Raw genomic sequence first — 229,737 nt, 5'->3', positions numbered from 1 at the left:
GGCCACCGTCACGCCGAGGCCGAGCGACATCTGCTGGACGACGCTGCCGAGGCTCGTCGCGCGACCTGCGTCGCGCGGCGAGATGTCCGCGTAGATCATCGAATTCAGGCTCGTGAACTGCAGCGCGGGGAAGATGCCGCCGACCAGCACGATCAGCCAGATCGTCCAGGTCGCCATGCCGGGATGGAACACGCCGTACGCGGCGATCGCGAGGCCCGCGAATGCCGCGTTGTAGATCAGCACCGTGCGAAAACCGAAGCGGCGCAGCGTATGCGTGGCGGTCGAACGGCTGACCGCGCCGCCGAGCGCGGACGCGCACGTGATGAGCCCCGAGTGGAACGCGCTCATGCCGAGCCCTTCCTGCAGCGCGAGCGGCAGCAGGAACGGCACTGCGCCGAGCCCGATGCGGAACAGCGACCCGCCGACGACGCTCGCGTGGTACGTCGGGATCTTCAGAAAACTGAGGTCGAGCACTGGGCGTTCCTTGCGGCGCGCGTACGGCACGTACAGCGCGAGCATCGCGGCGCCGGCCGCGCACATGATGATGGCGTTCGAGCGCGACGTGAGCGAACCGTCGATCAGCGTGAGGCCCATCAGCAGCAACGCGGCGCCGCTGGCCGACAGCAGGAAGCCGAACCAGTCGAGCGGGCCCGGATCGGGCTCGTGCGTGTTCGCGATGTGCTTGCTGGCGAGGTAGATCCCGTAGATGCCGATCGGCACGTTGATGAAGAAGATCATCCGCCAGTGCAGGTAGGTCGTGATGAAGCCGCCGACGAGCGGCCCGACCGTGGGCCCGAACAGCGCGGGAATCGCGAGGTAGTTCATCGCGCGCAGGAGATCGGCGCGCGGCACCGCGCGGAAGATGATGATGCGGCCGACCGGGACCATCATCGCGCCGCCGACGCCCTGGATGAAGCGCGCGAACGTGAGCACGCCGAGCGAGTTGGATGCCGCGCACATCAGCGAGCCGACGACGAAGATGCCGATCGCGGTGCGGAACACGGCGCGCGCGCTGAAGCGGTCGGCGAGCCAGCCGCAGATCGGAATGAACACGCCGAGACCGACCACGTAGGCCGTGATCGCAATGTTCAACGTGACGGGGTTGTGCCCAAAGTCCCTCGCCATCGCGGGCAGGGCGGTGACGATGATGTTCGCGTCGACGCTTTCCATGAACAACGCACAGGCAACGATGAGCGGTGCTAGAAAGACGGGCGACATGGGCAGGGCGCGCGGTAAAGACGCCATTATGCCCACAATGTGACCGCTGCGTCACGTACGACAACAGTTGTTCCGCATGTTGCAACAGTCGTCTTTTCCGGCGGATGGCGCGGAAAGGACGACCGCGCACGTGTGAGCGATGTGCTGCCTGGGCGATGAACGACGCGGCATCGTCGTCGCGATGCGCACGCGTTTTCGATGCGAGGCCGGAGGTTGACGCGGTGATCTGCGAACCGCTTGCCGCACGGCAAGTCGACCGCGCGTTCGCGTTGGAATGCGCGACGAGCGGGGACGACGTTGGGCCCGGTCATGTCGATTCCTTTTGACGGCGTGTCCGTGCGTTTCTAGAATATGAGCACTTGCTCACATTCGAAAGCCGCCTTCCCGCCATGTCCGAATCGTCGTCGCGCATTCCGCTTTCGCCGCGCAAGGCGCCGCGCCAGCGCCGCTCGGTGGCCACCGTCGATGCGATCGTCGAGGCTGCCGCCCGCATTCTGGAGCGCGACGGCTTCGACGGTTACACGACGAACGCGGTGGCCGCGCTGGCCGGCGTGAGTATCGGCTCGCTCTACCAATACTTCCCGAACCGCGATGCATTGACGGCCGCGCTCGTCGAGCGCGAGAGCGCGCGTCTGCTCGACGACGTCGACCGGGCCGCCGCGCTGTCGTGCTGTGACGACGTGCTGCGCACGCTGGTGCGCGGGGCCGTCGCGCATCAGATGCGCCGGCCGGTGCTCGCGCGGCTGATCGATTTCGAGGAGGCGCGCTTGCCGCTCGGCGCGCGCACCGCGCGCGTCGCGGACCGCATCCACGCGACCTTGCTGCATGCGCTCGGGCTGCGCGATGCGCCGCGCGTCGCCGCGCCCGGCGTCGTGGCACACGATCTGCTCGCGATCGTGAAAGGCATCGTCGATGCGGCGGGCGCGCGCGGCGAGACCGATGCGGATGCGCTCGAAGCGCGTGCGTGGCGGGCGGTACGCGGCTATCTCCGCGAGTCGCGCGAATCGAAACTTGCTTGACATGCATGTTTCGTGCGACAGTCAGGCCCATTCGCACCACAACATGACGCGTATCGATCGAAGGCCATCGAGACGAACGCGCGCGCGAACGAGACCTCGTGCCGATCCACTCACCATTCGAAAGGAGGGGACACGCCATGACGTCACGTCGTGCCGCACCGCTTGCATCTCGCTTCCCGTCGCGTCAGTCACCGCCCGCGCCGCGTCCGCGCTGGGCGGCCGCACTGGCCATTGCCTATCTCGCCGTCGCCGGTTGCGCCGCGCAGGCCGACAATGCGCACCAGGCCGCCGCGCAAGCGGCGAGCCCGTCCGCGTTGCCGGCCACCCCCGCAGCCGCATCCGCTCCCGCGTCCGGCACGCTGCTGCCGCCGCCGAGCCAGCTCTACGGCGACCTGTTCGTCGCGGTGCAGACCGCGCAGCTCTATCCCGACCAGAAGACCTTCGTCGACGCCACGCCCGATACCGATCCCGCGACGATCGTGCAGTTGTATCAGCAACAGAAATCGCAGCCGGGCTTCTCGCTGAAGGCGTTCGTCGACCAGCATTTCACGCCGCCCGCGACAGGCGGCGTGACGCCGCCGCCGAACCAGACGCTGCGCCAGCACATCGACTGGCTGTGGCCGCAGCTCACGCGCACGAGCACCGCGGCGCCCCCGTACAGTTCGCTGATTCCGCTGCCGAAGCCGTACGTCGTGCCGGGCGGCCGCTTCCGCGAAGGCTACTACTGGGACACCTATTTCACGATGCTCGGGCTGCAGGTGTCGGGGCGCGAGGATCTCGTCGACGACATGCTCGACAACTTCGCATACCTGATCGATACGATCGGGCACATCCCGAACGGCAATCGCACGTACTACGCGAGCCGCTCGCAGCCGCCGTTCTTCGCGTACATGGTCACGCTCGCCGCGCAGGTCGAAGGCGACAAGGTCTATCAGAAATACCTGCCGGCGCTGCGCAAGGAGCACGCGTACTGGATGCAGGGCGAAACCACGACACCGCGCGGGCAGGCGACGCGCAACGTGGTCGCGATGCCCGACGGCGCCGTGCTGAACCGCTACTGGGATGCGAGCGACACGCCGCGCGACGAGTCGTATCTCGAGGACGTGACGACCGCGAAATCGGTGCCGTCCCGGCCGGCGAACGAGGTGTACCGCGACCTGCGCGCGGGCGCCGAAAGCGGCTGGGACTACAGCTCGCGCTGGTTCGGCGACGGCAAGACGCTCGCGACGATCCGCACGACGTCGATCGTGCCGGTCGACCTGAACAGCCTGATGTTCCATCTCGAGACGACGATCGTGAAGGGCTGCGTGGTCACGCGCGACATCGCGTGCGTGGCCGATTTCTCGGCGCGCGCGGGGCGGCGTGCGGCCGCGATCAATCACTACCTGTGGAATCGTCGCGGCTATTACGGCGACTATGACTGGCAGTTGCGCAAGCCGCGCGACGGCGTGACGGCGGCCGCGCTGTATCCGCTGTTCGCGGGCGTCGCGTGGCCGGAGCGCGCGAAGGCGACCGCGCGCGAAGTGCGCAAGACGCTGCTGCAGCCGGGCGGGCTCGCGACGACGACCGAGAACACGGGCCAGCAGTGGGATGCGCCGAACGGCTGGGCGCCGCTGCAGTGGATCGCGATCGACGGGCTGCGCCGTTACGGCGAACCGGCGCTCGCGAAGGACATCGGCACGCGTTTCCTGTCCGACGTGAAGCAGGTGTACGCGGCCGAAGGCAAGCTCGTCGAGAAGTACGTGGTCGAGGGCACCGGAACGGGTGGCGGCGGGGGCGGCGAATATCCGTTGCAGGACGGCTTCGGCTGGACCAACGGCGTCACGCTGAAACTGCTGGGGCTGTACGGCGAGTAACGCACGGCGGCGCGGGCCTAACGCACGGCGGCGCGGGCCGCATGCTCGCACGGCAAGCCACCACATGAGCCGGGCCGTCGCGCAAGCGGCCGTCCGGCCCGTGCCTCGATGCGGCGGGCATCAGAACGTGATCGTCGTGCGCACGCCGACCACCGTCTCGTCGCCGATGCGCGCGCCGGCCGCATTCGGGTTCGGGATGCCGCCGCCCGGACGGAAGAAGTGCTGCAGGTCGGCCTGCACTTGCCACCACGGCGCGACCTGATACTGGTACGTCGCCTCGATGACCGTCTCCGCGCGGCGCACCGGATAGCCGGGCGTCGTGTACGCGCCGGTGTCGCCGTCGAGGCCGCGCGCATGCGAGCCGATCTTCGCGTAGCCGATCGCGATGCCGGCGACGTCGTTGTCGCGTCCGACGAACGGCGCCTTCAGCGTCACGCCCGCATTGGCCGCGAAATCGACGATATTGCGATCGCCCGGCGAGCCCATCACGCGCGCGAACACGCCGACCGAGCGCGGGCTGTCGGCCGACGGCCGCCACACCATCTGGTCCGCGACCGCATAGAAGCCGTAGTTGCCGCGATGCGTGGCGGGCGTACCGTTGCTCGCCGGATCGGCGAGCGACAACCCGTCGGTGCCGTAGCGCGGATCGTTCGCGTGCTGCGACTGATACCAGGCGCCGAGTTTGTACGTGCCGGGCAGGCCGGCCGGCGGCGGCGCCTTCGGATCGGCGGCCGGCGCGTTCAGCGCGTACTGCACTTCGCCGATCACGAATGCGCCGCTGCGCAGGTTGAAGTTGGCGCCGTGCGCGTTCAGCACCTGCGCGTCGCCGTCGCTGCGGCCGGCCGGGTTGCCGTCGAACACGCCGACCATCGCGGTCCACGCGTCGGCCGGCTTCACGCGCAGACGCACGCCAAGCGCCGACAGCGGATACGCGGGGCCGCCGGACGGCAGGTCGGTGGACGGCAGCACGGGCCAGCCGAACGTCGCGTTCATGAACGTCGCCGCGTTCTCGCTCACCATGAATTCCTGGTCGACGCTCTGCTGGCCGACTTTCACGTCGACCTTGCCGTCGAGCAGCGACTGCTGATACCAGAGCTCCCACAGGCGCGTGGTCGAATTGGTTTCGATGCCGGTCGCGGTCTGCAACGTCTGCAGGTAGCGCTGCGAGAGGTTGGTGCCGTGGATCTGCAGCCCCGACACGTTGAACGTACCGCCCGGCAGGCCGATCGCCTTGCCGGTGTCGACGTTGAAGCCGAATTGCGTGAGCCCCTGGTACGCGCCGCCGCGCCCCGTGCCGCCGGACGTGTTGTACAGGTACTCGCTGGTTTCCTGCAGGTTCAGCGTGACGCCGTGCTGGTCGAGCACGTCGCGCAGGCCGCCGATGTTGCCGAGCAGGTTCGAGCGCTCCCACAAGCCGGTGGGAGCGGGCGCGGCAGCATCGGCGGCCTGTTGTTGCGCGGGGGCGGCCGCATCGCGCGCGCCGGCCGCCGGTTCGGTTGCGGCGGGAGACGTCGCTTGCGCGAATGCGGGTGCGGCGGCGAACGACAGCAGCAGCGCGGCGAGCGCATCGACGCGACGCTTGCGCGGGACGGGTGCGAGAGTGTTCTTCATTTGGTTCCGTTGGCAGTTTGATTCGTTAGGCTGAAGAAACGGGAACGGGATGCGGGACGCATGGCGAGACGGCCCGCACGGACGCAGAGGGATTACGGCAGCCAGCCGCCGACGCGCCATACCTGCGCGAAGCCGACGCGTGGCGCGACCGAGCAAAGCAGCGCGGCGAGCGCGACCGCGGCCGCCGTCGCGGCGATCAGCACGCAATCGAGCAGGCGGGGCGCCGCCGGCACATGGGCGAGCGCGAAGCCGCGGCAGTTGCTCAACACATGGGTGAGCGGCGAAAGGCCGGAAACGAACGAGCGGTCGCACGCGACGTGCACGACGCGCTTGAGCCTGACCGCGAACGATTGAAAGAACATGACGCTGCCTCCGTTTCCGTCCGGCGAACGCCGGACGACGTGATCGAGCGCGGGTGCGTGACGCGACCCTGCGATCGGAGGATGGAACATAACGGAGCGTGCGACTGACGAACCGGCGATGGCCGGCCCGGGAGGAGGCGCGCTAACCCGACGAATGCGAGCTAGCGGCGAAAGACATGTGTCTGGCTGCTATCTCGCGATGGCTTGGCCGGCCTGGACCGGCATCGAACTGCAACTAGAGCATGTGTCCACGGAGGGACTCCCTTGATGAATTGGGGCGGATTGTAGTCGCGACTTTTGCTGCGGCGCAAGCAGAAAACGCACGAAAGATGCGCTGTGTCGCGTGCGCGTCGCCGCGGGGCGGGGCTGGCACTTGGCCGCCGGGCGATCGTCAAAAGGATGCGCAGTAGGGTGCCGCGGCCGTTGCTCGCACGCATCGGCGCCCGGCCGCGTGATGACGGCGCTGAAAGGTTTCGGAACGTTATTTCAAGGGCAAATCTTTCAGTCGCGTCAGGCGGGGAATTTATTTCGAAAAATGGGGTTTCAAGGGGTTGACTTCACTTTCGGGCGGTCCATAGAATCCGCCATCTTCACTCTTGGGGCCGCCGCCTTGGACGCCTGCAGTAGTCGATCTTCGAACGACATTTCCGCCTGAGCGACCGACGTCCGCGCCTCATCGACGCCGCCGTTTGTCTCCCGGGCAAACGGTGCGCGCAGCAGTATTCCGCAGCCACTCCCTACGTGCACCCTGATTCGCGCCGGTTAGCGTGATGCGTTCTCGCATGCGTTGCCCGGTTTCACCGCCGCCAGGCAGGCGGCCGCGTTCGCGCATCCGTTCTCCGGGCGCGCGAACGCCGGCCCGCCCGCCGGACGGCGGTCAACCGTGTTCTCCGGAACACCGCACAGGAGCCGCCGTGAACGACAGTGACAGTTGTCCCTTATGCCCGTTGCATACGCAGACCCTTTTGAACCCGGGTCGCGGGGACACGCCGGCCGCCTAGCCTGACACGTCGTTCAGGCACCGGACTGGCCCCGCGCCCACGACGCGGCCGGCACGATGCCGTCGCCGCACGGAGCCAGACCATGAACTTCGGCCTTCTGCTGTCGAACCTTCCGCACGTCACGGAATCGCGCCACCACTACGACGCGATGCTGACGCTCGACGCCCGTCCGCGGGTGTTCTCCCGCCTGCTGAACCAGCTGAAAGCGTTGATCCACTGAAAAGAAGCGCCGAGCGCGCCTCGGCATGCGCACGCGCGCCCGCCTTCGAGCGGCCGTCCCGCGCGCATGCCAAGGTCACACGCTCATCGAATCGCATAACCCTTAGCCGTACGGAATACATCATGTCCACGCCCTCCAACGTCTCCCCACCGATCGCGGTCGAGCGCAGCGCCGTGCTCGACGAAGCCCATCTGGGCGACATCCGCGGTGCGCTCGGCACGATCTCGCACCACGACACCGGTGCGCGCGGCACGTGGTGGGCGCGCCTGCGCACGCTGCTCGCGATCATCGGCCCGGGCCTGATCGTGATGGTCGGCGACAACGACGCCGGCGCATTCGGCACCTATACGCAGGCCGGCCAGAACTACGGCACGACGCTGCTGTGGACACTGCTGCTGCTCGTGCCCGTGCTGTACGTGAACCAGGAAATGGTGCTGCGCCTCGGCGCCGTTACGGGCGTCGGTCATGCACGGCTGATCTTCGAACGCTTCGGCAAGTTCTGGGGTGCGTTCAGCGTGATCGACCTGTTTCTGCTCAACGCGCTGACCATCGTCACCGAGTTCATCGGCATCACGTTCGTGCTGGATTTCTTCGGATTGCCGAAGGTGGCCGGCGTGTGCGTGGCCGCGGCCTTGACGATGGCGGCCGTCAGTACCGGCGACTTCCGGCGCTTCGAGCGGTTCGCGATCGGGCTGTGCGTGCTGAGCCTGCTGCTCGTGCCGGTGCTCGTGTCGATCCACCCGCCGGTCGCGCAGATGACGCGCGATTTCTTCGTGCCGAACTGGCCCGCGCACGCGAAGCTGTCGGACGTGATGCTGCTCGTGATCGGTATCGTCGGCACGACGGTCGCGCCGTGGCAATTGTTTTTCCAGCAGAGCTACGTGATCGACAAGCGCATCACGCCGCGCTTCATGAAATATGAAAAGGCCGACTTGTGGATCGGCATCGCGTTCGTGCTGGTCGGCGCGGTCGCGATGATCGGCTTCAGCTCGGCGTTGTTCGGCGGCCATCCGGAAGCCGGCAACTTCACCGACGCGGGCGGCGTCATCGCCGGCCTGGAGCGGTATGCGGGCCGCACGAGCGCGACGCTGTTCGCGGTCGCATTGCTCGACGCGTGCATCATCGGCGCGGCGGCCGTGTCGCTGTCGACCGCCTACGCGATCGGCGACGTGTTCAAGATCCGCCACTCGCTGCACCGCGGCGTGACCGACGCGAAGGGCTTTTATCTCGTGTATTTCGGCATCGTCGCGGCCGCGGCCACGCTCGTGCTGATCCCGGGCAGCCCGCTCGGCCTGCTGACCGAAGCCGTGCAGACGCTCGCCGGCGTGCTGCTGCCGAGCGCGACGGTGTTTCTGCTGGTGCTGTGCAACGACCGCCAGGTGCTCGGCCCCTGGGTCAATTCGACGAAGCTCAACGTGTTCACGGGCGCGGTGATCTGGGTGCTGGTGCTGCTGTCGATCATCCTGACCGCGTCGGTGATGTATCCGGACATCAGCGGCGAAGCGATCGTCGACGTGCTGGTGGGCGGCACCGTGCTCGCGATCGCCGGCTATCTCGCGACGGTACTGATTCGCCGCAACAAGCGCGTCGTCGAGCCGGCCGTCGATCGCTCGCTGCGTGACACGTGGCGCATGCCGCCGCTCGACACGCTGGCGCCGCAGAACATGACGCTCGCGACGCGGATCTGGATGGCCGTGCTGCGCGGCTATCTGGTGATCGCGGTCGGCCTCGTGATCGTGAAGGTCGTGCAGATGACGCTGCTGAAGTAACGGCGATCGTCTGCCAAGAAGCGGCGCCAGACCCGGCGCCGCCCGTCCATGCCGGCCCGCGAGGCCGGCATGTGCGTTTACGCGGGCGATGACGCGCAACGGCGTTGCGCCGTCGCCGCGTGTCAGATCAGCTCGAGCTTCGACGTCAGATACGTGAGCTGGATCCGGTTCGCGACGCCGAAGCGCTTGCGCAGCTTGCGCAGGTGATAGTCGACGTTGTGCGCGCTGGTGTCGAGGCGCCGGCCGATCTCCTTGTCGGACGCGCCTTCGGCGATGCCGAGCAGCAACTCCTGCTCGAACGGCGTGAGCCCGTTGACCGCACGCTCGCGCGACGTCGAGATCAGTTGCGGCGACGCGAACTTGTGGACCGACAGCCCGATCGACAGCGCCTGCTCGATCGTCGCCGGCGTGATCCATTCGCGCGTGCGGCGCGGCGCGGTGAAGCTCATGAACGCGTGCAGCCGCGTGCCGGGCACGGCCATCGAATACATGATGCCGCTGCACATCCCGTCGTCCTGCATCGTCTGCAGGAAGCCGTCGAGCGCGGCCGGGCTCACGGACGGCGCGTCGTCGCGCTCGCGGTGCGCGCGGCGCAATTGCTGCAGATCCCACACGATCGGCATGTTGCACACGCGCGCGCCGAGCGTGCGCGGATCGACGTCGTGATGGCTGTGCCGCACGTAGTCGCCGCGATAGGTGGCCGGCGTGAACGCTTCGTGCAGGTAGAGACTTTCGACGCGCTCGCGCGTGAATTCGAGGGCGAAATACGCGAACGTCGAGAAGCCGGTCAGGTGCAGCAGGCTCGTGACGATACGGTTGCGCTCGGCCGTGCTCTGCGCGAGCGCGAGCGTATCGGCGACGCCGAGCTTCGGCGCGTGCGGCTGCGCGTCGTCGCCGCGCTTCACGTCGTCGCACCAGACGACCTGCACGGCGCGCTCGCGCAGCGCGTCCGCGCCGGCGTTCGACACGCGCGACGAGCGCGGCAAGCTGGTTGGGGCGACCGCTTCTTCATGCAATGCAATATCGGACATGAGCCATCCCTCGGAATCGACGCGCATCGCCTGGCGGCGGCCGTATCGTGTACGGCATTCGCGGCGGTGCGACCGAGCATCGTTGTGATTGCGCCGTCGTCATCCCTGACGAAACGCGGGGGCATTGTACAAAAATGCCGGTGTGTGGGTAATATGCCGTAATACTAATCGCGGCGAAAGTTTCATGTTCGCGTGCATATAACGACGACCAGAAAATCATAAAGAAAAGACCAGATCGTGACGGGGCGCAGTTTCACATATTGGGAAAGGGCGGGCTCCTCATGACATATGCTGACGGCGCACCACGCGTCGAGTGGTTCTCACAAGCCGATATCGCGGCCGCTGCCGCTTATTCGAACGAATATCACACCATCGAGCGTGACGTTTTTACCGGTATTCAAATAGCGCCCGGTAAAACCGACCTTGCGTCATTCGATTTCGCGCAATGCCATGCGCGATTGCGGCAAATCGGATTCAGTACGCTCGGTTACGGCGCGTACGAAATGATCGGGCGCCGCATTCTGCGCGCGCATCTGCTGCGCGATCTCGCGCCGGCGACGTTCATGCAGCCGTTCATCGAAGGGATGCTGTACGAAAGCGACCCGCGCTTCGCGCAGGTGCGGCAGAGCGGCTTCCCGGTCGCGTGGCGGCTCGACGAGATCGAGGCGGCCGCGCAGGGCAGCGGCGATCGCAAGGTGCTGGCGCTCGCCGGCCACTTGCGTGCGCATGCAATGAATAGCGGCGTGATCTTCAGTCTGTCGGCGCCGCGCCTCGACCTGCGCGTCGCGGTGAACCTGACGTCGGAAACGCACGGTACCGAATGGATCGACGATCGCGTGATCGGCGGCGCGCTGTCGGTCAGTCTTGCCGTGCACCGCGTCGCGCTGCCGTTCCTCGAGGCGCGTGTCGCGCGCATGCGCGGCTTCGCGCTCGGCGACGAGCAGCAGCAGGTGCTCGACCGGCTCGTGCACGGGTTGTCCGACCAGGAGATCGCGAGCGCGCTGCGTACGTCGCTGCACAAGGTCGGACACCATATCCGCTCGCTGGAAAAGCAGTTCAACGTACAGAATCGCGCGCAGCTCGCGTACCTCGCCGCGCGGCGGCTGCCGTCCTGATCTGACGTCTTCGGGCACGCGCGCCGGCGGCCCCGGCGCGCGATGGAAGCGGTTCCGGCGACGCGTGCCCGAACCGGCCGCCGGGTTTCGTAGTCCGATTCGATCGTCTGACGAAAACGCGCTTTCACGCTACGAGGCGCGCTTCTTTTTCTTGCGGTTCCCGTCGCTACACTCGTCCCATTCAACGGTCCGCGCAGCACGGGGAAGGCTTGCCCGTGCCAGCCGGCGATAACGACAGGACGACGGCACGATGGCTGAACCGAAGGCGCTCCCCCGCGACTGGCAGCGGTTGTTTTCCGCCGGCCGCGGCGTGTCCGGACGGCGCCTCGGGGGCGCATCGCCGCGCGCCGACCTGTTTCTCGCGACCTTCATCGTCGCGGTCGTCGCGCTGTTCATCCTGCCGCTGCCGCAGACCGCGCTCGACGGGATGATCTCGCTGAATCTCGCGGCGAGCGTCGTGCTGCTGACGGTGTCGACCTACGTGCCGTCGGCGGTCAGCTTCTCGTCGTTCCCCGCGTTGCTGTTGTTTACGACGCTGTTCCGGCTCGCGCTGAACATCGCGTCGTGCAAGCTGATCCTGCTGCATGCGAACGCCGGCCACGTGATCGACGCGTTCGGGCGGCTGGTGGTCGGCAACAACGTGGTGGTGGGCGGTGTGGTGTTCCTCGTGATCGCGGTCGTGCAGTTCATCGTGATCGCGAAAGGGTCGGAGCGGGTGGCCGAAGTCGGCGCGCGCTTCTCGCTCGACGCGATGCCGGGCAAGCAGATGAGCATCGACGCGGACCTGCGCGCGGGCATCATCAGCGCCGACGAAGCGCGCGAGCGCCGCGAGAAGCTCGAGCAGGAATCGCAGATGCACGGCGCGATGGACGGCGCGATGAAGTTCGTGAAGGGCGACGCGATCGCGGGCCTCGTGATCGCGTTCATCAACATCGTGGCCGGCATCGCGGTCGGCACGCTGATGCACGGGATGGACATCGGCGAGGCGCTGCAACGTTACGCGATCCTGACGGTCGGCGACGGGATGGCGTCGCAGATTCCGTCGCTGCTGGTGTCGATCGCGGCCGGCATCGTGACGACGCGCGTGGCGACGCGCGATGCGCGGCAGCGCCAGCTCGGCGAACAGCTCGGCGAGCAACTGGGTGCGCACCCGCGCGCGCTGCTGATCGCGGCGTTCGTGCTGACCGGTTTTCTCGTCGTGCCCGGTTTTCCGAAATGGTCGTTCGCGCTGATCGCGCTCGGCCTCGGTGCGTTCGCGTTCTCGCAACTCAAGCGCAAGACGTCGGCGCCGAGCTTCAACCTGATTCATGTCGCGGGGCGCGTCGGCGCGGCCGACGACGGCCAGCCCGCGAAGGTGTCGCACGCGGCGGGCGTCACGTCGCTGATCGCGGTGTCGCTGTCCGACGAGCTACGCACGGGCCTGAACCTCGCGCAATTGCAGGCGGCGCTGTCGAGCGCGAAGGCGCGCGTCGACGCGGACATCGGCACGGTGTTTCCGCGCATCACGCTGAACGACGACGAGGGCGCGCCGGCCGGCACGTACCGGATCTACCTGCAGGACGTGCTCGCCGCGCACGGCGCGCTGAAGCCGGGCTGGCTGCTGTGGGACGGCGTCGCGCCGCTGCCCGAGCGCGCGGAGCGCCAGCCGGCCGAGGCGTTCGGTCCGTTCGCGACCGCGCTGTGGATCAAGCCGGACGGCACGGCGCCGGACGGTAAGTGGCTGTCGAGCGAAAGCGCGCTGGCCGCGCACGTCGAGCAGATCGTGCGCCAGCATGCGGACGAGCTGCTCGGCATCCAGGAGACGCAGGCGCTCGTGCATCTGGTGCGCCGCGATCACCCCGAGCTCGTCGGCGAACTGACGCGGCTCGTGCCGCTGCAGCGCGTGACCGAAGTGCTGCGTCGGCTGCTCGCCGAACAGGTGCCGATCCGCAACTTGCGCGTGATCTTCGAGAGTCTGATCACGTGGGCGCCGAACGAGCCCGACGACGTGATCGCGCTGGTCGAACTCGTGCGCGTCGATCTGCGCCGGATGATCACCGACCGTCACGCGGGCACGGCGCGCCAGCTGCGGGTCGTGCTGTTCGAGCAGAACCTGCAGGAGCGGATCGAAAGCGCGGTGATGCGCACGAAGCAGGGCAATTTCCTCGCGCTGTCGAGCGCGGTCAAGCAGGACATCGGCGAACAGGTGCGCGCGATCGTGCAGGCCGCGCAGGCGGCCGGCCCCGGCGGCCACGGTGGCCACGGCAATGCGCCGGGCGCCGCTCGGCTCGCGGTGATGGTCGCGCTCGGCGCGCGCCGCTACGTGAAGACGATTCTGCAGCCGGTGCTGCCCGAGCTCGCGGTGTTGTCGTACCAGGAAGTCGAGGAGGACGTGCAGTTGCATACGGTCGGCTGGGTGAAGAACCCGCCGGACGACGGCACGGTCGGCGCGGGCGCCGACGTGCGCGCGCCGGGAGCCATGCAATGACGAGCTCGACGATCCTCGACCTGACGCGCCAGGCGCTGATGCTCGTGCTGCTGTTGTCGCTGCCGATCGTGCTGATCGCGACCGTCACCGGCCTCGTCGTCGCGATCCTGCAGGCCGTCACGCAGGTGCAGGACGCCAACATCGGCATCGCGGTGCGGCTGATCGCCGTGATGGTCGCGCTCGTGCTGCTGTCGGGCTGGCTCGGCGGCGAAGTGCTGCGCTTCGCACAGCAGGCGCTGGAACGCATGTTCGTTTCTTCCACAGGAGTCCTTTGATGCGTCGACGCGTCGCCTCGATCCGGTTTCAACCGCGCAGCCTGCAACGGGCCGCGCTTGCCGTGTGTGCGACCGCGCTGCTCACGGCGTCGCTGTGCATGGCGCCCGCGCAGCATGCGCGCGCCGCGGACCTGCGCTGGCGCAACAAGCCGTTCACGATCGTCGCGAACGGCAAGAAGATCGGCGACTTCATCCGCGAGCTCGCGTCGTCCCAGGGCGTGACGGCGGTGGTCGACCCGAAGGTCGACGGCGTGATCAGCGGCCGCTTTTCCGGCACGCCGCAGCAGACGCTCGACACGATCTGCTCGACCTACGGGCTCACGTGGTACTACGACGGCTCGTTCCTGTACGTCGATCCGGCCGACCAGTCGCAAACGCAGATGATCCCGATCCCGCCGAACGCGTCCGGCGAAATCGGCCGCGCGCTGCAGGCGATGCAGATTCCGGACAAGCGCTACACGCTGGTGATCAACGATCGCGCGAACAGCGTGTACGTGGCCGGCCCGCGCCGCTACGTCGAGCTCGTGCGGCAGGCGATCGGCTCGGTCGGCGATCCGTCGGCGAACGGCGCGCATGCGGACATCCGCGCGTTCCGTCTGAAATACGGCTGGGCGTCGGATTTCACGATCAATCGCTCGGGCAAGGAAGTGACGGTGCCGGGCGTCGCGACGATCCTGCGCCGGCTGTTCGGCAAGACCGGCGACACGGTCGCGGCGCCGTCGAGCACGCCGCTCGGGCAGGCCGCGCGCCAGGTGAAGCTCGGCTCGGGGCTGACGATTGCGGTGCCGCGCCTCGACTTCCCCGACATCTCCGGCGGCCCGCGGCAGGGCGGCTATGGCGGTGCGGACGGCAGCATGGGCGGCGGGTTCTCGCCGTTCTCGAACAACGGCGGCGGCGACACGCTGCCGCAGATCGTCGCCGATCCCGCGATCAACGCGGTGATCGTGCGCGACCTGCCGGAGAACATGTACCGCTACCAGTCGCTGATCGGCCAGCTCGACGAGCGGCCGCGCATCGTCGAGATCAACGTGACGATCATCGACATCAACGAGGATTCGCTCGACAGCCTCGGGATCGACTGGCGCCTGCACACGACGCACGGCGACGTACAGATCGGCAACGGCCAGAACGCGCTGAACGGCAACACGCAGTACAACGGCGCCGGCAACCCGCCGCTGACGTTCGGCATCGGCACGTCGGAAACCGGGCAGACGGGCGCCTTCATGCCGACCGGCATCGCGCTGACCGCGTCGATCGGCGGGTCGCTGCGCAACTACCTGCTCACGCGCGTGAACGCGCTCGCGCAGAAAGGCCAGGCGCAACTGCGATCGAAGCCGAAGGTGCTCGCGCTCGACAACACCGAGGCGATCCTCGAGAACCTCACGCAGTTCTACGTGCAGGTGCCGGGCTATCAGGATTCGTCGCTGTACAGCGTGACGACCGGCACCAGCATCAAGGTGACGCCGATGATCGTCGACGAGGCGATCCGCAACGCGGCCGCCGTGTCCGGCAACTCGCAGAGCGTGATGATGTCGATCGACATCCAGGACGGCAACATCGTGCCGGGGCAGGCCGTGTCGAACGTGCCGGTGATCCAGCAGCGCAACATCGTCACCAAGACGATGATCGACGAAGGCAAGAGCCTGCTGATTGCCGGTTTCAACGACGACGAGGTGCGGCTGAACAAGAGCGGCGTGCCCTGGCTGTCCGACATTCCGCTGATCGGCAACCTGTTCAAGTACACCGACAAGTCGGGCAACCACATGGAGCGGTTCTACCTGCTGACGCCGCGCGTCGTGACGAATGCGTCGATGTATGCGCCGGACGGCTCGCCCGTGAACCCGGGCGTCGACGGTCCGGCGAACCCTGAAGGGCTGTCGATGTATCGGCCGCCGGACAACGACGTCGCGGTGCCGCTGACACCGAAGCCGCTGCCCGGCACGAAGTTCGGTCCGCCCGCGTTGCCGCCGCCGCCTGCGGGCGCGGCGTCGCAGCCGGCGGCGACGACCGCAGGAGTGGTCACGCATGTCGACGAGCATCATTGATCCGCACGGCGACGGCGCGTTGCCCGGCGGCGCGGGAAGCGCGGGGGCCGGTTCGGCCGCGCTCGCGTCGCCGTGGAACCTGTGCTTCCTGAGCGGGCCGATGTACGGCCGCACGATGTCGCTCGCACGCGGCGCGAACTGGGTCGGCACGGCGGCCGATTGCGAAGTGATCTTGCCCGATCGCGAGATCGGCGCGAAACAGGTGTGCCTGCAGGTCGGCGCGCTCGCGGTGACCGTGCAGAACCACGGCGGCGACACCGGTGCGCCGGTGCTGTTCAACGACGAGCCGCTCGGCAGCGGCCGCCGCTCGCTGACGCCGAACGACGTCGTGACCGTCGGCTCGATCCGGCTCGGCATCGCACGGCATGCGCAGGCGAGCGTCGCGTTGCCCGACGAAACCGATACGCCGGACACCGCGCGCGAGGCCGCATGGCTCGGCTGGCTCACCGGCGGGCTGCGGCGGCTGGGCAGCCGGCGGCTCGTGATCGCGCTGGTCGCGCTGTGGGTCGGCGTGCTGCTCGGCGCACTCGGCTACGGCTTCGTCGCATGGTCGGGGCGCCTGCCGTGGCAGCACGAATCGGTGCTCGCGCGCACGCACCGGCTGCAGCAACTGCTGCACGCGTATCCGGAGCTGGCGGTCGCGCCGCGCGACGACGGCGTGATCGTGTCGGGTTACGTGAGCGACCCGGCCGCGCGCGAGCGCGTCGCGCAGATCGTCGCGGGCGTCGACAACGCGGCGCTCGGCAACATCTACGTGGTCAGCGATCTGGTCGCGACCGCGCAGACCTATTTCAGCGATACGGCGCTGACGGTCACGTATCTCGGGCGCGGCCGGATCGAGCTGACGGGCACGGCCGCGCGCGCGCAGATCGAGCCGCGCATCCGCAACTACATGAAGGATGCCCGGCCGGCGCTCGAGGTGGTCGATCACGTGCGCGACGCCGATGCGGCCGCGCCGCGCACGGCGACGACGCTCGGCGGCACGGCGGGCATTCCGGAGATCACGACCGTGTTCGCGGGCGGCGGCGACCAGCGCTACATCGAGACGGTCGACGGCAGCCGCTATTTCGAAGGCGCGCGGCTGAAGGAGGGGGCGACCGTCGTGTCGATCGGCCCGGACGAAGTGGTGTTCGAGCGCAACGGCCAGCGCATCACGATGCCGCTCGGCGGCCCGTCGGCGCATGCGCCCGAGCAGGCGCCGGCGCCGCCCGTGGCGCCGCTCGCGAGCGGGGCGGCGGCAGGCGTCGCGCAGCCGGTGCCGGGACCGACGCTGTTGCCCGATGCGCCGGCGACGCCAGCCGTCGCGGCGGCCGGCGCATCGAAAGGCGCGACGCACTAGCGTCGCGACAGGATCAGCGCAGCGCGTTTCGCGATGCGCGCATTACGCGACACGCCGCGCATGCGGCGCGTCACGTCGCCGGCGGGGCATGGGGCCGCCGCCGGAAGATGGTGTGTGGTTCACGTAAAGGAGCGAAGCATGGGTACCTCGGCAACAGGTGGTGTGACGAACACGGGCGACGTGCAGAAGCAGGCCGACGACCTGACCAAGACGCAGCTCGAACTGACCAAGATCAACTTCCAGGTTCAGCAATCGACTGCGACGTTCGAAACCAGCAACGCAGTGACCGCGCAGGAAGGGACGGCGAACGCCCAGGTTGCGCAACACCTGAGTTCCGCCGGCCGCGCGTGACGCCGGTCGCCGGCCGCGCCGCGCGACGTCGCATGCCGGGGCCGCCCGTGACGGGCGCCCGGTGTGGCGTCGATGCGTGCCGGCCGGCCCGTTCCCGGCTCTGCCGGTCAAGGAGGACACGATCATGTCGGTAACAGGCGTAGGCGCGGCGCCGCCGGGCGCGGCGGCGCTCGCGAGTGCCGCGCAGCAAACGGGCACGGCGTCCGATCCGGCGCAGGTGCGCCAGTTCGATGCGCTGATGCAGCCGGGCGCGTCGGCGGTCGCCCCGCCGTCTTCGTCGGGCGTCGCGATGGCGCGCGCGCCGGCGGATGCGGCGCCGGCCGTGCAGATGACGCCCGCGCAGGCGAACCAGTCGTCGCTCGTCGAGCGGTTGCGCACGTACGGCAACGATCTCGATTCGCGGTACGCGAACATCGACAAGCATCGCAACGAGATGCTGACGTCGATGGCGGACAGCCGCAGCGACCCGCTGATGACGATGGTGAAGGCGATGGATTTCCAGTGGACCGCAACCACCACGATTTCGGAATACCAGTTGAGCCTGTCGGTTGCGCAGGCGGCGAACGGCTTCACGCATACGGTGCTGAAGACGCAGGAGTGAAAGCGCGTGCGGGCCGGAGGATACGGCCTCATGCGCCCTGACGCGGAAAAACGATGACGACGATCGATTCGACGCCGCGCATGCATGCGTGGCGCAGCCGGGCGGCGCGCGCGCTGCTCGCGGGGCTGCTCGTGCTGTTGGCCGGGTGCCAGAAGGAGCTGTACTCGGGCCTGTCGGAGCGCGACGCGAACCAGATGATCGCGGTGCTCGGCGACGCGGGCATCAGCGCGTCGAAGGACAACGACGCGCGCGACACGTCGGACCGCAACGCGTGGCTCGTGAGCGTCGCGGACGGCGACATGCAGTCTGCGCTCACGGTGCTGCACGCGAACGGGCTGCCGAAGCCGAGCTATGCGAGCCTGGGCGAGCTGTTCCAGAAGCAGGGCCTCGTGTCGACGCCGGCCGAGGAGCGCGTGCGCTACCTGTACGGCGTGTCGCAGGACCTGTCGCGCACGCTGCAGGACATCGAGGGCGTGGTCGTCGCGCGCGTGCAGGTCGTGATTCCGGAGAACGATCCGCTCGCGGACAAGATCAAGCCGTCGTCGGCCGCGGTGTACATCCGCTATCGGCCGGGCGTCGACTTGCGCGCGATGGCGCCGATGGTCAAGGATCTCGTCGCGCACAGCATCGAAGGGCTGCAGTACGACAACGTGTCGCTGTTCCTGCAGCCGGCCGCCGCGCGCGCGACGCGCGTGGACGGAATCGGCAGCGCGGTGTCGGACATCCTGCGGCTGCGCTCGCCGCTCGGCTGGCTCGTGTTCGCGCTGATCCTGCTGACCTGCGCGGTGATCGCGCTGTCGGCCGCGCGGCGCGGGATGTTCGGCGCGCGGCTCGCGGGGCTGCTCGGCGCACCGCGCGGCGCGAACGGCGGCGGCGCGGCCCCGCAGCAGGCAGGCGGCGGGCTGCGCACGCCGGACGGCGCGCGCGACGGCGCATGAGCGATTCGCACGCGCGGCCGCCGGGCGACGCGTCTGACGCGACGCGGCTGCCATGGCTGCACCCGCTTGCGCCGCCGCCGGCCGCGCGCGCTGCCGCGTTCCATGCGCTCGTCTGCGATTTCAACCTGCGGCCCGACCGCTATCTGCACGTGACCCGCGTGCCGGCCGACTGGCCCGCGCGCTACCGTTCGCCGGACGCGTTCGGCGCGGCCGGCCGCAAGCTGCTCGCGCGGCATTTGCTCGACGCGAACGGCGTGGCCGACCGGCACGACTTCGACGTCGCGAACCCGTGCGCGCGGCTCGCGCTGCTGCCGGGCGCGGCGCTCGAGCAACTGGCCGCGTATGCGGGGCTGCTGCTGCACCGCGCGTGGCTGCGCGACGCGCTGGCCGGGCGCCGCATCCGCGCGGAAGTCGCGGCGCGGCTCGGCGGCGATGCGCTCGAGCTGGCGCTCGAACGCGCGCCGGAATTCGGCGCGCTCGCGGAAACGCTCGAACCGTGGCGCGCCGATCCCGCCGCGCTGCCGGTCGTGATCCGCGCGCGCGGCGGCCGGCTGCTCGCGGATTTCATCGGCGTGGCCGGCGATGCGGTCGCGCGGCGCGTGCGCCTGAAATTCAACCGTGCGATCGACGACGAGGCGCCGTACTGGCTGAACCGCGCGCAGCGCGATCAGTTCGGCGAACTGATGTTCCTGTTTCTGATTCCCGAGAGGCTTGCGTCATGGGACTGGCTTTTCTGATCACGAGCGACAACCTGCAGCTGCTGTCCGAGCGCAAGGTGCTCAAGGAGCGCGAATACGCGGCGCTGCTCGACGCGTCCGCGGTGATCGCGACCGCGCATGAAGAGGCGGCACGCATCGTCGCCGACGCGCAGCGCGAATTCGACAAGCGCCAGGCGGCCGGCTACGACGAAGGCATGCGCCGCGCGCAGCGCGAGCAGGCCGCGCAGGCGTACACGCAGGCGCTCGCCGCCACGCGCACGATGGAGACGATGAAGGACGCGATGGCCGATATCGTCGTGAAAGCCGTGCGCGCGATCGTCGGCGAGATGAGCACGCAGAAGCTGTACGAGGCCGCGCTCACGCGGATCGCGCCGCTCGTGCGCGACGAGGCGTTCCTGATCGTGCGTATCGCGCCCGGCCGCACCGACGAGATGCGCGATGCGCTCGACGGCGCATTCGCCGGGCAGTCGAACCGGCAGAAGATCCGCATCGTCGAGGACGCTCGACTCGAACGCCACGCGTGCACGGTCGAGACGCCGTCCGGGCGCATCGACGCGAGCCTCGACCTGCAGATCGACGCGTTGCGCCAGGCGATTCGCCGCGACGCGCTGAAGGGGGCCGCGCGATGAACGCGCCGCTCGACGATCCGCCGTCGTTCGGCGACGACGACGGCGCGCCGTTCGATCGCGGCCGCCTCGTCGGCGAACTCGACGCGGGGCTCGCGTTTTTTTCGCCGGTGTCGGTGCAGGGCCGCGTCAACCATGCGGTCGGGCAGATATTGAACGCGACGGGCATCCGCGCGCGGCTCGGCGAGATCTGCGAGCTGCGCACGCCGAACCAGCCGACGCTGCTTGCGGAGGTGGTCGGCTTCTCGCGGCAGACGACGCTGCTCACGCCGCTCGGCGACGTGGCCGGGCTGTCGCCGGAGACGACCGTCGTGCCGTCTGGGCGCGAGCATGTGTTCCCGGTGGGCGAAGGGCTGTTCGGCCGCGTGCTCGACGGGCTCGGCCGGCCGCTCGACGATCGCGGGCCGGTGACGGGCGCCGCGTGGGTATCGACGCAGCAGGACCCGCCGAATCCGCTTGCGCGCAAGCTGATCGACACGCCGTTTCCGACCGGCGTGCGCGTGATCGACGGCCTGATGACGCTCGGCGTCGGGCAGCGCGTCGGCATCTTCGCGCCGTCGGGCGTCGGCAAGAGCACACTGCTCGGGATGATCGCGCGCGGCGCGCAGGCCGACGTGAACGTGATCGCGCTGGTCGGCGAACGCGGTCGCGAGGTGCGCGAATTCATCGAGCACAGCCTGTCGCCGGAGGTGCGCGCGCGTTCGATCGTCGTCGTGTCGACGTCGGACCGCCCCGCGATGGAGCGCGTGAAATCCGCGCTGGTCGCGACCGCGATCGCCGAGCACTTTCGCGATGCGGGCAAGCGCGTGCTGCTGCTGGTCGATTCGCTGACGCGCTTCGCCCGCGCGCAGCGCGAGGTCGGCCTCGCGAGCGGCGAGCCGCCAACGCGGCGCAGCTTTCCGCCGTCGACGTTCGCGGTGCTGCCGCGCCTGCTCGAACGCGCGGGGCAGGGCGCGCGCGGATCGATCACCGCGCTGTACACGGTGCTCGTCGAAGGCGATGAGGAATCCGACCCGATCGCCGAGGAAGTGCGCTCGATTCTCGACGGCCATATCGTGCTGTCGCGCAAGATCGCGCTCGCGAACCGCTATCCGGCGATCGACGTGCTCGCGAGCCTGTCGCGCGTGATGCCGCTCGTCGCGAGCCGCGCGCACCAGCATGCGGCCGCGCGCGTGCGCGAGCTGATCGCGAAGTACCAGGAAATCGAGCTGCTCGTGCAGATCGGCGAGTATCGCGAAGGCAGCGACCGGCTCGGCGATCTCGCGCTGCGTGCGCGCGACGCGATCGGCGCGTTCTGCGCGCAGGCGTCGGACGAGGACGTGCGCTTCGACGCGCTGCTCGCGAAACTGACGAAGCTGGCGAACGATCATGTCTGAAGCCGACGACCGTCTCGTGCTCGCGACGCTCGCCCGCCTGAAGCGCGTGCGCGAGATGCGAAGCCAGATCGCGCGCGTCGCGGCCGCGCGCCAGCAGGGCATCGCCGCGCAGAGCCGGCGCGCGCTGGCGGCCGCGCAGGCGCAGCTCGCGCAGCAGGTCGCCGCGAAGGCCGCGATCCAGACACGGCTCGCCGACGACGTGCGCGAAGCGCGCGCATTGCAGGACGCGGCGGCCGATACGCGCACGTTCGACCGGCATATCGGCACCGCGAACGCGTCGGTGAGCGAGGCCGCGCACGTGCATCGCGGCCACGAGGCGACGCTCGCCGACCTGCAGCGCGCCGCGCGCAAGGCGAAGGCCGCCGAGGACAAGCTGGACAAGGCCGGCGAGAAGGCGCTGCACGCGCGCGCCGCGCGGGTCGAGCGCGACGCCGACGAGGTCGCGGACGGCTACGCGGTGCGGCGCTTCGCGACGGGCGGCACCTGGGTGGCCGGCGCGGGCGACGCGGCCGGTCATGCGTCCACGCCGCCGGAGGCCGCCGCCGCGTTCGATGCGGCAATGACCGAAGCGGAAACCGGTGCCGACATCACGGCTAAAACCGGCCCGTCCGCCTCGCCCGACGACTCCGCCCCGCCCGCCGTCGCGGAGCGCCGATGCTAGACCAGGCCGCGGGTTTCAACGACGTCGCCGGCATGCTGCGGCCGCTGCTCTACGTGATGCCGCGCCTGCTGCCGATCATGTTCGTCGTGCCGGTGTTCAACGAGCAGATCATCACGGGCCTCGTGCGCAACGGGATCGCGGTCGTGATCGCCGCGTTCGTCGCGCCGACGATCGACGCCGCGCAGGTCGCCGCGCTGCCGTTCCTGATGTGGTGCCTGCTCGTCGCGAAGGAGGCGGTGGTCGGCATGCTGCTCGCGGGCGCGTTCAGCGCGGTGCTGTTCGCGATCCAGGGCGTCGGCTACCTGATCGACTTCCAGACCGGCAGCGGCAGCGCCGCGTTCTTCGATCCGATGGGCGGGCACGAGGGCGGCCCGACGTCCGGATTCCTGAATTTCGTCGCGATCGCGCTGTTCGTCACGGCGGGCGGCTTGCAGGTGCTCGTGCAACTGTTCGCGCAGTCGTACGCATGGTGGCCGATCGGCTCGCTCGGCCCCGATTTCTCGTCGATGCTGCAAACCTTCATCGTGCGGCAGACCGATACGATCTTCGAATGGATGGTGAAGCTCGCCGCGCCGGTCACGATCGTGCTGGTGCTCGTCGAACTCGGCATCGGCCTGGTCGGGCGCGCGGTGCCGCAGCTCAACATCTTCGTGTTCTCGCAGCCGCTGAAGAGCGCGCTCGCGCTGCTGATGATGGTCCTGTTCCTGCCGGTGGTGTACGCGTCGCTGCATTCGCTGCTGAGCCCCGACAGCGGGCTGATGGCGCTGCTGCGCGCGCTGTTCGCCGCGCACGGCGGCGGCTGAGCGCGCGGGAGCCGACATGGCCGAAAAGGACCAGAAACCGACCGCGAAGCGCCTGCGCGAGGCGCGCGAGAAGGGCGACGTACCGAAGAGCGCGGAAACGGTGTCGTCGGCGTTCTTCGTCGGCGTGTGCGTGGCGCTCGCGGTGGGCATCGGTTCGATGTTCGCGCGATTGCAGGCGCTGTTCCGGCTCGTGTTCGACGCGGTCGGCGCCGCCGATCCGTCCGCGCGGCTCGCGGTGCTGATCGACGGCGCCGCGCGCGACTGGGCCACGCAGTCCGCGCAGATCGTCGCGGCCGGGCTGCTGGCGGGGCTGCTTGCGGGCTTCGTGCAGGTGGGCGGCGTGATGGCGTGGAGCCGCCTCGTGCCGCAGTTGTCGCGGCTCAACCCGGCCGAGGGGATGAAGAACCTGTGGTCGCTGCGCAACCTGGTCAACCTCGCGAAGATGCTGCTGAAGACGGCGCTGCTCGTCGCGACGCTCGGCTGGCTGATCGTCGAGTCGCTCGATCCGTCCGTGCAGTCGGGCTTCACGCGGCCGGTCTCGATCCTCGCGCTGATCGTGAAGCTGCTGATGCTGCTGTTCGGCTGGGCCGCGCTGATCTACATCGTGATGGCGCTGATCGACATCGTGCACCAGCGGCACGAATTCAACCAGAAAATGAAAATGTCGATCGACGAAGTGCGGCGCGAGCACAAGGAGGACGAAGGCGATCCGCACATCGAGGCGAAGCGCCGCCAGCTCGCGCGCGAAGTGCAGTTCGCATCGCTGCCGGACCGGGTCGGCTATGCGTCGGTGGTCGTCTATTCGCCGCGCGTCGCGGTCGCGCTCTACTACGGCGGGATGGGCTCGCTGCCGTGGGTGCTCGCGCGCGGCGAGGGCGACGCGGCCGAGCGGATCGTGCGGCTGGCCCGCGACGCGCTGCGCCCGACGCTCGCGAACGTCGGGCTCGCGCAGGCGCTGTACGAGACGACGCCCGAGAACGGCACGATCCAGCCGCAGCACTTCCGCGAGGTCGCGCAGTTGCTGAAATGGGCGACCGGCGCCGCGTGACGCGGCGTTCCGGAGGGCGTCATGCCGGTATGCCCCCCTTTTTTTGCCTGCCTTGCCTGCCGGCCATCCGGCGGGATTCGATATGGCCCCGTGATCTGGCCATCCGCACGCGGCGCTTGACGTCCATTTTTTTCCGGACGGTGCCCGCATTCACTGGTGAATTATTGCTGATTTATTTCTTCGTAATATGGCTCGACCGTCATGCCCGACGGCGGGCCGCGAGGTGCGCGGTGCGTGACGGAACAGGTCAACAGGGGCAGACAAATCAATGTGCGGAATCGACGGCTTTCTGAATAGCGTCGCCTTCGATGAGGAGACAGCGCGCGGCACGCTCGCGCGAATGACGGCGAGCCTCGCGCATCGCGGGCCGGACGGGCAGGGCATCTGGGTCGACCCGGAAGCCGGCATCGCGCTCGGCCACCGGCGGCTCGCGATCGTCGACCTGTCGGTGCACGGCCGGCAGCCGATGGCTTCCGCGTGCGGCCGCTACGTCCTCGTCTTCAATGGCGAAATCTACAACCATCGCGAACTGCGCGCGGAGCTCGAGCGCACGGGGCGCGCACCGGCGTGGCGCGGCCACTCCGACAGCGAGGTGCTGATCGCGGCGATCGTCGCGTGGGGCGTCGAGGCCACGTTGCGGCGCGCGACCGGCATGTTCGCGTTCGCGCTGTGGAATCGCGCGTCGCGGGTGCTGACGCTCGCGCGCGACCGGATCGGCGAGAAGCCGCTCTACTACGGCCGGATCGGCGACGCGCTCGTGTTCGCGTCCGAGCTGAAGGCGTTGCGCGGCTATCCGGGCTTCGACGGCACGATCGACCGCGACGCGCTGTGCCTGTATCTGCGCCAGTCGAGCGTGCCCGCGCCTTACACGATCTATCGCGGCATCCGCAAGCTGCCGCCCGGCACGTACATCCAGTTCGAACATGCGCGCGACACGCCGCGCGTGCGTGCGTACTGGACGCTCGAACAGGCGATCGAGGCGGGCCGCGCGCAGCCGTTCGAGGGCAGCGCCGGCGAAGCCGTCGATCAGCTCGACACGATCCTGCGCCAGGCCGTCGCGCGGCAGATGGAAGCCGACGTGCCGCTCGGCGCGTTCCTGTCGGGCGGCATCGATTCGTCGGCGATCGTCGCACTGATGCAGGCGCAATCGGCGTCGCCGGTCGACACGTTTACGATCGGCTTTCACGAGGCCGGCTACGACGAGGCCGGTTACGCGAAGGCCGTCGCGCGCCATCTCGGCACGCGCCATACCGAGCTTTACGTGACGGCCGACCACGCGCTCGGCGTCGTGCCGAAGCTGCCGTCGATCTACGACGAGCCGTTTTCCGATGCGTCGCAGATCCCGACTTTTCTGGTGTCCGAACTGACGCGCCGGCACGTGAAGGTGAGCCTGTCCGGCGACGGCGGCGACGAGCTGTTCGGCGGCTATACGCGCTACTTCCTGACGCCGCGCCTGTGGCGCAAGCTGCATCGCGTGCCGGCGGCGGTGCGCGCGCGGATCGCCGCCGCGCTGCATGCGTTGCGGCCCGATCACGCGGACCAGCTCGCGGCCGTCGCGCAGGGCGCATGGGGCGGCGGCGTGGAAGCGCGCGAATCGTCGTCGCGCATCGGCGATCGCCTGCACAAGCTCGGCCATGTGATGACCGCCGAGAGCCGCATCGGGCTGTACCGGCTGCTGATGTCGTCCGTGCATCATCCGGAGCGCATCGCGCTGGCGGGGCAGGAGCCGCCGACGCCGCTCGACACGGTATCCGCGTGGCCCGCGCACCTGAGCTTCGCCGAGCAGGCGATGGCGATCGACACGCTCACGTACCTGCCGACCGACATCCTCGCGAAGGTCGATCGCGCGGCGATGGCCGTGAGCCTCGAGACGCGCATGCCGTTCCTCGATCATCACGTCGTCGAATTCGCGTGGCGCGTGCCGGCGTCGGTGCGCTTGCCGGAAGGGCAGTCGAAGGCGCTGCTGCGCCGGCTGCTCGACCGGTACGTGCCGTCCGCGCTGATCGACCGGCCGAAGCAGGGCTTCTGCGCGCCCGTCGACCACTGGCTGCGCGGCGCGCTGCGCGACTGGGCCGACGCGCTGCTGCGGCCGTCGCGCCTGCGCGACGAAGGCTTCTTCGATGCGGCGGCGGTCGAGCGGCTGTGGCGCCAGCACCAGACGGGCCGGATGAACTGGCAGCACCAGCTGTGGACGGTGCTGATGTTCCAGGCGTGGCTGGAACATCAGCGGGCGACGTGATGCGGCGTGCCGCGCGCGGCGCCACGCGCACCGCGCGCGAGGATCAGCCGACGATCAGCGGCGTGCCGACCGACAGGCGGTTCGGATCGCGTGACACCGACGGATTGAGCTGCAGGATCTCGTTGAACGCGCGCGTATCCTGCTCGCCGCGCGTCATCGCCTGCTGATCGGCGCGCGACACGTGCGCGGCGTCGAGCAGCGACTGGCGATGCTGGTCGGCGATGACCCACAGCGAATCGCCCGCGACGACGATGTAGGGCTGCGGCGACGCCGACGGTTGCGCGGTCGACGGCGTGGCGCTGGCGGACGGCGAAGCCGGCGCGGCAGGCGACGCACTGGGCGATGCGCTCGCCGAAGCGCTTGGCGCGGCGCTTGCCGAAGGACTGGCCGAACGGCTGGCCGACGCGCTCGGCGACGCACCGGGCGCGAGATTCGATTGCGACGAATTCGACTGATTCGACGAACCGGACCCCGAGCCGAAGAACGTCGTCAACAGACCTTCGATCAGCTTGTACGCGAACGCGCCGACCGGAATCAGCACGACGGCCGTCGGGATCTTCTTGATCAGCGGCGTCGCGTTCGGGAAATGCGTGTTCAGACGCCCGCCGAGCAGCAGCGCGGTGGACACGCCGGTCGCGATCGCGAGATCGTAATGGCCGCCGCTCCACTGCACGCCGGTGCCGAGACCGCCGTACGCGACGGCCATGAAGTCGCTCGCCGAATCGGTGAAGCGCACGATGCGGCTGCGCTTGTCGGCATTCACGCGGTGCGCGCCGATCGTGTAGACGAGGCCCGCATACGTGGCGCCGAACGCACCGCTCGCGATGGCGGCCGAGCCGTAGGCGAGATCGAACGCCCCGTGCGCGTGCACCATGCCGCTGATGCCGACCGCGAGCGTCGCGGTCGACGTGATCGCGGCGCCCGCGCGGCCCGCGATCCCGAACAGGTGACGCGGGTTACCGGTATGGAGCTGCTGCAGCGACGTGCCGCCGACGGTGCCCTGCATCTGCGCGAGCACGTCCGCGGCGAGCGCCTTGATGTGGGTGGTCGCGTCGTCGAAACTCATCAGCCCGACGCGGTTCAGTTCGACATACTGCGCGGCCAGCGTCCGCGCTTCGTTCGAGATCTGCTCGAGCTGCGCGCGCCGGTTCTGGCCGTAATCGTGCGCGCCCGAGCGCAGCTGCCGCGACAGCGTCACTTCGAGCCGCGTGAGCACCGCCTGCGCGGCTTTCGGATCGCCGGCCTGCAGGCTGCGCACCGCGCCCTGGTGCATGACCTGGAACACGCGACCGAGACGCGAGCCCAGCAGGAACGACGACGTCGCGCTGCTCAGCATGTCCTGCCGCAGCACGTGCGTCGCGCCGAGCGTATCGGCGATCACGAGCGCGCCCGCACCGGTGACGAGCGAGCTGAAGCCGATCGACTTCCACAGCTCCGCCTTGCGGAACGACGGCCGATGCACGCGCAGCGCGTTGATCTGCGCGAGCGCCTGCAGTTCCTCGATCATCTTCGCCTGTTTCGGGTTCGCCGCGATCTGCCGGCCGACGCTGATCGGCTTCGACGGATCGTTCTTCAGCGCTTCGCGCTCGACCACCGATTGCCAGTACGCGCGACTGTCGGGCAGCGGCCCGGCGGGATCGGCGGTCGACACGACGGTGCCGCGCGCCGGCGCGCGGCCGCCCGCTTCCGCGAGCCAGCGTTCGCCGAAGCGGCGGGCGAGTTTTTCGGTGCGCGTGGCGGGCGGATGATCGGCCGACGCCCACTGCGTCATCGCATGCTCGATCGTCGCCTTGCGCGCCTGGTTGACGAGCGCGGTCGTGTTGCGTTCGTACAGTTCGCCGCGCAGCGTCGCGAGCGCGTCGTCGGACAGCCCTTTCGACTTGCCGATGCGCGCGATCTCCGCGAACAGCACCTGCTGCTGGTTCGCGAACGCCTCGGGGCTCACCGGTTCGAACACGCGCGTGAGCGCATCGGCGCCGTGCAACCGTGCGAACTTGCCGTGACGGTCGGTCTGGTAATAGTCGACGATCCGTTCCGCCAGCGCCCGCGTCAGGTCCTGGTTCGCGATGAAGTCGGCGCCGTGCGTGCCGTACGACAGCCCGACGTGCAGCCAGTCGATCGCCTTGCGGTCGAGCAGCGCATCGAGCAGCTCGACGTGGCCGGCGCCAGGCACCGGTTCGAGCACGGCGTCCCATCCGTGAAAGCTCAGCATCACGTTCGGCGCGGGCTCGCCGGCGTGATCGTGCGACCACGTCTCGAACGACGTCATCAGCCGTGTGTACTCGGCATAGCTGTCGTTGGTGCCGGCGATCGTGCGGCGGTCGTCCGCGGAGACGAGCGGGCGGCCCGACGCCGCTTCGAGACGAAGCTGGAAGCCGTGGCGCGATGCCGCGGTGAGCCATTTGTGCAGATGCGCGATGTCGTCGAGCTCGAGCGTGCGCGTGGTGCCGTCCGGCGCCTCGCGCGTGATCGTCGCGTCGGCCTCGTTGTAGCGCGCGCCGATCGGGGAGCCGAACTGGCGCGCGCGCCGGATGAACGCCGGATCGTGCTTGCCGCCGCGCGCGGCCGCGAGCGTATGCGGATCGACCGGAATCGACACCACCGGCATCGCGCCGCCATATTGCTCGACGTAGCGCACCGCGAGCGCGGGATCGTCGCGCAGGTTGAACGCACGCGCCATCGGCGCGACGCGGTCCTGGATCTCGGCCGGCGCGCGCACGAACGCCTGGATCGCGCGCTTGTCGATCATGCGTGCCGCGCTGTGGCGCGTGGCGTAAGCCTGCATCCACTTCACGAAGCGGTTGTGATCGCCGCCGGGATCGGCGACCGGCCCGCGCGACGGCATGCTCGACACCTCGCGCGCGAGACCGATGGGGATGCCGAGCGCCTTCAGCATCGGTGCGTCGGCCAGGATCGTCTGCGGTTCGTCGGTCAGCGCGAGGCCGCCGGCATCGGGCTGGTTCTTGCGTGCGGTGACCGCCTTCACGCGGCCGATCGTCGGGAACCAGTCGGCCACCTTCGCGGCGCCGTAACGCATCACCCATTCCGCGACCGTGCTCGAACCCAGGCTCGGCTGGTAGGGCCGCAGCGTCAGCGGCTTGGCCGCCGGCGTTTTCGGCGGCTTCGGCGCATTCGACGCGTTTGCCGCGTTCGCGGCGCGGCGGTTGCGCCGGCCGCCCTTGCCGCGCAGCGCATTGCGGACCCGGCTGGCGGAGCCGGTTGCGCCGCTGGCGCCGCCGCCCGCCGGCTGCGCGGCTTGCTGGGCCGCGGCGAGGTCGGCCTGAGCGGCTTTCACGCGATCGATCTGGCCGGCGATCTGCGTGCGGATCCACCGCGTGGCGAGGTCGAACTTCTGCGGCAGCGCATCGAAATACGACTTCTCGTCGAGCAGCTGCGTGAGTCGTTGCGCGAGCGCGGCTTTCTGCGTGGCGGTCGCGCGCGGATCGAACGCCTCGGGCGCGAGCGTCGACAGCAGGAAGTGCTGGTTCGCGCCGAACGGGCCGCGCCCGAGCGGCATCTCGTCGAGCGGGCGGCCCGCGTCCGGGTGGTCGCGCAATTGCTCGGCGTTGTCGTACCAGAGCGCGTTGCCGTCGTGGATCGCGATGATGCCGCGGCGCGTATGCAGCGATTCGGCAACCGGATGATCGGTCTCGTACACGTACACGTAGTGATTGCCGCCCAGCGCCTTCAGTTCCAGCGCACGCATCAGGTGCAGCGTGTTCGCGCCGCTGAAGTCGATCGCGAGCTGCTTGCTGTCCGGGACGAGCTTCGGCGGCAGGAACGGACTGTCGGCGCCTTCGATCTCGGCGATCTTGCGGCGCACGCCGGGGTCGGCTTTCGCGAGGCCGCGCTGCACGCGCGTGCCGAGTTTCTGCATCGGCGGCTTCTCGTCGCCGAGCGCCTTGCGCATTTCCGCCGGCGCGAAGCCGCCGTAGCGCTCGACCGTGTCGTGCGCGACGTCCGTCACGACGAATCGCACGCCGCGCCGGCCGCCGGACAGGTTGCGCGCGCGCCGGCGGAATGCGGCGCCGAGATCGCGCGGCGCGATCGTCGCGTCGCCGAGCGAGGTCGACTCGTGATAGGTCCAGTCGTGCGCGGCGTTGCGCGTCGCGTAGCCGAGCACCTTGCCGGTTTCCTTGTCGATCGCGTAAAGCGTCGCGCCGTCGCCGGCCGCTTTCGCCGCCTGCTTCGGCCGGCGAAAGCGCGGCGCGTCGGCAAGCGACTTCAGCGTCGTGACGACGTCCGCGTCGGGCGTCGCGGCCGCCTGTTCGGCTTCCCACGTGCGGCCGTCGCTGCGCGCGGTGATCCGCGCGGCGCCGCCGTACTCGCGCAATTCCGCGAGCGGCACGGGCGACACGTAGAAATCGACGTCCGCCCGTTCCGCGCTGCCGTTGTCCTTCAGCGCGCGATAGACCGCGTCGGGGATCGACACGGCCGGATCGGCGGACGCCTTGTCGACGAACGTACCGTGCTCGTCGGTGCGCATGCTCGCGACGAATTTCGGCTGCGCATGGCGCGCGTCGATCGACGCGTCCGGCCGCGCTTCATGCTCGGCGATCAGCACGTGCGCATTCGTGCCGAACGCATCCTTCATCTGCTGGAGCGACGCGAGTTGCGAACCGTCGATGCGGATCAGGTCGCGCTTGCCGTGCGAGGCGAGGTGATCGAGCGCATGCTGGCGGCGCGCGGCGTCCGCCGCCGCTGCGGGCACCGGCGCGTTCGACCCCGGCTGCGGCGCGGGCGCCGGCATCTCGCGCGGCACGCCGAGCGCGTGCATCGCGTCGGCCTGGCTCGCATAGTACGCGCGATAGGTCGCGTGGCCCGGCACGGACGGCGCGACGTCGCCGAAGGCGGCCGCGAGCCGGCGCAGCCCGGCTTCGTCGCCGGGCATCACGTGGTCGGCTTCGCGTGCGATCGCATCGGGCAGGCGGGCGTCCCTGGCGATGTCGATGCCGCCATCGTCGAGGATTTCGCGGCGCACCGCGAACGCATTCGCCTGCGCGCGCGCTTCGGCCATCAGCGCGCTGTCGGTCAGCGCGTCCGGCGACGAGCGGTCGAGCGCGAGGCGGCGCGTGATCGTCTCGACCGCATGCTGCGCTTCGTGTGCGAGCGTGTAGACGAGCGTGCCGGCGCCGTAGAACTGCCCGTCGAGCACGATCCGCTGCTTCGCGGTATCGATCCGGCTGCCGCGCCCGGGCCGGCCCACCACGATTTTCCAGCCGGCCTCGCCGGCCAGCGCGACCTGCTGGCGCAACAGGCTCGAGCGGTCGACGAGCGCATGGGCGGCCTTGGGCAGCGGCGCGCCGCCGAACCGCATCCGGATGCGCGTGATGACGGACGGCTTCTGCACGAACGCGTCGGGCGGCAAGTGCTCGGTGATGCCGGGATGCGCGAGCTCGATCGCGCCGCGCGCGATGCCGTCCTCGAGCATCACGCGCAGCGTGCCGATCTCGCGGACGATGCCTTCCACGTTCAGCTTCGGCGCATCGGTCATGACCGTCGACGGATCGCTCAGGTAGAAGTCGCCGTGCGCATCGAACACGCCTTCGAAGTCGTAGTACAGACGGTGCTGCGCGGTGATGTCGCGCGCGCGGTCGAGCTGCGCGAACGCGTCGCGGGTGACGCGCGACGGCAGCATGCCGGCCATCACGTCGTGGCTGCTCAGCGACGCGAACGGCGCGTACATCACGGCCACGCGATCGAATGCCGCGAACGGGCCGCCGACCGTCAGCGTGCGCAGCCCGTGTGCGCGCAGCGCCGCGAGCCCTTCCTGTTCGAGGCGGATCGATTCGATGTGGCCGAGAATCGCGCGATTGTCCGTGCCCTCGTAGAGACCGATCGCATTGCGCCGGCCCAGTTCGAACACGGTCTTCTCGATGCCGGCGCCGGTGGCCGCGCCGGTGAAGCGCTCGACCGGCACGCGTGCGGCCGGATCGCCGCTCGCGTGGACGCCGTTGCCGTCGACGTCGAGCGCGCCGAGGTCCGGGCGCTGGTGCGGCGCCGGATCGTAGCGCAGCCACGCGTTGGTATGGCTGAGCCGCGCCTCGGCGCCGAGTCCGACCGCGATCGTCGGCGGCGCGTAGACGGGGCGCTGCCAGACGTTCGCGAGCCAGGCGGCGGCGTCGCGGCCGTTGCGTGCCGACAGAATCACCGACGAGCCGGGCAGGCCGAGCACCGAGCGGTGCGCGAGCGTGACCTCGACCGGCGTGTACGGCCGGCCGTCCGGATCGACGAGGCGGCCTTGCGCGTCGGTGACGCCATGCACGATCACGATGCGGCCGTCGCGGTCGTAGGACAGCGGACCCGAGCGATCGAGCGTCAGCGCGTCGACGCCGGCGACCGGCTTGCCGTCGAACGGCGAGGCCTTCACCGCACGTGCGCGCGACCATGCCGTTTCTTCGGCGAGCGTGGCGGCCGTCTCGCGCGGCGCCGGCATCGTCACGCCGGCGCGCTGCGCGGCCTGCGCCTGGCGCCGGTACAGCTCGCCGTAGGTGACGCCGCCGTCGAGCGACGTCGGGCTGTGCTCGAACGCGTCGGCGAGGCGCGCGAGCGAGGCGGCGTCGCCGGCCCGCGCGCGGCCGTATTCGTTGGCGATCGCGTCGGGCAGCGCGACGTGGCGGCCGATGTCGATGCCGAGGTTCGCGCGGATCTCGTCGCGCACCGCGAATGCGTTGACCTGCGCGCGCGCCTCGGCGAGCAGCGCGCTGCGCACGTAGCGCTGCGTCGAGCCATAGTCGAGCCCGAGCGTGCCGGTCGCGGCCTCGAGCGCATGGCGGGCTTCGTGCGCGAGCACGTAGACCATCGATCCGGTCGACTGCAGGCCCCCGTCGATCGTGACGCGCCGCCGTCGCGTGTCGATCTTGCTGCCGCCGCCCGGCTTGCCGCGCACGACTTTCCAGCCTGCGTCGGCGCCGAGCCGAAGCTGCTGCGACAGCAGGCTCGATGCGTCGATCAGCCGGTACGCTTCCTTCGGCAGCGGCGCGCCGCCGAAGCGCATCCGCACGCGCGTGATGACCGACGGCTTTTGCACGAACGCATCGGGCGGCGGCGTTTCGGCGAGTCGCGGATGCGCGAGTTCGACGTGGCCGCGCTCGAGGCCTTGCGTCAGCGCGCGTTCGATCACCGCGAGCCGCTGCAGCGTGGTGAAATGCTCGCCCGCGCCCATGCCGATCGCACCGGGGTCGCTCAGCAGGAAATCGCCGCCGCGTGTGAAGAGGCCTTGCAGGTCGAAGCCGATGCCGGTGCGTTCGACGACTTCGCGAATCTGCCGGATGTGCTCGAGCGCCGCGCGCGACACCACGCGCGGCAGCGCGCCCGTCTCGAAGCCGAAGCTGTGGAACACGCCAAGCGGCCGGTACAGCACGGCGACGCGATTCAGCGCGGAGAACGGACCGTCCATCGTCACGGTCTTCAGCCCGTACGACGCGAGATCGTCGAGTGCGATGCTCTCGTCGATCGCCGCCTCGATCTGGCGCGCTTCGGACGTATGCGGGCCGTTGTCGTAAACCGCGAGCGCGGCATCGTGACCGAGCGCGAACACGGTTTTTTCGGCACCGGCGCCGAGCAGCTCGCCGACGTGACGCTCGACGTCGATCCGCGCCGCCGGATTGCTTTCGAGGTGCACGCCTTCGGCGTCGGCCGCCAGTTGCCCGAGATCGTGCGGCGCCGCGGGCGCGGGATCGTAGCGGCGGAATGCGCCGGTGTCGAGCAGCGCCGCGTGTTCGCCGACCGCGTGCGGGGGCGGCGCATACACCGGCCGCTGCCACAGATTCGCGAGCCCGGCGGCGGCCGCCTCGCCGCCGTGCTTCGCGGACAGCACGATCGAATAGCCATCCTTGACCAGGAACGACGGCGCCTGGTCGAGCGCGTATTCGTGCACGCCGGCCGGCCGCCCGCCGGCGAGCAGCGTGCCGTCCGGCAACGTGTCGGCGTGCAGCATCAACACGCCTTCGTCCTCCAGCATCGTGAAGTGGCGGCTGCGCGCCGCCTGCAGGTCGGCCGCCGCGGGCACGGGCCCGTCGCCGAACGGCGACGCATATTCGGCATGCGCGCGGCTCCATGCCACGCGTTCGTCGAAGCTGCGCACCCCGTGCGGCACGTCGCCCGTCTCGTGCGTCTGCGGCGCGGGCATCCGGCGCGGGATGCCGCCGCGGCGCTTCTGGCGCGACCATACGTCGTCGTAGAAATCGCGGTAGGTCTCGCCGTCGCGGCCCGACACGGGCGCATCGGCGAATGCGTCGACGAGGCGTCCGACCGTGCCCGCATAGTCGCGCGACGGCGCGCGCCATGCGGCGCCTTCGCGCTCGATCGCATCCGGCAGGCGCACGTGCGCGGCGATGTCGCCGCCGCCCGCGAGCTCGATTTCGTAGCGTGCCTCGAACGCGTTGATCTGCGCGCGCGCCTCGGCTTCGAGCGCCTTGCGCGTGAAGCGGCTGCGGTTGCCGTAGTCGAGGTTCAGCACGCCGGCCATCGCCTCGACCGCATGGCGCGCTTCGTGCGCGAGCGTATAGGTGATGCTGCCCGGATGCTGGAGCGCGCCGTCGATCGTCACGCGGCGCTTGCGCGGATCGATGCGGCTGCCGCCGCCGCGCTTGCCGAGCGTCACGCGCCAGCCGGCGTCCTGCAGCATGCGCAGTTGCGTGGCGAGCGTGCCCGACTGCATCGCGAGCGCCTGCGCGGCTTCGGGCAGTGCCGCGCCGCCGAAGCGCATCTGCATCCGCGTGACCCAGCCCGGCTTCGCGGCGCCGGCGTCGGGCGGGGCGGTCTCGGTCGTTTCAGGGTGCGCGGCGGCGAGGCCGATGTCGTCGTTCGCCGCGGTGCGACGTTCGCCGCCCGTCGGCGCGCGGTCGGCCTGGCCGTCGGCGTCGTCGAGCGCGCGTGCGCCGCGGTTGGCCGCGGCGGTTTCGCGTTCCGCCATCCGCTCGGGCGTGCCGGCGTGTTCCGGCTTGACGAGCACGAGCACGCGGTTCGGCGCGCTGAACACGCCATCGAGCGCGTTGACCGGCTCGGGCGGCGCAGCCGTCCGCGGCATCGCCGGTTCGTTCGGGCCGCGCTTGCCGGCCAGCACGATCACCGTGTCGTCGGCAGCCGCGCGGGGCGCAGCCGGCGGCGCTTCGTCGGGCGCGATGCCGGCCGGCAGGCCGGCTTCATGGGCCGCGACCGTCTCCGGCGCGGGATCGAAGCGCAGCACGCGCGCGCCCGCGCGCAACTGGCCGTCCGCCCCGAATGCATCGGGCGCGGCTGCATAGACGGGCTTCTGCCAGCGGTTCGCGAGCTCGGGTGCGAGCGCCGCGTCGTGTTCGCCGGCGACGACGATTACCGGTTCCGCGAGATCCTGCGGGCGCGGCGACGATGGCCGCGCACCCGGCGCGTCGGGCGTCGCGCCGCTGCGCACCACGTAGACCGTGCGATCGCCGATTTCCATCGGCTCGGCGTTCGGCCCGCGCGGCACGGCGATGCCGGCCGGATCGGACGTCGCCGCGCGCGCGACGGGCGCGTCGTCCGTCAGATCGACGACCTTCGCGTTGACGCGCGGCGGCGTGCCGTCCGGCTTCGCGCGCGTGCCCGGGCCGGCCGGCTCGTCGGCCGCGACGGGCCGCCAGCGCATCGATTGCGTGTCGGCGCTGCGCCGGTTGGTGCTCGCGGTCGTGCTGCTTTCGGCATCGGTTTCGTCGCGCTGCTGCTGTACGCGGGCGTGTTCCTCGCTGGTGCGGCGCGTGCTGCGCGCGTCGGCGGATACGCTCGCGGCTTCGCCTTCGGCCGCCGTCTGCGCGAGGCGGCGCGGCGCCTGCGCGCCGGCGACCGTCTGCCGGTATGCGTCGCTCGCCTGGTCGAGCACGTGTTGCAGCACGTCGAGCGGCGTCTTCGCGACGATCTTCGGCGTCACGCTCATCTCGCCGTCGGGGCCGAACGACATGCGTTCGCCGGTGCCGGCCACGTCGTCGACGCGCGTGCCATTGGTCCAGGCCTTCGGCGACACCGAGACGACGGACAGCGTGCCGTCCTCGCCGAGCACCACCGATTTGCCCGGCGGCAGGCGCTTCGCGGATGCGCGGTCGAGCACGCGAATCGGCGTGTTGTCGTAGGTGAGCACCTTGTCGCCCACGCGCAGCGTGCCGTCCGGCGACACCTTGACGGCTTCGCCGTCGAGCGTCACGCGCGTGCGACCGGCCGCGAGCGACGACGCGTCGCCGCTGTTGAGAATCCGGCCGATCGTCTGGCTGTCGACGCTGACGGTCTTGCCGTCGGCCCCGCGGATCGGCACCGGCTGGCCGATGCGTGTGCGCACCGACGTCACCGCGCGTTCCTTGAGGCCGCCGGCGGCCATCAACGCGACGTTGGTGATCCCGGACTTGAGCTGCTCGCCGGCCGCTTTCTTGTCGCCGGTGACGAAATACTCGTAGCCCGCTTCGCCGAACGCCTCGACCGCGCCGCCCACGCCCGTCACGACCGCGGTGGTCCGCGCGCCGGTGGCGAGCACCGACGCGACCTTCGGCGTGCGCGTGAGCGCCGTGACCGCGCGCGTGAACAGCTTGCTGCCGGCCAGCTTCGCGGCGCCCGCCGCGCCCATCGGCACGAGGTTGATGAAGTCGGCCCGCGCGCCCGGGTCGGTAAACGGATTGAGACTGCGCCCGTGGTCGGCGCGATTGGCGAGATCGAGTCCGGCGCTCGTCATCGTCGCGCCGATCGCCGTATACATCATCCCCGCACCGAGGATGTTCAGCGGCACGCCGACGATCGCGCCGATGCCGGTGCCGTCGAGCAGCGTGCCGAGACCTTCGAGCGCCATCCCGCCGACCATCATGCCGATGTTCAGGCCCGTGCTCGTCAGCGTGTTCAGAAAACTGTCGAAGCCGCTTTCGTGATGCGCGGCCTTCGACACGAGCTGCAGCGTGCCGTCCGCGTTGTGGCCGGTCGCGATGTCGACGGTGCCGTCCGTCGACAGCTCGTTGTTGTCGATGTAATCGTTGATGTCGTCGTAGTTGCTCGCCGTCTCGTCGACGTACTGCGTGCCGTCCTTGCCGCTGACCTTGAACAGCGCGCTGGTGGTCATGCCGGCATCCTTGGCCGCGTAGACCATCGGCAACACGCTGACCTGCGTCGTCGCGCCGCCGCCGATCGACAGCAGCTTGTCGCGCACGCTGTTGATCGTCTTCAGCTTGTCCTTGTCGGTGTAGCGCGCGACGTCGTCCTTCGTCGGCGATACGGGATCCGAACCGTCGCTCGACGCCGCGTCGTTCTGGACGTCCGGCTGCATGCCGAGCGCGACGCCGATCAGATTGCGCTGCGCGTTGTCGGTCAACTTGCCGAACGCGATCGTGCCGCCGTTGTTCGTGCTCGCGCTGGCTGCGTCGAGCAGCGAATTCGACAACTCGCCGCGATGCGCTTCGTAGAAATCGTGCAGCGCCTTCTTGTAGTCGTTCTCGGCGTCCGAACCGGGCGCCGCATAGCGCAGCCGTTCGTCGAGGCCGGCGTCGAACCCTTCCATCAGCACCTGCTGGTGCGACGTTTCGCTCAGCAGTTGCAGACGCTGTACCGCGTTGTCGGCCTGCGTGACGGCCGCCTTCGCCTTGTCGAGCTCGTCCTGATACAGGTTCGGACGCGGCGCCGACGGCGCCGGGATCATGTCGTCGCCCGAGACGGTGCGAAAGCGCATGGGCGGCGGATTCGCGGCTGCCCAGTCGTCGTACTTTTTCTGCACTGACTCGAGCGTGCTCTTCGCCTGCGTCTGCTTGATGTGCGCCTGCGACAGCGCGAGCTGGGTCGCGCGCTCGTTGACCGAATCCGACATCCGGCTGTCGGCCGCGCGGATCGCGCCCGCGACGGTCTGCATGCGCTTCACGTCGAGCATCGTCGGGCCGGCCTGTGCGGCGGTCGGGCCCGACGACTGCGGCAGCAGGAACGGGCGGTCGAGCAGCGGCGACGCGGGCAGCGACGATGCGCCATTGGACCCGGGCAACGTCGGCGAGGCCTGCGGCGACGCGCTGGGCAGCGTCGGCGTGCCGGTGGGGGCGGCCGACGTCGCCGTCGACAACGACGATGCCGGCACACCCGGCAGGCCGTTCGCGGTCGACAGCGACGGCGTCAGCAGCGGCGTTTGAAGCGTGGGTTTCGTGAAGATCGATTGCGCGTTCACCCGCGCCTTGAGCTGCGACGCCTGATCGTCGTACTGCTGCGCGAGCGTCGCGCCGTACGCGACGACGAAGCCGTCGTGCGCGATGCTCGCCTGCTGCTTCGCCTGATCGAGCTTCGCATACGCATCGCCGAGGTCCAGGTCGACCTGCGGATCCTTGATCATCGCGTGCGGATTGTCCTTGTGCCACGCGCTGGATGCGTCCTGCTTCTTCGTATAGTCGGCCTGCAGCGTGTCGACCTGCCGCTGCGCGGACAGCATCTGCAGATAGCCGCCGCTCGTGTTCGCGGCCGTCTGCGCGCGGGCGAGCGCGGTCTTCGCGTCCGACACCTCGTTCGCGACGACCACCGTCGGTCCTTCCTTGCCGCTGGCCGAATCGTAGCGCTGCTGCGCGTTCGTGAGCGCCAGGCTGTCGTTGGCCGCGCCGTACGCGGCGTTCGCATAATTCGCATCCTTCGCGGCGGACGTGACGGCCTGCTGCGCGGCATCCTGCGAAGCGGGCGCATCGGGCATCGTGACCTGCAGCTCCAGCGGCTGCAACGCGTCGTTCAGCCGCCCGACGCCCGCATCGAGCGCGGCCTTGTAGTCCGGATCGGCGAGGTACGACTGGAACTGCGTATACGCGAGATTGGAATTCGCGACGTCCGCGAAGTATTTCGACGCACCCACGGCCGCCTTCGCGCTCGCGGTCTGCCAATTGTCGTAGAGCCGGATCTGCAGCGGGTTCTTGCAGTCGCCCGGTTGCGGCACCCAGTTCGGATCGTTCGCATGATCGGGGAAGGCGTCGAGCAGCGTCTTGAACTGCTGGTCGGCCGCGTGCTGCGCGTCGCCTGGGTCGGTCACCTTGCCGGAATCGTCGATCTTCATCCCGGCCGGCATGTCGGCGTTCGCCTGTTCGCCGTACAGGATCATGTAGCCGGCGTCGGTCGTCACGTTCAGCTCGCGCTGCGCGGTGTCGGCCGTCGTGCGCGCCTTCGCGTAGTCGGCCTGCGCGGTCTTGCGGTCGTCGGCCGTCGACTCGGGATCGCGGTTGACCAGATGCAGCACGTTCTGCGCGCCTTGCAGCGTCTGCGACGCGTTGTCGTATTTCGTCTGCGCGTCCTGGATCGCTTTCTGTACCGCGCGCGTCTTGTCGTTCTCGACCGTGATGTCGGGCGGCGGCGCCGTATATTGCGCGGCCATGCTCTGGATCAGCGACGTCGCGGACTGGATCTCGGCGTTGGTCGGCTTCGACGGATCGGTGGCCAGCGATGCGGTGACGGGAATCGGCGGCGCGGCGGTCGGGTTCGCGGGCCCGGCGGCCGGATCGTCCTTCTTCGGCGGAGGTGGAGGCGGGGGCGGCGGTGCAACGACCGGATTCAGCGTTTCCGACAGGAAGCGCTGCCAGTTGACACCCAGTCCCAATCCGTCGATCAACAGCATGCTCGTCTCCGTTGAGCCGCGCGATGCGCGGCACGCGCGGCGTCCTGCACGCCGCGACGTGATCGTTCGAGTGTACGGACGCACCCGGCGGCGGGAACGCCGCTGTTTCGTAGCGGCAGGAAGCGCTCGGCGCCCCGGCGTCGCGCGGGCTACGAGATGCGCGCGGCGTGCGGCAGCCATGCCGCGCGGCGTCGTTCGGACCCCTGAAAGCGGCGCGGACGCGCGCGCCCGGCGCCGCGCGCGATCATGCGATTACTGATCGAGACACCGCACGCACAGCCGCTTCGCCTGGCTCGCCGGCAAGCCGCGGCACATCATCACGACCGGGCGCGCATGGCACGACGGGGCGTCGGCGGAGGCGGCCGGCAACGGCAGCCGGCGCGCGCGGTCGGGCGGCGTGGTCGCGGCCGCCTCCATGCGTCGCTGCCGCGCCGGCGGCGGCACGTCGCGCACGACCGGGATCGGCTCGATGCCGCCTTCGTGCGCGTTGCGCTGCGCGCTCGCGACGACGCGGCTCACGTAGCCGCTCGAGAAGCCCGTCGTGAAGTTGCCGCTGTAATAGCACGACAGCGCCGCGCGCAACGCGGCCTGCGTCGCGCCGCCGGTGCCCGACGAGCGCGCGAAGCATTCGGTCAGGATCGCGCCGCCGGCCCGCAGATTGCGGCACGGCTCGAACATCGTCGCTTCGTCGAGCCCGTATTTCGCGAAATTGCGTTCGTTCACCTGCGCGAGACCGACGCTGTAGCTGAAGCCGCGCGACGACAGTGCGCGCGCGGTCGCGCGCGCCTCGTCGAGCGAGGCGGGCTGGCGCGCCAGATGCCCGCCGACCACGCCGATCGCATACGGATTGAAGCCCGACTCGGTGCGCACGAGGGCGGCGAGCGTAGCGGGGTCGACGTTCGGCGCGCACGCGCGAGCGAGTTGCGCGAAACCGGCGGCGCTGCCGGTTGCCTGCGCGACGCCGGGCTGGCCGCACGCGAGCACGAGCGCGACGAGCGCGGCAACGCACGCGGCGGCGGTTCGCAGGGCGCGTGCGCGCATCATCCGGCTCCGGCGACCCGATACGACAGCACGAGCCCGTGCACGAGCAGCGACCAGCCGTCGAGCGCGACGAACAGGAGCAGCTTGAACGGCACGGAGATCGTGGTCGGCGAGATCATCTGCATCCCTAATGCCAGCAGGATGTTCGCGACCAGCAGGTCGACGACGATGAACACGATGTAGATCACGAAGCCGATCTGGAACGCCTTCGTCAGCTCGGCGAGCGTGAAGCTCGGCACCAGCACGAGCAGGTCGTCGTCCTTGATGCCGTCCGCGCGGTTCTTCGGCCACACCGACGTCGCGGTGCGCACGAAGAATTCGCGATCGCGCTGCCGCGTATGCGAGACGAGGAAATCCTTGATCGGCGGCAGCGCGGCATCGGCGAGCGCGCCGATGTCCGACGTCGACAACTGTCCCGACGCATCGAAGTGGCGCGCCTGCAGCGCGTCGCGGATCGACATCCCGACGGGCGCCATGATGAACAGCGACAGGATCAGCGCGATGCCGTTCAGCACCAGGTTCGGCGGCACCTGCTGGATCCCGAGCGCGGAGCGCAGCAGGCCGAGCACGACCACCAGCTTCGTGTAGCTCGTCACCATCAGCGCCGCGAACGGCGCGATGCCGAGCGCGGCGATCACCGCGATCAGCGCGACCGGATTCGGCAGGTTGCCCATCGTTCAGCGCTCGCGCGGCGCGGGTTGCGTCAGCGTGACGACGCGTACGCCGAGCTTCTGGCCGACCGCGATCAGATGGCCGGTGCCGATCAGCATCCCGTTCGCGACGAGATGGATCACGCTCTGGTTGATGCCCTGCTGCAGCTCGATCACGGCGCCCGGTTGCAGCGCGCTCAGTTCGCCGAGCGGCATCGACGTGGGCGGCAGCTCGAAGCGCAGGTCGACCGCGAGGCCGTCGAGCGAGCGCGGTGCGTCGGCGGGCGGCGCGTCGTGCGTCGTCGTCGGCGCGGAGTCGGTGCGGGTCGGTTCCAAAGGCATCTCCCTGATTCGTTCGACGGTCAGCCGGTTGCCCGACGGCCGTCCGGTGATCTCCCACGCCGGCGCGGCCGGCAGCCGCGCGACGCACAGCAGGTTCTGCTCGTGCGCCTGCCAGCGCTCGATCGCGATGATGTCGCCGCCGACGACGTCGGCCAGTTCGGCCGTCGTCAGCTCGGTGCGGCCGATCTCGAACACGAGCGGCACGGGCAGGCTCGCGTAGGCCGCGCGCGCGTCGGCGAGCGCGGCCGGCGCGGCCGCGAAGAATACGGCCAGCGCATCCGGCGCGTCGAACAGCAGTGCGCCGTGGCAGCGCCACGCGGCGTCGGCGCGCCGCAGCTCGAACCGCAACGCGGACGGCAACGCGTGCCAGGCCGGCGCGTTGTCCGCCGGCGGCAGCAGTTCCACGCGCTGCCGCGTCGCCGTCTGCAGCACGGCCGCGAGCGGCGCGGCGAGATCGGCGAGCAGCGCCGCGCGGATCACGGCCGGAACCGCCGGATCGGCCGCATCGCCGAGCCATTCGGTTTCCGCGATCGGGTCGATCCACAGCGTGCCGGCGGCCGGGCCGACGACGAAACGGTACGCATGTGCATCGGCGGCAGGCTCGGCGTCGACGCGCCAGCACACCTCGTACGCATGCTCGCCGAGCGTGACCGGGACGGCGCCCGTCGCGCAATACGCATGCGACAGCCCACGCGCGGCGGCGGCGGACAGGCGCGGCAGGTAGGGCGACGCGTCGAGCGCGACCGCGGCCGGCGCGGCGGCGGGCGGCGGCGAAGCGGCGGGCATGGCCCGGTTCGCGGCGTCGCCGGCGTCGGCATTCGTCAGGAACAGCGCAGGCACGGCGGGATCGGGGCGGATTCGGCGTCGGTTCGACGGGTTGTTCTGATGCCGGCGGCGCCGAGGGGCGCGCGGCTGCTGCGTCGATTGTAGGGACGGCGATGGCCGCGTGCCGCGCCGGAATCCGTAGTCGCGACCAGCGCGCGCAGACGGCGGGAGCGCGGCGCTACGAAGCGTGACGAAGTGCGGCAGGGTGCAGCGGCGTGCGGCGGCGGGCGATGAAGCGGGCGGCGCGACGGCTGGCGGTCAAAGGCGACCGCCGCCCGGAGGCGGCGGTCGGGGCGCGATTGGCTGACGGGGCCGGACGGCGGGCAGGCCGCATCCGGCTGGCAGGTCGCGAGGGGCTGCGGATCCGCGCAGCGCGGTGGGGAGGCGTTGCCGGCGCGCGGCGAACGGGCGGCGCGCGGGCGAAGCGTTACGCGTAGTCGGCGGACATCGCCGGCTGCGGCGCCGCGCGCATGATCGGCGCCGCGTCGTGGCGCTCGACGTGCGTCATCGCCGCACCGAACAGCACGAGACGATAGCCGACCGCGTAGATCGGGATGATGCGCAGGTTCTTGTCGTGTTCGAGCTGCAGCTTCGAACGGATCCGCGAGATATGAGTGTCGAGCGTGCGCGACGACACGCCGAGCTCGCGGCCCCATACGGCTTCCTGGATTGCCTGCCGCGGCACGATCTTGTTCATGTTGTCGAGCAGGAATTCGACGACGTCGAATTCGCGCGGGGTCACGTCGACGACCTTGTTGTCGATTTCGATCGTGCGGCGGACGAAGTTGATTTTTATGTTGTCGATGTACAGGTATTTGCAATCCATGGTGGCCCTCGCATGTCCGTAAAGGAGTGTTTGCGGGGTCCTGTGCTGCAACTTCCGGGCCAGGGAGATGGTTGTCCGGCGGTGCGAGCCCGCGGCAAGGGCGCGGACGGCGGGGAAGCGTTGAATTTAAAAGAATTTTTAACGGGGAGCGCCGGGCGACCGATGAAAGCGGCCGGGCAATAGTGAAGGATTGTTACGTAGCATCGGGTGGCGACGTTACGGGCGTTACGTCTGACGTAACGTGTGGGGAGGACATCGTAACAAGCGGCACAACCGGGGTTAGCGGCATGCGATGGGAACCCTACATTGAACCCTACATTTAACTCTACGTGGTTCAATGAAAAATCAATATAAATCAGCAACATAAGTTATTATAATGGCCGACATTGAACCCTACATGGAACCATACAGGGAAGCATGACGACCGTCGCTACCTTCGAACCGTTGTTTCCCGAGGATCGCGTACTCGATCCGCTGCTCGAGCAGGCCGCCGAACTCGTCGATTCTTCGCAGCGGTTGCTTGCCATACGCGATACCCCGTTGGCCACCGCACTCGTGCCGCAATTGCGCGCGATGAACTCGTACTACACGAACAAGATCGAAGGCCAGCACACGACGCCTGCCAAGATCGAGGCGGCGCTGCATCGGGATTATTCGACCGATCTCGTCGAACGCAAGAAGCAGCGCTTTGCGGTCGCGCATATCGCGGCAGAAGCCGCGCTCGAGGAAGAGTGGCGTGCGCTACCGGTCGCTGCGTTGTTCGAGCCGGCGCGGATCTCGGCCATTCACGATCGCTTCTTTTCCTGCCTGCCTGACGACGAGCGAATGACCGCCGACGGCAATGTCGTCGTCCCGGGCGAATTTCGGCGCGGGGACGTGACGGTCGGGCGCCATCTGGCGCCGGAACCGGAAATGATCGCGCCGCTGCTTCAGGTCTGGGCGACACGTTACGCGCGCATTCGGGCCAAGGAATATCAACTGATCGGCATTGCCTGTTCGCATCATCGCCTCGCCTGGGTGCACCCGTTCATGGACGGCAACGGGCGCGTGGCGCGCCTGCATTCGCATCTCGGGTTGCGCGCTGCCGATCTGACCCACGGTCTCTGGTCGCCGCTTCGAGGGCTGGCGCGAGAGCATGAGCAGTATTACGCGAGGCTGAGCGAGGCCGACCAGACGCGTCGCAACGATCTGGACGGCCGTGGCAATCTATCCCAGGAAGGATTGGTCAAGTTCGCCCGGTTTTTTCTCGACTGCTGTCAGGACCAGGTCGGTTTTATGGTGCATATGACCCAGTTCGATGGAGTGACGGGACGGCTGCTGGATTTGCTGAGGTTCCTGGAGGCCAACCCATGGACGATTCGCTCGGAAAAATCCGTGATCAAACCGGAAGCGGCGGCGCTGGCGATGGAGTTCGTGGCGCTGCGCCGGACCGTCACGCGTGCGGAATTCGCGCAGATGCTGGGTGTCAGCGACGTACTGGCGCGCAGGATCGTTCGATCGCTGCTGGACTACGGGCTGCTGACCTCGCCTTCGCATCGCGGCGAGCTTTCTTTTGGATTGCCGTTGAATAGCCTGCGGTTTCTGTTTCCGAGGCTTTGGCCCGAAGTTGAGCAGGAGTGAGCGAGCGTGGCGGGCCGCGTCCTGTCATGCGGCTTCGGCCCGGATGAGCATGGTGTTGACGATGCGTTGAAAAACACCGGCCGCGGCGCATACCTTGCGCCGCAGCCGGCGTCCCGGCCCATCAAGCCTTCGCGCTCTCCGCCGAATCGAACGGCAGCACGTAATGCCGCTTGCCCGTCGCCGCGAAGATCGCGTTCGCCACGGCCGGCCCGACCGGCGCGACGCCCGGCTCGCCGACCCCGGTCGGCGCCTCGGCCGACGGCACGATATGCACCTCGACCTTCGGCATCTCGGCCATCCGCAGCACGTGATAGCCGTCGAAGTTGCGTTGCTCGACCTGGCCGTCCTTCAGCGTGATCGCGCTGTGCATTGCCGCGCCGAGCCCGAAACCGATGCCGCCTTCCATCTGCGCGGCGACGATGTCGGGATTGATCGCGATCCCGCAGTCGACCGCGCACACCACGCGCTCGACCTTCACCTTGCCGTCCGCATCGACCGACACCTCGGCCACCTGCGCGACATAGCTCTTGAACGCCTCGGCCACCGCGATCCCGCGCCCGCGGCCCTTCGGCAGCGGCTTGGCCGGATCCCAGCCGGCCTTCTGCGCGGCCAGCTCCAGCACCGCGCGCATCCGCGGCTCCTTCGCGAGCAGGTCGCGGCGGAACGCGTACGGATCCTTGCCGGCCGCATGCGCGGCTTCGTCGATGAACGCCTCGACCGCGTACGCCGTGTGCGAGCTGCCGACCACGCGCCACCACAGCACCGGCAGGCCGACCTGGGTCGTGGTGAGTTCGACCGACACGTTCGGCACCGCGTACGGCAGATTCGCCGCGCCCTCGACCGACGTCGCGTCGATTCCGTTCTTGACCATGAATGCCTCGAACGGCGTGCCGGCGAGGATCGACTGGCCGACGATCCGGTGACGCCAGCCCACCAGCCGACCGTCCGCGGTCAGGCCCGCGTCGAGCTTGTGGAAGTACATCGGCCGGTAGAAGCCGCCCTGGATGTCGTCCTCGCGGGTCCATTGCAGCTTGACCGGCTTGCCGTCCGCGCCGAGCGCCTTCGCGATCGACACGGCCTCGACCACGTAATCCGACCACGCGTTCGCACGCCGGCCGAAGCTGCCGCCCGCATACAGCGTGTGGATCTTCACCTGTTCGGGCTTCAGTCCCGCGACCTTGGCCGCGTTGCCCTGGTCGACCGTCTGGAACTGGTCGCCGGCCCAGATCTCGCAGCTGTTCGCCGTCAGCTTGACGACCGCGTCGAGCGGCTCCATCGGCGCATGCGCGAGATACGGGAATTCGTACGTCGCGCTGATCTTGCGCGCCGCGCCGGCGATCGCCGCATCGGCATCGCCGTCCTTGCGCGCGGACGCGCCCGGCTTCTCGGCGAGTTGCCGGTATTCGCGCATCAGCTCGTCCGAGCCGCGCTTTTCCGCCTTCGTTTCGTCCCAGTCGATCTTCAGCGCGTCGCGGCCCTGTTTCGCGGCCCAGAAGCCCGTCGCGACGACCGCGATACCGCCCGGCACCTGCACGACCGAGACGACGCCCGGCACGGCCTTCGCGGCCGTCGCGTCGAACGATTTCACCGTCGCGCCGAAGCGCGGCGGCCGCTGCAGCAGCGCGACGCGCATGCCGGGGAACGTCGTGTCGAGCGTGAAATGCGCGGTGCCGTTCGATTTCGACGATGCGTCGACGCGCGGAATCCGATGCCCGATCAGCTTGAAATCGGCCGGCTGCTTCAGCGTGACCTTGTCCGGCACCGGCAGCTTCGACGCATCGGCGACGAGCGTGCCGTATGCGGCCGTCTTGCCGCTCTTTGCGTGCGTGACGACGCCGTTGGCGGTGGTCAGTTCGGCGGCCGGCACCTTCCAGCGGGCCGCGGCGGCCGACACGAGCATCGCGCGCGCCTTGCCGCCCGCTTCGCGCAGTTGCTGCCACGAGTTCGACATGGCCGAGCTGCCGCCCGTGCCCTGCATCGTGCCGAACGCGAGGTTCGCATAGCGCTTCGCATCGGCCGGCGCGCTTTCGACGCGCACGCTCGACCAGTCGGCGTCGAGCTCCTCGGCGACGATCGTCGCGATGCCCGTATACGCGCCCTGGCCCATTTCGACGTGCTTCGCGATCACCGTGACGGCGCCGTCGGGCGTGATGCGCAGGAAGGCGTTCGGCGCGAATTCGCCGGCCGGCGCGGTCGCGGCGAGCGCGCGGCGGCCGAGGCCGGCCCAGTCGAAGCCGATGGTCAGGCTGACGGCGGCAGCGGCGCCCGCGGCTTTCAGGAACGTGCGGCGCGACGGGCGCACCGCATCGGTGTGGTCGAGTTCGATCGTCATGGTCAGGCTCCCAGTGTCGCGGCCGCATCGTGGATCGCGGCCCGGATGCGGGCGTAGGTCGCACAGCGGCAGAGGTTGCCGTTCATCGCGGCGTCGATGTCCGCATCGGTCGGCTTCGGGTTCTGTTCGAGCAACGCGGTGGCCGACATGATCTGGCCGGACTGGCAATAGCCGCATTGCGGCACCTGCAGCTTCACCCACGCGGCCTGCACGGCCTGCGCGGGCTTGCTTTGCACGCCTTCGATCGTCGTGACGTGCTTGCCCGCGATGCCGGCGAGCGGCAGCACGCACGAGCGTACGGCCTGGCCTTCGAGATGGATCGTGCACGCGCCGCACTGCGCCATGCCGCAGCCGAATTTCGTGCCGGTCAGTCCCGCGTGTTCGCGAATCGCCCAGAGGACGGGCATCGACGGATCGGCGTCGAGCGTGACGTTCTTGCCGTTCAGGACAAACGAGGTAGGCATGTTGTATGTCTCCGTGGGGAAAACCCGCCTTACGGGCAGGTTAGCCGGGAGTGTGCGCGAGCAGCCCGAATTTGCGTCTACCCAATCCTGCAAATTTATTGAACAATCCTGCAAATCCCCGGCACGCCGCAGGCCGTTTCGCTATGCTCGCGCGACACGGGAAATCATTCGAGGATGCGTCATGGACATGACCGATATCGTCGCGTCGCGCGAATCCGGGCGACGTGAGCTGGCGTCGCTGATCGGCCGTTTCGCGCCGGCGGACGGCTCGCATTCGACGGCCGTGCCGGGCCTGATGCTGCATCGGCACACGCGGCCGGTCGATCTCGGCTGCGGCGTATCGCGCGCCGCGCTGGTGATCGCCGCGCAGGGCGCGAAGCGCGTGATCGTGGCCGGCCAGGCTTACGAATACGACACCCACAATTGCCTGATTACGTCGATCGACTTGCCGATCCTCTCGCGCGTGACGCGTGCGTCGGTGGACGAACCGTATCTGTGCCTGTCGCTGACGCTCGATCCGCAGCGCATCGTCGAGCTGGCGGCCGAGATGCGGCTGCCCGAGCCCGATGCGGGCCCGGAAGGCGAGGGGATTGCGCTCGCGGAGCTGACGCCGCCGCTGCTGGACGCGGCGCTGCGGCTGCTGCGGCTGCTCGATACGCCGGCCGACATCGCGGTCGTCGCGCCGCTGATCGAAAAGGAGGTGCTGTATCGGCTGATGACGAGCGGGCAGGGCACGCGGCTGCGGCACATGGCGATCGCAGGCAGCCAGACGCACCGGATCGCACGCGCGATCGAATGGATCCGCGATCATTTCGCGGAGCCGATGCGCGTCGAATCGCTCGCGCAGGCGGTCAACATGAGCGTGTCGTCGCTGCACCATCATTTCAAGCACGTGACGACGCTCAGCCCGCTGCAGTACCAGAAGCAACTGCGGCTGCACGAGGCGCGGCGGCTGCTGTTGCTGCGGCAGGGCGGCGACGTCGGGTCGGTGGCGGCCGTCGTCGGCTACGAAAGCGCGTCGCAGTTCAGCCGCGAATACAGCCGGCTGTTCGGCGCGCCGCCGATGCGCGACGTCGTGCATCTGCGCAAGAAGGAACTGCTCGGCTGACGGGCGGCGCGCTCCGGTCTTGCGCAGTGCCGACGGTCGCGCCACGGTTCGCGACTGTAATCGTCGCCTGTCCGATGCGGGCCTTCGTCGAAATTGAACGTTTGTGTCTCACGCGCGAACCTTGGGGACAGGGAAGCACCCACGGAGATTGCTGGATCGTTACGGTTCGATGCGACGAAACGCGCGATGAATCAGGCTTTCACGAGATTGAAGACGTGAAAGCCGTCTTGAATCGAAATGTTTCAGTGATGAGAATCAAACGGATAGCCGAGTGAAGATGTCTGTTCGATGAATCGATCGTCGTCGCTTCGTGCGCGAAGGTGAATCGAACGGTGAAAAAATGAAGGCGCCCGTTTGTGTGGGAATTGGACGTTTTCATTCGTTCGGTTATTGCGACTGCAACACGCCCGATGGCACGATTTTTCGCCGCGTGATCGTGCGGGTATTTTCACGGATGAATCAAATTCCTTTTGCATTTCTCGGTGAACCCGTGTTCCGGCCGTATCGGCGGCCGTTCGGCGTGAAGCATCGAGCGACCGGCCCTGGTTCGTCGGGGTAATGGACGGCTGCTGGCATGCCGCAACACGCGGTTTGTCAGTGGAAACGCACGAACCCCGAGCGGTGAGTCGAGATTCGCCTCTCAAGATTGAAACACCCGGTCACACGGGTGTCCGCCCATGCCCAGCGAGCCGGATTCTTCCATCAAATCACGATATTGCGTCACGATCTTCAATGATCGCTGTAGGGGGCGCCTCATTATCACGATACATTCATGAAACAAAAAAACGCCGTTTCTGGAGAAATGATCAGGCCTGGCGGCCGCACACCGCATGCAATGCTCGGTGGAATATCGCATGGCATGGGGTTTGCGATATAGGACGCACCGGCGAGCGGTCGACACGATGCAACAACGATGTGGGGGCGGCCAGTTCGTCACATGCCTGTCGGGGAAACGGCGATGAACACTATAAGCAGTGGCATGATCCGCGCATTTCTTGCGCACCAAAGGGGTAGTGGGAACGATCAGGGTAGCGCTTGCGACGCCGTGCCAGCGTCGTCGATCGCGCGTTGCCTGTTTGCCGCCCTCCGCGCGCGCCGCGTGGTGGCGCGCTCGTCGCTTCGCGCGGCCACCCGCCGACAGCGGCGCTCCACTTCATTCAGCATTCCCGGATGCGGCCTGCTGTTCGTGCCGGACAGCGTGGCGCCGATTCCTCTTCAACCGTGCAGCGCCGTTTCGATCGCGCCGGGCCAGCCCCGGCGCCGGCCGGACTAGTTCGAACGCGCGTCGGCCGGTTATCCGGAAGGCCTTTCTTCGTCAGCTCAGGGAGCAGACATGTCGTCTGGCTGCAATGCCGGCCCGTTATCGCCCGGATGAAGGGTGCGTGTCGAGCGGGCACTGCATTTTGCGGTAGTCAATATAATCGCTGATTTTCAATTCCGGAAACGGGCGCCAGTGCCGGCATTCGTTTTCGACGTGGAATTGAAAATCGCGAGCCGGAAAGATGTGCGCGTCATTTCGGTTAATTGAATCAAGGGTGTTTTTTGTTCATCTCAATGATCGTAAAAATAATAGAAAACACCTATCAATAAATTTTGGACAACTTAAAAACATAAAACTAGAATTCGGCTGTAAAAATAAAAAGCCGATTTCCGATAAAGCACTGATTTATCAATTTTATAGTAATCCTTACTTTTAAGGATTGCGTGCGGCTGGAAGGTCGATGGCGTGCGATCTTCCGTGCTCATTCTCTCCACGCCGTTAGGAGTCCACCATGAAGAAGCTTCTGATTGCAGCAGCAGTTCTGGCGGTTTCGGGTGCAGCGTTTGCCGGCAGCGGCACGGTGTCGAGCAGCACTTCGTCGAGCGGTGGCCAGACGATGGCCGGGGTTGCCGGGTTCGGCCACTTCTCCGCGACCGATTCGGGCTCGGCGCTCGGCGCAGCCGGCGCAGTGGCCGGTGGCGGCAGCAGCGGTTCGATCTCGTACACGAACCACACGCAAACGTCGACGGTCGGCGGCTTCGGCTTCGGCGGCGCACAAGCGGGCGGCAGCAGCGGCGCGAATGCCGGCTCGACCGGCTGGACGTATCACCACTAAGCCGCGACGCGTAGCGTTCGTCATTGGCTGGCGGGTCGGATGCCGGGTCTTGCCCCGCGAGGGCAGGCCCGGCTCCGCCACCGTCGAACTTCCTCACAGCAAGGAATTGCTATGAAAGCCAAAGTCATATTAGCGACAGCGCTCACCGTCATTTCGTCCGCTGCTTTGGCGGCCGGATCGTCCACGACCAACCAGACGCAATCCGTCGCGGCGGGTGTTTCCGGTTCGGTGCTGGTCGGCTCCGGCAGCTATACCAGCAATTCGACTTCGACGGCCGGCGCGAATGCGGGCAGTACCGTGACACCCGCCGGCTCCGCCGGCACGGCGTCCGCGTATCACAACTCGACTTCGACGGCCAGCGGTTGGGGCACGAACGGGGGCGCGTTCGCGGCAGGCGGCGGTATCGGTGCCGCGGGCTCGTTCGCTGGAAACGGCAGCACGAACGAGAACGCGAATGCGCTTTCGGGAGGGGTGACCGCCACGATCGTACTCGGCGCGAACCACTACACGGCCACGGGCGCGAACGACCACGGCAATGCCAACGCGGGTGCCGTGGGATGGACGGGCGGTGGCGGGTCGGGCGCGATCACGGGCTCGAATCACTACAACTCGTCGACCGTGTGGAGTACCGGTCCGGCCGGTTCGCCGTCCGCATCGGGCGGAAGCCAGGGCGACTCGAGCGCGACCGGGAGCAGTCATTAGTCAGGTGTGGGGGGGGCCAGTTTCCCAGCGACGCTGGTCTCTTTTCCGCATCGTTGTCACGTAAGGAGTTGGCATGAAGCAGAACCTGATTGCCGCCGCTCTGATGTTCGCGTCTCTGACGGCGTATGGCGCTGACCGTGCTGCCGATGGTGGGCAATCGACTATGCAGACGTCAAACAAACCTGACCAGACAACCAAACCGTCAGAACAACACACGCTTTCGTCGGGCAGTGCCATCGGCGGACCGGACACCCAGCAGTGGCAGGGCATGTCGGCCGGCTCGTGGTCCCAGCTGGGCAGCGGCTGGAAGCAGTTCGGGGAAGCAACGAAAACTGAAGGCATTCAGGGGAATTAGTACGGTTGCCTGGGTCGGAGGTCAAACCTCGTCCGGAGAGTGAAATGAACAGCAACAGGATCAAGGTGGCATGTGCGGCGATGTTCGCGATGACCACGATCGGTGCCCAGGCGCAAACCGCCGATTCGACGTCGAGTGCGCAATCGTCGACATCGTCGACGGCGATCAGCCAGGGCGGTGGGTCGAGCATGAACACGAACACCACGAGTTCGCGCGGCGGTAATGCCAGCAGCAGCAGCGGCGTGCGCGGTAGCGGCAATTCGAGCGTGAACGTCAACGTGACGATGCCGTCCGGCACGGCCGGCGGCAACGTGACGCCGCAGAGCGTGAACTCGCTCCAGTCGTCCGGGGCGCCCGGCACCAACCCGTACAACACCCAGATCTCGGAAAACGTCAATTACTCGGGCACGCAGACGATCAAGACGAACCCGTCGATTCAGGCGCCGGGCCTCACGACCACGCTGTCCGATACCTGCATGGGCTCGGTGAGCGTCGGCGTGTCGTTCCCGGGGTTCGGCGCGACCGGCGGCACGACGCTGGTCGACCAGGCCTGCGTGCGGCGTCTCGATGCGCGTGAATTCCGTGCGATGGGCCTGACCGACGTGGCGCTCGCGCTGCTGTGCCAAAGCGACGCGAACCGGCGCGCGGTGGAAGCGACCGGGCACCTGTGCCCGGGTACGACCGCGCCGCTCGCGCGTTCGAACGTGGCGCCCAGCGTCGAAGCGACCGTCGCGGACGACATCAAGTATCGCGATCCGATCGTGCGCGACCGGATGGGCCTGCCGCCGCTCGGCTCGGCCGCACCCGCGCCCGCACCGACGCGCCCGATCGAGACGGCTTCGATGCGCGCTGCGCCCGTTTCGGTGCCGGTCCCGGTCCCGGTGCTCGCGCCTGTCGCCGCCGCGCCGGCCGTCGCGACGCCAGCCGTTGCCGCCGCTGCTCCAGCCGTCGCAGTGCCGACGGTTGCCGCCGCAGTTCCGGCCGCCGCGGCACCGGCTGCTGCTGCCGCGCCTGCTGTCGCCGCCGCACCTGCGGCCTCGGTGGTACCGGCGGCCGCAATGGCAGCCGTGCCGGCTGCAGCCGTCGTCGCCGCACCGGCTGTGGCCGACAAGGCAGCGCCGGCACCTGCCGCACCGGTTGCCGATACGAAGGCAGCGGAGCCCGCGCAGCCGGTCGCCGGCAAGGCCGCCGAGCCCGCCCCGGCGGTTGCCGACAAGACGCCCGAGCCTGCCCCGGCCGTCGCGGACAAGGCCCCCGAGCCTGCTCAGCCCGTCGCCGACAAGGCGCCGGAGCCGCTGCCGGCCGCGACCGACACGGCCCAGACCGCCGGCGAGCCGGTTGCCGAACCGATGCCGGCGGCAGCCGTCGTCGCGGCGCCTGCCGCCGATGCGAAGGCGGCCGAGCCGGCGCCGCAGGCAACCGCCGAAGCGCCTGCACCGGAGGCCCCGCAGCCTGCCGTCGCCGCTGCGCCTGCCGACATGCGGGCAGCGGACGCGAAAGCGCCGGACGCAGTGGAATCGGTTGGCACCGCGGCTGCACAAGCCGCCGGCATGCCTGCGCTGACCGATCCGGCGCAAGCGTTGCCGCCGGCCACGGTCGACCAGCAGGCCGCACCGGCGGCACCGATCGCGCCGGCGCCGGCCATCATCTCGACGAGCACCTCGTCATGAGCATGCGGGTCGGTTTGCCGTGCGACCGGCACGCTGGTCGCCCGGCAGGCGCTCGGCCCGATGCCCGACCCGCTTTTCCGGTTTGACGGGTGTTGCTCCCATCCCCGAGGTCAACACCTCTTTTTGCGTGACGAGTGCAAGGAGGCCTCAATCATGAGGATCTTTTTGATCGCTTTGTTGCTGGCCAGCGCGCAAGCCGCTGCGCAGTCGGTTTTCCAGAATCCCGCGGTCTTCGTCATCCTGAGCGAGCAGACCCTCGCGAACGCCGCGAGCGTCCAGCAGGCGCTGTCGACGCTCGGCCGTCCCGACAACACGGCATGCGCGCCGATGATGATGATCGGCGATCCACAGATGATCTACATGATGCCGGAAGCGGGTCACGCGCCGTCGTGGCAATCGCCGGTGTACGGCCGGGGTGCGCCGTTCGACGCGCAGAACGGGCCGAAGTCGACCGGCAAGACGGTCGGCGCGATGCAGCACGCCGAGGACATGCGGACGCAGCCGTGGAGCGACGGCAGCACGATCACGCAGCAGATCGCGGGCGAGTCGAGCGTCACGGCGGCGGACCGGGTGAACGAATGGCGGCACACCGGGCTCGACAGGATCGAGACGGCCCGCGCGTCGGACGTGACGGTGAACGGCAGGACCTACCGCGCGTATCGCGACGATCTCAACGGCTCGACGAAGCCTGTCGTCGAGCCGCAGATCTACACGCAGCGCGTCGTGTTCTGCCGATAACGCAGTATCGATTCGAGGACGGAGCGGCGCCGCGCCGCGGGACCACGGGCCCCGCCGCGCGCGATCGGGCAACGGCCGCTCCGATACATACCCTTATGCGGCGAGGCGATCGTGAACCATTGCTGTCAGCTGAGCATGTCGGGCGCCCGGGATGTCGAACGGCAGGTGAGCGCGCTGCCGTTCATCGCGGTCCGGCATCCCCCCGTCGCGCCGTCGCGGCCGCTCGTCTACCTGTCGCGGCAACACGATGCCGCGCTCGTCGATGTGCTCGCGTCGCGCGGCTGGGACGTATGGCACGCCAAAACCGTGGCGGACGCGCTGAATCTCGTCAAGGCGAACCGTCCGCACGCGGGCATCGTCGATTTCGCCGGTTTCGCGGCGCCGGACGTCGCGTCGTTCGAGGCGCTGCTGCGCGACCCGCGCGTCGGCTGGGTCGCGCTCGCCGACGGCGAGCGGCTGCGCAACATCACGATCGCGGGCCTGATCCGCCATTGCTGCTTCGACTACGTGCGCGATGCGACCGCCTACACGACGATCGGCTATCTCGTCGGCCATGCATACGGGATGCTGACGCTCGCGGACGGCGACCCGGCCGCGGAAGCGCCGCCGCCCGGCGGCGCGATGATCGGCGCGTGCGACGCGATGCGCCGGCTGTTCGCGACGATCCGCAAGGTCGCGAACACCGAGGCGACCGTGTTCATCGCCGGCGAATCCGGCACTGGCAAGGAACTGACGGCGGCGGCGATCCACCGGCAGTCGTCGCGTGCCGACGCACCGTTCGTCGCCGTGAACTGCGCGGCCATCCCGACGACGCTGCTGCAGGCCGAACTGTTCGGCCACGAGCGCGGCGCGTTCACCGGCGCGCACCAGCGCACGATCGGCCGCATCGAGGCCGCGCACGGCGGCACGCTGTTTCTCGACGAAATCGGCGACATGCCGTTCGAGAGCCAGGCGAGCCTGCTGCGGTTCCTGCAGGAGGGCAAGATCGAGCGGCTCGGCGGGCACGCGTCGATTCCGGTGGACGTGCGGATCGTGTCGGCGACCCACGTCGATCTCGAGGCCGCGATGCAGGCCGGGCGATTCCGCGCCGACCTGTACTACCGCCTGTGCGTGCTGCGTATCGACGAGCCGCCGCTGCGCATGCGCGGCCGCGACATCATGCTGCTCGCCGATCACGTGCTGCGGCGCTACCGCGGCGACGGCTCGTACCGGATTCGCGGCTTCACGCCGTGCGCGATCGCGGCGATCCACAACTATCCGTGGCCCGGCAACGTGCGCGAGCTGATCAACCGGATCCGCTTCGCGGTCGTGATGACGAACGGCCCGCTGATCTCGGCCGCCGATCTCGAGCTGCGCCCGTACACGTCGTTGCGGCCACCGACGCTCGCGCAGGCGCGCCGGCAGGCCGAGCGGCACGCGATCGAGGAAACGCTGCTGCGTCACCGCCACCAGCATGCGGATGCCGCGGCGGAGCTCGGCGTCTCGCGCGCGACGCTGTACCGGCTGATGAACACGCACGGGCTGCATGGCTGACGCGCCGCGGCGCGCGACCGCTCAAGACCGCACGGCGGCAGCCGTTAAAACAGCAAATGGCCGCGGCCGGCGCGCGCATCGATCGGCGCGCAACCGGCACGCGGCGCATCACGTTTATCCGAGGTCATCGTGGCAGAGTGCAATCACTGCGGCAGGACGTTCCTGGTCGGCGGGCGGTCGATCGACGGCCGCCGCTATTGCAGTCCGGCATGCGCACGGGCGCATCCGGTCGTCGTCGAGGCCGAACGGGTGCCCGACGCGAAGGTGCGGCAGTACGTCGACGACTGGCGCTACGGGCCTTGCCCGATCTGCCTGCGCGAAGGGCGGCCGGTCGACGTCCACGCGTCGCATCGCGTCGTGTCGCTCGTGTTCGTCACGCGCTGGGCGACGCGGCGCCACGTGTGCTGCCGCCGTTGCGGCCGCAGAAAGCAGGCGGTCGCGCTGCTCGCGTCGGCCACGCTCGGCTGGTGGGGGCTGCCGTGGGGCATCGTGCTGACGCCGATCCAGCTCGCGCGCAACGTGCTGGGCCTGGCCGCGCGCGATCCCGAGGCCGCGACGCCGCAGTTCGAGGCGCTCGTGCGGCGCAAGCTGGCCGCGCGCCGGCTCGCGCGCGCGGAGCGGGGCGCCCGGGCCTGATCGCCCGCCTCGGCGCGCCGTGCGCGCTTAGGGCCTGAACAGGCCCTGAGCCGGCCCTATGCCGGCCGGTCGAAGCCCGATGCGACCCAGCGTTCGGCGCTGGCCTTGTTGAGCTTGAACCCGGCCGACACCTTCGCGTCGGCCAGCAGCTCGCCATACGGATCGAACGCCTTGAGCTGCGCATACGGCTCGAACTCGTCCGGCACGATGTCGAGCGTCACCGAGACATCCTGCCCGGCTTCGTCCTGCACCGTCACTTCCTTGTGCAGCAGCGCGCGCCGCTGCTGTTCGTGCCGCATCAGCACTTCGGTCGCGGTTTTCACGAGCGTGCGGAACGCGTTCGCGTCCATCGGCTTCGGGTTCTTCTTGTCGCGGCCCATGGTCCACGGCCCGACGAGCGCGGGCTCGGACTCGCCGTCCTTGACCATCTCGACGGCCCAGCCGTCGTCGTCTTCGTTCTTGATGATGCGGGCCGTCCAGCCGTTGTCGCGCCAGAGGCCGTCTTCGTGGATGGAGGTGTCGTCGGATTGCAGGTCGGAATCGGTCATGAGCAAAGCGGGAGGTCGGGCAAGCCGGCGAAGGGGCGGTGGCGCGCGGCCGGCATCGGCGCGTCGCTCGCCGCCGGCGGCCCGGGGTGGCATGCAAACGCGCAATTTTACCTGCTGACCGGTCGTGCGGCGCGCAATACCGGCCATCGGGCCGATGCCGCGACGGTCGATCGCCGGCCGCCGGGCGTCGAGCCGGTGCAAATATCAAACGCGTATTACGTCTTCGGCGGCCAATTCGTACGCCGTCCGATATCGCGCGCAGGCAGACATTCATAGAATCGACATTCAGGCTAAAAATAGCCTGAATGTCCTTTCAACGCCCAACCGGTCGCGCGCGTGTCGTGTGGCGCGGCCGGTGAACCACCAGGAATTGCGCATGAGGAAATTTAATGTTCGCATCGTCGTCGCGTACGACTGGCCGTTGACGCTGGCCGGTATCGAGCAGATCGCAGGCGGCGCCTGCGCGATCGAGCTCGCCGCGGTTTACCGGAGCGCGGCCGAACTGGTCGCGTCGCTCGGCGGCGTCGACTGTGACGTCGTGCTGGTCGACTATGCGATTCGCGGCGACGAGCAGATGGACGGCCTCGCGCTGTTCGACTGGCTGCGCCGCACGCGGCCGAACGTCGGGATCGTCGCGCTGGTCGCGAACGAGAACCCGCTGATCTTCCGGTCGATCGTCGCGATCGGCGGCGTGAGCGTCGTCAGCAAGCTCGACGAGGTCGGCCATATCGTCACGGCGATCCATTCGAGCTACAGCGGCGCGACCTACCTGTCCCCGTCCGTGCGCCGCGCGGTCGAAGCGCTCGGCACGCGCGGCGATACGCCCGTGAAGCTGTCGGCGCGCGAGATCGAGGTGATTCGCCTGTATCTGTCGGGCGTGCCGATCAAGACGATCGCGCAGCGCCTGAGCAAGGGCAAGCAGACGGTCAGCGCGCAGAAGATCAGCGCGATGAAGAAGCTCGGCGCGAGCAACGACGTCGAGCTGATCCAGCGCGCGGCGGGGCTGGGGCTCGGGAGCGGCGAGGCCGCGCGGCGGGCGGGCAGCGCGGCGTGAGTGCGGGGCGGGCTTGCCGTCAGGCCGGCAGCGCGAACCGCGTCACCGCGTCGCGCAGCGCCTCGGCCTGGTCGCGCAACGAATGCGCGGCGGCCGCGGCCTGTTCGACGAGTGCCGCGTTCTGCTGCGTGACCTGATCCATCTCGCCCACCGCGCGGTTGACCTGCTCGATCCCGGCGCTCTGCTCGCGCGATGCGTGGCTGATTTCGTCGAGGATCTCGTTCACGCGCCGCACCGACTGCACGATCTCGGTCATCGTCTCGCCCGCGTGCGTGACGAGCGTCGCGCCGTGCTGGACCGTCTCGTTCGACGACACGATCAGCGACTTGATCTCCTTGGCCGCCGTCGCCGAGCGTTGCGCGAGCGACCGCACTTCGGCCGCGACCACCGCGAAGCCGCGGCCCTGTTCGCCGGCCCGCGCCGCTTCGACGGCCGCGTTCAGCGCGAGGATGTTGGTCTGGAACGCGATCCCGTCGATCACGCCGATGATGTCGCCGATCTTGTGCGAGCGATCGGTGATCTCGTTCATCGTGCGCACGACGTCGTCGACCACTTCGCTGCCGCGCGTCGCGACCTGCGCGGCCTGGCCGGCGAGCGACGCGGCCTGCGCCGCGCTGTCCGCGTTCTGTTTTACGTTCGCGGTCATCTCGTCCATGCTCGACGCGGTCTGCACGAGCGCGGCCGCCTGTTCCTCGGTGCGCTGCGACAGGTCGGTGTTGCCGGATGCGATCTCGCTCGCGCCGACGTTGATGTTCTCGGTGCCCATCCGCACGCGCGACACCATGTCGATCAGCCCGCCCTGCATCGTATGCAGCGCATGCAGCAGGCTGCCGCGATCGTCGTGCTTCACGGTCACGCGCGCGGTCAGGTCGCCCTGCGCGATGCGCTGCGCGGCGTCGAGCGCCGCTTCGAGCTCGCCGCCGAGGCTCGCGCGCACGCTTTTCAGCACCAGCACCATCACGGCCGTCGCGATCGCGCCGAGCACGGCCGTCATCGCGAACCAGCGGCCGACGCTCGCGAGCACCGCCGAGCGCACGTCGTCCATGTACATGCCGGTCACCAGATACCAGTCCCACGGCGCGAAGCGCTGCACGGCGCTGGTCTTGTCCTGCGGCTTGTCCGCGCCCGGCTTCGGCCACAGATATTCGACGAAACCCTTGCCGCCTGCCGCGTTGCCGGCCTTCACGATCTCGACGAACAGGTGCTGGCCGTTCGGATCGGTGAAGTTCGACACGTCCTTGCCGTTGAGCTCGGCCTTGATCGGATGCATCACGATCACCGGCTTCGAATCGTTGACCGACACATAGCCGTCGGCGCCGTGGCGCATCGCGGCGATCGCCTCGAGCGCCTTCTGCTTCGCATCGGCTTCCGGCAGCGCGTTCTGCTGCGACAGCTTGTAGTAGTGATCGGTCACGCTCGCGGCCTGCGCAACCAGCGACGCAAGCTGGTCGCGGCGGTCCGCGATCATCGACGCGCGGGTCTGCCATGCGCCGAGCCCGGCGATCACGAGCAGGCCGAGCCACAGGATGACGATCATCGAGGCGAGTTTCTGATTCAGGGAGAGATTGCGCATGGTATGAGGTCGGTCAGTCGTGGAAGCTCGCCGGGACGGCGTGACGGGATACATGTTTTGACGGCGTGAAACGCGCGGCGCCGTAGGCGGGAAATCCCTTAGAAGATGCTGCGAAATCAATCGGACGCTGTCTTGCGTTTGTTCCAGCAAATCAAGCAGCACGCGAGCGAGAGGAATGCCTCGTGCACGTGTGCGTACCGTTCGTAGCGAATCTTGAGGCGGCTGCGAAAAAGTTAACAGACCTAAGCCGTGATTTCGCAACAGCTTCTATGCGGCGCGTTATAAGGCGTCGCGCCGGACCGGAAAACGAACCCCTCCGCGCCTTCACAGGCCGGGGGGAGGTGCGATCCAGTGACCAGGATTCGTATGGAGAATTCGAGTTGTGGCCGTAACTATCGACATTGGCTCAGGAAAGCGCGCTACGCTGTCCAGTGACAGCGGGGCAATTCGGCCTGCGGAACAGCGCGCGGCTGTCTCAGAATTAATGCTCCATTGGCCGAAGTATTCCGCATTGATGGCGGAGGCTGCCAGCTACCTTCGGGAACTCGGGCTTGCCGGGTCGTTGTCCGGCGATCCCGTCGCCGCGCTTAGGTCAGCGATAGAGGACGGCCGGGTTACCGTCTCGATCGATAGGCCCGTGGCAAGTGGGGGTGCTGGGGGCGGTGGCGGACCATCAACACCGCCTTTCCCAAAGGGCAGTAGGTTTGCCAGTGTGCCGAGGATGGCTGCGCTTCCAGCGGACAAGCCGATACCGTCTTGGGCCGTACCAAGCGATGTGTCAGCCGGTGAACTCATGAGTTACCTTCAAAGTGTCGTTGCCGGTACTGGCGGCGCACTAGCAGGCGGTACGCCTCAACTTGCGAACTCGTTTGGATCGGGTTCGCCGCTAGGTGATGCGAACGTGTTTGACTACGCTGATAGCCCTTTGAGCGGTGACATTCAAGAGCTGGCGGCAAGCACGACTAACCCGAACTTTGCGGCGAAAATGCTTGGTTACCAGCGTAAAATCTTCGGCAACATGATCCACCAAATGAAAGACGCGAATGATTTGGGAGGGGCCGATAACGTTCTCTGGCACGACAACGGAGACGTTGAATTCAAAGGTGTCGTGATCGACAACATGCACAACTACGGGGACTGAGCGGATCATGAAAAAACAGCAACTTGCACATGCATCATTCTCTATTTCAGGCGATCGCGTCGTCCCCAAATTTTGGACAGACTATTTCCGCGTCGTACCCGATACGGAGGTAACGAAAGGGGAGCGGGTAAACGATCCGACAGGACAGGGGCGCGTCATAACGCGTCGCACGAGTGTTTGGGCGGTTCGCAGTGACGGCGCTGTCCACAGTGATCAACTGGAACCCCATCTTCGCTATCTCATCAAGCATCTGTCTTTGCCGCGCCCGGACCTGCGCGGGCTTATCGACGGTGCGGGCGCTCGGGTCCGTCTCCGCTGCTATTGGGACAACGAGAGCGGTAAGCGCGTGCCGGACGTGCCGGACGATATCCGGGCTCTTGTGGAATCGCTCGGAGGCGAGGTCGAGGTCGATGAATACCGATAGCGCGGATCAACGCACCACTGAGAAGTACATGGCATTGCATTGGAGGGTTGTTCAGTCAAGCGACGTACTATCAAACTGAGCGTGCTTGTTGTCGTATGTGCAGCGATTTTTTTGAAAAATATCGATGGATAACAAAGATCATATAAAGGACACTTTCGATCTTGAAAGAGGTAGGGCGATCGACGCATTTGCGAACATTGAGAGCCAGCTTTGCTGGGTTATGGCTGATGCGGGAAAAATTGACCATCAGATTGCATCTGTCATTTTTTACTCAAATATTTCAATGAGTCCACGGATTGAAATCGTGACCGCCATTCTAGAGGCGTCCTGCGGAGATCAATTCAAGAAATTTTGGGATTCGGTGCGCAAGATCGTTGCTTCGCTAAATAAGCAAAGAAATAAAATCGTGCACTGGCACGATTACCCTGTATTCGAAGGGGCAGATATAAAGTATGTGGCTGAAGTTTTGATTCATCCTGTTATAGGTGATAAAAATGCAAAACTCCCCCAACTGGCGATTGATGATCTTCGTCAATTTATTAAAAAGGCGAAATACACCTCTAAGGTTCTTGGGGTGTTTAGAAGGTGTTTTGATGAAAGGTTGGGTGACGCGATAGTTCGTCGTGACATTGAAAAATTTTCAGATGCGGAAATTACATTTCCACCACCTAAAAATGATTTATTTTTCAGCTAAATGATTTCTCGTTTTCTTTCGAAGTGCAGCGTACCGTACGCTGCCCCTGAGATCTCTTCGGTCGGCTGGGGACACCCACGAAAATCCACGAAAAACCAACAAAAGCCCCGGCACCTTCATTAGGTCCGGGTTTTTTTCATTTACTCAACAAGGATGACGCCGCGCAGTGCTGCCTTTTCTGCAACCGTCGATTAACCAGTACAGACGCGGCTCGACGCTCAAAGCGAATGCGAGGACGACGAAAATTGTGCAGCCATGCGTGAGTACGCTCGACCACCCAGCGGAGCTTGCTAGTCCGCTGCCGCATTCCATACGGCGCAGGGCGATCACCGGTTCGATACCACGCGCACGAAGCCGCTGACGATGCGGCTCGGAGTCATAGCCTCGATCTGCGTAGATGACTTCGGGCTTGCGAAGCAGTCGGCCGCGTACGCCGCGAAGTGGCGGGACCGCGTCGATGAGCGGCAGCAGCTAGGTAACGTCGTTGCGATTCGCGCGAATCAGGATGGCACCGATGGGGACGCCATTGGCGTCGACGAGGATGTGATGCTTCGAACCTGGTCGCGAGCGATCGATGGGGGTCGGGCCAGTTTTTCGCCCGCCCCAACGGCTCGCACCGACGATGAATCGACCGCTGCCCGTGAGAAATCGAGTTCGCCGGCTTCGCGTAACTTCGCAAGCAGCAGTTCGTGCAACGCGCTCCACACGCCGGCCCTTTGCCAGTCGCGCAAACGCTTCCAGCAGGTCGGCCCTGAGCCAAATCCCAGCTTGGTCCAGAGGTCGCACCAGCGTATCCCGGTCTTGAATACGTTCAGGATGCCGTCCAGTGCCGCCCGGTTGGAAACCGGGAGCCGTCCTGGGTGTTTCTTGCGGCGTGGCTTTGGCGGTGGCAGCACGCTAAGAAGCGGTCATTTCCCGATGCCCGTTACGCGGGCGCGGGCATCTATGCATATGCATAACAGCGGCCGCTATACTGTCGGGCGATGATCGGCGTCGCGCCCGCACGGGCGGCAGCACGATGACGATGAAACCGAAAGGAGGCAACGATGCGGATTCTGGTGGTAGGGGCCGGCGCGGTCGGCGGATACTTCGGCGGCCGGCTGGCTGCGGCGGGGCGCGACGTGACGTTCCTGGTGCGCGACGGCCGCGCGGCCGCGCTTGCGCGCGACGGGTTGCTGATCCGCAGCCCGCGCGGCGACCTGACGCTCGCGAACGTGCAGACCATCCGCGCGGGCGACGCGGGCGCCGGCGTCGCGCCGTTCGATCTCGTGCTGCTGAGCTGCAAGGCGTACGGCCTCGACGATGCGATTGCATCGTTCGCGCCGTTCGTCGGCCCGCAGACGCTGATCCTGCCGATGCTCAACGGAATGCGCCACCTCGACGTGCTGCGCGAGCGCTTCGGCGCCGCGCAGGTGCTCGGCGGGTTGTGCGTGATCGCGGCGACGCTCGATCGCGAGCAGCGCATCGTGCACCTGAACGACACGCACGGCGTGTCGTTCGGCGAGCTGGCCGGCGGCGAATCGCCGCGCGTGCGCGCGGTGGCCGACGTGCTCGGCGGCGCGGGCTTCGACGCCACGCTCAGCGACGATATCACCGCGCGGATGTGGGACAAGTGGGTGTTTCTCGCGACGCTCGCCGCGAGCACGTCGCTGTTTCGCGGGTCGATCGGCGACATTCTCGCCGCGCCGGACGGCCGCTGCCTGCTCGAAACGATGCTCGCCGAATGCAGCGCGATCGCCGAATACAACGGCCACCGGCCCGACCCGGCGGCCAGCGAGCGGATGCAGCGGATGGTGCTGACGCCGTCACCGCTGACCGCGTCGATGCTGCGCGACGTCGAGAACCATGCGCGCGTCGAAGCCGATCACGTGATCGGCGACCTGCTCGCGCGACGCGACCCGCAGGCGGCCGATACGCTGTCGCTGCTGCGGATCGCGTACAACCACCTGAAGGCGTACGAGGTGCGCACGGCGCGCGAGCACGCGGCGGCGTAAGCCGGCGAGGGCGGCCGCCGCGCCGTTCCGCGCTGCAACAAATTTGCCGTCCGACGCCATTCCCGCGCGCGGGCGGCAAAAAAGTATCGAAAATCAGGCGTAAAGTTGGTGGAGCCGCGCGCTCGATCGACCTACATTGCTTCCCATGCGACCGGTCGCATCGCCGCGCGAGACACGCGGCGCTGCACGCCCAGCCGAACAGGCCGGTCAGCAATATATGGGAATGGAGACGCCAACATGATGCACCCCGATCTCGAAGTGGTCGAAGTGCGACGCGACGAGTCGTTCAAGGTCTGGTCGCACGGCTATCCGTATCGCACGATCCGCTGGCATTTCCATCCCGAATTCGAGCTGCACCTGATCGTCGCGACGCACGGCAAGTATTTCGTCGGCGATCACATCGGCTCGTTCGGCCCGGGCCATCTCGTGCTGCTCGGCCCGAACCTGCCGCACAACTGGGTCAGCGACATGGCCGAAGGCGAAACCGTCGAGCGCCGCAATCTCGTGATCCAGTTCGATCCGTCGTTCGTGCGTCGCTGCATGGACGCATTCCCCGAATGCCGCGACGCGCAGGCGCTGCTCGACGACGCGCGGCGCGGAGTCGGCTTCGACACCGCGACGAGCGCCGTGATCGCGCCGTTGTTCGACGAACTGCTGACCGCGCGCGGCATGCGCCGCATCGCGCTGTTCATGACGATCCTCGAACGGCTGTGCGGCGCGGCGGAGCGCACGCTGCTCGCGAGCCCCGCATACGACCAGGCCGACGTCACGCCGACACGGCTCAGCCACGCGCTGTCGTATATCGGCAAGAACCTCGCGTCCGAGCTGCGCGAATCCGATCTCGCGCAACTGACCGGGCAGAGCGTCAGCGCGTTCTCGCGCGCGTTCCATCGCCATACGGGCATGCCGTTCGTCCAGTACGTGAATCGTCTGCGGATCGAATCCGCGTGCCAGATGCTGCTCGCCGACGACGCAAGCATCACCGACATCTGTTTCCAGGCCGGCTTCAACAACGTGTCGAACTTCAACCGCCAGTTCCGCGCGGTGAAGGGAATGGCGCCGTCCGAATTCCGCGCGCTGCAGCGCCTGAACGTGCGCAGCCGCGAGCTGGCGCTGCACGCGGCGCCGACCGGTAACCCGCTGCCGCCGCGCGTGCTGACGCCCGGTGCGCCCGAACTCATGCCGCAGCCCGGATGATCGCCGGGCCGCCGCCCGCCCGAGTTTTACCCGCCGTTTCACCGTTTCACCCAGCCGATCGCGTCGCTCACGTCGCGAGGGGCGCATTCACCCACGAAAAAGCCGCACACAATTCTGGAGACACCGTCATGACGCACGCATCGCCCGCTTCATCCCCCCGTCGCGCCGCCCGCCTGGCGGCCGTTGCCGCGCTCGCCGTCGCGGCGCTGTTGCCCGCCGCCGCGCACGCCGCGCCGCTGCGGATCGGCATGACGTTCCAGGAACTGAACAACCCGTACTTCGTGACGATGCAAAAGGCGCTGAACGACGCGGCCGCGTCGATCGGCGCGCAGGTCGTCGTCACCGACGCGCATCACGACGTCAGCAAGCAGGTGAGCGACGTCGAGGACATGCTGCAGAAGAAGATCGACATCCTGCTCGTGAACCCGACCGATTCGACCGGCATCCAGTCGGCGATCACGCAGGCGAAGAAGGCCGGCGCGGTGGTCGTGGCCGTCGACGCGAACGCGAACGGCCCGGTCGATTCGTTCGTCGGCTCGAAGAATTACGACGCGGGCGTGATGTCGTGCGAATACCTCGCGAAGGCGATCGGCGGCAGCGGCGAGGTCGCGATCCTCGACGGCATTCCGGTCGTGCCGATTCTCGAACGCGTGCGCGGCTGCAAGGCCGGACTCGCGAAATTCCCGAACGTGAAGCTCGTCGATACGCAGAACGGCAAGCAGGAGCGCGCGACCGCGCTGTCGGTCACCGAGAACATGATCTCCGCGCATCCGAACCTGAAGGGCCTCTTCAGCGTGAACGACGGCGGCTCGATGGGCGCGCTCGCCGCGATCGAGGGGTCCGGCAAGGACATCAAGCTGACGAGCGTCGACGGCGCGCCCGAGGCGATCGCCGCGATCCAGAAGCCGAACTCGAAGTTCATCGAGACGACCGCGCAGTTCCCGGCCGACCAGGTGCGCATCGCGCTCGGCATCGCGATCGCGCGCAAGTGGGGCGCGACGGTGCCGAAGGCGATTCCCGTCGACGTGAAGGTCGTCGATCGCGGCAACGCGAAGGGTTTCAGCTGGTGAACGACGTGCGACGCGACGCGAAGGGCGGCGGCGCGGCCGACGCCCTTCGCACGGAGAAGCCGATGGACACGATACTCAGGCTCAGCCACATCACGAAAAGCTTTCCCGGCGTGAAGGCGCTGTCCGACATTCATCTGGAGATCGCGCGCGGCGAGATCCATGCGCTGCTCGGCGAGAACGGCGCGGGCAAGTCGACGCTGATGAAGATCCTGTGCGGCATCCACCCGCCGGATGCCGGCACGATCGAGATCGACGGCGCCGCGCGCCATTTCGCGGACTATCACGACGCGGTCGCGGCCGGCGTCGGCATCGTGTTCCAGGAGTTCAGCCTGATTCCGCACCTCGATGCCGTCGACAACCTGTTCCTCGGCCGCGAGCTGCGCAACCGCTGGGGCGCGCGCGACCGCAAGCGGATGCGCGCCGCGGCGGCGAGCATCTTCGCGCGGCTCGGCGTGGCGATCGATCTCGATGCGCCGATCCGCACGCTGTCGGTCGCGCAGCAGCAGTTCGTCGAGATTGGCAAGGCGCTGTCGCTCGACGCGCGCATTCTGATCCTCGACGAACCGACCGCGACGCTCACGCCGGCCGAGGCCGAGCACCTGTTCGCGATCATGCGCGAGCTGAAGCGGCAGGGCGTCGCGATGATCTTCATCTCGCATCACCTCGACGAGATCTTCGCGGTGTGCGACCGGATCACGGTGCTGCGCGACGGCCAGTACGTCGCGACGACCGAGGTCGCGCACACCGACGTCGAGCAACTGGTGCGCATGATGGTCGGCCGCCGGATCGAGAGCAGCTTTCCGCCGAAGCCGGTCTTGCCGGCCGACGCGCCGGCCGTGCTCGAAGTCGATGCGCTGCAGATCGAGCGCGACGGCCCGGTGAACCGCTTTGCGTTGCGTGAAGGCGAGATCCTGGGTTTCGCGGGCCTGGTCGGCTCGGGCCGCACGGAAACCGCGCTCGCGGTGATCGGCGCGACGCGTGCGCATCGCAAGGCACTGCGCGTGCGCGGCGCGGCGGCGAAGCTCGCCGATCCGGCCGACGCACTGCGTGCGGGCATCGGCATCCTGCCGGAAAGCCGCAAGACGGAAGGGCTCGTCACGTCGTTCTCGATTCGCGACAACATCTCGCTGAACAACCTCGGCAAGTACCGGTCGATGCGCTGGCTGATCGACCGGCGCGGCGAGGCGCGCACCACGCACGACGTGATGCGGCGCGTCGGCGTGAAGGCGCCGTCGATCCACACCGAGGTCGCGACGCTGTCCGGCGGCAACCAGCAGAAGGTCGTGATCGCGCGCTGGCTGAACCATCACACGTCGGTGCTGATCTTCGACGAGCCGACGCGCGGCATCGACGTCGGCGCGAAAGCCGAAATCTACGGGCTGATGCGCGAACTCACCGCGCGCGGCTACGCCATCATCATGATCTCGTCCGAATTGCCGGAAATCGTCGGCATGTGCGATCGCGTCGCCGTGTTCCGGCAGGGCCGCATCGAAGCGACGCTCGCCGGCGACGAGATCGATCCCGACACGGTCATGACCTATGCCACGACCGGCACGCGAGGAGCGACCCATGAACCTGCCTGATTCTTCTTCCACGCGTTCGACGACGCTCGCGGCCACCGCCGGAAACGGCGATGCGCCGCCGCCCCGCGCGATGTGGGCGCAGCTACGCCGCTCGACGCTGTTCTATCCGCTCGTCGGCCTGATCGTCGTATGCATCGCGATGATGATCGCGAGCCCGAGCTTCCTGTCGGCCGCGAACCTCGAGAACGTGCTGCGCCAGGTGTCGATCAACGCGATCATCGCGGTCGGCATGACCTGCGTGATCCTGACGGGGGGGATCGACCTGTCGGTCGGCTCGGTGATGGCGCTGTCGGGCACGCTCGCGGCCGGGCTGATGGTCGCGGGCGTCAACGCGGTCGCCGCGCTCGCGATCGGCATCGCGGTCGGGCTCGGCTTCGGCTTCCTGAACGGCGTGTTCGTCGCGTTCGCGGGGATGCCGCCGATCATCGTCACGCTTGCGACGATGGGCATCGCGCGCGGCCTCGCGCTGATCTATACGGGCGGCTATCCGATCGACGGGCTGCCCGACTGGGTCGCGTTCTTCGGCAGCGGCAAGGTGCTCGGCATCCAGGCGCCGGTGCTGATCATGCTGGTGGTCTATGCGATCGCATGGCTGCTGCTCGACCGGATGCCGTTCGGCCGCTACGTGTACGCGATCGGCGGCAACGAGCAGGCGACGCGGCTCACCGGCGTGCGGGTCGCACGCGTGAAGCTGATCGTCTACACGCTGGCCGGGCTCACGTCGGCGCTCGCCGCGATCGTGCTGACCGGGCGCTTGATGAGCGGGCAGCCGAACGCGGGCGTGGGCTTCGAGCTCGACGCGATCGCGGCCGTCGTGATGGGCGGCACGTCGATCTCCGGCGGGCGCGGCGCGATCCTCGGCACGCTGGTCGGCGCGCTGCTGCTCGGCGTGCTCAACAACGGGCTGAACATGATCGGCGTGAACCCGTACGTGCAGAACGTGATCAAGGGCGGAATCATTCTGCTCGCGATCTACATCAGCCGCGAGCGATCGCGGTAACTATTGATTAATCCGGTATCCGAATCACTCATAAAAGAGACAACCCATGACGACACCCGAAGCCCAGCCGCGCATGACCGCGGTCGTCTGCCACGGCCCCGAGGACTATCGCGTCGAACAGGTCGCGATGCCGCGCGCCGGTACGAACGAGCTCGTGATCCGCATCGCCGCGTGCGGGATCTGCGCGAGCGACTGCAAGTGCTACACCGGCGCCAAGATGTTCTGGGGCGGACCGAGCCCGTGGGTGAAGGCGCCGGTGATTCCCGGCCATGAATTCTTCGGCTATGTCGAGGCGCTCGGCGACGGCGCGGCCGAGCATTTCGGCGTCGCGTTGGGCGACCGCGTGATCGCCGAGCAGATCGTGCCGTGCGGCAAGTGCCGCTATTGCAAGTCGGGCCAGTACTGGATGTGCGAGGTGCACAACATCTTCGGCTTCCAGCGCGAGGTCGCCGACGGCGGGATGGCCGAGTACATGCGCATTCCGCCGACCGCGATCGTCCACAAGATTCCGCTTGGCGTATCGCTCGAGGACGCGGCGATCATCGAGCCGCTGTCGTGCGCGATTCATACGGTGAACCGCGGGGACGTCCAGCTCGACGACGTCGTCGTGATCGCCGGCGCGGGCCCACTCGGGCTGATGATGACGCAGGTCGCGCACCTGAAGACGCCGAAGAAGCTCGTCGTGATCGACCTGATCGACGAACGGCTCGAACTCGCGCGCCAGTACGGCGCCGACGTGACGATCAACCCGCAGCGCGACGACGCGCGCGAGATCGTCCGCGCGCTGACCGACGGCTACGGCTGCGACGTGTACATCGAGACGACCGGCGCGCCGGTCGGCGTGAACCAGGGGCTCGACCTGATCCGCAAGCTCGGCCGCTTCGTCGAATTCAGCGTGTTCGGCGAGGATGCGACCGTCGACTGGTCGATCATCGGGGACCGCAAGGAACTCGACGTACGCGGCGCGCACCTCGGGCCCTACTGCTATCCGGTCGCGATCGACCTGCTCGCGCGCGGGCTCGTCACATCGAAGGGCATCGTCACGCACGGTTTCGCGCTCGAGGACTGGGACGACGCGATCCGCGTCGCGAAATCGCCCGAATCGATCAAGGTGCTGCTGAAGCCGGCCCGCTGACGGCCGGCGTGCGCCTCACCGGAGACATCATGGAATACGTGATAGGCGTCGACATCGGCACGCAGAGCACCAAGGCGCTGTTGGTCGACCGGCACGGCACGATCGTCGCGCGGCGCTCGGCCGGCTACCAGCCCGATACGCCGCGCCCGCTGTGGGCCGAGCAGTGGCCGCAGGTGTGGTTCGACGCGGTGCGCGACTGCATCGCCGGCTGCGTGAGCGATGCGCGCGTGCAGGGCGTGCCGGCCGATGCGATCCGGGCGGTGTGCGTGAGCAGCCTGTACGGCGGCTCGGGCATCCCGGTCGACATCGACATGCGGCCGCTGCATCCGTGCCTGATCTGGATGGACCGGCGCGCGACCGCGGAAGTCGACTGGGTCAACGCACACGTGAACGTCGAGCGGCTGCGCGTGATCACCGGCAACGGCGTCGACAGTTACTACGGCTTCACCAAGATGCTGTGGCTGCGCGACCGGCGGCCGGACGTTTGGGCGAACGTGCGCTATTTCCTGCCGCCGAACGCGTACGTGATCTATCTGCTGACCGGCGAAGTCGCGGTCGATCACAGTTCGGCCGGCAATATCGGCGGCGTGTACGACGTCGCGCGCCGCGAGTGGTCCGACGATGCGCTCGACATGCTCGGCATTCCGGCGACGATGATGCCGGAACGGCTGGTCGATTCGACGGACGTCGTCGGCGGGTTGCTGTCGCAATGGACCGCGCCACTCGGGCTGCCGGCCGGCACGCCCGTCGTCGCGGGCGGCGTCGATGCGGCGGTCGCGACCTTCGCGGCCGGCGCGACGCGTACCGGGCAGCACGTCGCGATGATCGGCACCAGCATGTGCTGGGGCTACGTGAACCGGCACGTCGATGCGCGGCACGGCCTCGTCAGCATGCCGCACGTGTTCGACGGGCAGCGCGACCTGTACGTGTTCGGCGGCGCGATCACGGCCGGCGCGTCGGTCGCGTGGTTTCGCGACCAGTTCTGTCACGCGGAAATCGATGCGGCGCGGCTGCTGCCGCACGGCGATCCGCACGCGCTGCTCGAGGAGGCGGCCGAGCGCGTGCCGGCCGGCGCGGACGGCGTGCTGTTCCTGCCGTATCTGATGGGCGAGCGCAGCCCGGTGTGGGATGCGAAGGCGAGCGGCGCGTTCGTCGGGCTGAGCCTCGCGCACACGCGTGCGCATCTTTATCGTGCGGTGCTCGAAGGCGTCGCGTTCGCGTTGCGTCACAACATCGAGGCCGGCCGTCGTGGCGCGGTGGCGCTGGACGATCGACTGATCGTCGTCGGCGGGGCCGCGCATTCGGCGCTGTGGATGCAGATCATCGCGGACGTGACGGGTTTTCCGGTGTGGACGATCGAGCAGGACGTCGAAGCCGCGATGGGCGCCGCGTTGCTGGCGGGTGTGGGTGTGGGGCTGGTGTCGCGCGATGACGCGCAGGGCGGCTGGGTCACGCTCGTCGAGCGCGCGCGGCCCGATGCCGAGCGCGCGAAAACGTATGACGCGCGTTTTGCGCTCTACACGGCGCTGTATCCGGCGCTCAAGCCGATCATGCACAAGCTGGGCACGTCATCATGAACACACGATTCGATTTCAGCGGGTCAACGGTGCTCGTCACGGGCGCATCGAGCGGCATCGGCCGCGCGTGCGCGATCGCGCTGGCGCACGCAGGCGCGCGCGTCATCGCTGCAGCGCGAGACATGGCCGCGCTCGACGCGCTCGCCGGCGAGATTGCGTGCGATACGTTGCGCATGGATGTCGGCGGCGACCAACACGCGATCGATGCCGCGCTCGATGAGTACGATGCATTCGACGGCCTCGTCAATTGCGCGGGAATCGCGTCGCTCGAACCGGCGCTCGATGTCGACGCCGCGCATTTCGATCGCGTGATGGCCGTCAATGCGCGCGGCGCGGCGCTCGTCGCGCGGGCGGTGGCGCGCAAGATGATCGAGCGCGACGGACGCGGCGCGGCGAACGCACGGGGCAGCATCGTCAACGTGTCGAGTCAGGCGGCGCTCGTCGGCCTGCCCGCGCATCTGAGCTATTGCGCGTCGAAGGCGGCGATGGACGCGATCACGCGCGTGCTGTGCATCGAACTCGGGCCGTACGGCATTCGTGTGAACAGCGTGAACCCGACCGTCACGCTCACGCCGATGGCGCAGTTCGCGTGGAGCGCACCGGAAAAGCGCGCGCCGATGCTGGCCGCGATTCCGCTCGGCCGGTTCGCGCAGCCGGACGAAGTCGTCGAGCCGATCCTGTTTTTGCTGAGCGACGCGGCGTCGATGATCAGCGGCGTGTCGTTGCCGATCGACGGCGGGTATACCGCACGCTAGACCGCGTCACGGCAGTCGCGGGTCGAGTGCGCGGCGCGGCCGGCGCGCGGCTAGACCGGATCCTTGCTCGGCGGTCCGTCCGGCTGCTGCGGGTTGTCGTGATGGCCGGGCGGCGACGAGAACGGATCGTCTTCCGGATCGCGGTTCGGGTCGGCCGGTGGTTCGGGCGTCGGGGTCGTGTGGTCGCTCATGGAGAACTCGTGCAGTGCGTGACGGCGGTGGCGCGGCGGACGTGCCTCGTCTTCGTTATAGCCAATCGGTCGCGCGTTTGCAGCGGGATTCTTGCGATGGCTTGTCGATCGTCGGAGAAATCCGCCTATTGGCAGGGTTCGTGCGGGAACGTGCGGGCCCGCGCAATCAATGTCAGCGCAAATCCGCCGGTGTATCGACGTCGCGCAGGATGCCGGGATCGTCGACGTCGAGCAGGGCCACCGGCGCGCTGGCGAACAGTGCGCGAGCGCCCGCGTCGCCGTCGAGAGTGGCGAGCGCCTCGAAGTGGTGCGCGGCGAAACCGACCGGATGGCCGCGCACGCCGCGATGCGCGGGTGCGACGATCGACGCGCCGTCGGCGTCGAGCGCGCGTGTGACCGTTTCGTAAGTGGAAGCCGCGATCCACGGCATGTCGCCGAGCGCGACGAGCCAGCCGCTCGCATCGGGCGCGGTGCGAACGCCGGCCGCGAGGCTCGCGCCCATGCCGCGCAACGCGTCGGGGGCATAGACGACCTGACAGCCGGCTTCGTTCAGCAGGATCGCGAGCTTTTCGGCGCCGGGGCGCACCACGGCGATCACGTCGGCGGTGGCCGCCGCGAGACGGCGGGCGGCGGCGACCGCCACCGGTGTGCCGTCGGGAAGCCGGGCGAGCAGCTTGCTGTGCAGGCCGCTCGGGTCGAAGCGTTGACCAAGGCCGCCGGCGAGCAGGACGCCGGTCGCGAGTGACGCATAGGACATCGGCGCGCGGGGAGTGAGACAGGTGTTGCGATTGTGCGGGAGCACACGGGGATCGGCAAGTGAGGATGTTACCGAGTCACCTGTGTCGGATCGGGAAAACCGTCATCGCGATGCTTCGTCGAGCATGCTTTCGTCGACAGGACCGTAAATTGCGTGAGATTCGTTCTGCATGACGGCCCAATAGCGATCGCCGAACGACCAGTGCCACCATTCGGACGGGTAATTCGTGAAGCCGGCGCGGGTCAGTGCGTCGATCAGGATCTTGCGGTTCGCTGCGGCCGGGCGGCTGATGAACGGGTTGTGCGTGTAGCACGAGCAAGTGGCGCGACGACGGTTGCGGGCCACGAGCCGATATTGAATGAAGCGGTCGTGGTCGTTTTGGTCAGACGAATCGCCGATATGCCAGAGTCTGGCGGAAGAGGCGCCGCCGTTCGACCCACGGGTGCGCGACGCTTACCAGAGCGTCTTGACGTGCGCGTACGCGCGGATTTTTTCGTCGCGGGTGACGAGCGGCGCGCCGAGCCGCCGCGCGGTCGCGACGATCATGCGATCGGCCGGATCCTTGTGGAACGTGCCGGGCAGGTCGGTGGATTTCGCGGCGATGTCGGCATCGACCGGCACGAACCGCATGCCGTCGATTTGCGCGACGGTGGCGAGCCATGCGTCGACATCCATTGTCAGGGCGAGGCGGTCGTTGCGCACCAGCATCGCGATTTCCCACGCGGAGATGGCCGATGCGACGAGCGTGCCTTCGCCCCGTGCGCGATCGATCGCGCTTCGCGCTTTCTTGCTGAGCGCAGGGTCGCCCGCCACCCACCACACCAATGCATGCGTATCCAGCACGATCACCGCGACGCCTCCCAATCATCTTCCGCAATCGGATCGAGAGGATTGTCGTAGCGCATGACCGAACCGCGCAATATGTCCAACGGCTGAGCTTCGCGCGAGCGATACGGGCGGATCTCGAGCGTCGGTTTGCCGTGGTCGGTGACGATCAGGCTTTCGCCCGACGCCTCGACGAGCCGGAAGTATTCGAGTGCGCGAGCCTTGAATTCGGATTTCGATACGGGAGCGTGCGGCATCATGATTTGAGCATGGTCATATGACGATGGTCATTTTAGACCCGCGTTTCGACGCCGCGCAAGCGCTGTGGAGCGTGCCCGGCTCACGCTATGCATCCGCCCACTTCCTCAACAGGTTGTGATAAATCCCGGTCAGCGAAATGACCACCGGGTCCTTCGCCCCTTTTTTCGCGGAAAGCGCCTGAATTTGCGTATCGAGCTGAAACAGCAGCGTGCGATCGCCATCGTCGCGCACCATGCTCTGAATCCAGAAGAACGATGCCACGCGCTCGCCCCGCGTCACCGGCGTCACGTGATGCAGGCTCGACGCCGGATACAGCACGAGGTCGCCTGCCGGCAGCTTCGCGCGATGCACGCCGTAGGTATCCTCGACGCATAGTTCGCCGCCGTCGTATGCGTGGGGTTCCTCGAGGAACAGCGTCGCCGACAGATCGCTGCGCACACGAAAATCCGTGCCGCGCAGCAGCCGGATCGCGTTGTCGATGTGCGTGCCGAACGTCTCGCCGCCTTCATAGCGATTGAACAGCGGCGGAAACACCTTGAGCGGCAGCGCCGCCGAAAAGAACAGCGGATGGCGGGCGAGTGCGTCCTGGATCGCATCGCCGACGGTGCGCGCGACCGGTGAACCTTCCGGCAATTGCCGATTGCGTTTCGCGAGCGCCGACTGCGCGCCGGAGGTTGCGTTGCCATCGACCCATTCGGCGGCATCGAGCAGGTCGCGGCATTGCGCGACTTGCGCTCGGGTCAGTACGCCGGGGATATGAAGCATCATGATGCGGATTCCATGGCGTGCGGCGCCAGCTGCATGGCCGCCGAACGAAAAGCGTCGAGCGGCGACGACACGAGATACGCACGCATCTTCGCGATGAACGCGGGTGTCGCGGTGGCCGGCACGCGCGCGAGCCAGGCGAGCGCTTCGTCGACGCGCCCGCGTTCGGCGAGCAGCCGCGCATAGTTGAACTGGCCACGAAAATCGCCGGCGTCGGCCGCACGGCGATAGTGGTCGAACGCGGCGTCGATATCGACCGATACGACCCAGCCGTCCTCGTAGAAGCCGCCGATCAGGTTGATCGATTTCGCGTGACCGAGCGCGGCCGCGCGGCGGAACCAGTCGAGCGCGTCGGCGCGGTTCTCGTCGACGCCGTTGCCGAGGGCAAGTGCGGTCGCGTAGTTGTACATGCCCCAATCGAGGCCTGCCTGCGCGGCGAGCCGATACCAGTACACGGCGACCGGCGCGCACGCGGCCGTGCCCCAGCCGAACTCGTAGCAGCGCCCGAGCATGTTCATCGCCATCGGGTGGCTGGCCCGCGCCGCGTGCCGGAACCAGTTGAACGCGGCCGCCGGATCGCGCGCGACGCCGTGCCCGTCGAGCAGGTGTTGTCCGTACACGGCCTGCGCGTCGACGATACCGTGGTCGGCCGCCGCCGCGACCCACGCGGCGGCGCGCTCGGGCGGCCCGGCCAGGATGTCGGCGAACTCGCGCGGCGAGACCGACGCGAGCGCCTTCAGCGATACGGCCTCCATTGATCAGTAGCGCGCGTTCAGCGTGACGAACGCCGAGCGGCCCGGCGCGATCGACGCATAGTGCGCCGGATACGCCTGATCGAAGTACGTGCGGTTGAACAGGTTGTTCACGTTCAGTTGCAGGTCGAGCTTCTTGTTGATCCGGTACTGCGCCATCGCGTCGAAGCGCCAGGACGACGGCACGGCGCGCAGGTTCGCGGGATCGCCGAACACTTCCGACATGTAGAACGCGCCGCCGCCGACCGTGAACTTCGGCGTGACGTCGTAGTTCGACCACATCGTGAGGCTGTGCTTCGGCGTGTTCGGGAAGCGGTTGCCGTTGTTCGCGGCGTCCTTGCCGTTGTCGCGCAACGCGCTCTTCATGTACGTGTAGCCGCCGAACACCTGCCATTGCTTCGTGATCTGGCCGGCGAGGCCGAGCTCGAGGCCCTGCACGCGCTTGTTGCCGACCATCGCGTACTGGTTGTTCGGCAGCGTCACGCGCGCGTTCGTCGTATCGATCTGGAACAGCGCGGCCGTCAGCGACAGCTGGTCGTTCAGCACGTTCCATTTCGTGCCGAGTTCGATGCTGCGGTTCTTCTCGGGCGCCATCTGGTCGGCGTTCGGGCCGACGCCGCCGCGGCCCGGCGTCAGCGACTGCGTTTCGCTGCCTTCGCCGAGCAGCATGCCGGCCGGCGTCGACGACGTCGCATACGACGCGTAGATGCTGCCGTTCCGTGCGGGCTTGAACACGAGGCCGGCTTGCCAGTTGAACAGCGTGTCGTCGCGCGTGTAGGTCTTGCTGCCGTTCGCCTTGGTGTCGGTGAAGCGGGTCGAGTAGTCGTCGACGCGCACGCCGGCGTTCACCTGCCAGCGCGGCGTGAGCTCGATCGTGTCGAAGCCGTAGATCGACTTCGTCGTGGTGCGCGCATGCGCATAGTCGTTGTTGCGCGTGATCGAACCGGCCCACGGATCGTTCGGGTTCGGCGACCACAGGCTCGTGCAGTTGTAGCCCGACGGCGCACCGATGCCTTTCTGGCAGATCGTGCCCTTGTCGGTTGCCACCGTGTACGAATCGCGCTTGCCCCATTCGCGGGACAGCTCGATGCCGGTCGTGAAGCTGTGCTTGAACGGGCCCGTGCGGAATTCGCCGAACAGCTCGGTCAGGTTCGCGAGGCTGTTGATCGAGCTGTCGCGGTTGTTGTTGCGGCGCCAGACCTTGCCGTTCACCACGTTGCCCTGGCTGTCGTCCGGCTGCGTCCAGATGTAGTCCTGCGTCGATTCCGTGTAGCGCGTGGTGTTGCGCACCGTCAGGTTCGGCGTGATGTCGTGCTCGATCTTGATCGTGCTGATGTCCGACGTGGTCTTGCGGAAGTCGCGGTCGATCAGGCCGTAGAAGTTGTGGCGATCGACGGGCGCCGGATAGATCGTGCCGACGTTCGCGGGCTTGTTCGACGTCGTGTAGAAGTACGGGATCCCGCCGTCGGGCATGTCGTCGGTTGACAGGTGGTAGTAGCTCGCGGTCACGCGCGTCGGCGTGCCGAGGCCGAACGCGATCGACGGCGCGACGCCCCAGCGCTCGTTGTTGACGGCGTCGCGGCCGGCGACGTCGTTGTTGTGACTCATCAGGTTCAGGCGGAACGCGGCGTGATCGGCGAACTGCCAGTTGCCGTCGGCGGTGAAGCGGCGATAGCGGTCGGTGCCCAGGCCCGCGCTCGCGGCGGCCGTCGTGCCGAGATGCGGGGCCTTCGTGATCAGGTTGATGCTGCCGCCGGCACCGCCGCGGCCGCCGTACGCGCCGTCGGAGCCTTTTGTGATCTCGACGCGCTCGGTGTTGAAGATCTCGCGCGTGGTGGCGCCCGTGTCGCGCATGCCGTCGACGAACATGCTGCCCTGCGTGTCGTAGCCGCGGATGAACGGACGATCGCCGAGCGGGTTGCCGCCTTCGCCGGCGCCGAACGTGATGCCGGGCACCGTGCGCAGCGCTTCGGTCAGCGTCGCCGCGCCGCTGCTCTGGATCAGTTCCTGCGGGATCACGGTGACGGATTTCGGCGTGTCGACGAGCGGCGCGGTGAATTTCGCGGAAGCGGAAAAGTCGGCCTTGAAGCTGTGCTCGGTCTTGCCCTGGATCTCGATTGGTGCAAGGTGGCCCTCGGTGCTGACGGGCGCCGCGGGCGGCGTGCCGTCGGCGAACGCGGGGCTCGCGGCGAGCACGCTGCACAGGGTGGTGAATTTACCGAGCTTCAGCTCGTCGGGACGGGACTTCATGGTGCGCTTCGACCTCGCGGTGTGGCCCCGGGGCGGTGCGTTGCGGAAACGTGCATGCCGCCGGGAATTATTACGATTTGTTTTCAGGCGGCATTCTATGTAATTTCTTGTTGAATGAGAAGCGTTCTTGTTCGCGTTTGTGCGGGGATTGTTGACGAATGTTGCAGAGGGCTTGTGGGGGATTGCGGGGCGGGAGGATGGCCGAACGGCCGAATGGGAGAGGCGCGGCAGGCGGCTTACAGTGGCCGAATCTTCCTTCGACTCAAATGACTGCAAGGTGTTAGTATGACTGCATTGCAAGCAAATGTAGTGAGGCGCATCATGCCCATGATCACCGTTCGAAATTTGCCCGACGAAGTGCATCGCGCGCTTCGAATCCGGGCTGCGCAACATGGCCGCAGTACCGAGGCCGAGGTGCGAGACATCCTCGAGCAAGCCGTTCGGCCGGGAGGGCGGCTGAGACTGGGAACGTTGCTCGCTGAAATCGGGCGAGAGGCTGGCGGCATCGATTTCGAAGTTCAGCGTGATAAGACGCCAACCGATCCCATGAGCTTCGAATGATCCTGGTCGATACCAACGTCATTTCCGAGCCGCTGCGGCGCGAGCCGAGCGCAGCCGTGATCGAATGGCTCGACGCGCAGAACGTCGACACGTTGTTTGTAGCCGCAATCAGTCTGGCGGAGATTCGGTTCGGCGTGGCCGTGTTGCCGGTGGGGCGCAGGCGGGACTGGCTCGAGCAAAGCATCGAGCAGCGCGTCGTGCCGTTGTTTCGCGGCCGGATCCTGCCGTTCGACGATGCGGCCAGCAAGGCGTATGCGAGCCTTCGCGCCAAGGCGCGTGGTACGGGCAACGCGATGGCGTCTGCCGATGGCTTCATCGCGGCAACCGCCGCCGCGAACGGTTTGATCGTGGCCACGCGCGACGTCGCGCCGTTCGAGGCAGCGGGCTTGCGTGTGATCGATCCCTGGGCCAGCTGACGCCGGCTCGGCCGCCGTCACGTTACCGGCGTCGAAAATGACAGCGCGCCGTGCAAGCCGGCGCGTTGGGTGCGTGCCGGCTGCGCGCGGCCCTTGAACCGGGGCAATCTCGGTTCAGCCGCGCGACACCGGCTGCAGGTCAGTCGATTCCGTGAAACACCGCATCCTCCGGGCCGAGGTACGCCGGCGGACGCCACGTCGCATCGCGCATCGAGTGCTGGACGAGATTCTCGACACCCAGCAGCACCGCGAAGATCGCCATTCGCACCGGAATGCCGTTGTCGGTCTGCCGGAAGATCGCGAGACGCGGGTCGCGGTTCAGGTCGACCGACAGGTCGTTCGCGCCCGGCCGGCTATCGCGCGGCAGCGGGTGCATGATCAGCGTGTCGGGCTTGCATACCGAATCGACGAGCGCCTGGTTGATCTGGAAATCCGGCGTATAGCCTTCGAACGACTCGTCGGTGAAGCGCTCTTTCTGAATCCGCGTCGCGTAGACGACATCCGCGCCGCGCAGCCCGGCCGCGAGGTCGTTCGTCTGCTCGACCACATGGCCGTTCGTCGAAATCTGGTCGACGATGTACGCCGGCATCTCGAGCGTCGGCGGCGATACGAGCGTGAACTTCAGCCCGCGGTACAGCGCGAGCAGCTTGACGAGCGAGTGCACGGTGCGGCCGTATTTCAGGTCGCCGACCAGCGCGATGTGCGCGCCGTCGACGATCTTGCCGAGCCGCGAGAATTCGCGCTGGATCGTATACAGGTCGAGCAGCGCCTGGCTCGGGTGCTCGCCGGGGCCGTCGCCGCCGTTGATCACCGGCAGGTTCGTCGCGCGTGCGAATTCGGCCACCGAGCCTTTTTCCGGATGGCGGATCACGAGCGCGTCGACGTAGCCGGCCATCACGCGGCTCGTGTCGTAGATCGATTCGCCCTTGGCCATCGACGAGAACGTGAAGCCCGTCGTGTCGCACACCGAGCCGCCGAGCCGGCAGAAGGCCGCGCCGAACGACACGCGCGTGCGCGTGCTGGCCTCGAAGAACAGGTTGCCGAGCACCGCGCCTTCGAGCACGCGCGAAATCTTGTGGCGTCGCGCGATCGGCTGCATGACGTCGGCCACGCGGAACAGCGCCTCGACCGAATCCCGCGAGAACTGCTCGACCGAGATCAATTGCGGCTTGCCTTCGAACAGGAACTGCTTCGCGAGCCCTTGTTTATCTACGCTTTGCGTATAGTTCTCGCCGTCCGGCGCTGGGCGTTCGACGATTTCCGACACGAAGCGCTCGACGATCTCGGGCATCCCGCGCGATTCCTGCGAATCGTCCGGAAGCAGCCAGGTATCCAGCGCGCGCCGGCTGACGCCGATGCGATTCGCGAATGCCTCGCGGGTCATGTTGAGGCGGCGCATCGCGTCGCGGAGGAAGGCTTGCTGGGGAACGGTCATCGGCGGCTCCTGGGCGAAAAATATACGCGGTGCGTATATTAGTTCCTCGCGCAATGAAGTCAAGAAAAATCTGTGCGCACGCGCGGCCGGGCCGTACTGGCGCGCGGCGCGGCTCTCCGTATAATCAGGTCAGGCCCCGTGTCCGGCAGCGTGCCGGGCGCCACGCCACACACGATTCACACGATTCGCCCGGTCGGGCTTGTTGATTCCAAGGAGAATGAGAATGACGCGTACGATTGCTGCAATGTTGCTGGTGCTGACCGCCGCGCTCGCCGGTTGCAATACGGTCGCCGGCGTGGGCCAGGATATTTCGAAGGGCGGCCAGGCGATCAGCGATTCGGCTGAAAAGGCCAAGTAAGCCGACCGGTTCAGGCATGCAGAAGGCGCCGGGCCTTCCCGCGATGGCGGGGCGGCCCGGCGCCTTTTTCGTGCGCGGGTCGATGCTGGCGGCGTCAGGCGTGTTCCACGAACGCGTAACGGCCTTCGACCTTGCGCGGCGTGAACCAGCCGTAGTCGGGGAACAACCGGTTGCGGACGAACCACACGTAACCGACCAGCACGACCGTGATCGCGAGGCTCGGCAGCGCGGTCGCCGGATCGCGCCCGAGGTCGGCGACGGTCTTCGGCATCTGCAGCAGCGACAGCAGGATGAACGCGTGATACGCGCCGACACGTTGGGTCGCAAAGCCCCAGATGAACAGCAGCGACAGCGGCACGGTCAACGCGAGGAATACGGTGACGAGGACGGTGCCGGCGCCGGATGCGAAGAAGTAGTACGCAAGCATCAGGCTGATGACCAGTTGGGCGATGCCGAGCGCGATCAGGATCCGGACGTGCACCTTGTTCTTGCGGCAGCGTTCGGGGTCCGGGCGCGACGCGATCAGATGCGCGAGCACGCGATCCTTGAGCCCCTGTCCGGACAGTTCGGCCAGCGCGTCGGCTTTCCTCGTTCCCGCGGACAGCAGCACCGCGATGCTTGTTTTGGCTTCCTTCCTGTTCATTGCTTGGCGGATTGTTGTTCGAGGGTGGTCAAAGGGGCCGGCCACGCGAATATTGCATCTCGCGCAGCCGTGCGCAACGGTTTTGCGGTGCGCGGACACATTCCTACAGTCGCCGGCTGCATCGTGGCGAAGGCGGGGAGCGGCAGGCGATGCGACGGCAGGGCGCCGCCGCCGTTTCCGCCGGGACGCGATGAGCGCGAGTCAGTCGATGGCGGTCCGCGCAGCGATCGTCGTGCGTGATTCGGCGGGCGGCTCGCGCCGTCGCGTCGCGCCGACCAGCATGCCGGCGACGACGAGCGCGATGCCGGCGACACGCGTGCCGGTCAGCGCTTCGCCGAACAGCGCGACCGCGAACAGCACGGCCGAAACCGGCGCGACCGCGGTGAACAGGGCGGCCTCGGTGCCGCTCGTGCGCGCCGAACCCGCATACCAGCACAGGTAGCCGAGCACGGTCGGGATCAGCGCGTAGTACGCGATCGCCGACACGGCGCCGACGGTCCAGCCGCTCGCCACCGCGCGCCATTCGAACGCGGCCGGCACGAGTGCGAGCACGAAGCCGAGGCCCGACATCGCGGTGGAAAGCGCAAGCGGCGGCAACGGCGCGGCAAGCCGCCGGTTGAGCAGGATGAAAACCGCTTCGCATGCGACGGCCGCCAGTACCAGCGCATCGCCGGCAAGCGTCTGCAGCGACGGCATCGCATGGCCTGGCGCGAACGTGACGAACAGCACACCGGCGGTGGCGAGCGCGGCGGCCAGCCAGTCGCGCGGCGTCTGCCGCTCGCGCAGCACGACGGCCGCGATCAACGTCGACATGGCCGGCAGCGTGCCGAGCATCACGCCCGCATCGAGCGGCGACGACAGCTTCGTCCCGCTGATCAGCAGCACCGTATAGCCGACGCCGCCCGCCGCCGCCTGGATGACGAGCAGCACGGCGTCGCGTGCGCAAATGCGGGGCCAGCGCATGCGCTGCGCGCGCATCAGCGCGAACAGCAGCGGGGTCGCGATCAGGAAGCGCAGCGCGGTGGCCGCGAATGGCGGCAGGCCGCCGGCCGCGAGACGGCTCGCGATGACGGTGCTGCCGACGCCCGCCATCGCGGCGGCGAGATAGAGATAACCAATCAGTCGTGTCTTCATGCGCCGCATCGTCGCGTACCGGGCACGGGGCGTCTTGAACGAAATTGCAGCAGAGGGGGCGTTGAATACGGTGCGCCGTCGACATGTCCGGACGCAATGGGGCGCGGCTGCCGTCGAGGTGGCAACCGCATTTCGAATGAAGTGCGCCCGGCGGCCTCGCGGGGCGCGGGCGACAGCGCGACTTAACCCGCCTGCGTGAACCGCCCCGGCGTGATCCCGAACTGGCGCGCGAACGCGCGCGTCAGGTGGCTCTGATCGGCGAAGCCGGCTTCAGCCGCGGCATCGGCGATCGGCAAACCGCTGGCCAGCAACGCGCGCGCGAGCCGCGTGCGCGACTGAACCAGATACGCATGCGGCGTGATGCCGAGCTCGCGCGCGAAGCCGCGCAGCAACTGGAAGCGGCTGACGCCGCTCAGGTCGGCCAGCTCGGCGAGCGACACGGGTGCGGCCGGCGCCGCGTCGAGCCGCTCGCGGGCGACGCGGACCGCGGGTGCGACGCCGGCCGCCGGCAGCGTGCGGTTTGCGTGCCGGGCAAGCAAACCGGCGACGAGCATCACGAGCGCTTCGTCGCGGGCCAGCGGCTGGGTTTCGCCTGCGACGATGCGTGCATGCAGCCGGCCGACGGCGGCCGCGAGGCGCGCGTCGCGCACGGCCGGATGCGCGAGCTCGACGCCGCCGACGCCTTCTTCCGCCGCGACGCCCGCGACCAGCGCGGGCGCGAGGTACAGCATCCGCCAGCGCCGGCCGGTGCCGGCCTCGAGCGGCGAACCGTCGTGCATCTCGCCCGGGTTGACCATGATCGTGTCGCCGGCCAGCGCGTCGACCTGCCCGCGGCCGCTCCACGACCGGTGCGCACCGCTGACGATCACGCCGACCCCGAATTCGTCGTGCGCGTGGCGCGGAAATGCGCGATCGGATTCGAGGCTGATCGTCTCGATGCCTTCGCCGGTGCGTCGGTAGTGGGTGACACGGTGCATGTGCGCTCCTCGCGCCGGTGGCGGCGCGGATCACGGGCACTTTAGCGCGTTCCGGCGCCGCGCGCCCTTCATCCGTTTGGCGGATACCGCGCGGCGCGCGCAGCCCGCACCATGTGCACATGAGCAGCGTACACGGCCCGCCGGGCCTGAAGCTGCGCGGGAGAGGGCAGGTGGAACGACAGGATCCGGTATTCATTCAGGTGGGCGCGCTCGCGGACGGCTTCGCGCCGGACGCGAACGTCCTCGCCCCCGTCGACGCACTCGTCGGGCGGACGCTGACGCTCGACGACGCATCGGGCGCGTGGCGTATCTATACGTTCGAGCCGGGCGCGCTGCAGTGGCGCGATGCGGCGACCGGTACGAACGGCCGCGCGGCGTGCCGCGTGACGCGGCTGCGCGACGGGCTGTACTTCGTCGACTACATCGATGCGACCGCTCGGGCGACGTCGGTGAGCCTCGTGATCGATCTCGACACCGGTGTGTGGACGGCGGTCGTCGGTACGCTGCCGACGGAAGCGGACACGCGCATCGATGCATTCACGCGCGTCGCGCACGGGCTGCCGCTGACGGCCGTCGATGCGCAATTCCGACACGGTACGCTGGGCGGCCACGCCCGGCCGGGGTCGCTGCATGCGCCCACGCGCGAGTTGATCGGCAAGCGGACGATGTACCGCTACAGCCCGACCGAATGCTACGAGCACATCTACCTGAACGAGAATTTCTACGCGTGGCAGTGCCTGCAGGGCGTCGAAGGCGGGCTGGCCGATGTCGACCGCTGTCATTACTTCAGGATTGCAGACGAGCTTTACTTGTTCGTGTGGCGTGAGAAGGTGGTGCCGACGCTCGGCGTCGTGCTGATCGACTTCGCGCAGCGCAAGACCGACGGCAAGATCTTCGGCTATCAGGGCAGCGATTTCGGCACGTTGTCGAATTTCCAGATCGGCGCATACGCGCAGGTGCTGAACGAAACCATGCATCCGCTCGGCGACGAGGCGCGGCGATGACTGCCGTGCTCGGCAGCGGCCGCTTGCGTGCGGATTTCAGCGGTCGCGTCGTGCTCGTCACGGGCGCCGCGCAAGGGATCGGCGCGGCGATCGCGCGCCGTTTCGCGGAATCCGATGCGTTCGTCGCGGTCGCCGACCTGAACGGCGATGCGGCCGCCGCGCAGGCCGACGCGCTGGCCGGCGCGGGCGGCGACGCACGCGCGTACCGGGTCGATGCCGCGAGCCGGGCCGAACTGGATGCGCTCGTCGCCGCAGTCGAGCGCGACGGCGGCCGGCTCGATGTCGTCATCCACAATGCCGCGTATTTTCCGTTGACGCCATTCGCGCAGATCGACGAGCCGACGCTCGAGCGGACGCTGTCGGTCAACCTGTCGGCGCTGTTCTGGCTTGCGCAGGCCGCGTTGCCGGCATTCGAGCGCGCGGGGGCCGGGCGGCTGCTCGTCACGTCGTCGGTGACGGGGCCGCGCGTCGCGTATCCGGGGCTCGCGCATTACGCGGCGTCGAAGGCCGGCGTGAACGGCTTCATTCGGGCGGCGGCGCTGGAGCTCGCGCGCCGCAACGTGACGGTCAACGGCGTCGAACCGGGGATGATCCGCACGCCGGCGGCCGGCAATCTCGGCGACGCGTCGGTCGCGGCGCAGATCGCGCGCGACATTCCGCTGGCACGGATGGGCGAGCCGGAGGATATCGCGAACGCGATGCTGTTTCTCGCGTCGGCCGACGCGGCGTACATCACCGGGCAGACGATCGTCGTCGACGGTGGCGCGACGTTGCCGGAGAGCGGGGCGGTGCTGGGAGACGGGTAGCGGTGAGCTAGCGAGGCCGGCCGTGGCGGCGGCCGCGGGCCGTGCGGGCATAGGCGGGCATAGGAGGGCATAGGAGGGCATAGGAGGGCATTTGCGGGCATAGGCCGGCCCACGCCACGGGGCCGTGCCGCACGCCAGCGCCGCGACTACAACCAGCCGTTGCGGATGAATTCGACGATCGAATAGCGACGATGCTCGAGATCGTGCTGCCGCACGGCCTCGACGATCCGCGATACGCCATCCGCATAAGGCGTATCGCCGGATACGCGCGATTCGAACTGGAGGCTGCATGCGCCATCGTCGATGCGTATCCGGTGAACCGCATGGCGGCCGAGCTGATCGTCCGGGATGCCGAATTCGCTGCGCTGCGCCGCCGGGTCGCGCACGGAGCGAATGGTTTCCGGCCGCACGCCGAGCGACCGGGCGATGCCGACGGCCGTGCCGGGGACGGACGTCTTGCCGGCCTGATGCGACTCGGTCACGCTGATCTCGCAGTCGCGGAACAGGTGGCCGCTGGTTTCCAGCATGCTCATGAACTTGAGCATCAGGATGTTCGTGTTCGGACACAGCACGACCGGAAAGCCGTACGTCCCGGTTTCGAGGTCGGAGCCGGTCGACAACTCGACGAGCGGCGACGCGGTGGCCTGGCAGAACGCGATCGCCGCGGCGAGTTCGCGGCCGGAACCGGCATGGACGACGATCGAGCGGGCGTCGCTACGCCGCGCGTCGGTTCGCGTGGCGTCCGACCACGGCATCACGCGACAGCTGGCCGGGTCGAGCTTGTGCGAGCCGAGCAACTCGTTGGCGAGCTTGCCGGTTCCGATGACGAGTACTTGCATGGGATGGACGGGTTGAGGTTCGGGATGCGAGACGGTGATGGGCGCGGGTCTTCGGGCAGGCCAGCCCGGCCGCCTTGCCGCGCGCCATGGGTGCCGGGCATCGCGCATTATGCCCGGCCGTCCGACCGCGTGCTCGTCGACTCGCGCAGGCATCGCACCGTCTCGCGACGGATAGGTCGCGATCTGTTTCGCGATGCCGCCGCCGAATGGCCGCCAGCTTCCCGTCGACCTTTCGCCGAGTTCCCTCCCTCCCGGCCAGCCGCGGTCCACCGACGGACGAACCGCGCGACCGCACCCTCATCCCGTGCGCACGAACGCGTGAACGGCGCTACGCTGTCGGCATTTCATCCCATTACCCTCGATCCAGGAGAACACATCGATGGAACACGACCTGAAAGGCAAGGCAGTCGCGATTACCGGCGGCTTCGGTCATCTGGGCTTCGCGACGGCCGCGTGGCTCGGCGAGCGCGGCGCACGCGTCGCGCTGATCGGCCGCGGCGCGGCCCCGGCGGCGCAGGCGCTGCCCGGCGTGCCGGCCGATGCGCTGCGCATCGGCGGCATCGATCTCGTCGATCCGCAGGCCGCCGTGCAGGCGCTCGACGCGGTCAACCGCGAATTCGGCCGGGTCGACGCGCTGCTGAACATCGCGGGCGCATTCGTGTGGCAGACGATCGCCGACGGCGATGCCGCCACGTGGGACCGCATGTATGAACTGAACGTGAAGACAGCGCTGAACGCGTCGAAGGCCGCACTGCCGTACCTGGTCGCGAGCCCGGCCGGCCGCATCGTCAACATCGGCGCGGGCGCGGCGTTCAAGGCCGGCGCGGGAATGGGCGCGTATGCGGCCGCGAAGGCGGGCGTCGCGCGGCTCACCGAGGCGTTGGCGGCGGAACTGCTCGATCGCGGCGTGACCGTGAACGCGCTGCTGCCGAGCATCATCGACACGCCGCCGAACCGCAAGGACATGCCCGACGCCGACTTCTCGCGCTGGGTCCGGCCCGAACAACTCGCGGCGACGATCGGATTCCTGCTGTCGGCCGACGCGCAGGCGATCACCGGTGCGTCGATTCCGGTGAGCGGCCGCGTCGCGTAGTGCGCCGCGGGCAGGGCTCGCCGGGGCCGGCCGTGCGTACAATGTCGCACCGGATTGCGCGACCCGGACCCGAGACCGAACCCGACACCATGACTCAGCCCACCATCCTGATCGTCGAAGACGAACAGGCGATCGCGGACACGATCGTCTATGCCCTCGGCACCGACGGCATGCAGACCGTCCACTGCACGCTCGGGCAGGCGGCGCTCGACCGCCTGCGCGACACGCGTGTGGATCTCGTGGTGCTCGACGTCGGCTTGCCGGACCTCAGCGGCTTCGAGGTATGCCGGCGGCTGCGCACGTTCACCGATATTCCGGTGATTTTCCTGACCGCGCGGCACGACGAGATCGACCGGATCGTCGGGCTCGAGATCGGCGCCGACGATTACGTCGTCAAGCCGTTTTCGCCGCGCGAGCTGGCCGCACGGGTGCGCGTGATCCTGCGCCGCTTCCGCCGGGCGGCCACACCGGAGCCGGCGCCCGCACCCGCGCTGGCCGACGCGCCTGCACCGGTCGCCGCCGGCTTCACGCTCGATGCCGACGGCGCGCGCGTGGCGTGGCTCGGCCACGCGCTGGACCTCACGCGCTACGAATTCGGACTGCTCGCGTTGCTGGTCCGGCATCCGGGCCGCATCTATTCGCGCGAACAATTGATGGATCTCGTGTGGCACGAGGCGCTCGATTCGGCCGACCGCACGGTCGACACGCACATCAAGACGCTGCGCGCCAAGCTGCGCGCGATCGATCCCGAGCGCGACCCGATCCGCACGCATCGCGGAATGGGTTATTCGCTGCAACCGTAACGACCGGCACCGCCCATGCATATCGGCCTGCGCATCTTCTTCGGCTTTTTCCTGATCGTCGGCCTGGCCGCGCTGATCACGCTGCGCGTATTCGTGCAGGAGGTGAAGCCCGGCGTGCGCGAAGCGATGGAGGACACGCTCGTCGATACCGCGCAGGTGCTGGCGACGCTGGCGGCCGACGACATGGCGAACGGCCATATCGCCGACGGCACATTCGCACGGCAGCTCGGGAAACTGCACGAGCGCCCGGTTAGCGCCAACGTGTGGGGCATCCAGAAGAACGCGATCGGCTACCGCCTCTACATCACCGACGCGCACGGCATCGTCCGCTACGACTCGTCCGGCAGCGCGGTCGGGCAGGACTATTCGCGCTGGAACGACGTGTACCGGACGCTGCGCGGCGAATACGGCGCGCGCAGCACGCGCAGCGATCCGAACGACGACAGCAGCACCGTGATGCACGTGGCGGCGCCGATCCGGCGCGGCAACGAGATCATCGGCGTGCTGACGATCGCGAAGCCGAACCAGACGGTCGCGCCGTTCATCGCGCGCAGCCAGCGCAAGATCATGCTGTACGGCGCGTTGCTGATGGGCGGCGCGATCCTGATCGGCGCCGCGTGCACGTGGTGGCTGGTGCTCGGGCTGCGGCGCCTGCAGCGCTATGCGCGCGCGATCGCGGCCGGCGAGCGCGCGTCGATGCCGCTGCAGGGCGCGAACGAGCTGGCCGAACTCGGGCGCGCGGTCGAAAGCATGCATCAGCGGCTGGAAGACCGGCAGTACGTCGAAACCTACATCCACACGCTCACGCACGAGATGAAGAGCCCGCTGGCCGCGATCAGCGGCGCGGCCGAGCTGTTGCAGGAAGACATGCCGGTCGCGAACCGCCGCCGCTTCACCGAGAACATCCGCCGCCAGGCCGGCCGCCTCGAACAGATGATCCGCAAGCTGCTCGCGCTGGCCGAGGTCGAGCAGAAGCAGCGGCTGTCGGTGCACGAGCCGGTCGCGCTGCGGCCGGTGCTCGACCAACTCGTCGACGATATCGAACCGCGCGCGCGGCAGCGCGGCGTGAGCCTGCGGATCGACGCGAACGATGCGGCTGATGGGGCCGATGCGCCGGTCGTCGACGGCGATCCGTTCCTGCTGCGGCAGGCGCTCGGCAACCTGCTCGACAACGCGCTGGATTTCGCGCCGCAGGGCAGCACGATCCGGATCGCGCTCGAGCGGCAGCCGGCGGGCAGGGCGCACGTCGCGGTCGTGCGCGTCGCCGACGACGGCCCCGGCGTGCCCGACTATGCGCTGTCGCGCGTGTTCGAACGCTTCTATTCGCTGCCGCGTCCCGATGGGCAGGATCGCAGCACGGGCCTCGGGCTGTGTTTCGTCCGCGAGGTCGCGATGCTGCACCACGGCCAGGTCGCGCTCGCGAACCGTGCCGAAGGCGGCGCGTGCGCGACGCTCACGCTGCCGTCGGCGGGCTGACCGCGCGCTTCACGTTCGCCACACATTCGCTTCACGCCGGCTTCAATCGCCCTTCACCGGGGCCGCGCATGCTGACCGTACCTTCCACTCCGGTACCTGCCAGCAATGAATCGAGTCCTGTTGTTCAAGTCCATGATCACCGCGTTTCTCGCGCTGGCGATCCTGATCCCGCTGCAGATGGTCCAGAGCATCGTGCGGGAACGCGCCGACTATCGGCAGAACGCGCTGCAGAGCATCTGGGCGAGCTACGCGGGGCCGCAGACGGTGACGGGACCGGTGCTCGTCGTCCGTTACACGGAAGTCACGCGCGTGAGCGACGACGTGCGCGCCGGCGGCAAGGCGAAAACCAGCCTGAAAAGCGAGACGAAACGGCTGCTCGTGTTTCCGAAGACGCTGAACGTCGACGGCACGCTGTCGGTCAGCGTGCGCTATCGCGGCATCCACAAGGCGCTCGTGTACGGGCTCGACAGCCGGATGACGGGCACGCTGCCGCTGCCGGACCTGAAGAAGCTGCCGCAGGCCGACGGGCACGTGAGCTTCAAGATCGACGGTGCGTATGTCGCACTCGGCATCGGCGACCTTCGCGGGTTGAAGGCGCAGCCCGACCTGCGCATCGGCGGCAAGCGGATCGACGTGGAGCAGGGCACGCGGCTCGAGAGCCTGCGCCAGGGCGTGCATGCGAACCTCGATCTCGCGGCGCTGGCGGACGCAAACGCAGGCGCGACGGTCGTGCCGTTCAGCATCGGCCTGCCGCTCGCGGGCGCCGAATCGGTCGCGTTCGCGCCGGTGGGCGACCAGAACGACTTCTCGCTGAAATCGACGTGGCCGCATCCGAGCTTCGGCGGCGAATTCCTGCCGGCCGACCGCACGATCGACGCGCGCGGCTTCGTCAGCAACTGGCACGTGACGTCGTTCAACACGAAGGCGCGCGAGCAAGTGGCGTCCGGCACCGGCGACGGCGAGATCGAGATGGCGTCGGTATCGGTGATCGAGCCCGTGAACGTCTATCTGCAGGCCGAGCGCGCGACGAAATACGGCGCGTTGTTCGTGATGCTCACGTTCGCGAGCTTCTTCATGTACGAGCTCGTGAAGCGGCTGCGCATTCATCCGATCCAGTACACGCTGGTCGGCCTGTCGCTCGCGCTGTTCTTCCTGCTGCTGCTGAGCCTGTCCGAGCATATTGCGTTCGGCTATGCGTATCTCGCGGCGAGCGGCGCATGCATCGGGCTGCTGGGCTTCTACCTGTCGTTCGTGCTGCACAGCGTGAAGCGCGGCGCGACGTTCACGGCGCTGCTCGCGATGCTGTACGCGGCGCTCTACGGGCTGCTGCTGTCGGAAGACAATGCGCTGATGCTCGGTTCGCTGCTGCTGTTCGCGATCCTCGCCGGCATCATGACGCTCACGCGCCGCGTCGACTGGTATTCGCTCGGCGCCGCGTGGCAGCCGCTGGCCGACAAGCCGGCGGCGGTGAAGCCGGGCGCGCCGGTGAAGTAGGCGAGCAAGCGGGCGGGCTCGGCGATCGCGCAGTGACGGAGGCGTTCATCGTCGGCCGGCCCGGCCTGCCGAAAGCGGCGGCGGCCCGGATCGCCCTATACTGACCACTCCACATTACCGGACCACGCCGTGCCGAACCCAGTTTCAGGAGATCCGTCCATCGACGATCCCCGTCCGACCCCGCCCATCCAACCCGAACTGGAAGACTGCTGCAACAGCGGCTGCTCGCCGTGCGTCTTCGACCTGTACGACGAAGCGCTCGCGCGCTATCGCGTCGAACTGGCCGAATGGGAGGCGCGGCAGGCACAGCGCGAGCATCGCAAATAAACCGGACGCCGGCGAGCGGCCATGCGTTGCATGCACCGCATCTGTCGCCGACGTCGGACTGACGAGGCCAATTCCGTCGCGCGTCAGGCGTCACGCATCCGCATGCAGCCGCCGATGCATCGGCCCGAGCGCCATCGACAATGCAATGCAGCCCACCAACACGATCGTCAGCGTGAACATCGACGCCCTGAACCCCTGCACGTAGTCGAGCGCGGCCGGATGCACGCCGAGCCGCGCGAAGAACACGCCGCCGATCGTCGCGGCGCCGACCGCCGCGCCGATCTGGAGCATCGCGCTGACCATCCCCGACGCGACGCCCGCGCGGGCCGCGTCGACTTCCGCGAGCACGATCCGCACGACCGACGGCAGCACGAGCCCTTGCCCGATGCCGATCGCCGCGATGCCCGCATAGAAGCCGGGCCCCGGCGCGCCGTCGCGGGCCAGCGCGGCGGCGCTCGCGACGCCGGCCGCGAGCATCGCGAAGCCGAGCGTGAGCACGCGATACCCGCCGAAGCGGGCGACGAGGCGCGTCGTCAGCAGCGGGCTCGCGAGGAAGCCGAGCCCGAGCGGCAGGATCGCGAAGCCGGACGCGAGCGGCGACCAGTTCAGGCAGCCCTGCAGATAGATCCCGTAGCTCAGGAAGAACGCGCTCAGCATGTAGAACAGGAACGCGAGCAGGAGCCCCAGCGCGACGACCGGGTTGCGGAACAGCCGCACGTCGAGCAGCGGATCGTGGCCGCGCGCGAGCCGGCGCGCTTCGACCGCCAGCAGCGCGCCGAGCATCGGCAGCGCGCCGATGCCGCACGCGATCATCCACAGCGGCCAGCCGGCTTCCCGACCGTGCGTGAGCGGGTACACGATCATCAGCAGGAACAGCGACATCAGCACCGTGCCCGGCACGTCGATGCGCTGGCCGCGCGGCGCGCGGTTTTCCGGGATGAAGCGCCAGCTGCCGATCAGCGCCAGGATGCCGATCGGCAGATTGACGAGAAAGATCGCGCGCCAGCCGAGCCCGAACGGATGCAGGCTGATCAGCGCGCCGCCGCCGAGCTGGCCGATCACGGCCGCGAGGCCGAACGCGAACCCGTAGAAGCCCATCACGCGCACCTGTTCCTGCGGGCTGAATACGCTGCGGATCGTCGCGAGCACCTGCGGCGCGAGGATCGCGGCGAACAGGCCCTGCAGCACGCGGCCGCCGACCAGTACCGTGCCGTTGCCGGCGAGCCCGCACAGCGCCGACGCGAGCACGAAGCCGGCCATGCCGATCATGAACATGCGCTTGCGACCGTACAGGTCGCCGAGGCGTCCGCCGGTGATCTGCACGACCGCGTTCGCGCACGCATAGGCTGACACGACGAGCTGCAACTCGGCCTGGCGCGCGCCAATGCCGTCGCGAATGGCCGGCAGCGCGAGGTTCACGATGAAGTAGTCGAGCGGCGGCAGAATGGCGCCGACCAGCAGGACCACGAGCGCCCAGCCGTGATGGCTGCGCGGCGTCGTCGCGGCAGCCGCGCCGGCCGGCGCGCAGGGGGCGAGGGTGTGGTTCGTCATGATGAAAGCAGATCCAAAGAATGAGGGCCCGATAGGCGATCGACGCAAGCAGGCCGTTGACTCCTTATTCTGGCCATCGCCCATGATTCGGAAAAGCGGGAAAGAGTGGTAGAATCCATCGGGTTATTCGATGGATGGGGGGTGGCGATGCGCGGTTTCGACCTGGACCAATTGCGCACTTTCGCGGCGGTCGCGGACGCCGGCAGCCTGACGGCCGCCGCGCCGCTGCTGCACCTGTCGCAATCGACGGTCAGCGAGCAGGTGCGCAAGCTCGAATCGCGCGCCGGCGTGCCGTTGTTCGTGCGCAGCAAGCGCGGCGTCGAGCCGACGCCGGCCGGCTCGCGGCTGCTGCAGCACGCGCGGCGCATCGTCGCGCTGAACGAGGCCGCGTTCGACGAGCTGCGCGGGCAGGCGATCAAGGGTGAGTTGCGCGTCGCGATCACCGACTACTACCGCACGAATGAAGTGGCGGGCATGCTGGCGCGGCTGCGCGAGTGCTACCCGCAGTTGAGCCTGCACGTGAGCGCGATGAAGAGCGCGGAGATCGAAGCGGCGCACGCACGCGGGCAGATCGATCTCGGCGTGGTGATGAACATGTCGAGCGGGCCGTTCCGGCCGGTGTCGGCCGACACGCGCTGGGTGCTGCGGCGCGAACCGCTGTCGTGGGTCGCGTCGCCGGCGCTCGCCGAGCAATTGCCCGAGCCGCTGCCGCTGGTGCTGCTGCCGGACGACTGCATGATGCATCAGGTCGCGGTGCGCTCGCTCGACGAGCAGCACACGCCGTACGTGCTCGTGCACAGCGCGTCGGGTGTCGCGGGGTTGCAGTCGATGCTCGCGGCGGGGCTTGGGGTCGGCTGCCTGTGCGCGTCGGCGATCGGCGACGGCCTGATGCGGCTCGGCACCAAATACCGGCTGCCGCCGCTGCCGGACGCGGTGTTTTCGCTGACGCCGCCGCTGCCGGGCGAGCGCGAGACCGTCACCCAGGCGCGCGAGGTGCTGTCGCGTCAACTGCTGATGTAAAACCATGCCGCGCGACACGCGGCGGCGCGTCATCGAGAGACGCGCCAGGGGGGCACAGGCATGAACGACGAACTGAAGCGCGAGATGGCCGCGAAGCTGCAGGATGCGCTGGAGCGCGTGGTCGACGAGCGTTCGCTGATCCACTTCCTGCGCGTGCTCGGCCATGACTGGCATACGGAGCGGCAGCTCGAGGCCGACTCGCCGCTGTCGCCGTACGCGCACGCGGTGCTCGGCTGGGAAAACCGTTCGATCGGCGAATACCTGGAAGCGATGATCGACTGGGCCGAGGCGTCGGAAGAGGGGCTGCGCTTCTATGACGTGCCCGACAATCCTTGGCGGCGCATCGCCGATATCCTGTTCGCCGGGAAAATCTACGAATAGCGCGCGGCCGCGCTATTCGTGCCCACGGCTTTCTACTCGGTGACCTCACCGTCCGCATACGCACGCAGCCCGTTCGCCAGTGCATCGAACACGGCGCGGCAGCGCGGGCTCGTCCGCAGGTCTTCGTGCATCACGACCCAGGTTTCCAGCCGCATCGCGGGCCCGTCGGGCAGCACGCGCACGAGCCGCGCGTCGCGTTTCGCGAGCGCCGTCTGGCAGAAGCCGATCCCGTAGCCGGCGCGGATCATCGCGAGCTGCGCGAGATTGCTGTCGGTGCGCAGCGCGAACGCTTCGCGCTTCCAGAGCGGCATGCCACGCGCCGCCGAGCGGATGAACGGCGTGACCGTATCGAAGCCGATCAGCGCGTGATGCGCGAGCGCGTCGATCGTCGCCGGCGCGCCGTGGTGCGCGAGGTAATCGTCGCGCGCATACAGCCCGACCTCGATGTCGCCGACGCGCCGCGCGACGAGTGCGTCCTGCGTGGGCGGCGCCATTCGGACCGCGATGTCGGCCTCGCGTTTCAGCACGTCCTGGATGCGGTCCGTCGGCACCAGTTCGATCACGAGCCCCGGATGGTCGCGCCGGAGCTGCGCGAGCATCGGCGGCAGCACCTCGACGGCGATCACGTCGCTGGCCGAGATCCGCACGATGCCGCGCACGCCGGCGCCGTGGCTGGCCGCCGCGCGCTCGAACGCCGCCGCCGCGCTGCGCAGTGCCTCCGCATGGCCGCGCAGCGCGAGCGCGGCCTCGGTCGGCAGCAGGCCCGACGGCGAACGCGTGAACAGCGTCTGGCCGAACGCGGCTTCGAGCGCCGCGACATGGCGGCCGGCCGTCGGCTGCGTAATGCCGAGCGCGCGCGCCGCGCCGGACAGCGAGCCTTCCGTCAGCACCGCGAGGAAGGTGCGGTAGCGTTCCCAGTTCAGATCGGTGGTCATGCATAAATGTATAGCTGATCCGACAGGTTCGGCAATTCCTTGATAGCGACCGGCGCGCCAGAATGCGTGTCGTGATGGCGCCATTCAAGGAGAGCGGCAATGTTGTCAAATGCAGGCGGGACGCAACGGCAGGCACTCGTGCTGGGCGCGAGCGGCGGGATCGGCGGGGAAGTCGCGCGGCAGTTGCGCGATGCGGGCTGGCAGGTGCGCGCGCTCAAGCGCGGGCTCGATGCCGAGGTCGTGGAGCGCGACGGCATCGCATGGGTGCGCGGCGACGCGCTGGATCGCGCTGCGGTGGTGCGCGCCGCGCGCGGCTGCAGCGTGATCGTGCATGCGGTGAACCCGCCCGGATACCGGAACTGGGCGACGCAGGTGCTGCCGATGATCGACAACACGATCGCGGCGGCTCGGACCGTGCAGGCCACCGTCGTGCTGCCGGGCACGGTCTACAACTTCGGCGTCGATGCGTTTCCGGTGCTGCGGGAAGATGCGCCGCAGCATCCGGCGACGCGCAAGGGCGCGATCCGCGTCGAACTGGAGCGCCGGCTGCAGGACGCCAGCGTGCACGGCGTGCGTTCGATCGTCGTGCGTGCCGGTGATTTCTTCGGACCGCAGCTAGGCAACAGCTGGTTCTCGCAGGGGCTGATCAAGCCGGGGCGGCCCGTTTCGGCCATCAGCGTGCCGAGCCGCGGCGTCGGCCATCAATGGTCGTATGTGCCGGACGTGGCCCGCACGATGCTCGAGCTGATCGAGCGCCGCCAGACGCTGGAGCCGTTCGCGCGTTTTCATCTGGGCGGGCATTGGGATGAAGACGGCATGCAGATGGCGCAGGCCGTGCAACGCATCGCGCAACGGCACGGCATGCGGCCGGCGCTGCGCGATTTCCCGTGGTGGCTCGTGTGGGTGGCCGCGCCGTTCGTCACGACGATGCGCGAATTGCTCGAGATGCGTTACCTGTGGCGCGAACCGATCCGGATGGACAACGCGCGTGTGACCGCGGTGCTCGGCCGCGAGCCGGTGACGCCGCTCGAGACGGCGGTGGAGGCGACGCTGGCGGGGCTCGGGTGTCTCGGGTGAGCAACGGTCGTCGCGGATGTCGCGCGGCTCTGCTATGATCCGCGCTTCCTTCCTCGACGCTGCTGCAGGAAGGTACCCACGACCGCCGGAATGCCGGAGGTCGCGTCGTACCTTTTTCATTTCCAGCAGCGATGTCTACTTTCCCTCGTCTGAAAAAAGCCTTGCAGCGGCAAGGCATCCATGTCGACCATCAGGCCGGCATCTACCATTTGCGCAATGAACAGTCGCAGGCTTCCGTGCTGCTGCCCGATTCGCTCCCGCTCGAGGAGAAGGCCGTGCAGCAACTGCTCGCGTTCGCCGCGGTCAGGTCGCCTGATGGCCACCACGGCGTCTGCAAGGCATGCGCGACGCCCGATTTCCATCCGGGCGGCGTCGCGCCGGTCGGCTCGATCGTCGCGACCGACGACGCGTTCGTGATTCCGGCCGCGATCGGCACCGACATCAACTGCGGGATGCGCCTCGTCACGACGGGTCTCAAGCGCTCGGCCCTCGCACCATTCGAAGCGGCGCTCGTCGAGCGGCTGACCCGTGCGATTCTCGCGGATCGCCGGGACGTGCCGGTCGGTGGCGACGCATTTCGCGCGCTGTTCGACGCGGGCCCGGCGGCATTCATCGACCGCGTGGCGCGGCAGGGGCTGTGGCAGCAGGTCGACCGCGACCGGCTGGCCGCTGAACTGTCGTCGTGCATCGGTCTCGCCGGGTTCGACGGCAGCGCGAAGTATGCGCCGGACGCGCACGTCGGCTCGCGCGACATGTTTCGCGACCCGAGCCTGGGCACGCCGGGCTCGGGCAACCATTTCGTCGAACTCCAGATCGTCGACGCGGTGTTCGACCGGCATGTGGCGTACCGCGCCGGGATCGCGAAGGACGATGTCGTCGTGATGATTCACAGCGGCTCGCGCGATGTCGGCTTCTACGTCGGGCGGCGCTGGATGGATCGCGCGCGTGCCGCATGGCCGGCCGGCGTCAGGCATCCGGAGAGCGGCCTGTACGGTCTGTCCGGCGAACTGGCGCGCGAATACCTCGTCGCGATGGGCACGGCCGCGCGCTATGCATGGCTGAACCGCGTCGTCCTCGCGGAAATGGTGCGCAAGGAGCTGGCGGAACTGACCGGCGCGACCGGTTCGGCGCTCGTGGTCGATGTGCCGCACAATGTCGTGCTGCGCGAGAACGGCATGAACATCCACCGCAAGGGCGCGACACCCGCGCGCGATGGCGATCTCGCGCTGATTCCCGGCTCGATGGGCGACGCGTCGTTTCTGGCCACCGGGCTCGGCCATCCCGACTGGCTGTGGTCATGCAGCCACGGCGCGGGCCGGAGCGTGCGCCGTCAGGCGTTGCGAAGGATGCGTGCCGAGCAGGCGCCCGGTACATGGCGATGCGTGACGTTGCGCGACGAACGCCGGATCGAGGAGGCGCCGGACGCCTACAAGCCGATCGGGCCGGTGATCGACGCGCAGGAGCAGGCCGGGCTGATCCGCAGTGCGGTCCGGCTGAAACCGTGGATCACGTTCAAGGCGTGACGGGCGGCGGCGCGTGCGCGTTGCGTCGCCGCCATTTTCTGCGCCAGGCGCAGCCATGCACCTCGACCGCTTTCCGGTGCATCGGGCCATGCCCGACACCGGAGTGCGTCAGACAGAATCGAAGCACCCGCGGGACAACAATTTTCCACATACCCGCATGCATCCGATGAGCATCATGTCGTCAACGTCGATCAACGGGAAACGGGGGCGAGATGTTGCATGTTGGCTGGAAAGCGTCGGTTGCGGGAGCAATCATGTTCACATTGAGCGGGTGTACCAACCTGGCCGGTGTGCTGTACTGCGGCAACTCGCAGTTCAACTTCCCGGACTATCACTGCTTTGAGTCGTACAGGTAGGAACAGGCGTCACGACCGACAGCCGTGGTGCCCGCGTCCCGTGCGGTTTTCCGCTCGCCGTCAAGCCACGACCGGCAATGCCTCGACCGCATAACGATGCGCGAGACTGCGTCCGAGCACCGGATCGTGCAGCTCCATCTCGAACGCATCGCCGTCACCCATCGTCGCGATCGTGCCGTGCACGGCGACCGTGCCGCCAAACATCGCGCAGCGCGCGGGCATCGCGCGGCGATCGCCGAACCGCTGCCACAGCGCGTCGGGGGCGAGCAGGCCGCTGACCGCGCCGTGCTGGTACGCCGTCCGCTCGCCGTCGCGCGTAATCAGCCACGAACGCATCTCGAGCGCATCCCAGTGATCGGCGACCTCCGCATGGCGCCACGCGTCGCGGCCGAGCGGCTTCGCGCACACCTGCTTCGACACGGCGACGCCGTACGCCTCGACTTCGCGATCCGTGTGATCGGAGCCGACCGTGACCAGCGTGCCGGCCGGGCTGTCGACCAGCACGCATTCGATCTCGCCGCCCGAGCGCGCGCCGAGCACGCCGATCGACGGCGCCTGCGTGAGCAGCGCCGACGACACGCGATAGAAGCACGGCGTGGTCGATGGCGGCGCGACGCCGAGCGCCGCGAGCTCGTCGATGTGCGCGCGGATCGCGGCCGGGTCGCGGCCGGCCCAGCCGGCGATCACGACGCGCTCGACGTCGACGTCGACGGCGGCCGGCGCGCGTTGCAGGGAAATCACGTTGAACGACAGGGTGGGCATGCGAATATCCGTTTGAAGTGCGAAGGAACGATTCGGCTCGCGGCGACGCTCAATCTTCGAGCGGCCGGTGCGCGGTCTCGCGCGCGGCGACGAGCGCGATCGACGTGACGACGAGCGCGGCGGTGACGTACAGCGACACGGCGGTCGTCGTCCCCGTCTGCCGGAACAGCGCGGCGATCACGAGCGGCGCGAAGCCGCCGCCGACGATGCCGGCGAGCGTGTACGCGAGCGACGAACCCGCATAGCGCACGCGCGTCGGGAACTGTTCGGTCACGAATGCGCCCTGCGGGCCGTACATCACCGCATGGATCACGAGGCCGATCGCGACGGCCGCGACGATCGCCGCCGGGCGCGCCGAATCGAGCAGCGTGAAAAACACGAACGCCCACACGATCCCGGCCATTGCGCCGACGAGATACACGGGCCGGCGGCCGAAACGATCCGACAGCGCGCCGAAGAACGGCACCGCGAGCGCGTTGCACGCGGTGCCGATCATCACGGCCGTCAGCGCGACGGGGCGCGACAGGTGCAGCACGGTCGTCACGTAGGTCAGCGTGAACACGACGATCAGCGCATACAGCACATCCGAACCGATTCGCGAGCCGCCCGCGATCAGCAGGCGCTTCCAGTGGTACTTCAGCACGTCGGCGACGGGCACTTCGGCGGTCGCGTGCGATTCGGCGAGCTGCTCGAACTGCGGCGTTTCGTCGACGCCGCGACGCACCCAGAAGCCGAACGCGACGAGCAGCGCGCTGGCCGCGAACGGCACGCGCCAGCCCCACGACAGGAAATTGTCGGACGTGGTCGACAGCGTGACGAGCGCGATGCAGCCGGTGCCGAGCAGCGTGCCGAACGACGGGCCGATCTGCGTCCACGACGCGGACAGCCCGCGTCGTTTCTGGTCGCCGTGCTCGACCGACAGCAGCACCGCGCCGGCCCATTCGCCGCCGAGCGCGACGCCCTGCACGAAACGCAGCGCGACGAGCAGGATCGGGCTCAGGATGCCGGCCTGCGCATAGGTCGGCAGCGCGCCCATCAGCGCGGTCGTCACGCCCATCAGCACGAGCGTGAGCATCAGCACCGCGCGGCGGCCGATGCGGTCGCCAAGGTTGCCGAACACGAAGCCGCCGAGCGGGCGCGACACGTAGCCGACCGCATAGGTCGAGAATGCGAGGATCGTGCCGGCCAGCGGATCGACCGACGGGAAGAACAGGTGGTTGAAAACGAGCGCGGCGAGCGTGTTGTAGATCGTGAAGTCGTACCACTCGAGCGACGTGCCGATCATGCTCGCGGTCGCGAGTCGGCTGTTGCGGACACGGCGGGGCGCGTGGGCGGCGGGCTGGGCGAGAGTGCTCATGGTATCGGGCAGGTCGTGACGGGTGACGGGGTGAAGCGCGGGGCCGGCGTGGGTGTCGGCGTCGAGCGTTCAGGCTGGCAGCGCGGCAGCGGCGGCCGGTTCGGTTTCGCGTCGCCGGGCGGGCAGCGGTGCGGCGGCGCGCCACAGCAGGTCGAAGGTGCGCACGTCGTCGTGTGCGGCGAGCGTGGCGGCCACGCGGCGCGTGGCGGCTGCGTCGCTGCCTTCGATCAGCACCAGCGCATCGGCTGCCGGACGGGCGGCTGCCGCGGCGCCGATCGGCGCGGACAGGTCCGGTGACGTGCGGAAGAGCCGCGCGGCGTGGATGCCCGGTTCTTGCAGCGCAGCGTCGAAACGCTCGCGCAGTTGCGGCACGTCGATGCGATCCGGCGGCAGCAGGAACAGCGCGAGATGCGCGCCTTCGCCGTCGCCGGCCTCGATCGTCAGCTCGCCGACGCGCCGCTGCGTGCCCGTCATGCGTTCGAAGTTCGCGAGCGACCACGCGGTCTGCTGCGTGAATGCGCGCCGGTACGCATCGCCGTGGAACACGTCGAGCGCGTCCGTCACATACAGCGCGAGGTATCGGCGCGGACCGCCGTCGGTCGCGCGAAACCGCCGCGCATGCGTGAAGCCGGGAATCGCGACACGCTCCTGCATGTGCTCGCGGTCGTACCACGCGTTGAAATCGGCTTCGTGCGCGGGGTCGATATCCGTCCAGACGCAGAGTTGGCCGTGCGGAAGGGAAAGGCGGGTCATCGCGGGGTTCCTCGTGACGGGGATGTCAGGAACCCCAGTGTCCCGAAGAGGGCCCGCGCCCGTCCAACAAGAAAACAAATTCGCGGTGAACAGGTTTTCTTATGAGCGGCGCGGAGGGCGTTTTGCAGCGGGCGCGGCAGACGAGGCGGCTTTCGTCGTGCGCTTCGGCTTCGTTTTCGCACGCGTAGTCGTCTTTGTCGCGGTTGCGCTGCGCGCGGGCGTTGCGTCGACGCGATCGGCGGCGGCCGGCTTCGCGAGGTTCGCGGCAGCCGCCGTCGCACGCGCGACTTCGCTCGCGAGTTCCGCGATGCGCGCGGCGACCGGCAGCCCCTGGCTGCGGTACGTCGCGACGAGCGGCAGCGCCGGGAATTCCGGTTCGACGTCGAGCAGTTCGAGCGTGCCTTCGTGCAGTTCGCGCCCGATGATCGCAGGCGGCAGCGCAGCCACGCCGAGCCCGTCGGCGACGAGGCGGATCATCGCGGCGACCGACGTGATGCAGTTGATGCTGGCCGGCCGTTCGACCGCCGCGAACAGCCGCTCGATCGTCGCGTGCGGCGCCGAGTGGCGCGAGAAGCTGATGATCGGAAACCCGGCCAGGCGCGCGACGTCGAGCGGCTGGCCGCCGAGCCCGAGGCGCGGGCTCGCGGCCCAGCGCACCGGGAATTCGCCCAGCGGCAGGTTCGTGAAGTCCGGGCCCGGCACCGGATCGGTCTGCAGGATCAGGTCGACGCCGTCGGTGCTGAGCAGCCGGATCAGGTGCAGCGTCGTGTCGCTCGTGATCTCGACGTCGAGGCGCGGATAGCGCTCGCGCAGTTGCGCCATCAGCGCGGGGAACCAGCTGTGCACGATCGATTCGATCACGCCGATCCGGATCAGGCCGGCGTCGCTCGCCGCATCGATGTCGCGCCGCATTTCGCCGTCGAGCCGCACGATCCGCTCCGCGTAGGCCAGCATGCGCCGGCCCGCGGGCGTGAGCGTGGCCGAGCGCGTGTTGCGGTCGAACAGGCGCACGTCGAATGCTTCCTCGAGCGAGGCGATGCGGCTCGACACGGCGGCCTGCGTCGTGTGCAGTTTCTCGGCCGTGAGCCGGAAGTTTTCGAGCTTCGCGAGCCAGACGAAGGTTTCCAGAAACCGGATGTTCATCGAATCCCGAACGGTGAGGCGGTGCCGCGCCAGGCGGCGGATCGGGACGATGTTAATGGATTCGGAAGCGGGCAGGCACGCGTGACGCCTTCGGGTGGCGTCAAAGCCGGTCGAACGCGAGCGTCGGCACGTCGACGACCATCGCGCCGCCGTCCGCGACGAGCGTCGCGCCGGTCACGAACGACGCGTCCGGCGACGCTAGGAACGCGCAGACGGCCGCGATCTCGTCGGGATCGGCCGCGCGCCGCAGCGGCACGTCGGCGCTCACGCGGGCGTACGCATCGTCGAGCGAATCGCCGTGCGCGGCCATCAGCGGTTCCATTTCCGCATCGGCCATCGGCGTGCGGACCCAGCCCGGGCAGACGGCGTTCGCGCGCACGCCGTGCGGGCCGTAGTCGCGTGCGAGCGATCGCGCCAGCCCGAGCAGCGCGTGCTTGCCGACCGTGTAGCCGCATACGCCGGGCCCGGCCGCGAGCGCGGCGATCGACGCGACCAGCACGATATTGCCGCGCTGCGCGATCAGGTCGGGCAGGCATGCGCGTGCGCTGACGAATGCGGTATCGAGGTTCGCGTGCATCGCGTCGCGCCACTGCGCGTCGTCGGTTTCGCCCGCGCGGCCGATGCCATGGCCGCCCGCGCATGCGACGAGCGCGTCGACGCGGCCGAAGCGTTCGGCGATGCGCGGCAGGAAGCCGGCCCAGTCGGCGGGGCTGGCGGCGTCGCCGGCCAGCGCGAGCCCGCCCGTTTCGGCAGCCAGTGCGTCGAGCGGTGCCGGACGGCGACCGATCAGCACGACGCGGTCGCCACGGCGGGCAAAGCGGCGCGCGCACGCGGCGCCGATGCCGGTGCCTGCGCCGGTAATCGCGATCGTGCGGGGTGGCGGGTGCGTCATGTGGGTCTCCGGGAAGATGCGTTCCAGCCACTTTAGGCGGCGCCGGCGCGCGCCGGTATCCGCCGAAAGGATGAACGCGGGCCGTCCGGACGGCCGAGCCCAGCCGGCCGAGGCCCATTTTGCAAAGGCTGACGATGTCCGCCGCCGAATCGCTCTATCCTCCACATTTTTGCGATAAGCCGCGAAAGCCCGGCAAAATAGCGTGAGCGGGCGCGTGCAACGACGCGCGGCGCGTCGGCGGTCGATTCCGTCGTACGAATGGCGCGGCCAGCAAGGGCGCGGCCGGCAATGGCGCGGCAGGCCGGATCGGTGCGGCCGGGCGCCCGAAGCGCAGGTATCGCGTCCGCCGACGGCTCGTGTCGCCACGGCGTATCGCCCGGTTGCGCGCTGGCGCGGCCGGACCATCGACAAGAACAGGGAGGGGCCGGCAATGAGGCTGGACGACGAAAGAGAAAGCGCCAACGTCGAGGATCGACGCGGCGGCGGGTTCGGCGGTGGGCGCGCGACGATCGGCATCGGCACGATCGTGGTCGCGCTGGCCGCATCGTATTTCTTCGGGATCGACCCGCGCGTCGTGCTCGAAGGCGCGTCGGCGCTGCAGGGCAGGCAGCAGCAGGCGCAGCCCGCGCCGACCCAGCATCAGGGCGCGCCGGCGAACGATCCCGGCGCGGTGTTTACGCGCAAGGTGCTCGGCAATATCGAACGCACGTGGACGGGCGTGTTCAACACGCAACTGCACGCACAGTACCAACCGCCGAAGCTCGTGATGTTCACGAACTCGACGCCGACCGCGTGCGGCACCGGCCAGACCGCGATGGGGCCGTTCTACTGCCCGGGTGACCGCAACGTGTATATCGATCTCGGCTTCTACGACGAACTGCGCAAGCGTTTCGGCGCGGGCGGCGATTTCGCGCAGGCCTACGTGATCGCGCACGAAGTCGGCCACCACGTGCAGAACCTGCTCGGCATCGCCGACAAGGTCGACGCCGCGCGCCGGCGGTCGAGCCAGTCGCGTGCGAATGCGCTGTCGGTACGGATGGAACTCCAGGCCGACTGCTTTGCCGGCGTGTGGGCGAACAACGCGCAGCGCGCGAACCAGCGGCTGATGGAGCCCGGCGATTTCGAGCAGGGGCTGAAGGCGGCGGCCGCGATCGGCGACGACCGGCTGCAGCAGCAAGGGCAAGGCTACGTCGTGCCCGAAAGCTTCACGCACGGCACGAGCGAGCAGCGCGTGTACTGGCTGCGGCGCGGGATGGAGTCGGGTGAGGTGAGCGCCTGCGACACGTTCGCCGCGAACGCGCGCTGAACCAAGGCGCGCGCCCCTTCGCGCGCCCGTATCGTCCCGGTTGAACCGGCCGCCCTGGCCGGCCCGGGACGAATTGCCGATTTGTGCTCACCGGCGCTTTTCGGCGTCGGTACGCTGGCCCGGACGTCGAGATTCGATGCATTCGCGCGCCAGCCGATTCCCATGCCTACCTTGTCCGCCCCCACCGACCACGCTCCCGCCGATTGGCGACGCGCGCTGCGCGCATGCGTGGACGCGTTCGACGCGTTCGCGAGCCCGTCGGCGATCGTGTTCTACCGGCTCGACCAGAGCGGCGAGCCGGCCGATTTCGAGCTGTTCGGGATGCCGGAATCGATGCACCGCACCTATATTGCCCGCTACCGGATGCTCGATCCGCTGCATCCGTCGCGCTGCGCGGCGGGCGAATGCGCGGTCGTCACGCTCGCGTCCCAACTGCCCGACGAACGACGCGCTGCGTCCGCGTACTGGACCCGTTTTCTGCGGCGGCACGACGTGGCCGACGTCGTCGAGATCTGGCTGCGGGACGCGGGCCGGACGGTCGGCGCGTTCTCGCTGCTGCGCTTCGGCATCGGCGATGCGAACGGCAACGGCACCGCACGACGGTTCGCGCCCGGCGAGATCGACGCGCTCGCGCGGCTGCAGCCGGTCGCTGAAGCCGCGCTGAGCCCGCTGCTGCGTGCACGGCGCGGGATTCATCAGATCGCCTGCGAGGAGCGGCTTACCTACCGAGAGGAACAAATCGCGCGGCTCGTGCGCGACGGCCGCTCGAACAAGGAGATCGCGCGCGATCTCGCGCTCGGGCCGCCGACGATCAAGACGCACCTGATGCGGATGTACCGCAAGCTCGGCGTGTCGAATCGCACGGAGCTGGTCGGGGCGTTGTTCCTGTAATCGGGATCGCGCGGCACGCTGCGCGATCGTCTTGCCGATCACGCGCTGCCAATTTGCGCTCACCGGGCGTGAATCCTCGTCGATACAGTGGTCCGACACCTGCGTGCCTCACCGGCCCGCGGTCCAGCCACGACAATCAACGAGACGCCCATGAGCAACACGAACTTCGTCGCCGTCAGCGACACCGTGCGCACCTTCGTTGCGCGCGACTTCGGCCTCTTCATCGACGGTGCCATGCAGCCCGCGCACGCGGCTGCCCGGCTCGACGTGTACGACCCCGCCACGGGCGAGCGGCTCGCGACCGTCGCCGATGCAGATGAACACGACGTCGACCGCGCGGTCGCCAGCGCGAAACACGCGTTCGACGCGCGCGTGTGGAGCGGGCTGCGGCCGGCCGACCGCGAACGCATCCTGCTGAAACTCGCGGACCTGATCGAAGCCGACGCCGAAACGCTCGCGCAACTCGAAACACTGAACCAGGGCAAGTCGATTCACGTGTCGCGCGCGGTCGAAGTCGGCGCGAGCGTCGAATACGTGCGCTACATGGCCGGCTGGGCGACCAAGATCACCGGCCAGACGCTCGACGTGTCGATCCCGTTCCCGCCCGGCGCGCGCTATACGGCCTATACGCGCAAGGAGCCCGTCGGCGTGGTCGCCGCGATCGTGCCGTGGAATTTCCCGCTGATGATCGCGGTGTGGAAGCTGATTCCCGCGCTCGCGGCCGGCTGCACGATCGTGCTGAAGCCGTCGCCGGAAACGCCGCTCACCGCGCTGCGGCTCGCCGAACTGGCCCGCGAAGCCGGCGTGCCGCCCGGCGTGTTCAACGTGGTCACGGGCGGGCGCGTCTGCGGTTCGGCGCTCGCGAGCCACCCGTCGATCGCGAAGATCTCGTTCACGGGGTCGACCGCGACCGGCAAGCTGGTTGGCGCGGCGGCCGTGCAGAACATGACGCGCTTCTCGCTCGAACTCGGCGGCAAGAACCCGATCGTGATGCTCGACGACGTCGACGTCGCGCAGGCGCTCGATGGCGTCGCCGCCGGCGCGTTCTTCAACCAGGGGCAGGTGTGCGCGGCCGCGTCCCGCATCTATGTGCATCGCAGCAAGTTCGCGCAACTCGCGGACGGGCTCGCCGGCGTCGCGCAGTCGATGAAGCTCGGTGCGGGCCTCGATACGACCGCGCAGATCAATCCGCTGGTATCCGCGCACCATCGCGACAAGGTCGTCCAGCATATCGAGGGCGCGCGCCGGGCGGGCCTCACGTTCCTCGCGGGCGGCACGCCGGCCGACGATTTGCCCGGCTACTACGTGAAGCCGGCCGTGATCGCCGATCCGCACCCGGACAGCGCGATCGTCCACGACGAGGTGTTCGGCCCGGTGATCGTCGTCGTGCCGTTCGACGACGCGGCCGATGCGATACGCCTCGCGAATGCGTCGCCGTACGGCCTCGCCGCGAGCATCTGGAGCAACGACCTGACACGCGTGATGAACCTCGTGCCGCGGATCGAGGCCGGCACCGTGTGGGTGAACTGCCATATCCCGCTCGATCCGTCGATGCCGTTCGGCGGCTACAAGCAATCGGGCATCGGCCGCGAATTCGGCCAGTACGCGATCGAAGGCTTCACCGAAACCAAATCCGTCTGCATCGCGCATTGACGCGCGGGCCCATCCAAAAACCGCAAAAACCGATCCGACAGTGGAGATTGCAATGAGCTACAACGAAGCGAAATTCTGGCATCCGATGCTGCACCCGAACGAAATGAAACAGCGCAAGCCGATCCGCATCGTGCGCGGCGACGGCTGCTACGTGTTCGACGAACAGGGGCGCAAGCTCGTCGACGGCGTCGCGGGCCTGTGGAACGTGAACGTCGGCCACAACCGCCAGGAAGTGAAGGACGCGATCGTGCGTCAGCTCGACGAGCTCGAATACTTCCAGCTGTTCGACGGCATTTCGCATCCGCGTGCGGAGGAGCTGTCGAAGAAGCTGATCGACATGCTCGAACCGGAAGGGATGCGCCGCGTGCTGTACAGCTCGGGCGGGTCGGACTCGATCGAGACCGCGCTGAAGATCGCGCGCCAGTACTGGAAGGTGCGCGGCCAGGCCGATCGCACGAAGTTCATCTCGCTGAAGCAGGGGTATCACGGCACGCATTTCGGCGGCGCGTCGGTGAACGGCAATACGGTGTTCCGCCGCAACTACGAGCCGAACCTGCCCGGCTGCTTCCACGTCGAGACGCCGTGGCTGTACCGCAACCCGTTCACGCAGGACCCGGAGGAACTCGGCCGGATCTGCGCGGAAATGCTCGAACGCGAGATCCAGTTCCAGAGCCCGGACACCGTCGCCGCGTTCATCGCGGAACCGATTCAGGGCGCAGGCGGCGTGATCGTGCCGCCGGCCAATTACTGGCCGCTGGTGCGCGAGGTGTGCGACCGCTACGGCGTGCTGCTGATCGCCGACGAAGTCGTGACGGGCTTCGGCCGCAGCGGCAGTCTGTTCGGCAGTCGCGGCTGGGGCGTGCGCCCGGACATCATGTGTCTCGCGAAGGGGATTTCGTCGGGCTACGTGCCGCTCGGCGCGACGGTCGTGAACGCGCGGATCGAGGACGCGTTTGCCGCGAATGCCGATTTCGGCGGCGCGATCATGCACGGCTACACGTACGCCGGCCACCCGGTCGCATGCGCGGCCGCGATCGCGAGCCTCGACATCGTCGTGAAGGAAGACCTGCCGGCGAATGCGGCGAAGCAGGGCGCGTATCTGCTCGAAGCGCTGCAGTCGTTCGCGGAACGCTTCGCGGCGGTCGGCGAGGTGCGCGGCAAGGGGCTGATGCTCGCGCTCGATCTCGTCGCGAACAAGGACACGCGCGAGCCGATCGATCCGCTGTCGGGCTATGCGAATGCGGTCGCGGAAGTCGCGCGCGAGAACGGCGTGCTGGTGCGCCCGGTCGGCACGAAGATCATCCTGTCGCCGCCGCTCGTGATCCAGCGCGAACAGCTCGACCGGATCGTCGACGCGCTCGCGGCCGGCTTCGAGGCCGTGCCGTTCGCGTGACGGCGTGAGCGCATGGCGGCCAGCCCGCGGCGGCGGGTAAACGCCAGCGCGGGTTTGCCGATTTGCGCTATGACCGGATTATTTTGCCTGCGTATTTTTTCGACATCGGATCACGCCGTGATCGACGAGGGGCCCCGGGAATCGACGCGCTGAAGCACCGCCCGGGGCCGACCGCACAGCATCTGGCCCCGGCCGCCGACGAAGCGCCGGTTCGGGCCAACCCACGAAGGAGACAACGATGTCGGGATGGTCGGGAATGACCGGCGCCGCGGGCGATACGTCCGCCGGCTCGCCGGCTGAAGCAGGCGGCGGCGCCGCATTGAAGGCCGGGGCGGTCGGTTTTCCGACCGCGCTGGCGAGCGCGGTCGGGCTCATCATGGCGAGCCCGGTGATCCTCACCGCGACGTCGGGCTTCGGGATGGGCGGCTGGGCGTTCGCGGTCGCGATGATCATCGCGTTCGTGATGATGCAGGCGCAGGCCACCACGTTCTCCGAAGCCGCCGCGATGCTGCCGACGGCCGGCTCGGTTTACGATTACCTGTCGTGCGGGCTCGGCCGCTTCTGGGCGATCACCGGCACGATTTCCGCGTATTTCCTCGTGCACGTGTTCGCCGGCACCGCGGAGACGATCCTGAGCGGGATCATGGCGCTCGTGAACTTCGAATCGCTGAACGCCGCGTTCGAGAAGCACAACAGTTCGTGGCTCGTCGGCGTCGGCCTCGTGGTCACGTTCGCGATCACCAACATCATCGGCATCAAGGTGTTCAGCAAGCTCGAGATCGTGCTGACGGCCGGCATGTGGCTGTCGCTGATGATCTTCGGGATCCTCGGGCTCGCGGCCGCGCCGGCCGTGCATCTCGACGGCTGGTTCGGCGGGTCGGAAGTCGGCACGTCGATCCCGGCCGTGCTGTCGCTGGTCGGGATGGCGATGTTCATGTTCGTCGGCTGCGAGTTCGTCACGCCGCTCGCGCCGGAAATGAAGGCGCCGGGCCGCACGATCCCGCGCGCGATGGCGCTCGGCCTCGTCGGCGTCGCGATCTGCATGTTCCTGTACGGCGCGGCGATCCGCCGCCAGGTCCCGAACGTGCCGGTGAGCCCCGACGGCCTCACGCATTTGCTCGACACGCCGGGCGCGATTCCCGCGTTCGCGCTGCAGGTGCTCGGGCCGTTCGGGCGGATCTGGTTCGGCATCGCGTTCCTGTGCGCGGGCGCCGCGACGATCAACACGCTGATGGCCGGGCTGCCGCGCATCCTGTACGGGATGGCGATCGACGGCGCGCTGCCGCGCTGCTTCGCGTACCTGCATCCGCGTTTCAAGACGCCGGTGGTCGGTATCGTCGCGTCGGCGATCGTGCCGATCTTCCATGCGTGGCTGATCAACGGCAATCTCGACAGCATCCTGCATCTCGTGCTCGCCGCGACCTGCGCATGGGGCACCGCGTACCTGCTCGTCACCGCGTCGGTCGTGATGCTGCGCATCCGCCGGCCGGACTTGCCGCGGCCGTACCGTTCGCCGCTGTTCCCGCTGCCGCAGATCGTGTCGAGCGTCGGGATCGTGCTCGCGATCTGGTACATCACGCCGCCCGGCATGAACGCGCGCGACATCTACGTGCCGTTCGGCGCGATGCTGGGGCTCACCGCGCTGTACGCGCTGTTCTGGACGCTCGTCGTGCAGCGCCGGCATCCGTTCAGGCCGGTGCCGGTCGAGGACGTGCTGCGCAACGAGCACGTCGCATCGTGAAGGCCGCGCTCGCCCGGTGGCGCGCGGTGCCCGATGCGCCGCCGCCTGGCCATCGGCCCGGCGTGATCGCCGCGCGCGTGCTCGCCGATCTGCGGGCCGTGCGCGATGCCGGTGGTGCCGGGGGTGGAGTCGGCGGCGTCACGGCGCGGCTGCCGAACGGCGTGCGCGTCAGCATCGACGAGCGCGTCGAGCGCCAGTTCCTGATGCATACGGTCAGCGTGAAGGTGACGGCGGCCGCCCGAGGCCCGGCCGCGCACGGCAGCGCGCGCGTGCGGCAGACCGGCTGGCTGCGCTGCACGGGCATCGATGCCGGGCCCATGTCCGGATGCGACCCCGTATTCATCGACACGCTGGCCGCGCTGCTTGCCGAGCCGTCGCTGGCCGACGCGCTGCGGCCGCTGCACTTCACCGACTGCGCGATCGACGCGCGCGACGGCCGCTGGACGCTCGCGATCGTGCCGTTCGGCGGCAGCGAGGTCGTGAACCGGATGCCGTCGTTTCGCCGCTATGTCAGGCTGATCGACGCGCAGGCCGCCGCGCTGTCGGGGGCCTGTCTTGCATTCGAAACCGCACTACGCAGGAATTTGCGAGGGTAAGCTGTGGCGATGCGTGCCGTGCGAACCCGGCGGCCGCATCCAGCACCCCAGGGTTTTACCGGAGACGCCGATGCTGTTCCAGTCCCGCTCACACGAAGACGTGCACGATCACGGGCTCGCGATCGCGGGCTGGCATCAGGTCTACCGTCAGATGACGCCGGGCCGCTTCAAGGGCACCGTCACGCAGGTGCTGTACGACGATTTCCACTTCTTCCGCGAGACGACCAACCGCCGCGTTGCGCAAACCGGGCTTGCGCCGGTCGGGCGCACGTCGCTCGCGGTGCCGCTGTCCGTGCCGCTCGCGGGTACGTTCCAGGGCCAGCCCGTCGACGGCTATGCGCTGCTCGCGCTGCGCGCCGGCGAGGATTTCGAGTTCCACACGCCGGAAGGGATGGGGCTCGTCGGGATCAGCGCGGCGTCCGACATGATCGACGAGCTGTGCGAAGCCGAATTCGGCGCGGCCGCCGCGCGCAGGCTGCGGCACGTGACGCGGCTGTCCGACGCGCAGGGCGTCGCGCTCGGCGTGCGGCTGTCGGCGCTGATCGACGATGCGCAGCGCAACCCGGGCTGCCTCGAATATGCGGCGACCCGCAAGATGTTTCGCGACGCGATGCTCGGCATGTTCCTCGACGCGCTCGAACAGGGCATCGGCGTCGAGCGTCGCGACATCACGCATGCGACCTACAGCGATATCGTGAGCCGCTGCGAGAAGCATCTGAGCGAGCGGCCCGAAGAACCCGTCACCGTGCTCGAACTGTGCCGTGCGCTGCGCTGCAGCCGCCGCACGCTGCAAACGAGCTTCCAGCGCGTGGCCGACGTCACGCCGGTCGGCTACCTGCGCACGATCCGGCTGAACGCGGTGCGTCGCCTGCTGCGCACGACGCCGGTGCAGCAGCTCGGCGTCGGCGAAGCCGCCGCGAGCTGGGGTTTCACGCATCTCGGCTATTTCGCGCGCGAGTATCGCGACCTGTTCGGCGAGTTGCCTTCCCAGACGACGCGTCCCGCATGACGTACGCGCATTGTGACGGCACCCCCCCGGGCGCCGTCGCGAGCCGCACCCTCCACCATTTGCTGATTTGGGATAGAGGTCCGGAATTTTCGCTGGATAAAGTCCTGCCACCCATATCGACAACACCATCGGTTGGCACTGCGAATCGATGACCATTGAGGGGCGGGACATGAAGAACGGACGACGACTGACCGCAGCCGCGGCCATGCTGGGTTGCATGCACGCACACGCGCAAACCTCCGGCAGCGTGACGCTGTACGGCACCGTGGATACCGGCATCATCTATTCGACGAACCAGCAGTTCACGCGCGCCGACGGCAGCACGGGCGGCGGCCATGCATGGCAGATGGGCGGCGGCAACCTCGTGCCGTCCCGCTTCGGCTTCCAGGGCGTCGAGCCGCTCGGCGGCGGGCTCAGCGCGGTGTTCTCGCTCGAGCAGCAGTTTCTGTCCGCGAACGGGCAGGCGCTGCAAGGCGGCACGGCGTTCAGCCGGCAGGCATGGGTCGGGCTGCGCCAGGATTCGATCGGCACGCTCGGCCTCGGCCGGCAATACGACTCGTACACCGACATGCTCGGCGCGTATGTGTCGAGCAACAACTGGGCGACGCCGTACGGCTCGCATCTCGGCGACGTCGACAACCTGAATGCCGCATTCAACTTCAACAACGCGGTGAAGTTCACCAGCGCCGATTTCAACGGGCTCACGTTCGGCGGCACGTTCAGCTTCGGCGGGCAGGCCGGCGATTTTTCCGCGAAGCGCGGCTACGCGGTGGCCGCGACGTACACGCGTGCGCCGGTGGCGTTCTCGGTCGGCTACCTCGACCTGCATCAACCGCTCGACGCGGCGCTCGGCGGCGCGAGCGGCTATATCGGCGATTTCGCGTGCAGCAACCCGGGCGCGATGTATTGCCTGCTGCAGGATGCGGGCTCGATGCGCGCGTTCGGCGCGGGCGGGTCGGTCACGTTCGGCGCGGCGACGGTCGCGCTGACCTATACGCATACGCGTCTCGGCGACAGCCGCTATTTCTCGACCGCCGCGCAGCCGCGCACGCACGCGTTCACGTTCGACGTCGGCGAGCTGAACGTCACGTACATGTTCACGCCGGCGCTGCAAGGCGGCGTCGCGTACATCTTCAACGCCGCGCACACGGACGGGCGCGGCACGACGCGCTTCCACCAACTGAACGTCGGCACGAACTACAGCCTGTCGAAGCGCACCGCGCTGTATGCGGTCGCGATCGGCCAGATCGCGAGCGGCACGGGGCTCGGCACCGACGCGGCGGGCAACGCGGCGAACTATGCGCAGATTCCGGTGCTCGCGAACAGCAATTCGAGCCGGCAACTGGCGGTGATGGGGGGGATTCGTGTGAACTTTTGATGCTGGATGCGGCTGGCGGCGGCACGTCGGTCGCGTGCCGCCGCACGACCCTCACGCGCATGGTCCGGCGCCGGTCGATTGCTGGAAAGCGATGCTTGAAAAAAACCGTCCGTATGCTTGACTGAATGGACCCGGATTGACGGAACGCGCGCGTCAGGTCGCCCGGCTTTGCGCGTTGCCACAATACCTTCACGGTATGCGTGAACAATGGCGACGCTTCACGCGACCCGACGTGTCGCCGGCGTTGCACACGTGTGCAACGCATGACCGTTCCGCTCCATACCCGCTCCATACGCCGATCGAGAGAGACCACATGACCCTGCTGAGCCGCCTGCGCGCGCTGTCCGCCGCCGTTGCGCTGTCCTTCGCCGCCACGCACGCTTTCGCGGCGGATCTCGTCATCGCGGGCCGCGACGACATCTACGGCAAGGGGCTCGCCGACGCCGTCGCCGGTTTCACCAAGCTGCATCCGGGCACCGAGATCGAGCTGCTCAAGCTGCCGAACGCGAACCTGTACCAGAAGCTGAAGCTGTCGATGCGCGAAGGCACCGGCGCGTACGACCTCGTGATGATGGACGATACGTGGGCGCCCGAATTTATCGGCAACGGCTGGCTGAAGCCGCTGCCCGCATCGCTCGCCGATGCCGATCTCGTGCCGTCCGCCGTCGCGCTCGGCCGCAATGCGGCCGGCGCGCTGTACGCGCTGCCGATCGTCGGCAACGTCGAGATGTTCGCGTATCGCAAGGACCTGCTCGCGAAGTACAAGCTGCAGCCGCCGCGCAACTGGGACGACGTGCTGAAGATCGCACAGACCGTCGGCGGCGCGGACAAGAGCGTGTCGGGCGTCGTGTTCCGCGGCACGAAGGGCAACCCGGTCGTCACGGGCTTCCTGCCGATCCTGTGGGCATACGGCGGCGACGTGTTCGACCGTGCCGGCAACGTGACGATCGATTCGCGCGAAGCGCAGGCCGCGCTGAAGACGTTCCTCGCGCTGAAGGCGTTCGCGCCGAAGGACGTCGACGTGTACGGCGCGGCCGAAGTGCGCGACGCGCTGCAACGCGGCACGGCCGCGCAGTCGATCGAGGTATGGCCCGCGTGGGTGCCGGCGCTCGACGACGCGAAGCAGTCGCGCGTGGTCGGGCAGATCGCGCTGCAGCCGCCGCCGGGGCAGACCGCGGGCCCGGCCCCGATGCTCGGCATCTGGCAGATGGGTATTCCGAAGGACGCGCCGCACGCGAAGCTCGCGCAGGACTTCCTCGCTTACCTGACCGCACGCGATACGCAGACGCGCCTCGCCGGCATCGGCATTCCGCCGACCCGCCGCAGCGTGTTCAACGATCCGGCGCTGGTGCGCCAGTATCGCTGGTATCCCGATCAACTGAAGGCGCTCGAGGCCGGCCGTGCGCGGCCGCGCGTGACGGATTGGCAGCAGGTCGAGAGCATTCTCGGCGACCAGTTGCAGCTCGCGCTGACGGGGCAGGCCGCGCCCGACGCCGCGCTGCGCCAGGCGCAGCAGAAGATCGCGCAGGCGACGGCCGCGGCCGGCAAGTGACCGCGCGCGTCAACGTCGACCCGACGACCGGAGGCCGCGGATGAAAGCGTTCGGTCGCAGCCTGCCGATCGTCGCGCTGCTCGGGCCCGCGCTGCTGGTGCTCGCCGCGCTGGCGTTGTATCCGGTCGCGCAGGTACTGTTCGACTCGTTCTGCCGGGTCGATTACTCGGCCGGCCGCCGCGCGTTCGTGGGGCTCGCGAACTATCGCGCGGTGCTCGGCGACGACGCGTTTACCGCCGGCTTCGGCAACACGCTGCGCTTCACGATCGTTGCGTCGCTCGCCGAAGTCGCGCTCGGCTTCGGCCTCGCGCTGCTGTTCGTGCGCGCGTTTCCCGGGCGGCGCATCGCGCTGCCGCTCGCGATCCTGCCGATGATGCTGTCCACGCTCGTGTGCTCGGCGATCTGGCGCAACTGGCTGAACTTCGACGGCTTCCTGAACGCGCTGCTCGCGGCGTTCGGCATCGAAGGCGTGCGCTGGCTGTCCGATCCGCATCTCGCGCTGTGGTCGCTCGCGCTCGTCGACGTGTGGCAGTGGACGCCGATGGCGTTCCTGATCGTGCTGGCCGGGCTGCAGTCGATCCCGCAGGAACTGTACGAAGCCGCGCGCACCGACGGCGCGAGCGAGTGGCAGTGCCTGCGCGACGTCACGCTGCCGCTCGCGGCGCCGCAGATCGGCCTCGCGCTGCTGCTGCGCTCGATCGACACGTTCAAGCTGTTCGACAAGGTCTATGCGCTGACGGGCGGCGGCCCCGGCAATGCGACGCAGACGCTGTCGACCTATATCTACGACACGGGCTTCCGTTTCTTCAACGTCGGGCCGGCGAGCGCCGCGTCGGTGCTGATGCTCGCGGCGTCCGCGCTGCTGGTCTCGGGGTACGTATGGCAGACGGTTCGCAAGCGGCGCGCATGACGACACGATCGGCGGGCATCCCGCGCGCACGAGCGAGCGCCGCATTCGGTCACGCGACGCCGTGGACGCTGCGCGTCCTCGCGCTCGCGCTGTTGCTGCTGCCGTGCCTGTGGATGGCCGGCGCGGCCTTCATGCCGACGCTCGAACGTTTCGATCATCCGTTGCGGATCTGGCCGGCCGCGCCGACCTTCTCGCATTTTGCGTCGGTGTGGTCGAACGGCATCGGCGCGCCGCTGTTCAATTCGCTGCTGGTCGGCTTCGGCACGACGCTGCTCGCGCTGGCGCTCGCGTTTCCGGCCGCGTATGCGCTCGTGCGGCTGCGGTTTCCGGCGCGGCTCGACCTGCTGTTCCTGATGCTCGTGCTGGCGTTGAAGCTGATGCCACCGATCACGATCGCGGTGCCGCTATTCGCGCTCGCGAAGCGGCTGCACCTGCTCGATTCGACGCTCGGCCTGATGCTCGCGTACCAGATCTACGCATTGCCGATGGCGATCTGGATGCTGCTCGCGTTCGTGCGCGACGTGCCGATCGAATACGAGGAAGCGGCGTGCATCGACGGCGCGGGGCTCGCGCGGCGGCTCGTGCAGATCGTGCTGCCGCTGTGCGCGCCGGGGCTGATCGCGACCGCGATCTTCGTGTTCATCGCGGCGTGGAACGAATTCCTGATCGCGCTGCTGTTCGTGTCGACGCCGAGCCGCTTCACGCTGCCGCTCGCGATTGCCGGCTATGTGACGGAGAACGGCATCGACTGGGGCGACCTGATGAGCGCGGGGCTGATGGCGTCGCTGCCGACGCTGGCCGTGGCCGGTTATGTGCAGCGCTACCTGTTGCGCGGGTTCGCGGGCGGGTTGAAGTGACGCGTGGCGTGGCCGCGCGCGTTCGTGCGTCGTTACGCGCAGCTGTCGCGCACCACCTGCGTGACCGGCACGACACATGTGCGCGACGGCCCGTCGAACGTCTGCATCCGGTCGGCGAGCAGGTCGATCGCCGCGTGCGCGAGGCCGCGCGTGTCCTGCCGCAGCGTCGTCAGCCGATACGCATCGTATTCGGCGGCGGGGATATCGTCGAAGCCGATCACGCGCAGGTCGTCCGGCACGCGCAAGCCGAATTCGCGGCGCGCGACGTCGATCACGCCGAGCGCAAGCAGGTCGGACGAGCAGAACACGCCGTCGGGCCGCTCGCCGGTCGCGAACAGTTGCCGCGTGGCGTCGATTCCGCAGGCGTGGGTGTCGGACGGCGTGTCGAGCACGCATACGAGCGTCGCGTCGGACGCGTCGCGTGGCCCGAGCGCCTGCTCGAACGCCGCGGCGCGCGACCGCGCGCTGTAGCTCGTGCCGCGCGGCCCGACGAACGCGAGGCGGCGCGCGCCGGCCTGCATGAGCCGCTGCGCGGCGTGGGTGGCGCCCGCCGCGTTGTCGCTGACGACCACATCAGCGCCCGGCAGGTTCGCTTCGCGGTTGATCATCACGACCGGAATCCGGTGTTCGAGATACTGCTGCGCGACCGACAGCGGCGGCGACGCGGACGTCATCACGAGGCCCGCGATCCGGTAGCTGAGCAATTGCTCGAGCGATTGCCGGACCTGGCGCGGATCTTCCGCATTGGTCACGAGCGGCGTGAGCGCGCGCTGCCCGAGCGCGGCCATCAGGTCCGACAGCAGCCGCGCGCGGAACGGGTTCTCGAACCCGGCCGTCACGACGCCGATCATGCTGCTGCGCTGCGTGATCATGTCGCGCGCGATCAGGTTGACCTGGTAGCCCAGCGCACGCGCGGCGACCATCACGCGTTCGCGCGTTTGCGGCGCGATGCTTGCCGTCGGCGAGAACGCGCGCGACACTGCCGAGCGCGAGACGCCGGCCCGCGCCGCGACATCCGACGCCGTTACCCATGGTTTTCTTTCCTTGTCATTCATCGATTCATGATCCCTTCGCGCCACGATACGCGCATGCCGCCTGCCGACTGGATGTCCGCGCTCGACGACGCGCGGCCGCTGCATACGCTGACCCTACCGGGCAGCCATGACACCTGTGCGTATACGGTCGACGATTCGCTGGTGCGCACCCAGCGTGCGCCGCTCGATGCGCAGCTCGCGCATGGCGTGCGGCTGCTCGACATCCGCTGCCGGCACGTGCGCGATGCGTTCGACATCCATCACGGCGGCATCGCGCTCGGCATGACGTTCGACGACGTGCTGGCAAGCTGCACGCGCTTTCTCGATGCGCATCCGCGCGAATGCATCGTGATGTCGGTGAAGGACGAGTGGCCGGCGCATGCGTGCACACGCAGTTTCGATGCGACGTTCGATGCGCATCGCGCGCGGCACCCGTGGCTGCGCTGGCATGCCGGCGGCACGCTGCCCGCGCTCGGCGACGTGCGCGGCGCGATCGTGCTGTTGCGGCGTTTCCGCAGCGGCCGGCCGCTCGGGATCGACCTGACCGCATGGCCCGACAACGCGACGTTCACGATCGATCATCCGGACGGCGCGTTCGTGATCCAGGACGAGTATCGCGTGCCGGTGGCCGCGTCGATCGCGTGGAAGTGGCGCGCGATCGACGCGCTGCTGACGCATCTGCCGCTGCCGGACAGCGGCCGCTGGGCGCTCAATTTTTGCAGCGGAACGGGGATGGGCGCGAATCCGTCGGTGGTCGCACACGGCGATGGCCGCGTGCAGGGCATTCATGCGCGGCTCGCCGAGCGCTTGCGCGAGCAGCCCGGCCCGTACGGCGCGATGCTGCTCGATTTCTGCGATGACGACGACTGGGCGCTGGTGCGTGCGCTGATCGAATGCAACGATCACACGCCGCAGCGGGGCGTGTGGCGCAAGGCGTTTCGCTGTTAGCGGCCGGCGCGTCGCCGGCGACTACCGCGTCGCGATCGCGACTGCCGCACCGGCCATCGCGGTCGCGCTCGTGCGGTTCGCGATCCGCTTCGCGCGCGCCGACGTCAGGAAGGCCCGTGCCCGGGACGCGAGCAGCGACCAGAAGCAGTCGGCCAGGATCAACACCGCGAGCATCGTCCCGACCAATTCGGCCCATGCGGCGACGCCGACGTGCGTGAGGTCGACGATGGTCGGCAGCAGCGCGAGATAGAAGATCATGATTTTCGGATTACCGAGCGTGACCAGCATCCCGGCGACGAACATGCGCCACGGCGACTGGCCGCGCGGCAGGTCGTCCGCGCCCGTGCCGGTCGGCGCGGTCCACATCTTCCACGCGAGGAACAGCAGGTACGCGACGCCGAGCAGCTTCAGCACGATCAGGCCGGTCGCGAACGTGTGCGCGAACGCGGACAGCCCCGCGACCGCGAGCGTGAGCCACAGCGCCTCGCCGAGCCACATGGCCGCGAGGAACGGCAGCACGTCGCGCACGCCGTTCGTCAGCACGCGCGCGACGAGCGCGGCGACGCTCGGGCCGGGCGTGCCGGCGGTGACGAGCAGGGCGAAGGCGAAGACGGCGAGTGCGGACAGCGTCATGACGGACCTCGTGGATCGGGCGTTCGAAATCGTTCGAAACGATACGTATGAAGTTTCGATTATAGTGACGGCCGTTCAAGACTGCCTGCCTGAAATGCCGTCATGCCTGCCTCGATCCTGATTCGCCCCGCCACGCGGGAAGACGCGGCCGCGATGGCCGCCGTGGAAGTCGCCGCCGCGCAGCGGTTTCGCGAGATCGGCATGGCCGACATCGCCGATGCCGAGCCGACCGATGCGGCCGCCGTGCTCGAGCGGATCGACGACGGTCGCGCGTACGTCGCGGTCGGTCCGCAACGCACGTGCGTGGGATTCGCGTTCTATCGGCTGCTCGATGCGCAGCGGCTGTATCTGGAGGAACTGGATGTCGCGCCGTCGCATGCCGGGCAGCGGATCGGCGTGCGTCTCATCGAGCAGGTGATCGCGCGCGCGGCGCGGCAGCGCGTCGAGCAGGTGGTGCTGTCGACGTTTCGCGATGCGCCGTGGAATGCGCCGTACTACGCGCGTCTCGGGTTCCGGATCATCGACGATGCGGCGCTCGACGACGCGCTGCGCGCGATCCGCGCGCACCACGTCGCGCTCGGCCTCGACGAAACGCGGCGCGTGTTCATGCGTGCGGACGTGCCCGCCTGAACCCGCGCCGTTCCACCGTCAGGCCGCGTCGCTCAGCGCCGGGTAGTCGGTGTAGCCCGTTTCGCCTTCCGCGTAGAACGTCTCCGGAACCGGCTGGTTGAGCGGCGCGCCGATTTCGAGGCGGCGCGGCAGGTCCGGGTTCGCGATGAACAGCTTGCCCCAGGCGATCGCGTCGGCGCTGCCGTTCGCGAGCGCGGCCTGCGCGGTGTCGAGCGTGAACTGCTCGTTCGCGATCAGCGGGCCGCCGAACGCTTCCTTCAGGCGCGGGCTCAACTGGTCGCCCGAATACGATTCACGCGTGAAGATGAACGCGATCTTGCGGCGGCCGAGTTCGCGCGCGACATAACCGAACGTTGCCGCCGGATCGGAATCGCCCATCGTATGCGCGTCGCCGCGCGGGGCGAGGTGCACGCCGACCCGGCCGGCGCCCCACACGTCGATCGCCGCGTCGACCACTTCCAGCAGCAGGCGCGCGCGATGCTCGATCGGGCCGCCGTATGCGTCGGTGCGGCGATTGGTGCTGTCCTGCAGGAACTGGTCGAGCAGGTAGCCGTTCGCGCCGTGGATCTCCACGCCGTCGAAGCCCGCCGCCTTCGCGTTCTCGGCGCCCTTGCGGTACGCGGCGACGATGCCCGGAATTTCGTCGAGTTCGAGTGCACGCGGCGTCACGAACGGACGCGGCGGACGCACGAGGCTCACGGTGCCGCCCGCGGCGATCGCGCTCGGTGCGACCGGCAGCTCGCCGTCCAGGAACATCGGATCGGAGATCCGGCCGACGTGCCAGAGTTGCAGCACGATGCGCCCGCCGGCCGCGTGCACGGCCTGCGTGATCTGCTTCCAGCCTTCGACCTGCTCGTCGGACCAGATGCCCGGCGTGTCGGCATAGCCGACGCCTTGCGGCGTGACCGACGTCGCTTCGGTAATGATCAGGCCGGCCGATGCGCGCTCGGCGTAGTAGCGCGCCATCAGCGCGTTCGGCACGCGCGCCGCGCCCGCACGGGAGCGGGTGAGCGGCGCCATCACGATGCGGTTCGGCAGGGTCAGGTCGCCGAGCGTAATGGGATCGAACAACGTGGGCATGGCAGATAACCTCTTCACGAAAGGCGGGGAAGCGTGCGCGTCGTGCGCGACGGCGCCCCGGATGGCCGGTTCGGCCGTTGGCTAGAGTTCGCGGCGCAGGGCGTCGTGAAATGCGTCGATGACGGCCTCGTTGCGACGGAAGAACGCCCACTGGCCGATCCGCGTCGACGTCACGAGCCCCGCGCGCTGCAGCGTCGCGAGGTGCGCGGAGACGGTCGACTGCGACAGCCCGCAGCGCGCGTCGATCTGGCCCGCGCAGACGCCGTGTTCGTACGGCAGCGTCTGCTGCGGAAAATGCTCGCCGGGCGTTTTCAGCCAGACGAGGATCTCCCGGCGCACGGGGTTCGAGAGCGCTTTCAGGATCGCGTCGATGTCGAGTTCGGTCGGCATGGAAAGGTGGGCGTTTCGATCGGGCAAACAAGTATCGTCGATGGGCGAATCTTATATCGTATTTTGACGATATGTTTGAAAGCACTGTCGGCAATGGGGTTGATAGGGAATCGTAATCTTGGGGTCGCATGGGCCGCGCCGTGAACCGCTCTCGATGAACTCGCTAGTTTTAGTTCGTCTTGTCGGCAATCTCATACCGCCGCGCGCGAGCCGCTCCGGCCAACGGTGCATCGACGCGGAACGCGGTGCGCAACCGGCCGGCTGATCGGTTGTTCGCAACGGCCCGGCGGCGCGCGACGGATTCTGCGACCATCGCCGTTCAAGTCATATCTGCCTCCCGAGCCGCCGCCATGTCCGTCCTTTCCGTCGCGTTTGCCAGTCTCCGACGCTCGTGTGCGCTGCCGGCCGCGCGCGCCTTGTCATACGCCGTCCCGCTCGCGGTCGCCTGCGCCGCCGCCGGCACGCTGGCCGGCGCGCTGCAGGCCGAAGCCGCCACGCCCGCGCAGCGCGAACGTCTCGAAGCGCCGGTCAAGGCCGTCGCCGACCAGCGCGTGGCCGTCGATACGCCGCAGGGGAGCGCGATGCTGCCGGTCTACGCCGATCATCCGCTCGACCGGGCCGCGCCCGACGTCACGCGCGTGTTCATCGTGATTCACGGCACGCTGCGTAATGCCGACGCGTACTACGCATCGGGGCGCACAGTCGTCGAAAAGGCCGGTGCGGCGGGCGCGGGCACGATGGTCGTCGCGCCGCAATTCCTGACACGCGCCGACGTGCGCGCGTTTTCGCTACCCGCATCGACGCTCGCGTGGACGCAGGAAGGATGGAAGGGCGGCGAACCCGCGCGCCAGCCGGCGCCGATCAGCTCGTTTGCCGCGCTCGACGCGCTGCTCGCGCATTTCACCGACCGCAGCCTGTACCCGTCGCTGACGACGGTCGTCGTGATCGGCCACTCCGCCGGTGCGCAGTTGCTGCAGCGTTACGCAGTGGCCGGTCGCGAAGGCGACGCGCTCGCGCGAGCCGGCATCGCCATACGCTATGTGGTCGCGAACCCGTCGAGTTACCTGTATTTCGACGACGCGCGACCGAATGCCGATGCACTTGCCGGCGGCGTATGCCCGCGCGCGACCGAATGGAAGTACGGGCTGAAGTCGGCGCCGCCTTACGTTGCGTCGCAGGACGTGCGCGATCTCGAAACGCGCTACGTCGCGCGTCATGTCGTGTACCTGCTCGGGCAGGCCGACACGAATCCCTATACGCATTTCATCGACCGTTCATGCGCGGCGATGGCGCAGGGGCCGTACCGGCTGGCGCGCGGGCTCGCCTATTTCGATTACCTGAAAAAGCGGCATCCGGGCGATCTCGCGCAGCAGGTCGTCGAAGTGCCGGGTGTCGGGCATGACGGTCTCGGCATGTTCACGTCCGCGTGCGGGCTGGCCGTGCTGTTCGGGCACGCATTGCCGCAGTCGTGTCCGGTCGTCGCGGGCACCGCGCCGGACTTGCGCGCGGCGGGGCAGTGAGCCTGCATGCAAGGCCCGCCCGCGACGAACATCGATCGACCGGAAAATGCGGGAATCGTGGGCCGCTCCGTGTGGGTCGCGGGCGAAGGGGACGACGGTCGTTGGAGGCGGCAGCCGCCCGTCGTTCGCCCGCGCGCTTCGTGGCGAGCCGCGTCATTCGACGGTGATCGTCTCCTTCATATACGGATGAATTCCGCAGAACACCTTGTAGACGCCCGGCTTGTCGAAGCGGAACGAATACGTCTCGTCCTGGTCGAGCGCCTTCGAATGGAAGATGCCGGCGTCGTTGACGACGGTATGCGGCTCCGCGTCGAGGTTCTTCCACGTGATCGTCGTGCCGGCCTTGATCGTGGTCGACATCGGCGAGAACATGAAATTGCGGATTGTCACGAGCGGGCCGTTCGGGCCCTGCGCGAACGCGGCCAGCGGCGTACCGGCAGCCGCGCCGAACAGCATCAGCACGGCGATGATTGGAGATGGCTTGAAGCGGATCATGTCGGTCTCCTTATTTTTGTCACGCGAGCGTCGCATCGTGCAGCGACGACGCGACCGGATGGCCGGCGAACTCGACGGTCGTCACGCCGAGCATCGACGGCAGCCGGTCGTGCGGCACCGTGAGCGGCACGGGGCCCGGCCCGTTGCCGGCCGTCGGCTGCGGGAACGCGGTCGAGCGGGCGGTATGGAACGTCACGTTGCCCTCGACCTTCGACACGATCTGATGGATGTGCCCGTTCAGCACGGTGACCGAGCCGAAGCGGCGCAGCAGCGCCATCGTCTGCGGCGCGTCGCCGGTGCCCCAGCCCCATGGTTCGTAGATGGTCCACATCGGCATGTGCGAGAACACGACGATCGGCGTGCTCGACGAGCGGCCTCTCAGGTCCTGCGCGAGCCACGCGAGCTGTTCGTCGCCGAAGCTGCCGAGCCCGTTCGGCTTGAAGTGCATCACGTTGACGAGCCCGATGAAGTGCACGCCCGCGTGATCGAAGCTGTAATAGCCGCGGTTGTCCGACGCCTTGCCGAACCGGCCGAAATATTCGGCACCCGAACCGTCGGTGACGTCGTGCTCGCCGGGCACCGTGTGCAGTTCCGGCACGCGCAGTGCGGACAGCAACTGCGACGCGTGGTCGAATTCCTCGGGCTTGGACAGATGCGTGATGTCGCCGGTGTGGATCGCCAGCGCGGGCAGCGCAGGCATCCCGTTGACGAGATCGATCGTCTGCTTCAGCGTGGCCGACACGTCGGGATTCGCGTCCTTGTTGAAACCGATGTGCGTATCGCTGATCTGCACGAACAGCGGCCGCCCCGCGTCGGCCGGGCGCGCGTCGCCGGTCTGCGCGAGCGCGAGGTCGAACGGCGTGAGGATGCCGCCCGACAGCGTAAACAGCGTGCCGAGGCCGCCGAAGGCCATGCATTGCAAGGCCTTGCGGCGCGACGGGCGGGTGGGGGTCGATGAAGACATGTAAGCCTCGCATTCGTGTGACGAAACCGGACGGCCGGATCGTCCTGGAATAAGCCGGCGCCTTCGCATGCGATACCGGCGAAGCGGCGGATTTATTCCCGCGCGTTGCGAGATCGAATCCCCGTGCGCGCGGCCGATGGCGCGATGCGCGACGCCCGCCGGATGACCCGTCAATGTCCTGTAAGTGACATGTCACATTTGCGTCACGGCCGCCCGATAGCCTCCCACTCCGAATACCCTCTCCGGAGCCCTTCATGCCGAACCTCGCGGCAACGGAAACGGGCGGTGCGGTCGGTCACCGCATGCGCCCCGCCAGCTTCGCGCTGTTTTCTTCGATCATTGCCGGCGGCATCGTCGATGCCGGCACTCATCTCGCCGTCGATCTACGCTTCGTCAAGGAAGGCTCGGCGCTGCCGTTCGCACTGCACGGGCTGTCCTGATTCGCCCCGCGGCTGCGAGCGGGCTGCGCGGCATGCGTCCGGACCCATCGATTTTTAATTCAACACAAGACACAAGACGCTACCGATGGATATCCGTTTCTTCGATCCGAATCGCACCGCCAACGCGTCGGCGTGGCGCGTGCTGCCCAACCGCTGGGACGCGGTCGCGTTTCCGTTGATCATCGGCATGCTCGCGATGGCGATCGTCGGCTTTCACGAGACGATGGCGCCGATCGGCGTGCTGCAGACGCAGAAGATCTCGCTCGATCCATCGAACCTGCCCGAATACGCGTTGCGCACCACGCTGCGGATGCTCGCCGCGATGGTCGCGTCGCTCGCGTTCACGCTCGTCTACGGCACGCTCGCCGCGAAAAGCCGCCGCGCGGGCATGGTGCTGATCCCGATCCTCGACATCCTGCAGTCGGTGCCGGTGCTCGGCTACATCTCGTTTACGGTCACGTTCTTCCTCGCGCTGTTTCCGGGCCGCGTGCTCGGTGCGGAGCTGGCCGCGATCTTCGCGATCTTCACGAGCCAGGCATGGAACATGACGTTCAGCTTCTACCAGTCGCTGCGCACGGTGCCGCGCGACCTGAGCGAAGTGTCGCGCGGCTTCCACCTGACGTCCTGGCAGCGCTTCTGGAAGCTCGAAGTGCCGTTCTCGATGCCGGGCCTGATCTGGAACATGATGATGTCGATGTCGGGTGGCTGGTTCTTCGTCGTCGCGTCGGAGGCGATCACGGTCGGCAACCAGACGATCACGCTGCCGGGCATCGGCGCGTATCTCGCGCAGGCGATCTCCGACAAGAATCTCGGCGCGGTCGGCTGGGTGATCGTCGCGATGTCGGTCGTGATCCTTGCCTACGACCAGTTCCTGTTCCGCCCGCTCGTCGCGTGGGCCGACAAGTTCCGGATGGAGAACACCGCGTCGGGCGATGCGCCGCAGTCGTGGCTGCTCGACATGATGCGCCGCACGCATCTGATCCATCAGTTGCTCGTGCCGGCCGGCTGGCTGCTGTCGCAGGCCGCGCGGATTCCGCTGCGCGTGCCGTCGCTAGCGGGCACGCGCGCTCGCGGCGCATCGGCGCGCCGTTCGTCGCGCATCGGCGACATCGTGTGGGCCGCGTTCGTGATCCTGCTGACGGCATACGTCGCATGGCGCGTCGTCAGCTTCGTCGCGACTGGCGTGACGATGGCCGAAGTCGGCCACGTGCTCGTGCTCGGGCTCATCACGCTGCTGCGCGTGCTGGTGCTGATCGCGATCGCATCGGTGATCTGGGTGCCGCTCGGCGTGCTGATCGGGCTGCGCCCGAAGCTGGCCGAGAAGATCCAGCCGCTCGCGCAGTTCCTCGCCGCGTTCCCGGCGAACCTGCTGTTTCCGGTGTTCGTGATCGTCATCGTCCATTTCCACCTGAACGCGGACATCTGGCTGTCGCCGCTGATCGTGCTCGGCACGCAGTGGTACATCCTGTTCAACGTGATCGCGGGCGCGATGTCCTATCCGAACGATTACAAGGAAGCGACGAAGAATTTCCGCATCCGCGGCTGGCAGTGGTGGCGCCAGGCGATGCTGCCCGGCATCTTCCCGTACTACGTGACGGGCGCGATCACCGCGTCGGGCGGTGCGTGGAACGCGAGCATCGTGTCGGAGTTCGTGCAGTGGGGCGACACGAAGGTCGTCGCGCACGGCCTCGGCGCGTATATCGCGCAGACCACCGCCGCCGGGGATTTCCCGAAGATCATCCTGGGCATCGCCGTGATGTCCCTGTTCGTTACCTTGTTCAACCGCCTGCTGTGGCGTCCGATGTACGCCTATGCGGAATCCCGGCTCCGTCTCGATTGAGAGTAAGCGCGATGCAAAATTCGACCGTTGTCAACGCCCCCGTCAAGACGTCTCAACCGCTGCAGCCGCCGCGGCTCGGCGAAGAAATCCTGCGCGTCGAGCACGTGAACCGCGGCTTCAGCAAGTCGCAGGGCGAACTGCTCGTGCTCGACGACGCGAACCTGTCGCTGCGCGAAGGCGAGATCGTCGGTCTGCTCGGCCGGTCGGGGTCCGGAAAATCCACGTTGTTGCGCATCATCGCCGGCCTGATCGAGCCGACCGGTGGCGAGGTGACCTACCTCGGCAAGCCGCTGCGCGGCCCGGCCGAAGGCGTCGCGATGGTGTTCCAGACCTTCGCGCTGTTCCCGTGGCTCACCGTGTTGCAGAACGTGGAAGCCGGGTTGGAGGCGCTCGGCGTCGGCGCGCGCGAGCGGCGCGAACGCGCGCTGGCCGCGATCGACCTGATCGGTCTCGACGGCTTCGAGAACGCGTACCCGCGAGAACTGTCGGGCGGCATGCGTCAGCGCGTCGGTTTTGCACGCGCACTGGTCGTCGATCCGACCATTCTGCTGATGGACGAGCCGTTCTCCGCACTCGACGTGCTGACCGCCGAAACGCTGCGTACCGATTTGCTCGATCTGTGGACGCAAGGCCGCATGCCGATCAAGTCGGTGCTGATCGTCACGCACAACATCGAGGAAGCGGTGTTCATGTGCGATCGCATTCTCGTGCTGTCGTCGAACCCGGGCCGCGTGATCGCCGAGATCAAGGTGCCGTTCAAGCATCCGCGCAACCGGCTCGACACCGATTTCCGCAAGCTCGTCGACGACATCTACGCGAAGATGACCGCGCGTCGGACCGGCGAAGCGACGAAGAAGGGGCTGGAACTGGGTAGCTGGATGCCGCGCGTGTCGACCAACCTGATGGCCGGCTTGATCGAGACGCTCGCGATGGCGCCGTACCACGGTCGTGCGGACATGCCGGAAATCGCGCGTTCGCTGCATCTGGAAGTCGACGAACTGTTTCCGATCGCGGAAGTGCTGCAGCACCTCGGCTTCGCGGACGTGCGCGAAGGTGACGTGTTCCTGACGCCGCCCGCGCGCGTGTTCGCGGAATTCGGCACGCAGGAGCGCAAGCTGATGTTCGCGGATCACCTGCTGAAACATGTGCCGCTTGCTGCGCGGATCCGGAAGGTGCTGAACGAGCGCCCGGGCCACCGTGCGCCGCGCGTGCGCTTCGAGCAGGAGCTGGAGGATTTCCTGTCCGACGAAGCGGCGGAGGAAACGCTCGATGCGGTGATCGACTGGGGGCGGTACGGGGAGGTTTTTTCGTACAACGACAAGACGGAAGTGTTCAGTCTGGAGGATGTCGAGTCGTAAAGTCGGAAAGTAGATATGTAAGGCGCGACATTCCTCCGTCACCGATGTCGCGCCGACGTTGGGGTGTGACAATTTTCTACATTTCGAAATTCGGTTATGTATCAGATAGATGGATTGATATCGTTCGGCATGTCGAGGATTTATAGGGGATTTTGTGGGATATCATGATTTATGAAATCTACTTTCATTTCGATAGAATTGGCTTTCTCGTATGATGGCCGAGAGCCCTTTTTGTATCCCATGATGACCTATATTTCCTATTCAGTTTTTTGATTTTAGCGATGCTTTTGGGGATCGCGGTTTGAGGTAATAAGAGATAAGAAAAAATAGAAAGCTAATTAAAAGTAAATAAAAATTTATAAAATAAATAAGTGATTGATTTGATTCTGTAAAAGTTCCGAACTGCCAGATCTGTGACCGGTGTGTGTTCATCCTCGTGAACCCATGCTTCACTGGCGAGAGCGTTGTGGCACTGCGTCCCTGAATGCGTGAATGGGAGAACGTGCCGGTGTAAAACCTCTCGTTCAACGGCAACCATGCGAACCATTCAGGATGTACTGAAACACCCCAATTCGGTCGTTACCCAACCGCTGCATCTCGAGATCGCGGCGCTCGATGCGTCGGTCTCCGTTCTGTCATTCGTTCTGACCGAGGAAATGAATACGCGATTCCTCGCGGACATCATCGTGACCTCGCAGGACAAGCGGATCGACGGTGCGACGATTGTGGGCCAGCCGGCAGTCTTCACGATCGAGGAGTACGCTTCCGTGCCCTCGATGGCGGCTGTGATCGATCCGGTTCGGCATGCGGCGCGTACCGTGCACGGCGTCGTAACGCAATGGACTCGCGTCAAAACGTCTCGCGACGAAGCAACCTACCAAGTCCATCTGAAGCCGCGCTTCTCGCTGCTTGAAGAGGTGCACGATTCGGCCGTATTGCTGGACAGGTCGTTTCGCGAGTTGCTGAGCGACATGATCATCGATCGCGACTTGTTCCAATCCTTCGACGTCGAGTTCGAGCTGGAAGGGCTCGACGGGAAGTTCGAGCAAACCGTGATGTACGAAGAGACGGTCGCGAACTTTATCGACCGGCACTGCCGGCGCGTGGGAGTCTATTACTACTTCAAGCAGGCGAAGAAGGAGGACGGCCCGCAACGCGACACGTTGGTGTTCGGCAATACGCCTCGAGGCTATATGCGAGCGCTCGAGGTGCCGGTGATGCCGCATTCCGGTCTGACGAGCTGGCACGAGGCGATTCTGACGCTGGAAGTCACGCGCGCGCTGGTGCCGCAGACGGTTCGCGAATGGGATCGCAACTACCGCATACCTGACGATCCGCTGCAGGTCGAATCGATCGTGGCCTATGACGATCGCTCGGTATACGGGAGCGTGAACCGCAGCGTCGAGCATTTCCATTCGGTCGAGGAAGGGCAGGCGCTGGCTGACGCGCGGCGTGACGAACTGCTCACGCGGCAAATGCGACTCAAGGGCACGAGTAACGTCATCGGCATGACGCCTGGCATGGTGGTGCGGATCACCAATGACGAGGTGCACGAGGCGCCGCACGGGATGGTGATCACGAAGCTCGTCACGACCGGTAGCCGGAGCCAGTCGGTGGTCAACACCTTCGAAGCGATCCCAGCACATCAGACCTACCGGCCCGAATACGTTCCTGAAAAGCATTGGCGATGGATCGCCGGCATGCTGATCGGTGTGGTCGAGTCCGGCGATGACGAGCCGTACGCATGGATGGACGAATATGGCCGCTATCGCGTCAGGCTCCTGTTCACCCGGCACAGCGGCAAGCGCGGCACGAACAGCATGCCGTTGCGTGTGCTGCGTACGTCGGCGTCGTATCAGGGCGGCCTGCACATCCCCTTGCTGCCGCGGTCCGAAGTACGCGTCGTCGCGACCCAGGGAAATTGCGACCGCCTGCTGATCGCAGGGGCGCTGCATGACCATGCGCGTCGCGACCTCGTCCACGGCAAGGAAGGGTGGTACAGCCGCACCGTATTCCGCTCGCCCTTGCTCGGCAACAAGTTGCGCTTCGAGGATCTGAAAGACCACGAGGGTATCCGGTTGGCGACGGTGTTCGGGCAGTCGTCGCTCAACATGGGCCATCTGGTCGACGGGGACAAGAACAAGCGCGGCCAGGGCTTCGAATTGACCACGCAGAACTGGGGCACGTTGCGCGCGTCGAAGGGGCTGTTCGTTTCGGCAGACGCAGCAGGTGGATCCGAGACACCGCATCTCGACATGCCCGCCGCTATCGCGCAACTCAAGACAGCATTGCAGCGCGTAATGGACCTCGCGGCCGCGACGACGCAAGCCAAGGCTGACCCTGCGGACCGCGCGACGCAGGCGGCGCTGCTCGATGGCCTCGATCAGCTTCGCGACGCGGGGCTGCTTGCGAGTGCTCCCGGCGGCATCGCATTCGTGACACCGAAATCACTGCAGCAATCGACGGGCGAGAACGTGATCGTTACCGCAGGCCGGGACATGGACGTGAGCATCGTGAAGCGATTGCGCATGGTGGCGGGTGACCTGATCTCGCTGTGTGCGCACAAGCTCGGCATCAAGATTTTTTCGAAAGGAAAGATCGAGCTTCAGGCGCAAGGCGCTTCGATGGATCTCTTCTCCGACGAGCAATTGCACGTGTCGAGCGCCGGCGCGAATGTGCTCGTGAGCGCCAAGACAAGGGCGATGGTGGCGTGCGGCGGCGCGTCGATGTCCATCGAACGCGGCAATGTCGTTTTCACTTGTCCGGGTGAATTTCGTATCCGCGCTGCCTCGTTCGTGTTCGAAGGGCCGCGCCATACATCCGTCAATTTGCCGCAACTGCCGGTGAGCGACTACTCGCCCAGCCCCAGATACAGCCACACACGATAACGACATGATCATCAGCCCACCTTTTTTGCCCAAAGCCGGCCTTGCGGCCCCGACCGGGACGAACCCCGATCCGATGATGGATGCCGTAGACGAGCGCGAATGCGATCACGGCATCTATCCGATCGCCTTCGATCGGCGTTGGCATTGCGGCATGCATCTTCAGCCCGATGAGAAGGGCGAGGTGTACGCGATCGCCGACGGGGAAGTCGTTGCCTATCGAGTTTGCCAGCATGCGGTTGACAGCGGTGCGAGCCATATCGGCTTCGTGTTGCTCAAGCACACGACCGAGACGGGGGAAGGCCGCACGCTGGTCTTCTACTCACTTTATATGCATCTGTTGCCGCTGGTGGAATATGAGGGGCACGGCGCAGACAAAAAGCGTTTGCCGGAATTCTTGCGCGTGCCGACTGGCCCGGTCAGCAAGGGGCAGGTGACGCCGGCTGCTTCAGGAGAGGGCAAGAAGGTCCGGCGCAAGGATGTACTCGGATGGCGCGGCCAATATGAGTATATGCCGCACTTGCATTTCGAAATCTTCATGTTGCCGGACGATTTCGACGCCTACTTCGGGAGCACACAGCTGGGTAACAGCGCACCCACTTCGCCGAATGGAACGGACTGGTGGGGGCACGCGTATTTCGTCATTCCGGCAGGCGGCAACTTTCGTCGTTTGCCTGAGAAGGCCGATGCTCGAAACAAGTTGCACGGGATTGAGTTCAAGCCGGGTCACGAGGGTTCGAATACGTTGCCGTTGCTTGTCGAGACCTACTTCAGCGTCGGTTCGAAATACACCAAGGTCTGGAGTATGGCGCAAGACGGCACCCGCACGCTGCTTACGCCGCAACCCGTCGAGGAAAAGGATTACGAATACGACCTGTACAAGCGTGCGACGGCGCTTTATTCGTCATGTCCGAGCGACGGCTACGAACTGCTGCGTTTCGGTCGCATCCTGTCGCCGTCTCAAACACTGGCGGCAGATGCGCGCACGACGTGGATGCAGGTCAATTGGGCGGCGGGTAAGGCAGGCTACATCGATATCAATGACCCGAGTATCCAGAAGTTCTCCGACGCGGATTTCCTGTCATTCATGGGCTGGCAGAAAATCAGTGAAGGAAGCACGCCGTTCGACAGTGATGGCATGTGCGATGTGGCTGCGTTGAAGGAAATACTGGGCGATGCCGCTCCGTACGAGGTACCGGCGGTGAAGGATGAAACGCCGGAAGCTCACAAGGCGAGAGCGCTTTCAGGGTATGTACAAGGCAACGCCCAGGTACGGCAGCAGTTGCGCGGGCTCGTCTGCAACGCGCCGAGTGAATGGGACAGTACGAACAACGAGGAGCGCTATGCGCGTCTGCTTGACGAGGGGGGCTATTATCACGGAAATGACAAAGGCTACAACGATTTCATGAAGTATCTGAAGGAGGTTCAGTTTTGGGACAAAACGGGGCTTCCGGCGGGGCAGAAGTTGTGGTTTTTTCATCCGCTTGAGTTTATTCGGCATTTCAGGAAGTGCGGATGGATTGATAGGAGTGAATTCAAAAATATCTATGCAGATAACCGCTATCGCCAGGATCAGCTGCCAACTCCGAATCAATTGCGAGATACTTATTTGGGGCCATTAAATAAGGCGACGAGAAAGTATGGGCTGACATCACTGACCCGGTTGTCCCATTTTATTGGTCAAGGTGCTATTGAGAGCAATTGCTTGGCATCTATGCAGGAAACAAGCATGCTCGGAAAAGTTAAGGATGGAAAGTTCCATGGTCAATTTATCAATCCGGCATCGAAAGTGCCGGAATCGACATTGGGGCATTGGTATGGTCAGAATTCTGGTGAGGATGATGCTTGGTATCGGTCGGAAAAATTTAACAGTAAAGGTGCGCGCATCGCGAGCTCGTACGACTGGCGGAATGGCAACTGTGATCGGGACGATTCACAGAAGTTTCGTGGAAGAGGTTTCAAGCAATTGACTGGACGAAGTAATTATGCCAGTTATTGGGTATTCAGGGGGTGGATTTCGAGCACGTCCTTTACCGAATCGTGGTGGACCGATTCAGCATTTCGTGCAGGAAATCGCAGTGGTATGACGAAGATTCCTGCAGTAATTGATAGGCCTCATGACGTTGCTCTTCCTGATAACAGTATGGATAGTGGAGGGTTTTACATGATATTTGAGCGGCCGGAAGTGGTTAGAAATATCGATCGCGACTTCCCTGCGGTGGTAATTTCGAAAAACGATCGACAAAAAGAGCAGGCAATATCGCGCGACGTTACGTATGCTATTAACGGCGGCTATACAGATTGGGAGCGTCGGTTGGAGTTTACGCGTTTTGTAAAGATGGTGATTTTATAATGAAGGTAAAAGTGCGTAAACTTCGGCGAAATTTGCTTGCACTCGTGCTGGCTTCTATTGGCGGTCGTGTTTATGCTGATAGCACTTATGAGGTAGCCGGGGCCTCGCTGAAAATAGGTGATTCAAAAATATGTTCACTTGATAGGAGGCCGCGCTACGCGATTGAGAGTTTCGATAAATCCGCTGTCATGCTTTCTGAGACGACTTACGTTGATAAGCGTCAGTTGGATCGGTGTCAAACCGGAATAGCTGTTCACGTTCTTTCGATCCCGCCGCGCGTTGGCGTGCTGTCAGATATAAATATATCGAAGGGAATTTACGTTGCACTTGATTTCGTTGATGTGCAGCCATTTTCATATTTGGCGACAGTGGCGCGTGTCGGTACTTCCAAAAATATTGTGTCTTTGAAGGGGGCGTATGTCGCTGGAAAAAAACTCAGTGAACTTAGGGGTACGGCTTTTAACAGTGGTGGTGAGGCGGGGGCATCGATTATTTCTCCCGATGGGCGCTATGTGGCGCCAACCGGTGAAATGGATTGTTCAGAAACATCCTACCCCGGAGTGTGGGATATAAAAAATAATCGACGTGTTGTGGTGGCGGACGATGTCTGTGCCGGCCTTTTTAAAAAATAAAGAGAGATGGCATGGTTTCAAATTCTGCAAAACGCTTACTGTATGGTCCCAATTGGAGCGAGTCTTGATCCAAGGTGGCAGAATGATGGGGTATGGATTTGTTGAAATTTTTACAAGTCCGTTGATGGGGTGGTGTCAAGCTCTGACTGCAAATTAGTAATTTGAGGAGTCGTGAGGCCAATCATCTTTCTTGGACTGGGCATTTTGGGATTTATGGCATTTGTATGTGCGGCGAGCGGCAAGGGGCCAGAGAGGGTCTCGAGAGCTGATTGTCATTTGTCGTTTGCGGTTCCCAATGGTTTTGAGTATGTCGACGTGAAGCATACCATCGCGTTGGGAAAGGACGAGTGCTACATACCGTTTCTATATACGGGGCGGCTCGGGCTTAAACGAACTGGCGCTATGCCGCGCATGTCCGACGACTGGCGCGCTTTGACAGATTTTTCTCTGACCGTCGAGGCAGCGCCGATAGCGGATAGTCTGACGAAAATCGAGTCGGTGGGAGGGGCGGCTCAAAACGGTTTATTTAAGGTGGTATCGCAGGAGCATATTCGGTTGTCAGGTGGTGACCTTTATATAATAAGCTATTCAGCAGAAAAATCGGCGGCGATTGATGTGGGGTATCAAAAAAGACAGCTAGTTTTCATCGCTGGCAACGACGCGCGCTCGATTATTTTTCGTCTGTATTATGGGAATCGAACGTATAAGATAGATAGGGAGAGGGAGCGGGTGTTCAGGGATTTATTTTTGTCATTTCGTTTTTTGATTTTCTTTGTATGGTTGAATTCGGCATAAATTGTCGGTGATATTTTTGTGGTGTGTAAATGAGTGATTTTTGCAATCTTATTTGCGCTGATATTATCTTTATTGCCGAAAGCATGGGGGCGGAAAGCCATGGGATGTCTGGGGTAATTTATGATGGCAATCAAGGGTTCGGTGGCTGTGGTTATGCTCGCGGCGTCTTTCTTTTCGTATGCCGACGATTTTTTGGAAACTTTTTCTCCGTCTCTGGGTGTTGTTGCGACGGTAAAAATAAAAGGTGATAGTTTGGTTTGGAGGTTGTCGGGCGACGGTGGAGTTAAATACGGGATGGTAAGTTTTGATACGGAAAAGCCATTGAGTATCGAAGTGGATAGTTACGATTTTAGTGGGCGGCCGGGCTTTCGGGTGTCGTATATGGACGATGGGAAGGGTGTGTATAGCGTCGATAGAATTTTTACATTTTTTTCGTCATCTTATGAGTTTGTGGAAAGGTTTCCGTCGTGTGGGGATGGGTTTTTTAACCTTGTGGTGGATAAAAATCGGCGTTACCTGGTTAGCACCTATTGGAGTCGTAACTCTCCTAAAAAGTGTTTTACTAGATTGTCAATTTAAAAGCCATAACCGACTTAATTTAAGCTGACTGCATGAATATGAAATCTCCCGTCCGCAAAGGCGACAAACTCGAACACGGCGGCGAAGTCACCAGTGGCTCACCATGGACGACATTCATGGGCAAACCGCTTGCCCGCAAGGGCGACGAGGCATTCTGCGAGCAGCATGGCTCGACCGTCATCGACGAAGGCGCCGACAAGTTTCCCGATCGCGACAACAAGCCATTCGCGCTGGACGGCCATCGCTGCGCATGTGGTTGTCAATTGCTCTCGTCGTTACCGAACGTTCACTTCGAATAATGCCTGTCGACCTCTCCCAGGCGGGGCGCCCGAGCGCCTATCCGAGCCATCCACGCTTGTGGCCGTGGTGGTTCTGCGTGTGGCTAGCCTGCGCGGTTTCCGGAGCAGCGATTGTCCTGCTGACTTGGCCGAAGGGTGAACGGGCAGGTAGCCCCTGGTTCTGGTTCTGCGTCGTTGGTATCCCGAACGGGCTTTTCGGCCTTCTGTTCGCGATCGAACGCGCACGCTATGAGGCCATGTGGTACCGCGCATACCACCGCAATCTCCATCGCGATCGATGGCTGGCGGAGCGCGTCCGTGTCGCGCAACAACCGCTTCGAGTCCTTGGCGCCGGTTATTGCTTGCCTTTGAACGGCCAGACGCTTGTCGAGGCGATCCGTGCCGGCGCGCGTCTGCCGCGATCCCAACAACCTCGCTATGGCGCGGGAGTCGTCGAGCATTGCCGTTTTGACGACCCACTGGAAATATCCGACGAGACTGACGACGTCGACAAGATCGATGAGGCCGGCGACAGCGAAACTGACGCGTCAGAAGATGCGCTGCCAAATCACCCCATTACTCAGTTGGCTTACAGGATCGCCGAAGCGCTCGAACCAATCGCAGCGAGCTTGCAGGCACTCACGCATTACGAAGCGATCCACTGGCCGAAAGTGCGCGTACTGGCCGAACCCGGCGAAGAAGCTTTGCGCGAGCAGGAAGTGCACGATGCGTTGCAATTGGCCGGTCTGCCGCTGCTTGCGGTGTCAGCCGCACCGGCTTCCCAAGGATTGCTGGTCGCAGACGCATGGCTCGACACCCGCGACGCATGCCCGCTGCTCGTAATCGCAACGGCATGGCATGAAGAATGGCCTCCGACCGGCAACACGGAGGGATGTGTCGCGATGCTGCTCGATGCCGGCGTCTACCGCTTACCGGAAGGGGTGCCCGTGATGGCGTCCCTGCATCGTCCTGTCGAGGGCAAGCCTGACGAGATCGAATACGGTTTCGCGAATGCCGTGATCTGGGGCGACACCGATTCCGATGCCGTGACGCGTGCCTGGACCACGCGTTCGGTCAAGCGTTGCAACCAAGGACTGCGCATCGCGAACCTGGCGACGCTTGCGAATAGCGACGCGCAATACGACCTCACCTACATCGTGGGGGATTTTGGCAATGCCAGCGGCTGGCTCTCCATCGCAGCCGCTATCGAATGCGGTGCGGTCGACGTGCCGCAACTGATCGTCGATGGCGTGCAGTCCGCCATCATTCATGTGCTTCCCGGTACCCACGGGAAGGAAACTTCGTTGCCTGGACACACTCAGCATGACCGATCCGAAACTGACTTTGCGATCGCTTGACTCGGCGCGCGCTGCAGAGGCTCCGCCGTCCGGACGCCTTGCGCTCTGGGGCGTGGTGGTTGCGGCGCTGATCGTCGCGGCTTTCGTGATCGGCCTTGTATGGGCGCGCGGCGACTTGTTCGATCTCGCGCCCGGTGGGGCGCGCATGCAGGTGGTGGTCGTCATCGTCATCGCGTTGATCGTCTTCGTCGCCATACATCTCTGCCTGTTTTTTATCGGCGCATACGGCATCGCCGGACGAATGTTTCGGCGGGACATCGGCGACGCGACAAAGATGCGGAAGCCGCTGAAACGCGATGCCCGTCTGCAACGCCTGTTCGAGGAACTACGGGTATCGCAGGGCCGGCGCTGGCGATACCGCTCACCGTGGCTGATGGTGCACGGCGCGGACACGTTGCTCGATCAGGTTGCGCCGGGCCTGAAGCGCGCGGGCGCGATGCCGGTTGGCAATACGATCCTCGTGCACGCAGCACCGGACGGCATCGACGCGGGCGTGTGGCGCCGGCAGATCCGTAAGCTGCGGAGCAGACGGCCGGTCGACGGCGTGGTGCACGTCACACACGTGGACGAGCGCGATGTCGAATTGCCGCGCGTACTCGCCGCGCTGGCCGCCGACATCGGCTGGGCCGCGCCTGTCACGTTGCTGCACGCCGTGCCGGCGCAGGGCGATCGAGCCGAGACGTTCGAAGCGATCGGTGCATTTCCGCGGGCGGCATACAAGGGGGAGCAGCCGGCGCTGGTCCTGCGCGATCAACTTGCCGCGATCGAGCGTGGTACGGCGGACGCGGGCGTGCAGCAATGTACAGCACCCACCCGGGTCAGCTATCTAGCCGAAATCTCGCAATACATCGGGACACGGCTCGAACACATCGTTACCGGCTGGCAAGCGCTTCATGCATCGCAGTGGCTGCGCGCGCCGCTGGCTGGCGTGATGTTCGTTCCCATATTTGAGGCGACAGCGGCGATGCCGACGCCGGTGCCGATCGCCGCGGACGCGAGCACAAGGGTGACGAACATCCCGATCGAGTTCCCGCCGCAACCGGCTGCACTGCTACCCGCGTGGTGCGCTATCGCCAACCGGCGACGCATTGGCCGGCGGGTCGGATTCTACTGGCCGGATGTGCTAGCGATGGGCGTGACCATTGCGGCGATAGCGTGGTGCGCATGGATGACCGCATCGTTCGTCGGTAACCAGCAACTCATGCGCGAAGCGAAGGCGGCGGCGCGCGCGGCGGTCGATGCGCGGCCGCAGACCGCAGCCGCCTGGCGCGCGCAACTGGCGTTACAACAGTTGATGGAAAGGCTCGAATACCGGCAGCAGCATGGCGCCCCGTGGTACCTGCGGGCCGGCTTGTCGCGAAATGACGATGTTCTCGGCAGTCTCTGGCAACCGTACCGACTCGCTGCGACGCGTAACTTGCAGGTGCCCGTGGTGCAAACGATCGGGGAAGTGTTGAAGGCAGCAGATCAGGCACGCGCCGATAGCCTGCAATCGCAGGACACGCGACGTAGTACCTACAACGCGCTCAAGACTTATCTGATGCTCGGCGAGCCATCGCGCACCGAGCCCGCATTTCTGAAGCGTACGCTCGTCACCCTATGGGCGCGGCCGGACGAGATGCCGCTCGGCGAGCGTGACGATACTGGCAGGCGGCTTGCAGGCTTCTACGCCGAGCACCTGAAAGCGCATCCCGAATGGCGGATAGCGACGGACGATCGCATCGTGACCTCGACCCGCAACATGCTGGTCACGCAAATGGGACTCGCGTCGGCGGAGGACACGGTGTACCAACGTATCCTCGACGAAGTCAAAAACAAATACGCCGACGCGTCGCTCGAAACGCTGCTGAATGGCGCAGATGCGCATGGAATGTTCAAGGCATCACAGACCGTCCCGGGGATCTATACGCGTGCGGCGTGGGACGGCATGGTCGCCTCGGCAATCGACAAGGCGTCGCATGAACGCCGGATCAGCGGTGACTGGGTGTTGTCCGGCTCGCAGATTTCGCAGAGGATCGGCAATACGCTCGCGAACGGTATGACCCAAACCACGGCGATCGACGACGAGAAACGCGCAGCCGAGGAACTGAAGCAGCGATTGACGGCCCGGTATTTTGGCGAGTACACGGCGGCATGGCAGCGCATGCTCAATAGCCTGCAGTGGCAACCGACGTCCAACCTCGGTGGCGCGATCGAACAGCTTTCTCGACTGGCGGACGCGCAGACGTCCCCGTTGATCGCGCTGATGAAATCCGTGCAGTATCAGGCGCAAGCGGGACGGCCGTCGCAGGCGCTGGCCGACACCCTGGTGAGAAAGGCGCAGAACCTGATCGGGGCTGACGAACAGGCGGGGGCGACCGTCATCAACCCGCTCAACAAGCCGTTTGGTCCACTGCTGGTGCTGATGGGCGATACGGGCACGTCGTCTGCCGCGGAAAACGGGAAGCGCGCCACGCCAGCCGACATCGCGCTAAGCGGTGTCAGCTTGTCGCGCTACCTGACGGCAGTCACGACGATGCGGCTGAAGCTGCAGCAGATCGCGGGCAGTCCGGACGCTCAGGTAATGGCGCGCTCGCTCGCCCAGACCGTGTTTCAAGGCAAGTTGTCGGAATTGTCCCAGGCGCGCAACGACGCGGCGCTCACGGCCGCGAGCCTGGGTACGGCGTGGGCGGGCTTCGGCGATACGGTGTTTGCGCAGCCGCTCGAAACCGCATGGCAGACGATCCTGCAACCGGCTGCCGCGAGCTTGAATGACGCATGGCGAGCCGGTGTTGCCGCACCATTCAACGCAGCGATGAGCGGCCGTTATCCGTTCTTCGATACGCAGGCCGATGCGTCCTTCGCCGAGTTCGGCCGCTATATACGACCCGATACCGGATTGATTTCGCGCTTCATCACGACGCAACTGGCCGGCGTGATGAAGCTCGACGGCGATCGTTGGGCGCCCAGCGAACTAGCACCGCCGGCGTTGCAGTTTGATCCGACGTTCCTGAGCGCCGTCCGGCAGTTGTCGACGGTTGGGGTACAGCTTTACCCGCAGGCCGATGCGGGGCAGAAATTCGAAATGATGGCGTTGCCGACGCCGAACGTGACGCGATCGGAACTGTCGGTCGACGGCATGCGGATCGTCTATTTCAATCAGCAGGAGCGCTGGACCCCACTGGCATGGCCCGGCAACGGCCTGAACGGGCACGCGAGGCTCACATGGCAGACGCGCGACGCAGGCCTGCGACAGGCATTTGATTCGGCCGGCGATTGGGCATTCCTGCGTCTGCTGAGCGAGGCCGACATCAAGCCGCTCGATGGCACGCGCTATCGGCTTACATGGAACACGGGGAGCAGCGAGCCGTTGTCGTACGTATTGCGTACGCGGGTCGGCGCCGGGCCGATCGACCTGCTGAAACTGCGCGGGTTCCGCATGCCGGATCGCATTTTCGTCGTCGGCAAGGCGGGTGCCGTGCCGACGATGCCGCTTCTGCCGCCGCTGCCACCGGATTTCCAGCCATGAGTGAAGACAAGAACAATCCGACGAAGCCTGCAGGAAGCGGTGTCGGTGCGGATGACGATCGATACCTGCGCTACTTCGATGCGGAGATGCGTTATCTGCGCGAGGCGGGGAAGGAGTTCGCGAGGTCCCAGCCACAAGGCGCCCGCCGTGTGGGAATGACGATGCCTGGCGCGCGCCACGACAGTGTCGAGCAGACCTACGAGGGTTTCGCGTTTCTCACGAGCCGGCTGCGGATGAAGCTCGATGACGCGGCACCGGAAATCACCGATCCACTGCTCGATCATCTGTGGCCGCATACAGGCCGTACGATTCCGTCGCTGACCATCCTCGAGTGCGTGCCGCGCACCGGCGAGGCGCGGATACTCGATACGTTGCCACCAGGGTTGCAGGTACGTTCGACACCGGTCGGACCGGACGGGACGATATGTGTCTATCGAACCACTCGGGCGATACACTTGCTACCGCTCAACGTGCGCGAGGCGGGCGCGCGCATGCGCGAGGACGGCCTTACGGTAATCCGGCTCGCGTTCGACCTGCTGCACCGCGAGCAGCGGTTGGTGGACGACCTGTCGCGTATCCGGCTATACCTGCATGGCGACCGGCCGACTGCATCGGCGCTGTACGCGGTTTTCACGCGCCAGGTGGAGTCGATCGGCGTGCGCATGCCGCGCCTGCTAGACGGCCAGCTACAACTGCGCCCGGCGATGACGATCGAGGCGGCGGGCTTCGGCGCGCACGCGCGACTGTGGCCGACCGACCTCGATGTACGCGACGTCGATCTCGACCGCGAGCAGACGATGCTCGAATATTTCGCATTCCCCGAAAAGTTCCACTTCGTGGATTTGTGCGGTTTCGACGCGGCCAGCGTGCCGCCGGGCGAAACACGTCTTGAATTCGAAATCGTGATTCGAGACCGGATCCCCGGTGACGCCACGTTCTGTGCGGACAACATCCGGTTGTTCTGCACGCCGGTGATCAATCTGCTCGAACTGGACGCGCAGGCAATCCGTCCCAATGCGCATGATCGCGACTATCCGGTGCGCGCCCCGGCCTCCGCAGGCGAGCACGTCGAGCCGTACGATGTATTGTCGGTGGTGGCGACCGATCCGCGCACCGCCAGGCAATACCCGTATCAATCGATCAAGGCATTCCGGCACCGCGGCGGGATGATGCGGCACGAGTCGCCGGATCGGTACTACCACGCTTCGATTCGGCAGGGTGTAACGGGCCAGCGCGAGATGGTCGTGACGTTGGGCGGGCATCTGTGGGAGGACCCGGGCAGCTTGCCGGACGGACACGTAACGGTCCGGGTGTTGGCAAACAACGGGCGCTTGCCGCGTATGGCGCTGCGTGAATCGATGGTTACCACGCCTGCTTCGACCTTCAATGGTGTCGAGCGCGTGCACAACTTGACGGCCCTGACGATGCCGCTGTATCCGCCGCGCGGCGGCGATTATGACTGGCGGGTGATTTCTCACTTCAATGGCGCGGGCACAACCGAGCTGAACATGATGGACGCGAATGTGCTGCGCGGCGCGCTGTCGTTGTACGACTGGAGGCGAGATGACGATAACCGGCGACGCATCGACGCGATTCATCACGTTTGGCTCGATGAGGAAACGGAACGGGTGGGGGCGCGCGTCGACCGTATCGTGAATGTGAACGTGGGTATCGAGCCGTCGGGTTTTGCCGGGTCCGGCGACGTCGCGCTGTTCGGCGACGTACTCAGTCGCTTCGTCGGCCGCTATGCGTGCTTCCATTTTGCGGTGCGGCTGGTGCTGTATGAAGGCGTGGGCGGCCCGAGCCGGCGCTATCCATGCACGATCAAGACGGGAGACTGGCTGTGACACCGCGAGCACATCCGATGATGCGAAGCATTCGATTGGCGGCTGCTATTGCGATGACGGCCGCGTTGCTGTCTGGCTGCGGTATGTGGCAATCGACGAAAGAGACGATCGGCGGCATGACACGCGCGATTTTCGTCACGAAGGTCAAGCAGATGAACCTCGTGATCGAAAGCCGTGCCGCACTCAACGAGAACGAGCAGGGACAATCGCTACCGGTCGTGATGCGCGTCTATCAGTTGAAGGATGCGAAGGTCTTCGAAAACACAGCTTACGTTTCGCTGCTCAATGACGACAGTGCGTTACTGAAGGCCGAGCTGCTCGACAGCATGGAGATCACGCTCGTGCCTGATGCCTCGATGGCTCTGTCTGTGCCAATGGCAGCCGACGCGCAAGCTGTGGGCGTGGCGGGGTTCTTCCGCGATGGGCGCGGTGCCGAGTGGCAACTGGTGATTCCGAAGTCGCAGTGGAAGAAGACGGACCCCGTCAAGTTGGTCGTGACCGGCAACCGGATGGAACTGGTGCCCTGAACGAGGGAACGCGACGGGGGCTGGCATGGCGCGTGACATGTGGGGTTTGCCGTTTGGGATTCGAATTGCACACGCCGCGAGGCCGAGCGCTGACGCCCGCGCCTGAATGGCAATACGCCATCACTCCGGCAAATCCCGCTGACTTACATCCCACTCGATCCCGCCCGCATTGAGTTGCTCGATCTTCTCCATCCGCTGCCGCGCCAGCTCCGGCAGCCGGTTCGTCACGCCGATCACCAGCGCTTCGGCGAGCGCCAGCGCCGGCACGTTGGTCTGCAGCATCGCGAAAGGGCGGCCCTGGATTCGCAGCACGATCTCCGCGAACTCGCCGATCGGCGAGCGCCATTCGTCGGTGATCAGCAGGATCCGCGCGCCGAGCTGGTGCGCGGCCTGCGCGAAGCGGATGCTGTCCTTCTGGTAGCGACGAAAGTCGAAGATCACGAGCACGTCGTTGCGCCCCATGTCGGCCAGCGCGACGGACGCGAGATTCACGTTCGGCTCGACGGACTGCACATGCGGCCGCGCATAGGCGAGCGTGAACGAGAACAAGGATGCGAGCGGCGCCGTATAACGACCGCCGCCGCAGAACACGCGCACGTCCGGATCGGCCAGCACCGCCACGGCCGCATCGAACGCGGCCGCGTCGAGCCCTTCGATCGTGGTCGCGAGCGATTCGGACAGCCGCTGGAAAATCGCCGCATGGTTGTCGCGCATGCCCGTTTCCGAGTGGAACGCATCCATCCGCGCGAGCGGCGAATTCATCGCGGTGTCGATCTCGTCGTGCAGCGCCTGCTGGAACGACGAGTAGTTCGGAAAGCCGATCCGCACGACGAAGCGGAACACGGTCGGGTCGCTGACTTCCGCCTGCTTCGCGAACTGTGCGATGGGACCCAGCCCGAGGCTGGGGTAGCGATCCAGCAACGCCTGTGCGACCTTCTGTTCCGACGGCGTGAAGCTATCCATCTGGGATAACAGCAACGCCCTGATGCTCGTCCCCATCGGGCACTCCGGCTCTCTATCTGAATTGAACGACCAAACGGCGGACGGGCGTCCGCCGACAACTGCACGCATGTTAGCCGATTGACGTGCGGCAGGCCGCGGGCGGTCCGAAATTAGAGGGACGCATCGCTCGTCCAGTGAATCCGTTCATATATGTAATAAAACAAACATTTACCAACGACGACAGTCACGCTTATTCGCTTTAAATTCAGTGATTACCCTAGGTTTTGGTGGAAAAAAGCGAGTGCTATGATCGCGGCCTCGCTGAAATGTATCGTTCATTACATGCTGGATTGGCCGCGTCGATACGCGCTTGCGCGTCGACGCATCCCGGCATGGCCCAGTTTATTCGTCTGGAGGATCCCGTCATGAGGCGGCTGGTAATACTCACCCTGTTGTCGGCGATGAGCGTGTGCGCGTTCGCCGCGTCGGACCCGGCGGTCGAAGCGAAGAACGGCATGGTCGTATCGTCGCAGCACTTCGCGTCGCAGATCGGCGTCGACATCCTGAAGGCAGGCGGCAACGCGGTGGACGCGGCAGTGGCCGTCGGCTATGCGCAGGCCGTGACCAACGCGTGCTGCGGCAACATCGGCGGCGGCGGTTTCATGACGATCCACCTGGCCGACGGCCGCGACCGTTTCATCAATTTCCGCGAGACCGCGCCGGCCGCGGCGTCTGCGAACATGTATCTGGATGCGTCGGGTAACGTGATTCCGGAGCAGAGCCTGTACGGCTATCGCGCGGTCGGCGTGCCGGGCACCGTGGCCGGCCTCGATCTCGCGCAGCGCAAGTACGGGAAGCTGACGCGCAAGCAGGTGATGGCGCCGGCGATCCGGCTCGCGCGCGACGGCTTCGTGCTGACGCGCGGCGATACGGACATCCTTGATACGACGGTCGAGCGCTTCAAGAAGGATCCGGAAGCCGCGCGCATCTTCCTGCGCCCGGACGGCACCGCGTTGCAGCCGGGTGATCGCCTGGTGCAGAAGGACCTGGCCCGCACGCTCGAGCGCATCGCGGAGCAGGGGCCCGACGCGTTCTATCACGGCGAGATCCCGAAGATCGTGGAGGCAGCGGCCAAGCGCGGCGGCGGCGTGATCACGGCGGCCGATTTCGCGTCCTATCGCGCGCAGGACATGTCGCCGCTGACGTGCACGTATCGCGGCTACGAGTTCGTGTCGGCGCCGCCGCCGAGCTCGGGCGGCGTGACGATGTGCGAGACGCTGAACATCCTCGAAGGGTATGACCTGCGCAAGCTCGGCTACCACTCGGCCGCGGCGGTCCACTACATGACCGAAGCGATGCGCCATGCGTACGAAGACCGCAACACGCTGCTCGGCGATCCGGACTTCATCGACAATCCGATCGCGAAGCTCACGAGCAAGGAATACGCGGCGCAGATCCGCAAGAGCATCCATGCCGATACGGCGACGCCGTCGGTCGACGTGCAGCCCGGCGTCGGCGTGCACGAGAAGCCGGAAACGACGCATTACTCGATCGTCGACCACGACGGCAACGCGGTGTCGACGACCTATACGGTCAACGGCCGCTTCGGCGCCGTGGTCATCGCGCCGGGCACGGGTTTCTTCCTGAACGACGAGATGGACGATTTCACCGTGAAGGTCGGCGCGCAGAACCTGTTCGGCCTCGTGCAGGGCACGCGCAACTCGATCGCGCCCGGCAAGCGTCCGCTGTCGTCGATGGCGCCGACGATCGTGAAGAAGGACGGCAAGGTGTTCATGGTGGTCGGTTCGCCGGGCGGCTCGCGCATCATCACGATCACGCTGCAGACCGTGCTGAACGTGATCGACTACGGGATGACGCCGCAGGATGCGGTCGCCGCGCCGCGCATCCATCACCAGTGGCTGCCCGATGCGGTCTATTACGAAACCTACGGCCTGTCGCCCGACACGCTCGCGATCCTGCGCAACATGGGCTACAAGATGGTCGAGCAGACGCCGTGGGGCGCCGCCGAGCTGATCATGGTCGGCCTGCCGGGCACCGAAGCGGCGAGCCGCCAGAGCTCCGGGAACGATTCGTCCGTGTCCGGCAACGTGCGGGTCGGCTTCATCTACGGCTACAACGACCCGCGCCGTCCGGCGGGCGCCGCGATCGGCTACTGACCGATCGTTTCATGCCGAATCGCTGCCGCCGGCGTTCGCGTTGCCGCGAATGCCGGTGCGCGGCGGCGGCGCGTCCGTCGGCGGACATCCGCCAGCCTGAGCGGCCCGCGCGCCTTTTTCCGTCAACTCGATCGCCATGCGGCGAATTCCCTCATGAACAAACGAATGTCTGCGGCAGGCTGGATCCTGCTCGCGATGGCAGCCGGCATCCTGATCGGCTACCTGATCTATACGCAGCTTCCGGACAAGCAGTCGGCCGCGGAAATCGCCGGCTACATCTCGCTCGTGTCCGACGTGTTCCTGCGGCTCATCAAGATGGTGATCGGCCCGCTGGTGTTCTCGACGCTGGTCGTCGGCATTGCGCACATGGGCGACGCGTCGTCGGTCGGGCGCGTGTTCGTGAAGGCGCTCGGCTGGTTCGTCACCGCGTCGCTGATCTCGCTGCTGCTCGGCCTGCTGATGGCGAACCTGCTGCGGCCCGGCGAGAACCTCGGCCTGCCGCTGCCGGACATCGGCGCGTCCGCGCATCTGGCGACGTCCAAGTTCACGCTGAAGGATTTCGTCGGCCACATGGTGCCGAAATCGATCGCCGAGGCGATGGCGAACAACGAGATCCTGCAGATCGTCGTGTTCTCGATGTTCTTCGGCATCGCGCTGGCCGCACTCGGCGAGCGCGGCAAGATCCTCGTCGCCGCGATCGACCAGCTCGCGCACGTGATGCTGAAGATCACCGGCTACGTGATGAAGCTCGCGCCGCTGGCGGTGATGGCCGCGATGGCGTCGACCGTCGCGGTCAACGGGTTGTCGATCCTGCTGAAGTTCGCGGTGTTCATGGGCGACTTCTACGTGAGCCTCGTGCTGCTGTGGGCCACGCTCGTCGCGGCCGGGCTGCTGTTCCTCGGCCGCCGCGTGTTCAAGCTGCTCCTGCTGATCAAGGAAGCATTCATGCTGTCGTTCGCGACCGCGAGCTCGGAAGCCGCATATCCGAAGATCCTCGACGCGCTCGACCGTTTCGGCGTGCGCCGCAAGATCTCCAGCTTCGTGATGCCGATGGGCTATTCGTTCAACCTCGACGGCTCGATGATGTACTGCACGTTCGCGTCGCTGTTCATCGCGCAGGCGTACAACATCCACCTGTCGCTCGGTACGCAGATCACGATGCTGCTGATCCTGATGCTGACGTCGAAGGGGATGGCCGGCGTGCCGCGCGCGTCGCTCGTCGTGATCGCCGCGACGCTGCACCAGTTCGACATCCCGGAAGCCGGACTGCTGCTGATTCTCGGCGTCGACACGTTCCTCGACATGGGCCGCTCGGCCACGAACGCGGTAGGCAACTCGATCGCCAGCGCGGTAGTCGCGAAGTGGGAAGGCGAGCTGATGTCGGAGTCCGAAGCGAACGCGCATGCCGCGCATCTCGATGCCGAACTCGAACGGCAGAACCGCGCTCCGGCCTATGGCGCCGGTCAGACCACGTCGACCTGATGCTCAGCCCGCCAACGCGTCGTCGATGCACGCCGCGAGCACCATCGCGGCGGCGTTGCCGGGCGTCGAGCCGAGCAGTTGCGGCGCATAGACGCTGTCGCCGATCTCGATCGGTCGCCCCGACAGCGCGCACACGCCGCGCTTGCGCGTCGTGAACAGGCGCCACTTCTGGTAGCCGTAGTGTCCGGTGCAGGCGTCGCACCACGAAATCATCGCGGTGTCGGCCGTGGGCCGTTCGAGCACGCTGATGGTCGGCTTGCTCGTCGCGTCCCACGACGGCAGCCGGTCGCGCGTGACGCTGCGCCGCCGCGGCTCGCCCCACGAGACGGACGGCATGTCGAAGCTGCCGATTGCGGCGACGGTCATGAGCCAGGGCATTGCACGGTTGTTCATGTTTCTGTTCCTCGAAACGTTACGCGGTGCCGCGACGCGCGGCATCACGACAGGCGGATGCGCGGCTGCACCCAGCCGTTGATCCGTTCGGCGATCCACAGCAAGGTCGCCTTGGAGAAGCCGTGCAGCGCCTGCTGGTGCCGCCGATAGAGCATCAGGTGGCTGAACTGCGCGAAACGCCCCTGGATGAAGCCACCGCGGAAGAACCCGAACTGCCCGAGCGAGCCGAACGCGTCGTAATCGCTGATCGACACCAGCGCGCCGAAATCGTGGAACGCGAACGGCGGAATCGGCGTGCCGTCGAGCCACGCGGGCAGGTGCTTCGCGAGATGCTCGGCCTGCTGCGTCGCGACTTGCGCCGTCGGCGGCAGCGGCCGTTCCTGGCCCTCGAGCTGCAGGCTCGCGCAATCGCCGATCGCGAACACGTGTTCGTCGCCGCTCGCCTGCAGCGTGGGGCTGACGACGATCTGGTTCGCGCGGTTCGTGTCGAGCCCGCCCAGCCCCTGCATGAAATCGGGCGCCTTCACGCCGGCCGCCCAGACCATCAGGTCCGCTTCGGCGAACGAGCCGTCGCCGTAGTGGAAACCGTTCGCGTCGGCCGACGTGACGCGCGTCGACGTCAGCACGCGAAAGCCGATCTGTTCGAGCCGCCGCTGGGCCGACGCGGAAATCCGCGGCGGAAACGCGTTGAGGATGCGCGGGCCGCTTTCGAGCAGCGTGAGCTGCAGCCGCTCGCGCACCGTTTCGTCACCGTACGCCTGCGCCACTTCCAGCAAGCGGCTGAGCTCTGCCGCGAGTTCCACGCCCGTCGCGCCCGCGCCGACGATCGCGACGCGAAACGGCTCGTCGCGCGCGATGCTGCGGAACACGCGCATTCGCAACGCTTCGTTGAAGGTCTCCGCCTGCTGCTGGCTGTCGATGAAATAGCAGTGCTCGCGCACGCCGGGCACGCCGAAATCGTTGGCCTGGCTGCCGAGCGCGAGGATCAGCACGTCGTAGTCGAGTTCGCGTGCGTCGATCACCACGTCGCCGTCCTGCGAGCGGATCTCGCCGAGCTGCACGCGGCGGCGCGCGCGATCGAGCCCCTTCAGTTCGCCGGGCTGGTACGTGTAGCCGTGGTCGCGGGCATGGGCGAGGAAGATCACCTGTTGCTGCTGGACGTCGCGCGTGCCGGCCGCGATCGTGTGCAGCATCGGCTTCCAGATGTGCGTCGGACTGCGGTCGACGATCGTGATCTGCGCCCGCCCGGACCGGCCGAGACGCTCGCCCAGACGGGTCGCGAGCTGCAGCCCGGCGATCCCGCCGCCGACGATGACGATACGTGTAGGGGTTGTCATGGATAAATCATCACGTGATGAATAAGGTATGATCCTAGCGCTTCCCGGCTCCGCGTGTCAACGGAGCGGGGCAAGCCGCCCGATTCCGGGCCGGGAAACCGGCGCCGGATACGGGCATTCGAATCGTTCAAGGAGCAGGAAAAACGTGGCAGAAGTCACTGAGCGCGCGCCGTCGAAGCGGCGTACGCGCGGACGGCCGTCGGCGGATGCATCCGTCGGTCCGGACGTGATATTGCGGGCCGCGCGCCGCACGTTCGCGAAGCGCGGCTACGACGCGACGAGCGTGCGCGAAGTCGCGCGCGAGTTAGGGATCGACGCGGCGCTGATCGCCCATCACTTCGGTGCGAAGGAAACGTTGTGGCTGGCGGTCGTCGAGCAGATCGTCGAGCTGGCCGAACCGATGTTCGACGCGCTGCGCGCGTTGCGCACGTCGCCGCTGCCGCATCGCGACCGCGTGCGGCGCGCGCTCGAGCTGTGCGTCGATCACGAATTCGCCGAGCCGGATATCGGCATGTTCTTCTCGACCGCGGCGACCGAGGAGGGCGCGCGGCTCGATCGGCTGCAGGAGCGGATCGTGCGCCCGTATCACGACGCGATGTTTCCGCTGATCGCGGACGCGGTCGAGGCCGGCGCGATCCGTCCGGTCGATCCGAACGTGCTGTTCTTCATGATCGCGAGCGCGATCGGCACGACGGTGTCGTACAGCCACATGATGCTGGAGTACACGTCGCTGCCGACGCGGCCGGAGGCGTTCCGCGAGGCCGTGCTCGGCGTCGTGTTCAACTTCCTCGGCGACCGGGACTGAGCGCCGCGCGCGCGATGCGCGCGGTCACGTCGCCGCAACCAGGCCCAGTTCGTGCACCGCGTTTCGCGCGGTGTCGCGCAGCGCATCGACGAGCGGCGACGGCGTACGGTACGCGAGCGCCACTTCGTACGCGAGCGGGCTGCCCGCATCCTTCAGTTCGCAGAACGCAATGCCTTGCGGATGCATTGGCACGAACAGGCGCGGCATCAGCGCGACGCCGATGCCGCCGGCGACGAGCCCGGCCGTCGTCTGCATCTGGCGCGGCTGCTGGACCACGCGCGGCGCGAAGCCCGCCTGCGCGCACGCCGTCACGATCAGCGCGTGCATGCCGGGCCCGTGGTGCGCGGCAAACATGACCCACGGTTCGTCCGCCAGCTCGGCCAGCGCGATGCGGCGGCGGCGCGCGAGCCGATGCCCGTCCGGCAGCGCGGCCACCATCCGGTCGCGCAGCAGCGGCTCGACATGCACGTCGCCGGCGTCGGCCACCGGCAGCACGACGAGGCCGACGTCGGTGCGGTCCTGACGCAGCGCAAGCACCTGCTCGGCGGTCGTGCCTTCTTCCAGCTGGAAATCGACGTCGGGATGCCGTTCCTGGAACGCGCGCAGGATCAGCGGCAACAGCGCGTTCACCGTGCTGTCGACGAAACGCAGCCGCAGCGTGCCGCCGAGGCCGGCGCCCGCCCGGCGGGCCACGGCCACCGCGCGCTCGGCCTGTTCGAGTGCGCGCCGTGCTTCGAGCAGGAACGCTTCGCCGGCCGGCGTGAGCCGCGCGCCGCGATTGTCGCGTTCGAGCAAGGCGACGCCCAGTTCGTCCTCGAGCTTGCGGATCGCCGCGCTGAGCGGCGGTTGAGCCATGTGCAGCCGTTCGGCCGCGCGGCGGAAGCTGAGCGTTTCGGCCACTGCGATGAATTGCCGGAACTGGCGCAGATCGATCATGCGATACCTTCCATGTATCAGTAGATCATCGAATTCGTATTTTACCTATCACTCCGAGCTGCCCAGAATGTCCCTGTCGTCAACCGTCGATACTCAGGAGGACAGATCATGACGGGCAATGAACAGCAACGCACGGCAATCGTCACGGGCGGGTCGAGCGGGATCGGTTTCGCGATCGCGAGCCGGCTGGTGCAGGACGGGTATCGCGTCGCGATCGTCGGGCGCGATGCGGCGAGGCTGGAGGCCGCCGTCGAGCGTCTCGGCGGCGCAGCGATCGGGCAGGCCGGCGATCTGAGCGTCCGGCGCGACGCGCAAGCGGTGGTCGCCGCGATCGTCGCGCGATGGCCGCGCATCGACGTGCTGGTCAACAATGCGGGGCGCACCGGGCGCGTCGGCGCGGATACCGAAGCAGGGGAGGCCGAGGCCGTATGGGATGCGGTGCTCCATGCGAACCTGAAAAGCCTGTTCCTGACGACGATGGCCGTGCTGCCGCACCTGGCCGACCGTGCCGCGCGAATCGTCAACATCGGCTCGATCGCGGCGCGCGCCGGCAGCCTGTTGCCGGGCGGCCTCGCGTATGCGGCCGCGAAGGCCGGCGTCGAAGGCTTCACCGTCGCGCTGGCGCGCGAACTCGGGCCGCGCGGCGCGACGGTCAATACGGTCGCGCCCGGCTATATCGCCGGCACGCACTTGTTCGGCGATAGCGGGGTCGCGCCGGCCGTCGCGGCGATGATCCGCGCGCAGACGCCGGCCGGCCGCGCCGGGCAGCCGGACGACGTCGCCGATGCGGTCGCGTGGCTCGCCGGGCCGCGCGCATCGTTCGTCACGGGCGCGACGATCGCGGTGAACGGCGGCTGGCGCGTCGGATGATGCATGGCGCGCGCGGCCTGCGTGTCATTCGGAATCGATCGGCGGCTTGTCGCCGAGCCAGCGCCGCGCGCCGGGCCCGTTGCGGCCCGCGCGGTCTTCCGGGTTGGTCAGCTTGCAGCGTTTCAGGGACAGGCAGCCGCAGCCGATGCATTCGTCGAGGTTGATGTAGAGCCGCTGGAGCTCCTCGATGCGGCTCGCGACACGCTGCTTCCACCCGCGCGACAGCCGCTGCCAGTCCTTGTTGCTCGGCGCCGTGTCCTCGGGCAGGCTGACGAGCTGCTCGGCGATCTCGTCGAGCGAATAGCCGATCTTCTGTGCGAACACGATGAATGCGATCAGCCGCAGCACTGCGCGCGAATAGTGGCGATGGCTCGAGCCGTTGCGGTGCGACTTGATCAACCCGCGCATCTCGTAGAAACGCAGCGTCGACGCCGGCACGCCGCTGCGCGCGGCCACTTCGCGGATCGACATCAGCGGCCATTGCGGGGTTTCCTGGATACCCATGACACCCTCCGGGAAAGCTTGACTTGAAGTTAACTTCAACTTTTATGCTACGCGGCAGTTTAACCCGTCGCGAGGCATCATGCTCTCCTTTTCCCTACGCAGGACGCCGCCTTTGGGCGCCGCCTGCGCCCTGTTGCTGGCGTTGTCGGGTTGTCACGACGGCAAAGGTACATCGTCGGCCCAGCCCCTTCCCGAAGTTGGCGTCGCTACCGTCGCGCCGCGTACCGTCCGCCTCGCGGACGAATTCAACGGACGCGTCGAAGCGGTCGACGCGGTCGAGCTGCGGCCGCGCGTGAGCGGCTATCTGCAGCGTGTCGCGTACAAGGAGGGCGACGTGGTCGCGCAGGGCGCGCTGCTGTTCGAGATCGATCCGCGCCCGTACCGCATCGCGCTCGACCGTGCGAATGCGCAGCAGCAGCGCGCCCGCGCGGCCGCGAGCCTCGCGAACGTGCAGCTCAAGCGCGTGCAGACGCTGATCGATGCGCATGCGACGTCGCAGGAAGAACTCGACAATGCGCGCGCCACCGCCGAGCAGGCGCGCGCCGATCTGCAGGCGGCCGATGCGGCCGTGGCCGACGCGAAGCTCAATCTCGGCTTCACCGAAGTGCGCGCGCCGATCGCGGGCCGCGTCGGCCGCGCGGTCGCGACCGTCGGCAACCTCGCGCGCGCGGACGACACGCTGCTGACGACCGTCGTGTCGCAGGATCCGGTCTACGTGTATTTCGATTGCGACGAGCAGAGCTACCTGCGCTACAACGCGCGGCGCGCCGATCCGGCGCATCGCGCGATCGGCGCCGATCCGGTGCGCGTCGGACTCGCGAACGAGACGGGCTTCCCGCATGCGGGCACCGTCGATTTCCTCGACAACCGGCTCGATCCGCAGACCGGCACGATTCGCGCCCGCGTGCGGCTGCCGAATGCGGACCATACGTTTACGCCGGGCCTGTATGCGCGCGTGCAGCTCGTCAGCGGCCGCGACCAGGATGCATTGCTGGTCGACGACAAGGCCGTGCTGACCGACCAGGATCGCAAGTACGTGTACGTGCTCGGCCCCGGCGACAAGGCGCTGCGCCGCGACGTGGCGATCGGCCGCGAACTCGACGGCGAGCGGATCGTCGAGAAGGGGTTGCAGGCGGGCGATCGCGTGGTGGTCGACGGCGTGCAGCGCATCTACTATCCGGGCGCGCAGGTGAAGCCGAAGGCGCTGCCCGTGCGGGCGGTGGACTCCGGCGCCGGTACGCAGGCCGTGGCCGATGCCGGCACGCCTGCCTCGCGATAACGGGAGCCACGTGATGGATTTCTCCCGATTCTTCATCGACCGGCCGATCTTCGCGGTCGTGCTGTCGATCGTCATCTTCGCGCTCGGCCTGATCTCGATTCCGATGCTGCCGGCCGGCGAATATCCGGAGGTCGTGCCGCCGAGCGTCGTCGTGCGCGCGACGTATCCGGGCGCGAACCCGAAGGAAATCGCCGAATCGGTCGCCGAACCGCTGGAAGAGGCGATCAACGGCGTCGAAGGCATCATGTACATGAAGTCGGTCGCCGGTTCGGACGGCAGCCTGCAGGTCGTCGTCACGTTCCTGCAGGGTGTCGATCCCGATACGGCCGCCGTGCGCGTGCAGAACCGCGTGAGCCAGGCGCTGTCGCGCCTGCCCGACGAAGTGCGCCAGTACGGCGTGACCACGCAGAAGCAGTCGCCCACGCCGCTGATGTACGTGAGTCTCTACTCGCCGGACAACAGCCGCGATTCGCTGTATCTGCGCAATTACCTGACGCTGCACGTGAAGGACGAGTTGTCGCGCCTGACCGGCATCGGCGACGTCGGCGTGTACGGCTCCGGCGACTACGCGATGCGGCTGTGGCTCGACCCGAATCGACTTGCGTCGCGCGGGCTCACCGCGAGCGACGTGATCGCGGCCGTGCGCGAGCAGAACGTGCAGGTGTCGGCCGGCCAGCTTGGCGCGGAGCCGTCGCCGAAGAAGAACGACTTCCTCGTGTCGATCAACGTGCGCGGCCGGCTGCGCACGGTGCAGGAATTCAGCGACATCGTGCTGCGCAACGGCGACGACGGCCAGGTCGTGAAGCTGTCCGACGTCGCGCGCATCGAGCTCGGCGCGGGAGACTACACGCTTCGCTCGTATTTCAACGACAGGCATTCGGCCGTGGTCGGCATCTTCCTGTCGCCGGGCGCGAACGCGCTCGACGTCGCGAAAGCCGTGTATGCGAAGCTCGACGAGCTGTCGAAGCGCTTCCCGCCGGGCGTCGCGTATCGGCCCGTGTGGGACCCGACCGTGTTCGTGCGCGAATCGATCCGCGCGGTGCAGCACACGCTGATCGAGGCCGTCGTGCTGGTCGTGCTCGTCGTGATCCTGTTCCTGCAGACGTGGCGCGCGTCGATCATTCCGCTCGTCGCGGTGCCGGTGTCGGTGGTCGGCACGTTCGCATGGCTGTACCTGCTCGGCTACTCGATCAACACGTTGACGCTGTTCGGGCTCGTGCTCGCGATCGGGATCGTCGTCGACGATGCGATCGTTGTCGTCGAAAACGTCGAGCGCAACATCGCACGGGGCCTGAGCCCGCGCGATGCCGCGCATCAGGCGATGCGCGAGGTGTCGGGGCCGATCGTCGCGATCGCGCTCGTGCTGTGCGCGGTGTTCGTGCCGATGGCGTTCATGTCGGGCGTCACCGGCCAGTTCTACAAGCAGTTCGCGGTGACGATCGCGATCTCGACGGTGATCTCCGCGATCAACTCGCTGACGCTGTCGCCCGCGCTTGCCGCGAAGCTGCTGCGTCCGCACGGCGCGCCGAAGGATGCATTGACGCGCGCGCTCGATCGCGCGTTCGGCTGGCTGTTCCATCCATTCAACCGTTTCTTCGAGCGCAGCTCCGATCGCTATCACGGCGTCGTCGGTCGCACGCTGAAGCGGCGCGGCGTGGTGTTCGCGGTCTATGCGATGCTGCTCGCGGCGACCGCGCTATTGTTCAATGCGGTGCCCGGCGGTTTCATCCCGGTGCAGGACAAGCTGTACCTGTTCGCGGGCGCGAAGTTGCCGGAAGGCGCGTCGCTCGCGCGCACCAGTGCGGTGACCGAGCAGATGACGAAGATCGCGCTCGGCACCGACGGCGTCGAGATGGTGCCGGCGTTCGCGGGGCTGAATGCGCTGCAGGGCGTGAACACGCCGAACATCACGAACTCGTACGTGATCCTGAAGCCGTTCGACCAGCGTCATCGCAGCGCCGCGCAGATCAACGCGGATCTGAACGCGCGCTTCGCGGCGATCGATGGCGGCATCACCTATGCGCTGATGCCGCCGCCGATCCAGGGTCTCGGCAATGGTTCGGGCTACTCGCTGTATCTGGAGGATCGCGGCGGCCTCGGCTACGGCGAATTGCAGAAGGCGCTCAGCGCGTTCCAGGCCGCGGTCGCGAAGACACCGGGAATGAGCTATCCCGTCAGCTCGTACCAGGCGAACATCCCGCAGCTCGAGGTGAAGGTCGACCGGCTGAAGGCGAAGGCGCAGGGCGTCGCGCTGACCGATCTGTTCAATACATTGCAGGTGTATCTCGGCTCGATGTACGTGAACGACTTCAACGTGTTCGGCCGCGTGTATCGCGTGATGGCGCAAGCGGATGCCGGCCACCGGCAGACGGCCGCCGACATCGCGAACCTGCGCACGCGCAACGCGAAGGGCGAGATGGTGCCGATCGGCTCGATGGTGACGGTCGGGCCCGCGTACGGACCCGACCCGGTCGTCCGCTACAACGGCTATCCGGCCGCCGACCTGATCGGCGACGCCGATCCGAAGACGATGTCGTCGTCGCAGGCGATCGCGAAGCTGCAGCAGATCGCGAAGGACGTGCTGCCGCCGGGCATCACGCTCGAATGGACCGACCTCAGCTATCAGCAGGTCACGCAGAGCAACGCGGCGATCGTCGTGTTCCCGCTTGCCGTGATGCTGGTGTTTCTGGTGCTCGCGTCGCTGTACGAGAGTTGGACGCTGCCGCTCGCGGTGATCCTGATCGTGCCCGTGTGCATGTGCGCGGCGCTGTTCGGCGTGTGGCTGTCCGGCGGCGACAACAACGTGTTCGTGCAGGTCGGACTCGTCGTGCTGATGGGGTTGGCGTGCAAGAACGCGATCCTGATCGTCGAATTCGCACGCGAGCTCGAGATCCAGGGCAAGGGAGCGGTCGAAGCGGCGCTCGAAGCGTGCAAGCTGCGGCTGCGTCCGATCGTGATGACGTCCGTCGCGTTCATCGCGGGCTCGGTGCCGCTGCTGATCGGCAGCGGCGCGGGCAGCGAGGTGCGGGCGGCCACCGGCGTCACCGTGTTCGCCGGGATGCTGGGCGTCACGCTGTTCGGGCTGTTCCTGACACCCGTGTTCTACGTGGCGATCCGCAAGCTCGCGGGCGGCACGCCGGCCGTCTGGAGCGAACAGCACGGCACCCTCGAAGGAGAAAACCGATGAGCGCCGCTTTCCGTCTTTCCGCGCTCGCGATGTCGGTGACGCTGGCCGCCTGCGCGGTGGGCCCCGATTTCAAACGGCCTGAAACGGCCACCGCCGCGCGGTTCGTGCGCGATGCTCACCCGGCGACGCAGCGCGACGCGGCGCCGGCCGATGCACAGCCAAGTATACCGCCCGATGCATCGGCGGCGGCCGATGCCGCGTTCTGGCACGGCTTCGGCGATCCGGCGCTCACGCAGTTGATCGATGCGGCGCTCGCGGCGAACCAGGACTTGCAGGTCGCCGTATCGCGCTACGACGCGTCTAACGCGTTGCTGTCACAGGCGACGTTCGACCGCTATCCGACGCTCACCGCGAGCGGTCAGATCGGCCATCGGCTGACGAGCAAGGACCAGGCGTTCGGCGCGCCGCGCAGCCAGCGCGATACGCCGATATCGAGCGTCGGCATCAATGCCGCGTGGGAATTCGACCTGTTCGGCCGCGTGCGCCGCTCGATCGAGTCGCAGCGCGCGGAGACGGCGGCCAGCGCGGCCGACGTGCGTGCGGTGCGCGTCGCGATCGCGGGCGAGGTCGCGAGCACGTATGTCGACCTGCGCGGCTCGCAGGAGCGGTTGCGGATCGCCCGCGAGAACGCCGACAACCAGAAGCAGACGCTCGCGCTGATCAATGCGCGCGTCGGCGCGGGACGCGGCTCGGAGCTCGATGCGGCGCGAGCACGCGCGCAGTACGAATCGACGACATCGCGGATCGCCGTGTACGAAGCCGCGATCGGCGTCGACGAGCATCGGCTCGCGGTGCTGACCGGGCGGACGCCGGATGCGTTGATCGGCCGGTTCGACTGGCCGAAGACGGCCGCGCCGGTGCCGTTGCCGGCGCTTGCCGTCGACATCGATCCCGGCACGCCGGGCGACCTGCTGCGCCGCCGTCCCGATGTCGCGGCCGCCGAGGCGCGGCTGCATGCGGCGACCGCGCGCGTCGGCGTAGCGACCGCCAACCTGTTTCCGCGCTTCACGCTGTCCGGGCTGCTCGGCAGCGCGACGAGCAGCTACGGGTTCTTTCGCGCGGGCAGCGACACGAACCTGATCGCGCTCGGCATCGACTGGTCGTTCCTCGACGTCGGCCGCGTGCGTGCGCGGATCGCCGCGAGCGACGCGGAAGCGGCCGGCCAGCTTGCGCAGTACCGGCAGACCGTGCTCGGCGCGCTCGAGGAAACCGAGAACGCGTTGCTGCGTGTTGCCCGAACGCGTGACGAGACCGCGCACCTCGTGCGCGCGGCCGACGACAGCGCGCGTGCCGCACAGCTCGCGCAGGCCCGCTTCTCCGCCGGCGCAATCGACTACTACGAAGTGCTCGACGCGCAGCGGACGCTGCTGCAGGCGCAGGATGCGGCGGCCGACGGGCGGATGCGCAGCGCGGCGTCGACGGTCGCGTTGTACAAGGCGCTCGCGGGCGGCTGGCCGGCGGGCACAGGCCAGGGCCCACAAGGCCCGCTCGCTCGGTCGGGGAAGTAATGCGAGCAGTGCGGCGCGGCGGTCGTGGCGCCGCGTCGCGCGACGAAACGCTTGCCTTGCCGATCGGTGGGCAACGCCTAGGCGATTGCAGGCGCATGAAAGGGCCGTCGTTCTCGCGGTAAAATTTAATTGCAACTGCAATCAAGCGAGAGGAACGACCTGACATGAACGCAACCGAACCCGATCTGTGGTTCTCGTTCGTCCGCGCGCACCGGACGATGATCCGCGAGATCGAGCGTCGCCTCGCGGCGGCCCGCCTGCCTGCGTATGCGTGGTACGACGCGCTGTGGGGGCTCGAAAGCGGCCCCGACGGTACGCGCCGCATGCACGAACTGGCCGACGTGCTCGCGATCGAGCGCTACAACCTGACGCGGCTCGTCGACCGACTCGAACAGGAGGGGCTCGTGACGCGCACGCGTTCGGCGGACGACGGCCGTGCCGCGTTCGCGAGCATCACCGACAAGGGGCGGACGCTGCGCAAAAAGATGTGGAAGGTGTACCAGTCGACGGTCGCCGAGCTTTTTCTCGACCAGTTCACCGGCAAGGAGCGGGCGGCGATGGCCGCCGCGCTCGATCGTGCGACCGCTGCGGCCCGCGACGCGGCAGCCGACGCGAAGTAGCGGTATCCGGCGTACCGAGCGGCCGTGCGCCGCGCGGGCGCACCGGGTCGCACAGTCCGCATGTCCCTCCTTCGAGTACTGGCATGTCCCAACGCCGTCGTTTTCGGCATAGGATTGCAATTGCAACGATTGTAGTTGCAACGATAACCCGATGACAAGGACCGACATGACCTCGACGCACGCTCTCACGTTCTATACGGCCGACACGCCGAACGGACACAAGATCGCGATCTACCTCGAAGAGGCCGGGCTTGCCCACGATCGCGTGCAGGTGAACCTGTCCGCCGGCGAGCAGCGCAGCCCGGCGTATCTCGCGATCAATCCGAACGGCAAGATCCCGGCTATCGTCGACCACGACACGGGGCTCGCCGTATTCGAATCCGGCGCGATCCTCAGCTATCTCGCCGCGAAGACGGGTTGCCTGCAGCCCGAAACGCTGGCCGAGCGCACGGCGGTCCAGCAATGGCTGCATTTCCAGATCGGCGGGATCGGGCCGATGCTTGGCCAGCTGTGGTGGTTCCTGCGCGCATCGAAGACGGGCAATGCGGAAGCGATCGACCGCTACCGGAAGGAGGCGCTGCGTCTCTACGGGGTCGTGAACGGCCGCTTGTCGGAATCGGCGTATCTCGCGTCGTCGCGGTATTCGATCGCCGATATTGCGGCGTTTCCGTGGCTGCGCACGGCGGCCGAGCTCGATCTCGACATTGCCGGTTTCCCGCACGTCGAGCGCTGGCTTGCCAATATCGCCGCGCGGCCGGCCGTGCAACGCGGCCTGATCGCATGCCGCGCGTCGACGGCCGAGGCGGCGCACTGACATCGCATCGGCCGCGCCGCGTGGACCATGGTCGCAATAAATCGCTTCGTGTTATCCAGTCGAACGAGAGCGCCGCATGCGGACGGCGTGCGGCGTCGTTCGGGCTGCTCGCCAGCGTGTTCATGCACGACGGCGCGCCGTGCGTGGTCGCGCGCCGACGATTTCAGCGCGAGCCGCTGAGCGTCGCGTAGCGGCCGCACGGCATGGACGGCGATCCCTCGGCGCGGGCCGTCCAGGGTATCGCACGAGCCGATGCTTAGCATCGCGGCCGGCTGCCTACCGCGGCCGCCGCGCGATCATTACGCTGGGGCGATCATCCACTCTGTCCGGAAGGTCGCCATGTCCCGGCTCGACTACACACTGCTCGGCCCCTGTCTGCTCGCCATCGCGCTCGACGCGATGGGATTCGGGCTCGTTTATCCGATGATGTCCGCGATCTTCAGCGATCCGCACGCGGGCATCCTGCCGGCCGACACCGGCGCGCATGCGCGCAATTTCTATCTCGGCCTCGGCTACGGGATCTACCCGCTGTGCATGTTCTTCGGCTCGTCGCTGATGGGCGAACTGTCCGACCGCTACGGCCGCCGCCGGATCCTGCTGCTGTGCGTGCTCGGTCTCGCGGCCGGCTACGCGATGATGGCGGCCGGCGCGTGGCACGCGAGCATCGCGCTGCTGCTGGCGGGCCGCGGGCTCACCGGCCTGATGGCCGGCTGCCAGGGCATCGCGCAGGCGGCCATCACCGATCTCAGCACGCCCGACACGAAGGCGTACAACATGAGCATCATGTCGCTCGCGTTCAGCGCGGGCGTGATCGTCGGCCCGGTGCTCGGCGGCGTCACGTCCGACCGGACGATCTCGCCGCTGTTCGACTACGGCACGCCGTTCGTGCTGGTCGCCGCGCTGTCGCTGATCTGCGCGTGCTGGACCTGGGCGTCGTATCGCGATTCCGCCGCGCCGCGCGGCGATACGCGCATCGATCCGCTGCTGCCGCTGCGGATCATCGGGGAGGCGGCGCGCCAGCGCAACGTCGCGTTCCTGTCGATGGTGTTCTTCTTGATGCAAGTGGGCTACGGGCTCTACCTGCAGACCATCATGCTGCTGTTGCAGGCGAAGTTCGGCTATACGAGCGCGCGGCTCGGGCTGTTCAGCGGCGTGATCGGCATCTGCTTCGTGTTCGGCCTGCTGTGCGTCGTGCGACTGATGCTGCGCGTGTGGCGCGTGATCGATATCGCGAAGACGGGCCTGCTCGTCGCCGGGCTTGGCCAGATCCTGTCCGCGTTGTTTCCGCACGAACCGATGCTGTGGGCGCTCGCGATGGTCGTCGGCTGCTTCGACATAGTTGCGTACACGACGATGTATACGGCGTTTTCCGACGCGGTCAGCGACGATCGGCAAGGCTGGGCGCTCGGCGTCGCGGGCTCGGTGATGGCGGTCGCGTGGGTCGTGACGGGCGCGCTGACGAACCTGCTACCCCTATTCGGCGAGACGGGGCTGCTGCTGATCGGCGGCGCAGGTTTCCTGCTCAGCTTCGCGATGATGGTCGCGTATGGCCGCACGCGGCCGGGTGCGCGAGCGGCAATGTTGTCGTAGGCGGCTCGCACGTACGTTAGCCTGCCCGCGGCGACGATCCGCTGGGCCCACGGACATCATCGCGCGATCTGCGCGGCGTGCCGTCGTGCGCGCGAGCTGGAAGGGGGCGCTGAGCGCGGTGCACGCATCGGTCCGTTGGCGGGCGGTAAGCGGCAGACGAGTGCGCGGGCGGCGAGCATGGCCGAATGCATTCGCATCGCCACGGCATGATTTCGTTATTCGAATGATGTCGCCGAATGGCGGCCAGACGATAGGTTGACCGTAGCGCGGCTGCCGTAGCGCACGATTCCGTGGCGCGGACGGCGCCGGCTCTCGCGCACGGTCCGGCTCCGGACCTTCATCGACCGGGGAGCCGGACCGCTGCTTACCGCCACGAACCGTCGACGTAGACCCACACCGGCCCCTGCCGGCGCCAGTAGCCGGGCATCCAGCGACGTCCGGGGCGCCGTGCGACCCAGCGGCCGGACACCCATATATAGCGGCCATGCTGCCAGCGCCAGTAGCCGTCCGTCCATATATAGCCGTGCGGCCGTGGCGGCGGCGGGCGACGGTCGTGGCGTGCCGCCGGGGGTGCGAAGCCGGGGCGATCCGCATACGGCGGCCCGCCGGGAACGCGGTGCGGGCCGGATGGCCGGTACGCGGGCGGGGCGGGCTGGGCCGAGGCGGCACGCAGCCAGCCGGTGCCGGCGAAGGCTGCGGTCAATCCGATGGCGCGCAGCAGCGAGCGTCGATTCATGGCGGTTCCCGTTCTGTATCCAAGACCGCCTTACATTAGCCTGCCGTCAGGCCCGCCGGGTTACGCGGGCGGTCAAGGCTGTTACCGAGTGTCACGGCAGGCGCGAGCCGCCTTCCCTTTCTGCCGGCCGACGGGATCTCGCCGTGGCACTGGCGCCGCCCGTTGTTGACGGGTCGGCGGGACGTTTCGGAGGCAGATCGGCCAATATTTGAGATTGATTTGGGTAACAATTACCGATTTTGGGGTGCCGAACCGAATCCGTTTGTTGTTTCTATGCAACCGTCAAGACGATGACATGTAAGAATGGTGCGATGAAAGCCTCCAAAAAGGGCTCGTCAAGAAGTCAAAAACAAACGTTAAAACAAATACTTATGACGCGTCCCCACTTTCATTATTTCTAGTTCTGGAAAAGCTTATTTCTTTATTTGCGGATCGCTCCCCTAGGGTACACCCCTAAACTCACGGTTCCCAAACGGGCAACTATCCGGGCGCCGCCAGCAGGACCGATGGCGCTCCCGGGCGGTTGCAGACCGTTTATGAACAAGGTCGCGAGACCTGCCTCTTTTTAGAAGGGAGCTCCACGAATGAACAAGACTCTGATCGTTGCAGCAGCTGCAGCATCGTTCGCTACCGTCGCTCACGCGCAAAGCAGCGTCACGCTGTACGGCGTGCTGGACGCAGGCATCACCTACACGAGCAACGTCCAGCCGGCACTCGGCCAAGCTGGCAAGTCGCGTTGGGCGATGGGTTCGGGCATTGACCAGAGCCGTTTCGGCCTGCGTGGCTCGGAAGACCTGGGTGGCGGCCTGAAGGCAATCTTCACGTTGGAAAGCGGCTTCAACATCGGTAACGGCCGCTTCGCGAACGGCAACGGCGGCATGTTCAACCGCCAGGCTTTCGTCGGCCTGTCGAGCCAGTACGGCACGGTCACGCTGGGTAAGCAGTATGACGCAACGCAAGACTACCTGGCACCGCTGACGGCAACGGGCTCGTGGGGCGGCACGTACTTCGCGCACCCGCTGAACCTCGACCGTCTGAGCACGAACGGTGACGTCGCACAGAACAACACGATCAAGTTCACGAGCGCGAACTACGCTGGCCTGCAATTCGGCGGCACGTACTCGTTCTCGAACAACACGAACTTCGGCAACAACCGTGCGTACAGCGCAGGTGCTGCATACCAGTTCCAAGGTCTGAAGCTGGCTGCTGCATACTCGCAAGCGAACCTGGGTGACGGCACGAACGCAAACGGCGCGACGTCGTCGGCGATCGGTGGCATCGCTAACCAAGGCCGCGTCCGCACGTACGGTGCTGCTGCTGGCTACGCATTCGGCCCGGCACAAGTCGGCGCTGCATGGACGCAAGCACGTCTCGACAACAACGCAGTTGCTGCAGGCACGCTGCGCACCGACAACTACGAAGTCAACGCGAAGTACAACCTGACGCCGGCTCTCGGCCTGGGTGCTGCTTACACGTACACGAACGCGAAGATCAACAACGGCAGCACGCACTGGAACCAGTTCGGCCTGCAAGCTGATTACGCACTGTCGAAGCGCACGGACGTCTACGCACAAGCTGTGTACCAGCGTGCAGCGAAGAACGGCATCGGCGCGTCGATCTACAACGGCGACAGCTTCAACAACAACCTGCCGAGCTCGTCGATCAACCAAACCGCAGCAACGGTTGGTCTGCGTCACCGCTTCTAAGCGTGACGGGCGGGGTAACCCGCTCCGCAGCATCGAAAAGGCGCCTTCGGGCGCCTTTTTTTTGTATGCGGAAGGCGATGACGATAATCCGGATCGTCTGGATGCAAAAAAGCGAGGCCCGTGCCTCGCTTTTGTCGTTCTGCGCGCGTATGGCGGGGCGCTGGCCGGCCGTTAGCTCAGCGCGTGTATTCGCCGTTGGCTTCCGGCTGGAACACGATCGCGGCGACCTTCATCAGCTTTTCGGCGCCGCTGGGCTGCATTACCTTGACCATCTGGCCGCGCTGCGTGCCCAGCAGCGCCATGCCGACGGGCGAGAACACGTTCAGGCGCCCGCGTTCGAGGTTGGCGGCGTCCGGATAAACGATCGTCCACGTGGCCTGTTCCTGAGTTGCTTCGTCGAGCAGCGTGATTTGCGAGTTCATCGTGACGACGTTCGCCTTGATGGCGTCGGGCTGGACGATATCCGCGCGTTCGAGCAGCGTGTCGAGCATGGTCTGGAAGCGCGGGTTGTGCTCGGCGTGCTTTTCGAGGCGGGCGACGTCGAGTTCGGTCAACTGGTAAAGGCGTTGTTTCATGGTGGTTCTCCAAATGATCGGCAGGGGCAGGCGTGGCGTGCCTATGAGGATCGCCCGGAGCCTGTCTAACCTGGCTCCGGGTGGAGACCGTGCGGTCAGATCAGGCGCCGGGCAGGGGCGAGCGGCGCCTGGGCCGTGCGTCGAGCGAGGGGATGCGCCGGCTGGCTGGCGCGCGCGCACACGCCGGCCGGGCCGGACGGCGAAACCGAAAGGGACGTGAGCGCGTACATGGTGGATGGAATATCGACTGGCGAATAAAACCTTACGATTCTACAACACAACCTTCCGGGCATGTGATCTGACTGTCGGCGTTTCGTCAGCGATTGTTGTGCAGGTGAGGCAAGTTGGAGCGGCCCTGTTCCGAAACAGTGGGCGATCTTTTCCAAAAACGCAACGCTGTATGTTCAAACTAAGGGTTTCCCCTTGGGGTGGCGAGCACTACACTGGATTCAATCGCTTCAGACAGTCCTGCCGAGGCGACGTCAAAACAGAATATTCCGGAGGTAAATCATGAAGTCGATCATCTACGCAGCCATCGCCGCATCCGTCCTTGCCGCTCCGATCGCATCGTTCGCGCAATCCGAGCAGGGGTTGACCCGCGCGGAGGTCAAGGCCGAACTCGTGCAACTCGAGCAGAACGGCTACAAGCCGGTGGCGAGCGATTCGCAATATCCGAGCGACATCCAGGTCGCCGAGCAGCGCATTCAGCCGAACCAGCCGATGCTCGCGCAAGCCGATACGAGCGGCTACGGCGCCGTGGCAACGGGCGCCGCGCAAGGCGGCCGCCGCGTGACGCGGGAAGCGCCGAATCCCGTGAATTCGGTCTACTTCGGTAATTGATTGAACGTCCCCGGGTCTGCCCGAGCGCACCGCTGAATTGACGAGACGCGCGCCGGTCGCGCGCGTCGTTCGCCCGCAGGAGCAGAACCTCCGTCGCCGCATGCCGGCGGCTTTCCGCCCAGACGCTGACGCGTTTGGGCCTTTTTTGCTGGGCGGATCAGGCGGACGTGACGTTGGGCGTGCCGTGGATGTAGTGTTCGAGCTGGCTGATCGTGAACTGCTGATCGGCAATCACGCTCTTCACGAGGTCGCCGATCGAGATCAGGCCGACCAGCTTGCCGCCGTCGAGCACGGGCAGGTGGCGCATCCGGTGCTCGGTCATCAGCGCCATGCACTCGTCGGTGGATTGCGACGGTTCGACGTAGCGCACCTTCGCCGTCATGATTTCCTCGACGCGGGTGGCTTTCGACGAACGGTCCTGCAGGACGATCTTGCGCGCGTAATCGCGCTCGGTGACGATGCCCGCAATGTCGTCGCCGTCGACGACCAGCAGTGCGCCGATGCCCTTTTCCGCCATCAGCTTGATGGCGTCGTAGACGAGATCGGTCTTCGTGACGGTGTAGATGGTGCGGCCCGAATCCGGCTTGGCCTTGAGAATCTGCGCGACAGTCGTGCTCATTCGCTTTCTCCGTGTGCAGTCGATGCAGGGCAGTCGGGGCGTGATGCGCGTCACCCGGTGAGCCCAGTATAGCCGGGCGGGCGGCGGCAGTCGCGTGACGTTTCCAGATTAGCGGTAAACTCCCGTCACGCACCATCCACATAACTCCTACATTCCTGAAGTTTCGATTGAATTCATGATGTCTTCGCGTCCCCAATCGCCCACGCCGGGCAATGGCCAGGCCGACGAGTGCGTGACGCTCGTCGCCACCGCGTCGCTGCCCACGCGCTACGGTACGTTCACGTCATACGCGTTTCGCGTATCGGGCAGCGATGCCGAACATCTCGCGCTCGTGATGGGCGACGTGACGGGCGAGCAGTCCGTGCTGACCCGGCTGCATTCCGAATGCCTGACCGGTGACGTGTTCGGCTCGTACCGCTGCGATTGCGGCGAGCAACTCGATCTCGCGTTGCGTTACATCGCGGCCGAAGACCGCGGCGTGCTGCTGTATCTGCGCGGCCATGAAGGCCGCGGCATCGGCCTGAGCAACAAGATCCGCGCGTACGCGCTGCAGGAGCAGGGGCGCGACACCGTCGAGGCGAACCTCGATCTCGGGCTGCCCGATGACGCCCGCGAATACGACTCGGCCGCTGCGATCCTGCGGATCCTAGGCGTGACGTCGGTGCGGCTGATGAGCAACAATCCGAAGAAGTTCGATACGCTCGTGAAGCACGGTATTCCCGTCTGCGAGCGCGTGGCGCTCGCGGTGCCCGTGCGCGAGGAAAACGAACGTTATATCCGCACGAAGCAGACGAAGTTCGGGCATTACTTCGAAGAAAACGAGTAACCGGAGCGGGCGCGACGGCGCCCGTTGTTCGTCATCTGTTTTCCGATCGTTGCAGGTACAAGCGACGATCGCGATTTCCCCCTCATTCGTTCTAGTGCCGCGCTTATGTCATCAGCTGCGTTGCGCGCGGCGTCCGCCCGTTCCGCACCGCCCATGACGATCACGCCATCGAAGTTCGAAATCGAACGCCCGACGCTGCGTCGCTGGCGATCGGCGGACGCGCGACCGCTCCCCGCAGTCACGCCGGCGCGTAACCGCTCACGCGCATCTGCCCGTCAACGCCACGTGCCGTTCTGCAACACGATCCGGTAGCCGTCGGCATCCTCGAAAGTCTGGCCTGATATTTCCCAGTACGGATTGAACGACGTCACCGGCATGAAGCCGTGTGCGGTCGCGCGCTCGCAGGCGGCTTCCCATTTCGGACGATCGGGCAGATAGAACACGATCAGGTCCTCGGGCGTCGGCGACGGCGCGATCGGATGGTCGGGGCAGTGCGTGAACTCGAAGTGATAGTCGAGGCCTTCGCGTCCGAGGATCACGCCGGAAAAGCCGTCGTGATCCTCGAAGCGCGCCAGTACCGATAGATCGAGGGCGTCGCGATACATGCGCTCGGTGTGGGCGAGGTTGCTGACCGGGCGGGCAATGCGCAGATGGGCGTGCAAGAGGGCCTCGGCGGGAAGTGGCGGGCCGCTCAATGATAAGCCGGCCGATCGCGATCGCGCGAGGCGAGCGAGTCTTGTTTCCCGCGATACTCGCCGTATCGAACGATATCGATTCGGCGCGGCCAAACGGATCGAATGGTGTCGAGCCTCATCTCGCGAAAGAAAAAACATGACGCTTGTCGATCCAGTATGGGCACTCCGCGTTGCTGCGGCCACTCGTCAGCAAGACCTTCGAAGGCATGCGTTCGACAGCGCCTGCTGCACGACGCGCGGATACGCGCATGCCGGGCGGGAGGTGACGAATGGATAAGTCCGATCTTCGTCGACCTGTTGCCGGACCTTATCGTCAGTCGCGATGGGCGGCCGGACTGGAGGCCGGTTTCGGATGGGCGGCAAAGGGGACGTTGGTACTGGCCGGCTTGGCGATGGTCGCGTTGGCGGCGCTGACGGGCGATGTCGGTGCCCTGACGGACCTGCCGACGACCCGGAAGGGGTGGCTGTACCTGCTGTTGGCGCTCGTCGCGGCGGTCGCGCTGATATTTGCGGAGCATCACTACCGGCTGCGACCGACCGGCGTGCGTCCGGCGGGCTAGTCAGGCGGGGGAGGCGATGCGGCCCCACAAACCGTTCAGGCAATAAAAAAGCCCGCTGCTTGAGCGGGCTGAATCCATGTTTGGAGACATGGAGGAGACAGAGGTAAATTTAAGGGAAAACCCGGACGTTTGCAAGCCCTCGTTGTATCCGCACAACTTGCCGCCGCGCAGACCGCCTGGCGGCGGCGCGCGGCACAGCCTTATTCATACGCTTCCGGCCCGTGCGTGCGTCGCAAACGCGCCGAACCGCTCCTGCGCGACGGGCAGCGCGTATTTGCTGCGCATCTCCGTTTCGATCCATGCGCACGCCTCGCGCGCGCAGTCGGTCAATGCGTGCCGCGTCGCATGCCCGTCGATGTCGTAGACGAAACGCACACCGACCTCGTCATCGTCAACCTGTCGTTCAAGCTGATTGAGCTGCAGTTGCGGCCCGTGCTGGTGGGACAGCGCGCGCAGTTCGTCGAAGTGATATTCGAGCCAGTCCGCGAAGAACAGCGCGTCGCTGTGGCTGGGCAGGCGGAAAGCCGCGCTGCGCGACGGGCGCGCCGCGATTTCGCCGGCCGCCTCAGGCGGTTCGCGATCCGACGCGACGGGCGCGTCGACCGGCGCGAGCGGGTGCCGAATCTGCCGGTACGGCTCGCGATCGCGCAATGCGTGCCACAGCAATTCGTCGCCGGCGGCGCCGGACGGCTGCATCGTCAGGTCGTGCCGGCCGTCGCCGACCGCGGCGATGTCGCGGATCACGAGGCGCAGCGAGCACAGCGGCTCGTCCGCGACCAGCAGGGTGGCCGGCCGCGGCAGCCCGCACACGAGCGGCGCGGCGCCGGTCGCACGAAACACGAGCCCGCGGCGGTCGAGCCGCACGAGCGGCAACGGCCTGGGGAACGACGGATAGGCGACCGCGATGCGGGCGCCGCTGGCGCTCGTCAACCCGGGCATCATCGCGCGAAAGACCTGGGACTGGTCCACGTTGGTTCTCCTTCGTTACGATGCCACCCGGACGGAAACGTGCGTTCCGGCTCAGGCGGCGATAGCTTGCCGGGCGGCCTGCCCCGGCTCGATTCCTAGCGCGGCAAACGTTTGCGAGTCGATATCGATCCAGCACGCGACCACCAGACGTCCGTCGACCTGCTTCGGCGGGCCTGCGCGGTGCGCGTGTATGCCGATCCGGCGGAACAGCCGCTCCATGCTCGCGAACGTCACGCCGATCAACTGGCGCGCGCCGAGCTGCGCCGCGCATTCGACGACGGCCGCGAGCATCGGGCGCACGGCCCATTCGGCGTTGCCGGGCCCGCCTTCGTCGTCGGTCGCCGCGAACCGGGACAGTTCCCAGACGGCGGCCGATTGCGGCAGCGGCATGTCTTCGGCGACCAGGTCGGCGAACAGCGACTTCAGCAGATACGGGCGCGTCGTCGGCAGCAGGCGCGCACATCCGCACATGTCGCCGGCGGCGTTTCGCGCGAACACGTAGACGGTATCGTCGCGATCGAACTGGTCACGCTCGAAACTTTCGTTCGCCGACGGGAGCGCCCAACCGAGCTGCTCGACGAACACGCGGCGCCGATAGCGCCCTAGGTCCGCCGCGAGTGCGTGCGGCAACCGCCCTTCCTCGTGAACGAAGGTCTGCATGGATGTCCTCGGATCTGTGCTTTTGTATGCACGCATTACAGCGCGCGGCACGAGGAGCCTGTAACTGGTAACTCTTACAGGGTGGCGGCGTAAAAGACGCCATTTGCGCGGTGGTAACGGTTTCTTGATCGACGGGATTGAAAACCGGGGCGGTTTTATTTATAAAGAGCGCCAGTCTTGCAAAATAGTCAGAGGAATGCGCGGCCAGTTGTCACTGGAGCGTCGGACCGGCATGATAGGCGTCGTTGGGCCCGAGCAGGGCGGACGCGACCGCGGCAGGCCAGTCGAGGGTGGCGAGCCGCGCGGCGAGCGCGGCGGCCGTGCGGAACATGCCGATGTCGGCACCCTTGGCGTCGATGGCCATCACGTTGCTGCGGACGTCGCCGCCCGCGATCACGAACGCGCCCGTCGCGCGTTCGAGGTACCAGTCCCAGCCGACCGTCACGTAGGCGACGCCGGCACCGGCCGCGCGATGCCATTCGGTATAGCCGGCAAGGCGGGCGTCGATCGCGTTGTCGCGCAGTTCGGCGAGCAAAGAAGGGTCGAGGCCGCTTGCGACATGGTCGAGCACAAGTGCGGCCAGTGCGCCTTCTGACAGGCGTACGTAGCCGTCCGGGGACGGGCCGGGGACAGGGTGCAGCAAGGGTGAAGTCATGCGCGGAATGTATCAGCCTCGAAAGGGTGCTGGAACCTGACAAGTATGACAGCGTGACGTTGTCGGAGAAAGAATGGAACTGCGCTGGCAGGATGCCTACCAACAATTCAGCGCCGCGGAAGACGAGCAGCAGCTCTTCCAGCGGATCGCCGCCTATTCCAGGCGGCTGGGATTCGAATATTGCTGTTACGGCATTCGCGTACCGCTGCCCGTTTCGAAGCCGGCGGTCGCCATCTTCAATACCTATCCGGATGGCTGGATGGCGCACTATCAGGCGCAGAACTATATCGAGATCGACTCGACGGTTCGCGACGGCGCGCTCAGCACCAACATGATCGTCTGGCCGGACGTCGACAACCTCGACCCGTGTCCGCTGTGGCAGGACGCGCGCGATTTCGGGTTGTCGGTGGGCATCGCGCAATCGAGCTGGGCGGCGCGCGGCGCGTTCGGCCTGTTGAGCATCGCCCGTCATGCCGACCGGCTGACGCCGGCCGAGATCAACATGCTGACGCTGCAGACGAACTGGCTCGCGAACCTGTCGCATTCGCTGATGAGCCGCTTCATGGTGCCGAAGCTGTCGCCCGCGGCGGGCGTCACGCTGACCGCGCGCGAGCGCGAGGTGCTGTGCTGGACGGCCGAGGGCAAGACCGCATGCGAAATCGGCCAGATCCTCAGCATCTCGGAGCGGACGGTCAACTTCCACGTGAACAACATCCTCGAGAAACTTGGCGCGACCAACAAGGTTCAGGCGGTCGTCAAGGCGATTTCGGCCGGGCTCATCGAAGCACCTTGACGTGACGTCGTGCGACGGCGGCGCCGGATGCCGCGTCCGCCGCGCCGCGGCTCACTCCATCATCGGCTCCGCTTCCTTTGCGGTCCAGCTCACGCTGGAAATGCTTTTCTCCATGCTCATCCGGCTCGCGATCTGCTCGAGCTTCTGCTGATCCTTCGGATGCAGCTTCAGCGTCGCGGTCACCTTCAGCCGGTCGGGCTGCTCGGGCACGTCTTCGCTCGTGAGGCTCTGGAACGACAGCGGCTTCGCATACATCGCGTTCGACAGCAGCGTGCGGATGTGCACTTCGTCGGCGGCGAGGCAGATCACGGTGATCTGGTATTCGCGCACGAGGTCGGCGTTCGACACGGGCGTCGCGTTGATGGCCTGGCTGACGCCGCGCAGCACCGTATTGGTGAGCAGCACGACGGCCGTGCCGGCGAGCGCGGGCACGTAGTGGCCGGAGCCGGCCAGCACGCCGACGGCGGCCGAGCACCACAGCGTCGCGGCCGTGTTGATGCCCTGGATCGAGCCCTTGTCGCGCATGATCACGCCGCCGCCGAGAAAGCCGACGCCCGACACGACGTACGCGGCGATCTGCGTGACGCCCGCGACGCCGTTGCCGGTCAGCACGCCGAGCGTGACGAACAGGCACGCGCCGCTCGCGACGAGCGTGATGGTGCGCAGGCCGGCCGTGCGCTGGCGCATCTGCCGCTCGAGGCCGATGGCGACGCCGCAGGCGAACGCGGTGAAAAGACGGAGTGCGAAATCAAAAGTCATGGTTGTCCTGCCGTGCAAGAAGCGCATGCCGGCGCGCGTCGCCGCGGCGCAAGGCCGAACGCGACGCGGCGATAGCCGTCATTGCGCGGTACTGTACCGCGCGAATGCGTCATTCAGTGTGAAACGGGGGAGCGTGCGGCTCGCGGAACGCGAGCCGCGGCAGGAGAACTGCGGCGGACAGGCGTTCAGGCGGCAAGCGGCGCACGCAACGGAGTGCTGCAACTGTCCACGATGGTTCCTGAAGGAAGAATGGGCGGCATTCTAGTGGGCGGCGCGCGCTCGCGTCAACCGCCTGCGGCGGCGCTACTGCGCCGAGCCGATCGTGCCCGTCGCGAGCGCGAGCGCGGCGGCGGCCGACAATGCGCCGGCATAGCTGTCGACTTCCGCGTTCCGCGCGGCGAGCAGCTGGCTTTGCGCGATCGTCGCATCGGTGACCGAGCCGACGCCATTCCGGTACGCGGTCAGTGCCGCGTCGTAGCTGGTTTGCGCGGCATCGACGAGCGCCTTCGCGGCGTCGTGCGACGCCAGGCTCGTCTGCACCGCGTTCTGTGCGGCGACGACTTGGCGCACAGCTTCCTCCTTGGTCCGCGTGAGGCGCGCGGAGGCGCTTTCCGCGTCGTTGCGCGCCTGCATCAAGACGGCGGAGCGCAAACCGCCGTCGTACAGCGGAATCGTCACGCCGAGGAACACGCCGCCGCCGTAGCGGCTGCCGTTCAGGTTGACGGTCGGCGCCTGGTCGCCGATCGCGGGCAGCGCGGAGATGGACGTGCCGCCGCTCGCATACGACGTGGACGCGGACAGGAAGATCTTCGGCATGAACGCGGCTTCCGCCGCCTTGATCTTCGCGCGATTGGCCTTTTCGACCGCGAACGCGCCCTGCAGATCGGGGCGGCGCGCGATCGCGTCCGACACGATCGCGTCGACCGACGAGCCAAGCGCCGGCGGCAGCGTCCGCTTCGGCAACGCGGCGATCGTCGGCTTCGACAGCGGCGAGATGCCGAGCGCGGAGACGAGTGCGAGATAGCCGTCGCTCTCGGCGCCGTTCGCCTGCACGAGCGCGAGGTTCGCCTGCGCACGGTTCTGCGTCGCCTGCGCGAGCTCGACGACCGTGCCGACGCCGTGCTTGAGCCGCGCGCGGGACGCCGCGAGGATCGCATCCGCGTTCGCGAGGCCCTGTTGCGCGCTGAGCGCGCGCGAGCGGGCGGCTTCGTAGCGGTAGTACGAGACGGTCACGTCGTGGATCACCTGCTGATGCACGGCCGTGAATGCGACGTTCGATGCAATCGACGCCTGTTCGGCCGCTTCGACGCGCGCCGCGCGGCCGCCGAAATCGAACAGCAGCCATTGCAGCGACAGCGCCGAAATCGTGCCGTGCGCGGTGGTGTTGCTCGACGAATCGCCGAGGATCGTCGACGTCGAGCCGTGGTTCGCCTGGTACGCGCCCATCGCCGTCGCCGACAGGCGCGGCAGATAGGCGGACTTGGCGAGGCCGACTGCGAGCGCCGCGTTGCGCGCGTCGTTCCACGCGATACGCGTCAGTGGGTTCGAAGATTCCGCGAGATCGATCAGCTCGGGCAGCGTGTACGCATGCGCGGCATCCAGCGCGGCCGGCGCCGACACCGACGCGAGCGCCGGCGAGGCAGGCAATGTGTAGTCGTGCGCGCCTTGTGCGGACGCGCGTGGCGGCGCCGCCACGATGTCGCCCGCGGCCGACGTTTGCGGCTGCCACGGGCGGTCGGACGCCTCCGGCGCCAGATCGATCGACGACGTCGCGCAGCCGGCCAGCGCGACGGCGGTCGCGAGCGCGGCAGCGGCGATCGACGCGGCCGGCGGTTCAGGTGGGCGCATGAGGGGCAGGCTCCTTCGGTGTGGCTTGACGGGCGGCGTCGGCGATCTGCGCGAGCCGCGCGTCGATCAGGTTCAGTAGCGCGTCGCGCGTGGGGTCGGCGGGGGCGATGTCCGACGGTGGTGTCGGGGCATTCGTGCGGGGCGCGGTTTCGTCGTCGCCCGGCGCAGTCACGCGCGAGAGTTGCGCGCCGATCGCCGCGTCGCCGGGCTTGCGCTCGGCGAGCAGGAACAGCGGACCTTCGATCGCCCCGAGTTCCGCGAGTGCGCGCCGCCGTGTGGCCAGCCACGTCGCGGCCGGCCGCACCCACGACGGTTCGTAATGGATCAGGCCGAGCTCCTGCGAGATCGCGCCGTGGCGCGCGAACGCTTCGGCGGCCAGCGCGCGCCGTTCGGCCGGCTGCGCGATCTGCGCGACGCGCCGCCACTGGTCGAGCAGCGTTGCGAGCGCCGCGTCGATCTGCTTGCCGATGCTGACCGGCCAGATGCGCGTGAACACGAGATACACGACCACGTTGCCGAGCAGGATGCCGATCGTGCGATCGCGCGCGAGCGTCAAGTCGAAGCCGGGGCCCGCGCCCTGGATCGCGCACAGGAAGAACGCGAACGCGATCTGGAAGCCCGCGTACGCGATGCGCGGCGATCCGAACGCGACCCATGCGGACAGCCACGCGCCGGCGAAGACGAGCGCCATCAGCTCGCCGATCGACGACAGAGACGGGACGACGAACACGAGCGCGGCGGTGCCGATCAGCGCGCCGACGATGCAGCCGGCGATGCGCAGCGTCAGTTTCTCGACCGTTTCGGCCGTCGAGCCGAGCGACACCATGTAGCAGGTGATGAAGCAGGTATGGATGCCCGACCAGTCGAGCTGCGAGTACAGCAGGTAGCAGAACATGGCGGCTACCGTCGTTTTCAGCGCATAGCGGATGTGGTCGGGATTGGTGCGCGCATCCGGCAGGAAGAAGCCGCCGCGCGGGGCGGGCGGTGTGGCGGGTTCCGCCGGTTTGTCGGCGGCGCGCGTGTCGGCGGTATCGGCCGGTGCGGCCGCCGCGTCGATCGCGGGCGGTTGCGCGAACTGCGTGATCGCCGTGTGCAGGTCGGTCGCGACGACGCGCGCGAGCGGCGGCAGCGCATCGGCGGCCGGCAGCGCGAGCGTCACGTCGACCGGATAGCCGCCCCGTTCGAGGATCGCGGCCATCTCGTCGAGCGTCGTCGCGATCGGCGTGGCGAACGCGTCGGGCAGCCGCGCGTCCGCTTCGCGATCCGCAAGCGCGACCGCGACGAGCAGCGCGGTGCTCGACGCGACGGCCTGCCGCAATGCGACGACATCGGCGCCCGACGACGAACCTTCGAGCTTCGACAGCTTGAGCCACGTGAGCAATGGCTTGTCGCCTTCGCGCAGGCTGGCGTCGAACGCGGCGCGCGCGTCGTCGCCGCCGCGCAGCCGCCGCGCGGCGAGCCGCAGCCGCTTCGCGAGCTGAGCGTGCGCGAGCTTGCGCGGCGACGGCGCGATCAGCAGGTTGACGACGATCGCGACGCCGACCGGGATCGCGACCATCAGCCATGCATAGAGCAGCGCGCGCGTCGCGGCTTCGCCGACCGGCGCCAGGCCGAGTTCGTCGAGCCCGAAGCCGACGATCATCGCGAGGATCGCACCGACCGGGCGCAGCTTGCTCGCGGACGTCAGGTACAGCAGGCCGACCGACAGCACGGCCATGCATGCGACGCGCAGTACCGAATACTCGATGCTGAAGATCGCGGCGCCGATCACGAGCGCGATCACGACCGTGACGAGCAGCAACATCGCGACCGCGAGCACGACGCTCGTCACGCGATCGGCGCGGTTCAGGAAGAACACGACGTACGCGGAAATCGCGGCTTCCGGCGTGCCGTATCCGCTCGTCACGAGCGCGACGAGCGCGCAGATCAGCGCGACGCGCACGGACATGGCCGCGCGCCCCGGAAACGGCGCGAGCAGCCGCAGGACTTCGCGCGGGCCCGGCGTGCGGACGTCAGCGGCAGGCTGAGCCATGCCGGACCTCGACGATCGCGCTCGCGCCGACACGCACGAGCTTGCCGTCGGGTTCGTCGAGCTTCACGCGCACGGGGAAGCGCTGCGCGACGTGCACCCAGTTCACCGAGTTCTGCACGATCGGCAGCGAGCGCGGCAGGTTGATGCGCGCGCTGTCCGCGATGCCGGCGCCGATGCCGACGACCTTGCCCGTCATCGGGCGGTTGCGGTCGATCATCGAATAGACGGTCGCGCAGTCGCCGACTGCGATGCGATTGAGCGACGTCTCGCGGAAATTGCCCACCGCGAACCATTCGCTCGCGTCGATCAGCGTGAAGATCGACTGGTTCGGTGCGAGGGTTTCGCCGGGGCGCACGCTCAGGCCCGTCACGAGCCCGTTGTGCGGCGCGCGCACGACCGTATCGTCGAGCGCATGCTGCGCGCGGGCCAGCGCGGCTTCGCGTGCATGCAGCGTCGCGATCGCGTCGGCATCGTCGCCGATCGTCTGCGCGGACGCGCGCTGCTGCTCCTGCGCCTGCGCGAGCGACACGGACGCGTCGCGCTGGCGCACCTTCGCCTGGTCGAACTGCTGCGCGCTGACGTAGCCCTGCGCGGCGAGCGGCGCGAGCCGGTTCACGTCGCGCGTCGCGAGATCGTAGTTCTGCGTCGCGCGCTTGACCTGCTCGGCAGCGACGGATGCGTTCGAGCGCTCGCCGATCAGCGAACGGCGGCGCGTGTCGAGCGACGCGCGCGCGAGTTCGAGGTCGGCCTGCGCCTGCGCGACGGTCAGCCGGTACGGCACGGGATCGATCACGTACAGCAGCTCGCCTTTCGCGACGCGCTGGTTTTCATGCACCGCGAGCTGCACGATGCGGCCGCCGACCGGCGACGCGACGTGCACGACGTCGGCGTCGATCGACGCGTCGTCGGTGGACGGATAGGCGGTCGTGCGGTGGTACGCGTACGCGAGCGCCGCGATGCCGAGCGCGACGATCGCGAGCGCGATCACGCGGCCTTTGACGGAGGGGCGGGCGATGCCGGCGGCCTTCATGCGAACGGCCCCGTGCCGGTGAGCCAGACGATCACGGCGACCACGAGCCCGATCGCGGTGCAGACGGCGAGCTGGTAGGGCACCGTCGCGGCCCAGCCGGTCGCGACGAACACGCGGTGCGCGACGATCGCGCCGACGATGCCGACGATCGCGCTGACGAGCCACAGCGGGAAATACGCGCCGAACAGCACGTAGGACGGTGCGCCGCGCGATGCGCAGCCCGCGAGCGGCAGGACGGGCGCCAGCACGGCGGCGACGCGCAGGGGCGCGCGCGGCGTTGTTCTTCTCATGGTGTGACGAGCTCGACGTTGGGGGTGGATGCCGGGCGCGGCGCAATGCGGATCGTCGCGACCGGCCGGGCCGCGACGACGATTCCTGAATACGGAGGCGATCATAAATCAGCGCGATGCGGACCGCCAGCGATCCGGCACGTAGGCTGGCCGTGGCCGCGTGGTCGGTCATGCCGGACGGTCCGGCAGTGTGTGTCGGCATCGATGATCGGACCGTCGCGATTCTGCCAGCACCCGCTCGCGTAGGGTTGCTAACGGACTGTAAAGGATTGTCAGATGAAATCGCGCAGCGGAATTTGCCATGTCGACGCAGCGGCAATCGGCGCGCAAACCGTCGATTGCCGCCTGGACCCATGCAAATCTGGTCGGTCCGGCTGACCCGCGCGCAGCCTCGACGAGCAGGTCGACGAGAGCGTGGTGCAGCACGCCCGGCAGGCTGTTCGCTTTCGCGATCTGCGTGAAAAGTTTGACGTCGACGAGAACGAAGCGCATGGCGTTGCGGCGGGAAGGTGGCCGAGTGGCGTGCGCAGCCGCACGGCGCTGCGCCGCCGGCCGCGACCCGTCGTCGCGGCCGGGATCTGTGTACCATCGTGCGTAGGGCGCGACGCGCCGCACCGGGCATCACGGCCCGCGCGACGCGCGTCGGGGAAGCGGTACTGCAACGAAGGTGAACGTTCCATGCGAAGTTTCTTTGTCCGGTTCATTGCAATCGGCGTGCTGTTCCATCTGTACGTCGGGATGCGGATCATTCCCGATGCGTTCGCGTCGCCGCTCGCACGCACGGTCGCGGCGCTCGTGCTGGCGAGTTTCGTCGTGTTGATTCCGGTCGGCATGTTCTCGCGCCGCTTCGACGAAGGGTGGGCCGCGACACTGGTCGGATGGGCCGGCGCGCTCGCGATGGGCTTCTTCTCGTCGTTGCTGGTGCTGACGTTCCTGCGCGAAATCGTGCTGCTCGGCGTGTTCGCGTGGCGGCATCTCGGGCATGACGGTGCATGGAGCCGCGCGGCGCCCGACACGGCGCTCGGCGTGCTGGCGGCCGCGGTGCTCGCGACGGCGATCGGATTCGTCGGCGCGCGTCGCACGGCGGCGGTCAAGCGCGTGTCGATTCCGGTCGCCGGGCTGCCGGCCGCGCTCGACGGGCTGACGATCGTGCAACTGTCCGACATCCACGTCGGGCCGACGATCAAGCGGCCGTACATCGAACGGATCGTGCGCGCGGTCAATGCGCTCGACGCCGACCTGGTGGTCGTGACGGGCGACGTGGTGGACGGTTCGGTCAAGCGCCTGCGCGAACACACGGCGCCGCTCGGCCAGATGCGCTCGCGGCACGGCACCTTCCTCGTGACGGGCAACCACGAGTACTACGCGGGTGCGCATGCATGGATCGACGAGTTTCGTCGTATCGGGCTGACGGTGCTGCTCAACGAGCACGTGCTGATCGAGCACGGCGGCGCGCGGGCGGTGCTCGCGGGCGTGACCGATTTCACCGCGGGCGGCTTCGATCCCGCGCATCGCAGCGATCCTGAGCAGGCGCTGGCCGGTGCGCCGCGCGACGTCGGCACGAAGATCCTGCTCGCACACCAGCCGCGCAGCGCGGAAGCGGCGAATCGCGCGGGCTTTACGGTACAGTTGTCGGGGCACACGCATGGCGGCCAGTTCCTGCCGTGGCCGCCGTTCGTGCGGTTGCAGCAGCCGGTGATCGGCGGGCTGAACCGCTTCGGCGACATGTGGCTGTATACGAGCCGCGGCACCGGCTACTGGGGGCCGCCGAACCGTTTCGGCGTGCCATCCGAGATCACGCTGATTCGGCTGACGCGCGGCTAGCCGATAGCCGGGAGGCGGCCGTCGCGCGATACGAATGCGCCTCGCGGCGCGCGGCGGCTTCCTGTCGGCCTTTCGGCGCGAATGACAGCGCATGGCGGCGCGCGGCGCCGTTGGCTAGTATGCAGACATGCATCTTTCGCTCCGTTCCTTGCCCGTTCCTGCCGACATGTCGATCCCCGATCTCTTCGCCGATACGCCCGTGCCCGACGTGGACTGGTACCCGGACTGGCTTGCGCCGCCCGACGCCGATCGCGCGCTGGCCGCGCTGCTCGACGAGGTCGCGTGGCGGCAGGACACGATCCGCACGCCGCGCGGACGCGTTCCGTTGCCGCGGCTCACCGCGTGGCAGGGCGAACCGGATGCCGTCTACGTGTACTCGGGGATCCGCAACGTCCCGGAGCCGTGGACGCCGGCCGTGCTCGGGCTGAAGCAGGCGATCGAGGCGACCTGCGGCGTGCGTTTCAACAGCGTGCTGCTCAATCGCTATCGCAACGGGCTGGACAGCCTCGGCTGGCACGCGGACAACGAACCCGAACTCGGCGACGCGCCGGTGATCGCGTCGGTGAGTCTCGGCGCGATGCGCGTGTTCGATCTTCGTCATCGCGCGACGGGCGTCACGCATGCATACCGTCTCGTGCATGGCAGCCTGCTCGTGATGCGCGGACGCACGCAGGCCGAATGGCAGCACCGCGTGCCGAAGGCGCCGGGCGTGCAGGGCGAACGCGTGAACCTGACCTTCCGGCGCGTGTCGATGGCGGGCGGATAGATCGCGCCCCGTTTTCTTGATCCACGAAAGCTGGATGCAAGCAATCGGCCGCGCGTGCGGCACGTTGCCGCACGAACGCGATGCCGGCCGGCGTGACCGGGCGCAGAGGCCCGTCCCGTATGGGTTTCAGATAGATTTGATCGACCGCCCGGTTCCGATAGGTGAGTGAAACCTCTGATGGTGCGTCGCAACAATCCTTGAATAAACTGTCGAATGACAGAAATGCGCCGGCCTATCGGCGCGACCCTTTCGACATGTCTCCGTGCGTGGCCGACGCAGCGCGCAACGGGGCAGGAGCAAAACGCGTGACCGTACTCGACCCTTCCTTCGCACCCTCGCTGCACGTCTTCGAGCAAGACGGCGGATGGCAATGGGCGCTGACGGTGAAGCGGGCGACCGGCGTCGGCGTAAAAGTCGTGGCGTTCAGCCGCGAAGGCTTTCGCGGCGAAGCCGAGGCATACGCCGCCGGCCAGCTTGCCCGCGCCGAATATGACGCCGCCGTGACGGCCTGACGCCGTCGCGGCGATCCCGCCCGAGGATCGTCTTCCTCTGCGCCGTCCGTTACGGGGCGGCGCTTTCCTCACTGCCTTGCATTTTTCGCTTTTCGCTGGTGGCGAGAGGCGCCTGCCCGCTGGCGTTCGCCGCGCCACCTGTCCTTGCGCCGACGATGCGACGCGCGTGGCGAAAGCCTGGACGCGGGCTCGCGACCCGCCGGCAAGCACGCACCGCGTTTGGCGCGAACAAGCCTGGAAAACGCCGAGCCATATCGTAATAAGATATGACGTTATTGCATCCGCGGGACGATGACGTCCCGCCTTCCTGAAAGGAGCTATCCGTGCAACTGACCCAGTTAGGCGGGCATGTCGCCCAATCCGGCGTCGCCGAACGGCAAAAACACGCGCAGGCGCTGATGTTCGGGATGGCGAACATCGACGAGTACGTGTCCGGCGGCGTCTGCTACGATGCCGCTGCTTATGTCCGCTATCTGCTGCGCGCCGACGCGATGATCGCGCCCGGCACGCTGCTCGACACGATCGGCCAGCTGTGGAAGACGCGCTTCAACTTCGAGACCGGCAATCAGTGGGACGGGCGCGCGAGCATTCCGGCGGGCACCGCGGTCGGCTTCGCGCGCGGCACCAATGTCTTTCACGCCGCGATCGCCGTCGGCGGCACCCGGATTCGCGGGATCAACGGCGGCCTGCTGGGCGCCGGATGGCTGCATCCGGTCGATCTGGCACGCGTGCTGCAGCCGGATCCGGCCGGCGGCTTTACGTACGACCGCACGACCATTCGCGTTTATCTGTCGCGCCTGTAGGCTGTCCGGCGTCGAAGCTCACGCTTCGGCCATCGTTGCCCGACCGCGTGCCGCGTGCCGCGCGGCCGCCTTTCCGTCGTCCGGCGATTTCCGCATGGCGTCGCGCCGTCCAACGCTGCTATCCTCTCGACCTTGAATGACGCGTCATGGTGCGTGGATGCGCGTGCTGCATCGCGGCGCCGCGCAGCGGTGCGAGCCCACGCGCGCACTGAGGTAGCATGACTGAATCTCCACGGCGATCCATGACCTGTTTCGTGACTGATTTCCTTCCGTCCATGTCCACATGGTCAAGACAACGATGAGCGATGCCCCTGAGCCGGCGGTGCCTGGCGACGACGAGTCGTCGGGCGGCGGCGCTTCGTCCTATCTGGTGCCGGGGCTCGAACGCGGGCTGCGGATCCTCGCTGAATTCTCCGCGCGCGAGCCCGTGCTCGGCGCCCCCGAGCTGTCGAAGCGCATCGGCATTCCGCGCACGACCACGTTCCGCCTGCTGCAGACGCTCGAGGCGCTCGGTTTTCTCGAACGCGTGAACGGCGACCGCTATTTCCGGCTCGGCGTCGGCGTGCTGCGACTCGGCTTCGAATACCTGAATTCGCTCGAACTGACCGATCTCGGCACGCCCGTGCTCGAACGGCTGCGCGATTCGACCGGCCTGTCGACGCACCTGCTGATCCGCGACCAGCGCGACGTGGTGTTCGTCGCGAAGGCGCAAAGCAATGCGTCGATGTTCGGCTCGGTGAAGGTGCACGTCGGCACGCGCCTGCCCGCGCATGCGACCGTGCACGGCCACGTGCTGATGGGCGACCTGACGCGCGATGCGCTGCGACAGCTCTATCCGGAGAAGAAACTCGAACAGTTCACCGAGCGCACGCCCGGCACCGTCGACGAGCTGTACGAGCGCGTGCGTCATTACGCGCGGCTCGGCTATGCGGTCAGCGAGGCGGCGTTCGAGAGCGGTATTTCCGCGGTGACGGCGCCCGTGCGCGATCATTCGGGCTCGATCGTCGCGGCGATCACCGCGACGGTGCCGCGCTCGGAGATCGGCGAGGCCGGCGAGAAGGAACGGCTCGTCGAAGCGGTGTGCGGCGCGGCGGTCGACCTGTCGCAACGGCTGAACTATCGTCCGCTCGAAAGCGACCCGACGTTCGCGCATGCGCGCCACAAGGTCGCGATGTTCTGACGTTCGCGCATCGATCCGGCCGCGGCGCGCGGCATCGCAACGAAGAGAGCGGCCCGCGGGCTGCTCTTGTCGTTTTCGGGCACCGCAGGCGCGGTGCCCGAGTTCACTCAGAACGAGTGATGAATGCCGGTCAGCACGATCACCTGGTTCGCGGTGCTCGACACGCCGGCCGTGAAGAACGCAGCCTTTGCGCCGCCCGAACTGTGTTCGTAAAGCACGTTCGCATACAACTGCGTACGCTTCGACAACGCGTAGATGTCGCCGAGTTCGACCTGCGTCCAGCGGCGGCCGGCCAGCGTCGTGGTCGCCGCGCCGCCCGCGATCGTGTTGAACGCGCTGCTGCGGTAGTTCACGCCCGCGTCGTAGCTTTGGAACGTGTCGGAAAACCCGTTCGACTGCATCTTCACGCGCGTGTAGAGGCCATGCACGAGGAAGTCGCCGATCTGGTACGACGCGCCCGCGCCGATGTTCTCGACCTTGTTCGCGAGGTAGCCGTTCGCGGTGTTCTGCCCCTGGAACGACGTGATGCCCGTCTGGCTGATCAGGATCGAGCGGTCGTGCTCGTTTGAGTAGACGGCCGACGCCTTGAACGGCCCGTTCGCATAGTTCAGCGCGACGCCGACCGATTTGCCGGTCGAGAAGTTCGTCGTGTTGCCGAGCGCGAGCGTCGCCGCGGCCGAGAAACCCGCGAAGGTCGGCGAACGGTACTTGACCGAATTGTTGTACGGCACGTTACCGGTTGCGGCGAGCGTGTCGATGTTGCCCGGATGGAACGCAAACCAGCTCAGCGCGAGGTACGCGGTGCTGAGCGGATCGAGATAGTCGAACGTCAGCGGCGTCTGGCGGCCGAGCGTCAGCGTGCCGTAGCGCTCGGCACTGAGGCCGACGAACGCCGCGCGGTTCCAGATTGTGTTCGCCGTCGCGAACTGGCCGTTGTTCGTATAGAAGCCGTTTTCCAGCTGGAAGATCGCCGACAGCCCGTCGCCGAGATCTTCCTTGCCCTTCAGGCCCCACCGGTCGGGCTGCGTATTGCCCTGGATCATCGCCCACTTCGCGTGGCCGCCGACGTTGTTCACGTAGGCGACGCCCGCATCCATGCTGCCGTACAGCACCACGCTGCTCTGCGCCCACGCGCCCGACGCGGCGCCCATCCCGATGACTGCTGCTGCTACCGCATGCTTGACCATTTGATCTCCTGACTCTCCAACCTGATGAATACGTGTTGTGACGGCCTGCGCGGGGACGGCCGGCCGTCGCGCATGTTCATCGCCGAAAGGACATTCTTATGTTCCATATAAGGAACAACGTGCCTTTAATGGAATGGAGTATAGAGGGGGTGTGCGCCCGATCAAAAATAAATTTTTCGGGACGGATGAGCGCCGGGCCGACTCCCGGCAATCCTGCGTGACGTCTCGAAAAAGCCGATAAATCCCCGTCACATAACAAAAAATTACATTCGACAGAGTAGGCGAAGGGAGCGGTCGAGCGAGGTGTCGGTGTTTTCCCTAGGACATGCAGCTTTTTATTTTACTCGTGGAAAGTCGCTCCTATAATCACCATCCATAAACTGACGTTCCTAATATGGAACAAATGGGAACAAACCGAGAGTCGATCAGAAGGAAGGGTGCGAGATGTCTGAACAATGGGTTTGCGCCGGCCACGCCGGCGCGCTGTCGGAAGACACGCCGATCGAGTTCAAGCGGACCGACGGCGTGGAAATCGGGATCTACCGCGTCGGCGACGACGTGTATGCGCTCGAGAACGTGTGCCCGCATGCGTACGCGCTGCTGACGCAGGGGTTCGTCGACGAGGGCACGGTGGAATGCCCGCTGCACGAAGCCGTGTTCGACATCAAGACGGGCGCATGCCTGAAGGGCCCGGGCGGGCGTGCGCTGAAGCAGTACGCGGTGCGTCTGGCCGGTGAAGAAATCCAGATCAAGGTGGAATGACATGAAAGAAGCGACCGTCAATTTCAATCCCTTCCTGAAGCCGTGGGTGGCGCCGCAGCCGAACAACGTCGCGGGCAAGGGGCAGATCGAGATTCCGGGGCAGGTCGAGAACCAGGTCTGGCAGAACCGCAAGGCCGAACCGACGCAGTACGAGAACGACCTCGGCGATGCGCTCGAACGCGTGTTCGAGAGCGGCGCGACCGAGCTGGACGACGTCGTCGCGGGCCTGAACCGCATCGGCTTTCGCGCGCCGGACGGCACGATTTGGACACCTGAGCGTTTCCGCGCCGAAATGGCCTCGCTGGCGGAATGAACGCACCGACCGCGCCGCGCGCCTGAGCGGCGGCCCGACGACAACCGCATCCGGAGCACACTGATGACGTCCCCCGACCAACACGAAACCCAACACGACGCGGTCCGCGACTATCTCGACCGCGGCATCAAGAACTACTGGTATCCCGTCGCGCCGAGCTGGCAGGTGTCGAACGCGCCCGTCGGCCTCACGCGCCTGTCCGAGCAGATCGTGCTGTGGCGCGATCACGAAGGAAAGGTCCACGCGCTGGAAGATCGCTGCCCGCACCGCGGCGCGCGCCTGTCGCTCGGCTGGAACCTCGGCGGCAACATCGCGTGCTGGTATCACGGCATCGAAGTAGACGGCGGCGGCACGGTCAATCGCGTGCCGGCCGTGTCGAACTGTCCGCTCGAAGGCACGAAGTGCGTGAAGTCGTATCCGGTCGAAGAGAAGGCCGGCGCGATCTTCCTGTGGTTCGGCGACGAAGCGCACGGCGAGCCGGCCGCGCTGAACCTGCCGGAAGAGCTGGTCGCCGACGAGTACGCGCACTTCCTGTGCGTGTCGAACTGGAAGTGCAATTACCAGTATGCGATCGACAACGTGATGGACCCGATGCACGGCGCGTATCTGCATGCGACGTCGCACTCGATGGCCGAAGGCGACAAGCAGGCCGACATGCGCGTGCGCAAGACGGACACGGGCCTGATGTTCGAGAAGATCGGCCAGCGCGACGTGAACTTCGACTGGGTCGAGCTCGGCGAAACCGGCTGCCTGTGGATGCGCCTCGCGATTCCGTACAAGCAGAAGTTCGGCCCCGGCGGCAACTTCGGGATCATCGGTTTCGCGACGCCGGTCGACGGCGACCACTGTCAGGTCTACTTCTGGCGTACCCGCAAGGTCGGCGGCTGGCAGCGCGACGTGTGGCGCTTCATGTACCGCAACCGCCTCGAGGGCCTGCACTGGGACGTGCTCGAGCAGGATCGCTACGTCCTCGAAAGCCTCGCGCCGCATGCGCGCGATCACGAATACCTGTACCAGCACGACGTCGGCATCACGCGCGTGCGCCGGATGCTGCGCCAGCGTGCGCAGGAGCATCTGTCCGCGCTCGACGCGCATCGCGCGGCCCACGCCGCTTCGGAGCCCGCGAATGGCTGAGCTCGCTCCCGTCGTGGCGCTGCCCGGTCGCCGCGTGCTCGTCACGGGCGGCGCGCGCGGTCTCGGCGCCGCCTTCGTGAAGGCGCTGGTCGAGGCGGGCGCGCAGGTCGCGTTTGGCGACGTGCTGATCGAAGAGGGCCGCGCGCTGGCCGCGCAGCTCGCGCAAGCCGGCCACACCGCGCATTTCTTCGCGCTCGACCTGGCTGACCCGGCCAGTATCGACGCGTTCGTCGCGCAGGGCGCGGCGGCGCTCGGCGGCATCGACGCGCTGATCAACAACGCGGCGATCACGAACTCGGGCGGCAAGCTCTCGACGGAACTCGACGTGTCGACGTGGAATGCCGTGATGAACGTGAACGTGCGCGGCGTGTGGCTCGTCAGCAATGCGGCGCTGCCGCATCTCGCGCAATCGGGCCGCGGCGCGATCGTGAACCTCGCATCGGACACCGCGCTGTGGGGCGCGCCGAAGCTGCTCGCCTACGTCGCGAGCAAGGGCGCGGTGATCGCGATGACGCATGCACAGGCACGCGAATTCGGCGCGCACGGCGTGACGGTCAACGCGATCGCGCCGGGGCTGACCGAAGTCGAGGCGACCGCCTACGTGCCGGCCGAACGGCATGCGTTCTACCTGCAGGGCCGTGCGCTGGCACGCACGCAGGTGCCCGACGACGTGACGGGCCCCGTGCTGTTCCTGCTGTCGGACGGCGCGCGTTTCGTGACGGGTCAACTGCTGCCGGTGAACGGCGGCTTCGTAATGAACTGATTTGAAGTTTTCACTCGAAATGAAGGAGAGGACGATGGCGGACGCCGATCTCGAACGCAAGTCGTGGGACCAGCCGGAAGGCGCAAGCTTCAACGACTGGATGGAAGGGCGCGTCGCGCGCTACGCGACGCGGCGCTACGACTGGGACGCACTGAAGTTCCAGGCCGACTACGACCCGAAGTACCGCCGTGCGCAGATGCGCTATGTCGGCACGGGCGGCACGGGCGTCGCGAAGGACGTCAACACGGTGCCGGCCGGCAACTTCACGTTCTCGACGATGGTGATCCCGGCCGGCAACATCGGCCCGAGCCACATCCATATCGACGTCGAGGAAATCTTCTTCGTGCTGCGCGGCAAGATGAAGGTGATCTGCGAGCGCGACGGCGAGACTTGGGAAGCGATCCTCGGCGAGCGCGACCTGATCTCGGTGCCGCCGGGCGTGTATCGGACGGAAATCAACATCGGCGAGGAAGATGCGCTGATGTGCGTGATGCTCGGTTCGTCGAAGCCGATCACGCCGACGTATCCGCCCGATTCGCCGCTCGCGAAGATCAAGCGTTGAGACGGGGCCGGTGAAGCAATGAGTGTCATCGACAAACGCGAACGTGAACGCGACCGCACCGCGGCGTTCGCCGCGCTGCTCGGGCAGTTTCCCGAGCAGCGTTGCGAAGCCGGCGCGGCGGGCACGATCGGCTACCGGGAGGCCGGCGCGCAGCTTGCGGGCCGCACGCTGCCCGTCGTGCTGCTGCACGGGATCGGCTCGGGCGCCGCATCGTGGGTCCGCCAGCTCGACACGCTCGGCGCGTCGCGCCGCGTGCTCGCGTGGGATGCGCCCGGTTACGGCGTGTCGACGCCGGTGCGCGGCGCGTCGCCGGCCGCCGCCGATTACGCGGCGTCGCTGAACGCGTGGCTCGACGCACTCGGCATCGAACGCTGCGTGCTGGTCGGGCATTCGCTCGGCGCGATCATCGCGGGCGGGTTGGCGCGCGTGATGCCCGCGCGGATCGCCGGCCTGCTGCTGATTTCGCCCGCGGGCGGCTACGGCGGCGCACCGGCCGACACGCGCGAATCGCGCCGCGACGCGCGGCTCGCGATGCTCGCGGAACTCGGCCCGGCCGGGCTCGCCGAGCAGCGCAGCGGCAACATGCTGTCCGGTTTCGCGAACGAGGAGGCGCGGGCGTGGGTGCGCTGGAACATGGCGCGCATCGTGCCGGCCGGCTATGCGCAGGCCACGCATCTGCTCGCGAACGCCGATCTCGCGGCCGATCTCGCCGGCTTTCGCGGCCGCATCGCCGTGGCCGTCGGCGCGAACGATGCGATCACGCCGCCCGCTGCATGCGAGCGGATCGCCGCGGCCGCGCACGTCGGGCTGCAGGTGATTCCGCAGGCAGGGCACGCCGGTTATGTGGAAGCGCCGGCAGTCTATTCCGCGCTGATCGACGGCTTCTGCCGCCAGTGCGATGGTCAACGGGGGCGGGAATGAGCGAACCGTTGCAACACCAGCAGGACGCGGACAATGCGAAGACCGAAGCCGGCTACGTGGTGCCGGGCCTCGAACGCGGGCTGCGCATCCTCGCCGAATTCTCGCCGCGCGAGCCCGTGCTCGGCGCGCCCGAGCTGTCGAAACGGCTCGGCATTCCGCGCACGACGGTGTTCCGTCTGTTGCAGACGCTCGAATCGCTCGGCTTTCTCGAACGTGCGGACAAGGATCGCAACTACAAGCTCGGCATCGCCGTGCTGCGGCTCGGCTTCGAATACCTGAGCTCGCTGGAATTGACCGATCTCGGCCTGCCGGTGATCGAGAGCCTGCGCGATGCGACCGGCTTCACGACGCATATCGTGATTCGCGACGGCCGCGACGTGGTGTTCGTCGCGAAGGCGCAGAGCCAGTCGCCGGTGTTCAGCTCGATTCGTGTGAACGTCGGTACGCGGCTGCCCGCGCATGCAACGACGCACGGCCACGTGCTGATGGGCGACCTGTCGCTGAACGAACTGCACGCGCTGTATCCGGAAGGCGCGCTGAACCGGATGACGAGCGCGACGCCGGAGACGGTCGACGCGCTGTACGAAGTGATTCGCGAGGATGCGCTGCGCGGCTACGGCGTCAGCAATTCGTCGTTCGAGCGCGGGATCTCGGTCGTCACGGCGCCGGTGCGCAACGAGACGCAGAAGATCGTCGCGTGCATCACGGTGACGGTGCCGAGGCCGGAGATCGACGCGGCGCTGATCGCGGACGGGCTGATCGACAAGGTGCAGCGCGCGGCGGCGGAATTGTCGCGGCGGCTCAATTACCGCTCGGATGACGAGCACACGTTCATGAAGGCTTTAGGACTCCGATGATTGAGATCGATCTGACCGGGCAAGTAGCGGTGGTGACGGGCGGTTCGTCCGGCATCGGCCTCGCGACGGCCGAACGGTTCCTTCAGGCCGGTGCGTCGGTCGCGATTTGCGGCCGCGATGGCGAACGCCTCGCACGCGCCGAAGCGGTGCTGCGCGACAAGTACGCGGATGCCCAACTGCTGACCGCACGCTGCGACGTGCTCGACGAAGCCGACGTGACTGCATTCGCGCAAGCGGTGTCCGCCCGTTTCGACCGCGCCGACATGCTGGTCAACAACGCCGGCCAGGGCCGCGTGTCGACCTTCGCCGACACGACCGACGACGCGTGGCGCGAAGAACTCGAGCTGAAGTACTTCAGCATCATTCGCCCGACGCGCGCGTTCCTGCCGCTGCTGCGCGAGGCGGCCGCGCCGTCGATCACCTGCGTGAACTCGCTGCTCGCGCTGCAGCCGGAGCCGCACATGGTCGCGACGTCGTCGGCGCGCGCCGGCGTGCTGAGCCTCGTGAAATCGCTCGCGACCGAACTCGCGCCGCAGCGCATCCGCGTGAACTCGATCCTGATCGGCATCGTCGAGTCGGGGCAGTGGCGCCGCCGCCATGAAGCGCAGGCGCAGCCCGGCGAAAGCTGGGAGGACTGGACGAGCGCGCTCGCCCGCAAGAAGAACATTCCGCTGAATCGCTTCGGCAAGCCCGACGAGGCGGCCTGGGCCCTTTTTTATCTCGCAACGCATCTGTCGTCCTACACGACGGGCAGCCATATCGACGTTTCTGGAGGCTTTGCACGCCATGTCTAAAAAAACCACGGTTGGCGAGCTGATTGCCGCCTTTCTCGAGCAGTGCGGCGTGAAGACCGCATTCGGTGTCATCTCGATCCACAACATGCCGATCCTCGACGCGATCAACTCGCGCGGCAACATCCGGTATGTCGGTGCACGCGGCGAAGCCGGCGCCTTGAACATGGCCGACGGGCTGGCCCGCGTGTCGGGCGGCCTCGGCGTCGCGTTCACGAGCACCGGCACGGCGGCGGGCAACGCGGCCGGCGCGATGGTCGAGGCACTGACGGCCGGCACCGCGCTGCTGCACATCACCGGGCAGATCGAGACGCCGTACCTCGACCAGGATCTCGCGTACATCCACGAAGCGCCCGACCAGTTGTCGATGCTCGACTCGATCTCGAAGGCCGCGTTCCGCGTGCGCACGGTCGAAACGGTGCTGCCGACGATCCGCGAAGCCGTGCGCGTCGCGCAGACCGCGCCGACGGGCCCCGTGTCGGTCGAGATTCCGATCGACATCCAGGCAGCCGAAATCGAATGGCCGGAAGACCTCGCACCGGCGCACGTCGCGGTGCGCGAGCACGACGAAGCACGCGTCGCGAAGCTAGCCGACGCGCTCGCGGCCAAGCGCCGCCCGCTGCTGTGGCTCGGCGGCGGCGCGCGCCATGCACGCGACGAGGTCGAACGCCTCGTGAAGCTCGGCTTCGGCGTCGTGACGAGCGTGCAGGGCCGCGGCGTGCTGCCGGAAGATCACCCGGCGACGCTCGGCGCGTTCAACGTGCATGCGTCGGTCGAGGCGTTCTACAAGACCTGCGACGCGCTCGTCGTGGTCGGCTCGCGCTTGCGCGGCAACGAAACGCTGAAGTACAAGCTTGCGCTGCCGCAGCCGTTGTTCCGCGTCGATGCCGATGCGCTCGCCGACAACCGTGGCTATCGCAACGCGCTGTTCGTGCACGGCGATTCGAAGCGCGTGCTGGCGGAGCTGGCCGACCACCTCGAAGGCCGTCTGTCGGTCGATCCGCAATTCGCGGCCGATCTCGCGGCGGCCCGCGAGGACGCGGTGGCCGATGTGGCGAAAGGCCTCGGGCCGTACAAGAAGCTCGTCGACACGCTGCAAGGCGCCGTTGGCCGCGACTACAACTGGGTGCGCGACGTGACGATCTCGAACAGCACGTGGGGCAACCGCCTGCTGAAGATCTTCGAGCCGCGCGCGGGCGTGCATGCGCTCGGCGGCGGCATCGGCCAGGGCATCCAGATGGGCATCGGCGCGGCGCTGGCCGGTTCGGCGGCGAAGACGGTCTGCCTCGTCGGTGACGGCGGCCTGATGGTCAACGTCGGCGAACTGGTGACGGCCGTGCAGGAAAACGCGAACGTGATGATCGTGCTGATGAACGACCAGTGCTACGGCGTGATCCGCAACATCCAGGACGCGCACTACGGCGGTCGCCGCTGCTTCGTGCAACTGCACCAGCCCGATTTCGCGCAGTTCTGCGCGAGCTTCGGCCTCACGCACTACCGGATCACGTCGCTCGACCAGGCCGAAGCGATCGTCCGCGAAGGGATCGCGAAGGAAGGGCCGGTGATGGTCGAGGTCGACATGCTGTCGGTCGGCTCGTTCGCGTCTGCGTTCGCGGGCCCGCCGGTCAAGAAGGAAGCGCCGACGGAGCGCCAGTATGCGTAACGGGCACAAGCGGGCACCCGTCGACGTCGCGATGATCGGCTTCGGCGCGATCGGCGCAGCCGTGTACCGCGCGGTCGAGCACGATGCGTCGCTGCACGTCGCGCACGTGATCGTGCCGGAGCATCAGCGCGACGCAGTGCAGCGCGAGCTTGGCAGTGCGGTGGAGGTCGTGTCGTCGGTCGACGCGCTGGCCCGCCGCCCCGGGTTCGCGCTCGAATGCGCGGGCCACAGCGCGCTCGTCGATCACGTCGTGCCGTTGCTGAAGGCCGGCACCGACTGCGCGGTCGCGTCGATCGGCGCGCTGTCCGACCTCGCGCTGCTCGACGTGCTGTCGCAGGCCGCCGACGAAGGTGGCGCCACCGTGACGCTGCTGTCCGGCGCAATCGGCGGCATCGACGCGCTGGCGTCGGCGAAGCAGGGGGGGCTCGACGAAGTGCTGTACGTCGGCCGCAAGCCGCCGCTCGGCTGGCTCGACACGCCGGCCGAGGCGCTGTGCGACCTGCACGCGATGAGCGAGGAAAAGGTGATCTTCGAAGGCACCGCGCGCGACGCCGCGCGGCTGTATCCGAAGAACGCGAACGTCGCGGCGACGGTGGCGCTCGCGGGCCTCGGCCTCGACGCGACGCACGTGCGCCTGATCGCCGATCCGGCCGTCGAGCGCAACGTGCACCGCATCACCGCGCGCGGCGCATTCGGCGAGATGTCGCTGGAAATGAGCGGCAAGCCGCTGCCCGACAACCCGAAGACGTCCGCGCTGACCGCGTACAGCGCGATTCGCGCGCTGCGCAACCGCGCGGCCTGCTGCGTGATCTGAGCGGACCATCGAGCGTCCGCCCGCGCCACGGTGAGGGCGGATGTGCAGAGACAGATTTGTGGGACTTGTGACATGACTCCTTTCGATACGAGCCTCGTGCCCGACGGCAACATCCTGATCGGCGGCGAGTGGCGGCGCGGCCGAGGCGCGCCGTACGCGAGCATCTATCCGGCCGACCAGTCGCTGAACATGGAAGTGTCGACGGCGAACGCGGAAGACGCGGCCGACGCCGTCGCGGCCGCCGACGCCGCATGGCGCCGCGCCGACTGGGCCGGGCTGAAGCCGCACCAGCGCGCGCAGGTGCTGTACCGGATCGCCGACCTGATCATGCAGCGTCACGAGGCGCTCGCGAACCTGCAGCGCCGCGACAACGGCAAGCCGATCGCCGAGACGCGCGTGCTGGTGGCCAGCGCGGCGAACACGTTCCGCTATTTCGCGGCGTGCCTCGAAACGCTCGACGAAGAGCTGACGCCGTCGCGCGGCGACTACCTGACGATGAGCGTGTACGAGCCGATCGGCGTGATCGCGGCGATCACGCCGTGGAACTCGCCGATCGCATCCGATGCGCAGAAACTCGCGCCGGCGCTGGCCGGCGGCAACGCGGTGGTGCTCAAGCCGGCCGAGGTCACGCCGCTCGTGTCGCTCGCGTTGGCGCGCATTTGCGAGGAAGCCGGCGTGCCGAAGGGCGTGCTGAGCGTGCTGCCGGGCAAGGGCTCGGTGATCGGCGACGTGCTCGTGCGTCATCCGCTGGTGAAGAAGGTGTCGTTCACCGGCGGCACCGAAGTGGGCCGCGGCATTGCCCGCATCGCCGCCGAGAAACTGATGCCCGTATCGCTCGAACTCGGCGGCAAGTCGCCGACGATCGTGTTCGACGACACCGATCTCGATCACGCGGTCAACGGCGTGCTGTACGGGATCTTCAGCTCGTCGGGCGAAGCATGCATCGCCGGGTCGCGGCTGTTCGTGCAGCGCGCGGTGTACGACGCATTCATGCAGCGGCTGGTAGCCGGCGCACGCAAGCTGCGCGTGGGGGACCCGACGCGGCCCGACACGCAGATGGGCCCGCTGATCACCGCGAAGCATCGCGAATCGGTCGAACGCTACGTCGCGCTCGGGCTGGAAGAAGGCGGTCGCCTGCTGTGCGGCGGCGAGCGGCCGTCGGGCGACGGGCGCGAGGACGGCTTCTTCTATCAGCCGACGATTCTCGAAGGCTTGTCGAACAGCGCACGCATCTGCCAGGAGGAAATCTTCGGGCCGGTGCTGGTCGCGATGCCGTTCGACGACGAAGCGTCGCTGATCGCGCAGGCGAACGACAGCGTGTTCGGCCTCGCGGCCGGCATCTGGACGCGGGATTACAAGCGCGCGTGGCGCATCGCGAGGGCACTGGAGACGGGCACCGTCTGGATCAATACGTACAAGCTGTTCTCGATCTCCACGCCGTTCTCGGGCTGGAAGGAGAGCGGGATGGGCCGCGAGAAAGGGCGTCTCGGCATCCGCGAATACATGCAGCAGAAGAGCCTCTACTGGGGCTTGAACGACGCGCCGCTGCCGTGGGCGAACTGAGCGAAGGGGAATGACGCAATGAGCATCTTGGGAATCGAGCAGATCACGTACGGTGTCGACGATCTCGCGACGTGCCGGCGCTTTTTCGCCGACTGGGGCTTGAAGGAAGTCGCGCATGACGACACGCGTGCGCGTTTCGAGACGCTGAACGGTTGCACCGTGCTCGTCGTGAAGGCCGACGATCCGTCGCTGCCGCCTGCGTTCGAAGCGGGGCCGACGTTGCGGGAAGTCACGTGGGGCGTCGCGACGCGGCGCGAATTCGACGCACTGCGCACGAAGCTGGCCGGTCAGCCCGGCTACTACGCACAGGACGATGCGGTCGGCTGCATCGACCCGAACGGGATGGCGATCCGCGTCGAAGTCACGCGCAAGCGCGCACTCGACCTCACGGGCTCGCCGTCGAACGTGTGGGGCCAGACGCTGCGCGTCGACCAGCCGAGCCCGATCTATACGCATGCGGAGCCGGTGGAGGTCGGGCACGTGGTGTTCTTCACGAATTGCCTCGACGCACAGGAAACGTTCTATCACGAGCTGCTCGGCTTCGAGACGTCGGATCGCTATCCGGGCCGCGGCGCGTTCATGCGCTGCGCGCCGCACGGCGGCCATCACGACCTGTTCCTGCTCGCGCTGCCGAATGGCAAGCGCGGCCTGAACCACGTCGCGTTCACCGTGCGCGACATCCACGAAGTGTTCGGCGGCGGCATGCACATCGACCGCTGCGGCTGGGAAACGCAACTCGGCCCGGGGCGTCATCCGGTGTCGTCCGCGTACTTCTGGTATTTCCAGAACCCGGCCGGCGCGCTGATCGAGTACTACGCGGACGAAGACGTGCTGACGCCCGAATGGCAGCCGCGCGAATTCGAACCGGGCCCGACCGTGTTCGCCGAGTGGGCCGTCGACGGCGGCCTCGACGGCAACACGCGCCGGCAGAAGAACGCGAAGGCGCCGGAAGGCAAGTTCATGACGGAGCGGAAATCATGAGCGAAGGGAACACACAGGAGCAGCCCGCGCCGGCCACGGTCGTCGTGATCGGCGGCGGCCAGGCGGCCGGCTGGGTACTGAAGACGCTGCGCGCTGAAGGCTTCGCGGGCCGCCTCGTGATGATCGCCGACGAGCCGCACCTGCCGTACGAGCGCCCGCCGCTGTCGAAGGCCGTGCTGGCCGGCGACGCCGACATCGAAACCGTGCGCGTCGTGCGCCCCGATGAATTCGACGCGCTGAACGTCGAAGCGTGGCAGCCGGAACGCGCGGGCTCGATCGATCGCGCACGCCGTGTGGTGAAAACCGAAAGCGGCCGCGAGATCGAATACGACCGGCTCGTGATCGCGACCGGCGGCACGTCGCGCCGCTTGCCCGATGCGCTCGTCCACACGCCGAATCTGCACTACCTGCGCACGCTCGACGAAGCGGCCGCGCTCGGCGAGAAGCTGCGTGCGAGCCGGCGCGTGCTCGTGATCGGCGGCGGCTGGATCGGCCTCGAAGTCGCGGCGACCGCGCGCAAGCTCGGCGTTGAGGCGGTCGTGGTCGAAGGCGCGCCGCGCCTGTGCGGCCGCTCGGTACCGCAGATCGTGTCGGATTTCCTGCTCGACCTGCATCGCTCGAACGGCGTCGACGTGCGGCTCGGCGCGGCGCTCGCGTCGCTTGACGCGCAGCCCGACGATGCGTCGAAGGTGCGCGCGACGCTCGCCGACGGCACGACGATCGACGCCGACTTCGCGGTGGCCGGCATCGGCCTCGCGCTGAACGCGTCGCTCGCGAGCGATGCGGGGCTCGCGGTCGCCGACGGCATCGTCGTCGACGAATACGGCGCCACCAGCGACCCGGCGATCTTCGCGTGCGGTGACGTCGCGAACCATCACAACGGCTGGCTGAAACGGCGCGTGCGGCTCGAATCGTGGGCGAACGCGCAGAACCAGGCGATCGCGGCGGCGAAGGCCGTGCTCGGCGAGCGTGCACCGTACGCGGAGATTCCGTGGTTCTGGTCCGATCAGTACGACGTGAACCTGCAGATCCTCGGCGATCTGCCGGCCGATGCGCAGCTCGTCGTGCGCGGCGATCTCGCCGCGCGTCGTGCGACGCTGTTTTTTGTGGGCGACGGGCATGTGAGAGGTGTCATCGCCGTGAACAACGCGCGTGAGCTGAAGCTCGCGCGCAAGTGGATGAACCAGGGCCGGGCTGTGGATACGGAAGCCCTGGCAGACACGACCCAAGCGCTTGCCTGACCGGCTCGACCGGAAAGAGACCCAGGAGACACCCCGCATGAGCACTTTCGACAACGTCGTGGCCGGCAGGGCCACGATGGAAGCTGCCGCCTCCACGCCCGGCGCGATCATCGCGCGGCTCGAGCGGCTTCCGGCCAACGCGATGCAGATCCGCGCGCGCGTGCTGATCGGCACCGCGACGTTCTTCGACGGCTTCGACGTGATCACGATCGCGGCGACGCTGCCGCTGCTGATTCACAAGTGGGGGCTGTCGCCGACGCAGATCGGCATGCTGATCGCGTCCGGCGCGATCGGCCAGCTGATCGGCGCATTCCTGTTTCCCGCCCTTGCGGAAAAGCATGGCCGCGTGAAAGCGATCGCATGGAGTTCGGCCGTGATCGGCATCACGAGCATCGCGTGCGGTTTCGCGCCGACGTTCGAGATATTCGTACTGCTGCGGATTCTGCAGGGGCTCGGGCTCGGCGGCGAGTTGCCGGTCGCGGCCACGTACATCAACGAGATCACGCGCGCGCATGGCCGAGGCCGTTTCGTGCTGCTGTACGAGATCGTGTTCCCGATCGGCCTGCTCGTGTCGATGGCGCTCGGTGCGTGGCTCGTGCCGCGCTTCGGCTGGGAGATCATGTACTTCGTCGGCGGGCTGCCGCTGATCCTGTCGCTCGTGCTCACGCACCTCGTGCCCGAATCGCCGCGCTGGCTCGCGTCGCGCGGGCGGCTCGCGGAAGCCGGGCGCGCGGTCGGCGTGTTCGAAGGATCGGTGCGCGGCGAACTGCCGCCGGTCACGCAGGTGGCCGCGTTCGACGAGATGGTGCGCCAGCATCCGAAGCGCCGGATGAGCGACCTGTTCAGCGCCGCATATCGCAAGCGCACGCTCGCGGTGGCGACGTTGTGGGCGACCTGCGGGTTCATCCAGTACGGGTTGTCGACATGGCTGCCGACGATCTACAAGAACTTCTATCATGCGCCGCTGCAGCTCGCGCTGAACCTCGCGGTGATCGGCTCGGTGATGGGCGTGCTCGGTTCGCTGGCGTCCGCGCTGCTGGTCGACAAGCTCGGCCGCAAGCCGGTGATCGTGTGGTCGTTCGTGTTGTGCGCGCTGTCGCTCGCGCTCGCCGGCATCTATCACGCGTCGTCGGTGTACGTGGTCGCGATCTTCTGCTCGCTGTCGCTCGGGCTGATGGCGTCCGGGTTCATTACCGCGTACGTCTATACGCCCGAGCAGTATCCGACGAGCATCCGCGCGTCGGGCTGCGGGCTCGGCAGCGCGTGGCTGAAGATCGCGTCGTTCGCGGCGCCGATGATCGTGCCGCACGCGATCATCGGCGGAAACCTCGCGCCGGCGTTCTACCTGATCGGCGTGGTGCCGCTGATCGCGGCGCTGACCGTGCACTTCGTCGGAATCGAGACGAAGGGGAAGGTGCTGGAGGCGCTCGAGGCGTAAGCGGGGCCGGCAGTAACGGATGAGGTGCTCAGGCCCGGGGATGTTCGCCCGGGTCTGTCCATTTCGCGGCGATTCGGTCGTTCGATGTCGAGCGTTGCAAACGGGCGCCCTGGTTGCCGCACGGCTCGCGTGGTCTAATGCACGGTCCCGATTTTCATCAGACCGCTGCCATGCCCCTGTTCGAACCCGTCACGCTGAATACCTCCCGCCTCGTGCTGCGGCCGCTTCGCGACGCCGACGCACCGGCGTTCTTCGAGATCTGGTCTGATGCGGAAGCGATGCGCTATTTCTCGTTCTCGCCGATGACGCAGATCGAGCAGGCCGAGGCGCGCGTCGCGCGCAACGTGCAGACGTCCGTGAGCGGGGAGAGCCTGACCTGCGTGCTTGAACTGCGGGAAACCGGCGAAACGCTCGGCGAATGCGCGCTGTTCCACGCGAACGCGCAATGCCGGCGCGCCGAGATCGGCTTCAGCCTGCGGCGCGCGTTCTGGCGCGGCGGATACATGCGCGAAGCGGCGTCGGCCATGATCGATCATGCGTTCGACACGCTGCGGCTGAACCGGCTCGAGGCCGATATCGATCCGCGCAACGTCGCGTCGGCGCGGCTGCTCGAACGGCTGGGTTTCGTCCGGGAAGGGCTGCTGCGCGAACGCTGGATCGTCGGCGACGAAGTGTCGGATAGCGCGCTGTACGGGTTGCTGGCGCGCGACCGCGGCTGATGCTGCCGCGGCGGCAGTCCATTTTCCGGCGGAGACGATCGCGCACGCGCTGATGCACTCGCGCGGCGCAATCGGATTCGGCCCGCCAAGTTCGATTCGACGGTCGGCGGATGAGGTTGTATTCACAACTTCGCGAGCCAGCCCTCGACCTTGTCTTTCCCGCGCAGCGTTGCAATCCATCGGTCGGCGACGATTACGTCAACGCTCGCCCGGCCGCCACGTCGACAGGCACTTCGCGCTCCAGTGCCTTGGCGGCGAGTTCCTCGACCCAGTCTGCATCGGCGGGATCGACGACGCCATATTGATCCGGCGGAAAAAAAGCATAGTGATGAGCCGCCGCAGCCAGGCGCTCACATTCGGCATGAGACAGCAGGTAGGACGTCACGGTCAATGGCGCCGCTGGTCCACTCCATCTCAATCCGATGCGGATATGGGTGCGTGGCGCAAATGCGATTGCCAATTCTCGCCGCGGGATCAATCGTTTCGTCTCCGAGGGGAACGTTGGCGGCGCGCCCCAACCGTCTGCCGCAATTCGATGATCCAGCACCAGCCAATGACCGGCGGACGTTCGGGCCAGGATCCATTGCCTGACTCCGGTCATGCTGGATTTGAGCTTGCCGTCGATCCATTCCTCGACGTAGAGGGGTTCCGGATCGTAGTCGTCCGACCACACGACGATTGCCGAGCATAGCGTATGGCGCTCCAATTCGACATGCCCGTTCGACGGCATTTCACGCCAGTACCGCTGTCGGGTGCCGTACGTCGCGACGCACCAGTTCAGGCCGATCCACGCTGCGATGAAGAGCGCCGTGACCCATATGACGGTGACGGCTGTTTCGCTAACCGCACGATCCATATCGAAGGCCGGATCGACCGTTCCGCGGTATGCAAGCATACCCAGCAAATACGCGAGCATCGGGATCGCAGGCCCGACTGCGACCGGCATCACCAGAATGGCGAGCCAGCTTCGGACATGCACGCTCCCCACCGACTTGGCGCGCGCACGCTCCTCATCGCTCATTGCCGCGACTTCCCGCGCGGCGATGTCGTCGCTTGGGGTGTGGAACCGCTCATACGTATTCTGGCATTTGGGCATTCGACGGAGCGTTCGGTGAAAGAGGGCGATAAAGCAGGGATTGCCTCGAGGAACTGATTCTTGCATACGTTGGGGTCGGTTTTCATACGGATACGTGTGCGTTCCGTACGTCAACAAACCGATGCGCTGCGGCCGGTGCGAAACCATGCCGCGGATTCCGTATGCGCAGGTCGCCGGAGTCGAGCGGTAGTGGATGAAACGGCGCCGGGAAGACGCCGACGCGCGCGGACTATCGTGAGCGGATGACTTGCCGGATTCACGCGGCGAACGTACGCTTGGCCGATACCGCGACCGACCCACAGGTTCTCGACCATGCAAGCCCATCCTTTGCGTCTTTCTCCCGGCGACGATCTGCGCGGCGCCATCGAGGCAGCGCTACGCCAGCACGAAGCGCATGCGGCCTTCGTGATCCAGGGCATCGGCAGCCTGAGCGTCGCGCAGTTGCGCTTCGCCGGCGTCGATCAGCCGACCGAGCTGCGCGGCGACCTCGAAATCCTGACGCTGGCCGGCTCCGTATCGCCGGACGGCGCACACCTGCATATGTCGATCTCCGATGCAGCCGGCCGCGTGACGGGCGGCCACGTTGCGAGCGGCTGCGTGGTGCGCACGACGGCCGAGATCCTGCTCGCGCTGCTGCCCGCGCATCGTTTCTCGCGCGAACCGGATGCGGGCACCGGCTTCAACGAACTGGTGATCCGTCGCGAGTCGGGCGACGACGCCGCATGAATGGCAGCGGCGCTAGAATCGCCGCTCATCGAAGACTTTCCCGTTACCGCTCATTCCGCAACGCGCAATCCATGGACGACACCGAAATCGAACAGAAGGCGTGGGACATCGTCCGGGCGTGGCTCGAACGCGCGACGCCCGAGCAGTGGCACCGGTTCGCCGCACGCTCCAATTGCGATGGCAACGGCCGCGCGTTGCGCTGGCTGCTGGACAACCGCAACGTCGATCGCGCGACCGCACTGCTGATCTACTGGAATCTCGGCGCCGCGTGGTTCGTGCAGTATGCGAACGAAAGCGATCTGGGCGACGCGTCGTATCAACTCGATACGTTCCGGCTGCTTCGCGACATCGAACAACGTTATGCCGACGGCTATTACGCCCATCACGGCATCTGGTTCGATCCGCACGACTTCGATGGCGCGGGGCCGAACGATTATCCGGACGTACCGGTCGCGCGGCCTGTGCCGGCGCTGATGCTGCAACCGACCGACGGACGCGAGTACGTCGATCTCGACGAAGCGGACGGCTATGACGAAGGCTTGCCGTTCGACGTGGTCGAGCGGCTGCACGCGCTGTACGACTGACCGAACGGGCGCGTCCGGTCGCCGACGCATGAAAAAAAGCGCCGCGGCCTTTCGGCTTGCGGCGCCTGTCAGTGCGCTGCGACGTCGACCGCCCGTCGCAGCCCGACCGCGTGCTTACACCTGCACGGTGTCGGCCACTTCCTTGAAGTCCTCGATCTGGTCGAAGTTCATGTACTGGTAGATCTTGTCGCCGTTCGCGGTGAGCACGCCCATGTCGGCCATGTATTCTTCCTTGGTCGGGATCTTGCCCAGACGCGAGCAGATCGCCGCCAGTTCAGCGGAGCCGAGGTACACGTTCGTGTTCTTGCCGAGGCGGTTCGGGAAGTTGCGGGTCGACGTCGACATCACCGTCGCGCCTTCGCGCACCTGTGCCTGGTTACCCATGCACAGCGAGCAGCCCGGCATTTCGGTCCGTGCGCCGGCCGTGCCGAACACGCCGTAGTGACCTTCTTCCGTCAACTGCTTCTGGTCCATCTTGGTCGGCGGCGCGACCCACAGCTTGACCGGGATGTCGCGCTTGCCTTCGAGCAGCTTCGACGCGGCACGGAAGTGACCGATGTTGGTCATGCACGAGCCGATGAATACTTCGTCGATCTTCGCACCGGCGACGTCGGACAGCGTCTTCACGTCGTCCGGGTCGTTCGGGCAGGCGACGATCGGCTCGTGGATGTCGGCGAGGTCGATCTCGATGACCGCCGCGTATTCGGCGTCGGCATCCGGCGACAGCAGCTGCGGGTCGGCGAGCCACTGTTCCATCGCGGCGATACGACGCTGCAGGCTGCGCGGATCCTGGTAGCCCTGCGCGATCATCCACTTGAGCAGCGTGACGTTGCTGTTCAGGTACTCGATGATCGGTTCCTTGTTCAGGTGCACCGTGCAACCGGCGGCCGAACGCTCGGCCGATGCATCCGACAGCTCGAACGCTTGCTCGACCTTCAGGTCGGGCAGGCCTTCGATTTCGAGGATGCGGCCCGAGAAGATGTTCTTCTTGCCTTGCTTGGCGACAGTCAGCATGCCTTGCTTGATCGCATACAGCGGGATCGCGTTGACGAGGTCGCGCAGCGTGACGCCCGGCTGCATCTTGCCCTTGAAGCGGACCAGCACCGATTCCGGCATGTCCAGCGGCATCGTGCCGGTGGCGGCCGCGAACGCGACCAGGCCCGAACCCGCCGGGAAGCTGATGCCGATCGGGAAGCGCGTGTGCGAATCGCCGCCGGTGCCGACGGTGTCGGGCAGCAGCATGCGGTTCAGCCACGAGTGGATCACGCCGTCGCCCGGGCGCAGCGCGATGCCGCCGCGCGTGCTGATGAAGTTCGGCAGCGTCTGGTGCGTCTTCACGTCGACCGGCTTCGGATACGCGGCGGTGTGGCAGAACGACTGCATCACGAGGTCGGCCGAGAAGCCGAGGCAGGCCAGATCCTTCAGTTCGTCGCGGGTCATCGGGCCCGTGGTGTCCTGCGAGCCGACCGAGGTCATCTTCGGTTCGCAGTACGTGCCCGGGCGCACGCCCTGGCCTTCCGGCAGACCGCACGCGCGGCCGACCATCTTCTGCGCGAGCGAGAAGCCCTTGCCGCTGTCGGCCGGCTGGTGCGGCAGGCGGAACAGCGTCGACGGCGCGAGGCCGAGCGCTTCGCGCGCCTTCGCGGTCAGGCCGCGGCCGATGATCAGCGGAATGCGGCCGCCGGCGCGCACTTCGTCGAACAGCACGTCGGACTTCACCTGGAATTCGGCGATGACCTTGCCGTCCTTCAGCGCCTTGCCTTCGTACGGGCGCAGTTCGACCACGTCGCCCATTTCCATCTGCGACACGTCGAGCTCGATCGGCAGCGCGCCGGCATCTTCCATCGTGTTGTAGAAGATCGGGGCGATCTTGCCGCCGAGGCACACGCCGCCAAAGCGCTTGTTCGGGACGAACGGGATGTCTTCGCCGGTGAACCACAGCACCGAGTTGGTGGCCGACTTGCGCGAGGAGCCGGTGCCGACCACGTCGCCGACGTAGGCGACCAGGTGACCCTTTTCCTTCAGCGATTCGATGAACTTGACCGGGCCGCGCTTGCCGTCTTCTTCCGGCGTGATGCCCGGGCGCGCGTTCTTCAGCATCGCCAGCGCGTGCATCGGGATGTCCGGGCGGGTGGTGGCGTCCGGCGCCGGCGACAGATCGTCGGTGTTGGTTTCGCCCGTCACCTTGAACACGGTGATGGTCAGGCTTTGCGGCACTTCCGGACGGCTCGTGAACCATTCGGCGTCGGCCCAGCTCTGCAGCACGGCCTTCGCGTGCGCGTTGCCGTTGTCGGCGAGTTCCTTCACGTCATGGAACTGGTCGAACATCAGCAGGGTTTTCTTCAGCGCGTCGGCGGCGACCGCGGCCACGGCTTCGTCGGACAGCAGCTCGATCAGCGGCTGGATGTTGTAGCCGCCGAGCATCGTGCCGAGCAGCTCGGTGGCGCGCGCACGCGAGATCAGCGGGCAGGCGGTCTCGCCCTTCGCGACGGCGGCCAGGAAGCCGGCCTTCACGCGAGCGGCTTCGTCGACGCCGGCGGGCACGCGATGGGTGATCAGCTCGAGCAGCGTCTGCTCTTCGCCGGCGGGCGGGTTCGTCAGCAATTCGACCAGTTCGGCGGTTTGCTGAGCCGTCAGCGGCAGGGGAGGAATACCGAGCGCGGCGCGGGCGGCCACGTGAGCACGAAAGTTTTCAAGCATGGGGAGACCTGCTGATATTGCGTTTGAGGGGAAGGCCTTGCCGGCACTCCGGGGCTATTCCAGGCACTGCTTTGAGCGGGATTCTAATCTCAATGGTCTGGAACGTCAAATGTCTTATGTCTTATATAAGACTTGGCAATGCGAAAGACGGGAGGCGCGGCTGCATGGCGGAGCCGGCCTTGTCGGGCGGGCCGGCGGGCGGATGGAGGGTGTCGGTTCAGGTCGTCGGTATCGCACGTATCTGCACAATCCCGCAGGAAACGGTACACACCGGGCGCGTTCGGGCCGCTACGCTTGCCGTCACGCAGCTTGCAATCGGGTGGCGGAACGGGAGGCGGAAGTCGTCGCGCGCCCCGTCGATTCGGCCCGGGCGGTAGCGCTTCCCTTGACTCCGGCGATCCACCACATGCACTCCAGAAACGCGATTTTCCTGATGATGGCGCTCGTCGCGTCGCCGGCCGTTTACGCGGCTACGCCCGGCGACGAAGCGGGGGATGCGGCGAGTCGGCCGGTCGCGCTGGTCTATCGCGGTCCTGCCGCGTGTGACGGGTGCGCCGAAACCATCGCCACACGCCTGCGGGAATCGGACCAGCGGTTCCGGGTGATCTACGTGGGGCCGGCGGAAAAGCTCAGGATCACGCCCGCCGCGCTGGCCGGTGCGGCGCTCTATGTGCAGCCCGGCGGCGGGCAGGACATTCCCGGCGCGGCAGCCAGCATCGGCCGAAACGAAATGCGGGCCGTGCGGCGATACGTCGCGAACGGCGGCCGATACCTCGGGCTGTGCATGGGCGCCTACCTGGCCGGCGCGCAGGGTTTCGGGCTGGTTGCCGGCGATATCGACTCCGAGGTCGACCGGCCGGGCTCGACGCTTCACGGCATCGCCGACACGGTGACGCCGGTCGTCTGGCGCGGGAAAAAGCGCTGGATCTACTATCAGGACGGCGCGAGGCTGCCGGTCGCGCCGATCGGCTCCGGCGGGATCGTGCTGGCGATCTACCCGAACAAGGACATCGCGGCTGCCACTTACCGCTACGGCAAAGGGCGCGTCGGCCTTGCCGGCCCGCATCCGGAGGCCGATGAAAGCTGGTATCGCCAGAACGGCCTCACGAACCCGGACGGCGTGGTGCCGGACATGGCGTACGACCTGATCAACGCGACGATGAAGCCTTAGCGGAGGGGCCGCGGCGCGCGCGGGTTCATTTATTTCCGCTTGGCGCGATACGCGTCGAGATTTTTCCGTGCCTGTGCACGGATTGCGCGCTGCATGAAGGGCGTCCAGCCGAGCAGCGCGCCTTTCATCCCGATCGCCTGACGCGCCCAGCGCCACAGGTCGAAATGGTCGCGATGCTCGACGATGCGTCCGTCGCGAAACCGGAAGCGCGCATCGATCCGGTTGACCACCATCCGCCCGCTCGCGGCGAACCGGTAGCGCGCGCTCCACGTCGCGCGCCCGGCCTGGTCGTCCGCGGCGACTTCGCCGAACGTCAGCGAGAACTCCTGGGCTCGCGCGACCAGCATCCGCCACATGTCGCGCGCAAGTTCGCCGCGCAGTTCGCCGAATGCGGGATCGCTGAACACGATGTCGTCGGCGTAGCACGCGAGCATCGCATCGATGTCGCGCTGCTGGAAGGCCGTGTAGAAGCGCTGGATCAACGCGGTGTTCGGATCGGTCATGTTGGGCGTAACGGGGCAGGGAGGGGCGGACGATGACGTCCGTCGAAACGTCGATCGGGAAAGTAGCGGCCGGCAGCGCAAACCGGCGCCCGAGCCTGCGACTTCGGGCGCGCAGGCTCGCCCACGGATGATACGCGTCAGCGGGCCGCCATCGCGACGTTCCGATCGTTCCGTCCCGTCACCAGGCAGCCCGACATGAAGGCCTCGCTCTGGCTGCCGGCGGCGGCTTCGCCAAAGCCGCGACCGAGCGCGTCGGCCTTCACCTGCGCGGCGCCTTGCTCGCACGCGAGCGGGCTGGCGTCGCGGCCCTGCGCATGCAGGATCGCGCGATCGCCGATGAGATAGGCCAGCAGTGCAAAAACAGCGATATGTACGGCGCGTCTCATGGTTCGTCTCCTCGTCGCTCAAGCGTAACGCGGACACGTTCGACGAAGCACTTGGGGCTTCCCCCGGTAAACGTCTGCTGAAAGCGGTAGCGGGGCGGGACGATCCTGTCCTGTTTTTCCGTCGCCGCCGCCCGGCGGGCGGGCAATGCGCGGTAGTTTGACGAATGTCAGGGTACGGGCGGGCGGCGGCGGTCGCGCGGCCGTTCAAGGCGATAGCATGAATGCATGATTTGACGAAACGCGACGCAGGGTCAACGCGTCAGGTCCGGCAAGCACGCAGGTGTTGAATATCGCTGTCGAAATAGTGAGGAATCCAAATGTTGAACGTCTCTTCCGTCCTGATCAGTCTTGCCCCGATGTGGGCGATCCTGCTGCTGGCGTCTTCGGCGGCCGCCTATTTCGTGTTCTGGCGCAAGGCCATCAAATAAGCGCTGCGCGACAGCGTGCGCACGATGCGCACGCGTGACGCGCCTTTCCGTCATTGCACCGCCGTCACCGGCACGTTCGAAATTCGCACCAGCCGCGCCATCACGCTGCGCCGGAACACCGACATCAGCGCGTGCAGCGGATCGCGTCTCGGCGCGGCGACGACGATCTCGTCGCACCCGGTCTCGGCCGCCACGGCCGCGATCGTATCGGCGACCGGGCCGACCTTCATTACGACGCTGAATTTCACGTCCGCATCGCGCAGGATCCGCTCGGCCATCGCGAGATCGTCGGTCGCGAATCGTGTCTCGATCGCGCGCAGCCGCGACAGCGGGTGATAGGCCTCGAGCCGCGTCGATTCCAGCGGCGCCTGCACATTGATCAGCACGACCTCCGACGCGCAGCGCTCGCGATACAGGAACGTCGCGTGACGAACTGCCTGAAGCGAGCGGGGCGAATGGCCGACCGGAACCAGCAGCTTGAGCATGGACGATGAACCCGGAAACGAAGTGCTTCCAGCGTAGCGGGCGGCCGGACGAAGCGATCTAAAGAGATCGGTCGGCCGTATAAAAATGTCGTTAACGTGCGCGGTCCTGTGACGCACCGATTAAAAATATAAGAAATTTAAGTTTATGCGCATAAACGGCAGCGAGCGGCGACGCCGGCCCCGCCCGGTCGTCGCCGGCTGTCCGAAGCATCGCGATTCAGTCGAATCCGCAATGAATTGCGCCGCAAAATATCGGAGGTCGCCCGGATCGCGTCGCGTAGAGTAGAGCGGCGGCCGCCGCCGGGCGGCGCGCCATCCGATACCGCTTCCCAGGAGACCCCGCATGCCGCACGGCGCCCCGCAGTTTCTCGCTCCCGCTTCCATTCCCGTCGATCCGGTCGTGCGCCTGTCGGCCGGCGAGCTTGCGTCGGCGATCCGCAGCAAGGCGGTTTCGTGCGTCGAGACGATGCGTGCGTATCTCGACCATATCGAGCGCGTGAACGGCGCGGTCAACGCGATCGTCGCGCTGCGCGACCGCGACGCGCTGCTGGCGGAAGCCGCGGAAAAGGATGCGGAGCTGGCGCGCGGCGACTATCGCGGCTGGCTGCACGGGATCCCGCAGGCGCCGAAGGATCTGGCGATGACGAAGGGGCTGCGGACGACCTACGGCTCGCCGATTTTCCGCGAGAACGTGCCGCAGGCCGATTCCGTCGGCGTCGCGCGGATGCGCGCGGCCGGCGCGATCTTCATCGGCAAGACCAATACGCCCGAGTTCGGGCTCGGTTCGCACACGTTCAACGAGGTCTACGGCGCGACGCGCAACCCGTACGACCTGACGAAGAGCGCGGGCGGCAGCAGCGGCGGCACGGCGGCGGCGCTCGCGTCGCGGATGCTGCCGGTGGCGGACGGCAGCGATTTCGGCGGGTCGCTGCGCAATCCGGCCGCGTTCTGCAACATCGTCGGCTTCCGTCCGTCGCAGGGCCGCGTGCCGCGCTGGCCGGGCGTCGACGTGTTCATGCAGCAGCTCGGCATCGAAGGGCCGATGGGCCGCACCGTCGGCGACGTCGCGCAACTGCTCGCGATCCAGGCCGGCTACGACCGCAACGATCCGCTGTCGCTCGCGGAAGATCCGGCCGTGTTCGCGCAACCGCTCGACGCGGACCTGCGCGGCAAGCGCATCGCGTGGGTCGGCGACTGGAACGGCTATCTGGCGACCGAGGCCGGCGTGCTCGCGCAGTGCGAGCGGGGGCTCGCGACGCTGCGGGAAATCGGCTGCGACGTCGATGCCGCGCTGCCGGCGTTCGCGCCCGACCGGATCTGGCGTCTGTGGCTCACGCACCGGCACTTGCTGTCGGGTGGCGGGCTGCTCGCGCACTATCGCGACCCGGCGCGGCGCGCGCTGCTGAAGCCCGAGGCGATCTACGAGGTCGAGGGGCTGCTCGCGATGCAGGGCGCGGCGATGTTCGACGCGAGCGTCGAACGGACCGCGTGGCATCAGGCGGTGCTGAGTTTCTTCGACCGTTACGACTTCATCGCGGCGCCGACCGCGCAGGTGTTCCCATTCGACGTCGACCAGCGCTGGCCGAAGGAGATCGCGGGCCGCGCGATGGACACCTACCATCGCTGGATGGAAACGGTCGTGCCGTGGACGCTGGCCGGCTGCCCGGTGATCAACGTGCCGGTCGGCTTCAACGACGCGGGATTGCCGATGGGGATGCAGCTGATCGGGCGTCCGCGCGCCGATCTCGCCGTGCTGCAGCTTGCGCACGGCTACGAGCAGGCGGCCGACTGGGTCAACCAGCGGTTGCCGGCGTGGATGGCAGCGTAACGGCGTCGCCGGCGGGCAGTGGCGGGCGGTAGTGGCCGCATGACGAAGCGGGCGGCGATGCGCTGCCCGTTTTGCTTGGCATCGCTCGACACGAAACGCGCCCGTGGAGGTGTTTCGGCGCGCTGCCTGCGCACGCCGGAGCCTGCGTCCATTGACGCAACCGGAGAAAGAATGCCGGTACGCGCATCACATCGCACCGCAAACATGGACGAATCGGCGCGACGACGGTCGCCGGCCGCGGAATTGCAAGCGGCGGCGCGCGGTGATTTCGTTTCGATGTGTTTCAGTCGTTGCGGCGGCGCGCGACGCGCTTCGACAATATCGCCTCGACCATTCGGGCACGAGGGAAAAACATGAAGCACATTCGCGCGACGGGCCGGCATCTGGCCTCGGCAGGCATCGCGTTCGGCATCCTGGCGAGCGGCGCCGCACACGCGCAGCTCGACCTGCAGTCGATCGGCGCGTCGCTGCTCGGCGGCGGGCAGCAGCAGGCGGCAGCGCCGGCGCAGGGCGGTGTCGCGCAGTTGCTGCAGGCCTATGTCGGCGCGAACCAGCAGGTGCTGAGCGGCCAGTCGTCGCTCGCATCGGCGATGGGCCTGACCGGGGCGGCCGGGCAGGCGCAGCAGGCCGCGAGCCAGTTATCCGGCGGCGATGCGCTGTCGCCGGCCACGCTGTCGCAGATGGGCGGCGCGCAGCAATCGGTGTCGCAGGCGCTCGGCCAGGCGTTCGCGAGCGGCGGCGCCACGCACGGGCCGATCGACAAGCAGGCGTTCAGCAACGGCCTCGCCTCGCTCGGGCAGGGGCTCACGCAGTATTCGCAACTGCAGTCGGGGCTCGGCAATCTCGGTTCGACGAGCGCGGCGTCGCTGCTGCAGTCGGGCCTGAATCCGCAGAACATGCAGGCCGCGACGTATATCGCGCAAAGCGCGCCGGGCCAGTTGCAGTCGCTTGCCGCGACGCTCAGCCAGGCCGTGCAGTTCGCGACGAGCCAGGGCATTTCGGTGCCGTCGGTCGCGTCGTCCGCACTGAAGCTGCTGCCGTAACGTCGTGCGGGTGCGGCGGCGATGCGTGGCCATCATCGCGCACGCCGGCCACGAACGATAGGCCCGCACAACATGGGGATTTCGCGCGATGCTATCGTGGCGGGTCCCTTTCATCGGTGCCGGTTCATGACTGACTCGTTCGACCTCTCGCGCTATTTTTCCCGCATCGGCTACGACGGCCCGGTCGAGCCGACGCTCGACGTGCTGCGCCGGCTGCATCTGCTGCACCCGCAGGCGATTCCGTTCGAAAACCTCAATCCGCTGACCGGCGCGCGCGTCGCGCTCGACCTGCCCGCGATCGTCGACAAGGTGATCGAACGCCGCCGCGGCGGCTACTGCTTCGAACTCAACAAGCTGTTCTACACCGCGCTCACGACGATCGGTTTCCGCGTGACGCCGCTGATCGCGCGCGTGCGCTGGATGCGGCCGCCCGAGATCGTCACCGCGCAGACGCACATGCTGCTGCGCATCGACCTCGACGGCGCGGCGTGGCTCGCGGACATCGGCTTCGGCAGCGCGACGCTGACCGCGCCGCTGCGCTTCGCGCCGGGCGAGCGGCAATTGACGCCGCATGGCGCGTTTCGCGTGGTCGATGCGCCGGTCCACGGCGAATTCGACATGCAGTTCGAGATCCCCGACGGCTGGCACACGACCTACCGCTTCTCGCTGAAGCCGGCCGAATGGATCGATTACGACGCCGCGAACTGGTTCACGTCGACGTATCCCGAATCGATCTTCGTGAACGACCTGATCGCGTGCCGCGTGCTGCCGGACGGCCGCGCGGCGCTGGTCAACACCGTGCTGACGCTGCGCGACGCGGCGGGCGCCGGGCGCACGGTCACGTTCGACACAGCAGCCGACTGGGCCGCGTGCCTGCGCGACACGATCGGCGTCAATACGGCGGGATTCGATCTCGACGCGCTGTTCGCGCGGCTCGCGGCGCGAGTTGCGCGGTAACGCGGACATACGAGGCACTGCAAGCGGCCTGCTCGCGAGCCGCGCGCCGATTCATTCCAGTCGTTTCACCGCATCCGCATTTGACTTTTGCTAGCATACTAGCCCCATGACCGACGAAGAAGTGAAGCAATTCAACGTGTACCTGCCGCTCTCCCTGATCCGGCAGGTCAAGCATCGCGCCATCGAAACGGAGCAATCGCTGTCCGCGCTGGTGGCCGACGCGTTGCGCGCGTACCTGGCCGCGCCGCCGCCCGGCGCGGGACCGTCCAACCAGGAGGAGTGACATGTCATCCGAGCGAATCGAAGCCGTGTATCTGACCACGCACAACTGGGGCAAGTCGGCGAAGTTCTTCCAGGCGCTGGGCTTCACGCTGGAATTCGAAACCGATCACCAGTCGGGCCAGTTGCGCAGCGGCGACGGCCCGTTCCTGTTCATCGCCGAAGCGCCGCCGAGCGAAAAGCCCGACATGCAGGTCGTGATCAAGGTCGCCGACGAGCAGGCGGTGCAGCCGCGGCCGATCGTCGATGTCGTCGCGCCGTTCGAGGATACGCACTGGGGGACGCGCGACATGACCGTGCGCGATCCGGACGGTCGCGTGTGGCGTCTGCAGGCGCCGGGCAAGCAGCTCGCGTGAGGTCGACATGACGGTTATCCGCGAAGACGATGCGCCCGACAGCACGGCCGCGCGCGTCGCGCTGTGGCGTGCGCTGCACGTCGAACTCGACGCGCCGCCGCACGTGCTCGCCGACGCAATCGGGTTGCAATTGCTCGCGCCGGCGCCCGGCTGGCAGCAGCGCGGCGACATGGATCCGCAGTTCACGCGGCCGTTTCGCGCGTCGATCGTCGCGCGGGCGCGCTTCATCGAGGATCTCGTGGCCGAACAGGCGGCGCGCGGCGTGAGCCAGTACGTGATCCTCGGCGCGGGGCTCGACAGCTTCGTGCAGCGCCGGCCGGACATGGCGTCGCGCGTGACCGTGTTCGAAGTCGACCCGCCGGCGCCGCAACGCTGGAAGCAGCGCCGCCTGGCCGAACTCGGCTTCGGCGTGCCCGACTGGCTGCGTTTCGTGCCGGTCGATTTCGAGGCGGAGCAGTCGTGGCGCGACGCGCTCGTCGGCGCGGGCTTCGATGCGGGCCAGCCGGCGGTCGTGGTGTCCACCGGCGTCAGCATGTACCTGACGCGCGAAGCGAATGCGGCCGCGCTGCGCGAAGTCGCGTCGCTCGCGCCCGGTTCGACGTTCGCGATGACGTTCCTGCTGCCGCTGGAAAATGCGGATCCGGACGTGCGCCCCGGGTTGGAAATGGCCGCGAAGGGCGCGCGGGCGAGCGGCACGCCGTTCATCAGCTTCTTCATGCCGGAACAGATCCAGGCGCTTGCACGGGAGGCCGGTTTTGCGAAGGCCGAATACGTGTCGGCCGCCGAGCTGACGCGCCGTTATTTCGCCGATCGCATGGACGGCCTGCGGCCGCCGAACCGCGCGGAAGAATTGCTCGTCGCGACGGTCTGACCCGTCGCCTTCGTCACGCGCGTTCGAGCACGGCCATTTCCCGCACGACCACGAGCAGCACCGCGAGGCTCGTGCCGCCGGATGCGCGTAGATCCGCGAGCAGGTGCTCGTAACGCGCGAGCGCGGCCTCGCGGCGCACGCGCCACGCGCCGACGATCGTGTCCGGCGTGGTCGAATCCGGCGATTCCGCGAGCGCGCTCGTCGCGAGCGTGCGCTTGAGCCGCGCGACTTCCGCGAGCGCGGCGGCGCGCGCGAGCATGTCCCAGTGCGTCGGCGTCGGCAGGTTCGCCGCGCGTTCGCCGATCCACCCGTAATTGAGCAGCGTGCCGAGCGAGAAATAGACGCCCGCGACGAGTTCGAGGCTGCGATTGCAGGTCGCCGCCACTTCGGCGATGTCGAGCAGCGCGGCCGAGATGTCGCCGCTTGCGACGCGTACCGCAAGCGCGCTGTCGACGCCGGCGTCGACCAGCACGCGCTGCCGCTCGGACAGCGCTTCCAGATCGTCGGCCGGCAGCAGCGACGGCAGTTGCGGCGCGATGCGCTGCACCGCGTCGCGGCAGCGCGCGATCAATCCGGCGACGCCGCCGTCGGCCACCGCGCCGGACTGCAGATGCCGCAGGAACCACAGCGCCGCGCGCTCCAGCAGCCGCGCGACGTCGACGAACATGCGGGCCTGCACGTCGTCGGCGACGCGATTGTCGAGCGCGTCGATATCGCGCCACACCGCATCGAGGTCGAACACGTCGCGCGCCATGATGCACGCGCGCACGATGTCGCCGGGCTGCGCGTCGGTTTCCTCCATCAGCCGGTGCACGAACGCGCAGCCGACGCGGTTCACGAGCGCGTTCGTCAGATGCGTCGCGAGAATCTCGCGGCGCAGCGGATGGCGGCGCATCGGCTCGCTGAAGCGCTGTTGCAGCGGCTTCGGGAAGTAGTCGACGAGCATCGCGGCCACCAGCGGATCCTCGGGCACGTCGGATTCGAGCAGCGCGTCGTAGAGCCACATCTTGCTGTACGCGAGCAGCACCGCGCGCTCCGGCGACGTGAGGCCGAGCTTCGCGGCCTGCCGCTCGGCGACTTCGTCGTCGGTCGGCAGGAACTCGATCACGCGGTTCAGGCGGCCCGCGCGCTCGAGCCAGCGCATCAGGCGCGCCTCGGCGTCGAGCAGTTCGACCGCATAGCGGCCGGCGATCGACAGTGCCTGCGTCTGGTAGTAGTTGTCGCGCAGCACGAGCAGCCCGACTTCGTCGGTCATCTCGGCGAGCAGCGCGTTGCGCTGCTTCTCGGTCATCTCGCCGTCGGACACCACGAGTCCGAGCAGGATCTTGATGTTGACTTCGTGATCCGAACAATCGACGCCGGCCGAGTTGTCGATCGCGTCGGTATTGATGCGGCCGCCGCGCTGCGCGAATTCGATGCGGCCGAACTGCGTGCAGCCGAGATTGCCGCCTTCGCCGACGACCTTGCAGCGCAGGTCCGCGCCGTTCACGCGCACCGCGTCGTTCGCGCGGTCGCCGACCTGCGTGTGCGTTTCGCGCGCGGCCTTCACGTAGGTGCCGATGCCGCCGTTGTACAGCAGGTCGACCGGCGCCTGCAGGATCGCGCGGATCAGCTCGGTGGGCGGCAGCGCGTGCGCGTCGATGCCGAGCGCGGACTGCACGGCCGGCGACAGCGGGATCGTCTTCGCGGTGCGCGGATACACGCCGCCGCCCGGCGAAATCACCGACGTATCGTAGTCGGCCCAGCTCGAGCGTTCGAGCGCGAACATCCGCTGGCGCTCCGCGAAGCTCGTTGCCGGGTCGGGGTTCGGGTCGAGGAACACGTGCCGGTGATCGAACGCGGCGACGAGCCGGATATGCGGCGACAGCAGCATCCCGTTGCCGAACACGTCGCCCGACATGTCGCCGACGCCGACCACGGTGAAATCGGTCGCCTGCGTGTCGATGCCCATCTCGCGGAAGTGCCGCTTCACCGATTCCCACGCACCGCGCGCGGTGATCGCCATCTTCTTGTGGTCGTAGCCGACCGAGCCGCCGGACGCGAACGCGTCGTCGAGCCAGAAGCCGTATTCGTGCGAGATCGCGTTCGCATAGTCGGAGAAGGTGGCCGTGCCCTTGTCGGCGGCGACGACCAGGTACGGATCGTCGGCGTCGTGGCGCACCACGTCGGGCGGCGGCACGATCGCGTTGCCGGCGAGGTTGTCGGTGAGGTCGAGCAGCCCGCGCAGGAACGTCTGGTAGCACGCGATGCCTTCGCGCATCCACGCTTCGCGATCGCTCTGCGGCGGCGGGTTCTTCACGACGAAGCCGCCTTTCGAGCCGACCGGCACGATCACGACGTTCTTCACCATCTGCGCCTTCATCAGCCCGAGCACCTCGGTGCGGAAATCCTCGCGGCGATCCGACCAGCGCAGGCCGCCGCGCGCGACGCGCCCGCCGCGAAGGTGCACGCCCTCGACGCGCGGCGAATACACCCAGATCTCGAACATCGGCTTCGGTTCGGGCAGGCCGGGCACCTTCGCCGGATTGAACTTGAACGACAGGTACGGCTTCGATTCGCCGTTCGCGTCCGCGAGGAAGTAGTTCGTGCGCTCGGTCGCGTTGATCACGCCGAGGAACTGGCGCAGGATGCGATCCTCGTCGAGGTTCGGCACCTGGTCGAGCGCGCCTTCGATCGCCTTCAGCAGCCGTTCGGCCTGCACGTCGCGCGTGTCGCCGATGCGCGGATCGAAGCGCAGCAGGAACAGCTCGACGAGTTGCCGCGCGATCGCCGGATTGCCGGTCAGCGCGCGTTCGATATACGCGTCGCTGAAGGTCGAGCCGACCTGCCGCAGATATTTCGCATACGCGCGCAGGATCGTGACCTCGCGCGCGCTCAGGTGCGCGCGCAGCACGAGGCGGTTGAAGTCGTCGTTCTCGATCCGGCCGCTCCAGATCCGGTCGAACGCATCTTCGAACAGGCCTTTCACGCGCTCGATGTCGAACTCGGTATCGTCGGCGAGTTCCAGCCCGAAATCGTGTACCCACGCGTGCGCGGCGTCCTGCGTCTGGATCCGGTATGGCCGCTCCTCGTCGACGCGCACGCCGAGATGTTCGAGCATCGGCAGGCTGCGCGACAGCGCGATCGGGTCGCCCGCGCGATACACCTTGAAGCGGAACGCGCGCGGCTCGGCCTCGATCGGCCGGTACAGGTTCATCGCGAGCTGGCCCGAGTCCTTCACGCGCTCGATCAGCTCGATGTCGCGCACGGCCGTGCGCGCCGGATAGTCGTCGCGATAGCCTGCCGGGAATGAATCGGCATAGCGCTGCAGCAGGCGGTTGCCTTGTTCTTCGCCGAATGCGTCGAGCAGCGCGTCGGCGAGATCGTCCTGCCAGCGGCGCGTGACCTGCACGAGCCGCGTTTCGAGTTCGCGCGTGTCGACGTCGGGCATCGTGCCCGGTTCCGCATGCACGACGAAGTGAATGCGGGCGAGCGCCGATTCCGACAGCAGCGGCGTGAATTCGACGTTCACGCCGTTGTACGCGTCGACCAGCAGCTTCGCGATGCGGCGGCGCAGGTCGGTGTTGTACTTGTCGCGCGGCACGAACACGAGGCACGACACGAAGCGGTCGAACCGGTCGCGCCGCACGAACAGTCGCGTGCGCTGGTGTTCCTGCAGGCGCAGGATGCCGAGCGCGATGTCGTAGAGCCGGTCTTCGTCGGCCTGGAACAGTTCGTCGCGCGGATAGGTTTCGAGCACCGTCACGAGCGACTTGCCGAGATGCCCTTTCGGCAAAAAGCCCGCGCGCCGCACGATGTTCGCGCACTTGCGGCGCACGATCGGAATCTCGGTGTACGAACCGAAATAGGCGGTCGATGTGTAGAGCCCGATGAAGCGGCGCTCGCCGGTGACCTTGCCGTCGGCGCCGACGAGTTTCACGCCGACGTAGTCGAGGTAGCCGGGCCGGTGCACCGTCGCGCGCGAATTCGCCTTGGTCACGAAGATCGGCCAGGCGCCGGTGATGATGTCGGCGGCGGCCGGCGGCAGCGGCGTCACGTCGGCGGCGCCGGACGTGCGCAGCGATTCGCGCAGGATCCCGAAGCCCGAGCCCTCGATGCCGCGCAGGCCGAAGCCCGTGCCGTCCGATACGAGCGCGTAGTCGCGCTGACCGAGGAACGTGAAGTGATCGGCGGCCATCCATTCGAGGAACGCGCGCGCCTCGATGTCCTCCGCGGTCGATTCGCGCGCCTTCATCTCCTTGATCGTCGCGCGGGCGATGTCGACGATCTTCGGCCAGTCCTCGACCGACGCGCGCACGTCGCCGAGCACGCGCGCGATGTCCTCGCGCAGCGTGTCGAGCAGCGCGGCGTCGCCGCAGCGGTCGACTTCGAAATGGATGAACGACGCGAGTTGCGACTGGCCGTCGCCGGACGTCGCACCGCCCGCGTCGACGCGCTCGATGCCGCCGCCGGCGCCGCGCCAGATGCGGAACACCGGATGCAGCGCCGAGTGCAGCGCGAGCCCGAGACGGTTGATGGCCATCGTCACCGAGTCGACCAGGAACGGCATGTCGTCGTTGACGATCTCGATCACCGTGTGGTCGGAATGCCAGCCGTGCTGTTCGAGAATCGGGTTGTACACGCGCAGGCGTTCGCTGCCGGGCACGAATTTCTGGGCGGTCTGCCAGTGCGCCATCGCGGCGCCGTACAGGTCGGCGATGCCGCGGCTCTGCAGATCGTCGGCATCGACGAAATCGTAGTAATGACGCAGGAAGGGTTCGACGATCCGGAACGTGGCGTCGGGCAGACGAGCGCGCGCGAATTCGACGACATCGGAGAGCAGGTGTGCGACGACTTCCTCGTTCTTCGCTTCCATGGCGGTCTCCGTCGGGTGGCCATTGGCTGCTGCGTCTGTCCGGCATTATGCGCCGATTGCGTGACAAAGCGATGTGCGGGCGCACAACGGAGGCGAGTGGAGGCGCTGGCGTGCAGCACGCGTCGCAGGCGCTGCGGTGCAGGGCTCAGTGCAGGGCTCAGCACAGAGCGGACGGTGCCGACGCGACGCCGCCGTCGGTGCTCAGCGCTCGTCGCTCCACAGCTTCCCTGCCGTCGCCCAGTTCTCCTTCTTCACGTCGGTCAGGATGATGTCGACCGAGCCCGGCGTGCAGCCGAGCGTGTCGCACGTGACACGCGTGATTGCTTCGACGAATGCGCGCTTCTGCTCGACGGTGCGGCCTTCGAACAGCTGGATATTGAAAGTCGGCATGACACAGGCTCCGGTTGGGATTGAACGATTGACGATGGACGATTCGGTCGGGTGCGGATGCGCGGTCAGTCGCGATAAGACGGATCGATCCGGTCGAGCCGGCGCAGCAGCGCCGGCCATTCCAGTTCGCCTTCGATCGCGCCGCCGTCGCGCAACTGTTCGGCGGTGCGCTCGGCGATGGCCGGCTCCGGCAGCACGAGCGGCCCGCCGCCAGCTTGCGCGCGCACCTGGATGTCGCACGCCTTGATCAGCGTATCCATCAGCACGTACGCTTCGGCGACGGTCCGGCCGACCGTCAGCGTGCCGTGGTTGCGCAGCAGCATCGCGGATTTCGCGCCGAGGTTCGCGGTCAGCCGTGCGCCTTCGGCCGGCGAGAACGCGAGCGCTTCGTAGTCGTGGTACGCAAGATCGCCGTGAAAGCGCAACGCGTGCTGCGACGCCGGCAACAGCCCGTCGCGCTGGATCGACACGGCGATGCCGGCCGTATTGTGCAGGTGCATCACGCAGACGGCATCGGCGCGCGCGGCGTGCACGGCCGCATGCAGTGCAAAGCCGGTCACGTTGACCGCGTGCTCGCTGTCGCCGATCCGGTTGCCGGCGAGGTCGATCTTCACGAGGTTCGATGCGCGTACCTCGTCGAACGTGAGGCCGAACGGGTTGATCAGGAAGTGGCCGGGCTCGCCGGGCACGGTCGCGGATAGATGCGTGTAGATCAGGTCGTCCCAGCCGTTCAGCGCGACGAGCCGGTACGCGGCGGCGAGGTCGACGCGCAGCCTGCGTTCGGCGTCGGAGATCGGGCCGCCGGGCTTCACGGCGTCAGGACGGTGTGCGAATGACATCGGGTGCTCCGAGGGTGAGGCGGCGCGCGACGACTACGGTCACCCACGCCGCGAGCGCGAACGGGGCTGTAAACACCGAGATGCCCGCGCGCATCGCGAGCCACTGGATCAGCGCGGCGAGTGCGGCGGCCGCGAGCGCCGCACGCGGCCCGCGCGACATCAGCGCGAGTGCGGCGAGCGCGCCGTTGAAGCCGAGCAGGCCGCCGGCGAACGACGCGTCGCTTGCGCCGAGCGCGATCAGCAGCACGGTCGACGCGATCGCGCCGCCGAGCGCGAACGCGGCCGCGCGGCGTGACGCGACGGCGAGGGCGGCGACGACCAGCGCGCCGGCCCATGCGCCTTGCGCGAAGGTGGTCTGAGCAACGCCCGACAACAGCGCGTCGGTTGCGGAAGCGAGTGTCGGCACCGGGGCGGCGGTCGCGCCGTCCGCATGCTGCAACGCGACAAACGGCAGCCACAGCGCGGTGACGACCAGGCACGGGCTCGAATACGGGCACTGGCGCCAGCGGGCGAGCGACGCCCGCATCGCGCGTTGCACGAGCGCCGCGCCGATCGCGACCAGCGGCACCAGCGCGACGGCGGCGAGTTGATGGGGCGCGAACAATACGGCGATCAGCGCCGCGAGCGCGCCGTTGAAGCCGTGCAGCCCCTGTTCGACGTCGCGGCGTTCGGCGCCGGCCAGCACGGCCGTCATGCTGGCGGCGGCAGAGCCGACCAGCGCCGCGCATGCGAGCCGCAGGTCGTTCAGCGCGAGCGCGGCGAGCAGCAGCGACCCGGTGAGCGCATTCGCCTGCAGCACGATCTGCCCGATGCCGCGCAGCAGGATGCGCAGGTCGATCGACGGCGAAGCGGGGCGGGCAGTAGGCATGATCGCGGCGGAACAGGATGAGCCGCGAGCATAGGACATGCTGCGATGCACCGGAATAGGGAATTCCGGATAGTCAGGATTTGTGGTCGATGCCCTGAAGCGGGGCATCGCGAGGTGCGGTGCGCGTACTCGGGATGTGTTGTTAGCGTTTTCGCGAGATTCTGGCGATTCGATATCAAATTTGCGCCATCGCTATTGCTTTCGCGTGCACGCGGGGTTGCCGAGGGGGGACCCATGCGCGTCAGTTTCAACGCTCTAGCGACCGGGCCGCCGAGCTGGACTCAATCGACGGCGGCATTCCGGATAGCGACGATTTGTGTGACGATGCCCCGACGCGGGATACCAAGGAGGTGGAACGATGCGCGAAGTACGTTGGGCGTCGCTCGAAGGCGACGGAATCGAACATCTGACGTTCGACCGGAGTGAATCCGGCATCGTCGTCGAAAGCGCGGTGGTCGGCCAGCGGTATGGCCGCGCGTACGGGCTCGCGTATCGCGTCGAATGCGATCTGCAATGGCGCGTGACCTACGCGGTGCTCAAGGTGATGGGCGGCGGCACGCTCGAACTGCGTGGCGACGGGGCTGGGCACTGGCGTGACGGCTCAGGCCGCGAACTGCACGAGCTCGACGGCTGCATCGATATCGACATCGCCGCGACGCCGTTCACGAATTCGCTGCCGATCGGCCGCCTCGGGCTCGCGCGCGGCGAGCGGCGGCCGCTCGACGTCGCGTACATCTCGACGCCGGATCTGAAGGTCATGCCGGTCAAGCAGGCTTATGCGTGCATCGAACCGGGCCGCCGCTACCGCTACGAAGGGATCTTCCGGGATTTCACCGCGGAGATGGACATCGACGACGACGGGCTCGTGATCGACTACGAAACGCTGTTCGAGCGACTGCCGCCGCTGCGCTGATCCGCGGCTCCCGTTCTCGTGGCCGGCGCCGCTGCCGACGCGGCGGCAACCGCGGGCCGTTCATGCGCGGCCGCGAACCGGTCGATCCGCGACGCGATCATGTCCGGATGGCGCAGCACGATCCAGTGCGTGCCGTCGATTTCCTCGCGCACGTGCTCGCCGAGCCAGCGGTCGAGGTCGACCGACATCTCGGGCGTCACGTAGCGGTCGCGCAGCGGAACGAGAATCTGCACCGGCGCCTGCGCGTACCGCTCACGCGGCTTGCGGGCCCGGGCAAGGAAGTTCGCGCGGTACATCTGCATCCCGTTCAGCGCGTTCTTCAGTTGCACGGGATCGCGCTCGGCGCGCACGCGTTCGGTGAGCTGCAGCCAGCGCGGCCACAGCGCGGCGCCGCCGAGCCGCCATACCAGCGACGGCACGAGCGGCAGATGGAAGAACCCGATGTACCACGACTTCAGGCTCTGCTTGAGCCGCATCTTCGCGCGGAACACGTGATCGAGACACGGGCCGGAGATCGACGTGTACGACGCGATGCGGCCGCGGAACGCGGGGTCGGTCACGGCCTCCCAGCACTGGATCGAGCCCCAGTCGTGGCCGACCAGGTGGAACGGCCGGCCGCCGCAGGTCGCGTCGGCCACCGCTTTCAGGTCGCCGGCGAGCCGTTCGAGCGTGTAGTCGGCACGGCGGCGCGGCGCATCGGATGCGCCGGCGCCGCGCACGTCGTACGCGATCACGCGGTAGCGCTTCGCGAGCCGCGCGCGGATCGGCGCCCACACGGTCGCCGAGTCCGGGTAGCCATGCACGAGGATCAGCGGCGGCGCGCGACGCGACCCGCTGACGTAGACGGCGAGTTTCACGTCGCCGGACCGGACGGTCAGCATCTCGTGAGCGCGCGATCGCGTCATGCCTGCGCTACCGAATGCAGCGGCACGCGGCGCGGGGCGGCTTGCGCCGCATAGCGCGCGTTGGTCGCGTCGATGTTATCGAGCAGCGTGTCGAGCTCCTGCAGGTACTGATGGTTGTCGTGATCCCACGGGTGGAAGCCCGGGCGGAAGTAGTCGAGCCATTCGCGCGCGATGCTCGGGAACACGCCGTTCTTCGGGCTGTACAGATACTTCACGAGGCGCCACATGCCGTCGAACTTGCCGTGTTCGCGACGGTGCGCGCGCATCAGCCGCACGTGGAAGTCGAACACGATCGCCCAGAAGAATACCGTCGTCGTCAGCATCGTGCCGGTGCGCAGCAGGTAGCTGCCGAGGCCCGGCTTCATCACGGTGCGCCACACGTCGTAGGACACCGCCTTGTGCTCGGTTTCCTCCATCGCGTGCCACATCCACATCTGCTGGTAGCCCTCGACCGAGCCGTCGATCCGGTGCTCGTGGCCCGACAGCAACTGGTTCGCGAGGATCGCCGTGTAGTGTTCGAGCGCGATCGTGATCGCCAGCTGCATCGAGTGCGGCAGCACTTTCTTGAACCAGCCGAGGATCGTCCACAGACGCTTGTCGAGCTTGTGCGCGGGCAGGCCTGACGCCTGCAGCAGATCGTTGTATTCGATGTGCTCGCGCGTGTGCATCGCTTCCTGCCCGATGAAGCCGATGACCTGCTTCTTCAGCTCGGGATCCTCGATCCGGTCGCGGTAGTGGCGCACCGAATCCATGAAGAAGCGTTCGCCGGCCGGGAACAGCAGCGACAGCGCATTCATGAAGTGCGTGACCGGCACGCCCTGCACATGCCAGTCCTTCGCGCGTTCGGGCGGCAGCGCGAAACGGATGTCGCGCCGCACGGGCATCATGTTCGGTGTCGTCATGATTGTTCTCCCTGATTGCCTGCATTGTTGTAGGTGGCGTGCACCGGTGCCGGCGTGCCGCGTGCGGCACGGCGGGCTTTCGCGGCCTCGCGGCGCGTCGCGAGCACGACGAGCGCCTGGTACGCGGCCGGCAGGAGGCGCGCCATCCAGTCCGCGCCCTTCGCGTCGCGGCCGATCAGCACGCGGCGCTTGTTCTTGCGCACGCCGGCGAGGATCGTGCGCGCGGCGTCGTCGGCGGTCGTGATGAAGAACTTCTCGAAGCTGTCCTTGCCTTGCTGTTCGCTCTCGACGATGAAGCCGACCATGTTCTTCGCGACGCGGCTCGACTGCGCGATGTTCGTGCGGATGCCGCCCGGATGCACGCAGGTGGCCGACACGCCGCACTTCATCATGTCGAGTTCCTGGCGCAGCGATTCGGTGAAGCCGCGCACCGCGAACTTGGTCGCGTTGTAGCCGCTCATGCCCGGCTGCGCGAAGATCCCGAAGATGCTCGACGTGTTGATCACGTGGCCGTCGCCCGATGCCTTCAGGTGCGGCAGGAACGCCTTCGTGCCGTGCACGACGCCCCAGAAGTTGATGTTGACGATCCACTCGAGATCGCTGTAGTCCATCCCTTCGATCGTGCTCGACAGCGCGACGCCCGCGTTGTTGAAGATCAGGTTGACCTTGCCGTGCGCCTTCGCGGTGTCGTCGGCCCACGCGAACATCGCGTCGCGATCGCCGACGTCGAGCACGCGCGTCGATACGCGCACGTTCGGCGCGATCGCACCGACGATTCGTTCGGTTTCGGCGAGGCCGACGCCGTTCTTGTCGGCGAGCGACACGTGGCAGCCGGCCTGCGCGAGCTGGATCGCGAGTGCGCGGCCCATGCCCGAGCCGGCACCCGTGATCGCGGCGACCTTGTTGGCGAAATCTCTCATGTCGATGGCTCCTTGTCTGGCTCAGGCCGCTTCGGCGGACGTGGAAGCGGAAGCGGCCGGCGCGGCGGCGGGCCGCGCGGTCGTGTCGTGCGGTGCGCGATACGCGTGGTAATCGGCGATCGAGAACTGCGCGGTGGCCTGGCGGAAGCGCCACGTGAAGCCCGGCCACAGCGTCGTGTTCTTGCCGGTGCGCGGGTCGAGGTACCAGCTCTTGCAGCCGCCCGTCGACCAGATCGCCTTCTTCAGCTTGCCCTGCAGGTCGTCGTTGTACTGCGCCTCGACGAGCGGGCGTACCTCGATCGCCTCCGCGCGCTCGCGGCGCATCGCCTGCAGCGCGCCGAGGATGTATTCGATCTGCGACTCGATCATGAACACCATCGAGTTGTGGCCGAGGCCCGTGTTCGGGCCGACGATCATGAAGAAGTTCGGGTAGCCGGGCAGCGTCGTGCCGAGATACGCGTGCGCGCCGTCGCGCCACGCATCGACGATGTCGAGGCCGCCGCGGCCGATGATCGCGCCGCGCGGATACGGGTCGGCCACCTGGAAGCCGGTGCCGTAGATCAGGCAGTCGACTTCATGACGCTTGCCGTCGGTCGTCACGACCGCGTCGGCTTCGATGCGATCGATGCCGGTCGTGATCACGTCGACGTTCTTGCGCGACAGCGCCGGGTAGTAGTCGTTCGAGATCAGCACGCGCTTGCAGCCGAGCGTGTAGTTCGGCGTGACGGCCTTGCGCAGTGCCGGATCGGGAATCTGCTTGCGGATGTGACGCAGCGCGAGCTTCTGCACGTTCTTCATCAGCGACGGATGGATCGCGAAGCCGAGCACGCGCGATTCGAGCATCCAGTAGATGCCGCTGCGCACGACCTTCTGCGTGAACGGCAGCGTGCGGAACAGCCATTTCTCGACGCCGGTCAGGTTGCGGTCGGGCTTCGGCATGATCCACGGCGGCGTGCGCTGGAACAGCGCGAGCGACTTCACGCGCGGCGCGATCTGCGGCACGAACTGGATCGCGCTCGCGCCGGTGCCGATCACCGCGACGCGCTTGCCTTCGAGCGGGTAGTCGTGATCCCACTGTTGCGAATGGAATGCGCGGCCCTTGAAGGTCTCGACACCGGGAATCGCCGGCAGTGCGGCGCGCGACAGCCCGCCCATCCCGGACACCAGCACGCGCGCCGACAGCCGCTTGCCGTTCGCGAACGTGAGGCGCCAGCGTTGCGCGGCTTCGTCGTACTCGGCGCGCTGTAACTCGTGATTCAGCCGCAGGTGCGGGCCGACGCCGAAGCGCTGCACGCAGTCTTCCAGATACGTGCGGATCTCCGGCTGCGGCGCGAACATGCGGGTCCAGCGCGGGTTCGGCGCGAACGAGAACGAATAGACGTGCGATTGCACGTCGCATGCGCACCCGGGGTAATGATTGTCGCGCCACGTGCCGCCGACCGACGCGGCCTTCTCGAGGACGACGAAGTCGGTCGCGCCGGTTTGTTTCAGGCGGATCGCCATCCCGAGGCCGGCGAAGCCGGTGCCGATGATGGCGATGTCGATGGCTTCATCCCGGCCGTCAGGGCCGGGTGGACCGAAAGGCAACGTGCGAGCATTCATCCGGGTGTCTCCGATCTGGCTCATTTTTTAATGTTACATTGGTTGATGTAACGATAGTGGGTGAACCCGGAAACCGCAAGAGGCTAGAAGCGACGCTCTAAGGGCAGGAAATCAAGCGGGGAAAGGCTGAGCGGGGTTTGGAACGGTCCCGTTTCCGCCATGCGGGATGCGCGGAAAAGGCCGTCGGCAGGGCGGGAGGCGCTGGCGATCAAGCCGCCGGCGCGCGGCGGCCTGTTTGAAACGGTATCAGGGACGGATCGATCGAGCGGCCGTCTCATGGAAAACCCCGGCCACGATCGTGACCTGCGCTAGCGCATAAAGGCCCCAGATCAGATAGTCGATGCCCGGAAAACCGCCGAGGAACCGGCCGACGCCGATCAGCGTGTCCGAGCCGACGAAGATCAGGCTGCCGGTCGCGACCAGCGGGCCGTGCGTGCGGGCGGCGAGCGCGAAGCTCGCCATCGCGCACAGCACGAGCATATAGACGGCGACCGGCGCCAGCAGCTCGCCGAGGTGCGGGAAGAACGCCACGTAGAACGCCGGCGCGGCGATCCACAGCCCGACGAGCGCAACGATGCGCCAGCCACGCGGCCGCGCGCGCCACCGGAAGAAAATCGCGCAATAACACAGGTGCGTGAGCAGGAACGCGCCGAGGCCGAACACGAACGACAGTGGCCAGTCGGGCAACGCGAGCAGCACGTCGCCGAGCACGGCCGTCGCGAGTGCCGCGCACAGCCACGCGCGTTCGCGCGCCGCGCCGCAGGTGCCGCCCGCCGCGAGCAGCAGGATGCCCATCGCGGCCTTCGCGGCGGCCTGGCCCGGATAGGGCGCGGCGGCGAGCGACAGCCCGTACAGGAGCGCAGCCGCGATGGCGAGCGGCCAGAGCCGGCGGTAGGTGGCGGGAAGCGTGGCGATCAAGGCGGGTGTCTCCGGTTTGTTGTTGTCCGCGGTGGACGATGGGCCGTTCACCGCGTGGCTGCCGGCCATTATCCGGAAGAACGGGTGCGCGAAAACCGGCGAACCCTTCTAGGAAACGACGGCGACCGCGGGCGACGCCGCCACCGGACTTTTTTCGCGCGTTGCCCCGGCTGAACCGGGGCAACGGTTCCGATTCGGCTTGCTACGATCGCCGCGGTATTACCGTTGTCGTTGTCGTTGTCGTTGTCGTTGTCGATGTCCCGCCTTGCTTCGCGACTGGATGCGCGAGCCGGTACATGCCCGATGAATCCCCGCCGTGCCCGGCCCGCGCGCTCAGTCGAAGCGGGGCGGTCCGGCCATCACGAAAACAGGTCCGACCATGACCGAACTTTTCCACGGCGACGGCGCGATCCGTCGCACGACGCCGTACGGCTCGTCGATCGAAAACACCTACGCGGGCGTGCTGTCGTTCATGCGCCGCAACTACTCGCGCGCGCTCGACGGCGTCGACGTCGCGATCTCCGGCGTGCCGCTCGACCTCGCGACGACCTATCGCTCCGGTGCGCGGCTCGGGCCGGCCGCGATCCGCGCGGCGAGCGTGCAGCTCGCGGAGCTCAATCCGTATCCGTGGGGCTTCGATCCGTTCGACGATCTCGCGGCCGTCGACTACGGCGACTGCTGGTTCGATGCGCACAACCCGCTGTCGATCAAGCCGGCGATCGTCGAGCATGCGCGCACGATCCTGAGCTCGGGCGCGAAGATGCTGACGCTCGGCGGCGACCACTACATCACGTATCCGCTGCTGGTCGCGCACGCGGAGCGCTACGGCAAGCCGCTGTCGCTGATCCATTTCGACGCGCACTGCGATACGTGGGCCGACGACGATCCGGACAGCCTCAATCACGGGACGATGTTCTACAAGGCGGTAAAGGAAGGACTGATCGATCCCGCGACGTCGGTGCAGGTCGGCATCCGTACGTGGAACGACGACTTTCTCGGGATCGAGCGGCTCGATGCCGCGTGGGTGCATGACCATGGTCCGCGAGCGGCGGTCGAGCGGATCGTCGAGATCGTCGGCGCGCGGCCTGCGTATCTGACGTTCGATATCGATTGCCTCGATCCGGCGTTCGCGCCGGGGACGGGGACGCCGGTCGCGGGCGGATTGTCGTCCGCACAGGCGCTGGCGATCGTGCGCTCGCTCGGCGCGGTGAATCTGGTCGGAGCGGATGTGGTGGAGGTCGCGCCCGCGTACGATCACGCGGACATCACGGCGATCGCGGCTGCGCATGTGGCGTGCGATCTGCTGTGTTTGTGGCGGCAGAAGAAGGTGGCGGGGGCGCTGCGTTGAGCGCGTGCCGCTCTGGACACGAAAGCGGCCGGTGGGGCATCGCGCCCGGCCGGCCTGCTGATGGATGGGGCCGCGAGCGTTACTTCGCCGCCAGCGCACTCGCCACGGTTTTGTCGACCCATGCGTTGTCGGCCACGCTCAGCTTCTGCGGAATGAGCTTCGCCGCGTAGAACGCATCGGCGACACCCTGCTGCGCGGCGACGATGCGCTCATCGATCGGCACCGCACCGAACGGCACCCGCTTGATCCATGTTTCGACGAGTGCCTCGGGCAACCCGACCTTCGGTGCAAGCAGCGCGGCCGTGTCGGCCGGATGCCCGTTGACCCACTGGCCGGTTTCGCGCGCCTGTTTCAGGATCGCGCCGACCACGTCGGGATGCTGTTGCGCGAAACGCCGCGTCGCCTCGTAGAAATTGTTGGTCGCCGCGAGCCCCGCGTAATCGGACAGCGTGCGCACCTTCAGCGCGTTCTGCGCGGCCGCGTAGTACGGATCCCACACGGCCCACGCATCGACATTGCCGCTTTCGAACGCGGCGCGCGCGTCGGCCGGCGCGAGATACACGGGATGGATTTCGTCATAGCGCACGCCGGCTTTCTTCAGCGCCTCGAGCAGCAGGTAGTTCGCACTCGAGCCTTTCTGCAGCGCGACCTTCTTGCCGCGCAGGCCGGCCACCGTCCGGATCGGCGAATCGCTCTTCACGAATACCGCTTCGTTGTGCGGCGCCGGCGGTTCCGCGCCGACATAGACGAACTGCACGCCGGCCGCCTGCGCGAACACGGGTGGCGGCGCGCCGGTGTAGCCGAAGTCGATGCTGTTCGCGTTCAGTGCTTCGAGCAGTTGCGGGCCGGCCGGGAATTCGAACCATTGAACGTCATAGCCGAGCGGCTTGAGTCGCGCTTCGAGCGCGCCCTGCGCCTTGACGATCGACAGCAGGCCGGCCTTTTGATAACCGATGCGCACGATTTTGTCGGTGCCGCCTTGCGCGAATGCCGACGCGGCGGACAGCGCAACGAGCGAGACGGCGGCGGCGCGGGTGATCCAGCGGGTGAAACGAATCATCGAACGAACTCCATGCGAGGCATCTTCGGGGAGCGGCGGGCGCCGCTCGGTTGGAAGAATCGTCGCATGGGCGATCGCGCCCGCAAACGAAGCATTGCCGATATGGATATGACGGCGGCCGCCCTATGCTTTGGCGTCGTGGCCTGCCGGATCGGACGACTCCGTCGTGCCGGAATGCGGCGAAACAGGTGAACGGGCGTGTCATGCAAAAAGCCGGTGGGCACGTTGCCCGCCGGCTTTTTATGACCGTCTGCTGATATCGACAGTAGCGTGGCCTTTAACCGCGCGTATCGACCCAGTTGCGTGCCCAGCGTGCCGAATGCGCGATCGCCTGCGCTTCGCTCGCGAAGTAGTCGAGCGAATAGAACTGGTAGCGGCCTTCGTCGCGCGTGCTATCGGCGCGTTCGAGCAGCAGGTTGGATGAAAAGCTCCCGTCGGGCAGGCGATGCGCCGAGGGTTGGACGGCATAGCCGTTGTACTGTTGAATTCGTTGGTTGTGCATTTTAATTTTAATGATGATCGAGTGCGCGCGTGCCGTGCGAAATGCGCACGGGTATGCCGATTCAACGCCATTGCGAGCGGAATCTGACGCAGTCGGAAAGCGAAAAATAAGGCGTTGCGGCCGGAGGGGGGATGAAGTGCAACGAGACGTGTGGCGCCTGGCAAGCTGCTCACTGAACAAAGGCAGCTCAAGCCGATCGCGCCAACTTTAGGAGACGAAGCTCCGTGGGGATGTCGCTGCGACCCGGCGTCCGTCGACGGACGCCGGGCCCTTCAAACTTTACAGCGGCTTGATGTTGGCCGCTTGCAGACCCTTCGGGCCCTGCTTCGTTTCGAAGCTCACTTTTTGGTTTTCAGCCAGCGTCTTGAAGCCGTCGGCACGAATTTCCGAGAAGTGAGCGAACAGGTCGTCGCCGCCGTTGTCCGGCGTGATGAAACCAAAGCCTTTGCTGTCGTTGAACCACTTGACGATACCGGTATCCATGAAGATTCCTTGAGAAAAAAATAGAGATTTGCTCTGTTGAAGAGCGCGTGAAGCGTCAAGGAGGGAGAGGACAACGAATACCGCTGGGGAGGAGCGAGCAATTGATGAACAGCAATCGGACTTCTTGGACTTCGATGCGTACACTAACCGCCGGGCGGGCTTGCGTCAACCGATAACTTGTAACTGTGTCGCGGCACGCGGGGTTACCGTGCGGGGAGCGATGCGACGCCGTCCGGCTGGAATGCGCGCCGAGCGGCGCGCCTGGCCATTCGCCGACCCATGCGGACCGCGGTTGCGACCGGCAATGGCCGTCGGCGCTGCCGCGAACCGACTACGCACGCGTCGCGGCGACAAGCCGACGCCTGCATGACGGCCGCGCGGCTATCCGTTGTCGCCGTCGCCTTGCGTATCGCTCGTACCGGACTGCCGCGCCGCTTCGTCGCTGAGCTTCTTGTCGAGGATCGTCGCGACCCGGCCGCCGAGATACGCGCCGGCCGCGGTTTCGAGCGCGCGGTTCGTCTCGCCTTCGACGAACACGGCCGCGAGCGGGCGCAGCCGCCAGATCGCGTCGACCAGTTCGGGCACGTCGGTGGCCGGCGGCAGCGTGCCGGCGTCGTAGCGGTCGAGCCGCTTCACGACGAGATCGACGAGCAGCCGCGCGATCGCGTCGAAATGCGGCCGCGCGAGGCTGATCACGTCGAGCAGCTCGCGCGGCGGAATCCCTTCCTTCGTCATCGCGGCCGCCGCCTCGAGCAGCGCGGGGCTTTTCGCGACGAACGACAGGCCGCGCCGTTCGAGCAGCCCGAGCTCGGTCACGCGCGACAGTTGCGTGGTCGCTTGCGGGCCGAACATCTGAGCGAGTTGCGCGAGCGAATAGGTTTTCGGCAGCTCGTGCGACCAGCGGCCGCCGATCGCGTTTTCGAGGCCGAGGATCGAGCGCAGGTCGTGGCCTTCGTCGATCGCCTTGATCAAGTCCTGGATGTTCGACAGCGTGTAACCGCGCGCGAGCAGATGGTTGATCAGCTTCAGGCGCGCGACGTGCGTGTCGTCGTAGATGCCGACGCGTCCGCGTTTCTCCGGCGGCGCGAGCAGCCCGCGATCCTGGTACGCGCGGACGTTGCGCACGGTGGTGTCGGACACGCGCGCGAGTTCGTCGACCGTGTACTCGTTGCGGGAATCCGGCGCGGCCTCGTCGGGCGTGGAATGAGTCTGTTTTGACATGCGGTGATTTTAGCGCGCCGCGGCAGGCTCGGGCGAGGCGGGGCGCGTGTTCGCGCCGTCGCCGAGCGGGCGCTGCATCAGCGCCGTGTCGATCCAGCGGCCGTGCTTGAAACCGACCGCTTTCAGCAGGCCGGCCGGTTCGAAGCCGAACGCGCGATGCAGCGACGTCGAGCCGCCGGTGCCGCCGTCGGCGATCACCGCGATCATCTGCCGCCACGGGCCGCTTTCGCAGCGCGCGATCAGCGCCTCGAGCAGCGCGCGGCCGATGCCGCGCCCGCGCTGCGTGTCGTCGATGTAGATCGAATCCTCGATCGTGAAGCGGTACGCGCTGCGCGTGCGGTACGGCGTCGCGTACGCGTAGCCTGCCACGCGGCCGTCGCATTCGGCGACGAGATACGGCAGCCCGTGGTTCAGCACCGCGTCGCGGCGTGCGCGCAGTTCGGCGGCGTCGGGCGGCGTTTCCTCGAACGACGCGACGCTGTGGTGAACGTGGTGCGCATAGATCGCGTGGATCGCGTCGAGGTCGGCGTCGGTCGCGTCGC

205 protein-coding genes and 1 pseudogene (2 of these 206 only partly in view) are annotated in these 229,737 nt (G+C 67.2%); 128 read left to right on the top strand and 78 right to left on the bottom strand.

The window, feature by feature from the left end; all coding sequences use genetic code 11:
- Nucleotides 1–1,218, bottom strand: partial view of an MFS transporter gene (locus GJG85_RS21255; protein WP_204384385.1) — the 5' portion only. 171 nt of this gene lie to the left of the window's left edge; only the first 1,218 of its 1,389 coding nucleotides appear in the window; it begins with the start codon at nt 1,216–1,218; its stop codon lies off the left edge, out of view.
- Nucleotides 1,219–1,607: 389 nt separating this feature from the next.
- On the opposite strand from GJG85_RS21255, the gene GJG85_RS21250 reads away from it, so the two are divergent.
- Together GJG85_RS21250 and treA are read left to right on the top strand one after the other, a co-directional pair.
- Nucleotides 1,608–2,237, top strand: coding sequence for a TetR/AcrR family transcriptional regulator (locus tag GJG85_RS21250; protein ID WP_050015006.1), 630 nt, complete (start codon nt 1,608–1,610; stop codon nt 2,235–2,237).
- Nucleotides 2,238–2,374: 137 nt separating this feature from the next.
- Nucleotides 2,375–4,093 (top strand): alpha,alpha-trehalase TreA, encoded by a 1,719-nt coding sequence (gene treA, locus GJG85_RS21245; RefSeq protein ID WP_050015008.1) that lies wholly within the window; start codon nt 2,375–2,377, stop codon nt 4,091–4,093.
- Between the two features lie 120 nt (nt 4,094–4,213).
- On the opposite strand, the gene GJG85_RS21240 is transcribed toward treA, so the two are convergent.
- Complete coding sequence (locus GJG85_RS21240; protein ID WP_204384384.1) at nt 4,214–5,704, bottom strand: carbohydrate porin; 1,491 nt, start codon at nt 5,702–5,704, stop codon at nt 4,214–4,216.
- A gap of 92 nt (nt 5,705–5,796) precedes the next feature.
- Nucleotides 5,797–6,066, bottom strand: a complete 270-nt coding sequence (locus GJG85_RS21235) for a hypothetical protein (protein WP_089489770.1) — start codon at nt 6,064–6,066, stop codon at nt 5,797–5,799.
- Between the two features lie 1,083 nt (nt 6,067–7,149).
- On the opposite strand from GJG85_RS21235, the gene GJG85_RS21230 reads away from it, so the two are divergent.
- Together GJG85_RS21230 and GJG85_RS21225 are read left to right on the top strand one after the other, a co-directional pair.
- Complete coding sequence (locus tag GJG85_RS21230) at nt 7,150–7,287, top strand: hypothetical protein (RefSeq protein ID WP_162838124.1); 138 nt, start codon at nt 7,150–7,152, stop codon at nt 7,285–7,287.
- Between the two features lie 122 nt (nt 7,288–7,409).
- Complete coding sequence (locus GJG85_RS21225; RefSeq protein WP_050015013.1) at nt 7,410–9,056, top strand: NRAMP family divalent metal transporter; 1,647 nt, start codon at nt 7,410–7,412, stop codon at nt 9,054–9,056.
- 122 nt (nt 9,057–9,178) lie between these two features.
- Here GJG85_RS21225 and GJG85_RS21220 read toward each other — a convergent pair whose 3' ends face one another.
- A complete protein-coding gene (locus GJG85_RS21220; protein ID WP_050015089.1) occupies nt 9,179–10,087 on the bottom strand; it encodes a LuxR family transcriptional regulator in 909 nt (302 codons plus the stop codon).
- A 281-nt stretch (nt 10,088–10,368) separates the two neighbouring features.
- On the opposite strand from GJG85_RS21220, the gene GJG85_RS21215 reads away from it, so the two are divergent.
- The 15 genes from GJG85_RS21215 to asnB all read left to right on the top strand — a co-directional run bounded on the left by GJG85_RS21215 (nt 10,369) and on the right by asnB (nt 26,690).
- Entirely contained in the window at nt 10,369–11,202 is an 834-nt protein-coding gene (locus tag GJG85_RS21215; protein WP_050015015.1) for an autoinducer binding domain-containing protein, read from the top strand.
- Between the two features lie 250 nt (nt 11,203–11,452).
- Nucleotides 11,453–13,669, top strand: a complete 2,217-nt coding sequence (gene sctV / locus GJG85_RS21210; protein WP_050015017.1) for a type III secretion system export apparatus subunit SctV — start codon at nt 11,453–11,455, stop codon at nt 13,667–13,669.
- Nucleotides 13,666–13,944 carry a type III secretion system export apparatus subunit SctS gene (gene sctS / locus GJG85_RS21205; protein WP_006480854.1) on the top strand — a complete coding sequence of 93 codons (279 nt, stop codon included), beginning with the start codon at nt 13,666–13,668 and terminating at the stop codon, nt 13,942–13,944. The genes sctV and sctS overlap by 4 nt, the downstream gene beginning before the upstream one ends.
- The gene (gene sctC / locus GJG85_RS21200; protein WP_050015018.1) at nt 13,944–15,989 is read left to right on the top strand and encodes a type III secretion system outer membrane ring subunit SctC; all 2,046 of its coding nucleotides are present in this window, start codon (nt 13,944–13,946) and stop codon (nt 15,987–15,989) included. The genes sctS and sctC overlap by 1 nt, the downstream gene beginning before the upstream one ends.
- Entirely contained in the window at nt 15,970–17,328 is a 1,359-nt protein-coding gene (gene sctD / locus GJG85_RS21195; protein WP_089489548.1) for a type III secretion system inner membrane ring subunit SctD, read from the top strand. Before sctC ends, sctD begins: the two co-directional genes overlap by 20 nt.
- Before the next feature lie 138 nt (nt 17,329–17,466).
- A complete protein-coding gene (locus GJG85_RS21190; protein WP_050015022.1) occupies nt 17,467–17,679 on the top strand; it encodes a hypothetical protein in 213 nt (70 codons plus the stop codon).
- A 124-nt stretch (nt 17,680–17,803) separates the two neighbouring features.
- Nucleotides 17,804–18,280, top strand: a complete 477-nt coding sequence (locus GJG85_RS21185; protein ID WP_050015024.1) for a hypothetical protein — start codon at nt 17,804–17,806, stop codon at nt 18,278–18,280.
- Between the two features lie 53 nt (nt 18,281–18,333).
- A complete protein-coding gene (gene sctJ, locus GJG85_RS21180) occupies nt 18,334–19,218 on the top strand; it encodes a type III secretion inner membrane ring lipoprotein SctJ (RefSeq protein WP_050015026.1) in 885 nt (294 codons plus the stop codon).
- Nucleotides 19,215–19,955, top strand: coding sequence for a SctK family type III secretion system sorting platform protein (locus GJG85_RS21175; RefSeq protein ID WP_089489547.1), 741 nt, complete (start codon nt 19,215–19,217; stop codon nt 19,953–19,955). Before sctJ ends, GJG85_RS21175 begins: the two co-directional genes overlap by 4 nt.
- The gene (gene sctL, locus GJG85_RS21170; RefSeq protein WP_050015029.1) at nt 19,937–20,566 is read left to right on the top strand and encodes a type III secretion system stator protein SctL; all 630 of its coding nucleotides are present in this window, start codon (nt 19,937–19,939) and stop codon (nt 20,564–20,566) included. Before GJG85_RS21175 ends, sctL begins: the two co-directional genes overlap by 19 nt.
- Nucleotides 20,563–21,939 carry a type III secretion system ATPase SctN gene (gene sctN / locus GJG85_RS21165; protein ID WP_050015031.1) on the top strand — a complete coding sequence of 459 codons (1,377 nt, stop codon included), beginning with the start codon at nt 20,563–20,565 and terminating at the stop codon, nt 21,937–21,939. The genes sctL and sctN overlap by 4 nt, the downstream gene beginning before the upstream one ends.
- Nucleotides 21,932–22,600, top strand: coding sequence for a hypothetical protein (locus tag GJG85_RS21160; protein ID WP_204384383.1), 669 nt, complete (start codon nt 21,932–21,934; stop codon nt 22,598–22,600). Before sctN ends, GJG85_RS21160 begins: the two co-directional genes overlap by 8 nt.
- On the top strand, nt 22,594–23,403 hold the full coding sequence (gene sctT / locus GJG85_RS21155; protein WP_069619387.1) for a type III secretion system export apparatus subunit SctT: 810 nt from the start codon (nt 22,594–22,596) through the stop codon (nt 23,401–23,403). The genes GJG85_RS21160 and sctT overlap by 7 nt, the downstream gene beginning before the upstream one ends.
- A 16-nt stretch (nt 23,404–23,419) precedes the next feature.
- Entirely contained in the window at nt 23,420–24,451 is a 1,032-nt protein-coding gene (locus GJG85_RS21150) for an EscU/YscU/HrcU family type III secretion system export apparatus switch protein (RefSeq protein WP_124595235.1), read from the top strand.
- A 268-nt stretch (nt 24,452–24,719) separates the two neighbouring features.
- Entirely contained in the window at nt 24,720–26,690 is a 1,971-nt protein-coding gene (gene asnB / locus GJG85_RS21145) for an asparagine synthase (glutamine-hydrolyzing) (RefSeq protein WP_050015037.1), read from the top strand.
- A 43-nt stretch (nt 26,691–26,733) separates the two neighbouring features.
- Here the strand turns inward: asnB and GJG85_RS21140 are convergent, their stop codons facing one another.
- From GJG85_RS21140 to GJG85_RS21120, 5 genes are all read right to left on the bottom strand, one after another.
- Nucleotides 26,734–40,245, bottom strand: a complete 13,512-nt coding sequence (locus GJG85_RS21140) for an LWXIA domain-containing protein (protein WP_204384382.1) — start codon at nt 40,243–40,245, stop codon at nt 26,734–26,736.
- A gap of 252 nt (nt 40,246–40,497) precedes the next feature.
- The gene (locus tag GJG85_RS21135) at nt 40,498–41,286 is read right to left on the bottom strand and encodes a lytic transglycosylase domain-containing protein (RefSeq protein ID WP_050015041.1); all 789 of its coding nucleotides are present in this window, start codon (nt 41,284–41,286) and stop codon (nt 40,498–40,500) included.
- Nucleotides 41,286–41,960, bottom strand: a complete 675-nt coding sequence (gene sctR / locus GJG85_RS21130) for a type III secretion system export apparatus subunit SctR (protein ID WP_006480865.1) — start codon at nt 41,958–41,960, stop codon at nt 41,286–41,288. The genes GJG85_RS21135 and sctR overlap by 1 nt, the downstream gene beginning before the upstream one ends.
- 3 nt (nt 41,961–41,963) lie before the next feature.
- On the bottom strand, nt 41,964–43,118 hold the full coding sequence (sctQ, locus tag GJG85_RS21125; protein WP_050015043.1) for a type III secretion system cytoplasmic ring protein SctQ: 1,155 nt from the start codon (nt 43,116–43,118) through the stop codon (nt 41,964–41,966).
- Between the two features lie 412 nt (nt 43,119–43,530).
- Nucleotides 43,531–43,929 carry a winged helix-turn-helix domain-containing protein gene (locus GJG85_RS21120; protein WP_050015044.1) on the bottom strand — a complete coding sequence of 133 codons (399 nt, stop codon included), beginning with the start codon at nt 43,927–43,929 and terminating at the stop codon, nt 43,531–43,533.
- A gap of 417 nt (nt 43,930–44,346) precedes the next feature.
- On the opposite strand from GJG85_RS21120, the gene GJG85_RS21115 reads away from it, so the two are divergent.
- Nucleotides 44,347–45,549: a Fic family protein gene (locus GJG85_RS21115; RefSeq protein WP_050015046.1), complete on the top strand. Its 1,203-nt coding sequence runs from the start codon at nt 44,347–44,349 to the stop codon at nt 45,547–45,549.
- A gap of 121 nt (nt 45,550–45,670) precedes the next feature.
- On the opposite strand, the gene GJG85_RS21110 is transcribed toward GJG85_RS21115, so the two are convergent.
- Nucleotides 45,671–47,881, bottom strand: coding sequence for a xanthine dehydrogenase family protein molybdopterin-binding subunit (locus GJG85_RS21110; protein ID WP_050015048.1), 2,211 nt, complete (start codon nt 47,879–47,881; stop codon nt 45,671–45,673).
- Nucleotides 47,882–47,883: 2 nt separating this feature from the next.
- Nucleotides 47,884–48,345 (bottom strand): (2Fe-2S)-binding protein, encoded by a 462-nt coding sequence (locus GJG85_RS21105; RefSeq protein WP_050015050.1) that lies wholly within the window; start codon nt 48,343–48,345, stop codon nt 47,884–47,886.
- Between the two features lie 181 nt (nt 48,346–48,526).
- On the opposite strand from GJG85_RS21105, the gene GJG85_RS21100 reads away from it, so the two are divergent.
- From GJG85_RS21100 to GJG85_RS21060, 9 genes are all read left to right on the top strand, one after another.
- On the top strand, nt 48,527–49,453 hold the full coding sequence (locus tag GJG85_RS21100; protein WP_050015052.1) for an AraC family transcriptional regulator: 927 nt from the start codon (nt 48,527–48,529) through the stop codon (nt 49,451–49,453).
- Between the two features lie 340 nt (nt 49,454–49,793).
- Nucleotides 49,794–50,012, top strand: a complete 219-nt coding sequence (locus GJG85_RS21095) for a hypothetical protein (protein ID WP_162484455.1) — start codon at nt 49,794–49,796, stop codon at nt 50,010–50,012.
- A 1,213-nt stretch (nt 50,013–51,225) separates the two neighbouring features.
- Nucleotides 51,226–51,549 (top strand): hypothetical protein, encoded by a 324-nt coding sequence (locus GJG85_RS21090; protein ID WP_089489544.1) that lies wholly within the window; start codon nt 51,226–51,228, stop codon nt 51,547–51,549.
- 111 nt (nt 51,550–51,660) lie between these two features.
- Complete coding sequence (locus tag GJG85_RS21085; RefSeq protein ID WP_050015056.1) at nt 51,661–52,251, top strand: hypothetical protein; 591 nt, start codon at nt 51,661–51,663, stop codon at nt 52,249–52,251.
- 73 nt (nt 52,252–52,324) lie between these two features.
- Nucleotides 52,325–52,606: a hypothetical protein gene (locus tag GJG85_RS21080; protein WP_204384380.1), complete on the top strand. Its 282-nt coding sequence runs from the start codon at nt 52,325–52,327 to the stop codon at nt 52,604–52,606.
- A 44-nt stretch (nt 52,607–52,650) separates the two neighbouring features.
- Entirely contained in the window at nt 52,651–54,276 is a 1,626-nt protein-coding gene (locus GJG85_RS21075) for a chemotaxis protein CheA (RefSeq protein ID WP_204384378.1), read from the top strand.
- Between the two features lie 153 nt (nt 54,277–54,429).
- Entirely contained in the window at nt 54,430–55,014 is a 585-nt protein-coding gene (locus GJG85_RS21070) for a hypothetical protein (RefSeq protein WP_089489542.1), read from the top strand.
- A gap of 135 nt (nt 55,015–55,149) precedes the next feature.
- Nucleotides 55,150–56,547 (top strand): sigma-54 dependent transcriptional regulator, encoded by a 1,398-nt coding sequence (locus tag GJG85_RS21065; RefSeq protein ID WP_204384468.1) that lies wholly within the window; start codon nt 55,150–55,152, stop codon nt 56,545–56,547.
- 129 nt (nt 56,548–56,676) lie between these two features.
- Nucleotides 56,677–57,183 carry a hypothetical protein gene (locus GJG85_RS21060; RefSeq protein WP_050015065.1) on the top strand — a complete coding sequence of 169 codons (507 nt, stop codon included), beginning with the start codon at nt 56,677–56,679 and terminating at the stop codon, nt 57,181–57,183.
- Nucleotides 57,184–57,239: 56 nt separating this feature from the next.
- Here the strand turns inward: GJG85_RS21060 and GJG85_RS21055 are convergent, their stop codons facing one another.
- Nucleotides 57,240–57,731, bottom strand: coding sequence for a hypothetical protein (locus GJG85_RS21055; RefSeq protein WP_011547320.1), 492 nt, complete (start codon nt 57,729–57,731; stop codon nt 57,240–57,242).
- 376 nt (nt 57,732–58,107) lie between these two features.
- Between GJG85_RS21055 and GJG85_RS21050 the strand changes: the two genes are divergently transcribed.
- On the top strand, nt 58,108–58,785 hold the full coding sequence (locus GJG85_RS21050; protein ID WP_050015069.1) for a response regulator transcription factor: 678 nt from the start codon (nt 58,108–58,110) through the stop codon (nt 58,783–58,785).
- A 19-nt stretch (nt 58,786–58,804) separates the two neighbouring features.
- Here GJG85_RS21050 and GJG85_RS21045 read toward each other — a convergent pair whose 3' ends face one another.
- A complete protein-coding gene (locus GJG85_RS21045; RefSeq protein WP_089489539.1) occupies nt 58,805–60,358 on the bottom strand; it encodes a methyl-accepting chemotaxis protein in 1,554 nt (517 codons plus the stop codon).
- A gap of 793 nt (nt 60,359–61,151) precedes the next feature.
- Here GJG85_RS21045 and GJG85_RS35020 point away from each other — a divergent pair.
- The 3 genes from GJG85_RS35020 to GJG85_RS21030 all read left to right on the top strand — a co-directional run bounded on the left by GJG85_RS35020 (nt 61,152) and on the right by GJG85_RS21030 (nt 62,617).
- A complete protein-coding gene (locus tag GJG85_RS35020; RefSeq protein ID WP_239468980.1) occupies nt 61,152–61,499 on the top strand; it encodes a hypothetical protein in 348 nt (115 codons plus the stop codon).
- Nucleotides 61,500–61,506: 7 nt separating this feature from the next.
- Nucleotides 61,507–61,923 (top strand): DUF4279 domain-containing protein, encoded by a 417-nt coding sequence (locus GJG85_RS21035; protein WP_089489538.1) that lies wholly within the window; start codon nt 61,507–61,509, stop codon nt 61,921–61,923.
- 124 nt (nt 61,924–62,047) lie between these two features.
- Nucleotides 62,048–62,617: a hypothetical protein gene (locus tag GJG85_RS21030; protein ID WP_143328907.1), complete on the top strand. Its 570-nt coding sequence runs from the start codon at nt 62,048–62,050 to the stop codon at nt 62,615–62,617.
- Between the two features lie 136 nt (nt 62,618–62,753).
- Here GJG85_RS21030 and GJG85_RS21025 read toward each other — a convergent pair.
- Nucleotides 62,754–63,513 (bottom strand): annotated as a pseudogene (locus GJG85_RS21025) (IS5 family transposase).
- A 150-nt stretch (nt 63,514–63,663) separates the two neighbouring features.
- Here GJG85_RS21025 and panE point away from each other — a divergent pair.
- The 8 genes from panE (at nt 63,664) to GJG85_RS20985 (ending at nt 72,928) form a co-directional block, all read left to right on the top strand.
- Entirely contained in the window at nt 63,664–64,611 is a 948-nt protein-coding gene (gene panE, locus GJG85_RS21020; protein WP_204384376.1) for a 2-dehydropantoate 2-reductase, read from the top strand.
- 237 nt (nt 64,612–64,848) lie between these two features.
- The gene (locus GJG85_RS21015; RefSeq protein ID WP_204384374.1) at nt 64,849–65,808 is read left to right on the top strand and encodes an AraC family transcriptional regulator; all 960 of its coding nucleotides are present in this window, start codon (nt 64,849–64,851) and stop codon (nt 65,806–65,808) included.
- Between the two features lie 128 nt (nt 65,809–65,936).
- Nucleotides 65,937–66,878 (top strand): substrate-binding domain-containing protein, encoded by a 942-nt coding sequence (locus tag GJG85_RS21010; RefSeq protein WP_006485848.1) that lies wholly within the window; start codon nt 65,937–65,939, stop codon nt 66,876–66,878.
- A gap of 62 nt (nt 66,879–66,940) precedes the next feature.
- A complete protein-coding gene (locus tag GJG85_RS21005) occupies nt 66,941–68,461 on the top strand; it encodes a sugar ABC transporter ATP-binding protein (RefSeq protein WP_050015091.1) in 1,521 nt (506 codons plus the stop codon).
- Nucleotides 68,448–69,461, top strand: coding sequence for an ABC transporter permease (locus GJG85_RS21000; RefSeq protein ID WP_034175227.1), 1,014 nt, complete (start codon nt 68,448–68,450; stop codon nt 69,459–69,461). Before GJG85_RS21005 ends, GJG85_RS21000 begins: the two co-directional genes overlap by 14 nt.
- 46 nt (nt 69,462–69,507) lie before the next feature.
- Nucleotides 69,508–70,596 carry an alcohol dehydrogenase catalytic domain-containing protein gene (locus GJG85_RS20995; protein WP_050015079.1) on the top strand — a complete coding sequence of 363 codons (1,089 nt, stop codon included), beginning with the start codon at nt 69,508–69,510 and terminating at the stop codon, nt 70,594–70,596.
- Between the two features lie 29 nt (nt 70,597–70,625).
- Nucleotides 70,626–72,173, top strand: a complete 1,548-nt coding sequence (locus tag GJG85_RS20990; protein WP_124555990.1) for an FGGY-family carbohydrate kinase — start codon at nt 70,626–70,628, stop codon at nt 72,171–72,173.
- Complete coding sequence (locus tag GJG85_RS20985; protein ID WP_204384372.1) at nt 72,170–72,928, top strand: SDR family oxidoreductase; 759 nt, start codon at nt 72,170–72,172, stop codon at nt 72,926–72,928. Before GJG85_RS20990 ends, GJG85_RS20985 begins: the two co-directional genes overlap by 4 nt.
- 50 nt (nt 72,929–72,978) lie before the next feature.
- Here the strand turns inward: GJG85_RS20985 and GJG85_RS20980 are convergent, their stop codons facing one another.
- The 8 genes from GJG85_RS20980 to GJG85_RS20945 form a co-directional block, all read right to left on the bottom strand.
- Nucleotides 72,979–73,119: a hypothetical protein gene (locus tag GJG85_RS20980; protein WP_012339712.1), complete on the bottom strand. Its 141-nt coding sequence runs from the start codon at nt 73,117–73,119 to the stop codon at nt 72,979–72,981.
- 172 nt (nt 73,120–73,291) lie between these two features.
- Nucleotides 73,292–73,876: a nucleotidyltransferase family protein gene (locus tag GJG85_RS20975; protein WP_089489535.1), complete on the bottom strand. Its 585-nt coding sequence runs from the start codon at nt 73,874–73,876 to the stop codon at nt 73,292–73,294.
- A gap of 102 nt (nt 73,877–73,978) precedes the next feature.
- A complete protein-coding gene (locus GJG85_RS20970; RefSeq protein ID WP_089489534.1) occupies nt 73,979–74,221 on the bottom strand; it encodes a M15 family metallopeptidase in 243 nt (80 codons plus the stop codon).
- A gap of 108 nt (nt 74,222–74,329) precedes the next feature.
- Complete coding sequence (locus GJG85_RS20965; RefSeq protein ID WP_089489765.1) at nt 74,330–74,725, bottom strand: type II toxin-antitoxin system VapC family toxin; 396 nt, start codon at nt 74,723–74,725, stop codon at nt 74,330–74,332.
- Entirely contained in the window at nt 74,722–74,961 is a 240-nt protein-coding gene (locus tag GJG85_RS20960; RefSeq protein WP_021158157.1) for a type II toxin-antitoxin system Phd/YefM family antitoxin, read from the bottom strand. The genes GJG85_RS20965 and GJG85_RS20960 overlap by 4 nt, the downstream gene beginning before the upstream one ends.
- An 85-nt stretch (nt 74,962–75,046) precedes the next feature.
- Nucleotides 75,047–75,730, bottom strand: a complete 684-nt coding sequence (locus GJG85_RS20955) for a Fe2+-dependent dioxygenase (protein ID WP_089489533.1) — start codon at nt 75,728–75,730, stop codon at nt 75,047–75,049.
- A complete protein-coding gene (locus GJG85_RS20950) occupies nt 75,727–76,482 on the bottom strand; it encodes a tetratricopeptide repeat protein (RefSeq protein ID WP_204384370.1) in 756 nt (251 codons plus the stop codon). The genes GJG85_RS20955 and GJG85_RS20950 overlap by 4 nt, the downstream gene beginning before the upstream one ends.
- Before the next feature lie 3 nt (nt 76,483–76,485).
- A complete protein-coding gene (locus GJG85_RS20945; RefSeq protein ID WP_204384369.1) occupies nt 76,486–78,729 on the bottom strand; it encodes a TonB-dependent siderophore receptor in 2,244 nt (747 codons plus the stop codon).
- A gap of 321 nt (nt 78,730–79,050) precedes the next feature.
- Between GJG85_RS20945 and GJG85_RS20940 the strand changes: the two genes are divergently transcribed.
- Both GJG85_RS20940 and GJG85_RS20935 read left to right on the top strand, forming a co-directional pair.
- Entirely contained in the window at nt 79,051–79,290 is a 240-nt protein-coding gene (locus tag GJG85_RS20940; RefSeq protein ID WP_060733370.1) for an Arc family DNA-binding protein, read from the top strand.
- On the top strand, nt 79,287–79,706 hold the full coding sequence (locus tag GJG85_RS20935; RefSeq protein WP_050017416.1) for a type II toxin-antitoxin system VapC family toxin: 420 nt from the start codon (nt 79,287–79,289) through the stop codon (nt 79,704–79,706). Before GJG85_RS20940 ends, GJG85_RS20935 begins: the two co-directional genes overlap by 4 nt.
- Before the next feature lie 139 nt (nt 79,707–79,845).
- Here GJG85_RS20935 and GJG85_RS20930 read toward each other — a convergent pair whose 3' ends face one another.
- The gene (locus tag GJG85_RS20930) at nt 79,846–81,141 is read right to left on the bottom strand and encodes an aspartate carbamoyltransferase (protein ID WP_050017417.1); all 1,296 of its coding nucleotides are present in this window, start codon (nt 81,139–81,141) and stop codon (nt 79,846–79,848) included.
- Between the two features lie 223 nt (nt 81,142–81,364).
- Here GJG85_RS20930 and GJG85_RS20925 point away from each other — a divergent pair, with 223 nt between their 5' ends.
- Nucleotides 81,365–81,499 (top strand): entericidin A/B family lipoprotein, encoded by a 135-nt coding sequence (locus GJG85_RS20925; protein ID WP_050017418.1) that lies wholly within the window; start codon nt 81,365–81,367, stop codon nt 81,497–81,499.
- A gap of 94 nt (nt 81,500–81,593) precedes the next feature.
- On the opposite strand, the gene GJG85_RS20920 is transcribed toward GJG85_RS20925, so the two are convergent.
- The 3 genes from GJG85_RS20920 to GJG85_RS20910 all read right to left on the bottom strand — a co-directional run bounded on the left by GJG85_RS20920 (nt 81,594) and on the right by GJG85_RS20910 (nt 84,253).
- Nucleotides 81,594–82,142, bottom strand: a complete 549-nt coding sequence (locus tag GJG85_RS20920) for a permease (protein ID WP_204384368.1) — start codon at nt 82,140–82,142, stop codon at nt 81,594–81,596.
- Nucleotides 82,143–82,343: 201 nt separating this feature from the next.
- On the bottom strand, nt 82,344–83,276 hold the full coding sequence (locus GJG85_RS20915) for a DMT family transporter (RefSeq protein ID WP_204384367.1): 933 nt from the start codon (nt 83,274–83,276) through the stop codon (nt 82,344–82,346).
- A gap of 182 nt (nt 83,277–83,458) precedes the next feature.
- The gene (locus tag GJG85_RS20910; RefSeq protein WP_050017421.1) at nt 83,459–84,253 is read right to left on the bottom strand and encodes an AraC family transcriptional regulator; all 795 of its coding nucleotides are present in this window, start codon (nt 84,251–84,253) and stop codon (nt 83,459–83,461) included.
- A 170-nt stretch (nt 84,254–84,423) separates the two neighbouring features.
- On the opposite strand from GJG85_RS20910, the gene GJG85_RS20905 reads away from it, so the two are divergent.
- Both GJG85_RS20905 and GJG85_RS20900 read left to right on the top strand, forming a co-directional pair.
- Entirely contained in the window at nt 84,424–85,257 is an 834-nt protein-coding gene (locus GJG85_RS20905) for a molybdenum cofactor biosynthesis F family protein (RefSeq protein ID WP_050017422.1), read from the top strand.
- The gene (locus tag GJG85_RS20900; protein WP_050017423.1) at nt 85,254–86,063 is read left to right on the top strand and encodes an SDR family oxidoreductase; all 810 of its coding nucleotides are present in this window, start codon (nt 85,254–85,256) and stop codon (nt 86,061–86,063) included. Before GJG85_RS20905 ends, GJG85_RS20900 begins: the two co-directional genes overlap by 4 nt.
- Nucleotides 86,064–86,209: 146 nt before the next feature.
- Here GJG85_RS20900 and GJG85_RS20895 read toward each other — a convergent pair whose 3' ends face one another.
- Entirely contained in the window at nt 86,210–86,902 is a 693-nt protein-coding gene (locus GJG85_RS20895; protein ID WP_050017424.1) for a dihydrodipicolinate reductase C-terminal domain-containing protein, read from the bottom strand.
- A 379-nt stretch (nt 86,903–87,281) separates the two neighbouring features.
- Here GJG85_RS20895 and GJG85_RS20890 point away from each other — a divergent pair, with 379 nt between their 5' ends.
- From GJG85_RS20890 to GJG85_RS20870, 5 genes are all read left to right on the top strand, one after another.
- Nucleotides 87,282–87,995: an SDR family NAD(P)-dependent oxidoreductase gene (locus GJG85_RS20890; protein ID WP_050017425.1), complete on the top strand. Its 714-nt coding sequence runs from the start codon at nt 87,282–87,284 to the stop codon at nt 87,993–87,995.
- Between the two features lie 89 nt (nt 87,996–88,084).
- On the top strand, nt 88,085–88,798 hold the full coding sequence (gene creB, locus GJG85_RS20885; RefSeq protein ID WP_050017426.1) for a two-component system response regulator CreB: 714 nt from the start codon (nt 88,085–88,087) through the stop codon (nt 88,796–88,798).
- 15 nt (nt 88,799–88,813) lie between these two features.
- Nucleotides 88,814–90,274 (top strand): two-component system sensor histidine kinase CreC, encoded by a 1,461-nt coding sequence (gene creC, locus GJG85_RS20880; RefSeq protein WP_050017427.1) that lies wholly within the window; start codon nt 88,814–88,816, stop codon nt 90,272–90,274.
- Between the two features lie 105 nt (nt 90,275–90,379).
- Complete coding sequence (gene creD, locus GJG85_RS20875) at nt 90,380–91,768, top strand: cell envelope integrity protein CreD (RefSeq protein ID WP_050017428.1); 1,389 nt, start codon at nt 90,380–90,382, stop codon at nt 91,766–91,768.
- Nucleotides 91,769–91,897: 129 nt separating this feature from the next.
- A complete protein-coding gene (locus GJG85_RS20870) occupies nt 91,898–92,095 on the top strand; it encodes an oxidoreductase-like domain-containing protein (RefSeq protein WP_080334376.1) in 198 nt (65 codons plus the stop codon).
- A 90-nt stretch (nt 92,096–92,185) separates the two neighbouring features.
- On the opposite strand, the gene GJG85_RS20865 is transcribed toward GJG85_RS20870, so the two are convergent.
- On the bottom strand, nt 92,186–93,646 hold the full coding sequence (locus GJG85_RS20865; protein ID WP_204384366.1) for an MFS transporter: 1,461 nt from the start codon (nt 93,644–93,646) through the stop codon (nt 92,186–92,188).
- 147 nt (nt 93,647–93,793) lie between these two features.
- On the opposite strand from GJG85_RS20865, the gene GJG85_RS20860 reads away from it, so the two are divergent.
- Nucleotides 93,794–94,666, top strand: coding sequence for a LysR family transcriptional regulator (locus GJG85_RS20860; RefSeq protein ID WP_050017430.1), 873 nt, complete (start codon nt 93,794–93,796; stop codon nt 94,664–94,666).
- 60 nt (nt 94,667–94,726) lie between these two features.
- Nucleotides 94,727–95,047 (top strand): hypothetical protein, encoded by a 321-nt coding sequence (locus GJG85_RS20855; RefSeq protein WP_050017431.1) that lies wholly within the window; start codon nt 94,727–94,729, stop codon nt 95,045–95,047.
- 32 nt (nt 95,048–95,079) lie between these two features.
- Here the strand turns inward: GJG85_RS20855 and GJG85_RS20850 are convergent, their stop codons facing one another.
- Complete coding sequence (locus GJG85_RS20850; RefSeq protein ID WP_050017432.1) at nt 95,080–95,982, bottom strand: LysR family transcriptional regulator; 903 nt, start codon at nt 95,980–95,982, stop codon at nt 95,080–95,082.
- 99 nt (nt 95,983–96,081) lie between these two features.
- On the opposite strand from GJG85_RS20850, the gene GJG85_RS20845 reads away from it, so the two are divergent.
- The gene (locus tag GJG85_RS20845; RefSeq protein WP_050017433.1) at nt 96,082–97,059 is read left to right on the top strand and encodes an NAD-dependent epimerase/dehydratase family protein; all 978 of its coding nucleotides are present in this window, start codon (nt 96,082–96,084) and stop codon (nt 97,057–97,059) included.
- A gap of 131 nt (nt 97,060–97,190) precedes the next feature.
- Nucleotides 97,191–98,582 carry an RtcB family protein gene (locus GJG85_RS20840; RefSeq protein ID WP_050017434.1) on the top strand — a complete coding sequence of 464 codons (1,392 nt, stop codon included), beginning with the start codon at nt 97,191–97,193 and terminating at the stop codon, nt 98,580–98,582.
- A gap of 416 nt (nt 98,583–98,998) precedes the next feature.
- Here the strand turns inward: GJG85_RS20840 and GJG85_RS20835 are convergent, their stop codons facing one another.
- From GJG85_RS20835 to GJG85_RS20815, 5 genes are all read right to left on the bottom strand, one after another.
- Nucleotides 98,999–99,700 (bottom strand): DUF2848 domain-containing protein, encoded by a 702-nt coding sequence (locus GJG85_RS20835; protein ID WP_124638460.1) that lies wholly within the window; start codon nt 99,698–99,700, stop codon nt 98,999–99,001.
- A gap of 49 nt (nt 99,701–99,749) precedes the next feature.
- Nucleotides 99,750–101,069: an MFS transporter gene (locus GJG85_RS20830; protein WP_089489528.1), complete on the bottom strand. Its 1,320-nt coding sequence runs from the start codon at nt 101,067–101,069 to the stop codon at nt 99,750–99,752.
- 57 nt (nt 101,070–101,126) lie between these two features.
- Nucleotides 101,127–101,810, bottom strand: coding sequence for a DUF4286 family protein (locus tag GJG85_RS20825; protein ID WP_204384365.1), 684 nt, complete (start codon nt 101,808–101,810; stop codon nt 101,127–101,129).
- 99 nt (nt 101,811–101,909) lie between these two features.
- Nucleotides 101,910–102,953 carry a LysR family transcriptional regulator gene (locus tag GJG85_RS20820; protein WP_050017438.1) on the bottom strand — a complete coding sequence of 348 codons (1,044 nt, stop codon included), beginning with the start codon at nt 102,951–102,953 and terminating at the stop codon, nt 101,910–101,912.
- A 100-nt stretch (nt 102,954–103,053) separates the two neighbouring features.
- Nucleotides 103,054–103,845, bottom strand: coding sequence for an SDR family oxidoreductase (locus tag GJG85_RS20815; RefSeq protein ID WP_050017506.1), 792 nt, complete (start codon nt 103,843–103,845; stop codon nt 103,054–103,056).
- A 430-nt stretch (nt 103,846–104,275) separates the two neighbouring features.
- Between GJG85_RS20815 and GJG85_RS20810 the strand changes: the two genes are divergently transcribed.
- From GJG85_RS20810 to GJG85_RS20760, 11 genes are all read left to right on the top strand, one after another.
- The gene (locus GJG85_RS20810; protein WP_050017439.1) at nt 104,276–105,151 is read left to right on the top strand and encodes a neutral zinc metallopeptidase; all 876 of its coding nucleotides are present in this window, start codon (nt 104,276–104,278) and stop codon (nt 105,149–105,151) included.
- Between the two features lie 162 nt (nt 105,152–105,313).
- Complete coding sequence (locus tag GJG85_RS20805) at nt 105,314–106,042, top strand: LuxR C-terminal-related transcriptional regulator (RefSeq protein ID WP_124555969.1); 729 nt, start codon at nt 105,314–105,316, stop codon at nt 106,040–106,042.
- Between the two features lie 150 nt (nt 106,043–106,192).
- Entirely contained in the window at nt 106,193–107,695 is a 1,503-nt protein-coding gene (locus GJG85_RS20800) for an aldehyde dehydrogenase family protein (protein ID WP_050017440.1), read from the top strand.
- A 52-nt stretch (nt 107,696–107,747) separates the two neighbouring features.
- The gene (locus GJG85_RS20795) at nt 107,748–109,088 is read left to right on the top strand and encodes an aspartate aminotransferase family protein (RefSeq protein WP_050017441.1); all 1,341 of its coding nucleotides are present in this window, start codon (nt 107,748–107,750) and stop codon (nt 109,086–109,088) included.
- Between the two features lie 238 nt (nt 109,089–109,326).
- Entirely contained in the window at nt 109,327–110,829 is a 1,503-nt protein-coding gene (locus tag GJG85_RS20790; protein WP_089489526.1) for an APC family permease, read from the top strand.
- Nucleotides 110,826–111,425, top strand: coding sequence for a DUF3156 family protein (locus GJG85_RS20785; protein WP_050017443.1), 600 nt, complete (start codon nt 110,826–110,828; stop codon nt 111,423–111,425). Before GJG85_RS20790 ends, GJG85_RS20785 begins: the two co-directional genes overlap by 4 nt.
- A 70-nt stretch (nt 111,426–111,495) precedes the next feature.
- Nucleotides 111,496–112,434: a helix-turn-helix domain-containing protein gene (locus GJG85_RS20780; RefSeq protein ID WP_204384364.1), complete on the top strand. Its 939-nt coding sequence runs from the start codon at nt 111,496–111,498 to the stop codon at nt 112,432–112,434.
- Between the two features lie 169 nt (nt 112,435–112,603).
- Nucleotides 112,604–113,812, top strand: coding sequence for a porin (locus GJG85_RS20775; protein ID WP_089489525.1), 1,209 nt, complete (start codon nt 112,604–112,606; stop codon nt 113,810–113,812).
- A gap of 313 nt (nt 113,813–114,125) precedes the next feature.
- On the top strand, nt 114,126–115,364 hold the full coding sequence (locus GJG85_RS20770; protein ID WP_089489524.1) for an ABC transporter substrate-binding protein: 1,239 nt from the start codon (nt 114,126–114,128) through the stop codon (nt 115,362–115,364).
- 40 nt (nt 115,365–115,404) lie between these two features.
- The gene (locus GJG85_RS20765) at nt 115,405–116,274 is read left to right on the top strand and encodes a sugar ABC transporter permease (RefSeq protein WP_089489523.1); all 870 of its coding nucleotides are present in this window, start codon (nt 115,405–115,407) and stop codon (nt 116,272–116,274) included.
- Nucleotides 116,271–117,131 (top strand): carbohydrate ABC transporter permease, encoded by an 861-nt coding sequence (locus GJG85_RS20760; RefSeq protein WP_124630721.1) that lies wholly within the window; start codon nt 116,271–116,273, stop codon nt 117,129–117,131. The genes GJG85_RS20765 and GJG85_RS20760 overlap by 4 nt, the downstream gene beginning before the upstream one ends.
- Nucleotides 117,132–117,163: 32 nt before the next feature.
- Here GJG85_RS20760 and GJG85_RS20755 read toward each other — a convergent pair whose 3' ends face one another.
- The gene (locus tag GJG85_RS20755) at nt 117,164–118,186 is read right to left on the bottom strand and encodes a LacI family DNA-binding transcriptional regulator (RefSeq protein WP_050017448.1); all 1,023 of its coding nucleotides are present in this window, start codon (nt 118,184–118,186) and stop codon (nt 117,164–117,166) included.
- A gap of 6 nt (nt 118,187–118,192) precedes the next feature.
- Between GJG85_RS20755 and GJG85_RS20750 the strand changes: the two genes are divergently transcribed.
- Nucleotides 118,193–119,113 carry a phosphatidylinositol-specific phospholipase C gene (locus GJG85_RS20750; RefSeq protein ID WP_176015809.1) on the top strand — a complete coding sequence of 307 codons (921 nt, stop codon included), beginning with the start codon at nt 118,193–118,195 and terminating at the stop codon, nt 119,111–119,113.
- Nucleotides 119,114–119,134: 21 nt separating this feature from the next.
- Here GJG85_RS20750 and GJG85_RS20745 read toward each other — a convergent pair whose 3' ends face one another.
- Nucleotides 119,135–119,746 (bottom strand): LysE family translocator, encoded by a 612-nt coding sequence (locus GJG85_RS20745; protein WP_050017450.1) that lies wholly within the window; start codon nt 119,744–119,746, stop codon nt 119,135–119,137.
- A gap of 102 nt (nt 119,747–119,848) precedes the next feature.
- Between GJG85_RS20745 and GJG85_RS20740 the strand changes: the two genes are divergently transcribed.
- Nucleotides 119,849–120,376, top strand: coding sequence for a GNAT family N-acetyltransferase (locus GJG85_RS20740; protein ID WP_204384362.1), 528 nt, complete (start codon nt 119,849–119,851; stop codon nt 120,374–120,376).
- A gap of 18 nt (nt 120,377–120,394) precedes the next feature.
- Here GJG85_RS20740 and GJG85_RS20735 read toward each other — a convergent pair whose 3' ends face one another.
- Both GJG85_RS20735 and GJG85_RS20730 read right to left on the bottom strand, forming a co-directional pair.
- Nucleotides 120,395–121,456: an alkene reductase gene (locus GJG85_RS20735; protein WP_204384360.1), complete on the bottom strand. Its 1,062-nt coding sequence runs from the start codon at nt 121,454–121,456 to the stop codon at nt 120,395–120,397.
- 81 nt (nt 121,457–121,537) lie between these two features.
- On the bottom strand, nt 121,538–121,846 hold the full coding sequence (locus GJG85_RS20730; RefSeq protein WP_050017453.1) for a helix-turn-helix transcriptional regulator: 309 nt from the start codon (nt 121,844–121,846) through the stop codon (nt 121,538–121,540).
- A gap of 350 nt (nt 121,847–122,196) precedes the next feature.
- Between GJG85_RS20730 and GJG85_RS20725 the strand changes: the two genes are divergently transcribed.
- Nucleotides 122,197–123,366: a hypothetical protein gene (locus GJG85_RS20725; RefSeq protein WP_089489520.1), complete on the top strand. Its 1,170-nt coding sequence runs from the start codon at nt 122,197–122,199 to the stop codon at nt 123,364–123,366.
- Nucleotides 123,367–123,519: 153 nt separating this feature from the next.
- Here the strand turns inward: GJG85_RS20725 and GJG85_RS20720 are convergent, their stop codons facing one another.
- Both GJG85_RS20720 and GJG85_RS20715 read right to left on the bottom strand, forming a co-directional pair.
- Entirely contained in the window at nt 123,520–123,861 is a 342-nt protein-coding gene (locus GJG85_RS20720) for a cupredoxin family copper-binding protein (RefSeq protein WP_050017455.1), read from the bottom strand.
- 19 nt (nt 123,862–123,880) lie between these two features.
- Nucleotides 123,881–124,825: a metallophosphoesterase gene (locus tag GJG85_RS20715; RefSeq protein WP_124555958.1), complete on the bottom strand. Its 945-nt coding sequence runs from the start codon at nt 124,823–124,825 to the stop codon at nt 123,881–123,883.
- 254 nt (nt 124,826–125,079) lie between these two features.
- Between GJG85_RS20715 and GJG85_RS20710 the strand changes: the two genes are divergently transcribed.
- The 13 genes from GJG85_RS20710 to tssJ all read left to right on the top strand — a co-directional run bounded on the left by GJG85_RS20710 (nt 125,080) and on the right by tssJ (nt 143,225).
- Nucleotides 125,080–125,265, top strand: coding sequence for a hypothetical protein (locus GJG85_RS20710; protein WP_050017457.1), 186 nt, complete (start codon nt 125,080–125,082; stop codon nt 125,263–125,265).
- 85 nt (nt 125,266–125,350) lie between these two features.
- On the top strand, nt 125,351–127,105 hold the full coding sequence (locus GJG85_RS20705) for an ABC transporter permease subunit (protein WP_089489517.1): 1,755 nt from the start codon (nt 125,351–125,353) through the stop codon (nt 127,103–127,105).
- Nucleotides 127,106–127,116: 11 nt separating this feature from the next.
- Nucleotides 127,117–128,463 carry a nitrate/sulfonate/bicarbonate ABC transporter ATP-binding protein gene (locus GJG85_RS20700; RefSeq protein WP_060733366.1) on the top strand — a complete coding sequence of 449 codons (1,347 nt, stop codon included), beginning with the start codon at nt 127,117–127,119 and terminating at the stop codon, nt 128,461–128,463.
- Nucleotides 128,464–128,999: 536 nt separating this feature from the next.
- Nucleotides 129,000–131,351: a type VI secretion system tip protein VgrG gene (locus GJG85_RS20695; protein WP_204384358.1), complete on the top strand. Its 2,352-nt coding sequence runs from the start codon at nt 129,000–129,002 to the stop codon at nt 131,349–131,351.
- A gap of 4 nt (nt 131,352–131,355) precedes the next feature.
- Nucleotides 131,356–133,701 (top strand): M23 family metallopeptidase, encoded by a 2,346-nt coding sequence (locus GJG85_RS20690; RefSeq protein ID WP_204384356.1) that lies wholly within the window; start codon nt 131,356–131,358, stop codon nt 133,699–133,701.
- Complete coding sequence (locus tag GJG85_RS20685) at nt 133,701–134,333, top strand: hypothetical protein (RefSeq protein ID WP_204384354.1); 633 nt, start codon at nt 133,701–133,703, stop codon at nt 134,331–134,333. The genes GJG85_RS20690 and GJG85_RS20685 overlap by 1 nt, the downstream gene beginning before the upstream one ends.
- A gap of 315 nt (nt 134,334–134,648) precedes the next feature.
- A complete protein-coding gene (locus GJG85_RS20680) occupies nt 134,649–135,128 on the top strand; it encodes a hypothetical protein (RefSeq protein ID WP_204384352.1) in 480 nt (159 codons plus the stop codon).
- Between the two features lie 120 nt (nt 135,129–135,248).
- Nucleotides 135,249–135,707, top strand: a complete 459-nt coding sequence (locus GJG85_RS20675) for a hypothetical protein (protein ID WP_204384350.1) — start codon at nt 135,249–135,251, stop codon at nt 135,705–135,707.
- Nucleotides 135,708–135,745: 38 nt separating this feature from the next.
- Nucleotides 135,746–136,006, top strand: a complete 261-nt coding sequence (locus GJG85_RS20670; protein WP_050012008.1) for a PAAR domain-containing protein — start codon at nt 135,746–135,748, stop codon at nt 136,004–136,006.
- Entirely contained in the window at nt 136,006–137,343 is a 1,338-nt protein-coding gene (locus tag GJG85_RS20665) for a hypothetical protein (RefSeq protein ID WP_204384348.1), read from the top strand. The genes GJG85_RS20670 and GJG85_RS20665 overlap by 1 nt, the downstream gene beginning before the upstream one ends.
- The gene (locus tag GJG85_RS20660) at nt 137,309–140,851 is read left to right on the top strand and encodes an ImcF-related family protein (RefSeq protein WP_204384346.1); all 3,543 of its coding nucleotides are present in this window, start codon (nt 137,309–137,311) and stop codon (nt 140,849–140,851) included. Before GJG85_RS20665 ends, GJG85_RS20660 begins: the two co-directional genes overlap by 35 nt.
- Entirely contained in the window at nt 140,848–142,698 is a 1,851-nt protein-coding gene (tssF, locus tag GJG85_RS20655; RefSeq protein WP_204384344.1) for a type VI secretion system baseplate subunit TssF, read from the top strand. Before GJG85_RS20660 ends, tssF begins: the two co-directional genes overlap by 4 nt.
- A 17-nt stretch (nt 142,699–142,715) precedes the next feature.
- The gene (gene tssJ / locus GJG85_RS20650; RefSeq protein WP_176015801.1) at nt 142,716–143,225 is read left to right on the top strand and encodes a type VI secretion system lipoprotein TssJ; all 510 of its coding nucleotides are present in this window, start codon (nt 142,716–142,718) and stop codon (nt 143,223–143,225) included.
- A 120-nt stretch (nt 143,226–143,345) separates the two neighbouring features.
- Here the strand turns inward: tssJ and GJG85_RS20645 are convergent, their stop codons facing one another.
- Nucleotides 143,346–144,224 carry a MurR/RpiR family transcriptional regulator gene (locus tag GJG85_RS20645; protein WP_050012004.1) on the bottom strand — a complete coding sequence of 293 codons (879 nt, stop codon included), beginning with the start codon at nt 144,222–144,224 and terminating at the stop codon, nt 143,346–143,348.
- A 368-nt stretch (nt 144,225–144,592) separates the two neighbouring features.
- Here GJG85_RS20645 and ggt point away from each other — a divergent pair, with 368 nt between their 5' ends.
- Both ggt and GJG85_RS20635 read left to right on the top strand, forming a co-directional pair.
- The gene (gene ggt, locus GJG85_RS20640) at nt 144,593–146,344 is read left to right on the top strand and encodes a gamma-glutamyltransferase (RefSeq protein ID WP_050012003.1); all 1,752 of its coding nucleotides are present in this window, start codon (nt 144,593–144,595) and stop codon (nt 146,342–146,344) included.
- Between the two features lie 153 nt (nt 146,345–146,497).
- Nucleotides 146,498–147,826: a dicarboxylate/amino acid:cation symporter gene (locus GJG85_RS20635; RefSeq protein WP_050012002.1), complete on the top strand. Its 1,329-nt coding sequence runs from the start codon at nt 146,498–146,500 to the stop codon at nt 147,824–147,826.
- A 3-nt stretch (nt 147,827–147,829) separates the two neighbouring features.
- Here the strand turns inward: GJG85_RS20635 and GJG85_RS20630 are convergent, their stop codons facing one another.
- Nucleotides 147,830–148,219, bottom strand: coding sequence for a DUF3331 domain-containing protein (locus tag GJG85_RS20630; protein ID WP_089489507.1), 390 nt, complete (start codon nt 148,217–148,219; stop codon nt 147,830–147,832).
- 44 nt (nt 148,220–148,263) lie between these two features.
- Nucleotides 148,264–149,556, bottom strand: coding sequence for an NAD(P)/FAD-dependent oxidoreductase (locus GJG85_RS20625; RefSeq protein WP_204384341.1), 1,293 nt, complete (start codon nt 149,554–149,556; stop codon nt 148,264–148,266).
- Nucleotides 149,557–149,701: 145 nt separating this feature from the next.
- On the opposite strand from GJG85_RS20625, the gene GJG85_RS20620 reads away from it, so the two are divergent.
- The gene (locus tag GJG85_RS20620; RefSeq protein ID WP_050011999.1) at nt 149,702–150,361 is read left to right on the top strand and encodes a TetR/AcrR family transcriptional regulator; all 660 of its coding nucleotides are present in this window, start codon (nt 149,702–149,704) and stop codon (nt 150,359–150,361) included.
- Nucleotides 150,362–150,385: 24 nt separating this feature from the next.
- On the opposite strand, the gene GJG85_RS20615 is transcribed toward GJG85_RS20620, so the two are convergent.
- Complete coding sequence (locus tag GJG85_RS20615; RefSeq protein WP_050011998.1) at nt 150,386–151,297, bottom strand: LysR family transcriptional regulator; 912 nt, start codon at nt 151,295–151,297, stop codon at nt 150,386–150,388.
- A 108-nt stretch (nt 151,298–151,405) separates the two neighbouring features.
- On the opposite strand from GJG85_RS20615, the gene GJG85_RS20610 reads away from it, so the two are divergent.
- Nucleotides 151,406–152,167: an SDR family oxidoreductase gene (locus GJG85_RS20610; protein ID WP_050011997.1), complete on the top strand. Its 762-nt coding sequence runs from the start codon at nt 151,406–151,408 to the stop codon at nt 152,165–152,167.
- Nucleotides 152,168–152,191: 24 nt separating this feature from the next.
- On the opposite strand, the gene soxR is transcribed toward GJG85_RS20610, so the two are convergent.
- Nucleotides 152,192–152,671, bottom strand: coding sequence for a redox-sensitive transcriptional activator SoxR (gene soxR / locus GJG85_RS20605; protein ID WP_050011996.1), 480 nt, complete (start codon nt 152,669–152,671; stop codon nt 152,192–152,194).
- Between the two features lie 79 nt (nt 152,672–152,750).
- Here soxR and GJG85_RS20600 point away from each other — a divergent pair, with 79 nt between their 5' ends.
- From GJG85_RS20600 to GJG85_RS20575, 6 genes are all read left to right on the top strand, one after another.
- Nucleotides 152,751–153,950 carry an efflux RND transporter periplasmic adaptor subunit gene (locus GJG85_RS20600; protein ID WP_050011995.1) on the top strand — a complete coding sequence of 400 codons (1,200 nt, stop codon included), beginning with the start codon at nt 152,751–152,753 and terminating at the stop codon, nt 153,948–153,950.
- 13 nt (nt 153,951–153,963) lie between these two features.
- Nucleotides 153,964–157,137 carry a multidrug efflux RND transporter permease subunit gene (locus tag GJG85_RS20595; RefSeq protein WP_050011994.1) on the top strand — a complete coding sequence of 1,058 codons (3,174 nt, stop codon included), beginning with the start codon at nt 153,964–153,966 and terminating at the stop codon, nt 157,135–157,137.
- Nucleotides 157,134–158,645, top strand: a complete 1,512-nt coding sequence (locus tag GJG85_RS20590) for an efflux transporter outer membrane subunit (RefSeq protein WP_089489503.1) — start codon at nt 157,134–157,136, stop codon at nt 158,643–158,645. The genes GJG85_RS20595 and GJG85_RS20590 overlap by 4 nt, the downstream gene beginning before the upstream one ends.
- A gap of 164 nt (nt 158,646–158,809) precedes the next feature.
- Entirely contained in the window at nt 158,810–159,265 is a 456-nt protein-coding gene (locus GJG85_RS20585; protein ID WP_050011992.1) for a MarR family transcriptional regulator, read from the top strand.
- Nucleotides 159,266–159,431: 166 nt separating this feature from the next.
- Nucleotides 159,432–160,079, top strand: a complete 648-nt coding sequence (locus GJG85_RS20580; protein WP_089489502.1) for a glutathione binding-like protein — start codon at nt 159,432–159,434, stop codon at nt 160,077–160,079.
- 339 nt (nt 160,080–160,418) lie between these two features.
- Complete coding sequence (locus GJG85_RS20575) at nt 160,419–161,669, top strand: MFS transporter (RefSeq protein ID WP_204384339.1); 1,251 nt, start codon at nt 160,419–160,421, stop codon at nt 161,667–161,669.
- 364 nt (nt 161,670–162,033) lie between these two features.
- Here GJG85_RS20575 and GJG85_RS20570 read toward each other — a convergent pair whose 3' ends face one another.
- Nucleotides 162,034–162,405 (bottom strand): YXWGXW repeat-containing protein, encoded by a 372-nt coding sequence (locus GJG85_RS20570; RefSeq protein ID WP_050011988.1) that lies wholly within the window; start codon nt 162,403–162,405, stop codon nt 162,034–162,036.
- Nucleotides 162,406–162,989: 584 nt separating this feature from the next.
- Between GJG85_RS20570 and GJG85_RS20565 the strand changes: the two genes are divergently transcribed.
- Complete coding sequence (locus GJG85_RS20565; protein ID WP_050011987.1) at nt 162,990–164,111, top strand: porin; 1,122 nt, start codon at nt 162,990–162,992, stop codon at nt 164,109–164,111.
- Between the two features lie 176 nt (nt 164,112–164,287).
- Here GJG85_RS20565 and GJG85_RS20560 read toward each other — a convergent pair whose 3' ends face one another.
- Entirely contained in the window at nt 164,288–164,686 is a 399-nt protein-coding gene (locus GJG85_RS20560; RefSeq protein WP_050011986.1) for a GreA/GreB family elongation factor, read from the bottom strand.
- Between the two features lie 510 nt (nt 164,687–165,196).
- Between GJG85_RS20560 and GJG85_RS20555 the strand changes: the two genes are divergently transcribed.
- The gene (locus GJG85_RS20555) at nt 165,197–165,526 is read left to right on the top strand and encodes a DUF4148 domain-containing protein (protein ID WP_050011985.1); all 330 of its coding nucleotides are present in this window, start codon (nt 165,197–165,199) and stop codon (nt 165,524–165,526) included.
- A gap of 157 nt (nt 165,527–165,683) precedes the next feature.
- Here the strand turns inward: GJG85_RS20555 and GJG85_RS20550 are convergent, their stop codons facing one another.
- The gene (locus GJG85_RS20550; protein WP_050011984.1) at nt 165,684–166,145 is read right to left on the bottom strand and encodes a CBS domain-containing protein; all 462 of its coding nucleotides are present in this window, start codon (nt 166,143–166,145) and stop codon (nt 165,684–165,686) included.
- 175 nt (nt 166,146–166,320) lie between these two features.
- On the opposite strand from GJG85_RS20550, the gene ribA reads away from it, so the two are divergent.
- A complete protein-coding gene (gene ribA, locus GJG85_RS20545; protein ID WP_006480964.1) occupies nt 166,321–166,971 on the top strand; it encodes a GTP cyclohydrolase II in 651 nt (216 codons plus the stop codon).
- Between the two features lie 275 nt (nt 166,972–167,246).
- On the opposite strand, the gene GJG85_RS20540 is transcribed toward ribA, so the two are convergent.
- The gene (locus tag GJG85_RS20540) at nt 167,247–167,633 is read right to left on the bottom strand and encodes a VOC family protein (protein ID WP_124592933.1); all 387 of its coding nucleotides are present in this window, start codon (nt 167,631–167,633) and stop codon (nt 167,247–167,249) included.
- Nucleotides 167,634–167,935: 302 nt separating this feature from the next.
- On the opposite strand from GJG85_RS20540, the gene GJG85_RS20535 reads away from it, so the two are divergent.
- Entirely contained in the window at nt 167,936–168,226 is a 291-nt protein-coding gene (locus GJG85_RS20535; RefSeq protein WP_204384337.1) for a hypothetical protein, read from the top strand.
- 204 nt (nt 168,227–168,430) lie between these two features.
- Here GJG85_RS20535 and GJG85_RS20530 read toward each other — a convergent pair whose 3' ends face one another.
- The 3 genes from GJG85_RS20530 to GJG85_RS20520 all read right to left on the bottom strand — a co-directional run bounded on the left by GJG85_RS20530 (nt 168,431) and on the right by GJG85_RS20520 (nt 170,510).
- A complete protein-coding gene (locus GJG85_RS20530; RefSeq protein ID WP_179233173.1) occupies nt 168,431–169,195 on the bottom strand; it encodes a hypothetical protein in 765 nt (254 codons plus the stop codon).
- Nucleotides 169,196–169,246: 51 nt separating this feature from the next.
- The gene (locus tag GJG85_RS20525; protein WP_050011939.1) at nt 169,247–169,855 is read right to left on the bottom strand and encodes an acyl-homoserine-lactone synthase; all 609 of its coding nucleotides are present in this window, start codon (nt 169,853–169,855) and stop codon (nt 169,247–169,249) included.
- A 211-nt stretch (nt 169,856–170,066) separates the two neighbouring features.
- Nucleotides 170,067–170,510: a DUF4902 domain-containing protein gene (locus GJG85_RS20520; protein WP_089489499.1), complete on the bottom strand. Its 444-nt coding sequence runs from the start codon at nt 170,508–170,510 to the stop codon at nt 170,067–170,069.
- 73 nt (nt 170,511–170,583) lie between these two features.
- Here GJG85_RS20520 and GJG85_RS20515 point away from each other — a divergent pair, with 73 nt between their 5' ends.
- On the top strand, nt 170,584–171,303 hold the full coding sequence (locus tag GJG85_RS20515) for an autoinducer binding domain-containing protein (RefSeq protein ID WP_050011937.1): 720 nt from the start codon (nt 170,584–170,586) through the stop codon (nt 171,301–171,303).
- Nucleotides 171,304–171,354: 51 nt separating this feature from the next.
- Here GJG85_RS20515 and GJG85_RS20510 read toward each other — a convergent pair whose 3' ends face one another.
- The 6 genes from GJG85_RS20510 to GJG85_RS20485 form a co-directional block, all read right to left on the bottom strand.
- Nucleotides 171,355–172,062 carry an MgtC/SapB family protein gene (locus GJG85_RS20510; protein ID WP_050011936.1) on the bottom strand — a complete coding sequence of 236 codons (708 nt, stop codon included), beginning with the start codon at nt 172,060–172,062 and terminating at the stop codon, nt 171,355–171,357.
- A gap of 303 nt (nt 172,063–172,365) precedes the next feature.
- Nucleotides 172,366–173,910, bottom strand: a complete 1,545-nt coding sequence (locus GJG85_RS20505) for a TolC family protein (protein ID WP_204384336.1) — start codon at nt 173,908–173,910, stop codon at nt 172,366–172,368.
- Entirely contained in the window at nt 173,897–175,942 is a 2,046-nt protein-coding gene (locus GJG85_RS20500) for an FUSC family protein (protein WP_089489497.1), read from the bottom strand. The genes GJG85_RS20505 and GJG85_RS20500 overlap by 14 nt, the downstream gene beginning before the upstream one ends.
- A complete protein-coding gene (gene mdtN / locus GJG85_RS20495; protein ID WP_204384334.1) occupies nt 175,923–176,972 on the bottom strand; it encodes a multidrug transporter subunit MdtN in 1,050 nt (349 codons plus the stop codon). Before mdtN ends, GJG85_RS20500 begins: the two co-directional genes overlap by 20 nt.
- A complete protein-coding gene (locus tag GJG85_RS20490; RefSeq protein ID WP_050011932.1) occupies nt 176,969–177,262 on the bottom strand; it encodes a hypothetical protein in 294 nt (97 codons plus the stop codon). Before GJG85_RS20490 ends, mdtN begins: the two co-directional genes overlap by 4 nt.
- Nucleotides 177,263–177,430: 168 nt before the next feature.
- Entirely contained in the window at nt 177,431–177,754 is a 324-nt protein-coding gene (locus tag GJG85_RS20485) for a hypothetical protein (RefSeq protein WP_143328905.1), read from the bottom strand.
- 186 nt (nt 177,755–177,940) lie between these two features.
- Here GJG85_RS20485 and GJG85_RS20480 point away from each other — a divergent pair, with 186 nt between their 5' ends.
- The 5 genes from GJG85_RS20480 (at nt 177,941) to GJG85_RS20460 (ending at nt 182,347) form a co-directional block, all read left to right on the top strand.
- Nucleotides 177,941–179,086 carry a metallophosphoesterase gene (locus GJG85_RS20480; RefSeq protein WP_050011931.1) on the top strand — a complete coding sequence of 382 codons (1,146 nt, stop codon included), beginning with the start codon at nt 177,941–177,943 and terminating at the stop codon, nt 179,084–179,086.
- A 166-nt stretch (nt 179,087–179,252) separates the two neighbouring features.
- Nucleotides 179,253–179,852, top strand: coding sequence for an alpha-ketoglutarate-dependent dioxygenase AlkB (locus tag GJG85_RS20475; RefSeq protein ID WP_179233172.1), 600 nt, complete (start codon nt 179,253–179,255; stop codon nt 179,850–179,852).
- 305 nt (nt 179,853–180,157) lie between these two features.
- On the top strand, nt 180,158–180,364 hold the full coding sequence (locus tag GJG85_RS20470) for a hypothetical protein (protein WP_034204546.1): 207 nt from the start codon (nt 180,158–180,160) through the stop codon (nt 180,362–180,364).
- A 323-nt stretch (nt 180,365–180,687) separates the two neighbouring features.
- The gene (gene tecA / locus GJG85_RS20465) at nt 180,688–181,167 is read left to right on the top strand and encodes a type 6 secretion system effector deamidase TecA (RefSeq protein WP_050011929.1); all 480 of its coding nucleotides are present in this window, start codon (nt 180,688–180,690) and stop codon (nt 181,165–181,167) included.
- Between the two features lie 283 nt (nt 181,168–181,450).
- Entirely contained in the window at nt 181,451–182,347 is an 897-nt protein-coding gene (locus GJG85_RS20460) for an IclR family transcriptional regulator (RefSeq protein WP_023475914.1), read from the top strand.
- A 107-nt stretch (nt 182,348–182,454) separates the two neighbouring features.
- Here GJG85_RS20460 and GJG85_RS20455 read toward each other — a convergent pair whose 3' ends face one another.
- The gene (locus GJG85_RS20455) at nt 182,455–183,534 is read right to left on the bottom strand and encodes a porin (protein ID WP_204384332.1); all 1,080 of its coding nucleotides are present in this window, start codon (nt 183,532–183,534) and stop codon (nt 182,455–182,457) included.
- Between the two features lie 444 nt (nt 183,535–183,978).
- On the opposite strand from GJG85_RS20455, the gene GJG85_RS20450 reads away from it, so the two are divergent.
- The 15 genes from GJG85_RS20450 to GJG85_RS20380 all read left to right on the top strand — a co-directional run bounded on the left by GJG85_RS20450 (nt 183,979) and on the right by GJG85_RS20380 (nt 198,056).
- Nucleotides 183,979–184,296 (top strand): non-heme iron oxygenase ferredoxin subunit, encoded by a 318-nt coding sequence (locus tag GJG85_RS20450; protein WP_050011927.1) that lies wholly within the window; start codon nt 183,979–183,981, stop codon nt 184,294–184,296.
- Between the two features lies 1 nt (nt 184,297).
- Nucleotides 184,298–184,609 carry a recombinase-like helix-turn-helix domain-containing protein gene (locus tag GJG85_RS20445; protein ID WP_050011926.1) on the top strand — a complete coding sequence of 104 codons (312 nt, stop codon included), beginning with the start codon at nt 184,298–184,300 and terminating at the stop codon, nt 184,607–184,609.
- A gap of 63 nt (nt 184,610–184,672) precedes the next feature.
- Complete coding sequence (locus GJG85_RS20440; protein ID WP_089489495.1) at nt 184,673–185,743, top strand: aromatic ring-hydroxylating dioxygenase subunit alpha; 1,071 nt, start codon at nt 184,673–184,675, stop codon at nt 185,741–185,743.
- Nucleotides 185,736–186,506 carry an SDR family oxidoreductase gene (locus tag GJG85_RS20435; RefSeq protein WP_204384330.1) on the top strand — a complete coding sequence of 257 codons (771 nt, stop codon included), beginning with the start codon at nt 185,736–185,738 and terminating at the stop codon, nt 186,504–186,506. The genes GJG85_RS20440 and GJG85_RS20435 overlap by 8 nt, the downstream gene beginning before the upstream one ends.
- 34 nt (nt 186,507–186,540) lie before the next feature.
- Nucleotides 186,541–187,068 carry a cupin domain-containing protein gene (locus tag GJG85_RS20430; RefSeq protein WP_006489904.1) on the top strand — a complete coding sequence of 176 codons (528 nt, stop codon included), beginning with the start codon at nt 186,541–186,543 and terminating at the stop codon, nt 187,066–187,068.
- Nucleotides 187,069–187,086: 18 nt separating this feature from the next.
- Nucleotides 187,087–187,989: an alpha/beta hydrolase gene (locus tag GJG85_RS20425; RefSeq protein ID WP_204384328.1), complete on the top strand. Its 903-nt coding sequence runs from the start codon at nt 187,087–187,089 to the stop codon at nt 187,987–187,989.
- Nucleotides 187,986–188,846: an IclR family transcriptional regulator gene (locus GJG85_RS20420; RefSeq protein ID WP_050011922.1), complete on the top strand. Its 861-nt coding sequence runs from the start codon at nt 187,986–187,988 to the stop codon at nt 188,844–188,846. Before GJG85_RS20425 ends, GJG85_RS20420 begins: the two co-directional genes overlap by 4 nt.
- Complete coding sequence (locus tag GJG85_RS20415) at nt 188,843–189,640, top strand: SDR family oxidoreductase (RefSeq protein ID WP_050011921.1); 798 nt, start codon at nt 188,843–188,845, stop codon at nt 189,638–189,640. Before GJG85_RS20420 ends, GJG85_RS20415 begins: the two co-directional genes overlap by 4 nt.
- A complete protein-coding gene (locus tag GJG85_RS20410; RefSeq protein WP_050011920.1) occupies nt 189,633–191,300 on the top strand; it encodes a thiamine pyrophosphate-binding protein in 1,668 nt (555 codons plus the stop codon). Before GJG85_RS20415 ends, GJG85_RS20410 begins: the two co-directional genes overlap by 8 nt.
- Complete coding sequence (locus GJG85_RS20405; RefSeq protein ID WP_050011919.1) at nt 191,293–192,114, top strand: aspartate dehydrogenase; 822 nt, start codon at nt 191,293–191,295, stop codon at nt 192,112–192,114. Before GJG85_RS20410 ends, GJG85_RS20405 begins: the two co-directional genes overlap by 8 nt.
- A 72-nt stretch (nt 192,115–192,186) precedes the next feature.
- Nucleotides 192,187–193,677 (top strand): aldehyde dehydrogenase, encoded by a 1,491-nt coding sequence (locus GJG85_RS20400; protein WP_176015794.1) that lies wholly within the window; start codon nt 192,187–192,189, stop codon nt 193,675–193,677.
- A gap of 18 nt (nt 193,678–193,695) precedes the next feature.
- Nucleotides 193,696–194,658 (top strand): VOC family protein, encoded by a 963-nt coding sequence (locus GJG85_RS20395; protein ID WP_204384327.1) that lies wholly within the window; start codon nt 193,696–193,698, stop codon nt 194,656–194,658.
- Nucleotides 194,655–195,899, top strand: coding sequence for an FAD-dependent oxidoreductase (locus GJG85_RS20390; protein ID WP_204384326.1), 1,245 nt, complete (start codon nt 194,655–194,657; stop codon nt 195,897–195,899). The genes GJG85_RS20395 and GJG85_RS20390 overlap by 4 nt, the downstream gene beginning before the upstream one ends.
- Before the next feature lie 37 nt (nt 195,900–195,936).
- Nucleotides 195,937–197,337, top strand: coding sequence for an MFS transporter (locus GJG85_RS20385; protein ID WP_050011915.1), 1,401 nt, complete (start codon nt 195,937–195,939; stop codon nt 197,335–197,337).
- 170 nt (nt 197,338–197,507) lie between these two features.
- Entirely contained in the window at nt 197,508–198,056 is a 549-nt protein-coding gene (locus tag GJG85_RS20380) for a GNAT family N-acetyltransferase (RefSeq protein ID WP_124679348.1), read from the top strand.
- A gap of 193 nt (nt 198,057–198,249) precedes the next feature.
- Here GJG85_RS20380 and GJG85_RS20375 read toward each other — a convergent pair whose 3' ends face one another.
- Nucleotides 198,250–199,152 carry a hypothetical protein gene (locus GJG85_RS20375; RefSeq protein ID WP_204384325.1) on the bottom strand — a complete coding sequence of 301 codons (903 nt, stop codon included), beginning with the start codon at nt 199,150–199,152 and terminating at the stop codon, nt 198,250–198,252.
- A 312-nt stretch (nt 199,153–199,464) separates the two neighbouring features.
- On the opposite strand from GJG85_RS20375, the gene GJG85_RS20370 reads away from it, so the two are divergent.
- Both GJG85_RS20370 and GJG85_RS20365 read left to right on the top strand, forming a co-directional pair.
- A complete protein-coding gene (locus tag GJG85_RS20370; protein WP_050011912.1) occupies nt 199,465–199,878 on the top strand; it encodes a PPC domain-containing DNA-binding protein in 414 nt (137 codons plus the stop codon).
- 71 nt (nt 199,879–199,949) lie between these two features.
- Nucleotides 199,950–200,462 carry a DUF4274 domain-containing protein gene (locus GJG85_RS20365; protein WP_050011911.1) on the top strand — a complete coding sequence of 171 codons (513 nt, stop codon included), beginning with the start codon at nt 199,950–199,952 and terminating at the stop codon, nt 200,460–200,462.
- A gap of 114 nt (nt 200,463–200,576) precedes the next feature.
- Here the strand turns inward: GJG85_RS20365 and acnB are convergent, their stop codons facing one another.
- Nucleotides 200,577–203,162 carry a bifunctional aconitate hydratase 2/2-methylisocitrate dehydratase gene (gene acnB, locus GJG85_RS20360; RefSeq protein ID WP_050011910.1) on the bottom strand — a complete coding sequence of 862 codons (2,586 nt, stop codon included), beginning with the start codon at nt 203,160–203,162 and terminating at the stop codon, nt 200,577–200,579.
- 433 nt (nt 203,163–203,595) lie between these two features.
- Between acnB and GJG85_RS20355 the strand changes: the two genes are divergently transcribed.
- Nucleotides 203,596–204,333, top strand: a complete 738-nt coding sequence (locus tag GJG85_RS20355; protein WP_239468979.1) for a BPL-N domain-containing protein — start codon at nt 203,596–203,598, stop codon at nt 204,331–204,333.
- Between the two features lie 29 nt (nt 204,334–204,362).
- Here GJG85_RS20355 and GJG85_RS20350 read toward each other — a convergent pair whose 3' ends face one another.
- The 3 genes from GJG85_RS20350 to GJG85_RS20340 form a co-directional block, all read right to left on the bottom strand.
- A complete protein-coding gene (locus tag GJG85_RS20350; protein ID WP_050011908.1) occupies nt 204,363–204,836 on the bottom strand; it encodes a nuclear transport factor 2 family protein in 474 nt (157 codons plus the stop codon).
- Nucleotides 204,837–204,973: 137 nt separating this feature from the next.
- Nucleotides 204,974–205,222: a hypothetical protein gene (locus tag GJG85_RS20345; RefSeq protein WP_050011907.1), complete on the bottom strand. Its 249-nt coding sequence runs from the start codon at nt 205,220–205,222 to the stop codon at nt 204,974–204,976.
- A gap of 478 nt (nt 205,223–205,700) precedes the next feature.
- Nucleotides 205,701–206,135, bottom strand: coding sequence for a universal stress protein (locus GJG85_RS20340; protein WP_050011906.1), 435 nt, complete (start codon nt 206,133–206,135; stop codon nt 205,701–205,703).
- Nucleotides 206,136–206,478: 343 nt separating this feature from the next.
- Between GJG85_RS20340 and GJG85_RS20335 the strand changes: the two genes are divergently transcribed.
- The 6 genes from GJG85_RS20335 (at nt 206,479) to GJG85_RS20310 (ending at nt 211,469) form a co-directional block, all read left to right on the top strand.
- A complete protein-coding gene (locus tag GJG85_RS20335; protein ID WP_204384324.1) occupies nt 206,479–207,963 on the top strand; it encodes an amidase in 1,485 nt (494 codons plus the stop codon).
- Nucleotides 207,964–208,316: 353 nt separating this feature from the next.
- Entirely contained in the window at nt 208,317–209,006 is a 690-nt protein-coding gene (locus GJG85_RS20330; protein WP_124630743.1) for a hypothetical protein, read from the top strand.
- 126 nt (nt 209,007–209,132) lie between these two features.
- A complete protein-coding gene (locus tag GJG85_RS20325) occupies nt 209,133–209,963 on the top strand; it encodes an arylamine N-acetyltransferase (protein WP_204384322.1) in 831 nt (276 codons plus the stop codon).
- 106 nt (nt 209,964–210,069) lie between these two features.
- Nucleotides 210,070–210,246 (top strand): ribbon-helix-helix domain-containing protein, encoded by a 177-nt coding sequence (locus tag GJG85_RS20320; RefSeq protein ID WP_050011903.1) that lies wholly within the window; start codon nt 210,070–210,072, stop codon nt 210,244–210,246.
- 1 nt (nt 210,247) lies between these two features.
- A complete protein-coding gene (locus GJG85_RS20315) occupies nt 210,248–210,598 on the top strand; it encodes a VOC family protein (RefSeq protein ID WP_204384321.1) in 351 nt (116 codons plus the stop codon).
- Nucleotides 210,599–210,605: 7 nt separating this feature from the next.
- Nucleotides 210,606–211,469 (top strand): class I SAM-dependent methyltransferase, encoded by an 864-nt coding sequence (locus tag GJG85_RS20310; protein ID WP_204384320.1) that lies wholly within the window; start codon nt 210,606–210,608, stop codon nt 211,467–211,469.
- A gap of 13 nt (nt 211,470–211,482) precedes the next feature.
- Here GJG85_RS20310 and GJG85_RS20305 read toward each other — a convergent pair whose 3' ends face one another.
- From GJG85_RS20305 to GJG85_RS20290, 4 genes are all read right to left on the bottom strand, one after another.
- Complete coding sequence (locus GJG85_RS20305) at nt 211,483–216,324, bottom strand: NAD-glutamate dehydrogenase (protein WP_124630746.1); 4,842 nt, start codon at nt 216,322–216,324, stop codon at nt 211,483–211,485.
- Between the two features lie 201 nt (nt 216,325–216,525).
- Nucleotides 216,526–216,714, bottom strand: a complete 189-nt coding sequence (locus tag GJG85_RS20300) for a 4-oxalocrotonate tautomerase (protein ID WP_050011899.1) — start codon at nt 216,712–216,714, stop codon at nt 216,526–216,528.
- A gap of 65 nt (nt 216,715–216,779) precedes the next feature.
- Nucleotides 216,780–217,553, bottom strand: coding sequence for a class II aldolase/adducin family protein (locus GJG85_RS20295; RefSeq protein ID WP_050011898.1), 774 nt, complete (start codon nt 217,551–217,553; stop codon nt 216,780–216,782).
- Nucleotides 217,531–218,421 (bottom strand): urea transporter, encoded by an 891-nt coding sequence (locus tag GJG85_RS20290; RefSeq protein ID WP_089489482.1) that lies wholly within the window; start codon nt 218,419–218,421, stop codon nt 217,531–217,533. Before GJG85_RS20290 ends, GJG85_RS20295 begins: the two co-directional genes overlap by 23 nt.
- 358 nt (nt 218,422–218,779) lie before the next feature.
- Between GJG85_RS20290 and GJG85_RS20285 the strand changes: the two genes are divergently transcribed.
- Entirely contained in the window at nt 218,780–219,334 is a 555-nt protein-coding gene (locus GJG85_RS20285; protein ID WP_176015790.1) for a putative glycolipid-binding domain-containing protein, read from the top strand.
- Here the strand turns inward: GJG85_RS20285 and GJG85_RS20280 are convergent.
- From GJG85_RS20280 to GJG85_RS20260, 5 genes are all read right to left on the bottom strand, one after another.
- Complete coding sequence (locus GJG85_RS20280) at nt 219,295–220,239, bottom strand: alpha/beta fold hydrolase (protein WP_089489481.1); 945 nt, start codon at nt 220,237–220,239, stop codon at nt 219,295–219,297. The two genes, GJG85_RS20285 and GJG85_RS20280, sit on opposite strands and share 40 nt — an antisense overlap.
- Entirely contained in the window at nt 220,236–221,141 is a 906-nt protein-coding gene (locus GJG85_RS20275) for a metal-dependent hydrolase (protein WP_050011894.1), read from the bottom strand. The genes GJG85_RS20280 and GJG85_RS20275 overlap by 4 nt, the downstream gene beginning before the upstream one ends.
- Nucleotides 221,138–222,061, bottom strand: coding sequence for an SDR family oxidoreductase (locus GJG85_RS20270; RefSeq protein ID WP_050011893.1), 924 nt, complete (start codon nt 222,059–222,061; stop codon nt 221,138–221,140). Before GJG85_RS20270 ends, GJG85_RS20275 begins: the two co-directional genes overlap by 4 nt.
- Before the next feature lie 21 nt (nt 222,062–222,082).
- Nucleotides 222,083–223,663, bottom strand: a complete 1,581-nt coding sequence (locus tag GJG85_RS20265) for an NAD(P)/FAD-dependent oxidoreductase (RefSeq protein WP_204384319.1) — start codon at nt 223,661–223,663, stop codon at nt 222,083–222,085.
- A 246-nt stretch (nt 223,664–223,909) separates the two neighbouring features.
- Entirely contained in the window at nt 223,910–224,581 is a 672-nt protein-coding gene (locus tag GJG85_RS20260; protein WP_050012098.1) for a lysoplasmalogenase, read from the bottom strand.
- Between the two features lie 379 nt (nt 224,582–224,960).
- On the opposite strand from GJG85_RS20260, the gene speB reads away from it, so the two are divergent.
- Complete coding sequence (speB, locus tag GJG85_RS20255) at nt 224,961–225,929, top strand: agmatinase (protein WP_050011891.1); 969 nt, start codon at nt 224,961–224,963, stop codon at nt 225,927–225,929.
- Between the two features lie 79 nt (nt 225,930–226,008).
- Here the strand turns inward: speB and GJG85_RS20250 are convergent, their stop codons facing one another.
- The 5 genes from GJG85_RS20250 to GJG85_RS20230 all read right to left on the bottom strand — a co-directional run.
- Complete coding sequence (locus tag GJG85_RS20250) at nt 226,009–226,989, bottom strand: sulfonate ABC transporter substrate-binding protein (RefSeq protein ID WP_050011890.1); 981 nt, start codon at nt 226,987–226,989, stop codon at nt 226,009–226,011.
- A 277-nt stretch (nt 226,990–227,266) separates the two neighbouring features.
- Complete coding sequence (locus tag GJG85_RS20245) at nt 227,267–227,491, bottom strand: hypothetical protein (RefSeq protein ID WP_050011889.1); 225 nt, start codon at nt 227,489–227,491, stop codon at nt 227,267–227,269.
- A gap of 279 nt (nt 227,492–227,770) precedes the next feature.
- On the bottom strand, nt 227,771–227,974 hold the full coding sequence (locus GJG85_RS20240; RefSeq protein ID WP_006485974.1) for a cold-shock protein: 204 nt from the start codon (nt 227,972–227,974) through the stop codon (nt 227,771–227,773).
- 381 nt (nt 227,975–228,355) lie between these two features.
- Complete coding sequence (locus tag GJG85_RS20235) at nt 228,356–229,195, bottom strand: MerR family transcriptional regulator (RefSeq protein ID WP_050011888.1); 840 nt, start codon at nt 229,193–229,195, stop codon at nt 228,356–228,358.
- A gap of 9 nt (nt 229,196–229,204) precedes the next feature.
- Nucleotides 229,205–229,737, bottom strand: the 3' portion of a protein-coding gene (locus GJG85_RS20230; protein WP_050011887.1) for a GNAT family N-acetyltransferase. It continues 28 nt past the right edge of the window; the window shows 533 of its 561 coding nt (coding positions 29–561); the start codon falls outside the window, past its right edge; it ends in the stop codon at nt 229,205–229,207.

It is taken from the genome of Burkholderia sp. MS389 (assembly GCF_016899425.1).
GTDB lineage: Bacteria > Pseudomonadota > Gammaproteobacteria > Burkholderiales > Burkholderiaceae > Burkholderia > Burkholderia sola.
Note: the sequence above shows the minus strand (reverse complement) of the source record. Positions and strands in the feature narration are given on the sequence as shown.

Bases quoted from the DNA above. Each gene is read 5' to 3' on its own strand.
- GJG85_RS21250 (WP_050015006.1), top strand. From the start codon at position 1,608: ATGTCCGAATCGTCGTCGCGCATTCCGCTTTCGCCGCGCAAGGCGCCG.
- treA (WP_050015008.1), top strand. From the start codon at position 2,375: ATGACGTCACGTCGTGCCGCACCGCTTGCATCTCGCTTCCCGTCGCGT.
- GJG85_RS21240 (WP_204384384.1), bottom strand. From the start codon at position 5,704: ATGAAGAACACTCTCGCACCCGTCCCGCGCAAGCGTCGCGTCGATGCG.
- GJG85_RS21235 (WP_089489770.1), bottom strand. From the start codon at position 6,066: ATGTTCTTTCAATCGTTCGCGGTCAGGCTCAAGCGCGTCGTGCACGTC.
- GJG85_RS21230 (WP_162838124.1), top strand. From the start codon at position 7,150: ATGAACTTCGGCCTTCTGCTGTCGAACCTTCCGCACGTCACGGAATCG.
- GJG85_RS21225 (WP_050015013.1), top strand. From the start codon at position 7,410: ATGTCCACGCCCTCCAACGTCTCCCCACCGATCGCGGTCGAGCGCAGC.
- GJG85_RS21220 (WP_050015089.1), bottom strand. From the start codon at position 10,087: ATGTCCGATATTGCATTGCATGAAGAAGCGGTCGCCCCAACCAGCTTG.
- GJG85_RS21215 (WP_050015015.1), top strand. From the start codon at position 10,369: ATGACATATGCTGACGGCGCACCACGCGTCGAGTGGTTCTCACAAGCC.
- sctV (WP_050015017.1), top strand. From the start codon at position 11,453: ATGGCTGAACCGAAGGCGCTCCCCCGCGACTGGCAGCGGTTGTTTTCC.
- sctS (WP_006480854.1), top strand. From the start codon at position 13,666: ATGACGAGCTCGACGATCCTCGACCTGACGCGCCAGGCGCTGATGCTC.
- sctC (WP_050015018.1), top strand. From the start codon at position 13,944: ATGCGTCGACGCGTCGCCTCGATCCGGTTTCAACCGCGCAGCCTGCAA.
- sctD (WP_089489548.1), top strand. From the start codon at position 15,970: ATGTCGACGAGCATCATTGATCCGCACGGCGACGGCGCGTTGCCCGGC.
- GJG85_RS21190 (WP_050015022.1), top strand. From the start codon at position 17,467: ATGGGTACCTCGGCAACAGGTGGTGTGACGAACACGGGCGACGTGCAG.
- GJG85_RS21185 (WP_050015024.1), top strand. From the start codon at position 17,804: ATGTCGGTAACAGGCGTAGGCGCGGCGCCGCCGGGCGCGGCGGCGCTC.
- sctJ (WP_050015026.1), top strand. From the start codon at position 18,334: ATGACGACGATCGATTCGACGCCGCGCATGCATGCGTGGCGCAGCCGG.
- GJG85_RS21175 (WP_089489547.1), top strand. From the start codon at position 19,215: ATGAGCGATTCGCACGCGCGGCCGCCGGGCGACGCGTCTGACGCGACG.
- sctL (WP_050015029.1), top strand. From the start codon at position 19,937: ATGGGACTGGCTTTTCTGATCACGAGCGACAACCTGCAGCTGCTGTCC.
- sctN (WP_050015031.1), top strand. From the start codon at position 20,563: ATGAACGCGCCGCTCGACGATCCGCCGTCGTTCGGCGACGACGACGGC.
- GJG85_RS21160 (WP_204384383.1), top strand. From the start codon at position 21,932: ATGTCTGAAGCCGACGACCGTCTCGTGCTCGCGACGCTCGCCCGCCTG.
- sctT (WP_069619387.1), top strand. From the start codon at position 22,594: ATGCTAGACCAGGCCGCGGGTTTCAACGACGTCGCCGGCATGCTGCGG.
- GJG85_RS21150 (WP_124595235.1), top strand. From the start codon at position 23,420: ATGGCCGAAAAGGACCAGAAACCGACCGCGAAGCGCCTGCGCGAGGCG.
- asnB (WP_050015037.1), top strand. From the start codon at position 24,720: ATGTGCGGAATCGACGGCTTTCTGAATAGCGTCGCCTTCGATGAGGAG.
- GJG85_RS21140 (WP_204384382.1), bottom strand. From the start codon at position 40,245: ATGCTGTTGATCGACGGATTGGGACTGGGTGTCAACTGGCAGCGCTTC.
- GJG85_RS21135 (WP_050015041.1), bottom strand. From the start codon at position 41,286: ATGCGCGCACGCGCCCTGCGAACCGCCGCCGCGTGCGTTGCCGCGCTC.
- sctR (WP_006480865.1), bottom strand. From the start codon at position 41,960: ATGGGCAACCTGCCGAATCCGGTCGCGCTGATCGCGGTGATCGCCGCG.
- GJG85_RS21120 (WP_050015044.1), bottom strand. From the start codon at position 43,929: ATGGATTGCAAATACCTGTACATCGACAACATAAAAATCAACTTCGTC.
- GJG85_RS21115 (WP_050015046.1), top strand. From the start codon at position 44,347: ATGACGACCGTCGCTACCTTCGAACCGTTGTTTCCCGAGGATCGCGTA.
- GJG85_RS21110 (WP_050015048.1), bottom strand. From the start codon at position 47,881: ATGACGATCGAACTCGACCACACCGATGCGGTGCGCCCGTCGCGCCGC.
- GJG85_RS21105 (WP_050015050.1), bottom strand. From the start codon at position 48,345: ATGCCTACCTCGTTTGTCCTGAACGGCAAGAACGTCACGCTCGACGCC.
- GJG85_RS21100 (WP_050015052.1), top strand. From the start codon at position 48,527: ATGGACATGACCGATATCGTCGCGTCGCGCGAATCCGGGCGACGTGAG.
- GJG85_RS21095 (WP_162484455.1), top strand. From the start codon at position 49,794: ATGAAGGCGCCCGTTTGTGTGGGAATTGGACGTTTTCATTCGTTCGGT.
- GJG85_RS21090 (WP_089489544.1), top strand. From the start codon at position 51,226: ATGAAGAAGCTTCTGATTGCAGCAGCAGTTCTGGCGGTTTCGGGTGCA.
- GJG85_RS21085 (WP_050015056.1), top strand. From the start codon at position 51,661: ATGAAAGCCAAAGTCATATTAGCGACAGCGCTCACCGTCATTTCGTCC.
- GJG85_RS21080 (WP_204384380.1), top strand. From the start codon at position 52,325: ATGAAGCAGAACCTGATTGCCGCCGCTCTGATGTTCGCGTCTCTGACG.
- GJG85_RS21075 (WP_204384378.1), top strand. From the start codon at position 52,651: ATGAACAGCAACAGGATCAAGGTGGCATGTGCGGCGATGTTCGCGATG.
- GJG85_RS21070 (WP_089489542.1), top strand. From the start codon at position 54,430: ATGAGGATCTTTTTGATCGCTTTGTTGCTGGCCAGCGCGCAAGCCGCT.
- GJG85_RS21065 (WP_204384468.1), top strand. From the start codon at position 55,150: ATGTCGGGCGCCCGGGATGTCGAACGGCAGGTGAGCGCGCTGCCGTTC.
- GJG85_RS21055 (WP_011547320.1), bottom strand. From the start codon at position 57,731: ATGACCGATTCCGACCTGCAATCCGACGACACCTCCATCCACGAAGAC.
- GJG85_RS21050 (WP_050015069.1), top strand. From the start codon at position 58,108: ATGAGGAAATTTAATGTTCGCATCGTCGTCGCGTACGACTGGCCGTTG.
- GJG85_RS21045 (WP_089489539.1), bottom strand. From the start codon at position 60,358: ATGCGCAATCTCTCCCTGAATCAGAAACTCGCCTCGATGATCGTCATC.
- GJG85_RS35020 (WP_239468980.1), top strand. From the start codon at position 61,152: ATGAGTTACCTTCAAAGTGTCGTTGCCGGTACTGGCGGCGCACTAGCA.
- GJG85_RS21035 (WP_089489538.1), top strand. From the start codon at position 61,507: ATGAAAAAACAGCAACTTGCACATGCATCATTCTCTATTTCAGGCGAT.
- GJG85_RS21030 (WP_143328907.1), top strand. From the start codon at position 62,048: ATGGATAACAAAGATCATATAAAGGACACTTTCGATCTTGAAAGAGGT.
- panE (WP_204384376.1), top strand. From the start codon at position 63,664: ATGCGGATTCTGGTGGTAGGGGCCGGCGCGGTCGGCGGATACTTCGGC.
- GJG85_RS21015 (WP_204384374.1), top strand. From the start codon at position 64,849: ATGATGCACCCCGATCTCGAAGTGGTCGAAGTGCGACGCGACGAGTCG.
- GJG85_RS21010 (WP_006485848.1), top strand. From the start codon at position 65,937: ATGACGCACGCATCGCCCGCTTCATCCCCCCGTCGCGCCGCCCGCCTG.
- GJG85_RS21005 (WP_050015091.1), top strand. From the start codon at position 66,941: ATGGACACGATACTCAGGCTCAGCCACATCACGAAAAGCTTTCCCGGC.
- GJG85_RS21000 (WP_034175227.1), top strand. From the start codon at position 68,448: ATGAACCTGCCTGATTCTTCTTCCACGCGTTCGACGACGCTCGCGGCC.
- GJG85_RS20995 (WP_050015079.1), top strand. From the start codon at position 69,508: ATGACGACACCCGAAGCCCAGCCGCGCATGACCGCGGTCGTCTGCCAC.
- GJG85_RS20990 (WP_124555990.1), top strand. From the start codon at position 70,626: ATGGAATACGTGATAGGCGTCGACATCGGCACGCAGAGCACCAAGGCG.
- GJG85_RS20985 (WP_204384372.1), top strand. From the start codon at position 72,170: ATGAACACACGATTCGATTTCAGCGGGTCAACGGTGCTCGTCACGGGC.
- GJG85_RS20980 (WP_012339712.1), bottom strand. From the start codon at position 73,119: ATGAGCGACCACACGACCCCGACGCCCGAACCACCGGCCGACCCGAAC.
- GJG85_RS20975 (WP_089489535.1), bottom strand. From the start codon at position 73,876: ATGTCCTATGCGTCACTCGCGACCGGCGTCCTGCTCGCCGGCGGCCTT.
- GJG85_RS20960 (WP_021158157.1), bottom strand. From the start codon at position 74,961: ATGATGCCGCACGCTCCCGTATCGAAATCCGAATTCAAGGCTCGCGCA.
- GJG85_RS20955 (WP_089489533.1), bottom strand. From the start codon at position 75,730: ATGATGCTTCATATCCCCGGCGTACTGACCCGAGCGCAAGTCGCGCAA.
- GJG85_RS20950 (WP_204384370.1), bottom strand. From the start codon at position 76,482: ATGGAGGCCGTATCGCTGAAGGCGCTCGCGTCGGTCTCGCCGCGCGAG.
- GJG85_RS20945 (WP_204384369.1), bottom strand. From the start codon at position 78,729: ATGAAGTCCCGTCCCGACGAGCTGAAGCTCGGTAAATTCACCACCCTG.
- GJG85_RS20940 (WP_060733370.1), top strand. From the start codon at position 79,051: ATGCCCATGATCACCGTTCGAAATTTGCCCGACGAAGTGCATCGCGCG.
- GJG85_RS20935 (WP_050017416.1), top strand. From the start codon at position 79,287: ATGATCCTGGTCGATACCAACGTCATTTCCGAGCCGCTGCGGCGCGAG.
- GJG85_RS20930 (WP_050017417.1), bottom strand. From the start codon at position 81,141: ATGACCGTTCCCCAGCAAGCCTTCCTCCGCGACGCGATGCGCCGCCTC.
- GJG85_RS20925 (WP_050017418.1), top strand. From the start codon at position 81,365: ATGACGCGTACGATTGCTGCAATGTTGCTGGTGCTGACCGCCGCGCTC.
- GJG85_RS20920 (WP_204384368.1), bottom strand. From the start codon at position 82,142: ATGAACAGGAAGGAAGCCAAAACAAGCATCGCGGTGCTGCTGTCCGCG.
- GJG85_RS20915 (WP_204384367.1), bottom strand. From the start codon at position 83,276: ATGAAGACACGACTGATTGGTTATCTCTATCTCGCCGCCGCGATGGCG.
- GJG85_RS20910 (WP_050017421.1), bottom strand. From the start codon at position 84,253: ATGCACCGTGTCACCCACTACCGACGCACCGGCGAAGGCATCGAGACG.
- GJG85_RS20900 (WP_050017423.1), top strand. From the start codon at position 85,254: ATGACTGCCGTGCTCGGCAGCGGCCGCTTGCGTGCGGATTTCAGCGGT.
- GJG85_RS20895 (WP_050017424.1), bottom strand. From the start codon at position 86,902: ATGCAAGTACTCGTCATCGGAACCGGCAAGCTCGCCAACGAGTTGCTC.
- GJG85_RS20890 (WP_050017425.1), top strand. From the start codon at position 87,282: ATGGAACACGACCTGAAAGGCAAGGCAGTCGCGATTACCGGCGGCTTC.
- creB (WP_050017426.1), top strand. From the start codon at position 88,085: ATGACTCAGCCCACCATCCTGATCGTCGAAGACGAACAGGCGATCGCG.
- creC (WP_050017427.1), top strand. From the start codon at position 88,814: ATGCATATCGGCCTGCGCATCTTCTTCGGCTTTTTCCTGATCGTCGGC.
- creD (WP_050017428.1), top strand. From the start codon at position 90,380: ATGAATCGAGTCCTGTTGTTCAAGTCCATGATCACCGCGTTTCTCGCG.
- GJG85_RS20865 (WP_204384366.1), bottom strand. From the start codon at position 93,646: ATGACGAACCACACCCTCGCCCCCTGCGCGCCGGCCGGCGCGGCTGCC.
- GJG85_RS20860 (WP_050017430.1), top strand. From the start codon at position 93,794: ATGCGCGGTTTCGACCTGGACCAATTGCGCACTTTCGCGGCGGTCGCG.
- GJG85_RS20855 (WP_050017431.1), top strand. From the start codon at position 94,727: ATGAACGACGAACTGAAGCGCGAGATGGCCGCGAAGCTGCAGGATGCG.
- GJG85_RS20850 (WP_050017432.1), bottom strand. From the start codon at position 95,982: ATGACCACCGATCTGAACTGGGAACGCTACCGCACCTTCCTCGCGGTG.
- GJG85_RS20845 (WP_050017433.1), top strand. From the start codon at position 96,082: ATGTTGTCAAATGCAGGCGGGACGCAACGGCAGGCACTCGTGCTGGGC.
- GJG85_RS20840 (WP_050017434.1), top strand. From the start codon at position 97,191: ATGTCTACTTTCCCTCGTCTGAAAAAAGCCTTGCAGCGGCAAGGCATC.
- GJG85_RS20835 (WP_124638460.1), bottom strand. From the start codon at position 99,700: ATGCCCACCCTGTCGTTCAACGTGATTTCCCTGCAACGCGCGCCGGCC.
- GJG85_RS20825 (WP_204384365.1), bottom strand. From the start codon at position 101,810: ATGACCCGCCTTTCCCTTCCGCACGGCCAACTCTGCGTCTGGACGGAT.
- GJG85_RS20820 (WP_050017438.1), bottom strand. From the start codon at position 102,953: ATGAACATCCGGTTTCTGGAAACCTTCGTCTGGCTCGCGAAGCTCGAA.
- GJG85_RS20815 (WP_050017506.1), bottom strand. From the start codon at position 103,845: ATGACGCACCCGCCACCCCGCACGATCGCGATTACCGGCGCAGGCACC.
- GJG85_RS20810 (WP_050017439.1), top strand. From the start codon at position 104,276: ATGAGGCTGGACGACGAAAGAGAAAGCGCCAACGTCGAGGATCGACGC.
- GJG85_RS20805 (WP_124555969.1), top strand. From the start codon at position 105,314: ATGCCTACCTTGTCCGCCCCCACCGACCACGCTCCCGCCGATTGGCGA.
- GJG85_RS20800 (WP_050017440.1), top strand. From the start codon at position 106,193: ATGAGCAACACGAACTTCGTCGCCGTCAGCGACACCGTGCGCACCTTC.
- GJG85_RS20795 (WP_050017441.1), top strand. From the start codon at position 107,748: ATGAGCTACAACGAAGCGAAATTCTGGCATCCGATGCTGCACCCGAAC.
- GJG85_RS20790 (WP_089489526.1), top strand. From the start codon at position 109,327: ATGTCGGGATGGTCGGGAATGACCGGCGCCGCGGGCGATACGTCCGCC.
- GJG85_RS20780 (WP_204384364.1), top strand. From the start codon at position 111,496: ATGCTGTTCCAGTCCCGCTCACACGAAGACGTGCACGATCACGGGCTC.
- GJG85_RS20775 (WP_089489525.1), top strand. From the start codon at position 112,604: ATGAAGAACGGACGACGACTGACCGCAGCCGCGGCCATGCTGGGTTGC.
- GJG85_RS20770 (WP_089489524.1), top strand. From the start codon at position 114,126: ATGACCCTGCTGAGCCGCCTGCGCGCGCTGTCCGCCGCCGTTGCGCTG.
- GJG85_RS20765 (WP_089489523.1), top strand. From the start codon at position 115,405: ATGAAAGCGTTCGGTCGCAGCCTGCCGATCGTCGCGCTGCTCGGGCCC.
- GJG85_RS20760 (WP_124630721.1), top strand. From the start codon at position 116,271: ATGACGACACGATCGGCGGGCATCCCGCGCGCACGAGCGAGCGCCGCA.
- GJG85_RS20755 (WP_050017448.1), bottom strand. From the start codon at position 118,186: ATGAATGACAAGGAAAGAAAACCATGGGTAACGGCGTCGGATGTCGCG.
- GJG85_RS20750 (WP_176015809.1), top strand. From the start codon at position 118,193: ATGATCCCTTCGCGCCACGATACGCGCATGCCGCCTGCCGACTGGATG.
- GJG85_RS20745 (WP_050017450.1), bottom strand. From the start codon at position 119,746: ATGACGCTGTCCGCACTCGCCGTCTTCGCCTTCGCCCTGCTCGTCACC.
- GJG85_RS20740 (WP_204384362.1), top strand. From the start codon at position 119,849: ATGCCTGCCTCGATCCTGATTCGCCCCGCCACGCGGGAAGACGCGGCC.
- GJG85_RS20735 (WP_204384360.1), bottom strand. From the start codon at position 121,456: ATGCCCACGTTGTTCGATCCCATTACGCTCGGCGACCTGACCCTGCCG.
- GJG85_RS20730 (WP_050017453.1), bottom strand. From the start codon at position 121,846: ATGCCGACCGAACTCGACATCGACGCGATCCTGAAAGCGCTCTCGAAC.
- GJG85_RS20725 (WP_089489520.1), top strand. From the start codon at position 122,197: ATGTCCGTCCTTTCCGTCGCGTTTGCCAGTCTCCGACGCTCGTGTGCG.
- GJG85_RS20720 (WP_050017455.1), bottom strand. From the start codon at position 123,861: ATGATCCGCTTCAAGCCATCTCCAATCATCGCCGTGCTGATGCTGTTC.
- GJG85_RS20715 (WP_124555958.1), bottom strand. From the start codon at position 124,825: ATGTCTTCATCGACCCCCACCCGCCCGTCGCGCCGCAAGGCCTTGCAA.
- GJG85_RS20710 (WP_050017457.1), top strand. From the start codon at position 125,080: ATGCCGAACCTCGCGGCAACGGAAACGGGCGGTGCGGTCGGTCACCGC.
- GJG85_RS20705 (WP_089489517.1), top strand. From the start codon at position 125,351: ATGGATATCCGTTTCTTCGATCCGAATCGCACCGCCAACGCGTCGGCG.
- GJG85_RS20700 (WP_060733366.1), top strand. From the start codon at position 127,117: ATGCAAAATTCGACCGTTGTCAACGCCCCCGTCAAGACGTCTCAACCG.
- GJG85_RS20695 (WP_204384358.1), top strand. From the start codon at position 129,000: ATGCGAACCATTCAGGATGTACTGAAACACCCCAATTCGGTCGTTACC.
- GJG85_RS20690 (WP_204384356.1), top strand. From the start codon at position 131,356: ATGATCATCAGCCCACCTTTTTTGCCCAAAGCCGGCCTTGCGGCCCCG.
- GJG85_RS20685 (WP_204384354.1), top strand. From the start codon at position 133,701: ATGAAGGTAAAAGTGCGTAAACTTCGGCGAAATTTGCTTGCACTCGTG.
- GJG85_RS20675 (WP_204384350.1), top strand. From the start codon at position 135,249: ATGATGGCAATCAAGGGTTCGGTGGCTGTGGTTATGCTCGCGGCGTCT.
- GJG85_RS20670 (WP_050012008.1), top strand. From the start codon at position 135,746: ATGAAATCTCCCGTCCGCAAAGGCGACAAACTCGAACACGGCGGCGAA.
- GJG85_RS20665 (WP_204384348.1), top strand. From the start codon at position 136,006: ATGCCTGTCGACCTCTCCCAGGCGGGGCGCCCGAGCGCCTATCCGAGC.
- GJG85_RS20660 (WP_204384346.1), top strand. From the start codon at position 137,309: ATGACCGATCCGAAACTGACTTTGCGATCGCTTGACTCGGCGCGCGCT.
- tssF (WP_204384344.1), top strand. From the start codon at position 140,848: ATGAGTGAAGACAAGAACAATCCGACGAAGCCTGCAGGAAGCGGTGTC.
- tssJ (WP_176015801.1), top strand. From the start codon at position 142,716: ATGATGCGAAGCATTCGATTGGCGGCTGCTATTGCGATGACGGCCGCG.
- GJG85_RS20645 (WP_050012004.1), bottom strand. From the start codon at position 144,224: ATGGGGACGAGCATCAGGGCGTTGCTGTTATCCCAGATGGATAGCTTC.
- ggt (WP_050012003.1), top strand. From the start codon at position 144,593: ATGAGGCGGCTGGTAATACTCACCCTGTTGTCGGCGATGAGCGTGTGC.
- GJG85_RS20635 (WP_050012002.1), top strand. From the start codon at position 146,498: ATGAACAAACGAATGTCTGCGGCAGGCTGGATCCTGCTCGCGATGGCA.
- GJG85_RS20630 (WP_089489507.1), bottom strand. From the start codon at position 148,219: ATGAACAACCGTGCAATGCCCTGGCTCATGACCGTCGCCGCAATCGGC.
- GJG85_RS20625 (WP_204384341.1), bottom strand. From the start codon at position 149,556: ATGACAACCCCTACACGTATCGTCATCGTCGGCGGCGGGATCGCCGGG.
- GJG85_RS20615 (WP_050011998.1), bottom strand. From the start codon at position 151,297: ATGATCGATCTGCGCCAGTTCCGGCAATTCATCGCAGTGGCCGAAACG.
- GJG85_RS20610 (WP_050011997.1), top strand. From the start codon at position 151,406: ATGACGGGCAATGAACAGCAACGCACGGCAATCGTCACGGGCGGGTCG.
- soxR (WP_050011996.1), bottom strand. From the start codon at position 152,671: ATGGGTATCCAGGAAACCCCGCAATGGCCGCTGATGTCGATCCGCGAA.
- GJG85_RS20600 (WP_050011995.1), top strand. From the start codon at position 152,751: ATGCTCTCCTTTTCCCTACGCAGGACGCCGCCTTTGGGCGCCGCCTGC.
- GJG85_RS20595 (WP_050011994.1), top strand. From the start codon at position 153,964: ATGGATTTCTCCCGATTCTTCATCGACCGGCCGATCTTCGCGGTCGTG.
- GJG85_RS20590 (WP_089489503.1), top strand. From the start codon at position 157,134: ATGAGCGCCGCTTTCCGTCTTTCCGCGCTCGCGATGTCGGTGACGCTG.
- GJG85_RS20585 (WP_050011992.1), top strand. From the start codon at position 158,810: ATGAACGCAACCGAACCCGATCTGTGGTTCTCGTTCGTCCGCGCGCAC.
- GJG85_RS20580 (WP_089489502.1), top strand. From the start codon at position 159,432: ATGACCTCGACGCACGCTCTCACGTTCTATACGGCCGACACGCCGAAC.
- GJG85_RS20575 (WP_204384339.1), top strand. From the start codon at position 160,419: ATGTCCCGGCTCGACTACACACTGCTCGGCCCCTGTCTGCTCGCCATC.
- GJG85_RS20570 (WP_050011988.1), bottom strand. From the start codon at position 162,405: ATGAATCGACGCTCGCTGCTGCGCGCCATCGGATTGACCGCAGCCTTC.
- GJG85_RS20565 (WP_050011987.1), top strand. From the start codon at position 162,990: ATGAACAAGACTCTGATCGTTGCAGCAGCTGCAGCATCGTTCGCTACC.
- GJG85_RS20560 (WP_050011986.1), bottom strand. From the start codon at position 164,686: ATGAAACAACGCCTTTACCAGTTGACCGAACTCGACGTCGCCCGCCTC.
- GJG85_RS20555 (WP_050011985.1), top strand. From the start codon at position 165,197: ATGAAGTCGATCATCTACGCAGCCATCGCCGCATCCGTCCTTGCCGCT.
- GJG85_RS20550 (WP_050011984.1), bottom strand. From the start codon at position 166,145: ATGAGCACGACTGTCGCGCAGATTCTCAAGGCCAAGCCGGATTCGGGC.
- ribA (WP_006480964.1), top strand. From the start codon at position 166,321: ATGATGTCTTCGCGTCCCCAATCGCCCACGCCGGGCAATGGCCAGGCC.
- GJG85_RS20535 (WP_204384337.1), top strand. From the start codon at position 167,936: ATGGATAAGTCCGATCTTCGTCGACCTGTTGCCGGACCTTATCGTCAG.
- GJG85_RS20525 (WP_050011939.1), bottom strand. From the start codon at position 169,855: ATGCAGACCTTCGTTCACGAGGAAGGGCGGTTGCCGCACGCACTCGCG.
- GJG85_RS20520 (WP_089489499.1), bottom strand. From the start codon at position 170,510: ATGACTTCACCCTTGCTGCACCCTGTCCCCGGCCCGTCCCCGGACGGC.
- GJG85_RS20515 (WP_050011937.1), top strand. From the start codon at position 170,584: ATGGAACTGCGCTGGCAGGATGCCTACCAACAATTCAGCGCCGCGGAA.
- GJG85_RS20510 (WP_050011936.1), bottom strand. From the start codon at position 172,062: ATGACTTTTGATTTCGCACTCCGTCTTTTCACCGCGTTCGCCTGCGGC.
- GJG85_RS20505 (WP_204384336.1), bottom strand. From the start codon at position 173,910: ATGCGCCCACCTGAACCGCCGGCCGCGTCGATCGCCGCTGCCGCGCTC.
- GJG85_RS20500 (WP_089489497.1), bottom strand. From the start codon at position 175,942: ATGGCTCAGCCTGCCGCTGACGTCCGCACGCCGGGCCCGCGCGAAGTC.
- mdtN (WP_204384334.1), bottom strand. From the start codon at position 176,972: ATGAAGGCCGCCGGCATCGCCCGCCCCTCCGTCAAAGGCCGCGTGATC.
- GJG85_RS20490 (WP_050011932.1), bottom strand. From the start codon at position 177,262: ATGAGAAGAACAACGCCGCGCGCGCCCCTGCGCGTCGCCGCCGTGCTG.
- GJG85_RS20485 (WP_143328905.1), bottom strand. From the start codon at position 177,754: ATGCGCTTCGTTCTCGTCGACGTCAAACTTTTCACGCAGATCGCGAAA.
- GJG85_RS20480 (WP_050011931.1), top strand. From the start codon at position 177,941: ATGCGAAGTTTCTTTGTCCGGTTCATTGCAATCGGCGTGCTGTTCCAT.
- GJG85_RS20475 (WP_179233172.1), top strand. From the start codon at position 179,253: ATGTCGATCCCCGATCTCTTCGCCGATACGCCCGTGCCCGACGTGGAC.
- GJG85_RS20460 (WP_023475914.1), top strand. From the start codon at position 181,451: ATGGTCAAGACAACGATGAGCGATGCCCCTGAGCCGGCGGTGCCTGGC.
- GJG85_RS20455 (WP_204384332.1), bottom strand. From the start codon at position 183,534: ATGGTCAAGCATGCGGTAGCAGCAGCAGTCATCGGGATGGGCGCCGCG.
- GJG85_RS20450 (WP_050011927.1), top strand. From the start codon at position 183,979: ATGTCTGAACAATGGGTTTGCGCCGGCCACGCCGGCGCGCTGTCGGAA.
- GJG85_RS20445 (WP_050011926.1), top strand. From the start codon at position 184,298: ATGAAAGAAGCGACCGTCAATTTCAATCCCTTCCTGAAGCCGTGGGTG.
- GJG85_RS20440 (WP_089489495.1), top strand. From the start codon at position 184,673: ATGACGTCCCCCGACCAACACGAAACCCAACACGACGCGGTCCGCGAC.
- GJG85_RS20435 (WP_204384330.1), top strand. From the start codon at position 185,736: ATGGCTGAGCTCGCTCCCGTCGTGGCGCTGCCCGGTCGCCGCGTGCTC.
- GJG85_RS20430 (WP_006489904.1), top strand. From the start codon at position 186,541: ATGGCGGACGCCGATCTCGAACGCAAGTCGTGGGACCAGCCGGAAGGC.
- GJG85_RS20425 (WP_204384328.1), top strand. From the start codon at position 187,087: ATGAGTGTCATCGACAAACGCGAACGTGAACGCGACCGCACCGCGGCG.
- GJG85_RS20420 (WP_050011922.1), top strand. From the start codon at position 187,986: ATGAGCGAACCGTTGCAACACCAGCAGGACGCGGACAATGCGAAGACC.
- GJG85_RS20415 (WP_050011921.1), top strand. From the start codon at position 188,843: ATGATTGAGATCGATCTGACCGGGCAAGTAGCGGTGGTGACGGGCGGT.
- GJG85_RS20410 (WP_050011920.1), top strand. From the start codon at position 189,633: ATGTCTAAAAAAACCACGGTTGGCGAGCTGATTGCCGCCTTTCTCGAG.
- GJG85_RS20405 (WP_050011919.1), top strand. From the start codon at position 191,293: ATGCGTAACGGGCACAAGCGGGCACCCGTCGACGTCGCGATGATCGGC.
- GJG85_RS20400 (WP_176015794.1), top strand. From the start codon at position 192,187: ATGACTCCTTTCGATACGAGCCTCGTGCCCGACGGCAACATCCTGATC.
- GJG85_RS20395 (WP_204384327.1), top strand. From the start codon at position 193,696: ATGAGCATCTTGGGAATCGAGCAGATCACGTACGGTGTCGACGATCTC.
- GJG85_RS20390 (WP_204384326.1), top strand. From the start codon at position 194,655: ATGAGCGAAGGGAACACACAGGAGCAGCCCGCGCCGGCCACGGTCGTC.
- GJG85_RS20385 (WP_050011915.1), top strand. From the start codon at position 195,937: ATGAGCACTTTCGACAACGTCGTGGCCGGCAGGGCCACGATGGAAGCT.
- GJG85_RS20380 (WP_124679348.1), top strand. From the start codon at position 197,508: ATGCCCCTGTTCGAACCCGTCACGCTGAATACCTCCCGCCTCGTGCTG.
- GJG85_RS20375 (WP_204384325.1), bottom strand. From the start codon at position 199,152: ATGCCCAAATGCCAGAATACGTATGAGCGGTTCCACACCCCAAGCGAC.
- GJG85_RS20370 (WP_050011912.1), top strand. From the start codon at position 199,465: ATGCAAGCCCATCCTTTGCGTCTTTCTCCCGGCGACGATCTGCGCGGC.
- GJG85_RS20365 (WP_050011911.1), top strand. From the start codon at position 199,950: ATGGACGACACCGAAATCGAACAGAAGGCGTGGGACATCGTCCGGGCG.
- acnB (WP_050011910.1), bottom strand. From the start codon at position 203,162: ATGCTTGAAAACTTTCGTGCTCACGTGGCCGCCCGCGCCGCGCTCGGT.
- GJG85_RS20355 (WP_239468979.1), top strand. From the start codon at position 203,596: ATGATGGCGCTCGTCGCGTCGCCGGCCGTTTACGCGGCTACGCCCGGC.
- GJG85_RS20350 (WP_050011908.1), bottom strand. From the start codon at position 204,836: ATGACCGATCCGAACACCGCGTTGATCCAGCGCTTCTACACGGCCTTC.
- GJG85_RS20345 (WP_050011907.1), bottom strand. From the start codon at position 205,222: ATGAGACGCGCCGTACATATCGCTGTTTTTGCACTGCTGGCCTATCTC.
- GJG85_RS20340 (WP_050011906.1), bottom strand. From the start codon at position 206,135: ATGCTCAAGCTGCTGGTTCCGGTCGGCCATTCGCCCCGCTCGCTTCAG.
- GJG85_RS20335 (WP_204384324.1), top strand. From the start codon at position 206,479: ATGCCGCACGGCGCCCCGCAGTTTCTCGCTCCCGCTTCCATTCCCGTC.
- GJG85_RS20330 (WP_124630743.1), top strand. From the start codon at position 208,317: ATGAAGCACATTCGCGCGACGGGCCGGCATCTGGCCTCGGCAGGCATC.
- GJG85_RS20325 (WP_204384322.1), top strand. From the start codon at position 209,133: ATGACTGACTCGTTCGACCTCTCGCGCTATTTTTCCCGCATCGGCTAC.
- GJG85_RS20320 (WP_050011903.1), top strand. From the start codon at position 210,070: ATGACCGACGAAGAAGTGAAGCAATTCAACGTGTACCTGCCGCTCTCC.
- GJG85_RS20315 (WP_204384321.1), top strand. From the start codon at position 210,248: ATGTCATCCGAGCGAATCGAAGCCGTGTATCTGACCACGCACAACTGG.
- GJG85_RS20310 (WP_204384320.1), top strand. From the start codon at position 210,606: ATGACGGTTATCCGCGAAGACGATGCGCCCGACAGCACGGCCGCGCGC.
- GJG85_RS20305 (WP_124630746.1), bottom strand. From the start codon at position 216,324: ATGGAAGCGAAGAACGAGGAAGTCGTCGCACACCTGCTCTCCGATGTC.
- GJG85_RS20300 (WP_050011899.1), bottom strand. From the start codon at position 216,714: ATGCCGACTTTCAATATCCAGCTGTTCGAAGGCCGCACCGTCGAGCAG.
- GJG85_RS20295 (WP_050011898.1), bottom strand. From the start codon at position 217,553: ATGTCATTCGCACACCGTCCTGACGCCGTGAAGCCCGGCGGCCCGATC.
- GJG85_RS20290 (WP_089489482.1), bottom strand. From the start codon at position 218,421: ATGCCTACTGCCCGCCCCGCTTCGCCGTCGATCGACCTGCGCATCCTG.
- GJG85_RS20285 (WP_176015790.1), top strand. From the start codon at position 218,780: ATGCGCGAAGTACGTTGGGCGTCGCTCGAAGGCGACGGAATCGAACAT.
- GJG85_RS20280 (WP_089489481.1), bottom strand. From the start codon at position 220,239: ATGACGCGATCGCGCGCTCACGAGATGCTGACCGTCCGGTCCGGCGAC.
- GJG85_RS20275 (WP_050011894.1), bottom strand. From the start codon at position 221,141: ATGACGACACCGAACATGATGCCCGTGCGGCGCGACATCCGTTTCGCG.
- GJG85_RS20270 (WP_050011893.1), bottom strand. From the start codon at position 222,061: ATGAGAGATTTCGCCAACAAGGTCGCCGCGATCACGGGTGCCGGCTCG.
- GJG85_RS20265 (WP_204384319.1), bottom strand. From the start codon at position 223,663: ATGAATGCTCGCACGTTGCCTTTCGGTCCACCCGGCCCTGACGGCCGG.
- speB (WP_050011891.1), top strand. From the start codon at position 224,961: ATGACCGAACTTTTCCACGGCGACGGCGCGATCCGTCGCACGACGCCG.
- GJG85_RS20250 (WP_050011890.1), bottom strand. From the start codon at position 226,989: ATGATTCGTTTCACCCGCTGGATCACCCGCGCCGCCGCCGTCTCGCTC.
- GJG85_RS20245 (WP_050011889.1), bottom strand. From the start codon at position 227,491: ATGCACAACCAACGAATTCAACAGTACAACGGCTATGCCGTCCAACCC.
- GJG85_RS20240 (WP_006485974.1), bottom strand. From the start codon at position 227,974: ATGGATACCGGTATCGTCAAGTGGTTCAACGACAGCAAAGGCTTTGGT.
- GJG85_RS20235 (WP_050011888.1), bottom strand. From the start codon at position 229,195: ATGTCAAAACAGACTCATTCCACGCCCGACGAGGCCGCGCCGGATTCC.